The sequence below is a fragment of the Mediterraneibacter sp. ICN-202921 genome (assembly GCF_037890075.1).
Lineage (GTDB): Bacteria > Bacillota > Clostridia > Lachnospirales > Lachnospiraceae > Mediterraneibacter > Mediterraneibacter massiliensis.
The window spans coordinates 1-230,686 of record NZ_JBBKBE010000004.1; the positions used below are offsets into that span (position 1 = coordinate 1).

197 protein-coding genes, 4 tRNA genes, 5 pseudogenes and 1 other annotated feature (1 of these 207 cut by a window edge) are annotated in these 230,686 nt (G+C 42.5%); of the genes and pseudogenes, 171 read left to right on the forward strand and 35 right to left on the reverse strand.

The genetic code is table 11. The features are described from left to right. Positions 1–80: 80 nt before the first annotated feature. On the reverse strand, positions 81–323 hold the full coding sequence (locus WKT01_RS04645) for a TIGR03905 family TSCPD domain-containing protein (RefSeq protein ID WP_059067170.1): 243 nt from the start codon (positions 321–323) through the stop codon (positions 81–83). A gap of 118 nt (positions 324–441) precedes the next feature. Then, a complete protein-coding gene (locus WKT01_RS04650; protein ID WP_340311537.1) occupies positions 442–1,557 on the reverse strand; it encodes an anaerobic sulfatase maturase in 1,116 nt (371 codons plus the stop codon). A gap of 364 nt (positions 1,558–1,921) precedes the next feature. On the opposite strand from WKT01_RS04650, the gene WKT01_RS04655 reads away from it, so the two are divergent. The 5 genes from WKT01_RS04655 (at position 1,922) to WKT01_RS04675 (ending at position 7,449) form a co-directional block, all read left to right on the forward strand. Continuing rightward, positions 1,922–2,728: a hypothetical protein gene (locus WKT01_RS04655; RefSeq protein WP_340311538.1), complete on the forward strand. Its 807-nt coding sequence runs from the start codon at positions 1,922–1,924 to the stop codon at positions 2,726–2,728. Positions 2,729–2,815: 87 nt separating this feature from the next. Continuing rightward, complete coding sequence (locus WKT01_RS04660) at positions 2,816–4,162, forward strand: glucose-6-phosphate isomerase (RefSeq protein WP_117974671.1); 1,347 nt, start codon at positions 2,816–2,818, stop codon at positions 4,160–4,162. 256 nt (positions 4,163–4,418) lie between these two features. Further along, complete coding sequence (gene ulaG / locus WKT01_RS04665) at positions 4,419–5,522, forward strand: L-ascorbate 6-phosphate lactonase (RefSeq protein WP_340311539.1); 1,104 nt, start codon at positions 4,419–4,421, stop codon at positions 5,520–5,522. Positions 5,523–5,609: 87 nt separating this feature from the next. Continuing rightward, positions 5,610–6,413: a DeoR/GlpR family DNA-binding transcription regulator gene (locus WKT01_RS04670; protein ID WP_340311540.1), complete on the forward strand. Its 804-nt coding sequence runs from the start codon at positions 5,610–5,612 to the stop codon at positions 6,411–6,413. Beyond that, positions 6,400–7,449, forward strand: coding sequence for a hypothetical protein (locus WKT01_RS04675; RefSeq protein ID WP_340311541.1), 1,050 nt, complete (start codon positions 6,400–6,402; stop codon positions 7,447–7,449). Before WKT01_RS04670 ends, WKT01_RS04675 begins: the two co-directional genes overlap by 14 nt. A 199-nt stretch (positions 7,450–7,648) precedes the next feature. Here WKT01_RS04675 and WKT01_RS04680 read toward each other — a convergent pair whose 3' ends face one another. Beyond that, positions 7,649–8,446, reverse strand: a complete 798-nt coding sequence (locus tag WKT01_RS04680) for an IclR family transcriptional regulator (RefSeq protein ID WP_340311542.1) — start codon at positions 8,444–8,446, stop codon at positions 7,649–7,651. Positions 8,447–8,661: 215 nt separating this feature from the next. Here WKT01_RS04680 and WKT01_RS04685 point away from each other — a divergent pair, with 215 nt between their 5' ends. From WKT01_RS04685 to WKT01_RS04730, 10 genes are all read left to right on the forward strand, one after another. Further along, positions 8,662–11,190, forward strand: a complete 2,529-nt coding sequence (locus tag WKT01_RS04685) for a glycyl radical protein (protein ID WP_117974665.1) — start codon at positions 8,662–8,664, stop codon at positions 11,188–11,190. 23 nt (positions 11,191–11,213) lie between these two features. After that, positions 11,214–12,092 carry a glycyl-radical enzyme activating protein gene (locus tag WKT01_RS04690; protein WP_117974663.1) on the forward strand — a complete coding sequence of 293 codons (879 nt, stop codon included), beginning with the start codon at positions 11,214–11,216 and terminating at the stop codon, positions 12,090–12,092. An 18-nt stretch (positions 12,093–12,110) separates the two neighbouring features. Continuing rightward, positions 12,111–13,076: a D-2-hydroxyacid dehydrogenase gene (locus WKT01_RS04695; RefSeq protein ID WP_117974661.1), complete on the forward strand. Its 966-nt coding sequence runs from the start codon at positions 12,111–12,113 to the stop codon at positions 13,074–13,076. 273 nt (positions 13,077–13,349) lie between these two features. Next, a complete protein-coding gene (locus tag WKT01_RS04700; RefSeq protein WP_270395754.1) occupies positions 13,350–13,859 on the forward strand; it encodes a PTS system mannose/fructose/N-acetylgalactosamine-transporter subunit IIB in 510 nt (169 codons plus the stop codon). Positions 13,860–13,877: 18 nt separating this feature from the next. Next, a complete protein-coding gene (locus WKT01_RS04705; protein ID WP_117974658.1) occupies positions 13,878–14,627 on the forward strand; it encodes a PTS sugar transporter subunit IIC in 750 nt (249 codons plus the stop codon). A 2-nt stretch (positions 14,628–14,629) separates the two neighbouring features. Beyond that, positions 14,630–15,487, forward strand: coding sequence for a PTS system mannose/fructose/sorbose family transporter subunit IID (locus WKT01_RS04710; RefSeq protein WP_117974656.1), 858 nt, complete (start codon positions 14,630–14,632; stop codon positions 15,485–15,487). Positions 15,488–15,505: 18 nt separating this feature from the next. Beyond that, complete coding sequence (locus tag WKT01_RS04715; RefSeq protein ID WP_117974654.1) at positions 15,506–17,473, forward strand: sigma 54-interacting transcriptional regulator; 1,968 nt, start codon at positions 15,506–15,508, stop codon at positions 17,471–17,473. Positions 17,474–17,478: 5 nt separating this feature from the next. After that, entirely contained in the window at positions 17,479–18,132 is a 654-nt protein-coding gene (locus tag WKT01_RS04720) for a phosphoglycerate mutase family protein (RefSeq protein WP_270395755.1), read from the forward strand. A 27-nt stretch (positions 18,133–18,159) separates the two neighbouring features. Next, complete coding sequence (locus WKT01_RS04725) at positions 18,160–18,612, forward strand: PTS sugar transporter subunit IIA (protein ID WP_117974651.1); 453 nt, start codon at positions 18,160–18,162, stop codon at positions 18,610–18,612. 20 nt (positions 18,613–18,632) lie between these two features. After that, entirely contained in the window at positions 18,633–19,139 is a 507-nt protein-coding gene (locus tag WKT01_RS04730) for a hypothetical protein (protein WP_117974649.1), read from the forward strand. A 63-nt stretch (positions 19,140–19,202) separates the two neighbouring features. Here WKT01_RS04730 and ptsP read toward each other — a convergent pair whose 3' ends face one another. From ptsP to WKT01_RS04745, 3 genes are read right to left on the reverse strand one after another with little or no spacing between them, the layout of a single operon-like run. Continuing rightward, entirely contained in the window at positions 19,203–20,948 is a 1,746-nt protein-coding gene (ptsP, locus tag WKT01_RS04735) for a phosphoenolpyruvate--protein phosphotransferase (protein ID WP_270395756.1), read from the reverse strand. A gap of 19 nt (positions 20,949–20,967) precedes the next feature. After that, entirely contained in the window at positions 20,968–21,228 is a 261-nt protein-coding gene (locus tag WKT01_RS04740) for an HPr family phosphocarrier protein (protein WP_117974645.1), read from the reverse strand. A gap of 1 nt (position 21,229) precedes the next feature. After that, entirely contained in the window at positions 21,230–23,347 is a 2,118-nt protein-coding gene (locus tag WKT01_RS04745; RefSeq protein WP_117974643.1) for a BglG family transcription antiterminator, read from the reverse strand. A 267-nt stretch (positions 23,348–23,614) separates the two neighbouring features. On the opposite strand from WKT01_RS04745, the gene WKT01_RS04750 reads away from it, so the two are divergent. The 17 genes from WKT01_RS04750 to WKT01_RS04830 all read left to right on the forward strand — a co-directional run bounded on the left by WKT01_RS04750 (position 23,615) and on the right by WKT01_RS04830 (position 41,922). Beyond that, positions 23,615–24,877, forward strand: a complete 1,263-nt coding sequence (locus WKT01_RS04750) for a PTS transporter subunit IIC (protein WP_117974641.1) — start codon at positions 23,615–23,617, stop codon at positions 24,875–24,877. Between the two features lie 74 nt (positions 24,878–24,951). Beyond that, on the forward strand, positions 24,952–26,085 hold the full coding sequence (locus WKT01_RS04755) for an N-acetylglucosamine-6-phosphate deacetylase (protein WP_147337197.1): 1,134 nt from the start codon (positions 24,952–24,954) through the stop codon (positions 26,083–26,085). Positions 26,086–26,096: 11 nt separating this feature from the next. Next, the gene (locus WKT01_RS04760; RefSeq protein WP_117974636.1) at positions 26,097–26,549 is read left to right on the forward strand and encodes a PTS sugar transporter subunit IIA; all 453 of its coding nucleotides are present in this window, start codon (positions 26,097–26,099) and stop codon (positions 26,547–26,549) included. 26 nt (positions 26,550–26,575) lie between these two features. Next, a complete protein-coding gene (locus WKT01_RS04765; protein ID WP_117974634.1) occupies positions 26,576–27,628 on the forward strand; it encodes a 2-hydroxyacid dehydrogenase in 1,053 nt (350 codons plus the stop codon). A 19-nt stretch (positions 27,629–27,647) separates the two neighbouring features. Next, the gene (locus tag WKT01_RS04770) at positions 27,648–28,541 is read left to right on the forward strand and encodes an NAD(P)-dependent oxidoreductase (RefSeq protein ID WP_340311543.1); all 894 of its coding nucleotides are present in this window, start codon (positions 27,648–27,650) and stop codon (positions 28,539–28,541) included. Positions 28,542–28,568: 27 nt separating this feature from the next. Beyond that, positions 28,569–29,447, forward strand: a complete 879-nt coding sequence (locus WKT01_RS04775; RefSeq protein WP_117974631.1) for a class II fructose-bisphosphate aldolase — start codon at positions 28,569–28,571, stop codon at positions 29,445–29,447. Positions 29,448–29,458: 11 nt separating this feature from the next. Beyond that, a complete protein-coding gene (locus WKT01_RS04780; RefSeq protein WP_340311544.1) occupies positions 29,459–30,643 on the forward strand; it encodes an MFS transporter in 1,185 nt (394 codons plus the stop codon). A gap of 4 nt (positions 30,644–30,647) precedes the next feature. Next, positions 30,648–30,950, forward strand: a complete 303-nt coding sequence (locus WKT01_RS04785) for a PTS galactitol transporter subunit IIB (RefSeq protein ID WP_117974627.1) — start codon at positions 30,648–30,650, stop codon at positions 30,948–30,950. Between the two features lie 123 nt (positions 30,951–31,073). Further along, on the forward strand, positions 31,074–32,153 hold the full coding sequence (locus WKT01_RS04790) for a 6-phosphofructokinase (RefSeq protein WP_340311545.1): 1,080 nt from the start codon (positions 31,074–31,076) through the stop codon (positions 32,151–32,153). A gap of 47 nt (positions 32,154–32,200) precedes the next feature. Next, the gene (gene dnaX, locus WKT01_RS04795; RefSeq protein WP_340311546.1) at positions 32,201–33,790 is read left to right on the forward strand and encodes a DNA polymerase III subunit gamma/tau; all 1,590 of its coding nucleotides are present in this window, start codon (positions 32,201–32,203) and stop codon (positions 33,788–33,790) included. Positions 33,791–33,792: 2 nt separating this feature from the next. Further along, positions 33,793–34,146 (forward strand): YbaB/EbfC family nucleoid-associated protein, encoded by a 354-nt coding sequence (locus tag WKT01_RS04800; RefSeq protein ID WP_059067188.1) that lies wholly within the window; start codon positions 33,793–33,795, stop codon positions 34,144–34,146. 1 nt (position 34,147) lies between these two features. Continuing rightward, complete coding sequence (gene recR / locus WKT01_RS04805; protein ID WP_340311547.1) at positions 34,148–34,744, forward strand: recombination mediator RecR; 597 nt, start codon at positions 34,148–34,150, stop codon at positions 34,742–34,744. Positions 34,745–34,759: 15 nt separating this feature from the next. Then, entirely contained in the window at positions 34,760–35,872 is a 1,113-nt protein-coding gene (locus WKT01_RS04810; protein WP_340311548.1) for a LacI family DNA-binding transcriptional regulator, read from the forward strand. A 237-nt stretch (positions 35,873–36,109) separates the two neighbouring features. Further along, positions 36,110–36,763 carry a fructose-6-phosphate aldolase gene (gene fsa / locus WKT01_RS04815; RefSeq protein WP_059067194.1) on the forward strand — a complete coding sequence of 218 codons (654 nt, stop codon included), beginning with the start codon at positions 36,110–36,112 and terminating at the stop codon, positions 36,761–36,763. 18 nt (positions 36,764–36,781) lie between these two features. After that, complete coding sequence (locus WKT01_RS04820) at positions 36,782–37,618, forward strand: transketolase (RefSeq protein WP_340311549.1); 837 nt, start codon at positions 36,782–36,784, stop codon at positions 37,616–37,618. Continuing rightward, positions 37,606–38,544 carry a transketolase family protein gene (locus tag WKT01_RS04825; protein ID WP_340311550.1) on the forward strand — a complete coding sequence of 313 codons (939 nt, stop codon included), beginning with the start codon at positions 37,606–37,608 and terminating at the stop codon, positions 38,542–38,544. Before WKT01_RS04820 ends, WKT01_RS04825 begins: the two co-directional genes overlap by 13 nt. 396 nt (positions 38,545–38,940) lie before the next feature. Further along, positions 38,941–41,922, forward strand: a complete 2,982-nt coding sequence (locus WKT01_RS04830) for a Rib/alpha-like domain-containing protein (protein WP_340311551.1) — start codon at positions 38,941–38,943, stop codon at positions 41,920–41,922. 60 nt (positions 41,923–41,982) lie between these two features. Here WKT01_RS04830 and WKT01_RS04835 read toward each other — a convergent pair whose 3' ends face one another. Genes WKT01_RS04835 through WKT01_RS04855 form a run of 5 tightly spaced genes read right to left on the reverse strand, consistent with a single transcriptional unit; the run spans position 41,983 to position 47,432 of the window. Next, on the reverse strand, positions 41,983–42,501 hold the full coding sequence (locus tag WKT01_RS04835) for an HD domain-containing protein (protein ID WP_117974595.1): 519 nt from the start codon (positions 42,499–42,501) through the stop codon (positions 41,983–41,985). Beyond that, a complete protein-coding gene (locus tag WKT01_RS04840; RefSeq protein WP_117974594.1) occupies positions 42,498–43,685 on the reverse strand; it encodes an ABC transporter permease in 1,188 nt (395 codons plus the stop codon). The genes WKT01_RS04835 and WKT01_RS04840 overlap by 4 nt, the downstream gene beginning before the upstream one ends. Positions 43,686–43,724: 39 nt before the next feature. Next, positions 43,725–44,945: an ABC transporter permease gene (locus WKT01_RS04845; protein WP_117974592.1), complete on the reverse strand. Its 1,221-nt coding sequence runs from the start codon at positions 44,943–44,945 to the stop codon at positions 43,725–43,727. Between the two features lie 51 nt (positions 44,946–44,996). Next, positions 44,997–45,665: an ABC transporter ATP-binding protein gene (locus tag WKT01_RS04850; RefSeq protein ID WP_059067208.1), complete on the reverse strand. Its 669-nt coding sequence runs from the start codon at positions 45,663–45,665 to the stop codon at positions 44,997–44,999. An 18-nt stretch (positions 45,666–45,683) separates the two neighbouring features. Then, positions 45,684–47,432: a zinc ribbon domain-containing protein gene (locus tag WKT01_RS04855; RefSeq protein WP_340311552.1), complete on the reverse strand. Its 1,749-nt coding sequence runs from the start codon at positions 47,430–47,432 to the stop codon at positions 45,684–45,686. A gap of 208 nt (positions 47,433–47,640) precedes the next feature. Between WKT01_RS04855 and WKT01_RS04860 the strand changes: the two genes are divergently transcribed. From WKT01_RS04860 to WKT01_RS04910, 11 genes are all read left to right on the forward strand, one after another. Continuing rightward, on the forward strand, positions 47,641–48,762 hold the full coding sequence (locus tag WKT01_RS04860; RefSeq protein WP_340311553.1) for a LysM peptidoglycan-binding domain-containing protein: 1,122 nt from the start codon (positions 47,641–47,643) through the stop codon (positions 48,760–48,762). A 54-nt stretch (positions 48,763–48,816) separates the two neighbouring features. Beyond that, positions 48,817–50,010, forward strand: a complete 1,194-nt coding sequence (locus tag WKT01_RS04865; protein WP_059067215.1) for a DUF5711 family protein — start codon at positions 48,817–48,819, stop codon at positions 50,008–50,010. Between the two features lie 8 nt (positions 50,011–50,018). Then, positions 50,019–50,837 carry a CvpA family protein gene (locus tag WKT01_RS04870; protein WP_059067217.1) on the forward strand — a complete coding sequence of 273 codons (819 nt, stop codon included), beginning with the start codon at positions 50,019–50,021 and terminating at the stop codon, positions 50,835–50,837. Positions 50,838–50,951: 114 nt separating this feature from the next. Continuing rightward, positions 50,952–51,024 (forward strand) — tRNA-Ala (locus tag WKT01_RS04875). A 183-nt stretch (positions 51,025–51,207) separates the two neighbouring features. Continuing rightward, positions 51,208–52,806: a xylulokinase gene (locus tag WKT01_RS04880; protein ID WP_117974585.1), complete on the forward strand. Its 1,599-nt coding sequence runs from the start codon at positions 51,208–51,210 to the stop codon at positions 52,804–52,806. A 91-nt stretch (positions 52,807–52,897) separates the two neighbouring features. Further along, a complete protein-coding gene (locus WKT01_RS04885; RefSeq protein ID WP_162858217.1) occupies positions 52,898–53,383 on the forward strand; it encodes a spore coat protein CotJB in 486 nt (161 codons plus the stop codon). Then, positions 53,347–53,958 carry a manganese catalase family protein gene (locus tag WKT01_RS04890; protein ID WP_340311554.1) on the forward strand — a complete coding sequence of 204 codons (612 nt, stop codon included), beginning with the start codon at positions 53,347–53,349 and terminating at the stop codon, positions 53,956–53,958. The genes WKT01_RS04885 and WKT01_RS04890 overlap by 37 nt, the downstream gene beginning before the upstream one ends. 178 nt (positions 53,959–54,136) lie before the next feature. Next, positions 54,137–55,300, forward strand: a complete 1,164-nt coding sequence (locus WKT01_RS04895; protein WP_340311555.1) for a DUF3810 domain-containing protein — start codon at positions 54,137–54,139, stop codon at positions 55,298–55,300. A 28-nt stretch (positions 55,301–55,328) separates the two neighbouring features. Next, on the forward strand, positions 55,329–55,847 hold the full coding sequence (locus WKT01_RS04900) for an RNA polymerase sigma factor (protein WP_059067222.1): 519 nt from the start codon (positions 55,329–55,331) through the stop codon (positions 55,845–55,847). Further along, positions 55,831–56,352, forward strand: coding sequence for a hypothetical protein (locus WKT01_RS04905; RefSeq protein WP_117974583.1), 522 nt, complete (start codon positions 55,831–55,833; stop codon positions 56,350–56,352). The genes WKT01_RS04900 and WKT01_RS04905 overlap by 17 nt, the downstream gene beginning before the upstream one ends. 107 nt (positions 56,353–56,459) lie before the next feature. Then, positions 56,460–58,811, forward strand: a complete 2,352-nt coding sequence (locus WKT01_RS04910; protein ID WP_340311556.1) for a transglutaminase domain-containing protein — start codon at positions 56,460–56,462, stop codon at positions 58,809–58,811. Positions 58,812–59,025: 214 nt separating this feature from the next. Here WKT01_RS04910 and WKT01_RS04915 read toward each other — a convergent pair. Then, positions 59,026–60,400: pseudogene (locus tag WKT01_RS04915) on the reverse strand (transposase). A gap of 169 nt (positions 60,401–60,569) precedes the next feature. Here WKT01_RS04915 and WKT01_RS04920 point away from each other — a divergent pair. The 6 genes from WKT01_RS04920 to WKT01_RS04945 all read left to right on the forward strand — a co-directional run bounded on the left by WKT01_RS04920 (position 60,570) and on the right by WKT01_RS04945 (position 66,683). Further along, positions 60,570–61,955, forward strand: coding sequence for a DUF6612 family protein (locus WKT01_RS04920; protein ID WP_117974581.1), 1,386 nt, complete (start codon positions 60,570–60,572; stop codon positions 61,953–61,955). Between the two features lie 123 nt (positions 61,956–62,078). After that, positions 62,079–62,150: transfer RNA gene (locus WKT01_RS04925), tRNA-Glu, on the forward strand. 52 nt (positions 62,151–62,202) lie between these two features. Beyond that, positions 62,203–62,274, forward strand: a tRNA-Cys gene (locus tag WKT01_RS04930). A gap of 340 nt (positions 62,275–62,614) precedes the next feature. Then, positions 62,615–63,088, forward strand: a complete 474-nt coding sequence (locus tag WKT01_RS04935; RefSeq protein ID WP_059067238.1) for a complex I 24 kDa subunit family protein — start codon at positions 62,615–62,617, stop codon at positions 63,086–63,088. A gap of 4 nt (positions 63,089–63,092) precedes the next feature. Continuing rightward, entirely contained in the window at positions 63,093–64,979 is a 1,887-nt protein-coding gene (gene nuoF, locus WKT01_RS04940) for an NADH-quinone oxidoreductase subunit NuoF (protein WP_059067240.1), read from the forward strand. A gap of 12 nt (positions 64,980–64,991) precedes the next feature. Then, positions 64,992–66,683, forward strand: a complete 1,692-nt coding sequence (locus WKT01_RS04945; protein WP_117974577.1) for a [FeFe] hydrogenase, group A — start codon at positions 64,992–64,994, stop codon at positions 66,681–66,683. Between the two features lie 27 nt (positions 66,684–66,710). Here WKT01_RS04945 and WKT01_RS04950 read toward each other — a convergent pair whose 3' ends face one another. Next, positions 66,711–67,979, reverse strand: coding sequence for a M18 family aminopeptidase (locus WKT01_RS04950; protein WP_059067244.1), 1,269 nt, complete (start codon positions 67,977–67,979; stop codon positions 66,711–66,713). Between the two features lie 77 nt (positions 67,980–68,056). Continuing rightward, positions 68,057–69,382 (reverse strand): MATE family efflux transporter, encoded by a 1,326-nt coding sequence (locus tag WKT01_RS04955; RefSeq protein ID WP_059067247.1) that lies wholly within the window; start codon positions 69,380–69,382, stop codon positions 68,057–68,059. A 245-nt stretch (positions 69,383–69,627) separates the two neighbouring features. Here WKT01_RS04955 and WKT01_RS04960 point away from each other — a divergent pair, with 245 nt between their 5' ends. From WKT01_RS04960 to WKT01_RS05040, 17 genes and pseudogenes are all read left to right on the forward strand, one after another. Beyond that, positions 69,628–70,302 (forward strand): response regulator transcription factor, encoded by a 675-nt coding sequence (locus WKT01_RS04960; RefSeq protein ID WP_340311557.1) that lies wholly within the window; start codon positions 69,628–69,630, stop codon positions 70,300–70,302. Continuing rightward, positions 70,299–71,666, forward strand: coding sequence for a sensor histidine kinase (locus WKT01_RS04965; protein WP_059067251.1), 1,368 nt, complete (start codon positions 70,299–70,301; stop codon positions 71,664–71,666). Before WKT01_RS04960 ends, WKT01_RS04965 begins: the two co-directional genes overlap by 4 nt. Before the next feature lie 219 nt (positions 71,667–71,885). Continuing rightward, entirely contained in the window at positions 71,886–72,545 is a 660-nt protein-coding gene (locus WKT01_RS04970) for a PepSY domain-containing protein (RefSeq protein ID WP_340311558.1), read from the forward strand. A gap of 179 nt (positions 72,546–72,724) precedes the next feature. Continuing rightward, a tRNA-Cys gene (locus WKT01_RS04975) sits at positions 72,725–72,796 on the forward strand. Between the two features lie 413 nt (positions 72,797–73,209). Next, a complete protein-coding gene (locus tag WKT01_RS04980; RefSeq protein ID WP_117974571.1) occupies positions 73,210–73,983 on the forward strand; it encodes a glucosaminidase domain-containing protein in 774 nt (257 codons plus the stop codon). A gap of 116 nt (positions 73,984–74,099) precedes the next feature. Further along, positions 74,100–74,381, forward strand: a binding site (T-box leader). 75 nt (positions 74,382–74,456) lie between these two features. Continuing rightward, positions 74,457–77,105, forward strand: a complete 2,649-nt coding sequence (locus tag WKT01_RS04985) for a valine--tRNA ligase (protein WP_059067256.1) — start codon at positions 74,457–74,459, stop codon at positions 77,103–77,105. A 16-nt stretch (positions 77,106–77,121) separates the two neighbouring features. Next, a complete protein-coding gene (locus WKT01_RS04990) occupies positions 77,122–79,332 on the forward strand; it encodes an LTA synthase family protein (protein WP_117974569.1) in 2,211 nt (736 codons plus the stop codon). A 5-nt stretch (positions 79,333–79,337) separates the two neighbouring features. After that, a complete protein-coding gene (locus WKT01_RS04995; protein ID WP_059067260.1) occupies positions 79,338–80,615 on the forward strand; it encodes a bifunctional folylpolyglutamate synthase/dihydrofolate synthase in 1,278 nt (425 codons plus the stop codon). A 4-nt stretch (positions 80,616–80,619) separates the two neighbouring features. Beyond that, positions 80,620–80,754, forward strand: a complete 135-nt coding sequence (locus tag WKT01_RS05000) for a hypothetical protein (RefSeq protein WP_267303972.1) — start codon at positions 80,620–80,622, stop codon at positions 80,752–80,754. Between the two features lie 22 nt (positions 80,755–80,776). Beyond that, positions 80,777–82,129 (forward strand): tetratricopeptide repeat protein, encoded by a 1,353-nt coding sequence (locus WKT01_RS05005; RefSeq protein WP_340311559.1) that lies wholly within the window; start codon positions 80,777–80,779, stop codon positions 82,127–82,129. An 86-nt stretch (positions 82,130–82,215) separates the two neighbouring features. Continuing rightward, a complete protein-coding gene (locus tag WKT01_RS05010; protein WP_059067264.1) occupies positions 82,216–82,530 on the forward strand; it encodes an STAS domain-containing protein in 315 nt (104 codons plus the stop codon). Continuing rightward, positions 82,527–82,982 (forward strand): anti-sigma F factor, encoded by a 456-nt coding sequence (spoIIAB, locus tag WKT01_RS05015; protein ID WP_059067266.1) that lies wholly within the window; start codon positions 82,527–82,529, stop codon positions 82,980–82,982. Before WKT01_RS05010 ends, spoIIAB begins: the two co-directional genes overlap by 4 nt. Further along, positions 82,961–83,680 (forward strand): RNA polymerase sporulation sigma factor SigF, encoded by a 720-nt coding sequence (gene sigF / locus WKT01_RS05020; protein WP_059067268.1) that lies wholly within the window; start codon positions 82,961–82,963, stop codon positions 83,678–83,680. Before spoIIAB ends, sigF begins: the two co-directional genes overlap by 22 nt. Before the next feature lie 150 nt (positions 83,681–83,830). Further along, the gene (locus WKT01_RS05025) at positions 83,831–83,989 is read left to right on the forward strand and encodes a hypothetical protein (protein ID WP_162858218.1); all 159 of its coding nucleotides are present in this window, start codon (positions 83,831–83,833) and stop codon (positions 83,987–83,989) included. Further along, a complete protein-coding gene (locus WKT01_RS05030) occupies positions 83,979–84,641 on the forward strand; it encodes a stage V sporulation protein AA (RefSeq protein WP_059067270.1) in 663 nt (220 codons plus the stop codon). Before WKT01_RS05025 ends, WKT01_RS05030 begins: the two co-directional genes overlap by 11 nt. Further along, positions 84,601–85,017 carry a stage V sporulation protein AB gene (locus WKT01_RS05035; protein ID WP_059067271.1) on the forward strand — a complete coding sequence of 139 codons (417 nt, stop codon included), beginning with the start codon at positions 84,601–84,603 and terminating at the stop codon, positions 85,015–85,017. The genes WKT01_RS05030 and WKT01_RS05035 overlap by 41 nt, the downstream gene beginning before the upstream one ends. 287 nt (positions 85,018–85,304) lie before the next feature. Beyond that, positions 85,305–86,246: pseudogene (locus WKT01_RS05040) on the forward strand (BMP family ABC transporter substrate-binding protein); the annotation flags it as partial. A 21-nt stretch (positions 86,247–86,267) separates the two neighbouring features. On the opposite strand, the gene WKT01_RS13735 reads toward WKT01_RS05040, so the two are convergent. Further along, a complete protein-coding gene (locus tag WKT01_RS13735; protein ID WP_416389129.1) occupies positions 86,268–86,432 on the reverse strand; it encodes a cbb3-type cytochrome c oxidase N-terminal domain-containing protein in 165 nt (54 codons plus the stop codon). A 137-nt stretch (positions 86,433–86,569) separates the two neighbouring features. Here WKT01_RS13735 and WKT01_RS05045 point away from each other — a divergent pair, with 137 nt between their 5' ends. The 16 genes from WKT01_RS05045 to WKT01_RS05120 all read left to right on the forward strand — a co-directional run bounded on the left by WKT01_RS05045 (position 86,570) and on the right by WKT01_RS05120 (position 104,816). Continuing rightward, entirely contained in the window at positions 86,570–88,099 is a 1,530-nt protein-coding gene (locus tag WKT01_RS05045; protein WP_205408554.1) for an ABC transporter ATP-binding protein, read from the forward strand. Further along, the gene (locus WKT01_RS05050) at positions 88,096–89,193 is read left to right on the forward strand and encodes an ABC transporter permease (protein WP_340311560.1); all 1,098 of its coding nucleotides are present in this window, start codon (positions 88,096–88,098) and stop codon (positions 89,191–89,193) included. Before WKT01_RS05045 ends, WKT01_RS05050 begins: the two co-directional genes overlap by 4 nt. Beyond that, a complete protein-coding gene (locus tag WKT01_RS05055; RefSeq protein WP_340311561.1) occupies positions 89,186–90,178 on the forward strand; it encodes an ABC transporter permease in 993 nt (330 codons plus the stop codon). The genes WKT01_RS05050 and WKT01_RS05055 overlap by 8 nt, the downstream gene beginning before the upstream one ends. Before the next feature lie 874 nt (positions 90,179–91,052). Continuing rightward, positions 91,053–91,925 (forward strand): Rpn family recombination-promoting nuclease/putative transposase, encoded by an 873-nt coding sequence (locus WKT01_RS05060; RefSeq protein ID WP_340311562.1) that lies wholly within the window; start codon positions 91,053–91,055, stop codon positions 91,923–91,925. Positions 91,926–92,543: 618 nt separating this feature from the next. Next, complete coding sequence (locus WKT01_RS05065; RefSeq protein WP_340311563.1) at positions 92,544–93,056, forward strand: RNA polymerase sigma factor; 513 nt, start codon at positions 92,544–92,546, stop codon at positions 93,054–93,056. Positions 93,057–93,070: 14 nt separating this feature from the next. Next, positions 93,071–95,149, forward strand: coding sequence for a beta-propeller domain-containing protein (locus WKT01_RS05070; protein ID WP_340311564.1), 2,079 nt, complete (start codon positions 93,071–93,073; stop codon positions 95,147–95,149). A gap of 65 nt (positions 95,150–95,214) precedes the next feature. Continuing rightward, positions 95,215–95,976 (forward strand): TatD family hydrolase, encoded by a 762-nt coding sequence (locus WKT01_RS05075; RefSeq protein WP_340311565.1) that lies wholly within the window; start codon positions 95,215–95,217, stop codon positions 95,974–95,976. Positions 95,977–96,069: 93 nt separating this feature from the next. Next, complete coding sequence (gene rsmA, locus WKT01_RS05080) at positions 96,070–96,966, forward strand: 16S rRNA (adenine(1518)-N(6)/adenine(1519)-N(6))-dimethyltransferase RsmA (protein ID WP_117975091.1); 897 nt, start codon at positions 96,070–96,072, stop codon at positions 96,964–96,966. Positions 96,967–97,079: 113 nt separating this feature from the next. Then, entirely contained in the window at positions 97,080–98,450 is a 1,371-nt protein-coding gene (locus WKT01_RS05085; protein ID WP_117975092.1) for a citrate/2-methylcitrate synthase, read from the forward strand. Between the two features lie 9 nt (positions 98,451–98,459). Further along, positions 98,460–99,407: an alpha/beta fold hydrolase gene (locus WKT01_RS05090; protein WP_117975093.1), complete on the forward strand. Its 948-nt coding sequence runs from the start codon at positions 98,460–98,462 to the stop codon at positions 99,405–99,407. Between the two features lie 53 nt (positions 99,408–99,460). Beyond that, entirely contained in the window at positions 99,461–99,709 is a 249-nt protein-coding gene (locus WKT01_RS05095; protein ID WP_059067290.1) for a hypothetical protein, read from the forward strand. 76 nt (positions 99,710–99,785) lie between these two features. Next, complete coding sequence (locus tag WKT01_RS05100) at positions 99,786–100,562, forward strand: prolipoprotein diacylglyceryl transferase (RefSeq protein WP_117975094.1); 777 nt, start codon at positions 99,786–99,788, stop codon at positions 100,560–100,562. Positions 100,563–100,573: 11 nt separating this feature from the next. After that, positions 100,574–101,299 carry a DUF5058 family protein gene (locus tag WKT01_RS05105; RefSeq protein ID WP_059067294.1) on the forward strand — a complete coding sequence of 242 codons (726 nt, stop codon included), beginning with the start codon at positions 100,574–100,576 and terminating at the stop codon, positions 101,297–101,299. 1 nt (position 101,300) lies between these two features. Further along, positions 101,301–101,969, forward strand: coding sequence for a hypothetical protein (locus WKT01_RS05110; protein ID WP_059067296.1), 669 nt, complete (start codon positions 101,301–101,303; stop codon positions 101,967–101,969). 39 nt (positions 101,970–102,008) lie between these two features. Beyond that, the gene (locus WKT01_RS05115; RefSeq protein WP_117975095.1) at positions 102,009–103,445 is read left to right on the forward strand and encodes a M20/M25/M40 family metallo-hydrolase; all 1,437 of its coding nucleotides are present in this window, start codon (positions 102,009–102,011) and stop codon (positions 103,443–103,445) included. A 15-nt stretch (positions 103,446–103,460) separates the two neighbouring features. Then, a complete protein-coding gene (locus tag WKT01_RS05120; protein WP_117975096.1) occupies positions 103,461–104,816 on the forward strand; it encodes an MATE family efflux transporter in 1,356 nt (451 codons plus the stop codon). A 30-nt stretch (positions 104,817–104,846) separates the two neighbouring features. Here the strand turns inward: WKT01_RS05120 and WKT01_RS05125 are convergent, their stop codons facing one another. Further along, the gene (locus WKT01_RS05125) at positions 104,847–106,112 is read right to left on the reverse strand and encodes a lactate racemase domain-containing protein (protein ID WP_117975097.1); all 1,266 of its coding nucleotides are present in this window, start codon (positions 106,110–106,112) and stop codon (positions 104,847–104,849) included. A gap of 30 nt (positions 106,113–106,142) precedes the next feature. Continuing rightward, positions 106,143–107,165 carry a zinc-binding alcohol dehydrogenase family protein gene (locus WKT01_RS05130; protein ID WP_270395460.1) on the reverse strand — a complete coding sequence of 341 codons (1,023 nt, stop codon included), beginning with the start codon at positions 107,163–107,165 and terminating at the stop codon, positions 106,143–106,145. 190 nt (positions 107,166–107,355) lie between these two features. Between WKT01_RS05130 and WKT01_RS05135 the strand changes: the two genes are divergently transcribed. The 14 genes from WKT01_RS05135 to WKT01_RS05200 all read left to right on the forward strand — a co-directional run bounded on the left by WKT01_RS05135 (position 107,356) and on the right by WKT01_RS05200 (position 122,581). Further along, positions 107,356–108,045, forward strand: coding sequence for a FadR/GntR family transcriptional regulator (locus WKT01_RS05135; protein WP_117975099.1), 690 nt, complete (start codon positions 107,356–107,358; stop codon positions 108,043–108,045). Between the two features lie 319 nt (positions 108,046–108,364). Further along, complete coding sequence (locus WKT01_RS05140) at positions 108,365–109,381, forward strand: sugar ABC transporter substrate-binding protein (RefSeq protein ID WP_059067307.1); 1,017 nt, start codon at positions 108,365–108,367, stop codon at positions 109,379–109,381. A 66-nt stretch (positions 109,382–109,447) separates the two neighbouring features. Next, the gene (locus tag WKT01_RS05145; RefSeq protein WP_117975100.1) at positions 109,448–110,461 is read left to right on the forward strand and encodes an ABC transporter permease; all 1,014 of its coding nucleotides are present in this window, start codon (positions 109,448–109,450) and stop codon (positions 110,459–110,461) included. Beyond that, entirely contained in the window at positions 110,461–111,972 is a 1,512-nt protein-coding gene (locus WKT01_RS05150; protein ID WP_117975101.1) for a sugar ABC transporter ATP-binding protein, read from the forward strand. The genes WKT01_RS05145 and WKT01_RS05150 overlap by 1 nt, the downstream gene beginning before the upstream one ends. Next, positions 111,965–112,975 carry an ABC transporter permease gene (locus tag WKT01_RS05155; RefSeq protein WP_117975102.1) on the forward strand — a complete coding sequence of 337 codons (1,011 nt, stop codon included), beginning with the start codon at positions 111,965–111,967 and terminating at the stop codon, positions 112,973–112,975. Before WKT01_RS05150 ends, WKT01_RS05155 begins: the two co-directional genes overlap by 8 nt. Before the next feature lie 16 nt (positions 112,976–112,991). After that, on the forward strand, positions 112,992–113,903 hold the full coding sequence (locus WKT01_RS05160) for an amidohydrolase family protein (RefSeq protein ID WP_340311566.1): 912 nt from the start codon (positions 112,992–112,994) through the stop codon (positions 113,901–113,903). Further along, positions 113,903–115,057, forward strand: coding sequence for an MFS transporter (locus WKT01_RS05165; protein ID WP_340311567.1), 1,155 nt, complete (start codon positions 113,903–113,905; stop codon positions 115,055–115,057). The genes WKT01_RS05160 and WKT01_RS05165 overlap by 1 nt, the downstream gene beginning before the upstream one ends. After that, entirely contained in the window at positions 115,058–115,849 is a 792-nt protein-coding gene (locus WKT01_RS05170) for an MBL fold metallo-hydrolase (protein ID WP_117975105.1), read from the forward strand. It begins immediately after the preceding gene. Between the two features lie 211 nt (positions 115,850–116,060). After that, positions 116,061–116,729, forward strand: a complete 669-nt coding sequence (locus WKT01_RS05175; RefSeq protein WP_117975106.1) for a GntR family transcriptional regulator — start codon at positions 116,061–116,063, stop codon at positions 116,727–116,729. A gap of 300 nt (positions 116,730–117,029) precedes the next feature. Next, the gene (locus tag WKT01_RS05180) at positions 117,030–118,313 is read left to right on the forward strand and encodes a lactate racemase domain-containing protein (RefSeq protein WP_059067323.1); all 1,284 of its coding nucleotides are present in this window, start codon (positions 117,030–117,032) and stop codon (positions 118,311–118,313) included. A 37-nt stretch (positions 118,314–118,350) separates the two neighbouring features. After that, positions 118,351–119,409 carry a zinc-binding alcohol dehydrogenase family protein gene (locus WKT01_RS05185; protein WP_282923618.1) on the forward strand — a complete coding sequence of 353 codons (1,059 nt, stop codon included), beginning with the start codon at positions 118,351–118,353 and terminating at the stop codon, positions 119,407–119,409. A gap of 21 nt (positions 119,410–119,430) precedes the next feature. Beyond that, on the forward strand, positions 119,431–120,918 hold the full coding sequence (locus WKT01_RS05190) for a tagaturonate reductase (protein WP_340311568.1): 1,488 nt from the start codon (positions 119,431–119,433) through the stop codon (positions 120,916–120,918). Between the two features lie 343 nt (positions 120,919–121,261). After that, positions 121,262–121,585, forward strand: coding sequence for a hypothetical protein (locus tag WKT01_RS05195; RefSeq protein WP_147337200.1), 324 nt, complete (start codon positions 121,262–121,264; stop codon positions 121,583–121,585). 771 nt (positions 121,586–122,356) lie between these two features. Next, entirely contained in the window at positions 122,357–122,581 is a 225-nt protein-coding gene (locus WKT01_RS05200; protein WP_242866606.1) for a sigma factor, read from the forward strand. Positions 122,582–123,163: 582 nt separating this feature from the next. Here WKT01_RS05200 and WKT01_RS05205 read toward each other — a convergent pair. Together WKT01_RS05205 and WKT01_RS05210 are read right to left on the reverse strand one after the other, a co-directional pair. Beyond that, complete coding sequence (locus WKT01_RS05205) at positions 123,164–124,069, reverse strand: fumarylacetoacetate hydrolase family protein (protein WP_117975110.1); 906 nt, start codon at positions 124,067–124,069, stop codon at positions 123,164–123,166. A 415-nt stretch (positions 124,070–124,484) separates the two neighbouring features. After that, entirely contained in the window at positions 124,485–125,624 is a 1,140-nt protein-coding gene (locus WKT01_RS05210) for a LysM peptidoglycan-binding domain-containing protein (protein ID WP_340311569.1), read from the reverse strand. Between the two features lie 163 nt (positions 125,625–125,787). On the opposite strand from WKT01_RS05210, the gene WKT01_RS05215 reads away from it, so the two are divergent. From WKT01_RS05215 to metG, 4 genes are all read left to right on the forward strand, one after another. Further along, positions 125,788–126,483, forward strand: a complete 696-nt coding sequence (locus WKT01_RS05215) for a response regulator transcription factor (protein ID WP_059067336.1) — start codon at positions 125,788–125,790, stop codon at positions 126,481–126,483. Positions 126,484–126,501: 18 nt separating this feature from the next. Next, entirely contained in the window at positions 126,502–129,084 is a 2,583-nt protein-coding gene (locus WKT01_RS05220) for a sensor histidine kinase (RefSeq protein ID WP_340311570.1), read from the forward strand. Between the two features lie 101 nt (positions 129,085–129,185). Then, entirely contained in the window at positions 129,186–129,365 is a 180-nt protein-coding gene (locus tag WKT01_RS13740; RefSeq protein ID WP_059067340.1) for a hypothetical protein, read from the forward strand. A gap of 313 nt (positions 129,366–129,678) precedes the next feature. Next, positions 129,679–131,577 (forward strand): methionine--tRNA ligase, encoded by a 1,899-nt coding sequence (gene metG / locus WKT01_RS05225; RefSeq protein WP_270395466.1) that lies wholly within the window; start codon positions 129,679–129,681, stop codon positions 131,575–131,577. A 222-nt stretch (positions 131,578–131,799) separates the two neighbouring features. Here metG and WKT01_RS05230 read toward each other — a convergent pair whose 3' ends face one another. Together WKT01_RS05230 and WKT01_RS05235 are read right to left on the reverse strand one after the other, a co-directional pair. Further along, a complete protein-coding gene (locus tag WKT01_RS05230) occupies positions 131,800–132,663 on the reverse strand; it encodes a methionyl aminopeptidase (protein ID WP_059067344.1) in 864 nt (287 codons plus the stop codon). A 26-nt stretch (positions 132,664–132,689) separates the two neighbouring features. Beyond that, the gene (locus WKT01_RS05235) at positions 132,690–133,931 is read right to left on the reverse strand and encodes a DUF1015 domain-containing protein (RefSeq protein WP_059067346.1); all 1,242 of its coding nucleotides are present in this window, start codon (positions 133,929–133,931) and stop codon (positions 132,690–132,692) included. Between the two features lie 222 nt (positions 133,932–134,153). On the opposite strand from WKT01_RS05235, the gene WKT01_RS05240 reads away from it, so the two are divergent. The 4 genes from WKT01_RS05240 (at position 134,154) to glgB (ending at position 143,639) form a co-directional block, all read left to right on the forward strand. Continuing rightward, entirely contained in the window at positions 134,154–134,720 is a 567-nt protein-coding gene (locus WKT01_RS05240; RefSeq protein ID WP_117975114.1) for an FHA domain-containing protein, read from the forward strand. A gap of 207 nt (positions 134,721–134,927) precedes the next feature. Further along, entirely contained in the window at positions 134,928–137,201 is a 2,274-nt protein-coding gene (locus WKT01_RS05245) for a hydratase (RefSeq protein WP_270395468.1), read from the forward strand. A gap of 1,390 nt (positions 137,202–138,591) precedes the next feature. Next, on the forward strand, positions 138,592–141,540 hold the full coding sequence (locus WKT01_RS05250; RefSeq protein ID WP_445299685.1) for an AAA family ATPase: 2,949 nt from the start codon (positions 138,592–138,594) through the stop codon (positions 141,538–141,540). A gap of 173 nt (positions 141,541–141,713) precedes the next feature. After that, a complete protein-coding gene (glgB, locus tag WKT01_RS05255) occupies positions 141,714–143,639 on the forward strand; it encodes a 1,4-alpha-glucan branching protein GlgB (protein ID WP_117975116.1) in 1,926 nt (641 codons plus the stop codon). A gap of 353 nt (positions 143,640–143,992) precedes the next feature. Here glgB and rpoN read toward each other — a convergent pair whose 3' ends face one another. Continuing rightward, positions 143,993–145,318 carry an RNA polymerase factor sigma-54 gene (gene rpoN / locus WKT01_RS05260; protein WP_340311572.1) on the reverse strand — a complete coding sequence of 442 codons (1,326 nt, stop codon included), beginning with the start codon at positions 145,316–145,318 and terminating at the stop codon, positions 143,993–143,995. A gap of 276 nt (positions 145,319–145,594) precedes the next feature. On the opposite strand from rpoN, the gene WKT01_RS05265 reads away from it, so the two are divergent. The 23 genes from WKT01_RS05265 (at position 145,595) to guaA (ending at position 172,691) form a co-directional block, all read left to right on the forward strand. Continuing rightward, positions 145,595–147,694: a sodium-translocating pyrophosphatase gene (locus tag WKT01_RS05265; protein WP_059067359.1), complete on the forward strand. Its 2,100-nt coding sequence runs from the start codon at positions 145,595–145,597 to the stop codon at positions 147,692–147,694. Positions 147,695–147,932: 238 nt separating this feature from the next. Next, positions 147,933–148,496: an HdeD family acid-resistance protein gene (locus WKT01_RS05270; RefSeq protein WP_059067361.1), complete on the forward strand. Its 564-nt coding sequence runs from the start codon at positions 147,933–147,935 to the stop codon at positions 148,494–148,496. A 3-nt stretch (positions 148,497–148,499) separates the two neighbouring features. Then, on the forward strand, positions 148,500–149,417 hold the full coding sequence (locus tag WKT01_RS05275) for a putative ABC transporter permease (protein WP_340311573.1): 918 nt from the start codon (positions 148,500–148,502) through the stop codon (positions 149,415–149,417). 284 nt (positions 149,418–149,701) lie between these two features. After that, a complete protein-coding gene (gene deoC, locus WKT01_RS05280; RefSeq protein ID WP_117975120.1) occupies positions 149,702–150,397 on the forward strand; it encodes a deoxyribose-phosphate aldolase in 696 nt (231 codons plus the stop codon). A 17-nt stretch (positions 150,398–150,414) separates the two neighbouring features. After that, entirely contained in the window at positions 150,415–151,728 is a 1,314-nt protein-coding gene (locus WKT01_RS05285; protein WP_117975121.1) for a transaldolase family protein, read from the forward strand. 64 nt (positions 151,729–151,792) lie between these two features. After that, positions 151,793–152,320: a DUF1097 domain-containing protein gene (locus WKT01_RS05290; protein WP_117975122.1), complete on the forward strand. Its 528-nt coding sequence runs from the start codon at positions 151,793–151,795 to the stop codon at positions 152,318–152,320. A gap of 16 nt (positions 152,321–152,336) precedes the next feature. Then, the gene (locus WKT01_RS05295; protein WP_117975123.1) at positions 152,337–152,774 is read left to right on the forward strand and encodes a VOC family protein; all 438 of its coding nucleotides are present in this window, start codon (positions 152,337–152,339) and stop codon (positions 152,772–152,774) included. A gap of 36 nt (positions 152,775–152,810) precedes the next feature. Next, on the forward strand, positions 152,811–153,974 hold the full coding sequence (locus WKT01_RS05300) for a phosphopentomutase (protein WP_117975124.1): 1,164 nt from the start codon (positions 152,811–152,813) through the stop codon (positions 153,972–153,974). A gap of 15 nt (positions 153,975–153,989) precedes the next feature. Then, entirely contained in the window at positions 153,990–155,159 is a 1,170-nt protein-coding gene (locus WKT01_RS05305) for an iron-containing alcohol dehydrogenase (RefSeq protein ID WP_117975125.1), read from the forward strand. A 30-nt stretch (positions 155,160–155,189) separates the two neighbouring features. Further along, positions 155,190–156,518, forward strand: coding sequence for an amidohydrolase family protein (locus tag WKT01_RS05310; protein WP_340311574.1), 1,329 nt, complete (start codon positions 155,190–155,192; stop codon positions 156,516–156,518). A gap of 28 nt (positions 156,519–156,546) precedes the next feature. Continuing rightward, a complete protein-coding gene (locus WKT01_RS05315; protein ID WP_340311575.1) occupies positions 156,547–157,644 on the forward strand; it encodes a BMP family ABC transporter substrate-binding protein in 1,098 nt (365 codons plus the stop codon). Between the two features lie 114 nt (positions 157,645–157,758). After that, positions 157,759–158,592 carry a nucleoside phosphorylase gene (locus WKT01_RS05320; protein WP_059067383.1) on the forward strand — a complete coding sequence of 278 codons (834 nt, stop codon included), beginning with the start codon at positions 157,759–157,761 and terminating at the stop codon, positions 158,590–158,592. A gap of 15 nt (positions 158,593–158,607) precedes the next feature. Then, a complete protein-coding gene (locus WKT01_RS05325; RefSeq protein WP_059067385.1) occupies positions 158,608–160,146 on the forward strand; it encodes an ABC transporter ATP-binding protein in 1,539 nt (512 codons plus the stop codon). Next, positions 160,136–161,227, forward strand: a complete 1,092-nt coding sequence (locus tag WKT01_RS05330) for an ABC transporter permease (protein WP_059067387.1) — start codon at positions 160,136–160,138, stop codon at positions 161,225–161,227. Before WKT01_RS05325 ends, WKT01_RS05330 begins: the two co-directional genes overlap by 11 nt. Then, positions 161,224–162,168, forward strand: a complete 945-nt coding sequence (locus tag WKT01_RS05335; RefSeq protein ID WP_059067389.1) for an ABC transporter permease — start codon at positions 161,224–161,226, stop codon at positions 162,166–162,168. The genes WKT01_RS05330 and WKT01_RS05335 overlap by 4 nt, the downstream gene beginning before the upstream one ends. Next, complete coding sequence (gene tkt / locus WKT01_RS05340; RefSeq protein ID WP_340311576.1) at positions 162,165–164,156, forward strand: transketolase; 1,992 nt, start codon at positions 162,165–162,167, stop codon at positions 164,154–164,156. The genes WKT01_RS05335 and tkt overlap by 4 nt, the downstream gene beginning before the upstream one ends. 101 nt (positions 164,157–164,257) lie before the next feature. Further along, positions 164,258–165,031, forward strand: coding sequence for a DeoR/GlpR family DNA-binding transcription regulator (locus WKT01_RS05345; RefSeq protein ID WP_059067393.1), 774 nt, complete (start codon positions 164,258–164,260; stop codon positions 165,029–165,031). 472 nt (positions 165,032–165,503) lie between these two features. Continuing rightward, positions 165,504–165,767: a sporulation transcriptional regulator SpoIIID gene (gene spoIIID / locus WKT01_RS05350; protein WP_059067406.1), complete on the forward strand. Its 264-nt coding sequence runs from the start codon at positions 165,504–165,506 to the stop codon at positions 165,765–165,767. Between the two features lie 45 nt (positions 165,768–165,812). Beyond that, positions 165,813–167,573 carry a sensor histidine kinase gene (locus WKT01_RS05355; protein ID WP_270395487.1) on the forward strand — a complete coding sequence of 587 codons (1,761 nt, stop codon included), beginning with the start codon at positions 165,813–165,815 and terminating at the stop codon, positions 167,571–167,573. Then, the gene (locus WKT01_RS05360; protein ID WP_340311577.1) at positions 167,561–169,093 is read left to right on the forward strand and encodes a response regulator; all 1,533 of its coding nucleotides are present in this window, start codon (positions 167,561–167,563) and stop codon (positions 169,091–169,093) included. The genes WKT01_RS05355 and WKT01_RS05360 overlap by 13 nt, the downstream gene beginning before the upstream one ends. Positions 169,094–169,278: 185 nt before the next feature. Further along, complete coding sequence (locus tag WKT01_RS05365; RefSeq protein WP_059067410.1) at positions 169,279–169,506, forward strand: HPr family phosphocarrier protein; 228 nt, start codon at positions 169,279–169,281, stop codon at positions 169,504–169,506. 103 nt (positions 169,507–169,609) lie between these two features. Continuing rightward, positions 169,610–170,968, forward strand: coding sequence for an MATE family efflux transporter (locus WKT01_RS05370; RefSeq protein ID WP_117975129.1), 1,359 nt, complete (start codon positions 169,610–169,612; stop codon positions 170,966–170,968). Positions 170,969–171,143: 175 nt separating this feature from the next. Beyond that, on the forward strand, positions 171,144–172,691 hold the full coding sequence (gene guaA, locus WKT01_RS05375) for a glutamine-hydrolyzing GMP synthase (RefSeq protein WP_059067414.1): 1,548 nt from the start codon (positions 171,144–171,146) through the stop codon (positions 172,689–172,691). Between the two features lie 201 nt (positions 172,692–172,892). Here the strand turns inward: guaA and WKT01_RS05380 are convergent, their stop codons facing one another. After that, on the reverse strand, positions 172,893–173,405 hold the full coding sequence (locus tag WKT01_RS05380) for a helix-turn-helix domain-containing protein (protein ID WP_117973567.1): 513 nt from the start codon (positions 173,403–173,405) through the stop codon (positions 172,893–172,895). 183 nt (positions 173,406–173,588) lie between these two features. Between WKT01_RS05380 and WKT01_RS05385 the strand changes: the two genes are divergently transcribed. From WKT01_RS05385 to WKT01_RS05420, 8 genes and pseudogenes are all read left to right on the forward strand, one after another. Next, positions 173,589–173,783 (forward strand): DNA-binding protein, encoded by a 195-nt coding sequence (locus tag WKT01_RS05385; RefSeq protein WP_117973569.1) that lies wholly within the window; start codon positions 173,589–173,591, stop codon positions 173,781–173,783. Positions 173,784–173,785: 2 nt separating this feature from the next. Next, positions 173,786–174,894 (forward strand): annotated as a pseudogene (locus WKT01_RS05390) (site-specific integrase). Then, entirely contained in the window at positions 174,885–175,214 is a 330-nt protein-coding gene (locus WKT01_RS05395; protein ID WP_117973571.1) for a plasmid mobilization protein, read from the forward strand. The pseudogene WKT01_RS05390 and the gene WKT01_RS05395 overlap by 10 nt, the downstream one beginning before the upstream one ends. A gap of 93 nt (positions 175,215–175,307) precedes the next feature. Next, positions 175,308–176,318 (forward strand): AAA family ATPase, encoded by a 1,011-nt coding sequence (locus WKT01_RS05400; protein ID WP_117973574.1) that lies wholly within the window; start codon positions 175,308–175,310, stop codon positions 176,316–176,318. A gap of 66 nt (positions 176,319–176,384) precedes the next feature. Next, on the forward strand, positions 176,385–176,618 hold the full coding sequence (locus WKT01_RS05405) for a complexin-2 (RefSeq protein WP_117973576.1): 234 nt from the start codon (positions 176,385–176,387) through the stop codon (positions 176,616–176,618). Positions 176,619–176,692: 74 nt separating this feature from the next. After that, positions 176,693–176,917, forward strand: a complete 225-nt coding sequence (locus WKT01_RS05410) for a hypothetical protein (RefSeq protein ID WP_117973578.1) — start codon at positions 176,693–176,695, stop codon at positions 176,915–176,917. Positions 176,918–177,106: 189 nt separating this feature from the next. After that, positions 177,107–177,779 (forward strand): annotated as a pseudogene (locus WKT01_RS05415) (plasmid recombination protein); the annotation flags it as partial. A gap of 384 nt (positions 177,780–178,163) precedes the next feature. Continuing rightward, complete coding sequence (locus WKT01_RS05420; RefSeq protein ID WP_340311600.1) at positions 178,164–178,400, forward strand: hypothetical protein; 237 nt, start codon at positions 178,164–178,166, stop codon at positions 178,398–178,400. A gap of 41 nt (positions 178,401–178,441) precedes the next feature. Here the strand turns inward: WKT01_RS05420 and WKT01_RS05425 are convergent, their stop codons facing one another. Then, positions 178,442–178,897 carry a very short patch repair endonuclease gene (locus tag WKT01_RS05425; RefSeq protein WP_117973580.1) on the reverse strand — a complete coding sequence of 152 codons (456 nt, stop codon included), beginning with the start codon at positions 178,895–178,897 and terminating at the stop codon, positions 178,442–178,444. Between the two features lie 169 nt (positions 178,898–179,066). Between WKT01_RS05425 and WKT01_RS05430 the strand changes: the two genes are divergently transcribed. The 10 genes from WKT01_RS05430 (at position 179,067) to asnB (ending at position 188,452) form a co-directional block, all read left to right on the forward strand. Next, complete coding sequence (locus WKT01_RS05430) at positions 179,067–179,276, forward strand: helix-turn-helix domain-containing protein (protein WP_117973582.1); 210 nt, start codon at positions 179,067–179,069, stop codon at positions 179,274–179,276. Continuing rightward, complete coding sequence (locus tag WKT01_RS05435) at positions 179,276–180,484, forward strand: DNA cytosine methyltransferase (protein ID WP_117973584.1); 1,209 nt, start codon at positions 179,276–179,278, stop codon at positions 180,482–180,484. Before WKT01_RS05430 ends, WKT01_RS05435 begins: the two co-directional genes overlap by 1 nt. After that, a complete protein-coding gene (locus WKT01_RS05440) occupies positions 180,471–181,211 on the forward strand; it encodes a PmeII family type II restriction endonuclease (RefSeq protein WP_117973586.1) in 741 nt (246 codons plus the stop codon). Before WKT01_RS05435 ends, WKT01_RS05440 begins: the two co-directional genes overlap by 14 nt. Before the next feature lie 19 nt (positions 181,212–181,230). Then, a complete protein-coding gene (locus tag WKT01_RS05445) occupies positions 181,231–182,277 on the forward strand; it encodes a DNA cytosine methyltransferase (RefSeq protein ID WP_117973588.1) in 1,047 nt (348 codons plus the stop codon). Positions 182,278–182,279: 2 nt separating this feature from the next. Continuing rightward, the gene (locus tag WKT01_RS05450; RefSeq protein WP_340311578.1) at positions 182,280–183,371 is read left to right on the forward strand and encodes a DUF262 domain-containing protein; all 1,092 of its coding nucleotides are present in this window, start codon (positions 182,280–182,282) and stop codon (positions 183,369–183,371) included. Beyond that, complete coding sequence (locus WKT01_RS05455) at positions 183,372–184,097, forward strand: MAE_28990/MAE_18760 family HEPN-like nuclease (RefSeq protein ID WP_117973592.1); 726 nt, start codon at positions 183,372–183,374, stop codon at positions 184,095–184,097. Positions 184,098–184,483: 386 nt separating this feature from the next. Then, positions 184,484–184,954, forward strand: a complete 471-nt coding sequence (gene cptIN, locus WKT01_RS05460) for a type III toxin-antitoxin system CptIN family toxin (protein WP_117973594.1) — start codon at positions 184,484–184,486, stop codon at positions 184,952–184,954. 775 nt (positions 184,955–185,729) lie between these two features. After that, positions 185,730–186,173 (forward strand): GNAT family N-acetyltransferase, encoded by a 444-nt coding sequence (locus tag WKT01_RS05465; RefSeq protein ID WP_340311579.1) that lies wholly within the window; start codon positions 185,730–185,732, stop codon positions 186,171–186,173. 101 nt (positions 186,174–186,274) lie between these two features. After that, positions 186,275–186,793 (forward strand): GNAT family N-acetyltransferase, encoded by a 519-nt coding sequence (locus WKT01_RS05470; protein ID WP_340311599.1) that lies wholly within the window; start codon positions 186,275–186,277, stop codon positions 186,791–186,793. A 120-nt stretch (positions 186,794–186,913) separates the two neighbouring features. Continuing rightward, a complete protein-coding gene (gene asnB, locus WKT01_RS05475) occupies positions 186,914–188,452 on the forward strand; it encodes an asparagine synthase (glutamine-hydrolyzing) (RefSeq protein WP_340311580.1) in 1,539 nt (512 codons plus the stop codon). 190 nt (positions 188,453–188,642) lie between these two features. Here asnB and WKT01_RS05480 read toward each other — a convergent pair whose 3' ends face one another. Beyond that, on the reverse strand, positions 188,643–189,731 hold the full coding sequence (locus tag WKT01_RS05480) for a pyridoxal phosphate-dependent aminotransferase (RefSeq protein WP_340311581.1): 1,089 nt from the start codon (positions 189,729–189,731) through the stop codon (positions 188,643–188,645). 349 nt (positions 189,732–190,080) lie between these two features. Between WKT01_RS05480 and WKT01_RS05485 the strand changes: the two genes are divergently transcribed. The 6 genes and pseudogenes from WKT01_RS05485 (at position 190,081) to WKT01_RS05510 (ending at position 195,665) form a co-directional block, all read left to right on the forward strand. Further along, entirely contained in the window at positions 190,081–191,256 is a 1,176-nt protein-coding gene (locus WKT01_RS05485; protein ID WP_059067441.1) for a helix-turn-helix domain-containing protein, read from the forward strand. Positions 191,257–191,439: 183 nt separating this feature from the next. Then, entirely contained in the window at positions 191,440–192,291 is an 852-nt protein-coding gene (locus WKT01_RS05490; protein WP_059067442.1) for an AraC family transcriptional regulator, read from the forward strand. Between the two features lie 585 nt (positions 192,292–192,876). Further along, a complete protein-coding gene (locus tag WKT01_RS05495) occupies positions 192,877–193,338 on the forward strand; it encodes a YaiI/YqxD family protein (RefSeq protein WP_340311582.1) in 462 nt (153 codons plus the stop codon). Positions 193,339–193,365: 27 nt separating this feature from the next. Continuing rightward, positions 193,366–193,860: pseudogene (locus WKT01_RS05500) on the forward strand (O-acetyl-ADP-ribose deacetylase); the annotation flags it as partial. Between the two features lie 609 nt (positions 193,861–194,469). Next, positions 194,470–195,105 (forward strand): endonuclease III domain-containing protein, encoded by a 636-nt coding sequence (locus tag WKT01_RS05505; RefSeq protein WP_059067446.1) that lies wholly within the window; start codon positions 194,470–194,472, stop codon positions 195,103–195,105. Positions 195,106–195,167: 62 nt separating this feature from the next. Next, positions 195,168–195,665 carry a TspO/MBR family protein gene (locus WKT01_RS05510; RefSeq protein WP_340311583.1) on the forward strand — a complete coding sequence of 166 codons (498 nt, stop codon included), beginning with the start codon at positions 195,168–195,170 and terminating at the stop codon, positions 195,663–195,665. Between the two features lie 130 nt (positions 195,666–195,795). On the opposite strand, the gene WKT01_RS05515 is transcribed toward WKT01_RS05510, so the two are convergent. Further along, positions 195,796–196,236 (reverse strand): hypothetical protein, encoded by a 441-nt coding sequence (locus tag WKT01_RS05515; RefSeq protein WP_059067468.1) that lies wholly within the window; start codon positions 196,234–196,236, stop codon positions 195,796–195,798. Between the two features lie 195 nt (positions 196,237–196,431). On the opposite strand from WKT01_RS05515, the gene cls reads away from it, so the two are divergent. The 3 genes from cls to WKT01_RS05530 all read left to right on the forward strand — a co-directional run bounded on the left by cls (position 196,432) and on the right by WKT01_RS05530 (position 199,985). After that, positions 196,432–197,916 carry a cardiolipin synthase gene (gene cls / locus WKT01_RS05520; RefSeq protein WP_340311584.1) on the forward strand — a complete coding sequence of 495 codons (1,485 nt, stop codon included), beginning with the start codon at positions 196,432–196,434 and terminating at the stop codon, positions 197,914–197,916. Between the two features lie 86 nt (positions 197,917–198,002). Continuing rightward, positions 198,003–199,085, forward strand: a complete 1,083-nt coding sequence (tig, locus tag WKT01_RS05525) for a trigger factor (protein WP_340311585.1) — start codon at positions 198,003–198,005, stop codon at positions 199,083–199,085. A 30-nt stretch (positions 199,086–199,115) separates the two neighbouring features. Beyond that, positions 199,116–199,985 carry an aldose 1-epimerase family protein gene (locus WKT01_RS05530; protein ID WP_340311586.1) on the forward strand — a complete coding sequence of 290 codons (870 nt, stop codon included), beginning with the start codon at positions 199,116–199,118 and terminating at the stop codon, positions 199,983–199,985. Between the two features lie 23 nt (positions 199,986–200,008). On the opposite strand, the gene WKT01_RS05535 is transcribed toward WKT01_RS05530, so the two are convergent. From WKT01_RS05535 to WKT01_RS05545, 3 genes are read right to left on the reverse strand one after another with little or no spacing between them, the layout of a single operon-like run. Continuing rightward, positions 200,009–200,863 carry an alpha/beta hydrolase gene (locus WKT01_RS05535; RefSeq protein WP_059067476.1) on the reverse strand — a complete coding sequence of 285 codons (855 nt, stop codon included), beginning with the start codon at positions 200,861–200,863 and terminating at the stop codon, positions 200,009–200,011. 19 nt (positions 200,864–200,882) lie between these two features. After that, complete coding sequence (locus tag WKT01_RS05540; protein WP_117973667.1) at positions 200,883–202,451, reverse strand: helix-turn-helix domain-containing protein; 1,569 nt, start codon at positions 202,449–202,451, stop codon at positions 200,883–200,885. Next, positions 202,448–204,016 (reverse strand): sensor histidine kinase, encoded by a 1,569-nt coding sequence (locus WKT01_RS05545; RefSeq protein WP_340311587.1) that lies wholly within the window; start codon positions 204,014–204,016, stop codon positions 202,448–202,450. The genes WKT01_RS05540 and WKT01_RS05545 overlap by 4 nt, the downstream gene beginning before the upstream one ends. A gap of 367 nt (positions 204,017–204,383) precedes the next feature. Here WKT01_RS05545 and WKT01_RS05550 point away from each other — a divergent pair, with 367 nt between their 5' ends. Genes WKT01_RS05550 through WKT01_RS05580 form a run of 7 tightly spaced genes read left to right on the forward strand, consistent with a single transcriptional unit; the run spans position 204,384 to position 213,873 of the window. After that, positions 204,384–205,154: an alpha/beta hydrolase gene (locus tag WKT01_RS05550; RefSeq protein WP_059067483.1), complete on the forward strand. Its 771-nt coding sequence runs from the start codon at positions 204,384–204,386 to the stop codon at positions 205,152–205,154. A 15-nt stretch (positions 205,155–205,169) separates the two neighbouring features. Next, complete coding sequence (locus WKT01_RS05555; RefSeq protein WP_117973671.1) at positions 205,170–205,979, forward strand: alpha/beta hydrolase; 810 nt, start codon at positions 205,170–205,172, stop codon at positions 205,977–205,979. Positions 205,980–205,994: 15 nt separating this feature from the next. Further along, positions 205,995–207,536 (forward strand): stalk domain-containing protein, encoded by a 1,542-nt coding sequence (locus tag WKT01_RS05560; protein ID WP_270395370.1) that lies wholly within the window; start codon positions 205,995–205,997, stop codon positions 207,534–207,536. Then, complete coding sequence (locus WKT01_RS05565) at positions 207,526–209,016, forward strand: alpha/beta hydrolase family esterase (protein WP_340311588.1); 1,491 nt, start codon at positions 207,526–207,528, stop codon at positions 209,014–209,016. Before WKT01_RS05560 ends, WKT01_RS05565 begins: the two co-directional genes overlap by 11 nt. Positions 209,017–209,029: 13 nt before the next feature. Further along, positions 209,030–210,547: an alpha/beta hydrolase family esterase gene (locus WKT01_RS05570; protein WP_340311589.1), complete on the forward strand. Its 1,518-nt coding sequence runs from the start codon at positions 209,030–209,032 to the stop codon at positions 210,545–210,547. Next, entirely contained in the window at positions 210,547–211,653 is a 1,107-nt protein-coding gene (locus tag WKT01_RS05575; protein ID WP_340311590.1) for a carboxylesterase family protein, read from the forward strand. The genes WKT01_RS05570 and WKT01_RS05575 overlap by 1 nt, the downstream gene beginning before the upstream one ends. A 36-nt stretch (positions 211,654–211,689) precedes the next feature. Beyond that, the gene (locus WKT01_RS05580; protein ID WP_117973679.1) at positions 211,690–213,873 is read left to right on the forward strand and encodes a serine hydrolase; all 2,184 of its coding nucleotides are present in this window, start codon (positions 211,690–211,692) and stop codon (positions 213,871–213,873) included. A gap of 172 nt (positions 213,874–214,045) precedes the next feature. Here the strand turns inward: WKT01_RS05580 and WKT01_RS05585 are convergent, their stop codons facing one another. From WKT01_RS05585 to WKT01_RS05600, 4 genes are read right to left on the reverse strand one after another with little or no spacing between them, the layout of a single operon-like run. Further along, complete coding sequence (locus WKT01_RS05585) at positions 214,046–214,885, reverse strand: alpha/beta hydrolase (RefSeq protein WP_117973681.1); 840 nt, start codon at positions 214,883–214,885, stop codon at positions 214,046–214,048. A 36-nt stretch (positions 214,886–214,921) separates the two neighbouring features. Continuing rightward, positions 214,922–216,382: a sucrose phosphorylase gene (gtfA, locus tag WKT01_RS05590; protein ID WP_059067496.1), complete on the reverse strand. Its 1,461-nt coding sequence runs from the start codon at positions 216,380–216,382 to the stop codon at positions 214,922–214,924. A gap of 13 nt (positions 216,383–216,395) precedes the next feature. Continuing rightward, on the reverse strand, positions 216,396–217,277 hold the full coding sequence (locus WKT01_RS05595) for a carbohydrate ABC transporter permease (protein WP_059067499.1): 882 nt from the start codon (positions 217,275–217,277) through the stop codon (positions 216,396–216,398). 19 nt (positions 217,278–217,296) lie between these two features. Continuing rightward, positions 217,297–218,244: an ABC transporter permease gene (locus WKT01_RS05600; protein WP_059067500.1), complete on the reverse strand. Its 948-nt coding sequence runs from the start codon at positions 218,242–218,244 to the stop codon at positions 217,297–217,299. Between the two features lie 297 nt (positions 218,245–218,541). Between WKT01_RS05600 and WKT01_RS05605 the strand changes: the two genes are divergently transcribed. The 10 genes from WKT01_RS05605 (at position 218,542) to WKT01_RS05650 (ending at position 228,428) form a co-directional block, all read left to right on the forward strand. Beyond that, on the forward strand, positions 218,542–220,062 hold the full coding sequence (locus tag WKT01_RS05605) for an ABC transporter substrate-binding protein (RefSeq protein WP_162858222.1): 1,521 nt from the start codon (positions 218,542–218,544) through the stop codon (positions 220,060–220,062). Between the two features lie 92 nt (positions 220,063–220,154). Continuing rightward, entirely contained in the window at positions 220,155–221,354 is a 1,200-nt protein-coding gene (locus tag WKT01_RS05610) for an MFS transporter (RefSeq protein ID WP_340311591.1), read from the forward strand. Continuing rightward, the gene (locus tag WKT01_RS05615) at positions 221,338–222,858 is read left to right on the forward strand and encodes a serine hydrolase domain-containing protein (RefSeq protein WP_059067506.1); all 1,521 of its coding nucleotides are present in this window, start codon (positions 221,338–221,340) and stop codon (positions 222,856–222,858) included. Before WKT01_RS05610 ends, WKT01_RS05615 begins: the two co-directional genes overlap by 17 nt. After that, positions 222,855–224,231 carry an MATE family efflux transporter gene (locus WKT01_RS05620; protein ID WP_117973683.1) on the forward strand — a complete coding sequence of 459 codons (1,377 nt, stop codon included), beginning with the start codon at positions 222,855–222,857 and terminating at the stop codon, positions 224,229–224,231. Before WKT01_RS05615 ends, WKT01_RS05620 begins: the two co-directional genes overlap by 4 nt. Further along, a complete protein-coding gene (locus WKT01_RS05625) occupies positions 224,224–225,696 on the forward strand; it encodes an alpha/beta hydrolase family esterase (RefSeq protein ID WP_059067510.1) in 1,473 nt (490 codons plus the stop codon). Before WKT01_RS05620 ends, WKT01_RS05625 begins: the two co-directional genes overlap by 8 nt. 49 nt (positions 225,697–225,745) lie before the next feature. Beyond that, positions 225,746–226,627, forward strand: coding sequence for a polysaccharide deacetylase family protein (locus tag WKT01_RS05630; protein WP_117973686.1), 882 nt, complete (start codon positions 225,746–225,748; stop codon positions 226,625–226,627). A gap of 24 nt (positions 226,628–226,651) precedes the next feature. Continuing rightward, positions 226,652–227,269 carry a YesL family protein gene (locus tag WKT01_RS05635; protein ID WP_117973688.1) on the forward strand — a complete coding sequence of 206 codons (618 nt, stop codon included), beginning with the start codon at positions 226,652–226,654 and terminating at the stop codon, positions 227,267–227,269. Positions 227,270–227,324: 55 nt separating this feature from the next. After that, positions 227,325–227,753 (forward strand): helix-turn-helix domain-containing protein, encoded by a 429-nt coding sequence (locus WKT01_RS05640; RefSeq protein WP_340311592.1) that lies wholly within the window; start codon positions 227,325–227,327, stop codon positions 227,751–227,753. Positions 227,754–227,865: 112 nt separating this feature from the next. Continuing rightward, on the forward strand, positions 227,866–228,048 hold the full coding sequence (locus tag WKT01_RS05645) for a hypothetical protein (RefSeq protein WP_340311593.1): 183 nt from the start codon (positions 227,866–227,868) through the stop codon (positions 228,046–228,048). Positions 228,049–228,050: 2 nt separating this feature from the next. After that, on the forward strand, positions 228,051–228,428 hold the full coding sequence (locus tag WKT01_RS05650; protein ID WP_117973694.1) for a TnpV protein: 378 nt from the start codon (positions 228,051–228,053) through the stop codon (positions 228,426–228,428). A 73-nt stretch (positions 228,429–228,501) separates the two neighbouring features. Here the strand turns inward: WKT01_RS05650 and WKT01_RS05655 are convergent, their stop codons facing one another. Beyond that, complete coding sequence (locus WKT01_RS05655) at positions 228,502–229,203, reverse strand: response regulator (protein WP_117973696.1); 702 nt, start codon at positions 229,201–229,203, stop codon at positions 228,502–228,504. Further along, a protein-coding gene (locus tag WKT01_RS05660) for a sensor histidine kinase KdpD (protein WP_340311594.1) crosses the window boundary here: on the reverse strand, positions 229,196–230,686 show its 3' portion. It continues 1,212 nt past the right edge of the window; 1,491 of the gene's 2,703 nt are visible here — the last part of the coding sequence; its start codon lies beyond the right edge, outside the window — the gene reads right to left on this strand; the stop codon is at positions 229,196–229,198. The genes WKT01_RS05655 and WKT01_RS05660 overlap by 8 nt, the downstream gene beginning before the upstream one ends.

Consider the following 230,686-nt stretch of genomic DNA (forward strand, 5'->3'; position numbering starts at 1 on the left):
AGCTCTGGAGTTTGACAAACCAGTCTTGTATAGGTGTCAATGATTGGTGACGCTTCACCCTAAAAATAAGAAGCAGCCGTTTATTTCCCGGTTGCTTCTTTTAATGCTTTTGCCAATTGATCAGGACAGGAAGTTGCTTTAAAACCACATTTGATTCCTTCAATTCTGTGGATGGCTTCATCTACATCCATTCCTTCTACCAGACGGGAAATTCCTTGGAGATTTCCACTACAGCCTCCTAAAAAAGATACGTTTCTCACTTTATGATCTTCAATATCAAAATGAATTTTCTGGGAACAAACACCTTTCGTTTTATAATCCATAAAAGCCTCCTTTCAAAAGTTTTAAAGTATGTACAGGCATTAAACAAATGCCGCAAACACAACAGCATTATAAATGTTTCTTCTGATAATTACAACCAGTAAGATATAAATAACGAATTTACTTTCTTAAAAATTTTGCGATTTCTTCCAGGCGTTTTCCCTCTTTAGCAAAAAACATCCGATAACTTTCACAGAAATAACTTCGGTAAGCTGTGCCGTCTGGTTCCTTTATTCTGCTTCTTTTGCAGCCGCCGCGGCATAAAGTATAGTATTCACAGTTTTTGCAGGCACTGCTGATATTTTTCGATTCTTCGATAAAATCTTTTGCTCTTTTATTTTCAAAAAAATCGGAGATCGTATTTTCGTTAAAGCTGCCAAGTTTGTATGGATCCAAAACATAAAAATCACAGGGATACACGCTGCCGTCTGCTTCAATGACGCCCTGCATGCTGCAGATCCCTCTTTGCTCACAGGATTCGGGCGGATAGCCCATTAAGATTCCAATATAATTTTCAAATTGGCGTATATAGGGAGCCTTTCCGCGTTTCCAGTCTTTATACCACATATCAAAAAGCTGGATCAAAAATTTACCATACATAGAAGGAGTCAATGAATAAGGGTGTTTTCGTGCCTCTTCTCCCAATGGTTCCAGGCAGGTGATGTACTGTTGGTAATTCCAGCCGTTTTGTTTATATTCCTGATAGATCTCGCAGATTGCAGGAGCTGTAAAGGCATTGACAACTGTCAGGATATTATAGTCTACCTGGTATTGTTCTAGCAGATGGATAGACTGTTTTATTTTTGCGTAGGTAGATGCGCCAGATTTCGTATGTCGGCACATGTCATGTGTTGTTTGCGTGCCATCCACCGATATACCAACCAGAAAATGATTCTCTTTAAAGAATTTACACCAGTCAGTATCGATTTGAAGCCCGTTTGTCTGTATGACATTAGATATCCGGACTGTATTCCGGTTAAAACGAGTTTCAAAGTCAATCACCTTTTGGAAAAAAGGAAGTCCCCGCAGTGTAGGCTCTCCGCCTTGGAAGGCAAAGCAAATATCGGACTGTGCCTGTAAGAGAGTCTTTTTAATTATATTTTTTAATGTATGTTCACTCATCATTCCATAAGAAGCCGTTTCCCTTTTTGCGGCTTCGTCACAATAGAAGCAGTAATCGCAATGCATATTACATAGACTGGAAGTGGGTTTTATCAATACGGTTTGTAAGTACATGTTTTTTCCTCTATCTGTTTTATAGAAATAGTTCGTATCTCTATATAGTGTAACACAGATTTTAAATTTCGCACGCCAAAATTCGTGTTTATCTCTATAAAAATGACAATGTAAAGAGAGGAAAGGGACTTAAGAAAAGTAAGGGAAATGTATTCTTAAGTAAAAGATGCAGAACGGATTATGAAGTTCTTCAAAAAAGAAAAGAGACCGAATAATAGCTTGTAAGGAGTCTCCTTTTTGTAGAAAAATGTAAAACGGTTTTTGAGGAAAGTCCTTGAAAGATGGGATATAATGTGCTCAAACGCAATGCAGGGAAAACCTGAAAAAGAACATTGTGACAGAATAAAAAATAGGAGGAACAGTTATGCTAAAAGAAATGGCAGCGGACACCAATATCATGATGTATCTGATGATCATAGTCGGCGTTATCGGAATTTTATCCAAAGTGGTAAATCAGATCACGCTGCGCAGATTGGTGAAGGCCGCAGGAAGTATGTCAAAGAGTACACACAAACTGATAAAATTGGTGCGCGCGAAATATGAGCACGCATGTATGGCACACGATACAGTAGAGAATACAGATGCATTTGTAGAGAAATATATATTCGAATACCGGGGCTTCTTATTCCGGATACATACCTGGCGGCAATTGGAGTTACAGGCAATCTGGTTTTCGGGAATACTGGCGGCATTGGGAGCGTCGGTTAACTATCTTTCCTACGGATTTACAGAATCCGTGTTTCAATATATGGCGGCAGGAGCAGCAGAAATGGTATTTTTATTTGTGATCCGTCAACTATCGGACGAGCCGTATAAGATCAATGCAGCAAAGAACTATATGGTAGATTATCTGGAAAATACCTGTTCCGGCCGTTACAAAAAGCAAAAAGCGGCTGAAAAAGAGGCAATCAATGTAATTGCCGCACCAAATACGGAGAAGGTGACGCCATCAAGAGACGAAGAAATTCCAGTGTCAGAAGAACGAGCTTCCTCTGCAAAGCCAGAACCCAATTTATCGATCAATATAGAAGGAGAACCAAGAGATGCAAAAAAGGGAGACGCAGCGAAACAAATCATACGCAGGACCGTGAAAGAAAAAATAGAAGAAAACGAAGAACCGACGTTGAAGGAAGAGACGATCCGGCAGATATTGGAGGAGTTTTTGGCTTGAATAAGCTATATGGATTTGGTAAAATGTGTGTATGACAGATAGCACATAAGATGCTGTAAGAAAAGTCAATGGAGAGGAAGGATATCAATGGCTAAAGTAACATTTGATTATTCAAAAACAGACGGTTTTATTCAGGAACATGAAATGGAATATATGAGTGGATTGGTTTCACAGGCAAAGGACAAACTGCTTGAGAGATCAGGAGCCGGAAACGATTTCTTGGGATGGATCGACCTGCCGGTAGATTATGACAAAGAAGAATTCGTCCGTATTCAGAAAGCAGCGGAAAAGATCAGAGAAGATTCAGAAGTGCTGCTTGTGATCGGAATCGGAGGATCTTATCTGGGCGCAAGAGCTGCGATTGAATTCCTAGGTCATTCTTTTGCAAATGTCGTTTCTAAAGATGTTCGGAAATCTCCAGAGATTTATTATGTAGGAAACAGTATCAGCAGTACATATATCAAAGATTTGGCAGACGTGGTAGGAGACAGAGATTTTTCCATTAATATGATCTCCAAATCTGGTACAACTACAGAACCAGCTATTGCTTTCCGTGTTTTTAAAGAAATATTGGAAAAGAAGTATGGAAAAGAAGGTGCTGCAAAGAGAATTTATGCAACGACAGATAAGGCAAGAGGGGCATTGAAGAATCTTGCGACAGAAGAAGGATATGAGACATTTGTAGTACCGGATGATGTGGGCGGACGTTTTTCTGTCTTGACAGCAGTTGGACTTCTGCCGATCGCGGTGAGCGGGGCTGACATCACCAAATTGATGGAGGGAGCGGCTTCTGGAAGAAAAGCAGCGCTGGAGAAAGATTTCGCGGAAAATGATGCTATGCAGTATGCGGCGATCCGTAATATCCTGCTGCGTAAAGGGAAGACAATAGAAGTTCTGGCGAATTATGAACCAAGCCTGCATTATGTATCTGAATGGTGGAAACAGTTGTATGGAGAAAGTGAAGGAAAGGATCAGAAAGGAATCTTCCCGGCTTCCGTGGATCTGACAACAGACCTTCATTCTATGGGACAGTTTATACAGGATGGAAACAGAATTTTATTTGAGACTGTTTTAAATGTGGAAAAATCCAGAGAAGAAATTATCATAAATGAAGAGCCGGTTGATTTGGACGGATTGAATTATCTGGCAGGAAAAAATGTAGACTTTATTAATAAAAGCGCAATGAATGGAACGATCCTTGCCCATACCGACGGGAATGTTCCGAACCTCATGGTAAAAATACCGGAGCAGAACGAATTTTATCTTGGCGAATTATTCTATTTCTTTGAATTTGCCTGTGGGCTTAGTGGATATTTACTCGGCGTTAATCCATTTAACCAGCCAGGCGTAGAAAGTTATAAGAAAAACATGTTTGCTTTACTTGGAAAACCAGGATATGAAAAGGAAAGAGAAGAGTTATTAAAGAGATTATAATATAGTACTATATTTAGAAACAATGTGATATTTTTATGTAGGAAGTTCTATATAAAGCTGACGCAAACACAAAGAAGAATTTGCGTCAGCTTTTTTGTGCATATCTATGAAAGTATTCTGCTTGTGTTTTCAAGAATAAATAGATAGCAGCGGACAGGTTATGAATGAAAATAATCATATAATACGATTGAAAAAGAACATAATATGTGATATTATTCAATTAATAAAACATAACCCTAGTTGAGGAGGAAGTCTGATGAGCAAAATTGATGAGATCACTCGTGAAAGTTGGATTATGAGTACATTTCCGGAATGGGGAACATGGCTCAATGAAGAGATCGAGAATGAAGAAGTAAAACCAGGCACAGTGGCAATGTGGTGGCTTGGCTGTACAGGGATGTGGTTTAAGACACCGGGAGGATGCAATATCACCGTAGACTTGTGGTGCGGAAACGGAAAGAGAACACATGGAGACGGCAAGATGAAGGTTGGACATCAGATGGCAAATATGTGCGGCGCAAGGGCAATGCAGCCAAATCTAAGGGCGGTTCCGTTTGTGATCGATCCATTTGGCATCAAGCAGGTAGACGCAGTGCTTGCCACACATTATCATCAGGATCATATGAGCGCCGAGTATGCTTCCCATGTGATCAAAAGCGGTATGACAACAGTAGATGAAAATGGAAAAGAGATCCCGGTACCTTTTATCGGACCAAAGAAATCTGTAGAATTGTGGGAAAAATGGGGAGTACCGGCAGACAGGTGTATAACTGTAAAACCAGGAGATTCCATTAAGATCAAAGATATTGAGATCATTGCATTAGATTCCTTTGACAGAACCTGTATCGTCACGACAGATTCTCAGGGAGCGGACAGAGAAGAGCTGACGGGAAAATGCCCTACAGATATGGATGATAAGGCAGTCAATTATCTGATCAAGACGCCGGGAGGGAATATTTACCACAGCGGAGATTCTCATTATTCTATTTATTTTGCAAAACATGGAAAAGATTATGATATTGATGTGGCATTTGGTTCTTATGGAGAGAATCCGGTAGGTATGCAGGATAAAATGACATCTGTTGATATACTCAGAATGGCAGAAGCCTTGAGATGTAAAGTAGTGATTCCGATCCATTACGATGTATGGACAAACTTTATGGCGGATGTAAATGAGATCAAGGTTCTGTATGAGATGAAAAAGGACCGTTTAGGGTATGACTTCCATCCTTTCTTCTGGGAAGTAGGAGGAAAATATGTATATCCTACCGATAAAGATAAAAGGGCATATCATCACAGAAGAGGATTTGAGGACTGTTTTGAAGCGCCTCAGAATATCCCGTTCCGTTCATTACTGTAAAAAGAAGCTTAAGATAAAAAAGAAAACGCTTCTTTTGAAGAGCGGAAGAGTATACAGAAGAATGATGATCTTATATGGACGGAGTGTATGGCGATGAAAAGAGAACGGGCATATGTAGAAGGAAGAAGAAAACAGATACTTGCTCTCATGAAAGAAAATCCGGCGGTGCGGGTAGATGAACTGGCAGAAAAATTTCAGGTATCTTTGATCACCATCCGCAGAGATCTGCAGTATTTAGAAGAGAAAAATCTTCTTGTACGGTTTTACGGCGGCGCTGTCTCTGCGAAAGCAGAGAAGAAAGAAGATGGAGAGATAAGCGTATACAGGAATCTTATCGCTAAATATGCGGCTTCTCTTGTAGAGCCGGGAGATTCTTTGTTTATCAATTCCAGCAGAAATGCACTGCAGATCTTAAAATATATCAACTGCGATAATGTAACAGTTATTACAAATAATGGAAAGGCGATCCACACAGATTATCCGGAAGGAATCAGTGTACTGATGACAGGAGGAGAACTGCGTCATCCGAAAGACGCGATGGTCGGAGATTTTGCTATCCGCAATCTGCAGACGGTGTTTCCGAAAAAAGCGTTCGTTGGATGCTCTGGGATATCTCCGATGTCAGGTATGACAACAGAGATCGCCGCAGAAGTAAAAATCAATGAATTGATGATACAAAATGCAACAAAAGATGTGTATGTGCTGGCAGATCATACAAAGATCGGAAAAAACAGCAGTTTTACAAGTGCGGCGATCGGGCAGATCGGGCACTTGATCACAGATGAAAAGGCGCCACAGGATGTATTGAAACAGTTAGAAAAAATGGGTGTACAAGTTCATCAGGTGAAAGCGGAAAAAGAAGCAGGAGGCGTCAGTCTTGAAAGTAAATAAAAAAGTATTAGGAAAGCTTACAAAATGTTATTCTATAGCGCCGCTTATGTACAAGGGGAAACAACATATCCTTGTGGCGGCAGAAAAGCAGGATCCGTGCTATTTATTTGATACACAGGGAAATCAGGTGGATACGGTCTGGGAGGAGCCGGGCGGAGTCATGAGTATGGTGCAGGTACCGGGAAGCGACGGTATATTTTTAGCGACCCATAAGTTCTATTCCCCGAATGATTCCAAAGAGGCAAAGATTGTGATCGTATCTCCTAAAGAAAACGGGGGCTGGGAAGTACGCACATTAGTGGAACTTCCACATGTACATCGGTTTGATATTGTTACGAGAAACGGCGTAAATTATCTGATCGCATGTGCGTTGAAATCCGGACATGCCTATAAGGACGACTGGTCTATGCCTGGTAAGACTTATGCAGCAGTACTTCCGGAGGATTTAAGTTGTTTTGATGAGGAGCACCAGCTGGAACTGACCGTTATCAAAGACAATATGCTGAAAAATCACGGTTACTATAAAATGCAGGAAAAGGGGACGGATGTATGTCTGATCTCCTGTGACGAGGGCGTATATAAATTTATCCCTCCGGCAGCCGCAGAGGAAAGTTGGGAAATCGAGAAATTGACAGATGAACCGGGAAGCGATGCGGTACTTGTGGATCTGGACAGGGACGGAGAACCGGAACTGGTCATGATCTCTCCATTCCACGGACAAAATATTTATATCTTGAAAAAGGAAGACGGGGCATACAAAAAAGTGTATACATATGACACCGCAGAATTTGCGCATGCTATCTATGGCGGCACACTGCTTGGAGAACCGGCGGTCATCATTGGGCATAGAAAGGGGAAAAGAAATCTCCTGGCATTTACCTATGATGAGAAAGAAAAGGAATATAAGGCAACAGTTCTGGATCAGGACTGTGGACCAGCAAATGTATTTAAGTACGACAGAGACGGTGAGGAAGTGCTGATCTCTACAAACAGAGAGATCGATGAGATTGCGATGTATACATTTGAGAGAGAATAAAAAATAAAAGAGTAGAGAAAAGTCTGCCCACTGTTTACGGTGAGGCAGACTTTTTAAACGGAATACATAGTCGAAAGATTGCTCAATTAAAGTTTAGAAAATTTCTGGACAGTTTCAATATCTGTTTCCAGCATTTCTGCTATCGCCTCAGCAGAATATCCCTTTTGGACCTTCTTTTCTATCTGTTCCTGTAATTTTTTCAGTTCCCCTTTTTATAACCCATTTCCTGAGAAATTTTTTCAGAACATTTTAATAAATCATGAATCACATTTGTTTTCATTTCTTCCGTCAGCATTGCTTTGATCAAACCAATACTGATACCGGCTACGACCCCTCCATTCAATGAAAAAATAGGCGCAGAGACAGATATGACACCGATTTGGTTTTCCTCATTTTCCACTGCATATCCTTGCTTTCTGATAAGCGCTAATTCTTGTTCTAGCCTTTTAGTAGAAGTGATTGTATTTGGAGTTTTTGCAATTAGTTTTTGGCTAGATAGATAGGTTTGGATACGTTCTTCAGACCAAAAAGCAAGAATTGCCTTTCCCACGCCAGTACAATAAAATGGAAGCCGGGAATTGACCTGGCATACAATGGGAAGGACAAAATTATATTTGCTGACCTCTATATAAAGGACTTCTCCGTCAGATTCAATTCCAAGATGGATGCTGGCCGTATATTTTGCGGCCAGTTTTTCCATATATGGTTTGGCAATAGTACGTATATCTAAAAAATCTTCCACTTTCATCGCCAATTCAGCGAGAAATAATCCTAAGCGATATTTTTTTGTATCAGGATCTAATTCCACATATCTATGTTGCTCCAATGTCGATAGGAGTCCATAAGCAGTAGCCTTGTTTAATTCCATTCCTCTGGAAATTTCTGATAAACCGCAGGCGCCGTTATTTTCGGCGATAAATTCGATGATCTTGAGCGCTCTGTCTACAGACTGGATCGTTATTTTTGATTTTTTTTCATTATCTTGATTTGTTTTCATGTCTGATTTCTCCCTCTTTCTAATACGTTATCTTAAAAATTACGGAAAAGCAAGTAAAAATAATTTAAGTATGCTATTTGTGAAAAATGGCTAAATTTGTATGAAATTTTTTATGCATAATTTTTATTGACAGCAAATCAAATAGAAGTGTAATATATAGGTATGGTTATTAATATAAAACATAGGTTGATAATATCAAATGAAAGGAGAGGGAAATGAAAAATATAACTATGGAAACAGTTACAAAAGCAGAGTATGAAAATTTGGAAAGATGTATGGCAGAATTACCAGATCCGGTTGGAGCGAGAAATTGGAATCCAGACTTTGCAGTTATCGAAAAAATCAAAGATATGGAGAAAACAGAACGTTTGACTAGATTAAGAGAACGTGTGTTGGATTCAAAGCAGCAGCTTTATATTAAAGAAAGAGGAAAATTAGTTACAGAAAGCTATAAGATGACAGAAGGCGAGGATGCAAATATCCGCCAGGCAAAAGCATTGGCTCATATTTTAGAAAATTATCCGGTCTATATCCGGGAAGACGAATTAATCGTAGGATCTGTTACACCTACTCCGCGCGGATGCTTATGGTTCCCGGAAATATGTGACTGGCTGATCAATGAAATCGATACGATTTCTACCAGAGAATACAATCCGACATATGTAACGGAAGAAGATAAAGAATTTTACAAAAAGGAAATTCATCCATATTGGAAAGACCGCTGTAGTTTTTCACGGATCCAGAAACAATTACCGGACGAAGTAAGGGAAAAACAAAAATACGGACTTTGGTCATGCGGGATTTCTATGGAACAGCCAATAGGCCACATTTTATCTTTAGATAAACATAGATTGGAAAGAGGACTTAAATGGTATAAAGAGGAAGCGCTTAAATATATCGATACAGCAGACCAGACAGACCCGAAGTATGTCGATAAGGTACAGTTTTGGAAAGCGGTTGTAATTATTTGTGATGCAGTACATACTTTTGCAGAACGTTATGCAGCTGAAGCAGAAAAGATGGCGTTGGCAACGACGGAGGAAAAGCGTAAAGGTGAGCTTGCGAGAATTGCAGAAACACTTAAAAAAGTACCATGGAATGCACCTGATAATTTCTATGAGGCAGTTCAGTCTGCATGGTTTATGCAGCTGATCTATTACTATGAATCTAATGCGGTTGCTGAGTCTCCCGGTAGAGTAGACCAGAAATTCTATACGTATTTTAAGAAGGATCTGGATAACAAAAATCTGACATTAGAAGAAGCAGAAGATATCATAGCATGTTATTGGTTAAAATTGGCAGAGACAAACAAGGTATATACACAGGGAGAGTCCCGTTATAGAACCGGAAATCCTATGTTCCAAAATATCAGCTTAGGCGGTACAGATGTGAATGGCAAGAGCGCAGTTAACGAATTAAGTTATTTATGTCTGAAAGTGGAAGAATTTGTACATTTGGATCAGCCGAACGTAGCAGTCTGGGTAGAAGAAAATGTACCGGACGATTATCTGGAGACAGCTGTAAAAGTTATTCGAAGCGGCGGTGGAAAACCCATGTTTTTGGGAGCGGATTCCAGGATAAACCACTTTAAAAAAGCATGTGGACTTTCTGAAAAATCTGCGAGAACCTACGATTCCGTCTGCTGCTCATTTATGTGGCATCCCCATCTGCCGAATATGGATCATGCGGCAGATATTAATCCGGGAGTTGCGTTGGAATATGTATTTACAAATGGAAAAGACAGAAAAACAGGGGTACAGGTAGGGCCACAGACCGGAGATCCAAAGAATTTTAAGAGTATCGATGATGTGTATCATGCTTTACAAGAACAAATACAATATGGAATCAGAATGGCTGTGATACATGCAAATACGATATATAAAGTATGGCAGGATTTCTTGCGTACACCATATACGTCTATGTTCCAGGGAACAAGTTTGGCAGATGGATTAGATGTTACTTGCGGCGGTTCTTTAGGACACAGTGCTGCCATGGGAGTTTCGGTAGGGCTTGTAAACTGTATTGATTCACTGGGAGCTGTTGAAAAAGTGGTCTTTGAAGATAAAAAAGCCACAATGGAAGAGCTGGTTGCAGCTCTGGATAATAATTTCGCAGGGTATGAAACACTTCAGAAAGCTCTTCTGCAGGCACCTAAGTATGGTACAGACAGCGAATGTGTAGATAAATGGATCGTACCAATGGAACATACGATCAACCATGAATATTTAAAATATCCAATGAGATTTGGACGTTTACGTAAAAACCCAGTATATATCCATCTGTCAGCAGGCGTATTATACGGAAGTATGATGGGCGCTACACCAGACGGACGAAATGCAGGAATGCCGCTTGCTGAAGGCGGAATTTCTCCGATGCAGGGACTGGCTTTGAAAGGTCCGTCCGCCTCTATGCGCAGTGCGGCAAAATGGGATTACTCAGAAATTAATTCTGTTGTATATAACCAGAAATTCCATCCGCGTGCTCTCGAAAAGGAAGATGATGTTAAGAAATTAGCAAGTCTGGTACGCATCTATCTGTGCAATATGGGCGCAGACGGACGTGGTGCAAATCATGTACAGATCAATGTCGTATCAGCAGAGACGCTGAGAGATGCTCAGGAACATCCGGAAAATTACAGAGATCTGATCATCCGTGTTGCAGGTTACACCGCATTTTTTACAGAGATATCCAGAGATTTGCAGGATGATTTGATCGCAAGAGTAGAATTTGAATCTGTAGGTTAAAATACCGAAGGGGGATAAATGGAATGAAATCGGGATATGTATTTGATATACAGAATTGTTCTATGCATGACGGACCTGGATTACGCACGACAGTCTTTTTAAAAGGCTGTCCTCTGCGTTGTCTGTGGTGCAGTAATCCGGAATCCCAGAGTTATCATCCGCAGGTTATGTTTTATAAAGAAAAATGCATAGGCTGCAAAGAGTGTGTAAAAGTTTGTGAGACAAAGGCGGTGGAGACAGGAAAAGGCTGCACAGGCTGTGGAAAATGTGTGGAAGTATGTTTGCATGATGCAAGAAAAGTAGTAGGAAAACTTATGACATCGGAAGATGTGCTTGTAGAAATACGAAAGGACAAATTGATTTATGACCGTTCAGGCGGCGGTGTTACGTTAAGCGGCGGAGAGGTATTGATGCAGCCTGATTTTGCGACCGAGATACTGAAAGGGTGCAGAGAAGAAAATATACATGCGATGATCGATACGACAGCCTATTGTCATCCGGATATTTTTGCGCATGTGGCAGAATATATCGATCTTGCTTATGTTGATATGAAAGCGATTGATAATGAACTGCATAAGAAATATACAGGAGTAGATAATACGTGGATCTTACAGAACTTTAGATATTTAGATGAAAACAAGATTCCATTCGCTGTAAGAATGCCGATCATTCCCGGATATAATGATTCAGAAGAGTTGATCGATAAGACGATTTCTTTCTTAAAAGAGTTCACGTCAGAATTCACGGTATGTCTGCTTCCGTTCCATGCCTATGGAAAATCAAAATATGAAAGGATAGGTATGAAATGGCCGATGGGAGAACTGCCGAATATGGAACGCAGTGAATTGGAACCAATGGCTGCAAAGTTTAGAAGAGCAGGACTGAATGTAATGATTCAATAAAAAATGGAGGAAAGAAAAATGAAAATAGTCATATTGGATGGCTACACGGAAAATCCAGGAGATTTAAGTTGGGAAGGAATTGAACGGTTTGGAGAGCTTACTGTATATGACCGGACAGATATTTATAATGAAGAAGAAATACAAGAAAGAATAAAGGGAGCAGAAATCGTCTTTACAAATAAAACACCTATTTCAAGAGAAAGTATAGAGAGCAGTGAGCAGTTAAAGTTTATCGGTGTACTTGCTACAGGGTATAATGTAGTTGATATACAGGCAGCGAAAGAAAAGGGAGTTGTTGTGTCCAATGTGCCAACCTATGGAACAGAAGCGGTAGCGCAGTTTTCTATAGCGCTCCTTTTGGAAATCTGTCACCATATTGGACATCACAGTCAGACAGTTGCCGGGGGAAGATGGGAAAAAAGTGCAGATTTTTGTTACTGGGATTATCCACTGATCGAACTTTTGGATAAGACTATAGGGATTATCGGATTCGGAAGGATAGGACAGGCAGAAGGCAGGATTGCGAAAGCTATGGGAATGCATGTACTTGCCTATGATGTGTATCCGACAGAAACAGGAAAAGAGATTGCGGAGTATGTGGATCTGGATACTTTGATGAGTAAGGCGGATGTTATTACGTTACATTGTAATCTGACTCCGGAGAATACAGAAATGATCAACAAAGATACGATCGCTAAAATGAAGGATGGAGTGATTCTTATCAATAACTCACGCGGGCAGCTGATCAATGAGCAGGATGTGGCAGATGCACTGAATTCAGGCAAGATCCAGGGCGCAGGCCTGGACGTGGTATATACAGAACCGATAAAAAGAGATAATCCACTATTAAAGGCTAAAAATTGTATTATCACACCGCATATTTCGTGGGCATCTAAAGAGAGTCGGCAACGGATTATGAATATCAGCGAAGAAAATCTGGAAGCATTCGTAAAGGGAAGCCCGATCCATGTTGTGAACAGCTAGTTTACGTAAGAAAGATCTTCACATACGTTATCTGTGAAGATTTTTCTTTATAAAAAAGTGTGGTAAAAAAGAAGAAAAGTGTGGCAAAAGTGAAGTGTTTTGCTTTTTTGGATAGAAATATAGGTAGGCGGTTAAAAATAATTTTATAAAAAACACTGGAGATGACAGGGGAAATAGAAATTCCATATAAAAAGTATGCTGAGAAAAAGTGTGGTGGCATCCATTTTGCTCAATAAAGAGGCAAACCCAAAAAGAAAGGATGGAAAAAAGAGTATGGGAAAGTATCTATTATTCCGAATCGACAACCGATTGGTACATGGACAGGTATGTACCGCATGGATACCTGAAAAAGGTATCAAAAGAGCCGTGATCATTCATGATGAATACGCACAGGATCCTTTTTTGTGTGATCTGCATGAGATGGCTGTACCTTCAGGAGTAAAGTGTGACACGATCACAACAGAAGAAGCGGTAAAGCAGTGGAAAGAAGATCAGTTCGGAGAGGACAATACGATCGTGATCTTTCAGACACCGGAGCATGCTATGAAAGCATATGAGGAAGGAATTCGGTTTGAACGAATCCAGGTAGCTACATTGGCAGGAGAAAAAAATTCGGTGTGTGTATATAAGCAGGTGAATGTCAGCCCGGAACGTGCAAAGGTATTCCAGGAAATGGACAGCAAGGGCATACAGGTATATTGCCAGATGTTTCCGGCAGATGCAGAAACATCTATGATGGAGCTTCTTGACCAGCCGCGGAACAAAAAAGCATTAGGTATATAAAAGAAAGGGGGGTTTTTCTTGATTACATTACAACAGGCGTTATTGATCGCATTATTTTATTTTTTGATTTTGAATCCATGGTTCACGATGGCAGCAAACCAGCTGAGGAATCCGGTTTGTGTCGGAATTTTTATAGGGATCATTATGGGGGATCCGGTTCAAGGGACGATATTGGGCGGTATGATACAGACAATGAATATGGCGCCTACTACGGTAGGAAACACAATTACAATGGACCTGCAGATGGCTTCTTTCATTGCGATCCCACTGGCAATGGCAGCAAATCTGGAGACAGAAGTCGTTATGGCGATTGCAGTGCCGTTTACGGTTATAGGCGCTTTTCTACAGCCTTTATGCCGTTCTTTGAATCAGTTTGGTATTGTGTTGTCTGATAAAGCGGCAGAAAAAGGAAATACACGGATGTTTTATTTCATTTCCTTGTTTTTTCAGCCGATCGTACAGTTTCCAATTTATTTTGGTTTGATGTTTTCGGTTTTATTCTGGGGACAAGGAGCTATGAATTCTATACTTGCAGCTATTCCGGAATGGCTGATGATTTCTTTTATTACATTGGCAAAATTTCTTCCGGGTATCGGCTTTGCTCTATTCCTTAAGAGTTCGGGACATAAAGAGAAATTTCCTCTGTTTTTCCTCGGATTCTATATCATGTATTTCTTCAGCGAACAGATCACGCTGATCGGAATCACGATTATAGCCGCTTTGATTGCGATCATGTTGGTAAATAATAAGAAAACAGCAGAACAATAGGAATGGGGGAAGCAAAAATGGGAGAAGAAACAAAAGTTCCAAGAAGTTTAGACAAGTGGACATTATTTAAAGTATTTTATATGTCGAGTACTTTTATCTCGAATTTTATTACATATCCGAGATTCTATGGTACAGGTTTTGCGGCAGCAGTATTGCCGGCTATTAAGAAATTATATGAAGATAAGCCAGAAGAGATCAAGGATGCGATGAAATCATATGGAGAAACGTATTACCTGGCAGAACCTATGACAGGCTGTGCAGTGACAGCGATCATCCTTCGTATGGAAGAAGAAAGGGCGGCAGGAAATGATATCCCACGTTCTACGATGAATAACTTAAAAACAGGTGTTATGGGCGGTCTGACAGGCTTTGGAGATACCATTTTTACAAGTACACTTCGTCCGCTGGCGTTGGCGCTTTTTACTCCAATGGCGATAGCAGGAAATATTATGGGACCGATTGGTTTTATCTTATTCAAGACGGCGTGTCGTTACGGATGGGCAGTTTTTATGTTTACGACATGTTATAAGCTGGGGAAAAATGCACTCGGCAGTATTATGAAACAAGGCTCCGGAGTGATGGGTAAGCTGACAGACGGGGTTATGACATTGAGTATGATGGTCATGGGAGCAATGGTATGTAAATACGTAACTCCTTCCATTGCATTGTCTTATACGAGCGGAGAGACTACTGCGGCGGTCCAGACAGTACTGGACAGTGCTTTGCCGGGTCTGCTTCCATTAGGATCCGTATTCCTCATTTATTATTTGATGAATAAAAAGAACTTAAGTGTTATAAAAATTATTTTAATATTCCTGGTGATCTGTATAATCGGTGCATTATTAGGAGTATTTGCATAAGGAAAACAGGTAAGCAATATGCAGAGAAAAGAGCGGGTAAAAGAGTTTGTCTTAACCGAATGGAGTAGAGCAAAAGACAAAGGGCAGGATATACATATCACTGCTGAAATGACGGCGGAGGCGCTGCATATCTGGAGGAGTGATGCGTCCAGAGATCTAAACAGCCTGGTAAGAGAGGGCGTTCTAGGGAAAACAGAGACATATCCGGTCTGTTTTTTCCCTAGAGAAAATGCTGTAGAAGGCTGCTCGTATACAGAGAATACACAGGAACCTTTTGTATCGATCATAGGATACAACGGGAGTCTTAAGGGGCAGATCCAGACAGCAAGAGCCGCTGCCGCTTACCCGCCAAATGGTTTGAATATTTTTATCGCAGGAGAGAGCGGAGTAGGCAAGACTATGCTGGCAGCAGAAATATGGCGATATATCTGTCATATACGTCGGGATCAGTCGGTCCCGTTTGTCTCTTATAATTGTGCAGAACATGCGGATAATCCTCAACTTTTATTATCACATTTATTCGGACATAAAAAAGGAACTTTTACCGGCGCTGATCAAGATAAGTCAGGAATCATAGAACTGGCAGACGGAGGCGTACTTTTTCTGGACGAAATACACCGATTACCGGGCACAGGACAAGAAATGCTTTTTACTGTGATGGATAAAGGTGTATACACTCCTCTAGGAGGCGTACATGAAAAAGAGGTGCATCTGCTGATTATAGGAGCGACGACAGAATCTACAGAGAATGCTGTCTTAGGAACATTTAAAAGGAGAATGCCGATCGTATTGAATATCCCGTCTCTGAAAGAAAGACCGCTTTCAGAAAGGCTTTCCTTGGTTATTTTGTTTTTTTCAAAGGAGAGTGCAAAGCTGAATATTCCGATTTATGTAGAGAAAGAAGCAGTGCGCTATCTGATCGCTTTTGAAAGTAAGACAAATATAGGAGATCTAAAGAATGAGATCCAAATCTGCTGCGCCAGAGGATATCTAAGATATATAGAGCAGAAGCAGATAGATATACCCTATATCCTTGTAGAAACGAGGGACTTATCAAGGACGATGGTACTAGAGCAAAGTAAAGAGGCGTCCGTAGAAGAATTTGTAGATCATATGATACCCGGTGAACAGATCTGTATTACAGCACAGAATGTAGAGTTGAAATTGACAGATAAGGAATCTGCAAGTAATGAAAAACGGACAGAAAAGAAAAAGGAAAGAGTATTGACGAAATCTGCTTCGCCGGATGTATGGAGATTTGCCAGGCAGATCGTAGAAACAGCCGAAATAGAATTAGTGGAAGAATATAGTGAAAAAACGATACAGGCGGTTGCTTTTTGTCTGGAGGAAATACGTTCATTCGCGCACCAGGGCGGAATGCTGGACAAATTGGATATACCTTGTGCGTTGGTCAGTTTGCAGGATGGAAAAGAAGGGACTTTTGTGATGTCCATTCGCCCGATGATCGAAGAACATTTCCATCTTAAGCTGATGGATAGTGAAGTATTGTTGCTGGCATCTATCTTAAAGCAGCATGCCAATCGTTTTGACAAAGAAGATGCGAAAAAGAGCCGATTTGGATTGATTTTGGCATCTGCTTGCAGAGAACGTGCAGTTGAGATGGCGAAAAATATTAACAAGATCTTCAGCGCTAAATTAGCATATCCGGCTGCGATCAGATCGGATATGGAAAAAGACCAGCAGTTAAAAGAAGTGATCGACGCAGCGGTTAAATTGTGTGACACAAAGGGGATCATCATACTGACAGATGAAAAAAAACTGCTGCATGATAAAAAATATATAGAAAAACAGGCCGGTGTAGTCTGCTATATCATCCCGAAAATGAACTGGAAGATTTCCATAGAGATAGCCAAGACAATGCTGGTAGCGGATGATGGACAGGAAATCCATTCGATTTTTAATATTGGGAGATGGAGTGGCTCTTTGGAGAAGCTGGTCGATATATTGATGGGGAAAAAGGAATAAGACAGATGATCGTATATTTTATCCGACACGGAAAAACAAACCTAAATCTCGAAAAAAGAATATCAGGAGCACGTACAGATGCTCCGCTTTCTGATAAAGGGATAGCAGAACTTAAAGAATATGTAAAAGAAAAGATCTACCCGTCTGATCCGGGAAATTGCTATACCAGTGATCTGAAGCGGACATGGCAGACGATACAGGCGATTTATCCGGAAAGATCGTATAAGCATACAGTATTATTAAATGAGAGAGATTTCGGCGAGATTGAAACAGAAACAGACAAGCATAAGATCATACAATGGAGAAAAAGTATTTTTGATGAAAAAGGAAATGAACGGGAAGAAGTTTTTGGGAAAGGCGAGTGTACTCGGGTGTTTGCAGAAAGAGTAGAGAGAGATTTTCATAAATTTTTAGAACAGCGATTTGCAAATGGCGAACAGCGGATCACAATATGCGGACATGGAGCATATCTGCGGCAGATCGGAGCCAATTATGGATTAGGGCAGCTAGGTGATTACAAGTACCTGATCTGCAATGGAAAAGGGCTTGTGTTTGATGTCATTCGGACAGATATGGGAAAATACAGCTTGCAGATTGTGGATTTTGTTGGCGGAAAGCATATGGAAGATGTAATGGAAGTCAGGCAGTCTTTAGAATAAAACAGACAGGAACAAGGAGACAGAAAGATGATACAAAGATTTGAACCGGATAAAATTGAAAAGGGAACCACGGGGATCATCGTGTTAAGTCATGGACCGATGGCGGCAGGCATATTAGATTCGGCGGCGGTGATCCTTGGAAATGAAGTGAAAAACAGTGCGGCATTTTGTTTGGAGTCGAATGATGATCCGCAGGTATATGGAGAGACTGTGCAGAAAGCGATAGAAGAATTTCAGGGAGACTGTGTGGTATTTGTAGATATCATAGGCGGGACTCCATATAATCAATTACTTCTTACCTCCAGAAAGAATGGGTATATCCCGTTGGCAGTAACAGGAGTAAATTTACCGATGGTGATCGTAGCAGCATCTTTGCGGGAATCTGGAATGGAGGGAGATGAACTCCTCGAAACGATGATAGAGGAGACAAAAGCCGGGACGATCAATGTGAAAAAAAGGTTGGAGAAAATGATGAAATAGAGGTGAGAACATTGAAGTTCATGCAGAGAAGAAAATATAAGGCAGAAAAAGAAGCGCGTCAGTTTATGGCGTTTGTCCAGGTTATCTTGGTACAAGACATTGCAAAACAGGCAGAGAAAGAAGGAAAAGATCAAAAGGAGGCTGGGATCCTGGCACTTTTGCACGGTATTGCGTTACTGTTCTTAAGCCTGGAAAGGGCGAATAAAGTTTCTATGTTTACAGGGGAGAATATGATGAAGCTGAAGGAACAGATCATTATGGCAAATATGAATTTTGCATTTGGTAAGAAAGAAGTGACAAATCAAAGAATCGAAGAATTTTCTAAACTGGTTTACGAAATATTAAAGCAGACCGGCTTGGATGGAACAGACAAAAAAGAAATGGCGATGGAGCGGATTGGGAATTCTCTGTGTGGGACTTTGTTGTTGCAAAATCGGGAAAATGTGCAAAGCAGTATAGACAGATTACAGGAGATGATAGATCGGGAAGTCAATCGGATCAGTAGTCTGCAGGAAGCAGGATGTTAAAATTTATAAAAACGTATTGTTCGGTATCGGACCGTGAATAGAACAATACGTTTTTTCTTTCATTTAGGCTAAAATATCTTTATAAACAACCGCTGCTTTTTGCAGGCAAGTTTCTATTTCAGAGATTGTTGTCATATGGAATACACGGTTTGTGATTTCTTCTGCCGTATCTTTTGATAAATGACGGACGATATATTTAATGACAGCGGACTGAGAAGGAACCATACTCAATTTATCAATTCCAAGACCTACCCATAGTGGTGTCAATAATTCATTAGAAGCAGCTTCCCCGCATATACTTACAGTGATCCCGGCTTTATGTGCATTTTCTGTTACTGTTTTGACAGCCCGTAATACAGAGAGATTGCAGTCTCTATAGAGGTATTGTATCTTTTCATTCATTCGATCAGAAGCCGTTACATATTGGATCAGATCATTTGTTCCTATGCTGAAGAAGTCGACTTCTTTTGCAAGAAGATCACTTATAAGAACGGCAGCCGGAGTTTCGATCATAATCCCTGTTTTAATAGAAGGATCATAAGGAATATGCTCCTTTTCTAATTCTTTCATACATTCTGCCAGAAGTTGTTTGGCCTGGCGCAATTCTTCTAGATTTACGATCATAGGAAACATAATAGACAGATTTCCGTAGGCAGAGGCACGCAGTATCGCTCTGAGTTGTGTGCGGAACACAGAGGGTCTGTCCAGGCAGATACGGATAGCGCGATAACCTAGGAACGGATTGTCTTCGTCAGGCATTTGCATATAGTCGATTTTTTTATCACCGCCGATATCCAATGTGCGGATTACGATTTCTTTGCCGTTTCCTTGTTCTGCGAGTTCTTTATATACCAGGAACTGTGCTTCTTCTGATGGATAATCTGTTTCTCCCATGTACAGAAATTCTGTGCGGAATAGACCGACGCCGTCGTAGATTTCCATATTCAGGCTTGGGATTTCTTCTTTTTGTCCGGCATTTAAACAAATCAGGACCTGGTGTCCATCGGATGTAAGAGCGGGATTTTTTTCGACCTCTTTCAGCAGAGAAGAGCGCATGCTAGATTTTTGAAGATATTTTTTATACTGTAGTATAAGATCTGGTTCCGGTTGAAAAACAATTTCGCCGGTATCTCCATTCATCCAGACAGGATGATTTTCTGCCGCCTGATTCAGTACCCCTTTGGCTCCGACGATCGCAGGGATACCCAAGGTCTTTGCAAGGATCACAGTATGGGAGGTCTGTCCTCCCTTTTCTGTTATGAATCCCTGAAGCCATGTTTTATCCAGACGTATAGTATCTGCCGGAGTCAAATCTTCTGCAATTAGGATAAAAGGTTCGTGTATATCAGAACAATCTACTTTTTTTGGAGAGCGGCCCAGCATTTTATCAATCAATTCATTGCAGACGTTTTCAATGTCATTGCCGCGTTCTTTCATATAAGAGTCATCCATTTCGGAAAACATTTTAGAGGTTTGATTCTTTTCTTCCTCTAAAATATATTCGATGTTGACCAATTCCTGCTTCATTTTTTTAATAGCTGTTTCGAAGAAAAAGTCGTCATTTACCATTTCCAGGTAGGCGAGAAAGATAAGGGCTCCTTCTTCTCCGACTTCTATCTTCGTTTTTTCATAAAGTGCCTGTAATTCTACTCGATAGTCGGCACGGGCATGCTGTAGTTTTTCTTCCTCTTTTGCTGTATCTGTTTCCTGTATAGAAAGAAGAGGAATCTCTTGATTTATATTTTTTAAGAGGACAGCGGCACCAAGCGCCTGTCCCCGTGTTCCTGTTAGTCCTTTTAGTGTATGCATGTTTACCTTCCTGTCAATTTTATTCTGTAAGAGTCTCAATAAACTGTACGATTTTTTCTCCGGCTTCTTTTTCATCTGGGCCTTCTACTTCCAGTAAAAAAGTGGTGCCTTTTGAAAGTCCGGCAGATAGGATACTGATGATACTTTTAGGATTCACCAGCATATTTCCGGAGATCAGTCTTATATCACTTTCTATATTGCGGCATAATGCGGCAAAATCAGAGGCAGGTCTTGCATGAAGACCGGTTTCATTTTGTACGGTTAATTCTTTTTTAAACATGTTAAAATTCTCCTTTATTTGTTTTTATATTTTTCTCATTTAAATAAATGAGATGATATACATCTTCTGGTGTTTTGGTAAGATCCAGCTGTTGTATAAACGAGGGATCCTTCAGCAGATGGATCAGAGAAAATAGTGCTCTTAAATGTTCCTTTTTATCTATAACGGATAAGAAGATTACATAAGAAATCGGCTTCTGACTGTCTGGTGTATGGAATAGGACCGGTGGATCCAGGCGTGTAAGAGACATTCCTAGTTTATAGCTGTTTTTTCCAGGAGTAGCGTGAAGAAGTGCGACCCCATCGGAAACAATGTAATAGGCGCCATATTTTTCTGTAATCTGGATCATTTCTTCTAAGTAATCCTGATGAAAATATTGCTCTTGCAGCAGAGGGGATGCTGCCTGATAAATCGTATCTTTCCAGTCTGTACAGCGAACATCTAACTGTATAAATGCAGGTGTAAGTAATTGATGCAGACAGGGAGAAGAAACACTGTCCAAAACAGGCGGGGTATAATTTGCAGCATAATAAACCGCGTCTTTTACTTTTTGAAAAACTTTTTCTGCATCCTGGGGAATAAGTTCATAAAGCACAGGACGTATAGCGCTTATGATCCTATCCGCTGTATGATTCGGTATAATGGCAGCAGGTTTAATCCCGGCATTATACATGTCCCGGATTTTTTTTGAGATCCGCATGAGATCCTGGTTTGTAATATTACCAGAAATATTTATGAACTCGATAGGACTTTGATAGATGGGGACAGCTGAGATCAGCAAATCGGCATCTTCCGTAGTCAGTGAAGAAATCTCCCATGAATTTACCGTGCGTATAACATGTATATTGGTAAAACAGGAAAGTTTTGCCTTAATAAATTGTGAAGTTCCTATACCTGCATTACAGGCAACAACGACCCGGTAAACATAGTGAGCGGAACGATATCGCTCTATAGCTGCGCTGAAATGAATCGTAATATAGAGAATTTCCACCTCACTGAGCGGACGTTGAAAGTACTGTTCGATTGGTTTGATATTTTCTTTTACTGCGTGAATGACAGTTATCTGTGTAGTGCGGACATCATTTAAAACAGGGTTGTCTGCTTTATCTGTCACAGAATTTTTATAGATAGAAGTCAGGTGACTGGAAAGACTCTCTAATAATTGAAAGTCATGTTTTAAATCTATATGTAAGAAATCAGAAATATTTTCTATCAAAACAGCCGTTAATAATTGTATTTCCATTGTATTGCGAGAATGTTCCATCATGCCGGAAGGCAGGAACAGATCTTTTAACACACGAGATAAAAACAGTATTTCGGAGTTTATGACAGGAAGTTCACAGGCTGTAGAGACAGCAGTCAGGATTCTTTCCGCACAACAGAAGAAATCAGGTTCTTTTATAGGAGAGCTGTCAATATAATGTTCGGTTCGTATTTTTTCTATTGTAAAGTTCAGATAATAATTTAAGCATACAAATAACTGGTTTGAGAGAGAAATCTTAAATTCCTGCTGTATTTTATAAAGAATATTTTTTGTGAGTTTGCGATCATCCTGCTTTGTTACAATATTAGATTTTAAGATCAAGTTTAATAAAAATTCATTTTCTCTTACAGTCAGTTCGATCAGCTTTACAAGAGCAATTCTTTTTTCGGTTTCTGTATTTTTTAAGATCAGACCCTTATTAGAAGACGAATGCATATCCAATCCTAATGACTGGGTATATTCCCGAAGAGAAGAAGAATGATTGATAAAGGTCGTACGGCTGACAGAAAGCTGCTCGGCTAACTGGTTGATCGTAATGTATTTTTCCGTAAAGAGCAGGATGACAGTTGTTACGATACACAATTCTTCTCTGGATAAATGATAAGAATATAAATTTGCTTCAGAAGCTTTTAAATTAATATAACGTTTGATTTCTGTGAAATTTTCCGGACAGATGACGGTTCCTTTATGAATCTGTATTTTTTCATAATCATGTTCAGATAATAAGACATTGATAGCATGGATATCATTGCGGATAGTCTGCGGAGATACTTGATATTTAAAAGCCAGATCTTCTATCGTACATTCTGTGCGATAGGAGAATTCTACAATAAGCTCAATGATACGTTTATACATGATAAAATACCTCTCTTTGCATATCTTTGTATGAAATATCAATTAGAAGGGGTGCTTTGCTTATTTATATTATAAATATTTTACAAGAAAAATATAGTCCAAAAAATTTTATTTAGAAAAAATTACTGGAACTAAACATTTCGGATATGATGGGATAACATAATACTATATTCAGTGTGTGCACAGACTGAACGAGATGTGGTACAGCAAAAAATTATATTAAGTCTAAAGGAAATTATTTAACAAGTACAGGAGGAGAAAAACCTTATGGAAATCATAAAAGAGATTATTTTAGGTATTTATAATGCCGGAGCAGCAGTATTTTTACCGTTAGTATTTTTTGTTGTTGGGCTATTTTTCAGAATGAAGCCAACGAATGCTTTACGTGCCGGATTAAAAGCAGGTATTGGTTTGGCGGGTGTTTCCCTGATCACGAATTATCTGATCACGACGCTGACCCCTGTGATCGATTATTATGCAGAAACAAGCGGAGGCTCAAGATTTGACATTGTAGATGTGCCTTGGTCGGTATCAGCGGCTCTGCCGTTTGCCCTTCCTATTTCAGTATTTTTGATCCCTTGTTTTGCAGTACTGACAGTTCTTTTAGTCCGTTTTAAAGTATTCCATACATTACAGCTTTCTATATGGGATTATGGACAGCAACTGACAGTGATCGGTTTTATTTATGTCTTGTCAGGCAATATGATATTGGCTGTTGCCTGTGGACTTTTGAATTTTATTTTTTGTATCTGGTGCGGCGACAAATATGCCGCAAGATGGTCAGAAACACTGGGACTGGATGGTACGACATCTTCTAATGTAACACAGATGAGTATGGCATTTCCGGTATGCTGGATCGCAAATAAGATCATGGATCTTATCCCAGGAATCAAGAATAATAACTTTACTCCGGAAAAGATCAGCAAAAAAATAGGTATCTTTGGAGAACCGGCTGTGATTGGACTGATCGTAGGTGTGTTCATGGCAATCATTACAAAACAAAACATTACTTCTGTATTTAGTATCGGTATGGGCGTTGCAGCTTCTATCGTGTTGATTCCACATACGATCAAAATCTTTTTGGACGGAGTTGGGACTCTGACGCAAGGCGCACAGGCATGGGCAGGCAATAAATTAGGTGAGGGACATAAGGTCTACATAGCATGTGACATGGCGATGTCTGTTGGCTCTCCGGTCGTTATTACGATCAACAGTCTGATGATCCCGCTAGCAGTTGCATTTGCGCTGATCGTTCCAGGCTTCAGATATTTTCCTACCGGATTGATGGGCGGCATTATTTATATGGTAGGTATATGTACAGTATATTGTAAAAATGATTTTATTCGTTCCTTTGTTTGCTCTATGTTGTATGTATTTTTCATGATGTCACTGATGAATTACCTTGCGCCTGAGATAGGACAAGTTTTCGCATATTTGGATCCGACGCTGACAGGAACGATCACTTCTCCGACTGCACTGGATTGGTTTAGTATTATAGGCTGCATTATAAAACGTTTATTCTTTATGTAATTGTATGAAGTCAGGAGAGCGTTAAGTTCTCCTGATTTATAAATATAGATTTGCTTCTGGGAGAGGGACAGGAAATGAAAAAAATAATAAATGCAAAAGTTATGACTCCATATAGATATCTGGAGGGATACGATGTCGCATATGAGAATAGAAAAATTGTAAAAATTGATAAAAATATTGAAAATTGCGAGGAAATCATAGATGGAAAGGGATTATTTTTAGCGCCTGGATACATAGATTTACATATTCATGGAGGCGGAGGGTATTCTTTTATAGAAGAAAATGAGGCGGCAGTTTCCCATGCAATGGATGAGGTTGTAAAACATGGAGTTACATCAGTATTGGCATCGCATATGGTTCCTGTGAAAAAGCTGGGGGATATATATCAGGAATATATGAAAAATACAGAGGGTCCGGAGATTTTAGGACTGCATGCAGAATGTGTGGATTGGGAATATATTTACGGGGATCCGATAAACAAAGGGAAAGAGGCGTCAGATTACAGCGTAGAAAAATGTAAAAAAATCGTAGAGGAAATACCAGTCATAAAAAGGATAGGGATCGATCCATGTATTAAAGGTGCTGACGAGATCACCAGATATTTTGTATCTAATGGAGTAAGCGTTTCTATTTCTCACTGTGGACCGGCAGATTACACACAGGTCATGAAATGTGTGGAGGCAGGAGCAAACAGTGTTACGCATTTGTACACTGGAATGTCTGGGTTTTACCGGGATGCAGACACGGGAGAAAGATTCCCCGGTCTGATCGAGGACTGTCTGCTGGAGCCGGATATATACGCCGAGGTCATCGGAAACGGTAAACATCTGACAGGATCTATGCTGGATCTGATCTATCGGAACAAAGGTGTACATGGCATGTATCTTGTCACAGATGCCGCAACGAGAGAAGAACCTTTTGCAGAGGGCGAAGAAATGGTTGTCCCTAACCGTTTGCCGGATAGGATCAGCATAAAAACGATGGCGCCTATGGATTATATTGTACAGAAGACATATCAATATTCCAATATTCCTTTACTGGATGTGATCAGGATGGCAACACTTACTCCGGCACAGGTGATTGGAGTGGACGATCATAAAGGAAAGATCTGTGAAGGCTATGACGCAGATTTTATCCTTCTGGATAAAGAATTAAATATAAAAGCTGTGATCGCCAGAGGGAGAACATGCAAGGGGCTTGAAGAATAGGAGGAAAAACGATGAAAAAAGAAGATATTCTGGTGATCGATGCGGAAGCAGAAGATTATAAAGAAGCGATCGAGTGTGCAGGCAACTGCCTGTTTAAAGAGGGATATGTTAAAGATAATTTTGTAGAAGAATGTCTGAAGCGTGAACAGATTTATCCAACTGGTCTGCCATCGGCAACCCCAATCGCTATTCCTCATTGTGCCAGCAAATTTGTGGAAAAAGAGGGAATGTGTGTTGTGAGATTAAAGAGGAATGTAGATTTTCATAGAATCGATGACGCTGAACAGTGTGTCAGCACGTCACTGATCTTTAACCTTGCGTTGAAAAAAGATGAGCAACACGTCACATTTTTACAGAAGTTTATATTGGCGCTTGGAAATGAAGAAGGAAATTTTGCAAAAGAATGTATGACGCTGAAAAAAGAAGAAGTGTCAGAGTTGTTTGTCAAATACCAAATTTTATAACATATATTAAGGAAGGATGATGAAAAATGGGAAAGAAAATTGTATTTGCATTTGACGGGAGGCGTCAGCCAGATCCTTATCATGGACGTGATGATATAACAAGTCTGATCAGCCAGAGTGAGAAATATGGGTATGAAGTTGTGTGTACCTATGACGACGGATTGTTTTGCGAAGGCGGAGACTATCGTTCTGTTGCAAGACGGATTGAAGAGGAAGGTCCTGATTGGGTAACTTATTCAGAAGAATATCTCAAGGTGATGGAAGACTGTGAAATCCTGGTTATCATGTACAATGGGGTAAATAAAGTTCTTTTAGAGCGGGCTAAGAAATTAAAATATATCGCTGTTATGCGCAGCGGATTAGAAAATGTGGATGTTGAAGAGTGCAAAAAACGAGGTATCAAAGTAAGCAATTGTCCCGGAAAAGTATCAGAACCTGTGTCAGAAATGGCATGTACCATGATCTTAGATGTAATGAGAAATGTGACAGTGGTGAATAAAAACTGGAAGGCAGGGGATGGTTTTCAGGCAGTAGAAAGCAGCAAATTATCTTGTGAGACGACAGTCGGGATCGTTGGTTTTGGGATCATCGGAAAAAAAGTAGCAAAAAAATTAAGCGGTTTTGATTTTAAATTTATCGCATATGATCCGTTTGCAAATAAAGAGGATGCCCAAAAGTTGGGAGTAGAGCTTGTAAGTCTGGAGGAGTTAATGTCAAATGCCGATATTATCACAGTCCACGCACGTCTTCTTCCTGCGACAGAGAATCTGATCGATGAAAAAGAAATTGCTTTGATGAAACCGTCGGCATATCTCATCAATACAGCAAGAGCAGGGTTGGTAAATGAAGATGCACTGATCGAGGCGTTAAAAGACCATAAAATAAAAGGCGCGTCTCTGGATGTATTTAAAGAAGAACCTCTACCGGATGATCATATTCTTCATCAGTTGGAAAATGTAATCCTTACGCCACATATGGCAGGAAATGCAGGAGATGTTATGTTGTTATCTGTAAAAATGATGATGGAAGAAATCGAACGCTATATGAGCGGTGAGAAATTAGAGAGTCAGGTTGTTTAGTAGAAAGGAGCAAGAAAAGATGAGATATGGATTTATTGGAGTAGGAAATATGGGATATTTTATGGCGGGACATTGTCTCGATGCAGGCTATGAAATGGTAGTCAGCGGGACACATGCCAAAGATGCGGTGGCTAGACTGGTTGAAAAAGGAGCAGAAGAAGTTGCGTCCAATGCAGAAGTAGGACAGAAAGCCGAACGGGTTTTCCTTTGTTTACCAAATGGAGATGTGGTAAAGCAGGTTATAGATGAACTGATAGAAAATAAAAATTCAGTAGTCAAGGAAATCTATGATTTCAGTACGGTAGGTCCAACGGTTTCCAAGGCATTGGGAAGGGAAGGAGCTGAGAAAGGGTATAAATACTATGACTGCCCTATAGCAGGCGGAGTTGCTGGCGCTGAGGCAGGTACTTTATCTATCATGATCGGATGTGCGGATGGAGAATTCGAACAAATAAAAGAAGTGGTATCACCGATGGGAAAGAATATTATGCATGCAGGCGAAGTAGGGGCAGGCTCTGCAGCTAAGATGTTTAATAATTATCTGGGAGGTTCTGAATTGGTTGCCTGCTGTGAAGTCATGGTGATGGCAAAACAGCTTGGCATGGATGTAGAGAATCTGTTCGATATCATCAATAAGAGTACCGGCAGAAACTTTGCTTCTGAGACGGCGATTCCCGGGTTCTTAAAGCATCGTGATTTTACACCAAAGTTTACAACAGATTTATTTTATAAAGATATTAATATCGCTATGCAGACAGCAGATGAATTGAAGCTTCCTGTAACGATCGGACCGGCGACTCTGCAGGCGTTTGGAGCAACCCGGGCAATGGGATGCGGACAGGAACATAGTATCGCTGTTGTAAAATATTATGAAGCGTTGGCTGGCATAAAAGTAAATGAAGAAGATCAATAAAGAACAACAAAGAAAGGATGAAAGAACATGCTTGTTAATACAAAGGACATTTTAAATGACGCGAAAAAGGGCGGCTATGCCGTAGGAGCCTTTAATCTGCTGACACACCCTACAGTTGAGGCAATCTTGTCAACAGCGGAAGAAACAAATACACCGGTCATTATACAGTTTAATGACTGGGTAGATCCGGATCTGGCGCCGGCACGCCGTAAAACACAAGTCGAAGCAGATCTGTTTATGCACTATATGGTAGAACGTGCAAAAGCCTCAACAGTTCCGGTAGCGATCAACTTAGACCATTGCAAGACATATGAAGGATGCATTCGCGCAATACAGTGGGGAGCCACTTCCGTTATGATCGACGGATCTGAACTGCCACTGGAAGAAAATATTGCCGTGACAAAGAGAGTCGTAGATATCGCACATGCATGTAAGGTTTCTGTAGAAGCTGAGATCGGACATGTAGGCGGACGTGGTGATGATGAAGTAAAAGAAGACATTTATACGACTGTAGAAGAAGCAAAGACATTTTATGAGCAGACAGGAGTGGATATGCTTGCAGTGTCCATTGGAACAACACATGGTGTTTATTTGAAAAAGCCGGAATTAAAATTTGAACGTATTACAGAATTAAATGAAGCAATTCCGATCCCTTTGGTCATGCATGGAGGGAGCGGCCTGACAAAAGAAGATTATATAGAAGTCTCTAAAAGAGGAATCTCAAAGATTAACTTTGCTACATATATGTTCCTGGCAGGCGGGCAGGCGATGGCTGATTTGGTAACCAGCGGTTCTATGAAAAAACCAGAGTTTAATACACTCATGAAAGCCGGAGTAGAAGCACAGAAAGCAATCATCCGGGAACATATCGGATACTTTGGTACTGAAAAATGGAATAAAAAATAAATCAGAAAATCATGCAGGAAAAAGTCCAGAATAGAAAAAAATATATATGTTTGTTCCTGTTTTGTATATGTAGTTTTGCAATGAATCTGTATTCAGCACAGTTATCCCCTCTGGCGGGACAATTGATGGATAAGTTTCGTATTACAAGAGTACAGTATACCTCACTATATATGAGCACACTGCTTCCCTCGCTGCTGCTGGGAATACCATGTGCCTGGGCAGTGAAAAGATTTGGTATAAAGAAATGTCAGTGTATAGGTATGGGGATAGGTCTGGCGGGGCTGATATTGAGACTGTTCTTCGATGAGTTTAATTTGTTTTATTTGTTTACGCTGCTCCTTGGTTTTGCAAATGTTGTGATCAGTACGATGGGGGTAGCGACATTTACTCAAGGATTTAAAAAGGAAAGTGCAGGAATCGTTACGGGAATCATGATTGCATTTGGCGCAGGAGGAAAGGCACTGGCAGAATTGACAACAGCGCTGTTTCCTGTTTTTTGGCAGATGACCGTGATGGATATTCTTTTACAATGTACTATTTTAGCAGCCTGGATCTTTTTTATGGATGATTTGGAACCGGTGCAGACGCAAACTACTGTCGGACAGACATTCAGGCAGATCATGAAAGACAGATATATTTGGATAGGCGCAGTTGCGCTGATGTTGGTATTTGGCCTGTATACGGGGATAAGTGCGCATCTTCCGTCTATTTTATCGAAAAAAGGATATGATACATTCCAGGGAGGATTTATAACATCTTTTATATCTATAGGATATTTTGTAGGAGCGGTTACGCTGCCAAAGCTTACCTCCCTGCTGCGGAAGAAGAAAAACTTTATGATGCTTCTGGCAGCGACAGGCAGTTTGTTTACAGTATTGGCGGCAGTCAATACAAACAAAGTGATTTTAATCTTATGTGTGTTTATCATAGGACTGTGTGTAGGAGGACTGCTTCCGTTATCCTTGGCAATACCGGTATCTATTTTGCAGTTTGATACCCAGAAAAGTCAGACGGCAGGATCTTTGCTGACGACTTTTCAACTGGCAGGAGCTGTGCTGATACCGACATATGTGATCGTACCTTTAGCAGAAAATAATGTGAATGCGATCCTTATATATACGGCAATACTGATGGCAGTAGAAGGCATACTATTTTATTGTTTACCAAAAAGTAAGCAGCAAAGAGAGGAGAGTTAAGAAAATGAAAAGTTTGAAGGTGATCATAGCTTGCGGAAGCGGCGCTGTTACATCTACCATGTGCGGCGGTGTTGTAAAAGAACTTGCAGGAGAGAACGGAATCTCCGTTGAAGTGACAACATGCAGTATTATGGAATTTGAAGCACAAAGAAGTGAATATGATGTGAAGTTTACGACGATGGCTTATAAATTTCCGGAAGGAGAGAAATATACGCTTAATATCTTTCCTTTGATCACAGGAATCAATGCAGCGGCATGTAAAGAAAAAATTACAGAAATATTGCTGGAAGCAGCACAGGATGAATAGGAAGATAAGATTTTAGAGAAAACCCTTTTAAACTGCAAAACAAATAGAGTATAATAATAGACAGCCGATTATCTTCGGCTGTCTATTCGTATATAGATCATAGTGTAAAGGAGGAATAGAAGAATGTTAAGAATCGGGATGCTGACAAGTGGCGGCGACTGCCAGGCTTTGAATGCGGCTATGCGCGGCGTGGTGAAAGGGCTTTGTTCTAAGAGAGATGATGTAGAGATATATGGTTTTAAAGATGGATATAAAGGTTTGATATATGCAGATTTTAATATGCTGACGTCAAAAGATTTTTCCGGGATCCTGACCCGCGGCGGCACTATCTTGGGGACGTCCAGGCAGCCGTTTAAACTGATGCGCGTGCCGGATAAGGATGGGCTGGATAAAGTAGAAGCGATGAAGCACACGTATCATAAACTGAATTTAAACTGTTTGGTGATCCTGGGAGGAAACGGCACACAGAAAACAGCGAATCTGTTAAGAGAAGAAGGACTGAACATTGTGTCTCTTCCGAAGACGATCGACAACGATCTGTGGGGAACAGAGATGACGTTTGGTTTCCAGAGTGCGGTAGATATTGCTACAGATACGATCGACAGGATCCATACGACAGCGACTTCTCACAGCCGGGTATTTATCATAGAGATCATGGGACATAAAGTCGGACATGTCACCTTACATGCGGGAATCGCAGGAGGGGCGGATATTATCCTGCTTCCGGAGATTCCTTATGACATCGATGAGATCGCGAGTGTGATCCAGAAGCGTTCTGCGGCAGGAAAAGCGTTTACGATCCTGGCAGTGGCGGAAGGAGCTATTTCTAAGGAAGATGCAAAACTGAAAAAGAAAGAGTATAAGGAGAAGGTAGCCAAGAGAAAATATCCTTCCATCGCCTATGAGCTTGCGGAGCAGATACAGAAAAAGACAGATAAAGAAGTGCGCATTACTGTACCGGGCCATACCCAAAGAGGCGGTTCTCCATGCCCGTATGACCGTGTATTTTCTACAAGAGTAGGAGCAAAGGCAGCGGAACTTATCCTCAAGGAGGAATATGGATACATGGTGGCTATGAAAAAAGGAGAGACGGTAAAGGTTCCGCTTGAGGAAATAGCCGGGAAACTCAAATATGTAGATCCCAACTGCAGTCTGATCAAGGAGGCAAGAATGGTCGGGATCAGCTTTGGAGATAAAGCATAGTATCTTTAGGATTTTAAAGGAAAAAGTATTAAGTAGAGGTGTAATTCATGTCATATACGGCACTTTACAGAAAATTTCGTCCTGCGGCATTTGAGGACGTAAAAGGACAGGACCATATTATTACAACGCTGAAAAATCAGATCAAAGCAAACCGTATCGGGCATGCATATCTGTTCTGTGGGACGAGAGGAACCGGAAAGACGACCGTAGCAAAGATATTTGCCAAAGCGGTAAACTGTGAACATCCGATAGATGGAAGTCCCTGCGGGGAGTGTGACATGTGCCGTTCCATCTCGGCAGGAACGTCTATGAATGTGATCGAGATAGACGCGGCGTCCAACAATGGTGTGGACAATATCCGGGAGATTCGGGAGGAAGTCACCTACCGCCCCACAGAAGGACGATACAAAGTCTATATCATAGACGAGGTGCATATGCTTTCCATAGGCGCTTTTAATGCGCTTTTAAAGACACTGGAGGAGCCGCCGGAATATGTCATTTTTATCCTGGCTACAACGGAAGTGCACAAAATACCGATCACGATCTTGTCCAGATGTCAGCACTATGATTTTAAAAGGATCAGTATAGAGACGATCTGTGGGCGCATGAAAGACCTGATGGGCAGGGAACAGGTAGAGGTGGAGGAAAAGGCGCTCCGCTATATAGCAAAGGCGGCGGACGGTTCTATGCGTGACGCTTTAAGTCTGCTGGACCAGTGCATTGCATTTTATCTGGGACAGACCCTGACTTATGACAATGTGCTGGAAGTACTGGGGGCAGTGGATACAGATGTATTCAGCCAGCTTTTGCGCAATATTCTTTCCAGAGACGTGGCGAAAGTGCTGGATACAGTGGAAGAACTTGTCATGCAGGGCAGAGAATTGACCCAGATGGCGGCGGATTTTACCTGGTATTTAAGAAACTTGCTTCTGGTAAAGACATCTGATAATATAGAGGATGTATTGGACGTATCCACGGAAAACATGGAGCAGTTAAAGGAAGAAGCGCAGATGATCGAGACAGATATGCTCTTCCGGTTTATCCGTGTATTTTCTGAACTTTCAGGACAATTGAAATACGCAACACAGAAAAGAGTGCTTTTGGAAGTGGCGCTGATCAAGTTATGCGTGCCGGCTATGGAGATACAGACAGATACATTGCTGGATAGGATCCGTGCCGTAGAAGAAAAAATAGAAAAGGGAATTCCTGCCGCAGATATGGCAGGGCAGTCAGCTTATGCAGAGCATGCGGGACGGTCTGCCGGGTTACCGGATATGCCGCAGGAGAGCCGGACAAAACCAGAGCTTCCAAAGGCGATCCCGGAGGATGTAAAAGAGGTTGTGCAGAATTTTCGCTCCATCGCAGATGAAGCTTCCGGACTGCTTCGTACATTTTTAAAGAAAGCGCGTTTGAGCCTGGGCGGTGATAACCGGCTGCTGATCGTGATGCCGGGGAATCTGGAGGCGGATGTGGTCGGCAGTGAAGAGCACAAAAGCGAACTGGAAATGCTGATCGAAAACCGGATCGGAAAGAAAGTGGAAGTAGAAGTGCGTCATGTAGAAGAAGGAAGGCACTTTGAAGATACATTCGTGGATATTGAACAGAAAATAAATATGGAGATCATAGTGGAGGATTAAACATGGCAAAACGTGGAGGATTTCCAGGCGGAGGCATGCCTGGAAATATGGCAAATCTTATGAAACAGGCGCAGAAGATGCAGCGGCAGATGGAGGAACAGCAAAAGGAACTGGAATCGAAAGAATTTACCGCCGCAGCAGGAGGCGGGGCTGTGGAAGTAACAGTTTCCGGTAAAAGAGAAGTGATGAAGGTGAAACTTGCAGAAGAAGTCGTAGATCCAGATGACATTGAGATGTTGGAAGATCTGATCGTTGCCGCTGTGAATGAAGCTTTGCGCCAGGTAGACGCAGAGTCAGGTGCGGCAATGTCGAAACTAACAGGCGGCTTAGGCGGCGGAGTACCGGGGATGTTCTAAGATGGAGTATTACAGTAATCAGATAAGCAGGCTTATCGAGGAGTTTTCCAGACTCCCCGGAATTGGAAGCAAGTCAGCGCAGCGGCTTGCTTTTCATATTATTAATATGCCGAAAGAACAAGTGGAGAATCTGGCGAGAACGATCGTAGAGGCCAAAACCAACGTGCGTTATTGTAAAGAATGCTGTACACTGACAGATCAGGAGGTCTGCCCTATATGCAGGAATGAAAAACGGGATCATAAGACGATCATGGTAGTGGAGACGCCCAGAGACCTGGCTGCCTATGAGAAGACAGGAAAATATGACGGCGTATATCATGTCCTGCACGGCGCTATTTCGCCTATGTTGGGAATCGGGCCGGGGGATATCCGTCTCAAAGAGCTGATGGAAAGATTACAGGGAGACGTGGACGAGGTCATCATCGCGACGAATTCCAGTCTGGAAGGAGAAACGACAGCCATGTACATCAGTAAACTGATCAAGCCTGCCGGGATCAAGGTGAGCAGGATCGCAAGCGGCGTACCGGTCGGAGGAGACCTGGAATATATTGACGAAGTCACACTTCTGCGCGCACTGGAAGGCAGGACAGAGATTTAAAGAGGAACACAGGCGATGAATAAGAGAAAAGTAACATCATCTGACGTGGCAAAAAAAGCAGGGGTATCGCAGGCTTCCGTTTCTATGATACTGAATAAGAAGTATAACGTATCTTTTTCTAAAGAAGTGGTAGAACGGGTAGAAAGCGCGGCAAAGGAACTGGGCTATGAACTGCCGCACCGCAAGCCCAGAAAAGAGATACGCCGGGAGAAATTGCTGGTGGTCTTAAGCCCGAATCTGACCAATCCTTACTATGTGATGCTGCTGCAGGGAATTGAGTCCAGAGCGACAGAACAGGGCTTTGGATTGTTTGTGTGCAATACGCAAAGAGATCTGGAACTAGAAGAAAGATATTTGAAAATGCTGCCGGGACTGAATCCGCAGGGGGTCATTTATACTTGCAATCCCAGCAGATGTTTTATGCCTCTGGTAGAAGAACTTTCCAGAAAAATACCTTTTGCTATTATCAACAATCAGAATGAAAAGCTGGATGTAGATGCCGTGGAGCTGGATAATGCAAAACTTGGCAGGCTGATGGCAAAGCATCTTCTGGAATTGGGACATAGGCATGTGGCATACATCGCTCCGCCTTTGACGGTAAGACAAAAGCAGCGTTCTAAGCGGGTAGAGGGGTTTCTAAAGGAGTTCAAGGAGGCCGGTCTGGGAGAAAATGTCATCATCAAGGCGGCAGACGAGCAGATCGACAAAGATATTCCCGGAATCGATTCGGAATACCGCATTGGATATGATCTGACAAAAGAACTCTTAAAAGAAGAGAATGAATTTACTGCTATCGCAGGCTTAAATGATATGATCGCTTTTGGGATTTTAGATGCTTTGTATGACGAAAAATATAAGGTGCCCGGAGATATCTCTGTTATGGGGTGTGATAATACGCTTTTCGCAAAGATGCATAAAGTTTCGCTGACTACGATCGAGCATTTCGTGATCTATAAGGGAATGGATGCCTGCGACATTATCATGAAAAAGATCAACACAAGGAGCAGACGCTATGCGGAAATGGAGCCGGTCAGTATCTATCATGTAGAGTATGAACCAAGAGTTGTGGAAAGAGGAACGACCTCTTATCCACACAGTAAAAAAAGAAAAATTAATACAAGAAAGTAAATTATTAGTAATAATTTGCGGTCCCTTTTTTGTCAGCAGAAATATAAGACTGAATATAAACAAAAGCAATGGGATTTTAAACTTGGACAGCGAGCCATAGAAAAAAGAATATTAATAATTTGGAATTATAAATAAAATAAAATTATTAATAATTATGAACGCTATTGACCTGTTTTCTGAGAATGGGATATAATCGAAAATAGGTAAAATTGGTTTAAGTTCAAGGAGGAACAGCAAATGAAATTTTTTATTGACACAGCAAATGTAGAAGATATCAAAAAAGCAAATGATATGGGAGTTATCTGCGGGGTAACGACGAATCCGTCTTTGATCGCAAAAGAGGGGCGTGTATTTGAGGAAGTTATCGCAGAGATCGCCTCTATTGTGGACGGACCGATCAGCGGAGAAGTGAAGGCTACAACGACAGATGCGGAAGGCATGATCAAAGAAGGAAGAGAGATCGCAAAGATCCATCCCAATATGGTCGTAAAGATCCCGATGACTGTAGAAGGATTAAAGGCATGCAAAGTGCTTTCATCCGAAGGGATCAAGACGAATGTGACCTTGATCTTTACGGCAAATCAGGCTTTGCTTGCAGCACGTGCAGGCGCGACATATGTATCCCCATTCCTGGGACGTCTGGATGACATCTCTGTAAGAGGAACAGACCTGATCGCAGAAATCGCGCAGATCTTTGAAGTAGCAGGAATCGAGAGTGAGATCATTGCTGCCAGCGTGCGCAATCCTATCCACATTACAGACTGTGCTCTTGCGGGAGCGGATATTGCGACAGTTCCATACAAAGTGATCGAGCAGATGACACATCATCCTTTGACAGATGCGGGCATTGAAAAATTTCAGGCAGACTATAAAGCAGTATTTGGTGAATAAGACCAATAGGAGGAAACCATGAACAAACTGGAATTAATGAAAACTGCAAATGAGGTCCGTAAAGGGATCGTAACGGCAGTACATAGCGCGAAAGCCGGACATCCGGGCGGTTCGCTTTCGGCAGCAGAGATTTTTACGTATCTTTATTTTGAAGAAATGCATGTAGACGCAAAGAATCCGAAAGATCCGGAGCGAGACAGATTCGTACTTTCCAAGGGGCATACGGCTCCCGGTCTGTATTCTGTCCTGGCACAGAAAGGATATTTCCCGAAAGAGGATTTAAAAACTCTGCGACATACAGGTTCTTATCTTCAGGGACATCCGGATATGAAGCACATTCCGGGGGTAGATATGACGTCCGGTTCACTGGGACAGGGAATTTCGGCAGCGGTAGGAATGGCGATCGCGGGAAAACTGCAAGGGAAAGAGTATCGTGTATATACACTGTTGGGAGATGGAGAGATCCAGGAAGGACAGGTTTGGGAGGCTGCTATGCTGGCAGGCCATAAAAAACTAGATAATCTGGTAGTTATCGTAGACAACAACAATCTGCAGATAGACGGAGAGATCACAGAAGTCAACTCTCCATATCCGATCGACAAAAAGTTTGAGGCATTTAATTTCCACGTGATCAATATGGATGGAAATGATTTTGACCAGATAGAAGCAGCCTTTAAAGAGGCAAGGACTGTAAAAGGATGTCCAACGGCGATCATTGCAAAGACTCTGAAGGGGAAAGGCGTATCTTTCATGGAAAATCAGGTGGGATGGCATGGTAAGGCTCCGAATGACGAGGAGTATGAGATCGCTATGAAAGATTTGGAGAAAGTAGGTGAAGCATTATGTCAGAAGTAAAGAAGATCGCAACAAGAGATAGCTACGGTAATGCTTTAGCTGAACTTGGAAATGAACATAAAGAGATCGTCGTACTGGACGCCGATCTGGCGGCAGCGACAAAGACAGGCGTATTTAAAAAGGCACATCCGGACAGATTCATTGACTGTGGGATCGCAGAAGGAAATATGATGGGCGTGGCAGCAGGGCTGGCGGCGGCCGGGATGGTTCCGTTTGCAAGTTCTTTTGCTATGTTTGCGGCAGGACGTGCTTTTGAACAGGTGAGAAATTCCGTCGGATATCCCCACCTGAACGTGAAGATCGGCGCCACACACGCCGGTATTTCTGTAGGGGAAGATGGAGCGACACACCAGTGTAACGAAGATATCGCATTGATGCGTACGATTCCGGGCATGGTTGTCTTGAATCCTTCCGATGATATTGAAGCCAGAGCGGCTGTGCGTGCGGCATATGAACATCAGGGCCCAGTGTATATGCGTTTTGGACGTCTTGCGGTTCCGGTGATCAATGATAAACCGGAGTACACGTTTGAGATCGGAAAAGGCGTGGTATTAAGAGAAGGAAAAGACGTGACGATCATCGCTACAGGCCTTCCGGTAGCAAATTGTCTGGAAGCCGCAGAAAAACTGGCGGCAGAAGGGATTGAAGCAAAGGTGATCAATATCCATACGATCAAGCCTTTGGATGAAGAACTTGTGGTCGCAGCCGCAAAAGAGACAGGCAAGGTCGTTACCGTTGAAGAACATTCTGTTATCGGCGGGCTGGGAAGCGCAGTATGCGACGTTCTTTCCGAAAAGGCGCCGACGAAAGTGATGAAGATCGGAATTAATGATACATTCGGAGAATCCGGGCCGGCATTGGAACTTTTGAAGAAATATGGTCTGGATACAGAGAGTATCTATCAGAAGATTAAGGCGTTTATGTAGTATTGTAAGAGAAGAAAAACGAGATATAAAATAAGTGAAATGTCATTAGAAACCAATCTGTGATCTTAACAGTGTTAGGTTGGTTCTGATGGCATTTTTGTTGTTTATGATATTTTTATGACAGACTCCTGCGCTATGTATAATGCGGCTAAAGTATGTATATATAGTTTTTGTTTTCTGTAAATATATCCAGAATTAAATTTTAGAAATAATATATAAGTATATTTTATTTCTAATAGGAAATAGGAACAAAAAATAAGTACGATAAGTACGGAAGAAAGAGCGAAGGAGAAAGCATTGAGAAACAAAAAATCTGTGGTCAAACAGATCAGAAAGATATCTATTGGAGTGATGTCATGCGTGCTGGGATATACACTTGTGCTGTCACCGGCGGCAATGGCAGCAGGTGCCGCAGCAAACGCCAATGGCAGCAGCTCAATTGAGAGTAAAGCAGCATCTGGAAATATTGATTATGAGATGCTGGGATATACAAAAAATAAGAAATACAATTTTCAGGACTTAAAATTTGATCCGGAAAATCTGTCAAAAAACAATACTACGACAGAAGCTAACTTTAAGCTGTATGGAAAACATAATATTGCAGCTTCAACAGCAAACTGGAAAATAAACCTTCAGATTGATGAGAGGCTTGCAAAATATATAACTAGAATTGAGGTTGAGCCTAAGAGACTTGTGGAAGGAAGTGCAAGTTCACAAAGAATTGTTTTTCAAAGAAAAAACGATACACTAGGGAGAAGCAAAAATATATGGGTCGCTAATTATATTCGGGCAAGCGAGGGAATCTTTGCAGGAGGAGAAACGACAGATACACAAACGGCATATAATGGTAAAATCTATTTTGAAAAACCGGTAAAGGAAATCCTCGCGGACATAGGAGATGATAAATTAAGCAGTGACAAGCTGTTTTATAGGATTTATCTGACAAGTAAGAAAGATAAGGATAAAATTGTGCCGGGAATTGATTCGACTGGTTTTTTCAAGGTACAGGGTATTGATAAAGACAATATTGAAGATGCAGTATCTGCCGGCAACGATTGGTTCAAACATGCATCGGTGGAGGGCAGATATGAAAAGGATCCAGTTATTGGAAGTTCGAATGGCGCAATCGTTGTAGATTATAAAATTTCAAAGAATACGAATTTGAGCTATACGATAAGTGCAAAAAATAAACCATGGAATTTAAAATATTCTGTTGATCCAAGACTTGTAAAGTATATCGATGGGATAGAGCTATATAAAATGAAAGATGCCACTGAAGTAGCACCGGATTTTTCTTTTAGCGGTAAAGGTAATAAAAAAGTTGTAGATTTATCTATAGACAGAAGACCTGAAAATGTCAAATATGGTACAGGATTTTTCACGGATAGTAATCTTACAGATTATGTTGCATTTGCAGAGGGCTCTCCGAGGCCGGTAATTATACGATATGTATATAAGCTTAACAAGCCAATGGATCAAATTTTGGAAGAACTGAGAAATGAAGCTGGAGTAAGTGAGGGCGCACCTTTCGGAGATGACTTTGTTTTCCATGCATGGCTTACAGATCAAACTGTAAATGCGTTAATTCCAAATACGCATGGTGTTGGCTTTTACAGAGTTCAAGATATTGATGGTGACGGAAAGACTGACGACGAAGAGGTAAATAGCGATCAAAGCCCTTATATTGGGATACCAAAGATTAAGGCGCCTTATAATGGAGACACAAAAGTAAAAGCGTCTGTTTTATTAAATGAAAATGCAGGAAAAGGAAATAAAGCACAGCTTATTAACAAAAATGGAGAAATAATAGCTACTATAAATAATCTAAATGCAGAAGAAAACGGTGTACCTAAGACAATAGTAAAAGAATTAGAGTTTAATGTAAATGATCCAAGTAAGCTAGGTAAAGCCGGCGATGAGGTTATAGTTCGTATCATTCCTTCAGATCCGAGATATACAAAGGGAGAAGAAGCAAAAGCAACAGTAAAAGAGTCTCCTAAAGCAGTTCAGGAAGCGATAGAAATTGCTAAAGATACGGATTTAACAGACGATAGTACTATTGCGAAATCAGGAATTGCAAACGCAGCCAAAATGCCGGAAGGGACAAAATATTCTTGGAAAACAACACCAAATACAGATGAGATTGGAGAAAAAACAGGAGTTGTATCGGTAACTGTGCCGGACAGAGATGAGCCTTTTGAGGTGACTGTTCCTGTAAAAGTGGTACAAGGTTTTGAAGTGACTGTTACGAATCCTCCAAAACAGATTGAAGGACAGGAGGTAGCGCCTAATACAAAAGTAATTGAGGCAAATGAAGATGGTTTTACTGTTTCAGGAGTACATGACGAAGGAAATAATTCGGGATTGACAATTGATGAAAAGGGAGATTTATCAGGAATGCCTGCTGGGCTTTTATGGGGAGATAAAGACTCAAACACTTATGAAGAGCAGAATATTACACTTCATGCAATTGTAACATCAGAAGATGGTACATCCATAAAAAACGTAGAAGTTACTGTCACAGTGCAAAGGGATACGGATGGAGACGGAACTCCTGATATCATAGATGATGACGATGACGGAGATGGTTTTTCGGATACAGAAGAGATAGAAAAAGGAACGGATCCAAAAGATCCAAATTCTAAGCCCGGGGAAGACCAGACAGATGCGCAGAAGTATACGGCAACAGGAGGTATATTGAACAAAGACTATGGAGATATTGCGATGGAAGCAGAAGTTCTTGGGAAAGTAACAACGGATGCGCCAGATGAAAAAATAAAATCCAAGATTGTTATAGGAGATATCCCGGCAAGTGGGAAAAATCAGGCAGTTGATGTCGTTGTAACCTATGCAGATAATACGACGGATACAGTAAAAGTAATCGTTACCTATGGAGACGCCAAAGATATTTATGATCCGGCAGGGAAAGATATTACGGTGGAAATTGGAGAACCTGCAAATGCGGAAGAAGGGATTGGAAATAAAGATCAGCTCCCGGAAAATACAGACTATACGTGGAAACAGCCAATTGATACTAATAGTGTCGGAAATCAGACGGGAATTATTGTAGTGACTTATCCAGATGGAAGTAAAGAGGAGGTAAAGATTCCGGTTATTGTAGTGAAGCCAAAAGAGGAAAATCCTGTCAACGATAATCAGAAAAGTCAAACATCAAGTGACAACAGCCAGAATGGTAAAAAATCAGGAACAGACGATTCAAATAGTGGAAAAACGAAGACAAGTTCCTCAAATAGCGGAAAGGCGGCTGCAAATGCACCAAAAACAGGAGATACAGCAAATGCATGGGGATTAGGAGTTGCTATCTTAGGTTCGGCAGGTGTGATCCTTAGAAGGAAATTCAGGAAGAAACAGTTTTGACATTATAGGAAGAGAGGCTCATTTTGAGCCCTCTTTCTTTTTCAAGTCATTTCGTTAGTTTCATTTTCGGCGTGAAGATTCCAGCAGACCACAGTACTTATCTGTCAAAGTCGTGATCCATCCTTCTTTTGTCCTTGGAAAATGAAACAGTGTGACAGGCCACATATGGTGCAGGATAATATCTTTTTCTATGTCGTTTAGAGAAAAAAACTTCCGGGCATGTTTATAAGCAGTCTTAGGATGGGTAAGTCCATGGAGACGATTCCCTGTCTTTTGGGCGTGCGTGTGCCAGTCATAGAGGAACAGATCGTGCAGCATTCCTGCACGGGCCGCAGAGACGGCATCCAAGTGCATAAAACGGCACCACTGGTAATTATAGAAGGCCACGTGGAGACAATGCTGATAACAGTTTGTTTTTCCGTGATGAGGATAGAGCTTCATCCGCAGTACGACGGGATGTTCCGCAATATCTTTTATGCAGGCATAGAAATCTTCGCCCCAGTCTCTTTTCAGATTTTCATGTTTTTGTACAGCTTCTCTGTGCAGATTTGTAAGTAGTTTATTATGCAGTCTTATCATTTTACAGAAGTTCCCATCTTTTTTATATAATGTTTTTCAGAGATACGGTGCAGAAGCAGGCAAAATAAAGTTGTGAAGATACCGTATAAGAATAAATACAGACGAAAATGTCCGCTGTGCAGTCCGTATAAATAAAAATAAGGAGGCAGCATAAATTTCACCGGTTTTAATCCTGGTACAGACGTAAATATCGGACAGAGAGCGGCGGACAGTAATAAAAGCAGCGGAATACACGTACCGAGTACGGAAATATTGCTTATGGTCTGACTTAGTATACTACAAAAACCTGAAACTGCAAAGATAAGCAGCAGTATTAGAAGAAGCTCAGTCTGCCAGTTGGTAAATGTACCGGACAGGAAAAGTCCCGCATAAGCCATAAGTCCCCCCAGAACAGTTCCTGAAAGAATATAGATCCAGTCATACAGAGGCTTTAAGTCATACCTTACCCAGGAAAAAGTGCCGGCTTTTTTGTCCTTCAGCAGATACAGAGAGGAAGAAAGGCCGGTGAGAAATACGAACAGAGCCAGCAGACCTCTTAAGGGGGAGGTCAGATAGCTGTTGTTTTCTAGAGGGAGAGGATCACTCCCTTCCTTATAGGAAAACCGGAAGATGGATTCGTCCACATGCATTTCTTCATAAAAACCATCCAGCATTTTTGTGACATAGCCCTGCTCCAAGCGAGAAAAATATGGCTGTTCCAGGGTAAACTGTTCGGCTATGATCTTTGACAGATGCGGATATAATACTGTATAGAATTGTTCTCTGGCAAGTTTGAGTTGTATCGTATCCTCGTTGGTGATAAAAGAGATAAGGTGACCGTGGTAAGGCAGACTGTGTTTCTTGCCGGAGACATAGTTCGTTATTTGTTTTGTCAGATCTGCCGGGATCAGGTAACCTGCGTCTGCCTGCGCATAAGCGACTTTACTGCGCAGCTCGTTTTCTGTGTCACAGGGAACATACTCTATGACGCCGTCTAGCTCCAGCAGTTCATCTGTGATCTGTTCTCCCAGCGGATCTTCAGATTTTTCTGTATATACCGCGATTTTGACAATATGCGCTTCCTCCTTTGCAAGGAGTGTAAGGCTGATAGCCAAAAGCGGAGCAAGTAAAAGGACTGCCAGGAAAGAAGGTTTTTTCAATAATCTTTTGGTAAGCAGAAGGTACCATAACCATAATTTTTTCATTGTAGTATATGCCTCATATCTATTGTTTCTATGTCAGGTTCAAACAAGACGGCGTTTGCGGACCGCCCAGGCGGACAACAAAAACAGAATTGTCCAGATACATAAAAATACAGGAAGCCATCCTGGACTTTCCCCGGTCAGAACTCGCTGCATATATTCCATGGACATGCCGGTAGGTAAGAAGCCCGCCAGTTTCTGTAAGCTTTCCGGAAAGAAAGATAATGGATAAAAGCAGCCGGAAATATAGCCCAGAGACAATGTACAGCAAAAGGTCAGGATGACGGCGCTGATCAAACTGCGGACAAGAGAAGACAGCAGATAAAGCAGACCGGCAGTGACCGGGATCAGCAGACCGAAAGCCAAAAAGATTTTTATATAGGCCTGTAAAGGTTCATCCACAAGTTCAGGCAGCGTGATCCCTGCGATTTTTATTACTCCTGCAAATAGTGTAAGCGCCGCAAGATAATGCAGAAGCAGGAGGAAGCAGCAGGCCGCATATTCGGAAAGAATCTGGGGGAAACTGCCGTAACCACGGATAGAAAGCAAGCGGCACAGAGAAAAATCACTGCGCACAAAAAGGTGGCACCCGGCAATGCCGATAAAAAGAAAAAAGAGCAGCAGAAAAGAACAAAAATAATAACCTTGTGTGGAAATTGCGGTATGAGAATCTGGCGTATCAATGTGATACAGCTGCGCCCTGGGCAGAACGAAATTGAAATAGCGGATATTCATATCGTATACTGCCTCATCCAGTCCTGCCGTCATACCTTCCTGCTCGGCAAAATGCTGAAAAGCATAAATACCAGACTGGGTTTCGGTCAAGAGAACGGAGACAGTATCGGCCAGTTCTCTTGCTAGGAGGATACTGATACCAGGTTGTGAGAAATCCGTCACAAAAGTTACCTTTTCATTGTATCCATACATAACAGATTGGATAAAATCTTCGGGTATGAGAAGATAGCCCTGAATCTCCTGTCGTTCCAGCGCTTTTTGTGCTTCTGCTTCTTCCATATCTACCAGCGCGCATGTGAAACGGGAAGAGTCCATCTCCTGCATAAGGGATACGCCAAGTCCGATAGCCGGGTCCTCTTTGTCTCCTACAAGGGCAAGTGTAATTTTCTGCCTCTGTTCTGAAGCAGAGGCAGAAGAAATCTGTATATAGGCAAGGGCGGCGAGTGCCCCGGCAAGTATGATCGTTGTAAGTATGATAGCCGGAAAAGCTTTACATACCCGTTTGATCTGCAGAGTAAAATATTTCATATCAGGTATCTCCCTTAGGTATCCGTTATCCTGTGCCGCAGAAAGTATCTATTATAATTTCCCCGCCAGATGATGGTAATTGCCGTCATATGTATAGGGGATAAGAGAACCTTGTTTTAGGATATATAAAGCATCACATAGAGGAAGTTCCTGGATATCATGTGTGGTCAGTAGTACAATCCCCCCCTGGCGTTTAAACTCCAGAAGATAATTGGCAATCCGTTCTTTACAGATGAGGTCCAATGCGGCAGAGGGTTCATCCAGTAAAAGAACTTTCGGATGATGCGCCACGGCGCAGCCAATGCTTAAACGTTTTTTCATTCCGCCGGACATACGTGATACAGGCACTTTTAGAAAATCAGGAATTCCAAGCATGGCAAGAACACCGTTTTCCAGTTCCTGCTTGAGTTCTTTCCGGCTGCGATACCACAGCCGGAGATTATCCAGCGCATGTAATTCTTCTAGAAGCGGTATGCCCTGCGGCACATACCCGACTATGGAAGCACGCGCTTTTCGGTTTTGGAAAAGGTCAATGCCGTTATAAAGAAATTCTCCGCTCTTGCCGGGCAACGTCCCGGCAAGAATGGAGAAAAAAGTGGATTTGCCACAGCCATTTTCTCCCAGGATACCAACACAGGTTCCCCGGTCCACACATAAAGAGATATTGTGAAGGACTGTTTTTTTTCCGTAATTTTTTGACAGATGGTTGATTTGTATCATACTGCTGCACCCGGTTCTTTAATACATTTCTTCAAGCATAAGGGAAAGAAATTCATTTTTCTTACAATTTTCTTCCAGAGCATAAAGATCCATGGAATCCTCATAGTCATACATATCCTCGTAGTCCATGACATTATATAATTCACTGCTGTCCGGTATCTTAGGTGTATAGTCAGAATCGTTTGTATATGTCATATGGATAGAGCCCAGAGAAACATCGTTGCTGAGAATAGAAAATGTACACTCTCCGCCATCTGCATTAGATGCGACAGCGACCTCAAGTCCATATCCGTAAAGATCGGAAGACATATCACTGCTCACTGCCAGGGTACCGTTGAAATAGCCATCTTCTGCAGATTTAAGGTCATAGTTGGAAAGAGTGAATTCCCCTATAGTTTCACCATAAGATTCCAGTGTAAAGGTTCCGTCGGCAAGGCCCTTTTTGATAGAGCCATTGCCTTCTAAGAGAACATAGTCTCCATATTCACTGGCAGGATCTCCAAAAGATAGAACACAGGCAAATTTATCTTTTTCTCGGGTAGTCTGATAATTGAAAACTTCCATAGTTTCTTCGAAATTAGAGACAGTCAGAGTTCTTCCGATGATCGCACCGTTTTTATCTACCCAGACGTCCATTTCGGCTTCTGCTTCATCCAAAGCGCCGTATTCTTCAATCTCTATTATAGCGTTATCGAGGCTTTCTATAAAAGAGTCGTAATACGCTTCTCCATCATAATAGTCGTCATCATAATAGTCGTCATCATAATAGTCGTCATCATAATAGTCATCATAATAATAGTCGTCATCATAATAGTCATCATAATAATAGTCGTCATCATAATAACTGTTGTCATAATACCCGTTACTCATCATGCTGCAGTCTCCCAGCCACACGATATAATCTTTTAGATCCTCGTCTTTTTGTGCTGTTTCCAGAATGTCTACAAACAGATCCTGCAGCTGGCTATCGTCCATTGTAACCGTCAGATGAGTGGTTTTCTGTGCTATACCGTCTACTTTCAATTCATCTGTTTCGCGTTCTACATCTTCTACATAGTCCAGCATGGTCTTGGCATATTTACTGAAAATAGGAGACAGATTAGCAGTATCCGGGATGTCGGTCAGAATGGATAAAGATCCCAGAGAGGCCTCCGAATAGGCTTCCTCATCTATCCAGAGGTATCCGGAAGAAATCTCCGGGATCTGGATATAAGCTTCTTCATATTCAGAGTCTATCACGGTATTGGCGCTGACGATACGGTCTTTGCCGGAATAGAGTGCTGCCTCTGCACCCATCAGATCATCCGTCTGTCCATAATTCACCTGAAGTTCCAGCTCGTTGAGCCCGTTTGTAATCATCTCTGCATCATAATTTCCTATACCTAGAAGCGCGATCCCTGCGTCGTCTATATCTACGCCCATAGTGATAGAAGAAGAATCGCTTTTGTTGGAAGCTGTTTTTTCAAGTATTGCCGCATTTTTATCAATATATGCCGTTTCAACGGCTTTATAATAGTCGACGGGATCAGTAAATCTGGCTTTGAACGCGTTCGTCTTTGTCATGGCGAATGCGCCGACAGAGACGATCAAAACCGCGCCGGCAACGACACAAGGAATAATGATCTTTTTCTTGCTGCCAGGCTTTTTAGGAGAGGGGGCGGCTGTCTGCTGTGAAGCCGTCTGTTTTTGCTCCGGAATAGGAGTACCGCAGCGGGGACAAAATTTTACTCCTTCCGTTAATTGTGTACCGCAATTTTTACAAAACATTCCTTTTTCCTCCTTATAAACATTTCTCTTTTTATAATTATATATGAAAAGAAAAATCTGTTCAATGTAAAAAAGGGTGATGGAGCTAATATTTTCCCGCTATGCGAACAGTTCTGTTCAATTTGTCGAACGCACCTGACACTAACTGCTAAAATCAGCCTGTTTTTGTATGCTATGCTAAGAAAAAATTTAAATAGAGGTGAGTATAATGGAAAGACAGATTCCAAAAAACGTGCGGCAGATCGGAAATGTCAGTGACAGCCCCAAAATCTATGTGGAAGATTATGTGGACACATTTTTTACACAGATATGTGACAAGGCAGAAGAGGGGCCTGTGGGGGCGTTTCTTATAGGAGATATGCAAAAGACAGAAGAGGATGAATATGTATACATATATGGAGCGATCCGTATGCACGATCTGAAACTTTCGGGCAAAGATTATGTGATAGATGAGGATACATGGAAGAAAGCATACGAGGACTGCAAGCAGTATTTTGAAGACGGCGAAATGCTTGGATGGTTTGTGGCTCATGCGGGCGTACCTTTGACGCCGGAGCACAGCACGATCAAACTACATAAAAAGTCATTCCCAAAGAAAAACACGGTCTTTATCATGAAAGATCCGATTGAAAAGGACGAGATTTATTATGTACATAAACTAAACGATCTGCTGGAGATTGGCGGACATTATACTTATTACGAGAAAAACCCCTGCATGCAGAACTATATGATCTCTGCAAGAAAGAAAAATGGGGTGTGTCCCTCGGAAACTGTTGAAGATAGAGCTGCAAAGGACTTTCGTAGTATGGTTAGAAACAGGGAAGAAAGCCAACAGCAGAAAAAAGCAAATCGTCTGATCTATGCGGTAAGTGCATGTCTGCTTTTGGTCGTGATCATCATGGGAGTCACCATGGTCAATAATTTTGACAAAATGAAATCTGTGCAGACGACACTAAAGCATCTGACAGATACAGCGGCAACAGATACAAATTCTATGGAGATACAGGAAACGAGCGGCACTGTGACTGCTGTCACAGAAGAAACAGAACAGAAAGAAACACAGCAGAAAGAAACACAGCAGGAAGAAGCACTGCAAGATATAGGACAAGCCGGCGGTGTGCAGGAAGGAGCGGAGGATACAGAAGAAGCAAAAGCACAGTCCGGGGAAAATGGCGGCGATGGAGTCTATGTGGTAGAAGAAGGAGATACACTGGCGATCATCAGTAAGAAGATGTATGGCGATGTGGACCATGTGGAGGCAATATGTAAAATGAACGGGATAACAGACGGAAATCTGATTTACGTAGGACAAAAATTGCTATTACCCTAAAATGATGTTATAATCGTGGAGAAAAGATGAAAGATAGAAATTAAGGGGAATTATATGGCGCAAAAGAAAAAACCATATCTGCAGGCAGTAAAGTCTCCGGATATGGAGGCGGTCAAAAAAAGAGAGAAGAAGCATCGTATAGAAAAGATGAAGAAGATCATCGTGGTAGTCGGACTGCTTATTCTTGCCATGATCGGGACTTTCCTATTGCTGAAAAATAAATCGTATCAGACTGCAAGAACAGCGGCAGAGTATACGCAGGAGACTTCTGACAGCAATCGCTATGCGGTATTTAAAGACAGTATCATTCGCTATAACAGAGATGGAGTCGTACTGCTGGATCATAAAAATGAGGAACAGTGGATACAGCCTGCTCAGTTTCAAAGCCCTGCAGTCGATATAAATGGGGAAACTTTTGCAGTGGCAGATATCGGCGGAAATACGATCCAGGTCTTTACACAAAAAGGTTTAAAAGGCGAGATAGAGACAAACCTTCCGATTGAAAAGATGACCGTGTCAGAGCAGGGAATCGTGGGTGTACTTTTAAAAAATGAGAATACACCGATGATCATGGCGTATGACGCAACAGGAAATATTTTGGTAGAGCATCAGGTGACCGCAGGAAATGCCGGGTATCCTACGGCGCTTGAAATCTCAGATGACGGAATGTTGCTGGCAGTTTCTTATTTGTGTGTAAATGGTACAGCTATGCAATCCAGGGTCGTATATTATAATTTTGGGGAAACCGGAAAAGCAAAAGCAGATAATGAGGTCAGTGAAGAAGAATATGCGGATTCAGTCATAGGAGAAATCTTTTTTATGGGAGAAAGCCGGTCGGTTGTAATCGGCGATCATTTTTTTACAATTTATGAAGGCACGGATATTCCGAAAAAGAAGAAGGAAATCGAAATCACACAAGAAATAAAAAGTGTATTTCATACGGATAAATACGTAGGATTTATCCTTTTAAACAAGGAAAAGTCCGGCTATGAAGTCCGGCTGTACGATAAAGACGGAAAACAGGTGATGAACCGTGGATTTACGGGAGAGTACAGCAAAGTAAAAATGGACGGTGACGAGGTGATCCTGTATGAAGGCTCAAAATGCTGTATCATCACAGCTACGGGGATCATAAAGTTTCAAGGAGATCTAAAAGTGGATGCACAGGAAATCTCACATGCGTGGGGAATAAATAGATACTATGTGATGAGCGCGAACGGACTGCGCGTAATATACTTGACAAAATAGGAGAACATATGGATAATTGGCTGTTGATCATTGTCGGAGTTATTTTTTTAGTGAGTATAGTGGCAGGATATATCCGTGGGGCTTTAAAGATCGGATTGTCTTTGATTTCTACTATCCTTACAATTGTCATCGTGATATTCTTGTCACCTTATGTGGCTGATGTGCTTCAGAAATATACGCCTGCGGATGAGATACTTGAAGAAAAGGTGGTAGAAGCATTTATGCCGGAAATCTCAGCAGAACAATTAAGCGATATGGAGTTAAGCGGTACGCCGCTGGAAGGATTGCAATCTGACGAGATTCAGAAATTAAATGAACTGGATTGGGACATGCTGGGGATAACTCCACAGGATATTTTAGGTGTTATTGGCGAAATTCCGAAGGACGTACAGATTCAGGAGATTGAAAAAGCGCCTATTCCGCAGTTTTTAAAAAATGCATTGATAGAAAATAATAATGCTGCTATTTATGAGGAACTAGGAGTGGATACCTTTCCAGAATATGCGGCGGCGTATATATCCAGGCTGGCAATGCGTATTGTATCGTTTCTTGTGACGTTTATATTAGCGATCATTATAGTAAAAGCACTGATGGTTGCAGTGCATATCATTGGAGAACTGCCGGTGATCGGCTTTTTTAATCATCTGGGCGGAGCTGTGCTCGGAATATTTATCGCGCTTGTTATCGTATGGCTTGGTTTTCTGGTGATCACTGTCTGCTATTCCACCGCGGCGGGAGCGGCATGTTTTGAAATGATCGAAAAGAGCCCGATCCTTACATTTTTGTACGAAAAGAATATTTTGCTCAGTAAATTACTTTCGTTTTAGTAAACAGCACGCGATAAAAACAGATAAAAAATTATGCCGAAAAATTAGCGGCGGGATATTGACAAATCTTCCGGTTGTATGCTATTCTATTGAAGTTGAAAAAATCAGTCACACGGGGGATTAGCTCAGTTGGGAGAGCGCCTGCCTTGCAAGCAGGAGGTCACGAGTTCGAATCTCGTATTCTCCATTAAAAAAATAGGACAAATTCTGAAGACAGAGATAAAAAGAGACCGCTTTTGTAAGCAGGTCTTTTTTTGTTGTATGGAGTTCTATCTATATATGTTGTAAATACAGTTCTGCTTCTCTATAATAGAAAGCAGATACAGAGAGATTTCTATTGAATAAGCAGACCATGGAAGGAGAAACGTATATGGATGGAAAAATAAGAGCGGAAATTGTAAATGGAGAATCCATACTTGGGATAGAATTTGGTTCGACCAGGATCAAAGGAGTACTGATCAATGGGGAGAACATGCCTATTGCATCTGGGAGTTACGAGTGGCAGAACCGGTTTGAAAATGAGATCTGGACTTATCATATAGAAGATGTATGGACAGGGCTCCAAAGCTGCTATCAGGATCTGTGCAGGAATGTTGAAGAAGAATATGGCGTAGAACTCTCACAGATAAAAGCTATCGGGATCAGCGGGATGATGCATGGATACATGGCGTTTGACAAGACTGGCAGGCTGCTGGTGCCATTCCGTACTTGGCGCAATACGATGACGGGACAGGCAGCAGAGGAACTAACAGAACTGTTTAGCTATAATATTCCGCAGAGATGGAGTATTGCACATTTGTATCAGGCGATCTTAAATGAGGAACCCCATGTAAAGGATATTGCTTATCTAACGACTTTGGCAGGATATGTACATTGGAAACTGACGGGAGAACAAGTTTTAGGCATTGGAGAAGCATCGGGGATGTTTCCTGTGGACACAGTGAAAAAACAATTTCACACGGAAATGTTGGACAAGTTCGATGAAAAGATCGCAGACAAGAAGTATCCTTGGACGATTCGGCAGATACTGCCGAAGGTGCTGCTAGCCGGCGAAGAGGCGGGAGCCTTGACGGCTAAAGGGGCCGCGCTTCTGGATCCTTCCGGAAGACTGAAAGCAGGGATCCCTATGTGCCCGCCGGAATCAGATGCCGGAACGGGAATGACTGCGACGAACAGCGTAGCGAAATGTACAGGGAATGTGTCAGCGGGAACATCTATTTTTGCTATGATCGTATTGGAAAAAGAGCTGGATGGCGTGTATCCGGAGTTGGACATGGTGACAACGCCTGCCGGAGAATTGGTGGCGATGGTACACTGTAATAATTGTACTTCCGATATTAACGGATGGGCGAAGCTTTTCCGTGAATTTACCGAGGCAGTGGGGGCAAAGGTAGACATGGATACACTCTATACCACGCTTTTTGCGAAAGCCTTAGAAGGAGAAGCGGATGGCGGCGGGCTCTTATCTTACTGCTATTTATCCGGGGAGCATATCACAGGCTTTGACAAAGGGTGTCCTTTATTTGTGAGAACGCCAAAGAGCCATTTTAACCTGGCTAATTTTATGCGTGTCAATCTTATGACGACACTAGGCGCCATCCGGATGGGGATGGATATCCTATATGAGAAGGAAAATATAAGAATAGACAAGATATACGGACACGGCGGATTTTTTAAAACGCCGGAGGTCGGACAGCGGCTTCTCGCGGCGGCTGTCAAAGCGCCGGTGTCTGTTATGGAAACAGCAGGAGAAGGCGGCGCCTGGGGAATTGCCCTGTTGGCAGCTTATCGGATGAGACGTGGAGAAGAGGAGACCTTGGAGACATTTTTGCGTGACAGGGTATATCATACAGCAAAAGAAAATACATGCGATCCGACAGAAAAGGATGTCGTAGGGTTCGAGAAATTTATGCGGCAGTATAAAAACGGACTGGCGGTTGAAAGAGCGGCGGTAGAGAATCTTTTATAAATATAGGAGAATTTTTCTAAACTAAAAACACTCTTACATGCAGACACTAAAAGTGCCGGCACAATTATTTTATACAGAAAGGGTGGTTTTTATGTCGGAGAAAAATTTGGCGATAGCGACAGTTCCCGTGCAGGAATGGGGAGATTTATATCTAGACCGGGAAGCTTTAAAAAAGGGAACGATCTTTAAAGCGTTAGATAAACCGTTTTTTGCCGCGGAGGAAATGACAGAAGGGGCAGAACAAGAAGCGGCAGAAGGAGAGAAGTTGGATCCTCGGCAGACAGAACAAGAAGAAATGTTGGGAAAGATTCAGGAACTCAGTTTTGTATTGGATGATCTGACTTTATATCTGGATACACACGAACAGGATACGGCGGCATTACAAATGTTTCTAAAAAAGACCGGTGAAAGAAAAGAACTTTTGCAGAAGTTTGCGGAAATATGCGGACCATTGACAAGAGACTGCTGTTCAGAAGACAAAGAAACAGAATATTTTGGTTGGCAAAGACTGCCAATGCCGTGGGAAGGGGGATGTACTTTATGTGGTATTATGAAAAAAGACTCCAGTTTCCTGTAAAGATCACAAAGACATGTCCCAAGACGGCACAGCTTATTATCAGTCAGTACGGCGGATCGGATGGGGAATTGTCGGCGTCCATGCGATATTTGGCGCAGCGGTATTCGATGCCGGTCAAAGAAGTCGGAGGGCTGCTGACAGATATAGGTACGGAAGAATTGGCGCATATGGAAATGATCTGTGCCATGGTGTACCAGCTTACAAAAAATCTGACTATAGAAGAAGCAAAGACGGCAGGGTTTGACGCATATTATATAGACCATACCAGTGGATTGTGGCCACAGGCTGCGTCATCGCTGCCCTTTTCGGCGACGGAATTCCAGTCTAAAGGCGATGCGGTCACAGATCTGACAGAAGATCTGGCGGCAGAGCAAAAAGCCCGTACAGTATATGATAATCTTCTTAGGATGATAACCGATCCGGAGGTCAGAGAACCATTGAAATTCCTGCGGACAAGAGAGATCGTTCATTTTCAGCGCTTTGGAGAAGCACTGGAAAAGGTAAAAGAAAAATTGGACAGTCAGAATTATTATTATTTTAATCCAGAATTTGATAAGACACTTTTTCGAAAATAAAACGAGTTGTGTTTTTATTTTACGCGGAAGCCCGGCGAGATTGTAAATGTCTCGCCGGTTTTTCTTTTTAATCTCATTATTTTAGCTTCAATTGCGCGAATATTTCTTTTTCTTCATATAAATATATGATAAAATAATCATAAACTTATAAAAAAATTTCAACATGCAGATAAACAATATGAAAAACAAGGCAAAAAGAAAAATGTTCCGCAAAAGAGCTAAAAAGGATAGGGAGATTTATAGATATGACGGTTATGCTGCTGCGGCTGCGATCCTTTTGGTATCCGGCGTAATTCTTCTCGTGTGCGCGGCTTGCAATGACAGAATGGCACAGTGGTATTCCACGCATGTCTATTTTTTTCTGGTATCTTTCCTGGGAAGGGTGTCCGCTCTGTTCCCATTTTCTATGGCGGAAATTTTGCTGTACATACTTCTTGCGCTTCTGTTTATATCTACTGTTCATATGATGGGAAGGATGCTGACCGGAGGGAAAAAAGGAGTCCTTTTTTATAGGTGGTTTTCCAGGGTATTTTTAGCAGCAGGCATCCTTTTATTTCTCTATGTGACCTGCTGTGGGATCAATTACCACAGAGGATCTTTTTCAGATGAGGCGGGAATCGATATCAGAGAATATAGTACAGAAGAATTGGAGGAAGTCTGCCTCTGGCTTACGAAGGAGGTCAATATAAGAGCGGATAAAGTTCCAAGAGATACAGAAGGGAGATTGCAGTTAGAAGCTGAAGAAAAAAAGTCCACTGCTCTAAGAGCAGCAGAGAAAGAATCTGTAAAGGCTATGAAAAATCTAAGCGGCACATTTTCCTGTCTCCGGGGATATTATCCGCGCCCTAAAGGACTGCTCGTTTCGGAGATACTCTCTTATCAAGGACTGACAGGAATGTATATACCGTTTACTATAGAAGCCGGTTATAATGCGGACATGCCGGCATACAACATACCGTTTACACTCTGTCATGAGCTTTCTCATCTGCGTGGATTTATGCAGGAACAGGAGGCAAACTTTATCGCGTTTCTTGCCTGTACAGAGTCACAGGATATGGTGTTTCAATACAGCGGGTATCTGTCTGGGTGGCTGTATTGTATGAATACACTATATGAGGTATCTCCGCAGAAGTGGCAGGAAGTGCGAGGGGAACTGGCAGAGGATGCAGAAGCGGATCTGGCAGCAAACAATATATTTTGGAATACATATGACGGGACAGTCGCAGAAGTAGCGAACAAAGTAAATGATACCTATTTGAAAGTGAACGGACAGGCAGAAGGAGTATACAGTTATGACAGAATGGCAGATTTGATCGTGGCATATTTTTATGAAAGGCTGTAACTTTTACAGGAGATGAAGGGTATTTTATATGAAAGGACTGGTACAGGAAAGATATAAAATAGATACAGAAAAGGCGCTTTTAGAATATGGAGACATGGTATACCGTATCGCTGTGCTTCAGATGAAGAATAAAAGTGAGGCGGAGGATGTTTTCCAAGAGGTGTTTCTGCGGCTTGTAAAATATAAGAATCGCATTGAAAACGAAGAACATTTAAAGGCATGGCTTATCCGTGTTACGATAAACTGCTGTAAGAAACAGTTTGACAATGCATACAGAAGAAAAACGGTGCCTTTTGTATCAGAGCCGGGGAAAGAGATGTCTTATGAGATGGAAACGAAAGAGCACAGTGTATATGAGGCTGTGCAGGCGCTTCCTGCAGACTACAAGAATGTCATACATTTATTTTATTACGAAGAATATACGGTGAAACAGATCGGTGAGGTACTGAATGTGTCAGAGTCATTAGTAAAGACAAGACTTTCCCGTGCCAGGGCGAAGCTAAGAGAAGTACTGAAAGGAGAATTCGGACATGCAGGAGCAATATAAAAGTGCAAATGATAAAATTCACGCTCCCCAGGAACTTCTAGAGAAGACGAGAAAGCAGATGCGAAAAGAAAAGAGCAAAAGAAAGGTATTCTATATCGTCAGAAACGGTGCCGCTGTGGCTTGTCTGTGCCTGGCGATTTTGGGAACTTGGCGATTTGCGGCAAGAGACAAGGTATACGTAGAAGAGATACAGGTCGCCTCTGCGCAATGGAATATTGAAAGAAATCTGGGGAAAACGGACACAGACAAAACAGGAGAAAACGCAAAAGACAGTGAAAAAACGGAGGAAAATATAGAACTTCACACAGGGGAAGAAAAGGATATCGCTCCGCGGGAATTGTGGGATATCAAGCCCAGCAAAGTAAATGGCTGTGAAGTGCATATCGGCAAAACAGGAGAGTCAAAATGGTTTGCGGCGTATAAAAAGGAAGGAAAGTATTGTTATTTAAAGGGAGAAGATATTTCGTATGAAGATTTTTTGGCATATTTGAAAAAACGGCTGTAATTGCTGTAACCTTTTGCAGGGATGCGAGGTATTATAAGCAGAACACGGATCAAGAACATGTCTTTGTACAGAAGGAATGGAACTAAAAGCAGCAGAGAGGTGAGAAAGTGAAAATAAAATATGCTAGATATATTTGTACGGCAGCAGCAGTCATGCTGATAACAGGATGTTCTGCCGGCGGCAGCACCGGAAATGACAGCACAAAGAAAAACGGCGCAGTCATGGAAACCAAGAAACTCGCAGAAAAGACGAAAGAGAAATATGTACAGGACGAGAAATATGAATATACAGAGCCTATAAAAGATGTAGGACGGGATGAGAAGCTGACGCTGCAAATGGGATTTGACATTAAAGGCGGAGAGTTTACAGAGTATACACAGATTGTAAATGTGTATAAAGATGCGCAGCTTACGCAGGCTGTCGGCTCCCATTTTGAGTGGGATGAGGAAACCCAGGTGCTGTCTGTCACACCGCCCAGATGGGAGACGGCGGGTATCGCCAGTATAGATCTGGGAGAAGAAGATCCAGGGTATCATCCGTCAGACGGCACATTGTTTGACAAGGGAGAATTAAATGACTGGGGCAATCTTCCTCAATATTATATGGTGCAGTATGTGGACTGCGAGACGGGAGAAGCGCTTGCCAAACCGAAGGTGACTGTTTTTAAAGTAAAGCATGAGGTGGAGAAGGCGCCGAAAGTTAATCTGACAATAAGTGAGGATGGAAAGCCTGTATTTACATGGAAACCTATAAAAGGGGCGGAGCGATATTATGTGATGTCTCTGGTCTATAATGAAGACAGCGGTTTCTCCGGGAGCGGTCTGGTGCGGGCAAGTACAGACGAAACAGAGTGGACACCGGAGTCTAACGGACAGTTTGTTACGTATGCGGTGTCTGAGGCAGACAGAAGCGAGCAATATTATATAGAAGAATATGGAGAGGGAACAGAAGCTATTCCGAGAAATTCGGAATACGATACGTATTACTGTGTGATCGCAGCGTCAGAGGATGGGACATCGGCGATCAGCAATACATTTGATGTGAAGGATATAGCCAGGAAAGTTCCTTATACCGAAGAAGTGGGAATGAGTCTGTCGGAGGAAGGTTCCAACTATACAGAAGGTTTTGAAGAAATGCCTGCGTATAAATGGGTCACGATGTGTGACGGGACACTGGTGCAAAAACTGGTGAATTATGATTTTGATAAAGCTAAGCAAAAGACAGAGACCTGGGGAGAATATGAGAAGGCAGATATGTCGGATCTAAGGCTGGTGGAAGTAGATATCGTAGAAATACCGTATACCATAGACGGTACGGATTTTACAGGCACAGTGGTTGTGGAAAATTACGACCCGGACACATGGGAAGAGGATTTGGAGGAAATACATAAACGGCAGGAAAAATTACGCGGCAAAGGCGGAGCTATTGATATTGAAATGACAGAGGAACAAGAGGAAGCGAAAGAGGACACAGAGCAAGTACAGGTTACGGAATATCCTGTCACGGCAAACAGCGCTTTGAGCGAGTACCTTGCCGTAAATATGATGAGCGGCAATATGGCGATCGATTTGTCTGAATTTCCGGAGAGCTCGGATCAGGAATATTTACTGGATGCCTGGGAGGAAGCTGTTTATCAGAATCCAATGGTGTTAGGCGTACAAAGCGCTTCAATCTCTGCGGACGGAAAAACATTGTCTGTGCAGTATGATATAGATACAGACGAGATTAGTCAAAAGCAGGAGAAAATTGCCGCTGAGGTCCAGAATGTCATAAAAGAGATCATTACAGAAGATATGACAGAATTGGAGAAAGAGCTGGCAATCAACCAATATCTGTGCGACACGGCAGAATATGATATGGATGCTCTGGAAAATGCAGAAGAAAATAATTTCGTCGGGGTGGATGAAAAATTTAACGATGCATTTACGCCATATGGTGTACTTTTAAACAAAAAAGGTGTATGCTCTAGTTATGCAGGCGCATTTAAACTTCTTGCGGATGCGGCAGGGTTGGAGAGTATCATAGTGACAGGAAATCTAGACGGCGATCTTCCGCATGCCTGGAATAAAGTAAAGATCGAGGGGCAGTGGCAGATTGTAGACAGTACGAATAATGATAATGAACTGATTTTCAATGCATTGTTGAATCTTCCGGATAATGCGGCGAAAAAAGTGCTGGTAGAAGATACACGATATGCATTGGATAGCAAAGTAAAAGAGTATGAGGCTTCTACCGATGAAAATGAATATTATCATATAGAAGAAAAATTTTATGGACAGGAAGAGATCGTGACCCCGGTAACAGAAGCATTAGAAGAAGAGGGGAGTGCAGTTTTCAGGACGGATTATAACCTTAATGACGAGGAATTTATGGAAATTGCTGAACAGGTTATCACCCAATATGGAAGCAGTGATGTAAGCGGCACATATTGGATGGGAGTGATATATTTAACTAACTAATAGGTAATTGCGAAACAAGTCCGCAATCCTGATTAAAAACAGGCAAAGGATCCTGTCATGCAGGATTCTTGAGATAGGAAGTGAAAATCGTTCATTTCTTGGCACAACAAATAAACCTCATGGGCTTATGAAGTTGGTAAGTCCTATGCTATGAGTGGTTTTAAACTTCGTATATATTGATGCTGGTGAATTTTATCAGCAACCATGACAGTTATTAACTGAGAAATTCCTGCAAGCAACAAATCTGCATGTAGTGTTTTCTCATTTTGGGTTTTACGACCGGCAATACAGAAACTGTCTTTAAAATGGTTGATTGATTTTTCAACGTTTACACGGATTTTGTAGGTCTCATCCCATTCTACGGAACCACGTTCCACACCGGGATAGGCACGCAGATTCTTTTCGGGGTAAATGTAAATCATTCTTCCACAGGAAGATGTGGTACAGGGGTTCTCACAGTGGCAGACACGGCGTTTCGTTTTGGTTTCGCGGTTGTATTCCCATTTCATTTTAGGGCATACAAACTTCATGCTGGGAAGTTTGCTTCTCAGATGAGATTTACTCCCTTCCCGTTTCATTGGAAGTGTGGAATCATGCGGACAGCAAGGAACACCATTTTCGTTGAAGGTGTAGCCATGTTCTTCCATTGATAGTTTTGTCCGGAGTGGAATCAATGCTTTTTCAAAGCCAAGATCATCCAAAAGGGCTTTGTAGATTTCAATGGTATCAAAAGCGGCATCGCCTAGAAAAGTTTTAGGGTTGATCAAAGGATGCTTCTGAAAGAAATCAATCAAAACAGGGAGCAGCGCCTTAGAGTCCGCAAGTGATTTATCTTCATCTGGCGAATCGGATTTCTTTTCAACAATGATATCAGGATGAGCATTTAGGAAATCTTTATTGTAGAAGGTAATATCGCGAACAATACCAAGACCATTCGTGACAATACCAAACTTATAGGCATAGCAGAAATGTCCGTTGATATACATCTGTTGGATAGCCGGGTTAGCAGCAGCGTGTGTGGGCATTGAGCCGTAAGCAGCTTTGTAAGGATCAAAGTTGTGAGCCTTTGCAAAGGCCTTTAACTGTTTTATGATACGGTTCGCGTATTTCGGATTATTTTCTGTCACCCATGCCTCAATTCCAGAAGTATCAAAGATGCTCATGGAAGCAAGGTTAGAATCAATACGTTGGCAGATCGGTTCAGTGATATCAACTAAGTGATCAAACATCGATTGTAAGTCCATAAGAAAGTCCTGTTTAAAACGGGTGAATTTTGAGGCATCAGGAACAACACGGAAGCCACAAAAATCCCGTAGTTCCTGAGAATATTTTAAAAATATGATCAGAAGAGTATCGGTCGGGATTGAGAAAATGCGCTGAATAAGGAGAGCCTTGATTATAGGATAAAGCTGATGCTTGCGAGGTCTTCCTGTAGAAGCGTGAAAATGAGTAACAAAAGAAACAGGAACAATTTCATCAAGATTAATGGTTTGGTCAAGTAGAGAAAGAAACTGATATTTGTCATTATCGAATTTATTTTGGCAATTTTCAAAAACTTCTGCCAAAGTGAGCTGCTTATATGTTATCATATAGGTACATCTCCTTTCGGGTGGTTGGTTTATAGTTTCTAGGCAACTCTATTTTACCACAATCCGTTGAGGAGATGTTTTGTTTTATAAAAGTTAAAATGCCGTATTTATGCGGCTTGTGGCGTTTCGCAAACGCCTAAACTAACTAAAAGGAAAAGGAGAAAAATCTATGAAGAAGTATGGGAAACGAGTAGCAGCGACGGGTATGGTCGCAGTAATGACAGCAACGCTGTTGTCCGGCTGTGGAACAAAGGCGACGCCGGAAAATTTATTTAAGGATATGTCCGAGAATATGAAGGACATCAAATCCGCACTTTGCAGCATGAATGTGGAAGCATCCTTAACAGACGGAACAGATACTATGGGAATAGGTATGGAACTGGATGTAGAGGCTACGAAGAAACCGGAAGCGGCACATATTGAAGGGGATATTTCTATAGATTTTAGTGGATCCAGTATGAGTACGCAGATGGAAGCGTATTCGATCAAGGAAGATGATACATATGTATCATACAGCATGATCGAAGATGAGTGGTCTAAGGAAGAAATGGACGAAAGCGAAATCGATGTGCTCAGCGAGAACATGTTTGGCGGTTTTGAAGATATGGCAGATGATTTTGAATTATCAGAAGATCTGACAGATGTAGAAGGGGAAGAATGTTTTGAACTTAAAGGAGAGATCAAAGGAGAAAGTTTAAACGGACTGTTCGATGAAGAGATGATGAGCTCATTCGGTTTAGACGGAGTCATGGATGAAGACGCTTTAGAAGATGTGACGATCCCATGTACGGTAGAAGTCTACAAAGAATCTATCCTCCCGGCAAGAGTGAACATAGACATGAAGGAAGTTATGGAATCTATGATGGGAGAAACCGGAGAAGATGTAGAAGTATCCGATTTCTATATAGAAATGACTTATGTAGAATATGATAAGGTAAAAGAGATTAAAGTTCCAGATGAGGCGAAAGAGGCAGTTTCCGGGGATGCGGCAGACGACTTTGACATGGACGAGGATGAAGGTACAGATAAAAAAGCAACGCCTGCGAAACAGAGCGGTAAACTGGGAGACAGTTGGGACAGCTATACAGTACAGATCAATGATACGGTGCTGACACTTCCTTGTGAGATGTCGGAACTTGAAGCGTTAGGTCTGACATTGGATACGAGCTACACACCGGCTAATTATATGGTCAATACAGGAGAGTATGAACTTGCCTATTTCATGGATGAAAATGGAAACCAGATCATGGTAGATGCTCTCAATACATCCGGTTCTGCGCTGGAATTAAAAGACTGCTTGGTTGGCGGGATTTCTGTAGATGATTATGGCTTGGAAAATGGCGGTATGACAGTGATCTTCCCGGGCGGAATCCAGATCGGCTCTACAGTAGAAGAAGTGACAGCAGCGTATGGTGCATGTGAAGATGTCTATGAAGGAGACTATATGGATATGTACAGCTGGTATGCAGAAGACAGTTACTATAACGGATGCGAGATTGATTTTGAGGCAGAGACAGGACTGGTTATGAGTATGTATATGGATCATCATGAATAGAAAAAGAGTTTAAGTAGATTTTTGAAAGAAACTTTTGAAAGAAACTTGAAAAAAAGGCTTGCAAAAGAGAAACATATATGCTAATATAAAAAACGGTCACTGCGGAAGCAGTGATTGTTTTGAGGCTCCGTGGTCAAGCGGTTAAGACATCGCCCTTTCACGGCGGTAACACGGGTTCGATTCCCGTCGGAGTCATTGATCGCATGTAAAAGGATGTAGACATCCTAAAGCAGCGGTTTTATGATAAGGCGCAGTAGCCAAGCGGTAAGGCGTGGGTCTGCAACACCCTGATTCACCGGTTCAAATCCGGTCTGCGCCTCTTAAAAGACCTGAAAACCTTGTGTTTTCAGGTTTTTTATTTTAGGTGCAGCCGGATGGTGTACGAAAGCAAAAAATGCTTCTTTTTGACTAGGTTTAAAATTCCCTACAGAGATCTAAGGCCGAGTGCCGTAAGGTTTCTATAGGGATTTTTTGCGTTTTTGTCCTCTGTAATACGGTTGAAAAAATTATAAAAAGCACAAAAAAATAGAGCAGATAAACAGTAATAATGTACTACAAAAAATACATAAAAACAGTTGAATATTATATAAGATTACCATATAATAATTTTTAATTGATAATTTTTTAACTATAATGTATGAAAATAAGGAGGGATCCCAATGTTAGACCAAAGCTATTATGACAAGACGGATGAGATTATTGCGGAACATGGCGCCGAACAGGCATCTCTCATTCCTATTATCCAGGATATCCAGGCAGAGTATCGTTATCTTCCGCCGGAACTCTTAGATTATGTGGCGGGAAAGCTTGGAATCAATGAAGCGAAAGCGTATAGTGTGGCTACATTTTATGAAAACTTTTCTTTTGAGCCAAAAGGGAAATATATCATTAAAGTCTGTGATGGGACAGCCTGCCATGTGCGTAAATCCATCCCTATTTTGGAACGTCTGTACAGTGAATTGGGTTTATCCAGTGAGAAAGCGACCACAGATGATATGATGTTTACTCTGGAGACAGTCTCCTGCCTTGGCGCCTGCGGGCTGGCACCTGTGCTGACTGTTAATGACAAAGTATACCCGGCTATGACTCCGGATGCCGCGGCAGAGCTGATTCATGAATTGAGAGGAGCATAAGCGTATGGAAAGAATAGAAAACAGAGAAATACTGGAGCAGATACGCCAGACTTCAAAGGCACAGATGGAAAACAGTAAGTGTAGAATCCTGATCTGCGCGGGGACAGGATGTTTAGCTGGAGGTTCCGGCAAAATTTATGAAAGAATGTGTGAATTAGTGAAGGATAATCCGGATGTAGAAGTACATTTTGGACCGGAAATCGCACATGGTGACGGCGAGATTGCTGTAAAAAAGAGCGGATGCCATGGTTTTTGTGAGATGGGACCGCTTATGAGGATCGAGCCTCAGGGGATCCTGTATACAAAAGTGCAGCTGGAAGACTGTGAGGAGATCTTCCACAGGACGATCGAAAGAGGGGATCCTATACGTCATCTTTTGTTTAAACAGGACGGGATCGAATATAAACGGCAGGAAGATATCCCTTTTTATAAGAAACAGACAAGAAACGTATTGAAAAACTGCGGACATATCGATGCAGAGCATATTCAGGAATATCTTTCTACAGGCGGCTATAAGGCTTTGGAAAAAGCGTTGTTTGAGATGACACCGGAGGAAGTGATACAGGAAATTTCAGATTCCAGTCTCCGGGGACGGGGAGGCGGTGGCTTTCCGACCGGATATAAATGGTCTCAGGTGGCAAGGCAAAAAGAAAAGACACGCTATGTTGTCTGCAACGGAGATGAAGGAGATCCGGGCGCTTTTATGGACAGAAGCATCATGGAAGGCGATCCGCATAAAATGATCGAAGGCATGATGATCGGCGCTTACGCGGTTGGGGCAAAGGAAGGGTATATCTATGTACGCGCGGAGTATCCTCTTGCGATCAGCCGTCTGAAGCTTGCGATCAGCCAGGCGGAGGAGTGTGGTTTATTAGGAGACAATATCCTGGGGACCGATTTTAGTTTTCGTCTACATATCAATCGTGGGGCAGGAGCTTTTGTCTGTGGGGAAGGAAGCGCCTTGACGGCTTCTATTGAAGGAAATCGAGGAATGCCTCGTGTAAAGCCGCCTCGGACAGTAGAACAAGGGCTATTTGGCAAACCGACAGTTCTGAACAATGTGGAAACCTTTGCGAATGTACCGATGATCATATTAGAAGGGGCAGATTGGTTTAAACGTATAGGACCGGAGAATAGTCCGGGGACAAAGGCATTTGCCCTGACAGGAAGCGTAAAACATACGGGATTGATCGAAGTGCCTATGGGAACAACACTGCGGGAAGTTATTTATGATATAGGCGGTGGAATAAAAGGGGACGGAGAATTTAAGGCAGTACAGATCGGCGGTCCCTCCGGCGGCTGTCTGATCACACCGCATCTGGATGTGCATCTGGATTTTGATTCTCTGAAAAAAATGGGGGCTATGATCGGTTCTGGCGGACTTGTTGTCATGGATGATCATACATGTATGGTAGAAGTAGCGCGATTCTTTATGAATTTTACACAGAACGAAAGCTGCGGCAAATGTGTGCCGTGCCGGGAAGGTACAAAGCGTATGCTGGAGATATTGGAAAGGATCGTAGCAGGAAACGGAAAAGTCGAAGATCTAGATCTTTTAGAAGAATTGGCGACAACGATCACGGATACAGCTTTATGCGGCCTTGGAAAGAGCGCGGCGCTTCCGGTTATGAGCACATTAAAATTGTTCCGTGAGGAATACATGGAGCATGTGGTGGAGAAAAAATGTGTTTCTCATACCTGTACGGCGATGCGCAGATTTATCATCAGTCCTGAACGCTGCAAGGGATGCTCCAAGTGTGCCAGAAACTGTCCTGTGGGCGCTATCAGCGGCAGGATAAAAGAACCATATGTAATCGACAACGAGAAATGTATTAAATGTGGCGCATGCGAGAGTGCGTGTGCGTTTGGCGCAATACATATTGAAGGCTAGGAGGACACGGACATGAGTTATATGATGATCAATAATAGAAGAGTAGAATTTACGAATGAAAAAAATGTTCTCTCCGTTATCCGGAAATCAGGGATCGACCTTCCGACTTTTTGCTATCATTCAGAACTTTCTACGTATGGCGCCTGCCGTATGTGTGTGGTGGAGGATGACAGAGGGAAAATATTCGCGTCCTGTTCAGAAACGCCGCGGGATGGAATGGTGATCTATACGAATACACCGAGGCTGCAGCATCATAGAAAAATGATCATTGAGCTGCTGCTTGCCTCTCACTGCCGGGATTGTACGACTTGTGCGAAAAACGGAGTCTGTACTTTGCAGAAGCTGTCCAGACAGTTGGGGATCATGGATGTACGGTTTGAAAATAATAAAAAACAGCTTCCTAAAGATACGTCCTCGGCATGTGTCATCCGTGATCCGAATAAATGTATTTTATGCGGAGACTGTGTGAGGACCTGTGAAGAAATCCAGGGACTGGGAATTTTAGATTTTGCATTTCGTGGTTCCAAGATGCAGGTAACGCCAGCGTTTAATAAGAATCTGTCTGAGACGGACTGTGTAGGATGCGGCCAGTGTCGTGCGGTCTGTCCGACGGGAGCGATCAGTATCAAACAAGATGTAGAACCGGTGTGGAAGATACTGGCAGATAAAAATGTACGTGTCGTGGCACAGATCGCGCCGGCAGTGCGTGTGGCAGTCGGAGATAAATTTGGAATCAAAAAAGGTGAAAATACATTGGGACGTCTTGTTGCCGCTCTGCGCAGGATCGGATTTGACGAGGTGTATGACACGAATTTTGGCGCCGATCTGACGGTCATGGAGGAATCGAAGGAATTAGTAGAACGCCTGGAATCCGGCGATGATCTGCCGTTGTTTACCTCTTGCTGTCCTGCATGGGTAAAATTCTGCGAGAAGAAATATCCTGAATTTAGGAAAAATATTTCTTCCTGCCGTTCTCCGCAGGAGATGTTCGGCGCTTTGCTCAAGGAAGAAGCCAAGATGAAAGCAGAGCAGGATCCAAGAAAGACCATGGTGGTATCCATCATGCCTTGCACAGCGAAAAAAGCAGAGATCACCAGACCGGAACACTTTACAGACGGTGTACAGAATGTAGATTATGTACTGACGACTACGGAAATTACGAGAATGATACAGGCAGCGGGGATCGATCTCGCACAGGTGAAACCAGAGGCATTGGATATGCCGTTCGGGCTTGCGTCCGGCGCAGGCGCGATCTTTGGAGTGACCGGCGGTGTGACAGAAGCTGTGTTAAGACGTCTGGTGAACAGCAACCGTGCGGAAGATTTAGAAGCAATCAGCTTTACCGGAGTCCGCGGGGCGGAGGGTATCAAAGAAGCGACAGTGCAGTTGGGCGGCAGAGAGGTGCATATAGCGGTCGTGAATGGCCTGCAGTGTGCTTCAGAAGTTCTGGATAAGATGAAAGCCGGTGAAGTGCAGTATGACTTTGTAGAAGTCATGGCATGCAAGAGAGGCTGTATCGCTGGAGGCGGACAGCCCGTGCCGATCGGACCGAGGACGAAGAAGGCGAGAATGGAAGGCATGTATAAGATCGACAGTACGGCGCAGATCAAATTGTCTAATGAAAATCCGATCGTAGCAACCGTGTATGAAGGAATTTTGAAAGGGAAAGAACACAAATTGCTGCATAACGAGATGCAGCAATAGAAGCAAAAATATGGAAGTATATACAGCCTAGTGAAAGAATACCGCTGCCGCTTTGATCAGGTAAGCGGTATCTTTTATGCCGGATGTTTCGTACGGGGAATGCATGGCAAGCTGCGGCAGTCCGATGTCCACGGTATTTAACGCTACTTGGGTATTGGAAATATTGCCCAGTGTGGAACCTCCTGCCATGTCGGAACGGTTGACAAAAGTCTGTACAGGAACGTCGGCTTCCCGGCAGATATCTTTAAACATGGCAGAGGAGATTCCGTCTGTACAGTATTTTTGGTTCGCATTATATTTGATGACAATGCCTTCATTTAAATAAGGGCGGTTTGTCGGGTCTGCCTTATCCATATGATTTGGATGCACGGCATGTGCATTGTCAGCGGAGATCATAAAACTCTTAGCAAGCTGTATAAGGTAGTCTTCCCGGGTAAACCCAAGAGAACTATTGATCCGGGTTAGGGTGTCATAGAGAAAGGTAGAAGCCGCGCCTTGTTTCGTCTGACTTCCTACTTCCTCGTTGTCCAGTACACAGTGGACAGCGAGGGAGTTTTCTTTTTTCCCCTGTAGAAATCCTTTAAGAGAAGCAAAGGCGCACTGCAGATCGTCTAAGCGTCCGGCAGAGATAAATTCATTGTCTGCGCCCCAGATCGTTCCTTCCTGTCGATTATATAAGAAAAGGTCGTGTCCCAAGATTTCAGCTGGGGTGACACCGGCGGCATCGGCGATCTGTTGAAAAAACGTGCCTTTTGCAGTGACTGTGCCATAGAGAGGGAGGAGATCTTTTTGTATATTATATTTGTAGCCGTCATTGGCCGTGCGGTCCATGTGAATGGCAAGGTTAGGAATCAGGACCAGGTCTCTGTCTATATTGACGAGGCGGGAGAGAAATACGCCGTTTTTTTTGACGACCACTCTGCCTGCCACAGAAAGTGGACGGTCAAACCAGGGAGCACAGAGCATGCCTCCATAGCGTTCTACATTTAATTTTACATATCTGTCTTCTGTGAGAATCTCTGGATTTTCCTTTATTTTAAAAGAAGGAGAATCACTGTGGCTTGTCATGATGCGATAGCCGTCTATTTCTCTTTCTGGAATGGAAAAGGCGATCAGGGAAGATTCATTTCTTGTGACGAGATAGCGTCCGCCCTTTTTCAAATCCCATTTTTGTGTCTCTTTTAATTCTTGGTATCCTTCCTGAAAGAGCATTTCCTTCATTGTAAAAACAGCATGAAAACTGGTAGGGCTTTTAGATAAAAATTTAAGAAGTTCTTCGGCAGTCTTCTGATACATGTTGCTGACCTCCTGATTCAGATATTTTGATGAGATATACATTTATCTTAGGCTTGCCTCCCAATCGCTGTCAAGCCCTATGGAAGTGTAAGTATATCTTTTCTGTACAACCGGATCCCTACAAGCATGGTCAGGAATTCCGCTGCCGGAAAAGCGATCCAGATGCCATTGCTTCCACATATAAGCGGGAGCAGATAAACAAAGGCGACGACTAGGATACATCCTCGCAGCAGGCACAGGGCAAGAGAATGTGCAGCCTTTGCCACAGACTGGAAATAACAGATAAAGACCATATTGACGCCTAAAAAGAGAAAACCGATGAAATAGATCCGTATGGCAGGCGCCGCCAGGGCAAGGATTTCTTCTGTGGGGCTTAAGAAAATATAGGTAAACAGATTGGGAGCGAGAAGCCCGGGAAGGAGAGGCAGCATACAGACGAGCAGGGAAGTCCATATGGAGAGAGACTGGATCTTTAAGATCCGGTCGGTAAGTCCTGCTCCGTGATTGCTGGACAGAATCGGCTGTGCCGCCTGCTCTACGCCTTTATACAGACAGGTGACGACGATGGCTGTGTTACTGATAATCCCATATACACTGACGCCTGTATTTCCCAGATAATGCAGGAGCTGCCAGTTGAAAATAAAGATGGTAAAACCGGAGGCAATCTCGATGACAAAACTGGTGAAACCATTGGCGAGCACTTTTCCAAGAAAAACAAGAGAAAAAGCCCGCGGTGTAAATTTCAGTTGGTTTTTTCTTGAGAAAAAATGGGTGCACAGTATGAGCACAGTCAGAGAAGATCCGATGACTGTGGCAAGAGCTGCGCCCTTCATTCCCATGTCAAGCGGAAAGACAAAGAGATAGTCTAAAAGTATATTGGTGATCCCGCCGGAGATGACTGCGTTCATGGCGAGTTTTGGAGCGCCGTCGTTGCGCACAAATGTCTGCAGGAAGGAAGAAAAAAAGAATACTCCCATTCCCCATATAATATAAGGGATGTAGTCCATGATATAGGGAAACGTCTCTTCTGTAGCGCCAAGCAGCCAGGCGATGTCTTCCATAAAAATAGAACAGAAGACCAGGGAGAGGATCCACAGGATAAATGTAAAGAGCAAAGCAGTGCTAAAAAAGGCGTCTCCTTCTTCTTTTTTGCCTTTCCCACGGGAAATAGACATCAGAACAGAACCGCCCACACCGCAGAGCAATCCCATGCCGAAGAAAATATTGTAAACCGGGAGCGCGATATTCAAAGCGGCAAGTCCGACCGCTCCCAGTCGTTGTCCTATGATAATCGTGTCTGCCAGCACATAGATAGAGGTTACCATGGTTCCGCAGATGGATGGGAACAAATAATAGAGAAATACCTGACGTACCGGTTTTGTAATAAATTCATTTGTATGCATACAGCAAATCCTCCTGCCTGGAATGTCTGATCTAGGTGTGACCGTTTCTGACGGTAAAGATTTATATTTGTCTTGTCAAAAAGTAATGATACTAAGAATACCATAGAAAAATTCTTATCTCAAGTATATTTTTTCATCTTATTTTAATCTAAAGAGGCTAGAATAAGCGTGTTGAAACTGGTGTGCGAAGGCATACTTGTCAGGTAAAGAGAAACTAGAGTATACTGGAAAAAGAGGTGATACAGATGCGGATATTGATAGCAGAGGATGAGAGAGATTTAAACCAGCTCCTGGCTTCCCGTTTAAAAGAAGAGCACTACAGCGTAGATGCTTGTTTTGATGGGGAGGAAGCGCTGGATTATATTGCGGGGGCGGAATATGACGCGCTTATACTGGATATTATGATGCCAAAGAAAGACGGCCTGTCTGTCTTGAAGCAATTGCGAAAGAAAAATAAAAGTGTGCCGGTACTTTTGCTTACCGCAAAGGATAGTATAGAAGATAGGGTGAAAGGTCTGGATGCCGGAGCCAATGACTATTTGGTGAAACCGTTTGCGTTTGAAGAACTACTGGCCAGGATTCGTGTACTGCTGCGCAGACCGGAAAAGTCAGAAGACTCCTGCTACAGAGTCGGAGGATTGGAAGTACATGTCGATACCCATCAGGTTCTAAGAGACGGAAAGGAAATCTCTTTATCGGGCAAAGAGTTTTCCTTGTTAAGATATATGATTCAGAATAAAGGGATTGTCCTGTCCAGAGAAAAGTTAGAACAGCATCTTTGGAATTATGATTATGCAGGCAGTTCCAATGTGATAGACGTATATATCCGGTATCTGCGCAAAAAGATAGATGAAGGATTTGAAAAAAAGCTGATCCACACGGTGCGCGGCGCGGGTTATACATTGAAGGAGAAAGAATGAAGAGACTGTCATTGAAAGTAAAACTGACCATTGTATATACATTTTTCACCATTCTGGTGACCTGTACTGCTTTAGGGATCTTGATTTCCATAAGCAGCAGAGAGGTCCTTACTTCTGCGCAGAATCAGTTAGAGAGACGGGTACAGGAAAGCGTGGAAGATATTGAATTGGAAGATGGAATACTGGAAGCAGATTCGGATCTTTATTCGGCAGAAAATGGAATCTATCTTTCCGTATATAAAAGGGACGGTTATTTCTTGTTTGGTAAAATTCCGTATGGTTTTGATGGGCAGCCCGAATTTTCTGACGGAGAAGTGCGTAAAATACGACAAAAAGATAAGGAATGGTATGTATATGACTTGTCTTACCGTCTGGAAGAAGAAACAGAAATTATGATCAGAGGTGTCACTTCGGTCAGTGACGCGGAAGAAAGCTTTCGTATCACAATGCGGCTTGCCTTTATCATCTTACCGGTTCTGGTCATAGTGGAAGCATTCATAGGGTATCGATTTACAAGGCGGACGCTGCTTCCGGTCAAGAAGATTACAGAAACCGTACAGGGAATACAGGCGGATGCGGATTTGTCCAGAAGAGTAGAATTGACGGAAGAACAGACTTGCTGCAGAGATGAGATTTATTCTCTGGCATATACGTTTGACCAGATGCTTGGACAGTTGGAGGAGGTATTCCAAAGAGAAAAGCAGTTCACGTCTGATGTCTCTCATGAGCTGCGTACTCCTGTCAGCGTCATTCTGGCACAATGTGAGACCTGTCTGGCAGATGAAGAAATGTCCGGGAAACAGAGAGAACAGATACAGCTGATAGAGAGAAAAGCACGCCAGATGGCAGGAATGATCTCGAATCTTCTCTTGTTGTCTCGTATAGATGAAGGCAGACAAACGATTCAGAAAGAAAGGATCAATATCAGTGAACTCACGGAGATGACAGTAGAAGAACAGCAGATGCTGGCACAGGAAAAAGGGAAAGATATAACCTTTTATACGGACATTGCTCCGCATATCTATATGGAAGCAGATGAAAGTTTCTACATTCGCCTGCTGGTGAATTTACTTTCAAATGCAGTGTATTACAGCAAAGAAAAGGGATGGGTAAAAGTATCTTTGAAAGAGAGAGGTGGAGAGATCATCGGAACTGTAGAGGATAACGGGATCGGAATAGCTGCGGAAGCTCTGCCTCATATATGGGAACGGTTCTACCGGGCGGATGTATCCCGGACAGACAGCAGCCATTCTGGTCTGGGTCTGTCTATGGTAAAGTGGATCGTGCAGGCACACGGCGGACGAATAGAAGTCAAGAGTGAAAAGGATAAAGGAAGCAGCTTCATCTTTTGTTTTCCTGCTTGAATCAGAAAGCTTTCTTTTGCCTGTGATGCCTTTATAGATATTTTTATAAGATAATTAGAAATGTTTTTTGGTCTTAGCTATAAAAAATTTAATAAAGATAGAGTAAAAGCAAAAAATATTGTAAATATAGCAGTGCAATTTAATCTTTTTTTAATCTTTCCGGGGTATACTGCTATCAAGATAAAGAAAAAGCAGAAAAAAGAAAAGGAGAAATGCAATATGATAAAAAAATATATGGCAGCAGCTATGGTTTCGATAACAATTTTAGGAATGCTTACAGGATGTGGCTTGGGAGGCGGCAGAGATATTGGAAAAGAAGAGGCGCTGGATGTTGCGTTGGCAGATGCCGGCGTCAAGGAGGAAGATACGACCAGATTAAGAGTATCAACAGACAGAGATGACGGAAGAAAAATATATGAGATACAGTTTGATGTAAATGGAAAGGAATACGATTATGAGATCGATGCAAGAGATGGGGACATTGTGAGCGTGGATACGGAAACGATACAAACGATACCGTATAATAAAGAAGGTGGTTCAGCCGAAGGAACGTCAGACCAGGCGGGAAGCGAAGGTCAGTCTGGACAGACAGATAATGCCGGTGGATCTGGAGAGAACGGAAATGCAGAAAACGGCGGCAATGCAGGGCAGGCATCCGGCAGTTATTCTGCCAATGTGGATATAAGCCAGGAACAGGCAATCCAGATTGCTTTAGAACGTGTGTCTGGAGCAACAGAAGCAGATGTTCGGATTGAACTGGATTATGACGATGGAAAGTACAAATACGAAGGAGATATTATCCACGAGCAAAGAGAGTATGAATTCGAGATTGATGCAAATACGGGGACGATCTTAGAGTGGAGTGAAGAAAGACGATAGAGAAGTAGGGAAGTGGTTCAGTTATGTACAAAGAAGACACATGACCGAACCACTTTTTATGATAGAAAAAATTATAGAAAAACAAAGTCAGAAATTTGACGAAAAGCAAAAATTGCGGTATAATTTAAAAGCTGTATGAATAGTATATGCAGTATAAACAATCTATTCAATCTATTCAAGGCGCAGTAGCCAAGCGGTAAGGCGTGGGTCTGCAACACCCTGATTCACCGGTTCAAATCCGGTCTGCGCCTCTTTTGTTGCAGTAAAGTAAGAGTATCTCTTTAGATGTGCATCTATAGAAAGAGTTTTATGTTTTTCTTAAACACAGTCTGATAATCTGTTCTGTACAGATTCTTCTGTTTTATCCAGTTGCCGGATTATTTTTATTAGCACAGGCGTCAGATGACGCTGTCTGTATCTTCCTCCATACCCACGGAAAGAAATAAATACTTCTGTTTGGAATTCAGTAGCAGCGCGAAGTCGATTTTTTTAAACAGAAACATAAACTTAAGCGGCCAGGCAGGCGAGGTTTGCCAGATAAGGTATATTTCTTTCTTGCATGACTGGATTGTCTTTGGAATATAGTATATAATAAAAAACTCTGAGATGATTTGAAAAGTAACGGCAGCAGTGAGTTTGTATACCGGTGGGGTGTAAGAGATATATGGACGAAAAGAACAGGGAAAAACTGAAATTCTGGCTGGAAGCAGGACTTGCCTTGCTGTTGGTCCTGACACTTGGTTTGGCAGGAGCGCGCGGAGTTTTTACAAAGGATGCGCAAGGGAAGTCCGCTAGTATTGAAGCAAAAGAAGAGAATGGACAGGGAGCAGAAGACGAAGAAGGAGCGGGAAAAGAGCAGAAAGAGAAGAAGGAGACAGCCGAAGAGGTGATCGCAGACGGGCAATATCCGATCATGGGAGAGAGTACGGTCACGGTAAAGCAGATGGTGTCCTTTTTTGAGCAGTCAGGCGAAGAATATCCGACAGAGGCGCTTGGCAAAGGGGGAGCACAAAGTATAGAAGCTTTTTGCCAGATGTATTATGAGGAAGCTTCTGCAGAAGGCGTGCGTCCGGAGGTGGCATTTGTACAGACCATGAAGGAGACAGGATGGCTTCAGTATGGAGGAGACGCTTCTATAGAACAGTTTAATTTTGCGGGGATCGGGACAACGGGGGGCGGTGTGCCGGGGAACTCCTATCCGGATGTAAGGACAGGAATACGCGCTCAGATACAGCATTTGAAAGCGTACGCTACGGCAGACGCACTGGCACAGGCATGTGTAGACGATCGGTATGAATATGTAAAGAAGGGCTCGGCGCCTTATGTGGAATGGCTTGGGCAGAAAGAAAATCCGGAAGGAGCAGGATGGGCAACCGGAGAAAATTACGGGTATGATATTGTAGATATGATCAATAAAATGAAAAATATGGAAAACTGATTTTGGGGAAATTTTAAAGATTCGAAATTCTAAAGATTATCTAAAAATCTTGACAAATCAGCCCCGGAAAGATATGATAGGCATTAGTTAATTATTATTTAACAATTTGTTAAAATATAAAGGTATTGAGGAAGAGGAGTACGGTATTACTTCCAGACAGAGAGAACTGCCCGGAGGCTGGAAGGCAGTTTTGGAAAAAAGGATAGCGGAAAGTAGCTTCTGAACTGGATTTCTGAAAAGAACTATGCAGCAACATGAAAATCTATATAGCAGTATAACATATAGAAGAAACAGTAGGAAATCACGTGACAGTCTGCGTTACAGGACTAAGAGAGTATGGATGTACAAAGGAGATTCATATGAATTAAGGTGGTACCGCGGAACTTTTCGCCCTTTACGATATGTAAAGGGCTTTTCTTATTTTTAAATGTGAAATTTATGTGAAGGAATGAGAGGAGCATAAGGAGGAAGTCATGAGCAGAGAATTGGCAAAAACTTATAACCCAAAAGAGATTGAGGAAAAGCTGTATGAAAGATGGTGTGAGAATAAATACTTTCATGCAGAGGCAGACAGGAGCAGAAAACCGTTTACAACTGTAATGCCGCCCCCGAATATTACAGGTAAACTTCATATGGGGCATGCGTTGGACAACACACTGCAGGACATTTTGATCAGATACAAAAGGATGGAAGGGTATAATGCGCTCTGGATACCGGGAACAGACCATGCGGCGATCTCTACAGAAGTAAAGGTGACGAACCAGTTAAAAGAAGAAGGGATCGATAAGAAAGAACTAGGCAGGGAAGGTTTTTTAGAGAGGACCTGGCAGTGGAAAGAAGAATATGCGGGGACGATCGAGAATCAGCTGAAGAAGCTGGGAATCTCCTGCGATTGGGACAGAGAACGTTTTACAATGGACGAAGGCTGCTCTAAGGCGGTAGAAGAGGTATTTATCAGTCTGTATGAAAAAGGATATATTTATAAAGGCTCCAGAATTATTAACTGGTGTCCGAAATGCAAGACTTCTCTTTCGGATGCAGAAGTAGAGCATGAGGAGCAGGAAGGCCACTTCTGGCATATTAAATATCCGATCGTAGGGACAGAACGTTTCCTGGAGATCGCTACCACCCGACCGGAAACGATGCTAGGTGATACAGCGATCGCGGTACACCCGGATGACGAGAGATATAAAGATATAGTAGGAAAGAAAGTTCTGCTGCCGCTTGTAAATAAAGAGATACCGATCGTGGCAGACTACTATGTAGATAAAGAGTTCGGAACAGGAGCTGTGAAGATCACACCGGCTCATGACCCGAATGATTTTGAAGTCGGCAAGCGCCACGGTCTGGAAGAGATCAACATTATGAATGATGACGCCACGATCAATGAAAAGGGCGGGAAATATGCCGGCATGGAACGTTATGAAGCGCGAAAAGCGATTGTAAAGGATCTAAAAGAGCAGGGGTATCTTGTAAAGATCGAACCTCATTCTCATAATGTAGGGACACATGACCGCTGTGGCACAACCGTGGAACCACTTATCAAACAGCAGTGGTTTGTAAAGATGGACGAATTGGCAAAACCTGCGATAGACGCATTGAAGAACGGGGAGTTGAAATTTGTTCCGGAACGTTTTGACAAAATCTATCTGCATTGGTTGGAAAATATCAAAGATTGGTGTATTTCCAGACAAATCTGGTGGGGACACAGAATCCCGGCATATTATTGTGATGACTGCGGAGAATTTGTAGTGGCAAGAGAAATGCCGGAGAAATGTCCGCATTGTGGATGTACACACTTTACACAGGATGAAGACACGCTGGATACATGGTTTTCTTCCGCGTTATGGCCGTTTTCTACTCTTGGCTGGCCGGATAAAACAGAGGATCTGGATTATTTCTATCCGACAGATGTGCTGGTGACTGGTTATGACATTATCTTTTTCTGGGTGATCCGTATGGTATTTTCAGGGTATGCTCATACTGGAAAATCTCCGTTCCACACGGTACTGATCCATGGACTTGTCAGAGATTCCCAGGGGAGAAAGATGAGTAAATCCCTTGGCAATGGAATCGATCCGCTGGAGATCATCGATCAATACGGCGCTGACGCACTGCGTCTGACATTGGTTACGGGGAATGCGCCCGGAAACGATATGCGTTTCTATACAGAGAGAGTAGAGGCGAGCAGAAACTTTGCGAATAAAGTATGGAATGCATCTCGGTTTATCTTGATGAATATAGAAAATGAAAATCTGAAAAAACCAGAGGAGTCTGCTCTTACGCTGGCAGATAAATGGATATTGTCCTCTGTCAATACCCTGGCAAAAGACGTGACAGAGAATATGGATAAATTTGAGTTGGGGATCGCAGTACAGAAAGTCTATGATTTCATCTGGGATGAATTCTGCGACTGGTATATCGAGATGGCGAAGTTCCGCATCTATCATAAAGAAGAAGATCCGGAAGCTGCGAACGCGGCACTTTGGACACTGAAGACGGTCCTGGGACAGGCGCTGAAGATGCTGCATCCGTTCATGCCGTTTGTGACAGAGGAGATCTATGAGGCACTCGTGCCGGAAGAAGAATCTCTGATGATGTCTTCTTGGCCGGTTTATACAGAGGAGAGAGTTTACAGAGAAGCAGAGCGTGTTGTCGGGCATATGAAGGAGATCGTGCGGGGGATCAGAAATATCCGCGCGGAGATGAACGTAGAGAACAGCAGAAAGACAAAAGTATATATTGTCACAGAAGATGCGAAGCTGCAAGAAGGCTTTGGATCCCTTACAGATGCGGTAAAACCGCTTATGAACGCAGCGGAGATATTTATAGCAGGAGAAAAACCGGCTCTTTCTGACGATGCCGTTTCGGTCGTTGTGCCGGACGCAGTCACGTATTTACCATTGGAAGATCTGGTGGACTTTGAGCAGGAGAGAGAACGTCTGGAAAAAGAAGAAGAAAAGCTGAAAAAAGAAATTAAAAGAGCCCAAGGCATGCTTTCAAATGAAAAATTTGTAAACAAGGCGCCTCAGGCGAAGGTAGAAGAAGAGCGTAAGAAACTGGAAAAATACACACAGATGCTTACCCAGGTACAGGAGAGAATGGCAGGATTAAAGAAGTAGAGAAAAGAGGTCATACATGAAACGCATTCAAATCAAGAAGCCGGATGTGAAAGGATTTTTTGAAAAAATCAAAAGTCTGAAAAAAGAAGATATAAAAAGGCACTGGAAAGAACGCAGAGAACGGCGGCAGAAAATACTGGAGGAACGCAGAAACGGTAAATTCGCAAAGAAAATGCAGCCGGTTTATAAAATGATGGATAGATTTTCCCTGCCGCTCCACTATGTGCTGGCATGTATTTTGAACTTTTTTATCGAAGTTATATCCAGGCACTCGTTTTTTGAGGCGTGGGAATACTTCACGGGTTCACCGAAGGTATTCTTTTTCAATGCGTTTCTGATATTTGCTACCTTTTCTATTGTATATCTGGTCAGAAGGCGTCTGTTTGCCCGGATACTTTTAAGTGTATTCTGGCTGTTTCTGGGGACCTGCAATGGATATTTGCTTTTAAAAAGAGTGACGCCGTTTAATGCACAGGATCTTAAAGTGCTGTCCGACGCACTGTCATTGACGGGAAATTATTTTAATACATTTGAGCTGATTCTTTTGATCGTGGGGATTGGGGCGGTCGTGCTCTGGATTATTTCCATGTGGAGGAGAGGCGGCCAGTATACGGGGAAGATGCATCGTCTATTAGCTCTAGTAGGCGTTGTATTTTGGCTTGGCGCCTATGTGCTTCTGACGAATCTCGCGATCGATAAAAGAGTGGTTTCTAATTATTTTGGCAATATTGCTTTTGCCTATGAGGATTATGGATTTCCTTATTGCTTCACGGCAAGTATTTTTAACACGGGTATTTCAAAACCCTCCGGTTATAGTGAAGAAAACATGCAAAAGATCAGTGAGCATGGAGAGATTACAAAGAGTGAGACTGGCAGAAGTGAGGAACAACTGCCGAATATTTTGTTTGTGCAGCTGGAATCTTTCTTTGATCCCACAGAAGTAGAGTGGCTGCAGTTTTCAGAAGATCCTATCCCCAATTTAAGAAAAATGTTTAGTGAATATTCCAGTGGATATTTTAAAGCGCCGTCGGTGGGAGCTGGAACAGCAAATACAGAATTTGAAGTACTCACAGGAATGAGCATGCGTTTCTTTGGACCGGGAGAATATCCATATAAGACGTACGCAAAGACAAAGACATTGGAGAGTGCTGCCACGGCTCTGACAGATCTTGGATATGGGGCGGAGGCGCTGCATAATAACGGCGGTAATTTCTACAGTCGCGCGCAGGTGTTCAACCATATGGGATTTGATCATTTTACGAGCAAGGAATTTATGAATATACTGCAGACGACTCCAAACGGATGGGCGACAGACGATATTCTTGTGCCCAATATCATGGAGTCCATGGATACGACAGAGGGGCAGGATTTTGTCTTTACGATCAGTGTGCAGGGACATGGAGAATATCCGACAGAGAAAAAGATCGAGGATCCGGAGATCGTCGTCAGCGGTGTGGAAGATGAAGGCGAACGCAATGCTTGGGAGTACTATGTAAATATGGTGTATGAGATGGATGCGTTTGCGGGCGAACTCATTCAGGCAATAGAAGAACGAGATGAGCCTACTGTAGTGGTCTTCTATGGAGATCATCTGCCGACTATGGGACTGGAGGCAAAAGATTTAAAAGGCAAATATCTGTACAATACAAATTATGTCATTTGGGATAACATCGGGCTGGAGAAGCAAGACATGAATCTGGCGGCATATCAGATCATGGCAGAGGTGTTCGAACGTCTGGATATCCATTCCGGCACTGTGTTTAATTACCATCAGGAGAGACGACAGACGAAAAATTATTTGGCAGATCTGGAACTTTTGCAGTATGACTTGCTTTACGGAGAACAATATGTATATGAAGACAGCGGCTGTCCGATCACAGAAGGGCATATGGTAATGGGCGTCAAAGATGCGTCGATCACAGAGATCGTGGAGCAGCTGGACGGAACGTACAGTATATATGGAGAGAACTTTACAAAACAAAGTAAGATTTATATCAATGATGAAAAGCAAGACGGTATTTTCCTGAATAATACAAGAATCGACCTAAAAGACTCTGAACTAGAAGATGGTGATATTATCAAAGTAGATCAAGTCGGCTCCAGCAATACGATTTTTAGGGAATCGGCAGAATATAAATATCAGGATGGAAAACTTACAGAACTTCCGAAAGCAGAGGATGCTGTAGAGACAGGAAGAAATGCGTTTGTAGATAAGGAAACGGAATAGATACAATGACATATGAGGAAGCAATAGGGTATATTTTAGACATACCGAAATTTACAAAGAAAAATACACTGCTGCATACAGAACAATTTCTTGCGGAACTGGGTGACCCACAGGAAAAGATGAAAGTGATCCATGTGGCTGGGACAAACGGAAAAGGATCTGTATGTGCTTATGTAAACGCTATGCTTCTAAGCGAGGGAAAAACAGTGGGTCTGTTCACCTCTCCACATCTTATAAAGATGAACGAGAGGATCGTGATAAACGGCTGCGAAATAACAGATGAGGAATTTGCGGCAGTTTTTGAAGAAGTATTAAGAACGGTCAGACAGATGGAAGAAAAAGGGGCGCCCCATCCGACATTTTTCGAATTTTTGTTTGGAATGGCGGCTCTTGCCTTTGCCAAAGCAGGCGTCGAGTATGCGGTCACAGAGACAGGGCTTGGAGGCAGACTGGATGCGACGAATGTAGTAAAACATCCAGTTTTGACAGTGCTTACTTCTATTGGCATGGATCATATGGAATATCTGGGGAATACATTGGGACAGATCGCGGCGGAAAAGGCGGGGATCATAAAACCAGGTGTTCCGGTCTTTTTTGCGGAAGGAAAGACAGAAAGCAATATAGTTATTGAAAAACATGCGAAAAAAATGGGCTGTCCATGTAAAAAAATAGGGAAAAGTGCGTACGAAATTCTTGCAATTACAGGGAAATATATTGCTTTTTCCTGTTCAAATGCGTATTATGGAAATACCACATGGAATCTTGGAAATATCGGGATTTATCAGGTGGAGAATGCTATGCTTGCGTTGGAGGCTATGCGCTTTTTGTTTGGCGCCGAAGGGCATCCTGACAGGTGGAGGAAGGCACTTGCTGCGCTGCGCCGTGCAGGCAGGATGGAGGAAATCTTTCCGGACTTTTATATTGATGGGGCACATAACACAAGCGCAGTAGAAGGTTTCGCGGCAAGTGTGCCCAAAACAGAGAAGAAGATCATTTTGTTTTCTGCCGTACAGGAGAAAGCGTATGAAGAAATGATACATATCCTCTGCGCAGAAGTGCCGTCTGATTTCTATATGGTAACAGCGATCAATAACACACGGGCAGTCCGTCCGGAGGTACTAAGGGATATTTTTAGGAAATATACGGACAGGCCGGTCATTATGAAGGAGACGATCGAGGAAGCGATTTCTTATTTAAGAGTACACCGCAAAGGACATACCGTCTATTGTCTGGGCTCACTTTATCTGGCCGGTGAGATAAAAGCGTTGATGCAGGAGGTCTAAGTGTATGTTGGATTATGAAGAAGAACTAAAGAAATTCAAGCCAAGTCTGGAAGTCGAAGATATTGAAGGGGCTGTCTACCAGGAGGATCTGTCGGACATGACGGACCTTTTAAGAGAAGTGATGGATCAGACGAAGTAAAGAAAGATTATGGTGAGTATAAATGGATTATACGAAGAAGATCATATATCAGTCGAATTACTGGTATAATGACGGTCTCAAGAAAGCACAGATACGGGATATGTCCGGCGCTGTTGTTTCTCTGCGCAGAAGTCTGCAGTATAACAGGGGGAATATCGCGGCGCGCAATCTTTTAGGTCTTGTGTATTATGGAAGGGGAGAAGTAGCAGAAGGGCTGGTAGAGTGGATTATCAGCAAGAATTTAAAGCCCCATGATAATATAGCCAATTATTTTATCAATAAGGTACAAAATTCGGCCAGCAGGCTGGAGACGATCAACCAGGCGGTGAAAAAATATAATCAGTGTCTGGCATATTGCGCGCAAAACGGAGAGGATCTGGCAGTGATCCAGCTTAAAAAGGTGATCCTTGATCATCCTTCTTTTTTAAAGGCGTATCAGTTGCTTGCGCTGCTTTATCTGCATACAGAGCAGTATGCGAAGGCGAGGCAGATACTGAAAACAGCACGGAAGCTGGATACAACGAACGAGATGACACTGCGGTACATCCATGAGCTGATGACAGTGAAAGGCAAAAAGAGCAGAAAAAAAGAAAAAAGCAAAAAAGGAGAAGCAGTCGAGTATCATCTGGGAAATGAAACGATCATACAGCCCAAAAATTCAGCCGTCAGGGAATTGGCAGGACATTTTACGGTTATGAACATATTAGTAGGAGCGGCGATCGGAGCAGCGATCGTGTGGTTTTTGGTCGCACCTGCAGTAAATCAATCGAAAACTGCTGCGCATAATAAGGAGATACTGGAATACAGTGAGAAGATCCATTCGCTGGAATCTCAGGCGAGCGCGCTGCAGAAAACATTAGACAATTATAGGATCTCCGGAGAAAATGCAGAAAAGGACGTCCAGACAGCTGAACAGACAAAGGAAAGCTATGAAAATCTGCTGGCAGCATCTTCACAGTATGATTCCGGCAGTTATTCAGAGGATGTGATCGCAGATACGCTGATCAATGTGAACAGGGATGTTTTAGGAGAAGGCGCCCAGGCGAGGTTCGATGAAATGACGGGAAATATATATCCGACAGCGTGCGATATCAAATACAGCGCGGGAAATGAATCTCTGGAAGTCGCTAATTACGAGAATGCGGTCACACAGTTGAGTGCAGTCGTAAAAATGAATGAATCCTATGATGACGGGGGAGCGCTTTTGAATCTGGGGCTTGCTTATATGGGAAACGGTGATAATGACAATGCGATCCTCTATCTGAAGCGTCTGATCGAATTGTTCCCGGATACAGAGAAAGCGGCGCAGGCGCAGACGAATCTGGATACGATTTCCAGTCAGCAGGCGTCTGAAAACCAAAATACAGAAGAATAGATACATGTAACAAAAGTACGAAAGAGAAAGATGTGCAGCAAGGCATATCTTTCTTTTTTTATGCAGCTTATAGGAGGAGTAGGATTATGAAGTATCAAGTGCAGGAAAACTGCCTGACGATTTATCTGCCCAAGGAGGTAGATCACCACAATGCAGAGTCTATGAAAAAAGAAGCGGACAGAATTATAGAAAAGGATCATATTAAATATATCATTTTCGACTTTGCAGATACAGATTTTATGGATAGTTCGGGAATCGGCATCATCATGGGAAGATATAAAACGATCTGCCTGATCGGAGGAGAAATCTGGGCGGTGCATGCCAATAAAAGGATCCAGAAGATACTGACATTATCAGGGATGACAAAAATCATGCAGATATATGAGGAGGAAAAAATATGAAAAACACAAATGAAATGGAGATCATCTTTGACAGCCGTTCGTCAAATGAAGGGTTTGCCCGTGTGGCGGTGGCGTCTTTTATGACGCAGTTAAATCCTACCGTAGAGGAAGTCGCAGACGTAAAAACGGCTGTTTCAGAAGCTGTGACAAATGCAATCATCCATGGGTATGAGAATGAGATACATAAAATCTCTATCGTATGCAGGATAGAGGAAAAGCAGATTTGTATCACAGTGGAGGATAAAGGCAGGGGTATAGAAAACGTGGAAGAGGCTATGCAGCCTATGTATACGACAAAGTCGGAAGCCGAACGTTCCGGCATGGGATTTGCTTTTATGGAGGCTTTTATGGACAGTGTAGAAGTGGCTTCAGAAGTCGGGAAAGGAACAAGGGTGAAAATGAAAAAAACAATTGGAAAAGGAAGGGAGTCATGGATCACACAATCGCTCTGATCAAAAAATCTCACGATGGGGATAAGAACGCGAGAGAAAGGCTGGTAGAGGAAAATATCGGACTGGTCTGGTGTGTGGTGAAACGATTTTATGGCAGAGGTACGGAGACAGAAGATCTGTTTCAGATAGGCAGTATCGGACTTTTAAAGGCTATCGACAAGTTCGATCTGTCTTACGATGTAAAATTTTCTACCTATGCCGTGCCTATGATCTCGGGAGAAATTAAAAGATTCCTGAGAGATGATGGAATGATCAAAGTAAGCCGTTCTCTAAAGGAACTGTCCTATAAAAGCTTTCAGGTGAGAGAAGAATTGACAGTTCAGCTTGGAAGAGAGCCTACTTTGGAAGAACTTGCGGATAAAATGCAGGTGGAAAAAGAAGAGATCGTGCAGGCGATGGAAGCAGGCTGTGAGGTGGAATCCCTTTACCGAACGGTCTATCAGAAAGAAGGAAGTGAAATACGGCTTTTGGACAAGCTGGAAGAAAAGGAACAGAAAGAGGAAAAAATACTAGATACCATGCTTTTAAAACAGCTGCTAGAAACGCTTGAAAGTCAAGAGAGACAACTGATCTATCTGCGGTATTTCGCAGATAAGACCCAGGCGGAGGTTGGGAAAATATTGGGGATCTCACAAGTACAGGTGTCCAGAATGGAGAAAAAGATCATGGAGCATTTGCGAAGATCGAGCAGACAGTAAAATAGAAAATATGTATGAAGAGAAACAAAAAATATATCCTGTACCACAAAAATGCGCTGCGAGGATGTATAATCCGGGACAGATATCAGATACTACCTGTAGATCCTGTATCAGATACAGGACGGGGAAAAGGAAAGGATAGGTGGCGAAATGGGACAGGGAAACAAAAAGGTGTGGTTATGTCTGCTTGCTGTTGTATTGACAGCGGTCGTGGTGGGAGCAGTCTATTATTATAACAGTGCAGAACGAAAGAACAGCAGTGAAGGAGTTCTGATCCGGGAGACGGAGGTGTGGGAGTATGTCGTCTGATCAGATTCTCTATATCAAAGGAGATAGAAATGTAGAGGTGAGCAAACAGGACGTCACATTAGGGGATATCCTTTCTTTTGAATGCAGCAACAAAACGTGGCTTCCAAAAGTGAAAGCTTTGCGGATTTTGAAGATCCGCAAACAGGGCAGACAGCGGTTTGTTATTTCTATATTAAAGATCATTGCCTGTATCCATGAAGCATATCCCGGACTGGAGATACAAAATTTAGGTGAGCAGGATATTATTGTGACCTATGAGGAGCAGAAAACACCGGCTTTTTTTTGGCATATCGCAAAGACAGCCATGGTAGTACTCATTACATTTAGCGGCGCCGCATTTTCCATCATGGCGTTTAATAATGATGTGAATGTATCAAAATTGTTTGGGCAGATCTACGAGCTGGCAACCGGAAAAACCACAGATGGATTTACGATTCTGGAAGTGTCATATTCCGTCGGGATCACGATAGGGATCCTAATCTTTTTCAACCACATTGGCAGAAAACGTTTTATGGTAGATCCGACGCCGATGGAAATACAGATGCGTCTTTATGAAAATGACATACAGACGACCTTGATAGAAGATGCGTCCAGAAAGGAGGAAGAATTGGATGTGGGGCAGTCAGATCCTTTTGGCGGTCATCGGTCTTAGCGCAGGTATCGTGGTAGCCGGAGGGCTTTTTTCTTTTATCATAGAATTGGGAGTCGTCGCGGATTTTGCAGATCGTACGCACACGGCGGATAAAATACTTCTGTATGAGGACAGTGTTGCTTTTGGCGGGATACTTGGGAATCTGTTTTTGATTTTTCAGATAGAAATCCCGTATATGAAATGGCTGCTTCCGGTATTCGGGCTTATGGCCGGAATTTTTGTGGGATGTTGGGCGATGGCGCTGGCGGAAATATTGAATGTATTTCCGGTCTTTATACGGCGGGTGAAGATCGTAAGATACATCCCATTATTTATAGCAGGTATGGCGATTGGCAAAGGTCTGGGAGCTTGTCTGTTCTTTTCCATGAGATGGTAGATATTTTCCTTATATTGTGCAGATACCTACAGATCCGATGCTTTCTAGCTCTGTGCGGAAAAGAAGAAAGGGAAAGAACTGTTACAGTGAACTTGGACTATTGACTTCTGGAATATTTGGGTGTACAATTTTAGGCGTAAACATAAGGCTATCCACAATGCAGTACAACATTCGGATAGCTGTTTTTTTCTGTGGGAAGCCCTATGGAAAAGATTTATAAAGGAGGAAAAGAGCATATGAAAAAGAAAGTATTAAGTGCAGTACTTAGTGCAGTCATGGTTATCGGCATGGTAGCAGGCTGCGGAGCACCGGCAGCAGAGTCAGGCGGTTCTGATGATGCTAAAAAAACAGAGAAATCAGAAGGGATCGCAAAGGAAGATATTAAAGTAGGATTTGTGCATATTTCTGATCCAAGTGATATGGGATATACGTATAATCACGATCTTGGTACACAGGAAATGCAGAAGGAATTAGGTCTTTCAGATGAGCAGATCGTAAATAAATACAATGTACCGGAAGGCGCAGAATGTGATACAGCTCTGCGCGAATTGGTTGACGCAGGATGCAACATTATTTTCGCAACAAGCTTTGGGTATGAGGATTATGTGAAAGAAGTCGCAGCAGAATATCCAGATATAGAGTTCTGCCACGCAACAGGCCTTCAGGCAAAAGAAGCAGGACTGGACAATTTCCACAATTATTTTGCGTCTATTTATGAAGGACGTTATCTGGCAGGAATCGCAGCAGGCATGAAGACAGAAAGCAATAAACTTGGCTATGTTGCTGCTTTCCCGTTTGCAGAGGTGATCAGCGGATATACAGCGTTCTATCTTGGAGCAAAAAGTGTAAATCCGGATGTGACAATGGATATCATGTATACGAACTCATGGAATGACCCAACTGTAGAATCTCAGGTGGCAAAAGCGTTGATCGAGCGCGGATGTGACGTTGTCTCACAGCATTCTGACTCTACGGCTCCGGCTACAACGGCAGAGGAAAACGGCGTATGGCAGGTTGGATATAACAATGATATGATCGAGGCAGCTCCGGATGCTTCTTTGATCTCTCCACGTATTGACTGGGGTATCTATGTAACAGAAGCAGTACAGGCAGTGATCGATGGAAAAGAAATTCCGTTAGACTGGTGTAAAGGATATAAAGACGGCGCTGTTTATCTTTCTCCGTTAAATGAGAAGATCGCGGCAGAAGGCACGCAGGAAGCAATCGATAAAGCGGCTGCTGCTATTGAATCAGGCGAACTTCATGTATTTGCAGGTCCACTTAAAGGTGTGACTCCGGATGGCGAAGAATATGAAGTAAAAGAAGGCGAATATTATCATGAGCAGGAAGAACAGTCCGCACCATCTTGGCTGTATATCATTGACGGATGTAATGTGGTGGAATAGTCTGCGCACATGCTAACGATTTAGGTAGGAAGGGTGCCGGTTTTTCGGCACCTTTCCATTTGTATATGGAGGCTGAACACCGGTATACATAAGAGAATCTAAAGGAGGGTGAAGAATTGGGTGAGACGATAGAATATGCTGTAAAAATGCATGGCGTTACAAAGACATTCGGAAAAGTGATCGCCAATAAGGATGTAAATCTGGAGCTAAAAAAAGGAGAGATCCTGGCGCTCCTAGGAGAAAATGGAAGCGGCAAGACGACTTTGATGAATATGCTTTCAGGAATTTACTTCCCTGACCATGGAGAGATCCATGTAAATGGAAAGGCAGTTATGATCCGTTCGCCCAGAGATGCATTTTCTCTTGGAATTGGAATGATCCATCAGCACTTTAAACTGGTAGATGTCCTGACAGCGGCAGAGAATATTGTCCTGGGACTGGAAGGAAAAGCCGTGGTAAACAGGAAAGAAGTGAATCAAAAAGTAGCGCAGCTTGCGGATCGTTACGGATTTGAAATGGAACCGGCGAAAAAAGTCTACAATATGTCTGTGTCTGAGAAACAAACAGTAGAAATACTAAAAGTCCTGTACAGAGGGGCAGATATCCTTATCTTAGACGAGCCCACGGCTGTTTTGACGCCGCAGGAGACGGATAAGCTGTTTGCAGTGCTGAAAAATATGAAAGAAGATGGAAAATCTATCATCATTATAACGCATAAGCTGCAGGAAGTGCTGGCAATCTCGGATCGTGTCGCTATCTTGCGAAAAGGAGAATATATCGGAGTGGTGGATACGGCAGAGACGGATCAGGCACAGCTTACAGAAATGATGGTGGGGCGTCCGATCAGTCTGGAGATTGAGCGGGCACGGACAGAACGAGGACCGGAGCGGCTCCAGGTGATCGATCTGACTTGTCTGAACGGAGATGGCGTAAAAGCGCTGGATAATGTCTCTTTTAATGCATATGGAGGAGAAATCCTGGGAGTGGCAGGTATTGCGGGAAGCGGACAGAAAGAACTATGTGAGGTGATCGCAGGACTGTATCCTTCAATAGGTGGTTCCGTTCTCTACAACGGCAGCAATGATGACGGAGAAGTTAAAGAGAGGATACTCGGGCTGAAACCGGATGAGATCGTGAAAAAAGGGATTTCTATGGCGTTTGTGCCGGAGGACAGGCTGGGAATGGGTCTGGTCGCCAACATGGATATGACGGATAATTGTCTGCTGCGTAGTTATAAGAGTAAAAAAGGGATGTTCGTAGACCGAAAAGCACCGCGTGAGCTGGCAAAGAAACTGATCGGAGATCTGGAGATCGTTACGCCGGGGGTGGAAACTCCTGTGGGACGACTGTCAGGGGGAAATGTGCAGAAGGTGCTCCTGGGAAGAGAAATTGCATGTAATCCATCCGTGCTGATCGTGGCATATCCTGTGCGGGGACTGGATATCAACTCCTCCTATCGTATTTACGATCTGTTGAATGAACAAAAGAAAAAGGGTGTGGCAGTCATCTTTATAGGCGAAGATCTGGATGTACTGATGCAGCTTTCTGACCGGATCATGGTCATGTGCGGCGGAAAAGTCAGTGGGATCGTCGATCCTCGTGAAGTTACGAAAGAAGAGATAGGGCTTATGATGATACATACAGAAACAGCAAAAGAAAAGGAGGTGGGCGCATGAGTGCAGGCACAGGACAAAGAAAAGAACCTCTTATCCGTATGGTGAAAAGAGATACACTGTCCCAGCAGAAGACCTGGGGGATTCGTGGAATTGCTTTTATTCTTTCCCTTGTGACAGGAGGACTTTTGATATTGGCTCTGGGACACAACCCGTTTTCCGTTTATGCTTCCATGGTAAAAGGAGCATGGGGTTCCCGTACTGTCATACATGAGACGATCAAGATTGCGGTACCACTTTTGATCACAGCTATTGGAATTTCTTTTGCTTTTAAGATGAAGTTCTGGAATATCGGAGGAGAAGGACAGATATTGGTAGGAGCGGTGGCTGCAGGGGCGTTTGGATTGTTTACGGCCCATATCTTTCCGAAACTGCCTTTAGTGCTTCTTATGATGCTGGCGGCGATCGCGGCAGGAGGTATTTACGGCTTGCTTCCGGCTGTCTGTAAGGCGAAATGGGGGACAAATGAGACACTCTTTACCTTGATGCTGAACTACATAGCACTTGCTTTTGTTAAATACCTGATGAATGGCTCATGGAAAGCAGAAGGGAGTAGTTATCCGAAGATCGGTATGCTCGTTCCGGGGGCAAGGCTGACAAAAGTATTCGGGGTCCATTGGGGTTGGATCCTTGCCTTACTCCTGGTTGCTGCGGCATATGTTTATTTCAATAAGACAAAACAGGGATATGAGATCGCTGTTGTCGGAGAAAGTAATAATACAGCACGGTATGCAGGGATTAATGTAAGCAAAGTATTTATCCGCACGATGTTTCTTTCCGGTGCGCTGTGTGGTCTGGTGGGTATGCTGCAGTTTGCAGGCGCCGATTATACGATCACTGAGAGTACTGCCGGAGGCGTAGGGTTTACTGCCATTACAGTTGCCTGGCTGGCAAAAATGAATCCATTTGGTATGCTTGTCGTATCTGTATTCATTGCAATGCTTGAAAGAGGAGCGAATACCATACAGACGAACTTCAAAATTCCGGCGTCAGCGTCTGACCTGCTGATCGGTATTATTTTGTTTTTCATGCTGGGATGTGAGTTTTTCATTTCTTATAGATTGATCCGCAGAGGAAAGGAGGAAACACATGCTTAGTACATTGAATAGTTTATTTATCGCTGCGGTGCTTGCAGGTACTCCACTTCTTTTAGGCGCTTTGGGAGAGATACTGACAGAAAAGGCAGGGAATTTGAATCTTGGCGTAGAAGGCATGATGTTCATGGGAGCAATCACCGGACTTGCCGGTTCCTATTACTACGAACAGGGTGTGGCGAAAGCAGGGGGAGATCCAAACGGCGTCCTATCTGCGCTGATCGCGCTGTTTGTTTCTTTTCTTGCAGGGGCGCTTGGAGCGTCTGTTTATGCATTCCTTACGATTTCTCTGCGGGCGAATCAGAACGTGACCGGTCTGACGCTTACGATCTTTGGTACGGGATTCGGGAATTTCTTTGGTGAATATATCGGACAGAAAGCCGGCGGCTATGTGGCTGTATCAGAGGTGACGAAGAACGCGTTTTCCAGACTGCATATTCCGGTGTTATCAGATATACCGGTTCTTGGAAAATTATTCTTTCAGTATAACTGGGTCGTATATTTTGCTATAATAGTTGCAATTATCTTGGGATGGCTTTTCAACAAATCTAGGATAGGATTGAATTTAAGAGCAGTGGGAGAAGACCCGGCGACTGCAGATGCGGCAGGGATCTCTATTACAAAATATAAATATATCGCTACGATCGTAGGCGGCGGGATCTGCGGGATCGGCGGTATGTATATGAGCATGGTCACGACATCCGGCGTATGGGTACATGGGTGTGTAAGCGGCTATGGCTGGCTTGCTGTTGCTTTGGTTATCTTTGCGACATGGAGTCCGGCAAGAGGAATTCTTGTTGCTCTCATTTTCGGCGGCCTAACGATCATGCGTATGTACGTGAACATTCCGGGACTGCCTGCGCAGATCTATGATATGCTGCCTTATGTAGCGACGATCGTCGTTTTGATCGTTACAAGCATGAGACAAAGCAAAGAACACGCACAGCCAAAAAGCTGCGGGAATAACTACTTTAGAGAAGAAAGATAAGAGGAATATAAATTTAACTGACAAAAGAAATATGAAGTCAAATGGCAAAAGGGCGCATGAAATGTGTATTTTGCATCGCTCGTCAGGGCTTTGCCGAAATTCCTCGCTCACGCAAAACATACATTTCATGCATGCACTTTCGCCGCTTAAGTTCATGTTTCTGTTTAAAAAATTGACTTCACGCTGCTGCGCATTTCCGCCAGAAGGCAAAAAACACTTCTGTTTGGAAGTCTGTAGCAACGTGAGGTCGTCTTTTTTTCTGAAATTTAATTGAGGAATCTGCCTTCTGATAGTAGAGTGAAACTTCTGATTGGAAGAGACAGCGAAGAAACACTATGTCAGATAAGCAGGGCATTGACAGGAGCGTTCCGAATACAGTTCGCCTGGTTCTTAGCGCAGTACATCTGCGTGTTCCAATGGACACGTCGATGTTCTGTGCTTAGAACCACTCGAACGGATGAGGTAAAGCGGGTCCTGTCCTGTGTTCTGACATAGTGTTTCTTTGCGTACCTTCTATATAAATTTTACCTTTTCTCTATAAGGCAGTTCGTCAATTAAATTTATATTTATTTTATTGTAGTTTATCTTCTGTTGTGTTAAGGTAAAACTATCTTTTTAGATGCGCATCTATAAGAAAGAGTCTTGTGTTTTTCCAAAAGCACAGTCTGATGATCTGCTCTGTACAGATCATTCTGTTTTATCCGGTTGCCGGATCGTCGATATATCCGGATCTTTATCCGGGATATTCACAAACATTTACCCAAAGAAACAAAATCACATATTTGTGCCGGGAAAATTTTATGTCACAGGCAATTTAGGGAAAAGTGTTGTAAACCGGCAGGCTTTTCCCTATAATGAAAGGAGAAAAGTACAGATGAAACTAAAACAAAAGCCATTGAAGGATTTGAACCTGCTGGATCGTTTTTTATTCGCGCAGGCGGCGGACGACCCGGATACCATGCGGGATATACTGGAGATCATCTTAGGGAGAGAGGTTGTATTAAAACTGCTGCCCCAGACGGAAAAGGAACAGCGCTCCCATCCTTTAAACCGCTATGTGCGGCTGGATGTATGGGCCATGGATGAAGAGGACACGGTATATAATACAGAAGTCCAAAAAGAGAACACGGGAAATCTTCCGAAACGGAGCCGCTTCTATCAGGCGCTGATCGACTCGAATCTGTTGGCTCCGGGGGAGGTGGGCTTTCAGAAGTTAAATCCCGTGTATATCATCCTGATCTGTCCCTTTGACCTGTTCGGATACGGATTGTACCGCTATACCTTCCGTATGCAGTGCGAGGAAGTACCGGAACTTTCGTTAAAAGACGACGCTGTTCGTATCTTCCTCAATACCCATGGAACGAATACCGAAGGGGTGTCGGAAGAACTGGTGGAACTCCTCAAATATATGGAGCACACCACAGAAGAAGTGAGCAGAACCTGCGCCAGCGAGCGAATCCATAATATCCAGAAGCGCATCCGGGCAATCAAATCCAGTGAAAAGATCGGAGTGAAGTATATGCAGGCATGGGAAGAAAAGATCATGGAACAGAATAAGGCACGCGAGGAAGGAATACGCGAAGGCCATGCTTCCGGATTGAAAGAGGGGATGGCGCGGGGAGAACTGAAAACACTTCAGGAATTAATAGAAAAGAAAGGCCAAAAAGGATATTCCGTTGAAGAGATAGCAGAGATGTTGGAAACAGATATAGAAACTGTACAGAAATTACAGAAAAATAAAATATAAATTTAATTGACGAACTGCCTTATAGAGAAAAGGTAAAATTTATATAGAAGGTACGCAAAGAAACACTATGTCAGAACACAGGACAGGACCCGCTTTACCTCATCCGTTCGAGTGATTCTAAGCACAGAACATCGACGTGTCCATTGGAACACGCAGATGTACTGCGCTAAGAACCAGGCGAACTGTATTCGGAACGCTCCTGTCAATGCCCTGCTTATCTGACATAGTGTTTCTTCGCTGTCTCTTCCAATCAGAAGTTTCACTCTACTATCAGAAGGCAGATTCCTCAATTAAATTTCAGAAAAAAAGACGACCTCACGTTGCTACAGACTTCCAAACAGAAGTGTTTTTTGCCTTCTGGCGGAAATGCGCAGCAGCGTGAAGTCAATTTTTTTAAACAGAAACATGAACTTAAGCGGCGAAAGTGCATGCATGAAATGTATGTTTTGCGTGAGCGAGGAATTTCGGCAAAGCCCTGACGAGCGATGCAAAATACACATTTCATGCGCCCTTTTGCCATTTGACTTCATATTTCTTTTGTCAATTAAATTTATATATAATCATGCAACAAAACCATTTATATTTTACTCTAATATACAGAAAGGAAGGAGGCGGCGCATGAAGAAGGAGGACGAGAAGCGGGAATTAGCATTGATACGGAAGGCTAAAAGAGGCGATGTGAAGGCATTTTCAGTACTATATGCACAGATTTATACGGAATTATATAAATTCGCCTTGTATACACTGAGACATCCGCAGGATGCGGAAGATGCAGTGAGCGAGGCGATCACGGCGGCGTATGAAAATATAACGAAATTAAAGTCTGAAACAGCATTTCGAAGCTGGATATTTACGATACTGGCCAATCAGTGCAGAAAAAAATTCCGTGGACGGGAAAAAGGAGATGAACTGACCGAAGAGCTGGCACAGCCGGAGGCGGATCATGCACAAAGTCTGGATGTACGGGCGGCATTCGGTACATTGAGCGAAGAGGAAAGGATGATCGTGTCGTTTTCTGTCTTTGGCGGATATAAAAGCGGGGAGATCGGTGAGATGCTGCAGCTTGGGGCGGCGACAGTGCGCTCAAAAAAGAACCGCGCATTAGAAAAAATGAGATGTGTGTTGGAGTAGAAAGGGGAGCGGAAATGGGATTGGATGAAAAAATGGATGAAAACAAGGACGCCCGAACAGAAGAACAGCGTATGACGGAGAAGATCACAGAAGATGCCAATAAGATAGAGATCCCAGAATCTTTGCAGCCGGATGCGGTGGAGAAGATGTTGGAACAAAACAAGATAGGAAAGCAGCGCAGAAAGAAGAGACAACTAAGGATATTATATACAGCGGCAGCAGCCTGCATCTGTTTTGTGGCTGGGATAACTGCCGTACAGAGCGGCTGGCTGATAGAGGCGCCGGGAAAAGAAAGTAAGACAGACAGAGGAAATCTACAGGCAGAATCTTCAGAAAAGAGCGTGCCGAATAAAATCGCATCTGCAAACGGATATGATGACATTTATGATTATCTGAAGGCGGAGGTAAAAGCGCAGGAAGCACAGGCAAAACAGTATGCAAAAGATCTGGCAAAAAATATGGATGAAAGCGCGGCGGCAGAGAGTGCGGCAGACGCAGGACCACAGTCGTATGGCACAGGGGAGACAGAATCTGTTTCCAACGGATATGCAGACACAAATGTACGAGAGACGGGAGTGGGAGAAGGAGATGTCGTAAAGACAGACGGGAAGAACCTTTATATACAGAACGGACAGAATATACAGATTGTGAGTATCGCAGGCAAAGAGATGGAACAACTTGCTTCCATACAGCTGGAAGAGGAAAAGCAGATCTATGAATTGTATATAGAGGGCGACTCTCTGTTGGTGGCATATACAGAAACTGTATATGAAGAAGCGGCGGAAGAAGCCTCAGCCAGCGACACAGGGGAAGTCAGCAAGGATGTGGCATATCTTGGAGAGGTGTATAACTATACAGGAATCGCAGTCTACAATGTCGCTGAACCATCCAGGCCGGAGCTTGTAGATACTTTTACACAGAGCGGCGTATTCTATACTATGCGGGTGAAAGGCGGTTACGTGTATCTGCTGAGTCATTTTTATGCGGACCTGCCGGAAGACAGAAATGCGATAGAAAGTTATATTCCTGAAGTACAGGGAAAGAGTCTGGAAAGCAGCAGGATCTTTCTTCCACAATATCAACGAGGAAGCCAGTATACAGTGATCTCCTCCTTTGCCATTGCAGAGCCTTCAAAGAAGACAGACAGCGCAGCGGTATTTGGCAATGCAGGACTGTACTATGTGAGCGGCGAGAATATCTATATATGTGAAGACGATTACAGCGGCGAGGAAACGGAAGTGGCCCAGACTTGTATCCGTAAGATCGGATATAAAGACGGTGTGCTGGAAGCAAAAGGACAGACAAAGATAGACGGTATACTGCACGACTCTTTTAGCATTGATGAATATAAAGGGAACTTACGACTGGTAACGACGGTAAGCCAGGCAGGTAACCAGGCAGTTCCGCTGTTAAAGAGCGGCGTGGCAGAGGAGCCGGGAACGGAGATAGAAGACAGCAATTCCCTCTACGTGCTTAATGCGGATCTGGAGATAACAGGAGAGATCCATGATCTGGCAGAGGGTGAACAGATTTATTCCGCGAGATTTATAGGAGACGCAGGGTATTTTGTAACATACCGACAGACAGATCCTCTCTTTTCGGTAGATCTGTCAGACGCGGCAGAACCCAAGATCATCGGAGCGCTGAAGATACCGGGTTTTTCAGAATATCTGCATCCTTTTGGAGAAGGGAAGCTTTTAGGGATCGGCATGGACGTAGATGAGACAGGAACAGTGACAAATGGCGTAAAGGTTTCTATGTTTGATATTTCAGATCCTTCAGATGTAAAAGAAGCACAGAAATATATTCTGGAAGATACGTATTCTACAGACATAGCCTACGATTACAGAGCGGCGCTCATAAGTGAAGAGAGGAATTTGATCGGCTTTACCGCTTATGGGCAGACACAGATTTATTATGTCCTTTCGTATAACGATGAAAGTGGATTTACTGTGCGTTTTTCAAGGGAAATGATGAGTTACGCAGAAGTCAGGGGACTTTATGCCGGAGAGGTTTTTTATCTGGTGGCGGGAAACACAGTAGAATCGTACACAATGGATACATTTGATAAGATAGATGATATTGTGTTATAATTGGAACTGCAATTCGGGGCAGGTTCTCTGGATGGGAACCTGCTTTATTATGTGGAGGAATATCTATGATTTTTGATACACATGCACATTATGATGATGCGCAGTTTGACGATGACAGAGAGCATATTTTAGCTTCCATGGAGGCGGCAGGTATCGGCGGGATCGTCAATGCGAGTTCGGATACAGCATCCTGGGAGAAGATCGTTTCACTGACAGAGACATATTCTTTTCTCTATGGTGCGATAGGTGTCCATCCGGATGAAGTAGGGCAGTTAAATGAAGATAAATTTTCTTATATGGAAAAACTGCTGCAAAGAGACAAAATGGTCGCCGTCGGAGAAATCGGATTGGACTACTATTGGGATAAGGAGAGCCGTCAGCAGCAGAAATATTGGTTTATCCGTCAGCTTGAGCTTGCCAAAAGACTGCAAAAGCCGGTCATCATACACAGCCGTGAAGCGGCAGCAGATACGATGGAGATCATGAAAGCATATGGAGTGAATCTTGACGCAGTGATCCATTGCTACTCGTATTCCCCGGAAATGGCAAAGGAATATGTAAAAATGGGATACTATATTGGGGTTGGCGGCGTCGTCACTTTTAAAAATGCCAAAAAATTAAAACAAGTCGTACAGGAAATCCCACTTACGTCTATCGTACTCGAGACGGACTGTCCATATCTGGCTCCCGTACCGTATCGGGGTAAGAGAAATTCTTCCCTGTATCTTCCATATATCGCACAGGAGATTGCGGAATTAAAAGGGATCTTTGTGGAGGAAGTCATCGCACAGACTGAGAAAAACGCAAAACAACTGTACCGGTTATAAAAATTGTGGAAACGGCAGCAGGCACAGTGCTTTTGTATAACGTACGTAAAGGGAAGCGTTTGAATATACGGACAACAGAAAGGATCATAAAATATGAAAGAAAACAGAAAAGCTCCTACGCTGGGAGATCCGCAGAACACTATTGCGGTGCTTAAGAAATATAGTTTTGTATTCCAAAAAAAATATGGGCAGAACTTTTTGATAGATCCTCGTGTACTGGAAAAGATCATAGACTGTGCCGGTATCACAGAGGAAGATTTTGTCTTGGAGATCGGTCCGGGGATCGGGACAATGACGCAGTATCTGGCATGCACGGCGAAAAAAGTAGCGGCGATCGAGATAGACAAGGCGCTGATACCTATTTTGCAGGATACACTGTCCGGATATGAAAATGTAACGATTATCAATGATGATGTGCTGAAAGTAGATATTGCGGGGCTTGTGTCGAGAGAAAATGGAGGAAAGCCGATAAAAGTTGTTGCGAATCTTCCGTATTATATAACCACGCCGATCATCATGGGACTGTTTGAGAGTCAGGTGCCGCTGAAAAGTGTTACGGTCATGGTGCAGAAAGAGGTGGCGCAGAGGATGCAGGCCGGACCTGGCACAAAAGATTACGGAGCTCTTTCTTTGGCAGTACAGTATTATGCGAAGCCATATCTGGCGGCAAATGTTCCGCCGAATTGTTTTATGCCTCGTCCCAAGGTGGGCTCTGCGGTCATCCGTTTAGAAAGATACGAAGAGCCGCCTGTAAAGGTGAAAGATGTAGGGCTTTTGTTCCAGATCATCCGTGCTTCTTTTAATCAGAGAAGAAAGACCCTTGTTAATGGGCTGAAGAACTGTGCGCAGTTGTCTTTTGCAAAGGGAGAGGTAGAGCAGGCGCTTGCAAGGCTGCATATAGACTGCAATGTGAGAGGAGAGGCGCTGACGCTGGAACAATTTGCGGCGTTGGCAGATGAATTGGCGGACAGAGAAAATGGGAAAAAGTGAGTATATATTCGGTATAGTTCATAAATATTTAATAGACATTTGATTGTATAAAACGCTGATTTTTAGTATAATAAGCACATATGAAAATTAGAATGAGTAAGGAGGCAGGGCACATGACCAAAGATATTGACAGTATTTTTTTTGATATTACCCCCAAGATTGAAGAACTTGCCCTTAAATGTGAAAAGAACAATGAGATTGACAAAGAGCTATACACAAAATATGAGGTAAAACGTGGTTTGCGTGATCTGAACGGCAAAGGGGTGCTTGCAGGTCTGACGAATATTTCGGATGTATGTGCATCGAAAATCGTAAACGGAGAATCCGTTCCCTGTGAAGGAAATCTCTATTACAGAGGGTATAATATCAAGGATCTGGTAAAGGGATTTTTGGATGCGCAGCATCCCGGTTTTGAGGAGACGGCATATCTTTTGTTATTTGGCGATCTTCCCAATAAGGAGCAGCTGACAGAATTCCAGGAGATGATCGCGCAGAGAAGGACGCTGCCTCCGAATTTTGTGAGGGACGTCATCATGAAAGCGCCGAGCCGTGATATGATGAACAGTATCACAAGAAGTATCCTGCAATTATATTCTTATGACAAAAAAGCAGACGATACAAGCATTCCGAATGTCTTAAGACAGTGCCTTAACTTGATAAGCCAGTTCCCTATGCTTATGGTATATGGATATCATGCATATAATTATAAGAGAGGGGAAGATTTGTATATTTATGCACCTAAACCGGAACTTTCTACAGCAGAGAATATTTTGATGATGTTAAGAGAGAATAGAAGCTATACGAAGCTGGAGGCAAAGATACTGGATATGGCGCTTGTGCTTCATATGGATCATGGCGGCGGTAATAACTCTACGTTTACGACCCATGTGGTGACCTCATCGGGAACGGATACATATTCGACGATCGCTGCGGCAATGGCTTCTTTGAAAGGACCGAAACATGGCGGCGCGAATGTTAAAGTTACACAGATGTTTGAGGATATGAAGGCAACGCTGACGGATTGGTCTGACAAGGAGCAGATACGTCAGTACCTTACAGACCTTCTGGATAAAAAAGTATTTGACCATAAGGGACTTATCTATGGAATGGGGCATGCTGTCTATTCCATATCGGATCCGAGAGCAGATATCTTCAAAAAGTTTGTAAAACAGCTTGCTAAGGAAAAGGGACATGAAGAAGAATATGCGCTGTATGAAACTGTGGAACATATGGCGCCGGAGATCATAGGAGAAAAGCGCAGGATGTATAAAGGTGTAAATGCTAATGTGGACTTTTACAGCGGATTAGTATACCGCATGTTGGATCTGCCGCCGGCGCTTTATACACCGATCTTCGCAACGGCTCGTATTGTTGGTTGGAGTGCGCACAGATTAGAAGAACTGAAAAATGTAGATAAGATCATCCGTCCAGCTTATAAGCCGCTTGCACCGTACCGTGAGTACATAAATTTAGATGACAGGTAGTGAGTAAACATGAAAGATGAGTTTTATTTCCCATCAAAAGATGGAAATACAGAGATCCACACAATAGAATGGAAACCGGAAGGCAGTGTAAAGGCAGTCCTGCAGCTTAGTCACGGCATGGTAGAATACATCGGCCGCTATGATGAGTTCGCCCAGTTTTTGTGTAAAGAGGGTTTTTATGTGGTGGGGAACGATCATCTTGGACATGGAAAATCGATACAGAGTAAATCCGAGTATGGATTTTTCAATGAGAAATATGGAAATGCGTGTGTTCTGGGAGATATGCATACTCTTCGCCGGCGCACGAGCAAAAAATATCCTGATGTACCGTACTATATGTTGGGACACAGTATGGGCTCCAGCCTTCTCAGGCAGTATATCCAGATGTATGGAAATGGATTAAGCGGTGCTATATTGATGGGAGTAGTGGCGGACAGAAACAAATGGCTTTTGAAGAGCGGAAAGCGTTTGTGCCGCATCATGGCGGCATGCAGAGGCTGGCACTACCGGAGCCGTCTGATAGATAATATGGCGATCGGGGCGTACAATAAACGGTTCAAGCAGGCAAAGACGAGAGCGGATTGGATCACAAGTGACGAGAAACGCCTGGAAGCATATGTGTCGGATCCTTTATGTTCGTTTATATTTACAGTAAATGCGTACTATCATATGTTCAGCGGGATGCTGAGCATGCAGAAGAAGGAGAGTATTTTTATGATTCCGAAGACCCTGCCTATCCTGCTCCTGGCAGGAGCAGAAGATCCTGTGGGAAACTGCGGCAAAGGGGTACGGAAAATATACGAAAAATATAAAACAGCCGGGATACAGGATATCACGTTAAGATTATATGCCGGGGACAGACATGAGCTTCTCAATGAGACAGACCGCACCCAAGTATATAAAGATATATGGGAGTGGTTGGAAAATGAAAATATAAAGATTGACAATAGAAAATGAAACATATATAATATTTTTATGAAAAAAACATAAAATATTTACGGAGGAAGAAAATGGCAGTAGCATCATTAGTTTTAGGTATTGTTTCTATTGTGATTGGAGTATTCTTTGGAAGTTTCGGACTGGTCGGCGGCGTGATTGGTATCGTTGGCATCATCTTGGGCGTACAGGGGAAGAAAGATCCGGCGAAAAAAGGCATGGCAACAGCTGGTTTCGTATGTTCCATTATTGGTACCGTACTCTGTCTGCTCATGTATATTGCGTGTGCAGCATGCGTCGGCGGAATCGCGGCTTTAGCATAATATTAACGTAAAGGGAATGAGTGAGAAGAGGAGTGCTTATGCATTCCTCTTTTTCAGCGCATAGGAATGGTGGAAGATGGGATTTCGGATAGGAAAGTTTATAATACCATATTATGGTCTTTGTATCGGGGCAGGCGTGATCGTGGCGGCTCTTGTCGGATGTATACTGGTACGCCGGTTTCAAAAGAAATATGATGATTTTATAACGCTTGCCGCCTTTGTGGCACTGGGCGGGCTGTTGGGAGCTAAGATTTTGTATCTTATTGTCTCCTGGAAAGATATTGATTTTTCCAGGCTGACAGACAGGGCGTATCTCTCGATGTGGCTGTCGGGCGGTTTTGTGTTTTACGGAGGGCTGATCGGCGGTTTGATCGGCGTATTCTTTTGTTGGAAGATTTTCCATATACAGGTGCTGGAATATGCTTCTATTGGGATTCCCTGTATACCGATCGTGCATGCCTTTGGAAGAATGGGATGCAGCGCTGCGGGCTGCTGCTATGGAAGACCTTATACCGGGATGGGAGCGATCACTTACACAGAGTCGCTGATCGCGCCAAATCATATATCGCTCTTTCCGGTACAGATGACAGAAGCGGTGTGCAATTTGGGGATAGCAGTGATTCTGATCGTATATATATACAGAAATCAAAGAAAGACCAGAAATAGTTTGCTGTTATATCTGATGCTCTATGCGCCGGTACGTTTCGTACTGGAGTATTTTCGCTATGACGACGCGGAGCGGGGGATCGTAAATGGGTTTTCTACTTCCCAGTGGATCAGTATGTTTGTTTTTGGGACGGCACTTTTGTGTTATATCATCAGAAAAAGGAAAAAAAGTACAAAGAATTTATGAGGAGGTTTTTTATGTTTGACGCAAACAGTACATTTTTATTTGTGTTGGCAGGAGCGGTCATCGTTTTTGTTATAGCGCAGTCGGTCTTTTTTCTTGTGCGGGCATACCGCAGAGGAAAAGCACTTAACATGGATATGAAGCAGGTGCGGAAAATGATGCTGTCGACGGCGGTGTTTACTTTTGCCCCGGCGGTATCCATCCTTCTGGGGATCATTACATTGTCGAAGTTTTTAGGTCTGCCGCTTCCCTGGCTCCGTCTGAGTGTGATCGGAGCTATTACGTATGAACTGCCGGCGGCCACGACGACGGCAAATGCCTTAGGGATAGGCGCTCTCTCTACGACGATCACGGATCCAAAAGTGTATACGGCTATTGCCTGGGTCATGACGCTGGGAATCTTTCCTGGTCTTATCTGGGTACCGCTTTTTATCAAAAAGATCCAGGGAGGTCTGGTAAAGCTTAAAAATAAGGACAGCAAGTGGGGAGACATTGTTATGACAGCGTTATTCCTGGGGATGATCTCGGCATTTCTGGGAATGGTATTCGCAGATATACGCGAAGGGTTAAAAGGCTGGATACCGATCTTTGTTCTCTTGTTTTCTGCATTTTTAATGGGAATCTGTGGGATCCTCGTGAAGAAGTGTCACATGAAGTGGCTGGAGAACTATGCTTTGCCGATCAGTATGCTGGGTGCTATGGTTTTTGCGGTATGTATTACGCCGCTGATAGGAGGTTGATATGATGGGGAAAAAAGGAAAGACCTATGATGATATGACACATATGTACGGACGCATATGGATATTGTTAGCACTGGGTATGATCTTTGCCTATCCGACAGTGACTTGTATTTATTATGATGCATGGCCGGGAATCATGCCGGTATTAAAAGGGCTTTTGGGTGTGGCTCCCATCTTTTGGACAGTGGGGCTGATCGAAGTCATAACCTTTGTGCCTATGCTGGGAACCGCAGGCTCCTATCTAGCCTTTGTAACAGGCAACCTTACGAATTTGAAAGTACCGGCAGCGCTGACAGCGATGGAAAACGCGAAAGTTAAGCCGGGTACAGAGGAAGGAGAGGTGATTTCTACGATCGCCGTGGCGACTTCTTCTATCGTGACGACAGTGATCATAGCCGCAGGAGTAGCCTTGCTCGTGCCTTTGACACCAATCTTGAATTCTCCGGTATTAAAACCGGCATTTGACAATATACTTCCGGCGTTATTCGGAGGTCTTGCTGTTGTCTACGTGAGCAAGAATTGGAAAATCTCCATTGCCCCGCTTCTATTTATGATCGTGTTATTCCTTCTGGTCCCGTCACTTTCCAGTTCGGTAGGGGTGCTGGTTCCAGTTGGAGCGTTGATCGCGATCGGTGCGGCGAGAATTTTGTATAAGAAGGGAAAACTGTAAAAGTTCGTAGAAATGATCTTTATAGGAGGAGAGGATTATATGATCATAGTATGGATAGTACTGGCTGTTATCGTGTTATTTTTGGGCATAGTATTGCTGCGCGCGGCAATGTTTGTGCCAAAGGGGGAAGTGAAGGCTTCCGGCAGTCCGGTTACATTGGATGAAAAGAAAATCGTAGATGACATGGTGGAAATGATACGTTGTAAGACAGTTTCTTACAATGAGGAGAGTCTGATAGATCAAGACGAATTTGTAAAATTTCAGAATCTGCTCCCTCGTTTATATCCAAGTGTACACGATGTATGTACACGGGAGTTCGTAGGGGAGAACGGCATGCTGTATCACTGGAAGGGAAAAACAGAAAAGGAGCCAGTTGTTTTAATGTCCCACTATGATGTGGTGCCTGCAGAAGAGTCGCTATGGGAAAAGCCTGCGTTTGAAGGGATCGTGGAAGACGGCGTGATCTGGGGGCGAGGAACACTGGATACAAAGGGAACTTTCTGTGGGATCATGGAAGCGGCAGAAAAACTGATTACAGAAGGGTTTGTGCCGGAACATGATATCTATTTTGCTTTTTCAGGACAGGAAGAGATCAACGGCCCCTCCTGTCCGGCGATCGTGGATCTTCTGGAAGAAAGGGGGATCCGTCCGGCATTAGTCGTAGACGAAGGCGGCGCAGTGGTAGAGAATGTATTTCCGGGAGTAGACAGAGAGTGTGCTTTGATCGGGATAGCGGAAAAGGGTCTGACAAATATTGAATTCAAAGCAAAGAGCAATGGAGGACATGCTTCTATGCCTCCGGTACATACGATCGTAGGAGAGCTTGCGCAGGCAGTAACAGATGTAGAAAATCATCCGTTCCCAAGGCAGATCACAAAACCAGTTCGTGAAATGCTGGACACGTTGGGCAGACATTCGAGTTTTGCTTATAAGATCTTATTCGCGAATCTGTGGTGCCTGGAAGGTTTGTTCGACAAAGTGTGCCGTGCTTCCGGCGGAGAATTAAATGCGATGGTGCGGACGACCTGCGCGATGACGAAGATGCAGGGAGGAAAGGCATTTAACGTTATTCCTCCGTCAGCTTCCATAGGCATGAATCTGCGACTTTTGGGAAAGGACACGGTAGAGTCAGCGAGGGAGTATCTGGAAAAGACCATACACAATCCCCATATCGAGGTATCGGTATATGAGGGAAGAAATCCTTCCAGAGAATCTGATACAGAATGTGCGGAGTACAAACGTCTCTGCCAGGCGGTCGCAGATACATGGACAGAGGCGATCGTCTCTCCCTATTTGATGATGGCATGTAGCGATTCCTGGCATTACTGCCGGATTACAGACCGGGTATACAAGTTTTCGGCGATGAAGCTTTCAAAAGAGGAACGTGGAATGATCCATGGGAATAATGAACGGGTGCCGGTCAAGACGCTAGTAAAAACGGTAGAATTTTTTGTGCGGCTGATGAAAATGTGTTAGGAAAGTGAAAGATACATGAAAGTAAATTTAACAGAAGGTTCCGTGGCGAAAAAAATGCTGCTCTTTTCCCTGCCTTTAATGGCAGGGAATCTTTTACAGCAGTGCTATAATATTGCGGATACATTGATCGTCGGACGCTTCATAGGTGCAAATGCACTGGCGGCAGTAGGCTCTGCGTATACTCTCATGACATTTCTTACCTCGATCATTCTGGGATTATGTATGGGGAGCGGCGCGCTGTTTTCTATACGTTATGGGGAACGGGATGAGGAGACCCTGAAGAAAAGTATAGCAGTCTCCTTTCTTTTGATCGGAAGCCTGACGATCATACTAAATATTGCAGTCTTTTTGGGAATCGACGGAATACTTTGGTTTTTGCGGGTTCCGGAAGCTGTATATAAGATGATGAGAGATTATCTGATGATCATTTTTGCCGGGATCGGCGCCACCTTTTTATATAATTATTTTGCCTGTCTTTTGCGGGCAGCAGGGGAATCGTTTATCCCTCTTGTATTTCTTGCCGTCTGTGCTCTCTTGAATGTGATCCTGGATTTTGGGTTTGTGCTCGGTCTCCATGCAGGGGTGGGCGGCGCGGCATTTGCGACAGTGCTGTCTCAGCTTGTATCAGGGATTGGCATCACATTGTATACATGGTTTAGACGGAAAGAATTTCGGATAAAGAGAAAACATTTACAGATAAAGAAAAAACTAATCATAGAAATTTTTCAGTTTTCTTTTTTGACATCCGTACAGCAATCGGTGATGAATCTGGGAATTTTGATGGTACAGGGACTGGTGAACAGTTTCGGACCGGGGGTGATGGCAGCCTTTGCGGCGGCGGTGAAGATCGATTCTTTTGCGTACATGCCGGTACAAGATTTCGGCAATGCATTTTCTACCTTTGTGGCGCAAAATTATGGGGCAGGAAAACCGGAGAGGATTCGGGAAGGGTGCAGAAAGGCAGTATATCTTGTATCAGGTTTTTGTATAGTGATCTCGGCGGCAGTTTGGCTGCTGGCAAAACCGCTGTTGTCTCTTTTTATTGAGGCGGACAGGACAAAGATCCTGGCGGTGGGAGTGCAGTATCTGCATATAGAAGGAGCTTTTTATATTGGGATAGGATATTTGTTCTTATTCTATGGATATTACAGAGCTGTGAGAAGACCGGGAATGTCGGTCGTACTGACTGTCATATCACTTGGTACACGGGTGGCGCTTGCCTATCTCTTGTCGTCTACGGCTTTAGGAGTGACCGGTATCTGGTGGTCTGTTCCGATCGGATGGGCACTGGCAGATATGGCAGGATGGCTGTATTATATAAAACTAAGAAAGACTTCTGCGCTGCAGAAGTCTCCGCCTGCGCAGAGTTGATACAGCAAAAAAACTGTGGAAAAGTGGAGGTTAATCCACTTTCCACAGTCCGAGAGCAGGCGTTTTCACAAAATAAATCTCTTCGCCGTCTTTTAGTGTGTTCCATCCCTCTTTCAGCGTATGAGGGTTATAGGTTTTAATAGCCTGTTCGTATTCCATCCAGTCATATCCGACATTGTTGATTTCTTCTTTACTCAAATTGTCAGATCTTGTGCAGTATGTAACATGAAAACGGCCATCAGCAGAACCTTGGATCAGATGAGCCGCTGCCATGATACGATCCTGAAATATCCCTTTGTTAAACAGATCCAGTACATAGTCCCGTCCTTTATATCCAAAGGTGCGGATCATCTCATCCATCTCTTTGTTTTCCCCGAACGCTTTTACGCCCGGTGCCAGTACAATGAGTTCTCCGCCGTCGGCCACTGCCATCCGGGTACGGTAGATGCCTTTATTTCCCACCCAGGTTGTTTTTAACTCATACGGATCCAGATAGGTGACGACCTTTTTCGCCGGTCGTCCGATATGGGTGATGTTTAACTTATCTGCCAGCGCACAGGCATGTTCAAAAGGCTTACGGGAAGAACCGATGTACAGACCTTTTAAAGATACTTGTTCCTGCGGATCCAAAGTAGTGACTGTCTGGATATAGACGAGCGGAAGCTCTGTCAGAAAATGTTCCTGGGCATAGTCAAATACTTTCCTTGCAGGAGAGTCGGCAACACCCAATGCCTGTTCCATTCCGCAGATGGCACTGAGCATGTGGGATTTGTTGATCATCTGGCGTCCGCCGATCCCGACGAAAATATTTTTACTGTAATTTGCCATTCCTACTACTTCATGCGGAACGACCTGTCCTACGGACAGGATCAGATCATAGCCGCCATGGATCAGTTTTTCATTTACTTCCACTTCAATATCTGTAGAGTAAAGCCCTCCGGAGATTTCCTCCACCACAGATTTAGGTACTGTACCGATGGAAATCGTATCCGTCTGCCAGTGATGGACGAGAAAAGCAGAATCCGGGATGACCCCGTGAAACATCTTTTCCTTCTCCTGGGCATCCATTTCCATATGTGTGCCCAGCGCAGGCATGACGTGTACCTGCGCCTGTGGGGACAATTTTTTATATAGAATCTGGGTGATCTCACCCGCATATGAGTAACAGCGGGTGAAGTCCGGGGGAATGATGAGTACTTTTCGGACATCCGGATACTGCGCCAGAAGTTGTTCCACAGACTGCATTGTTTTTGCAGGTGAAATGCCGTTTTCATTTGTAACGTAGATTTCTTTCATGTGTTCTTCACTCCCTTGGTCTTATACAGCTTAGTCTTCGAATTTTAATACGATCTTTAAGACATCCTGCGGATGTTCTTTGATCATAGTTAAGGCATCCATGATATCTTTATAATTATATGCCTTTGTCATCAATTCTTCTGGATGGAGACTGCCGTCTTCGAATCCTTCGATGACCTCATCAAAACAGTGATTGTTCAGACGAGAACCTACAATAGTCAGTTCTTTTTTTGTGATCTCCGCCATACAGATATTCGACGGCTTATCTTTCAGACCGATACATACGACACGTCCGGCTGGGCATGCTAACTGTACAGACTGCTCAAAAGAAGACGGGATACATACTGTATCGACTACCACAGGAATTCCTTCACCGTCAGTAAATCGATCTAAGCGTTCTTCTAAGTTTTCTTCAGAAACAAGGACGGTTTCATCAGCGCCCATTGCCTTTGCTTTTTCCAGACGTTCTTTGACAAGATCTGTCATGATGACCTGTGCGCCGTTGCGTTTTGCAACCTGCATAGCGCAGATACCGATCGGACCGGATCCCATGATCAGGACTTTGTCGCCTTCTTTGATCTGTCCTCGATTATTGATCTCCACACCGATCGTAAAGGGCTCTACCAGGCCGAGCAGAGATTCATCAAACTTTTTGTGGAAAAGATGTATGTTCTGGGCCGGAGCTTTGACATACTCAGCAAATCCTCCGTCTCTGTGCACACCCATGACCTCCAGGTCCCGGCATACGTTGTGTCTGCCGATACGGCAGGCATAGCAGTGTCCGCAGCTGATGACAGGATCCACGGCAACCTGATCGCCTGGTTTGATATTTTCGACAGCAGAGCCCACAGACTCCACGATCCCGCCGAATTCATGGCCGATCAGACGTGGATATGTAGCCAGAGAGTTGGTCCCATTCCATATGCCAATATCAGAACCGCAGATACCTCCTGAAGTAACGCGCACAATGACATCATCTGGATTTTCAATTTCTGGTTTCGGTACATCTACGATCTCTACTTTAAATGGTTCAATAACTTTAATGGCTTTCATGGCATTTCCTCCTGTTAAATACAACAAATATATTTCATTAAACACAATATAACATACGACGTCATACGTGTCAATTGCAAAACAAAGAATCCTGTGGTAGAATATCCATAAAAGACAGTTGTCAAAAGTGATGTGCATATGGCCGTTTGACGGACTGGACATGGAAATAAAATAGAGCGGGAGAAGAAATATGGGTCTGGAAACAATACAGGGAAATGACAAATCTTTGCCGGAACTGGTAGCGGGACAGATTACCAGTCTGATCGCGGATAATGAATATAAAAAAGGAGAAAAGCTGCCCAATGAATTTCAGCTTGCACAATCTCTGAACGTAGGGAGAGGAACGATCCGGGAGGCAATTAAAATCCTGGTGTCAAAAAATATCGTAGAAATCCGCCGTGGACTGGGGACCTTTGTTGCTGAAAAGCCGGGACTTGTCTCGGATCCTCTTGGATTGGAATTTATGAAAAATAAGAAGAAACTGACAAAAGATCTTCTGGAAGTGCGTATCATGATAGAACCGGAGATCTCGGCGTTGGCTGCAAAAAGGGCAACAGAAGAGGATATAGAAAAGATCCTGGCTGCATGTCGGGCGGTAGAAGTAAAGATATGCAGCGGAGAATCTTTTGAGGAGGAAGATATAGCTTTCCATAGGCTGATCGCCAAAAGCAGCAAGAATCAGGTTGTGCTGAATGTTCTGCCGGTGATCCATTCTGCGATAAAAGAATTGGTAGAAGCCACCAACGCAAAACTGACGGAGCAAACGGTCTTGACTCACAGGATGGTAGCAGAGGCTATCGCGCAGAGAGATCCGCAGAAGGCAAAAGAAGCTATGCTGGAGCATATGCTGTATAATAAAGAGTATCTGGTGAAACATTGAATGTAGACCACAGGTTTTCTAATATGAAAAAGAAAACCTGCGGTTTTTAAGTGGGAGAGGAAGAACTTATGAAAGCTTTATCTTATAGAAATAGTAAAATAGTAACGGAAATCCGTTTATATAGTGCGAAATAGATAGAAGTGTATAACAAAATAGACAGATAAGAAAAAACGGGCTGGGAAAAGTGATAAAAAAATCAAAAAAACAATGGAGCATTATTGACAAAATATACAAATAGTGCTATTGTACACAATAAGTAATACATAAATGCATGCAAAGATGTATTATACAATGTCAGTAAAGAGAAAAGGAGAACGTTATGAAAAAGAAAATCGTGTCATTGTTTTTAGTTGGTGCTATGGTAGCAGCAACAGCCGTAGGATGTGGAAGTGTAAAGACAGATAATGAGGCAGGCGGAAGTTCCGATAAAGCTGAAAAGGCAGCAGGAAAAGATGCTTATGCTGATGATATCAAAATTGCATTTTTGCCAAACGTAATCGGTGATTCTTGTGCAGCTGCATGGGCAGAAGGTATGGAATCTTATCTGAACAACTTCTCAAATGTAACATTTGACGTATATGATGGAGAGGCATCTGTTGATACAGAAGTACAGATCATGGATGAATTGATCAATCAGAAGTATGATGCAATCATTCTGCAGGCAACGGATGCGGCAGGACTTGCTTCTTCTGTAGACAAAGCAGAAGCTGCCGGTATTCCGGTTATTACATGTAATTTAGATGCAGATACTACCCATGCAGGCTTGGTAGCAGGAGTTGACGTTGAAGCAGGTGAAAAGATTGCAGAAGCAATTGGCGAGAGTCTTGGCGGAGAAGGAAAAGTTGTCATTATTTCTGCTACACCGGGAGCAACAAAAGGTGAGAATATCGATAAAGGCTTTAAAGCAGTTATGGAAGAAACATATCCGAATATCGAAATTTTGGATGAACAGTCTGGCGAATGGCTGACAGAAAATGCTAACACAGTTATGACAGACTTCCTTACAAAATATTCTGAGATCGATGCAGTTCTCTGCCACAATGACGCTATGGCTGAAGGCGCAGCAGAAGCGGTAAAAGCAGCAGGAAGAGAAATGCAGGTATGGGGTGTTGACGGTGAATCTAAGATGTTAGAGTACATCGAGCAGGGACTTTGTACAGGAACAGTTTATACAAATGCACAGACACAGGGCGTTGCATGTGCGCAGTTTGCTATGTATGCAATAGAAACAGGAAGTCTGGCAAGTACATTGAGCGAAACACCTGTAGTGAAGATGGCACCGGTTGTAGTAACAGCAGACAATGTAGCTGAAATCACAGAGGATATGCGTTGGTAATTCATTAGAGCAAAAGCAGTATAACAGCAGATTAGCAGTCGGCTGTAAGGTAGGAGGAATATACTTATGAGACAGGAAAATATGCGGCGTCTGATATCGGTCGCATCGCTGGTGATCATCATGCTTGTATTTGGACTGACCAGTGATTCGTTTTTCACGGCGGATAATATGCTGAACATTTTAAGAGAATGTGCGGTTACCGGTATTATCGCCATCGGCGTGACATTTGTTATCATTACAGCGGGGATCGATTTATCGACCGGCGCAGCCGTAGGCTTTGCAGGTATGCTTTGTGCTAATCTGCTGTATAATTATCAGTTGTCGGCAGGACTGATAATGGTAATTTCCATTTTAACAGGACTTGCATGTGGTGTGTTAAATGGTTTTATTGTAACGAAATTAAGAGTACCAGAATTTATTGCAACTTTATCTACACAGTATCTGTTCCGCTCGATGGTGTTTGTTTTTGCGATCCGGGAAGCCGGAGTCATCAGTAATAAGAAGATCGAAGACCCGGGCATCCTGATCATGGGAGGAAGCATCAACGGAATTTATCTTGTGACAATAGCCTTTGTGCTTTTGGCAGTGATCGGACAGATTGTTTTAAAGAAGACAAAATTCGGTACATATGTGTATGCTACAGGCGCCAACAGAAAATCAGCTGAATTATCCGGTATCAATACGGATAAGGTCCGCTGGATGGTATTTATCCTTACCGGTTTTCTGTGTGGTGTAGCAGCAATCTTCCAGATCGGAAGAGTAGGAAGTGTGACGACAGACTTAGGAACGGGTTTGGAATTTGATATCATTGCAGCAGTAGTTATCGGCGGATGCGCATTTGCGGGAGGCCGAGGAGATGTGTTCGGTTCTGCGGTAGGCGCTATTTTCATGGCAGTATTGCAGAATGGTATATTGAAGTATAACCTTCCGACAGCTGCCCAGCTGGTAGTAAAGGGAGTTGTTATCGTTATTATGATTATCTTTGATGCGGTATATAATGATATCATGCAGAAACGTATCCAGAGGAAAGCCAGAGAAGACGATACAGAATCAGCAAAAATGGCAGGAGGTGAAGCGTAATGTCAGCATTATTAGAAATGAAAGATATTGAGAAAAGCTTCAATGGATCTCCTGTATTGAAGAAAGTGGATTTTTCCGTGGAAGCAGGTGAAGTACATGCGCTCATGGGAGAAAATGGAGCCGGTAAATCTACTTTGATCAAGATCCTGACAGGGATATATCCAAAGGACGGAGGGCAGATCTACTGGAACGGACAGCCGGTGGAGATCAATAACAGAAACGACGCTTCTAAATTAGGGATCGGCGTTATCTATCAGGAACTGAGTCTGATCCCGACACTGACAGTCATGCAAAATGTTATGCTCGGCAAAGAAGAAAGCAAGGCCGGATTTGTCAGTGCCAGAAAGATGCGAAAAAGAGTTTCTGAATTGATCAATAAATATGGTTTTGGAATCAAACCGGATGCAATCGTAGAGACACTTACGATCGCACAGCGACAGACGATTGAGATACTGAAAGCCTTAAGTGAAGAATCCAAACTGATCATCATGGATGAACCTACGGCTTCTCTGAGTACAAAAGAATCGGACGCTTTGTTCGGGATCATCGAGCAGCTGCGTAAAGACGGAGTAAGCGTCATTTATATCTCACACCGTCTGGAAGAAGTATATCGTCTGTCTGACAGGCTTACTGTTCTGCGGGACGGCGCAAGAGTTGCAACACTTACAAAAGAACAGATCATTCCGGCGGAAGTAGTCCGTCTTATGATCGGAAAAGAATTGAGTGAGGCAACAGCCTCAAATAATCTGACAACGTCAGATAAACCGGTCAGATTGAAAGTAGATAATCTGACGAAAAAAGGAATCTTTAAAAACATCAGTTTTGATATACATGAAGGCGAGATCGTCGGATTTGCCGGACTGGTCGGAGCCGGAAGGACAGAAGTGATGCGCTGTATCTATGGAGCAGATCCGTGCGACAGCGGTACAGTGGAATTTGAAGGCAAACCTTTGGCAAGGAAAATCACAGACAGTATCAAAAACGGTTTCGGCTTTGTGCCTGAGGACAGAAGGAATCAAGGTTTCACACCTCTTTTGTCTATTGAGCGGAATGTAGCCCTGACGAATTATGATACATTGGCAGCCAGTGGCTTTGTAAAGAGCGGAAAAGAAAAAGAACTGGGAAAAGAGATGGTAGATCGATTGAATATCAAGCCGAATAATCCGCTGATCCCAGTGGGGAATCTTTCCGGAGGAAACCAGCAGAAGGCAGTTCTTGCAAAATGGCTGAGCCGTGATCTGAAGCTGCTGATCATTGACGAGCCTACGGCAGGTATCGATATCGGCGCAAAAGAAGAAATCTACAAGATTTTGGAAGAATTGGCTGCACATGGTACATCTGTTATCATGGTATCCTCTGATCTGCAGGAACTTCTGCGGGTATCACAGAGAATCATTGTCATGAGAAAAGGTGAGATATTTACAGAATTCTCAAGCGGCAAGATCACACAGGAAGACATTCTGATGGCAGAGTCAGGAATTCTCACGAAGGAGGCAGGAAAAGATGAATAAGGATAAGGCTAAAAAACTGTTTGGGAAATCCCAGAGATTGTGGATTCTCGTAGCTATCATGCTGGTTCTTACGATCCTTCAGCCGGGTGTGTTCTTGACGGGAGCAAATATGAAAAGTATCCTGTTGTCGATTTCTGTCTACGGAATCATGGTCTGTGGAACGATCTTCCCGATCCTGCTGGGTGGGATCGACTTATCGGTCGGCGCAGTTGCAGCTGCGGCAGGAGCTCTTGCCGTTACGCAGATCGTAAAATATGAGTATTCCACAACTGGGGTTATTATTGGTGTGGCAGGCGGACTGCTTCTTGGATGTGCTGTCGGGCTGGTCCATGGGCTGATCGTTACACAGTTTGGCGTACCGGCATTTTTGATCACGCTGGCATCCCAGAATATTGTATATGGTATAGCCCAGCTTTTGACTGGAAACAATGTTATCCCTTGTATGAAACCGGCATCCTTTGCATTTCTTGGAGGAGGCAGATTGTTAGGGATTCCGTTCTCTGTTTATATTATGGCACTCATGGCAGTCCTGTCATACATTATATTAAATAAGACGGTGTTTGGACGAAATGTGTATGCAGTAGGAGGTAATCCGGAAGCGTGCCGGCTCTCCGGTGTAAGGAGTCGTCTGGTAACGATCGCTGCTTATGTAGCGTCCGGCTTCACGGCAGCTCTTGCCGGAATCGTGTTGGCAAGTATGAACCGTCAGGCAATCGCAAAGGCAGCACAGGGATATGATAACTTCGTACTGACAGCTTTAGTTGTCGGCGGAGCGTCTCTGATGGGTGGTGAAGGTTCTGTCCTGGCAGCTATATGGGGAGCGTTCCTGGTAGGCGTTGTACAAAATGGTCTGCGTCTGATGGGCGTGGCATCTGACTACCATGGCATTTTCAAATGTATTGTTATCATAGCGGCGGTTGCTCTGGATGCACATGTAAGATACAAGAAGAGTGGTCTGCAAAAAGGCGGATTGCTCAAGAAAAAAGCAAAAGCAGCAGAATAAAAAGTGAGGTGGGATTATGAAGATCATAGATGCACACGTGCATGTATTTGAAAATCTGCAGGGGTTCCGAGGAGAAGGCGAGCTGACTGCGATCGGGAACGGCAAAGGCAGATGGGCAAATGGAGATATCATAGAGATGATCCCGGAAGGCCTGGGAGATAAAGGATTTACCTATGAAACATGCCACAGAGTCCTAAAAGAAAACGGAGTAGAAAAGGCTGTGCTCCTGCAGGGAAGCTTCTATGGATTTGCCAATGAGTATGTGGCAGAAGCAATGCGTGCATATCCGGATATGTTTGTAGGAGCAGGTACATTCGACCCTATGGCAAGATATGCGGATCAGATCTATGACAGGCTGACTCAGGAACTTCAGTTTCCGATCATAAAATTTGAGACAAGTACCGGCGGCGGATTCATGTCCTACCATCATACATTTGATATTGCCGAGGTATTTATGCCCACGGCAAAAAAATGCGAAAAAAATGCACAAGTGCTTGTCCTGGATATAGGAAGTCCGGGAATGAGCAGTTTCCAGCCGGAAGGCGTAAGGAAGATCGCATTGGAGTGTTCGGGACTGAAAGTAGTTGTCTGCCATCTGCTGGCGCCTACACTCGCAGATAAGGATACGGACTATCTGAAGGAAAGCATGGAAACACTGGCTCTCCCGAATATCTATTTTGATCTGGCTGCGGTGCCGTTTAATGTACAGCCGGAAACATATCCTTTCCCGACAGGACTTGCGTTTATTAAATCTGCGAAGGATATTGTAGGAGTGGATAAATTGATGTGGGGAACGGACGTGCCATCCGTATTGATCCAGAATTCTTATCAGAAGTTGACAGAGTACATTACAGAGGGTAATATCTTTACAGAGGATGAGCTGGAAAAAGTTTACTATAAAAATGCGTTAGAGGTGTATCCCTTTTGATGAAAGATAAAAAGGTACAGATGAAGTTGATTTTATTCTTGGTATGTGTATTCTGGTTTGGGCAATATGTGTATATTCCCTACCAGACAACATATCTGTCTGAAATCGGTGTTTCTGCTCATATGATCGGAGTGATCGTCGGAGCATACGGACTGGTACAGATATTTTTCCGTATTCCCGTAGGGCTGATGGCTGATATGGGCGGCGGGCATAAGAAGATTATTACGCTGGGTATATGCTGCGTAGGAATAGCATCCTTGATAAGGGTGCTATTTCCAAATGCGGCGGGATTTCTGGCAGCCAATCTGTTTTCGGGTCTGGGGGCTTCTGCATGGATCTCTTATATGGTTTTTTACATGGGGTTTTATGATGAGGAGAGCATCCAGACAGCGACCGGGAAAGTGATCGCGGCAAATAATACCGGGGTATTGATCGGATTTGTGATCAGTTCTATGCTGTATGCGCATGTGGGAATGCGATGGATCTGCATATTCAGCATGGCAGCCGGGATTGTCGGGACGCTTTTAAGTATGGGGATCTATGAAAAGAAAAATACCGGAATCAAGGCGCAGAAAGCAGAATTATTACAGCTGTTTGTCAATCGCAGACTTTTGTTTTTCTCTTGTCTGGCTCTTTTGCAGCAAGGGGTTCAGATGGCTACCTGCATGTCTTTTACAACACAGGCAGTCAAGAAATTGGGAGCGGCAGGTTGGCAGGTAGGTGCGGCTTCTATTATTTATATTGTATTTGCGGTTTCTTTTTCTTATCTGTCCGGGAAAAAACCTTTTATACGGATCGGGCATGCGAAGATGGTACCGATTGGTTTATTTGTACAGGCTCTGTACTGTATACTTGTTCCGAATATGCGCAGTATTTATGGAATTTATTTTTGCCAGATTCTGGCGGCATTTGCGATGGGATTTTTATTTACATCGCTGACGAGTGAAAGCATGAAAGGAATTCCGAGGCAATATTATTCTACTGCCATGGGTATTTTTCAGGCGGTCTATGCCATGGGGATGACCGGTTTTCCGGTGATCGTGGGCAGTATAGAGACGGGCTGGACAGAGCGGGCGGCTTTTTATTTTATGGCAGTGTGCCTGTTGGCAGGTCTGGTTATGTCACTTAGTTTTTACAGAAGGGAGAAGGGATAAATGCATTTTGTGGATAAAGTTAAAATATGCACACCGACGGAAGGACAAGTGGGTATTTTTTGGTTAGGGCAAGCAGGGTTTTTGCTGAAAAATAGTAAAAATGAAATCTTGGCAGTAGATCCCTATCTGTCGGATGCGGTAGAACGGATCTGCGGTTTAAAGCGGCTGATGATGCCTGTGTTAGAGCCGGAGGAATTGAATCCGGATGTGTTGGTGATCAGCCATCATGATGAGGATCATCTGGATATGGACATTATACCGGAGCTGATGCAGAGAAATATAGATACAAAGCTGCTGGCGCCTAAGACGGCGTATGATATGTGCTGTAAGGCGGGGATCGCACAAGATCAGTTAGTGCGATTTGATGAGGGGACACGATACATATGTGGCGGCTTTGAGATAGAGGCCGTGTTTGCAGATCATGGAGATCATGCGCCGGATGCGGTGGGAATGCTCATTCGTACAGAAGGACAGGTGTTTTATTTTTCCGGTGATACTTCCTATCAGTGTGAACGGATGAAATATGCTGCTTTGCAGGATATAGATGTACTGATTGTGCCAATCAATGGTGAATATGGGAATATGAATGCGCTGGAGGCGGTGGAACTGGTGAATCTGGTAAAGCCGAAACTGACGATCCCCAGTCATTTTTGGACATTTATCCGGCATGGAAGCGAACCGTATATGTTTGACAGAGAGATGCGTTTGGAGGCAAAAGACAGTCCGTTCTATTTTATGTGCCAGGGGGAAGGTATACTCTGGAGCAAAGATGCAGGAGTCAAGAAGATGTAACAGCATCTTTTGGCGATCGGCCAAACAGTGCAGAGGCATAGCGAACAGAAAGCAAAAAAGTAAGGCTGTATCATTTGCGGATAATATGGTATGATAATAAGTAAGGCATTTTGTGTGCGGACGAATACGTATCGGATGTGCTCCCGTCCGGACTTGTGTTTTGATGGGATGATGGATGTTGAAGAAATAAAGGAGTATAGGCGGTAAAGAGATGAAGAAAGAGTCCTTGAAGCAGCAGGCATATAATATAATTAAAAATAAGATCATAACGTGCAAGTATCCTCCCAATTTTCTTTTAAATGAAGAAAAGCTGAAAGAGGAGATTGGGGCAAGCAGAACCCCGATCCGGGATGCCCTCAGCAGATTAGAACAGGAAGATCTGGTGAGGATCCTGCCTAAAAAGGGGATCATGGTGTCCTCACTTTCTATCCGTGAAATTAATTCTCTGTATGAAGCGCGCATGCTGATAGAACCTTATGCCATTGCGCATTATGCAATTGATATTGCTAAGGAACGATTCCAATATTATGAGCAGCGGATCAGAGAAATGGGACAGAAGACACGCCAGGGAGAAGAACTGCAGGATGATATATATGATTTTGACGATCAGATGCACCTGGAGATGATCAATGCGACAGAAAATGAGTACTTTAAAGCGTTGTATGAACGGATCAGCTACCAGAACCAACGTCTGCGGATCTTGTCCGGCGTAAAAAGCAAAGAACGTCTTGAAGAGACGCAAAGAGAGCATATTAAAATTATAGAAGCGTGCCTGGAAGAAAGATGGACAGACGCGGCGGAGGCGATGAAGGAGCATCTGGTTTGTTCGAAAAGGGCATCCTTTGCGACCATGATAGAAAGCGGCGATATGCTGCTGTAGATATAGGAGAGAAGGCATTGATTCATGTATGTGGATCAATGCCTTCTCTCCTATATAGGGTGTCTGCGTTGTTTGAAACTATACATATTTGGCATATATAGGGAGATTTTTGGCTTTTTTATATTCAAATATACCTAAAAATCATGGCTGCAGATAGATTTTGCATTCATAAAGTCTATAAAAAAGAAGGATAAAAATATAAAAAATTAATTATTTTCTATAAAGTAATTGCAAAAAAACTTAAAAGGTACTATAATGTATACAACACATAATGCAATAGAGGGTACAATAGGAGGAAACATGAGAGAACGACAATTTGTGGCGGATTTAGTGAGTGACCAAAAGCTGCCGAAAATGTTCAAAGTAAGGCAGAAGTTTTTACGTAACAGTATAGATGTGAAAGAAATTCCGAACATTATTAAAGAGCTTCTTTCGGATGAAAAATTTTCGTCACAGATACGTCCGGGAATGCACATCGCGATCACGGCAGGGAGCAGAGGTGTTGCCAATGTGGATCTGACGACAAAATGTATTGTGGATTTTGTGAAGGAGAAAGGTGCGGAACCTTTTATTGTACCTGCCATGGGAAGCCACGGAGGAGCTACGGCAAAAGGACAGAAAGCGATATTAGAAGGATATGGAATCACAGAAGAAGACATGGGGTGTCCGATTCGTTCCTCTATGGAAGTAAAGAAAATCGGTCTGACAGAAGATGGCAGGGAGGTATTTATTGACAAATATGCGGCCGAGTCAGATGGCATTATCTTGGGATGCAGGATCAAACCGCATACCGCATTCCGGGGACCTTATGAAAGCGGCATTATGAAGATGATGGCAATCGGATTGGGAAAACAGCATGGTGCAGAAGTTTGTCATGAAGCCGGCTTTAAAAATATGGCGAAAAATGTTCCGTTATTTGGAAAAGCAATCATAAAAAATGCGCCCATCTTATTTGCTGTTCCGACTATTGAAAATGCCTATGACGAGACGTGCAAGATTGTTGCAGTAAATGCAGATGAAATTGAAGAAAAAGAGCCGGATCTGTTAAAAGAGGCGGCTGCCAATATGCCTCGAATTCTTGTAGATAGCTGCGATGTGCTCGTAGTGGATCAGATTGGCAAAAACTTTAGCGGGGATGGTATGGATCCTAATATAACCGGGACATTTTGTACTCCGTATGCTACCGGCGGCATACAAGCACAGCGCGTATGTGTTTTGGACTTAAGTCCGGAGACACATGGGAATGGGATTGGATTAGGGTATTCCAGTGCGACTACGAAAAGAGTGTTTGATAAACTAGATTTGGCATCTATGTATCCAAATGCAATTACCTGTACAGTATTAGGCGGAGTCAGGATTCCGATCATCATGGAAAGCGACAGAGAGGCAATACAAGTATGTGTAAGAACCTGCAATGAAATAGATAAGGCATCTCCACGCATTGTAAGGATCCCTAATAGTCTGCATATTGAGCATATCATGCTGTCAGAATCTTATTATGAAGAAGCTGTAAAAAATGAAAATATAGAAATCGAATCACAGCCAGAGTATCTGCCTTTTGATGAGGATGGCAACCTCTGGTAATAAATAAGAAGCATAAAAGGTCAGGAGGAAAACCAAAATGAAAGCAATCAGAATCAACGCACCAGGAGAAGTAGAAATTTGCGAGGTGGAAAAGCCGGTCAGAAAACCGGGAGAGGTTTTGCTGAAATTATTATACGGAGGAATCTGTGGAAGTGATCTGGGCTCTTACAGAGGAACTTTTGCATACTTTGATTACCCGCGTATACCGGGACACGAATTCAGCGCAGAGATCGTTGAAATTGATGACAATGACAGAGGGTTGAAGCCGGGGATGATCGTAACCTGCAATCCATATTTTAACTGTACAACATGCTATAGCTGCAAACGAGGAATCGTCAATGCATGTATGAACAATGAGACAATGGGATGTCAGAGAGACGGCGCTTTTCAGGAATACATCACAATGCCGATCGAACGTGTCTATGATGGAAAAGGTCTTTCCCCAAAAGTATTAGCGGCGATCGAGCCATTCTGTATCAGTTATCACGGCGTGCAGAGAGCAGGTATCAACAAAGGGGATAAGGTACTGGTTGTCGGTTCCGGAACAATAGGTGTGTTGGCAGCAGTTGCAGCCAAAGCATTAGGCGGCGAGGTATATATCAGCGACGTGCAGGCGCCGAAACTGGAATATGTGCAGGAACAGTTTGGTTTTGCCGGGACGATTTTAAATGATTCTCCAGAGCATTTTACTGAGGCGGTTTCTGAGATCACAGGTACATATGAAGTGAATGGAAGCGTACAGCCGAACGGTTTTGACGTATGTATCGAAGCCGTAGGTCTGCCTTCTACTTTCCAGAATACGGTAGACGCGGCGGCATTTGGCGGAAAAGTCGTGCTGATCGGCGTAGGCAAGAAGAATCTGGACTTTAACTTTACACTCTTACAGAAAAAAGAACTGAATGTTTTTGGCAGCAGAAACGCTCTGAAAAAAGACTTTATCGAATTGATCGATCTGGTAAAAGAAGGTAAGGCGGATCTGGAAAAAGTGATCACAAATGTATATCCTTTTGAGGAGGCGGCAAAAGCATTTGCAGATTTTGATAAGAGTGGCGGCGATATGCTGAAAGTTGTGATTGATTTTACAAATATAAAATAAATAAAAAGAGGAGTTGTCAAAATGGAAAAATTAAATTATCAAGTATTGGAAAAATCCGGTTACCAGGGGTATATACAAAAAGAGGCGCCGGAGAAAGTGCTTCAGTTTGGAGAAGGAAACTTTTTAAGAGCATTTGTAGATTATTTCTTTGACTGCGCAAATGAAAAGACAGACTGGAAAGGAAAAGGTGTACTTGTACAGCCTATTCCCCAGGGACTGACAGATCTGATCAATGAGCAGGAAGGATTGTATACTTTATATCTGCGCGGAAGCGAAAAGGGACAGAAGGTAGACCAGAAACGTGTGATCTCCTTTGTAAACAGATGTATCAATCCATATGAAGACTTTGACGCTGTCATCAAAGCGGCATGCAGTGATGAGATGGAGTATATCGTATCGAATACAACAGAGGCAGGGATCGTATATGATCCTGAGAGCACATTTGAGCAGTGTCCTCCGAATAGCTTCCCGGCTAAATTGACGAAGCTCTTGTATGAAAGATTTAAAGCAGGCAAGAAAGGTCTTGTGATCCTGAGCTGTGAGTTGATCGATAATAATGGAAAAGAACTGGAAAAATGCGTGCTGCGTCATATTGATGACTGGAAGCTGGGCGATGCGTTTAAGAAGTGGATCGAGGAAGAAAATATTTTCTGCTCTACGTTAGTTGACCGTATCGTACCGGGCAGAATCAAAGACGCAGAAGAAGTTAAGAAAATGGAAGAAGAAAATGGGTATGCAGACGTACTGACAGATGTCGGAGAATGCTTTGGCGTATGGATCATTGAAGGACCGGCAGAATTAGAAGACCGCCTTCCATTTAAAAAGGCCGGATTAAATGTCCATGTTGTTCCGGATGTAACTCCATACAAGAAAAGAAAAGTACGTATTTTGAATGGCGCGCATACAGGATTTGTGCTGGGCGCTTATCTTGCCGGCCAGGATATCGTAAGAGACTGTATGCATAATGAAACTATCAAAGGCTTCATGAATAAAATGCTGTATGATGAGATCATCCCGACACTGCCGTTAGATAAAAAAGATTTGATGGAATTTGCTTCCGCTGTGGAAGATCGTTTCAACAATCCTTTTGTAGATCATGAATTGATGAGCATATCCTTAAACTCTACTTCTAAGTGGAGAGCAAGAAATATGCCTTCCTTTACAGAATATATCAAAGAGAAAAAGAGCCTTCCGGTATGCCTGACTATGAGTCTGGCAGCGTATATCGCATTTTACAGCAATGACATCCAGGAGAGAACAGAGGATGGGCTGATCTGTAAACGTCCAAAGGGCAACACATATAAAGTACAGGATGACGCCTGGGCTTTGGACTTCTACTATGAACACAGAGCAGACAGCGCTGAAGACCTGGTACATGCGGTGCTCACCAATGAAAAAATGTGGGGAGAAGACTTAAGTAAGATCGAAGGTCTGGAGGCAAAAGTGACAGAGAATCTCATGAAGATCCGTGAAGAGGGCGCAGAAGCAGCATACGCTTCTTGCCTGTAAGAGGAAAAAAAGAAAAGCTGATCAACGACAAAAAAGTAACCGTGATCCTTTGCTGTGGTAGAATACCACACTGGGGACGGTTACTTTTTTATTGATTTATATATGCAATCAGAGAGGTTGGATCTGCGCTGCTGTATACTAAGATGAAAAGGCTTTGCATATAGTTTTATTTTGCAAAAAATTTTAAAAAGATTTTGCCTAAAAGAGGGAATAAGTGATTGACGATTAATGTAGAGAGGATACGGAAACAACTTATAGTGGAAGATGAGTAGAGATATACAATTTTATTGTTTTGTGATATTCTGTTTGTAAAAATAGTGTCAAAAGGGGGCGGATGAAGGGTATGGACAAACCGCTTATTTTAACAAAAGAGAATGCGCATAATGAAGTGGCTGAGATGACGGCATATCATCTTCAGGACTTGCGTATACTTGAAAAAATGCCGGCCTTATGTAAATTAAATTTGGTAGGTGGAGAAGTATCTGATTTGTACCCATTAAAAAAATGCCCCAAACTGTATGCATTAAATCTCGAACTGACAAAAGTGGATAACTTTTCTTCCTTACAGGAAATAAAGAGCATCCAATATTTAAAAGTTGCAGGTATACATAATCAAATGATACCTACGATTTCAAAGATGACCGGTTTGAAACACTTGCAGGATTAAAACTAAAACATTTTAGCGTGACAAGCAGCTCCTTTTTCTTACATAGGGAAGCAAATGTTGGTTTTATAGTTATCTAAAGGAATGAGATACTATTGAACTAATTTATATTGTGTTATAAGGTGTTGAAAAGCCTGAAAATACGGGGTTTTTAAATTCAATCGAAATGTAAAGTGTTATATATTTTTATGAGGATTTGCTCCGAATTTGACCGAAAGCAGTTTGGAATGTTTATACATTTACAAAGTTACATGTTTACAATGTGCTTAATGGGTGGTATATTATAGATATAAATAAGGCACTACTGATAGTTGGTTAGTCCAAATTTGATAAAGTTACAAAAAAGTAACCGTATTCCTTTGGTCGGGGGCGGTTACTTTTTTGATTGATTTATATATGCTATCAGAATCGTTACAACGATACTCAGTATCATTAGTACGATGGATAGGAGTTCAAAATCGCTCATAAGTCAAGCCCTCCTTTCCAAGATTTCCTGTAAGCAGGATTTCTATGTAATCAGAGGGTTCAGTCCCTCTGTTGAAGGACTAACCGCCTACCATTCTCATGTAGTGCCCTGTCTCATTTTAGCAAAATTTTTCTTTTATAACAATATTTCTTTTCAAATAATCCATTAAAAATTCTAAAGTATAGCGAAGTGATAGTGGGAACGATACTGTAGAAAATTTGACTTTTTGAATAAGTTTCAAGTTATTGTTTTCAGGTGTAAGATTTTGAGAAAAATCTATACTATATAAATGAGAGGAGGTTGATAGATTGGTAGAAGATAGTAAAATTATTGATTTGTTTTTTATACGAAAGCAGGCACTTATAGAATTATCAGAAAAATATGGAATGGCGTGTGAGCGTATCGCAAGAAATATTTTAAAAAATCATCGTGATGTAGAGGAGCGTGTAAATGATACATACCTTGCTGTATGGAACACGATACCGCCCCAAAGCTCAAAGTCCTTACGGGCGTATATTTTCCGTATTATCTGAAACATATCTGCTGCGAAGTATCATGAAAATACGTGTATTAAGCGAAATAGTTACTATGATGTAGCATTGCAGGAATTGGAGGATTGTCTTATAGCCCCAACGACTGTTGAACAGGAAATAGAAGTAAATGAATTATCAAACTTAATCAACGATTTTCTTGAAACATTAGATAAAGAAAGTAGAATAATGTTTGTTCGTCGTTATTGATATTCTGATAGTATTTCAGATATTGCGGAACGGTTTCAAATAAGTAATAACTATAGTTTAAAGAATAAAATCAACAGATATTCCTTTAGAAAAATTTGACCCGAATTTGACCAAAAGGCAGTCAGGGCAGATGTGGAAACAGCGAAAACCCGTTAACCTTTCGGCTAACGGGTTTTCGTTGGTTTTATAGTTATCTAAAGGAATGAGAGTAAAGTGCGGCACCTTTTATAGTGCCTATACTTTATGAGGGGGGAGATAGTTGCTTTATCAACTATCTGACTTTAGTATAAAGCAAAATTATGTCAAAACTATGAGTAAAGTATAAAAGAAAACGAAAAAATATAAAATCGTTCTTAAGAATAGATGAATAAATTTTTAATCTACGATATTACACAATTTTCCGATCTTTTCGATCTCACAGATTACCTCATCTCCCTTGTTTAAAAATTTAGGCGGCGTATATCCCATGCCGGCGCCTGCGGGAGTTCCGGTTGCGATAATGGTTCCAGCCAGCAGAGTCATGCCGGAAGAAAGCTCTGCTATGATCTCGTCAATAGGGTGGATCAGGCGATCTGTACAGCTTTGCTGACGGGGTTCACCGTTGATACGAGAGGAAATATGCAGGATAGGCGGAAACGAGATTTCATCTGCCGTTACGATACAGGGCCCCATAGGCGCAAAGCCGTCCAGAGATTTTCCGAAGTACCATTGTTTATGGTCTACTTGCAGATCACGGGCGGAAACATCATTGAGGACAGTATAACCATAGATATACTGTGACGCAGTGGCGGGGGTGATATCATGCGGCTTTACATTTTTGCAGTCCTTTCCGATAATGACGCCAAGCTCTGCCTCATAATCCAGGCTGTCTGTAAGGTCAGCATGAAGCGGGATACTATCTTTAGGACCGCTTGCAGTATGCGCACGTTTGCTGAAATATACTGCCTTTTCCTGTTTTACGATAAAGGCGTCTTTATGGAAGCGGGCGGATTCAACAGCATGCTCTGCATAATTGATTCCCAGGCATAAAATATCCTGTGCAGGATGGGGAATCGGCGCCATAAGATGCAGCGTATCCAGCTTCAGAGCAGACTGTGGGTTTGCTTTTTCAATGTTTATCAGGTTTAGCAACTGATCCAGAGGGACATGGCGGATCAGTTCGTTCATATCCGTATAAGGAAGACCGAAGCTTTCCAAGGACCAGAGCAAGTCCGGGAATTCTTTAAAGCCAATACCAATCTGAGGGGTTTGATCTGTGGAGCGGTAGGTATATAATTTCATAAAATTTGCCTCCAAAAAATAATTTTGTATAGAGCAGAAGGCGGCTGCCTTCCTGTATACATACAGATAATGCTGCAACTATTTTATCAAAGTAGTTTAAGCAAGACAAGAAGTTATTCTAAAAATTTGCCGAAACAGCGAAACCCCGTCAACCTTTCGACTGACGGGGCTCGTTGTTTTTATAGTTATCTAAAGGAATGAGAGTAAAGTGCGACACCTTGGGAACTCCCAAGATGTCTTTACTTTATGAGGGGGGAGATAGTTGTTTATCAACTATCTGATTCTTAGTATATAGAACAAATGTGTCCAAAGTATGTTTAAATCCTAAAAGAAATAGAAAAATTATTAGAGAATTCTAAAATCCGGCAGGCACATTCCGAAATACAGATGCAGGAAATACAGCGGATCGATCTGTTTACGATATTTGTAAGACTTGCCCTGCATAGATCAGATCCGGATCGGCAATTCCGTTTAAGGAGGCGATGGCGCCGACTGTTGTGCCAAACCGCTGCGCAATGCCGCTTAAAGTATCGCCGGATCGTACCGTGTAAGTTTGTGAAACCGAGGAATTGCCTCTTGGTATCTGTAAGACCTGCCCTGCATAGATCAGATCCGGATCGGCAATTCCGTTTAAGGAGGCGATGGCGCCGACTGTCGTGCCAAATCGTTGTGCAATGCCGCTTAGGGTATCGCCGGACTGTACCGTGTAAGTCTGCGAAGTGGAGGCAGTATTTTCTGGAATCTTGATCGTCTGTCCGGCGTAGATCAGATCTGGATCAGAAATGCCATTTAAGGAGGCGAGTGTCTGGTAGGTCGTGCCGAACCTTTGCGCAATGCCGCTTAAAGTATCCCCGGGCTGTACCACATACGTGACGTAATCAGAGGAGGGCGGCACAGGTGTGGGAGCGGGAGATGGCGAGCTTCCGTTCAGATGATTGAGCCCTGCCTCTTTTATGACGGAGGCATAGTCGATGAAACCGGTATCTAAGTCGACATTTCCGCTGATCCCCGGGATGTTTCCATGATTGCTGTACTGCCAGATACCGCAGTCAGTGCCGTCAAATCGGTCCGTATAATAGGCATACCAGAGAGCGTATCTTTGGGAAAGGTCAGCGGGGAGATAGGTGTTTAAGAAATTTTTATTGCTGTAATACATAGCATAGTAACCATTTGCCTCTATATGGTTACAGAAACTTTTTACCATATTTGTGGCAAGAGAAGGGGTTATTGTTACACCCTGCCCGGCAGCATAGTCGATAGATGCCTGTTCGATATCATAGCACACGGGATAATCCAGACGGTAAGAGGCAATCGTGCGCAGACATCCGTTGGCTTCTTCGATAGCAGTTTCTGGATTTATGGCATAACAAAACCAGTATACGCCGATGGGAAGTCCTATACGGTTACATGCAGATGCATTTCTGTGAAACTGTGCGTCTACGGTATTAAAACCATACCCGGCACGCAGCATGGCAAACTGATAGCCGGCCGCCTTTACTTGTTCCCAGTCGATCACTCCTTGGAATTCACTTACATCCAGTCCTTTTATATTCATAATGACTCCTTTATACAAAATAAAATTTGTCATATTAGTATATGGAAAGAAAGAGCAGAATGTGAAGAGAGCAGCGGGCAATCTTAAGAAATTCCTAACATTTTTGGTCAACAGGACTTAAAAAATATGCAATATCATGTATACTGTAAGGGAGGTGATGAAGATGTATACGATTTTAGTATGTGATGATGACAAGGAAATCGTGGAAGCTATTGAAATATATTTGACTCAGGAAGGGTATCACATCCTGAAAGCATATGATGGAATGGAAGCGCTTAGTATATTGGAGAAAGAAGAAGTTAATCTTCTTATTTTAGATGTCATGATGCCCAGGCTTGATGGGATCCGGGCGACTTTGAAGATCCGGGAAAATAATAGTATCCCGATCATCATTCTTTCCGCCAAATCAGAAGATGCGGATAAGATACTGGGCTTAAATATAGGAGCAGACGATTATGTGACGAAGCCGTTTAATCCATTAGAATTGGTGGCGCGGGTAAAGTCACAGCTGCGGCGGTATAATCAGCTTGGAGGAAACAGTAAAAAAGACGAGGATAAAGTATATGAAGTGGGCGGTCTGCGGATCAATGACGATCTGAAGGAGGTCACCGTAGATGGGGAGCCGGTGAAGCTGACCCCGATAGAGTACAATATTTTATTATTATTGACGAAAAATCAGGGCAGAGTTTTTTCTATTAATCAGATCTATGAATCTATCTGGAATGAGGAAGCGATCGGAGCGGATAATACGGTTGCGGTGCATATACGGCATATCAGGGAAAAGATAGAGATCAATCCCAAAGAACCTAGGTATTTGAAAGTAGTATGGGGAATTGGATATAAAATAGAGAAACTGTAGCCCTTGGAAAGGAGTAGTATGAATAAATGGTATAGAAAATCGGTCACGAAAGCCATATTGCTTGTTTTGGCCATTTTGGCGGCTGCTTCTACAGTGATAAGCGGGGTGGTGGTCCTTTCGTTTTCAGGAAACATATTCCGGCAGAATTTCTGGGAATCTATGGAACTTCCCTATGAAGAGTCAGAAGACTTTCATTTGGCAGTAGAAAATGCGGTCTATACGATACTTGAACAGTATTGCTGGGAAGAGAATCTACAGACAGATGGAGTATATGATGAAAATAAGCTGGTGGATATTATAGAATATGGAGAAACGAGTAAAGTTTCTGGAAAGAATATATCCGGTCTGGCATACCGACTGGCTGATCTGTATAACTGGGGACTACTTCTGAATGACGGGCAGTATATGCGCACGGATACAGGTGTGATCGTATGTGAGAAACCGGATGGAACGTATTACTACTATTATCAGGAAGAATTTTTCAACATGTTGGAGGACGGTACGCTTAAAATCCAAATGTCGGAAGAATCTAAGGAGTCTTTCTTGTATGATCTGCAGCAGGGGTTCTATACTGCACCGGGACATTATGATGTAAGCATAATAAATAAAGCGGGAGAAACAGTCTATACGGACTGTTGGAATTTTGGAAGTTCCATGGTGGAAGAATATGCGCCGGAGGGAGCAAATACGCTTCTGGAAGTTGTCAATAAAACGCCTGCTTTAAACGGAAAATTGGACTTTATATATGGAAGTCTGGAAAGCGCAGCGTATAGTTTGAGCAGTGCTGTCGATCTATATCAAAAAGGTGTGAATGCGTATGGAGAAGGAAATACGAATTTTACCTATATATATGCGGATCAGGATACAAAAACTGTATTTACCAATAAGGCGGAATACAAGGAGTTTGACAAAATAGAAGAGAATATCAGCCGGATGATCTCTGATGAAAAGGATAAATATATTATCATCTATCCTAAATTGAAAGATTTTAAGACAAATATGGATATTGCCGCCGGTACATACTATGACATGGTCAAGTATTATGTGGATGGTACAATAGGAGAAAATGTAATCTTAGCCGTAAGTATAGATACCGGTTTTCCGATCCAGGACGGCTTCTATACGGCGAAAGAAACGTATGACGCAAATCTTCCCTATTTGCGCAGCAGTGCAGTCACAGGTATGGCAAGTCTGTTCGTATTTATAGTTACGCTGATCTGGATGACGTTGATCACCGGCAGGAGACCGGAAGATGATGAGATCCATCTGAATGGATTCGACAGATGGAAAACAGAGATTGCGGCAGCTCTCGTTATTGGAATCTGGTTGGCCTTTACGATTATGGTGGGGACAGAGTGGTCAGGGCTTACCCAGGTATACAATGTTTCGTATCTGCACGATGCAATACAGTATGTATATTTTAACGGACTTTCCACGGCGTATTTGAGCATAACCGATATGATCGTGATGGGAGTATACGGTATTTTTACGGCACTTTGTTTTTTCGCAGGATATCTCAGTCTTGTAAGAAGGATAAAGGCGGGAACTGTCTGGAAAAACAGCCTGCTGTACGCAGTCAGCGGTTTTGCGGCAGCGACTTGGAAAAAGCGCGCGGTTACGTTTCAGGGCATCGCCTCTCTTATTGTTCTTGCCTTTCTCCATGGCATGTGCCTTGTGACAGGCTGGCATATTGTATTTGTGATACCGGCCATACTGGCAGATCTGGGCGTTGTTTATATAGTAGTGAGCAATGCGATCGCTAAAGACCGAATCAAAAAAGGCATTGAGCAGATTGTTTCAGGCGATTTGGATTATCAGATAGAGCTAAAAGGATTACGAGGAAAGAATCTGGAGATCGCGGAGAAAGTCAACAATATTGGAAGCGGTCTGAACCGCGCGGTAGAGGAAAACATGAAGAGCGAGCGGCTAAAGACAGATCTGATCACAAATGTTTCCCATGATATTAAAACACCGCTTACCTCGATCATCAATTATGTGGATCTTCTAAAAAGAGAAAATCTGCAAGATGAAAAGGTGCAAGGGTATCTTGCGATCCTCGAGGCAAAAGCACAGCGTTTGAAGATATTGACAGAGGATGTCGTAGAGGCGTCAAAAGTAAGCAGCGGAAATATAAAATTAGAGTTTATGAATGTCGATCTTGTAGAGATGATCCAGCAGACGGAAGGGGAATTTGAGGAGAAATTTGCCGCTCGGAATCTGTCCGTCATAACAAGCCTGCCGGATCAGCCGGCAGTCATACGTGTGGATGGCAGACGACTCTGGAGAGTTCTGGAGAATATATATGGAAATGCGGCAAAATATGCGATGCCGGGGACAAGAGTCTATGCGGATCTGGGAGTAGGGGAGGAGACCGTGCTGTTTTCCCTGAAGAATATCTCAGAGCAGCAGCTCAATATCTCTGCTGACGAATTAACGGAACGTTTTATCCGGGGCGATTTGTCTAGAAGTACGGAAGGCAGCGGTTTAGGACTGTCGATCGCCCAGAGCCTGATGAAGATGTTGGGAGGGACTATGCAGTTGTATCTGGACGGAGATCTATTCAAGGTAGAACTGGAATTTCCGAGAGTGAAGGAAAAGTAAAATATAGATTGTATTAAAGAGGAGAAGGCTCCGGCCGGCATTTGGTAACAAACGCCGCCGGAGCTTATTTTCTTATTGGATAATCCATAAGGTTGACTTCAATGGAGAGACAGTATAAAGAAAGATTACCAGGACTTGACAAAAGAAAGTTTTCTGTGTTACGATTTTTGTTACCATATGAAGAAAAGGCAATGATGAAGAGAGTACGTTTTTTGGAATTTTACAGAGAGTCCTGTATGATGAGAAGGGATGAAGGAAGAAAAGCGGAAGATGGCTTTTGAGCAGCGAATGTGAGCCAAGGCAGATCGTATATTATAGAAGAAGTCTTGATATCCTGGCAAGCATGCGATGGGACCGCCCATTACAGCGGTAAGTGCTTTTGCACTTGTGGAGGCTTTTGCCGTGAGGCGGAAGCGAATAAGAAGTGGTACCACGGCGATTTCCCGTCTTCTGTGTTTAGAGAAGACGGGTTTTTTATTTCATGCTTTCTTATGAAATAAAAACAGGAATGTGTACTTGCATGAGCAGAATCATTGTTTCACAGCCGTGCACGGCACGGGATAAGTGATCAAAAAAAGAAAAGGAGAGAGAAACATGTGTGACAAACCCAAATATTATATTACTACGGCAATTGCCTATACGTCTGGCAAGCCGCATATCGGAAATACCTATGAGATCGTATTGGCAGATGCGATCGCGCGATACAAGAGAAGTCAGGGATATGATGTGTTTTTCCAGACAGGTACAGATGAGCATGGGCAGAAGATCGAACTAAAAGCAGAAGAAGCGAATGTTACCCCGAAAGAATTCGTGGACAACATCTCATCAGAGATCAAAAGAATATGGGATCTGATGGATACTTCCTATGATAAATTTATCCGTACGACAGATGCGGACCATGAGAAGCAGGTACAGAAGATTTTTAAAAAGCTGTATGAGCAGGGAGATATTTATAAAGGATACTATGAAGGAATGTATTGCACCCCGTGCGAATCTTTCTTTACGGAGTCACAGCTGGTGGATGGAAAATGTCCGGACTGCGGCAGGGAAGTGCAGCCGGCAAAAGAAGAAGCATACTTCTTTAAAATGAGCAAGTATGCAGACAGACTGATCGAACATATTAATACACATCCGGAGTTTATACAGCCTGTATCACGTAAGAATGAAATGATGAATAACTTCCTTCTTCCGGGTCTGCAGGATTTATGTGTATCCAGGACTTCTTTCAAATGGGGGATCCCGGTTGACTTTGATGAAAAACATGTAGTTTATGTTTGGCTGGATGCGCTGACGAACTATATTACCGGAATTGGATATGACTGTGACGGCAGCAGTACAGAACAATTTGGAAAACTGTGGCCCGCAGACCTGCATTTGATCGGGAAGGATATTATACGTTTCCATACGATCTATTGGCCGATCTTCTTGATGGCCTTAGGACTGCCTCTGCCGAAACAGGTATTTGGACATCCATGGCTGCTCCAGGGAGACGGCAAGATGAGCAAATCGAAAGGAAATGTTCTCTATGCAGATGAACTGGTAGATTTCTTCGGGGTTGACGCAGTCCGTTATTTTGTCCTCCACGAAATGCCATTTGAAAACGACGGCATTATTTCCTGGGAGCTAATGGTAGAGCGTATGAACTCCGATCTCGCGAATACATTAGGGAACCTGGTCAATCGTACAGTTTCTATGACAAATAAATATTTTGGCGGAACAGTGCAGGATAAAGATATTTCAGAAGAGGTAGACGCAGATCTGAAACGAGTGGTGGAAGAAACGCCAAAGCTGGTAAACGCAAAAATGGATGAATTGAGAGTTGCGGATGCAATTACAGAAATTTTTAACTTGTTTAAGCGCTGTAATAAATATATTGATGAGACAATGCCGTGGGTCCTGGCAAAAGAAGAGGCGAAAAGAGATCGTTTGGAGACGGTTCTGTGGAATTTGATCCAAAGTATTTCAGAAGGCGCGAGACTTTTAGAGCCATATATGCCGTCTACAAGTAAAAAGATCCTTGAGCAGCTTGGCAATGGACAGGTGACAGCGAAACCAGAGATTCTTTTCCAGAGGCTGGATGTAGAAGAAGTACTGAAAAAGGTAGAAGAGTTGCATCCTCCGGTACAGGACGAAAAAGAAGAAGCGGTCATCGATATAGAAGCAAAACCGGAGATCACATTTGAACAGTTTGGCACGATGCAGTTCCAGGTGGGAGAAATTATTGCCTGTGAGGCGGTAAAAAAATCGAAAAAACTGCTTTGCTCCCAGGTGAAGATCGGAAGCCAGGTAAAGCAGATCGTGTCAGGAATAAAAGCACATTATACGCCAGAAGAAATGGTGGGAAAGAAAGTGATGGTTCTTGTAAACTTAAAACCTGCAAAATTAGCGGGAGTTTTATCTGAAGGCATGCTTTTGTGCGCAGAAGATGCGGAAGGCAATCTGTCATTGATGGTGCCGGAAAAAAATATGCCTGCAGGAGCAGAAATTTGCTAAATTTAACGAGAAAAAGGAAGTTTTGTTAAAATTTAAACGTAAAAGAACGTAAGCGTAATAACTGTATATTGCATACCCATTCGGGAATTCCGTGACACATGTCTTGCAAGCGGGTGTACCGGGCACAACGAGGCATAAGCGGGGGAAATTTCGGCAAAGCCCTGATGAGCGTTGTAATATGCAGTTGTCGTACTTACGTTCTTTTTTCAGTTCAATATATAGTTATTTTGTCAATATTTCTACACCGTCTTCTTTTATGAGTACCATATATTCAATCTGGGCAGACAGTCCATCGTCAATGGTATATACAGTCCAATCGTTTTCTTCATCTACATAGAAATCAGGACTGCCTTCATTGATCATAGGTTCGATCGTGAACATCATGCCGGGTACGAGGAGCATCTCGCTGCCCTTAGGGGTAACATAGCTTACGAAAGGATCCTCGTGGAACTGTAGACCGATGCCGTGCCCTCCTATATCTTCTACGACGGAATACCCGTTTGCTTGTGCATGGCTATTGATAGCATACGCGATATCCCCCAAGTGGCCCCAGGGTTTTGCGGCTTCCAGACCAAGATTGACACATTCTTCTGTCACACGTATAAGGCGCTCAGCGCGTTCGGAAATCTGCCCTAGTTTAAACATACGAGAAGCGTCAGAGAAATATCCGTTTAGAATTGTGGATACGTCCACATTAATGATATCTCCTTCTTTGAGTATAATGTCTCTGTCCGGTATGCCATGACAAATTTCGTTATTGATGGACGTGCATACACTCTTCGGAAAACCCTGGTAATTGAGTGGCGCCGGTATGCCGCCATGTTCTTTGGTAAAAGTATATACAATGTCATCAATTTCTGCCGTGCTCATACCGATATGGATCTGCCTGGCCACTTCGTCCAGGACCGCAGTATTGAGCTTTGCGCTTTCTTTGATTTTTTCAATCTGGAAAGGTGTTTTTAACATTTTACGTGTGGGGACGATTTCCCCTTTTTCTGCATGAAGCATCATTTTTTCTTCAATCGGCATGTGGCATTTTTTATATTTTTTGCCGCTGCCGCACCAGCATATATCATTTCTTTCCATGAATCGTTCGCTCCTTTTTATAAATTTTAATGTTCTATCTGGTGAATAAAAAGCCCGCTGCGCAGTTTGGGCTCAAACCAGGTCGATTTTGGCGGCATCAGAAGATTGGCATCAGCCACTGCAAGCAGTTCTTCCATAGATGTGGGATACATAGAAAAGGCAATCCCCTTCGTTTTATCCACTTCTTCTTGTAATGCGTGAAGACCCCGGATCCCACCGACAAAATGGATCCGTGGATCGGTTTTGGGGTCTTGTATCTGAAGGATAGGGGCAAGTACAAAATTTTGCAGGACGGATACATCCAGAGCTTCCACAGGAGAATCTGAATAAAGACAAGGATCTGCTTCCAGACAGTACCAGTTTCCATTTCCATATAGGCCAAACTGTCCTTTCTTTTGAGGATGGAATGGCGCACTTCCAATTTTCTGTATGTGAAAATGCTTCTCTATCATAGTGAGAAGTTCAGTAAATGTATATCCATTGAGATCTGTTATAACACGATTATAGTCAAAAATCTGTAATTCGTCGGAAGAAAACAAAACAGAGAGAAAGTAGTTGAATTCTTCAGTCCCGGTGTAGTCAGGATGTGCATCTCTGCGCATCAGGCCTACTTTGACAGCAGAAGCGGCACGATGGTGTCCATCTGCAATATAGACCTGCTCAATAGAGGAAAAAATTTGAGAGATTTGCTCGATCAGATTAATTTCCTTTATCTGCCACACCTGATGCCGGATAGAGTCATCACTGACAAAATCATAGAGCGGTGCAGAAGCACACACCTTTTCCAACAAAATCTTCAAGGCGGCGTGTGGACGATAAGCAAGAAAAATAGGGCCGGTCTGGGCGCTTAAAGTATCCACGTGGCGGATACGGTCTAATTCTTTCTCTTCGCGTGTATTTTCATGTTTGCGGATGATATGATTCAGATAATCGTCTATAGAAGCACAACCGACAATACCTGTCTGAGTATGCTGCCCCATTGTCAGTGCATACACATAATAGCAGGGGCTCTCATCCTGCATAAAAGAGCCGTCTAGGAGCATAGCTTCCAGGAGTTTGGCCGCCTTGTCATATACGGGCTGAGAATACATATCCGCATCTTCCGGAAATTGTGTTTCCGGGCGGTCGATCTTTAAAAATGAATGGGGATTCTTTTCTGTGATCTCACGAGCTTCTCTTCGGTTATACACATCATAGGGAAGAGCCGCAATGGAAGAAACAAGTTCTTTGGAGGGGCGGATTCCCTTGAAAGGTCGGATAGCAGTCATGGTGATTTCTCCTTTTTCTTATAGACTGAACACATTTTAACACAAAAACTTCTTCATTGTCACCTTAGTCAGCGCGGTTTTCATATATTAGGATGAGGTACGCTTTCGTTATTGTATCATATATTCTGGGATTCGACAAAAGGTTTCAAAAATATACATGAATTGCTTGCCGGGAATAAAAAAGTATAGTACTATAAAAAATTGAAGGAGTGATTTGATCGTATGTCAGATTTGATTTATTGGATTGCGATGGTCTTGATCATCGGCGCAAGTGCCGCCTTGTTGACAGGAACTTTTCTAAGCATGAAAAAAAATAAAAAAGAAAAAAGCAGAAATACAGGCCGCATATCTGCCAGAGGAAGGGCGTATGATCCTGATGAAGAGGAATATTCCGGACGAAGGCATACAGCGCAGGAAGGCAGACGGCGGACGGAACAGCAAGAGAGAGCGAATGAAAAGAAGCAGTGGAAGATCATTCTGGAGAATCTGGATACTTGGGAAAAGCATAGTTTTATCTTCTATGATACTGTTGCGATCGGACGGGGAAGTGATGTCCGTACATATGAAAAATATCTTTCCGTTTCGGAAGATCCCAGGGTTTCTAAACTTCACTGTGCGATTGTGAGAAAGGGAGATAAACTATATTTAAAAGATCTGGAATCCAGAAATGGAACATATCTGAACGGGAAAAGGATAGAGCGTCCGGTGATGCTGCAAAGAGATGATGTGATCGGAGCCGGAGAGTCCAGGTTTGAAGTTTTAAAAGTACTAAGAGAGCGAGATTCGTAATAGTCTGGATATGATGTCCTGCCAGCAGCTTTTGGCAGGAGATGAGAGGCTTCCTAAAGAATACCGGCAGAACATACCGGAATGTACATCTTGAAGAAAGAGTTTGGTATAAAGAAGGAGAGAAGCGGGGCATGTCTTTGTTTGACATGCCCCGCTTTTACGTGCTAAAATGAGGAACAGTAATGAAACGAGAAAGAGGAGGTCACTATGATAAAATTGTATGATAAAGGTGTCTATTTGCTGCACGGCACCGAGATAGTAGAGAACTCAGAAAATGCAGGGATTTCTATGAGTAAAGAAGAAGCGGCTCAAAATACGATCGCATACGGTATCTTAAAATCCCACAATACAGCATCTGATATGGAAAGCCTGCAGATTAAATTTGATAAATTGACATCTCACGATATTACATTTGTAGGAATTATCCAGACGGCGCGCGCGTCGGGTTTGGAGAGATTTCCAGTACCATATGTGCTGACAAATTGCCACAACAGCCTTTGTGCGGTAGGCGGGACTATTAATGAAGATGACCATATGTTTGGGCTGACTTGCGCAAAGAAATATGGCGGTGTGTATGTGCCTCCTCATCAGGCAGTCATCCATCAGTACGCACGTGAAATGCTTGCCGGAGGAGGAAAGATGATCCTGGGATCTGACAGTCATACACGTTATGGCGCTTTGGGAACGATGGCTATGGGAGAAGGCGGACCAGAACTGGTAAAGCAGCTCCTGAATAAGACCTATGATATTAAAATGCCGGGGGTTGTAGGCATTTATCTGGATGGAGAACCAGCAAAGGGAGTTGGTCCGCAGGATGTTGCGCTTGCGATCATCGGAGCTACTTTCAAGAATGGCTATGTGAATAATAAAGTGATGGAATTCGTAGGACCGGGTGTCAGCAAACTCAGCGCAGATTTCCGGATTGGAATTGATGTTATGACGACGGAGACGACCTGCCTGTCTTCTATCTGGTGTACAGATGAAAAGATTGAAGAATTTTATGAGATCCATGGCAGAAGTGAAGAGTATAAGGAATTAAAACCAGGGGATACAGCTTATTACGACGGAATGGTCTATGTTAATTTAAGTGAGATCAAGCCGATGATCGCGATGCCTTTCCATCCAAGTAATGTCTATACCATCGAAGAATTAAATGGAAATCTTAAAGATATACTGCATGATGTAGAGAAGAAAGCACTTGTAAGTTTGGACGGTGCTGTGGAGTATTCTTTGCAGGATAAAGTTGTTGATGGGAAATTCTATGTAGAGCAGGGAATTATCGCAGGATGTGCCGGCGGTGGATTTGAAAATATATGTGCTGCCGCAGATATTATAAAAGGAAAGAATATCGGTGCGGATGCTTTTACATTTAGTGTGTATCCTGCAAGTACGCCGATCTATATGGAATTGGTGAAAAATGGTGTTGTTGCCGATCTGTTAGAGGCTGGAACAGTTGTAAAGACAGCTTTCTGTGGACCTTGCTTTGGCGCAGGGGATACGCCGGCAAATAATGCTTTTTCTATCCGCCACACAACAAGGAACTTCCCAAATCGCGAAGGCTCCAAACTGCAGAGCGGACAGATTTCTTCCGTAGCATTGATGGATGCCCGTTCTATTGCTGCAACAGCAGCAAATAAAGGATTCCTGACCCCTGCTACGGCAATGGATGTAGAATATAAAGGGCAGAAATATCATTTTGATAAGAATATTTATGCAAATCGTGTGTTTGACAGCAAGGGAAAAGCAGATGCAAGTGTAGAGATCCAGTTTGGACCGAACATTAAAGACTGGCCGGCCATGTCTGCGCTGCCGCAAAATCTTGTTATTAAAGTAGTGTCTGAGATCCACGATCCTGTCACAACGACAGATGAACTGATCCCTTCCGGCGAGACTTCATCTTATCGTTCTAATCCTCTGGGCTTGGCGGAATTTGCATTGTCCAGAAAAGATCCTGCATATGTCGGAAGAGCAAAGGAAGTACAGGCTGCGCAGAAAGCAATCGAAGCAGGCAAATGTCCGCTGGATGTTTTGGAAGAGCTGAAGCCGGTGATGACAAAGATAAGAGAGATGTACCCGGAAGTCGGGGAAGGAAATATAGGCATAGGAAGCACGATATTCGCGGTAAAACCAGGAGATGGTTCTGCGCGTGAACAAGCGGCATCCTGTCAGAAGGTATTAGGAGGATGGGCAAATATTGCAAATGAGTATGCGACTAAGAGATACCGTTCTAATTTGATCAACTGGGGAATGCTTCCATTTTTAACAGATGCGGATGATAAGGCATTGCCATTTAAAAACGGAGATTATATCTTTGTGCCGGACGTACGCAGAGCAGTTGAAGAAAAAGCTGATGTTATCAAGGCGTATGTGGTGAAAGACAGCTTACAAGAAATCGAGCTGCGCTTAGGAGATCTGACAGAGGCAGAAAGGGAGATCATCTTGCAGGGATGCCTGATCAATTATTATAGAGCGACAAGATAAATAGAATTCATGAACTACCTTTTATAGAAAGAGTAACATTTATTATAGGAAGTACGCAAAGAAACAGAGATATGAACTTAAGCGACGAAAGAGTATATGTGAAATGCGTGTTTTGCGTGAGTGAGGAGCTGGAGAAAAGCTCTGACGAGTGAGGTGAAATACACAGTTCATGCGCCCTCTTTGTTGTTTGGGTTCATATTTCTTTTGTGGATTTCCGCAGTGTCAGCTCAATCTTGTTTATGTTCTATTTTGTTATCGGTACTCGCAAAACAACTGCCCCAGATAGAGAAGGAACAGCGTGTCATCCTTTAAAAAGCTATACTTTCTGTATGCAGGAGGAGGAAGGACATGCGCCGGAATGACTGCAGGGAGGCTGGAAACGGATATAGAGAACGTTCGAAAATGTATAGATCACCTAAATATAGTAGAATAACAGAAGCATATATACAATAAATTGACGGAATAATCTGAAAATTATATAAAAACAAAGGATTAATAAATTTATTTAGATAAAATGCAATAAATGTGTTGACAAATATGGAGCGCTGTGCTATTATGTAATCAATCCAAAAGAGATACGGATTATAAAAAATACATCTCAAAGGATATTTATCTAAAAGAACAGATTAGTTCGATTAGGTTAAAAATACAGGACAAGGAGGTAAGGGTCCAATGGACAGTATATCATCATTTATAAATCAATATATCAGTGGTATGGCAAATGAAGGTTCCTGTGAAGAAAGAGACCTTTACCGAAAATAGAACATCCAGAAAATATAGAATAAAAAGATGAATCGGAGCGATTAGAATCTGGATACAGTTTAGATTTTACATTTGCAGATATATTGGAAAAGAATACCACATATAACGAAATTTCTGAAGATGTGTAAAGAAACATCAGACAGACTATTATTTCATAAATAAGAGCAGATAGTTATAGAAGTAATAATTTATTAGACGGCTGGAATATTTGGATAGTGATACTGCAGCGGGCGAACAATTATAGGAATAATAACTTAGGCGCTCTTTACAATATGCAATAGTACCGATGTAACCATGAAAGGGAAACAGAGGATTTTAGTTATAGAAAAGACAATATTGAAGGAGGATGGATTTAGTAAGCAGGTCTTAATAAATCGACCAAAGGATCAATAGAGAAAAGGTAAAGGTCTTACAGGAACGATGAAAATCAGAATGTTTCCTCCGATATAGTATATAAATATAATGGAAAAACTAAATAAATATTGAAATGCATCTTCAATGTCAATTGAGGATGCATTTTTTTGACATTATGCAAGCCGTATGTTAAACTAATGAGAGAATTATCGCTTAGTGGATCCAGACAAGATTACAGATTAAAATAATATAAATATTTAATGAGGTGAGCGCAGTGGATAAGTATGAATATAAGCTGAAGACAGAACAAATGCTTGAACTTATGGAAGACGGTGCATATAACAAAGCGGCTGAAATAGCCGATACGGTCGATTGGAAGAGAGTACGAAATGTAACGATGCTGACGAATGTCAGTGATATTTATGAGAAAAACAGAGAATACCAGAAAAGCTATGATGTACTGAATATTGCTTATCACCGTGCTGAGGGGAGCAGAAAGGTGGTTTATCGTCTGTGTACACTAGCCTTGAAAACCGGAAACGTAGATGAGGCGATTGATTATTATGATGATTTCATGCAGATAGCTCCAAAGGATCCAAATCAGCATATCCTTAGATACCAGATCCTGCGTGCACAGAGAGCACCTATTGAGCAACAGATAGAATCACTGGAAGAGTTTAAAAAAGCAGAATATATAGAAGAATGGGCATATGAGCTTGCAAAACTGTATCAGGAAGCGGGGATGACTGCGGAGTGCCTTGAGGAATGTGATGATCTGATTTTGTGGTTCAGTGAGGGGCAGTATGTATATAAAGCGATGGAATTAAAAATGCAGTATAAACCACTGACTCCATCACAGCAGGAAAAGTATGACCACAGATATGAAAAACTATCTTCCGAGACGGAAGAAATCCCTAATATTATAGAATATAGCGAGAAGAAAAAGCAAACAGAGAACGCTGAGACAGAAAGCGAAGAAGATTCTGAAAAACCAGAGGAGACTATGTCAAAAGCGGATGCAGCAGAAGACGCAGAAGAGAGCATGACGGCACAGACAGAAACGGAAACGAAAAAGAGTAAGATTGGAAACACGATGCGCTTGGATGAGGCTTTGCAAAAACTTTTGCATCCGTCAGAAGAGGAAGAAAAAGAAGACGACGAGATGGCTGGTCTGGAAGATGCGATTGATGAGATAGAATCGGTAGTTGATTTGAATATTGTAAATGAGATTGCAGAAGAGAAGGAAGCGGCACAGGAAAAGAAGGAGAGATCCAAGCCGGTTTCTGTTTCAGGTACGCTGACAGAATTGACCGTGGATGATGACTTCGAAGAAGAAAAACTGACAGAAGACGGAGCAGAAGAATTTATGGCAGAAAATGAGATAAAAGCTGTACCTGAAAATACAGAAGCGGAAGAAACAGGGCTTCTGTCAAATGATACAGAAGAACAGATAGAAGGGCAGATGAGCTTTGAAGATATTTTCTCTGACTGGGAAAGCCAGGCAGAGCATCCGGCGCCTGTGCAGAAAGAAGCACAGAAGACCGCAGAGCCAATCCTCCCACCGGATATTCAGCGTATGATTGATGAGATAGAAGGGATCATCCCTCCGGAGGAGCCAAAGCCTAAACGCCCTGCGCGGGAAAAGGAAGAAGATATCCCTCGTGAAAATATGGGGAAATTAGCGGAAGAATTGCGCGTAGATGATGATGCAGAAGATTTTGAAGATTTCGACGATATTCTGGATGAAGATGAATACGAAGAAGATATACTTCAGGAGACCGATGCGGCAGCTAATGATTCGGAAGCCACAGTGGAGGCAGATGAATTCCTGGATGATGATTTGGAAGAACTGCCAGCAGATGATTCGGAAGACCTTTTGGAAGATGATGCAGAAGAATTTTTTGATGACGAAGTAGAAGATACATCTTTTGAGGAAGAGGCAGATATGCTTGCTGACGAGGAGGATGGATCATTCTACGACTCCGAGGAGGAAATCGTAGAAGAAGACTCTGAGGAAGATTGGGAAGAAGAAATCGCAGAAGAAGACTCCGAGGAGGATTGGGAAGAAGAAATCGCAGAAGAAGACTCCGAGGAGGATTGGGAAGAAGAAATCGCAGAAGAAGATTCCGAGGAGGATTGGGAAGAAGAAATCGCAGAAGAAGATTCCGAGGAAGACTGGGAAGATGAGAAGACTAGCTGGGAAGATGAATTCCGTCCTGACCCTAAATATGGTATGGAACCGGATGACAGAGAGATACCAGATGACGATGATGATGAAATGGATATTCTTTCTGCCACAACTCCACTTAGCAGAAAAGAAACTGCAAAGATGATCGCAACAGGAAAGACGGCTCCGCTTCCGCTGGATGAAATATCCGACGCACTTTCTATGTCAGATACAGGGTTTGTCGTACATGGTCGCTATGATCTGAAGACACAAAGTGGTATTGGAACACGGGCAGGTCTGACGGAAGAACAGAAGAAATTATTTTCTTACTTTGTTCCGGTGCGTGGCATGAGTGAACAGTTGGTAGATGTGTTGGAGCAGGACAGAAACTGTACAAATCGGGAAGGGACTTCCAGAACAGGTAATTTATTGATCATTGGAAATAAAGGAAACGGCAAGACGGTGCTGGCTGTGGATGTCGTAAAGGCAGTACAGAAGCAGAGAAATATCCGACAGGGAAAAGTTGCCATCGTGACAGGGGATTCTCTGAATAAAAAGAAAATCAGTGACATATTTAATAAATTATATGGTGGTGCTTTGATCATTGAAAAAGCCGGCAAAATGAATGAAAAAACCGTTGCAAGACTGAATAAAGCTATGGAGCGTGATACAGGAGAGCTGCTTATTGTATTAGAGGAACAGAGAAAACCACTTGACAGACTTCTTTCTTCTAACAGAGAATTTAGAAGGAAATTCACCAGTCGTTTAGAGGTGCCGATTTTTATCAACGACGAACTTGTTACGTTTGGTCAGACATACGCACAGGAAAATGGATATCGGATTGATGAGATGGGTATTTTGGCCCTTTACAGTAGAATTGATTCCCTGCAGAGAGAAGACCATGCGGTTACAGTGGCAGAAGTAAAAGATGTGATGGACGAAGCAATCCAACACTCACAAAAGGCGTCTGCAAAGAAGCTGGTAAAAAGAGTGTTTGGAAGAAATACCGATGATGCAGATAGGATTTTATTGTCGGAGAAGGATTTTAATATTTAAAAGATATGTGAAGGAAGACATTCGATTCTGGAAAATCAGATATTCGGATGTCTTTTTTATGTAAAGTTTAGCTATATTATGGAAAAGTATATAAAGGAATTGCTTTTTCCTTTTATTTTTATCTGCAATAAAGTATAATGAAATTATATAAACTGAGGCTGTGAGGTGGGCTTATGGGAAAGGAAAAAAACAAACAAAAGAAAGTGCTTCCCTATGAAATTGGAGAACTTGATCAGTATCTTTTTGGTCAGGGAACACATTATGAGATTTACCAGAAGATGGGCGCGCATAAGGCAGTCGGAGATGAGGGAGAGGGTGTATATTTTGCCGTATGGGCTCCCCATGCAAGAAGAGTGGCGGTCATTGGCGAGTTTAACGACTGGGATTTTGAAACGAATTATATGGAGAGGCAGGAGCCGCTTGGGATTTATACATGTTTTGTGCCGGAAGCCAGAGAAGGAGATCTGTATAAATTTTGTATTGAAACAAAACAAGGGAAGCGTATCTTTAAAGCGGATCCTTTTGCAAATTACGCAGAACTGCGTCCGGGGACGGCTTCAAGGATTACGGATATCTGCAATCTGAAATGGACAGACCAGGTATGGATGGAGGCGCGAAAAGAGTGGGAACACAAGAAAAATCCAATGTCTATCTACGAGGTGCATCCGGGTTCTTGGATGCGGCATCCGGGCAGAGAGGATGAAGGTTTCTATACGTACCGGGAGTTTGCAAAAGCACTCACAAAATACGTAAAAGAAATGGGATATACACATGTAGAACTTATGGGGATTGCAGAGCATCCGTTTGACGGTTCCTGGGGATATCAGGTGACAGGATATTATGCGCCCACATCTCGATATGGAACACCAGAAGATTTTGCCTATATGATCAACTATCTGCACCGTAATAAGATTGGTGTGATCTTAGATTGGGTACCGGCACATTTTCCGCGGGATGCACATGGACTGGCAGATTTTGATGGTACGCCGACATTTGAATATGCGGATCCTAAAAAAGGAGAACACCCGGACTGGGGAACAAAAATTTTCGATTATGGAAAGCCGGAGGTACAGAATTTCCTGATCGCAAATGCGCTGTTTTGGATCGAACACTACCATGTGGACGGGCTGCGTGTAGATGCTGTGGCTTCTATGCTATATCTGGATTATGGAAAACAGGATGGACAGTGGACAGCGAATCAATATGGCGGAAATGAAAACCTAGAGGCGATTGCTTTTTTCAAACATTTAAATTCTGTTGTTCTTGGAAGAAATCCGGGTTGTGTCATGATCGCAGAGGAATCCACTGCATGGCCAAAAGTGACAGGAGCGCCGGAAGAGGATGGGCTGGGCTTCAGCCTGAAATGGAATATGGGCTGGATGCATGATTTTACAGAGTATATGAAGCTGGATCCATTGTTCCGGAAGAATGCACATCATATGATGACATTTGCCATGTCCTATGCTTACAGTGAAAATTATATTCTGGTACTTTCCCATGATGAGGTGGTACATCTCAAATGTTCTATGATCAATAAAATGCCGGGCGAGGGAGCTGACAAATTTGCCAATTTGAAAGTGGGATATGCCTTTATGATGGGGCATCCGGGAAAGAAACTTTTGTTTATGGGACAGGAGTTTGCGCAGCTGCGAGAGTGGAGTGAGGAAAGAGAACTGGATTGGTTCCTCTTGGCAGAACCTGCGCATCAGCAGATACAGGCATGGTATCGTGCCCTGCTCCATCTCTATAAGAAAAATAAAGCAATGTATGAGTTGGATACAGATCCGGAAGGATTTGAATGGATCAATGCAAACGACGGATTCCGCAGTATTTTCAGTTTTGTGCGGTATTCTAAAGATAGGAAGAAGAATTTATTGTTCGTATGTAACTTTACACCGGTTGAGAGACCGGATTATTGTGTAGGAGTACCAAAAAGAAAGCAATATAAATTGGTTCTTAACAGTGATGATGTAAAGTACGGGGGAGCAGGAGAAAAAAGACCGGAAATTTATAAAGCTGTGAGTAAAGAATGCGATGGTAAAAAATATTCCTTTGCATATCCGCTGCCGGCATATGGAGTGGCGGTATTTGAGTTTTAATATATAAATTTACTGCCAGAAGGCAGATTCCGCAATTAGATTGCAGAAGAAAAGACGACTTCACGCTGTTATATGTCTCCAATCGGAAGGAAATACATACTTCTGTTTGGAAGTCCGCAGCAGCGTGAAGTCGATTTTTTTAACAGAAACATGAACTTAAGCGATGAAAGTGCATGCGGTTTACCTGTGGTGGGAGGAATTTCGGCAAAGCCCTGACGGGCGATGCAGTATGCAGTTAACGCACAATCATTTTTTCGAATACTTCCGCAGTGTCAACTCACATCCTGTTTACATGCAAGCATGACACAGGGCATGTTCTGTTCCTTTTTGCAGTGCTTATTGCTTCGTTAAATTTATATTGTTCTTCTGTCAAAGCTTCCTTTTATCCCTAGTTCTTCTCTATATTTGGCAATGGCGCGTCTTGATACGTGTATATTTTGTTCGGAGAGCAGTTTTACAAGAGTTTGATCGCTATAAGGTTTCTGTTTGTTTTCTGCTTCTATGAATTCTTTGATGTATTGTTTTACAACCATTGGAGTGACAGAGCCATTATCCTGTCTGGAAACAGAAGCAGTAAACATATTTTTCAAGAAAAGACTCCCACCCGTGTATTGCAAGTATTTGCCTTTTACGGCACGGCTTACAGTAGATGTATGTATATTGGCTCGGTTTGCTACATCGGACATAGTCATAGGCACGAGAGGCCCATTGTTATCAAAGAAATCTTGCTGTATATCGAGAATGATCTCTGCAATAGAGAGGATCGTTTGGCGTCGCTGTTCGATACTGTTTAATATAAACTGGACACGGCGCAATTTTTCTTTAAAATAAGCGATAAGTTCTGTGTCAGAAGAAGAATTCATCATTTTTAGATAATAATCATTTAAGGAGTAGTTTCTGACCCAGGAATCGTTCAGCCGGATTGTCCAGGAATCGTTCTCTTTTTGAAAGATGATATCCGGGATGATATAGCCGTTCGTTCCAGAGTTAAAACCGGACAGAGGACGCGGATTCAGACGAGTGATGATATCCAGATTTTTTCGTACATCTGCAGTGGAAATATGCAGAGAACGCGAGATATTGCTGATTTTTCCTTCTGCGATGTCGTGTAAGTGATAAAGGATCATCTGCGTCAGGACTTCGTTATTCATATCCAGAGCATCCAGTTGGTGCAGCAGGCTTTCTTGCAGATTGGGAGAAAATATACCATAAGGCTCGAGCTGTTTGAGGGTATAGAGGCATTGTTTTACAAAATCAAGGGGGACATTGTTTTTTTGCGCGACTTCTTCGACTGGCATTGTAAAGAAGCCATTGTCATCCAGACAGTCGATCAAATAGTGGAAAAGGCTCCATTCCTGTGGGGAATATAGTTTTATATCAAGCTGAGAAAGAAGATACTCCTGAAGAAGATCTTCTTTCGGAGCGGAGAAATCGCGGCGGCGGTCATCTTCTTCATCGGTGGATATGTAAGAGCCGGCGGAGGTTTCATAATAAGCAGTCAAAGGTTCTGAATAATTGTCTTCAGAAGTTCCTTCCGCATGTTCCATCATAGGATTTTCAAGATATTCATTTTTAAGAAGATGATTGAGTTCCAGGCTGTCCATTGCAAGAATCTCCAAAGACTGGATCTGTGATTGAGATAATTGCTGGCGCTGCTGTAAAGTTAAATTCAAATCCATGTAAAACACCACTTTCGTCTTTTTATTCCCCGTCGGGTGAAGGGGCATCTGTCGTATATTCTGTCTTATTATAGCACTTTTTTTGCAGACTTAGAATACGATAACAGTATTATCATAATTATTTGACCATTTTTAAAAGGTTTCCAAAATTCTGTATGATATACATAAGAAGTGTACTAAGAATGAAAAATTATACGAAAACCTGTTCAATATTATGCTAAAGTGCTACAATAAATAACGAAGATCTAGAATGAATATAGGAATGGAGGAAGAAAAATGGATAATCAACTGGCACTACTTACTTTATGTGGCTCCATTATAGCGCTTTTGTTTGCAGGAAGCAGAGCGCAGAAGGTTCTGCGTTTCCCGGAAGGAAACGACGTAATGAAAAAGATTTCAGCGTCTATCCACAGAGGAGCCATGGCATATCTCAAAAGGCAGTATCGTATTCTGCTGGCATTCTTTGCAGGAATGTTTATCATTCTTAGCGTGATGGCAGCACTTGGATTACTGACCTGGTTCGTTCCGTTTGCGTTCATTACAGGGGGATTCTTTTCCGGATTGTCCGGATTCGTCGGAATGCAGATCGCAACAAGAGCAAATGCAAGGACCGCGGCAGCCTGCCAGAAAGGACTGAATAAAGGACTGCGCGTAGCGTTTTCGGCAGGTTCTGTTATGGGATTTACAGTAGTTGGACTGGGACTTTTGGATATTTCTATTTGGTATTTGCTGCTTCGTCTGGTATTTGATCTCCCGATTGAGGATATTACCAGCACAATGCTGACATTTGGTATGGGAGCCTCATCTATGGCGTTATTTGCCCGTGTGGGAGGAGGTATCTATACGAAAGCGGCAGATGTGGGTGCTGACTTGGTAGGTAAGGTGGAAGCGGGAATTCCGGAGGATGACCCGCGAAATCCAGCAGTTATTGCGGATAATGTAGGTGATAATGTAGGAGATGTAGCCGGAATGGGTGCAGATCTATACGAATCTTATGTAGGTTCTATCTTATCAGCATGTGCGCTTGGCGTCATTGCATTTAATAAGATCGAATCCGTTGACCGTGTGAATGCGGTCGTAATCCCTATGATCCTGGCAGCGGTAGGTGTCCTTGCGTCTATCCTGGGATCTATGCTGGTCAAGACGGGGGAAAGTACTGAGCAGAGTACACTTTTGAAAGCGCTTAGAAGAGGCACAAATACAAGTGCTGTTATTATTGCGGTTGTAGCATTCCCGCTTGTATGGTTCATTTTGGGCAAAGATTTTATTGGTTTTTATTTTGCGATACTGGGCGGCCTTCTTGCAGGTGTATTAATCGGTTTCTTTACAGAATACTTTACATCAGATACATATAAACCGACGAAAAATCTTGCCTCAAAGTCAGAGACAGGTTCTGCTACCATTATTATTGGTGGGCTGAGCCTCGGCATGCTGTCAACAGCGATCCCCATCTTGATCATTGCGGTTTGTGTCATGGCAGCGTATACACTTTCCGGAGGTTTTATAGAAACTACAAGAGGACTCTACGGAATTGCTCTGGCAGCGGTTGGAATGCTTTCAACATTGGGCATTACACTTGCTACAGACGCATATGGACCAATTGCGGATAATGCAGGAGGAATTGCAGAAATGGCCGGACTGGATCCGGAAGTGAGAAAACGTACAGATGCGTTAGATTCACTTGGAAATACAACGGCAGCAACAGGGAAAGGTTTTGCGATCGGTTCGGCAGCATTGACAGCGCTTGCTTTGATCGCGTCTTATGTGGAAAAGGTACAGGAAGTAGGGGGCGCAAATATAGAACTGGACATGAGTGTCATGAATCCGGCGGTATTAGTCGGTATTTTCATAGGAGCTTGCCTTCCATTTGTATTCGCGGCGCTTACGATGTCTTCTGTGGGGCGTGCAGCGCAGAGTATTGTTGTGGAAGTAAGGCGGCAGTTCCATGAGATCACGGGACTGATGGAAGGAAAGGCAGAGGCGGACTATGAAACATGCGTCGATATTTGTACAAGATCTAGCTTAAAGGAAATGATCCTTCCGACGATCTTGGCAATCGTTACGCCGGTAGTGACAGGCTTGGTTCTCGGATATAACGGTGTGATCGGTATGCTGGCAGGTTCTACGTCTACAGGCTTTTTGATGGCGGTATTCATGTCGAATGCCGGAGGAGCATGGGATAATGCAAAGAAATATATTGAAAGCGGTGCTCACGGAGGAAAAGGCAGTGAATGCCATAAGGCGGCTGTTGTTGGAGATACGGTGGGCGATCCTTTCAAGGACACATCAGGACCGTCTATCAATATTCTTATCAAGCTGTTATCCATGGTTTCTATCGTATTTGCGGCATTGGTAGTCAATTATCATATATTCTGACCGACGGAATGTTTGGTTTAGTGTATTTCTCGGAAAAATAAAATGCAGAAGAAAGGGTGGAGAGTGTTTCCATCCTTTTTCATTTCATAGGAAATTATTTCCTATGAAATGAAAATACTACGTACGGATTACGCTGCGGTAAAAAAAGTATCATGTTGTTTCAAATGTGCTCTGTTTGTCGCATATATATAATTTAATGGGAAAGTCTGTTATAATGATGAATAAGGAGGTAAGCGGAATGAGAAAATATATAGAGTTTAGAAGATCTGCTCTGTGGACATCGGTTGTTTTCATCATACTTGGCATGGTATTGGCAATATATCCTGAGATGAGTGGGATCGTGTTTACCAGAGGACTGGCAGTGGGAACCTTGATCTATGCGGCAGTACGTTTTTATAGATGGAGAAAGGAACGGATAAAGGGGTATCTTGCAATCGGAGATTTTATGCTCGGCCTCGTATTTGGCTTCATAGGATTGCTTGGGATTTTTAGTCCTGAGACGATACTTTCTTTTTTGCCATTTGTCACGGGAGCGGCATTGATCTTGGATGGAATTGTAAAAGCGCCGGTCGTTATTGAAATGATGAAAGTGGGAAGTGCCCTGCACATTCCGATAGCATTATCAGCTGTTTTGCCGTTATTGTTCGGTGTGTTTTTAGTGGCTTTTCCATTTAAGGCGGCTGCTGCGCTGATCATGGTGTTTGGCATTTTTTTAATAGCAGATGGGGCATGTGATATTATAGGAATTATTTATTTTAAAAAATATGAACACGAGGAAAATGCATACAGAAGAGGAGAATAGGATATGTATGATTTGTGGCAATGGCTTTTATTTTTCTATATATACAGTTTCATAGGCTGGATATGGGAATCTTGCTATGTTTCAGCGCAGAAAAGAAAGTGGGTAAACCGAGGTTTTTTAAACGGACCTTTTCTTCCTATCTATGGCTGCGGGGCATTGGCAGTTTTGGTGAGCACGATACCGGTCAGAGAAAATGTGCTGCTGATTTTTGTCTTTGGAATGACAGGGGCAACTATCCTAGAATATTTCACCGGATGGGGAATGGAAAAACTTTTTAAGGTCAAATACTGGGATTACAGCAGGCAGCCCTTCAATTTGAACGGGCATATATGTCTGCTTGCTTCTCTGGGATGGGGACTTTTTTCAGTTATTATGATAAAGGGGATCCATATCCCTGTTGAAAAGGCTGTGTTGTCATTACCGGAAGTGGCAGGAGAAGCAGTAGCTTTTTGCTTTACAATATATATGAGCATAGATTTCACGGTTTCTTTCAGAGAGGCTATGGATATGAGGGAAATGCTGGAAAAACTGCAGGAAAGCAAGGATTATATACATAGAATGCAAAAAAGGCTTGAAGTAATCTCGGCAGTTGCGGCAGAGGAATACCATCAGTATCTTAAGGAGCGGGAACAGAAAAAGGCAGGACGGAAAGAGCAGTTTGCAGAGAATCTTGCAGCTATGCGTACGGTAAGAAAGAAGATGTTGGAGGAACTGTGGAATAAGGCAGAAGCACTGAAGAAAGAAAATGGCAACGTGAAGGAATGGGCAGAAATAAAAGAAGGGCTTCGAGAAGAACTTCTGAAAATGGGTGAAAGAAGGACGAAAGAATATAAAAAAGTCGTGCATCATATAAGAAGAAACCCAAAGGTGATCTCCAAGAAATACCAGGAAGTATTGGATGATATTAAGAAGCTGATGTAGGGAAGCAAATGATGTAAAGCCGGACTAAATACATATGGGTAAAAAAGAGGAAGAATGAGTGTTGTGTGCCGTATTGCACAGACACTCATTTTTTTTGACTAAAAATAGAATGAGGTGCAAAAATTGTTAAGAATAAAACAAGGAGAGTTATAAAAAAGAATAAAAATGTAATATATTTAACATTTGTTATTGACATAACAAAAATGCGGTGTTATATTTACAGTGTAGTAAATTTCAAAGATAAAAAGAGGATGACAATCAGTGTGAATTAGGAGGAATGGAAAATGTTATCAGTAAATGAATTTGCGAAGCATCTGGATTTGGCGTATTTAGCTCCGAATCTTCAGAAAAAGGACATTATTGAAGCCTGCGAGATAGCAAAAAAATATCATGTAAATGCGGTGAATGTAAATTCTTGTTGGGCAGAATTAGTCGTGAATGAACTGAAAGGAACAGATGTTGGTCCTAGTGCAGTAATTGGATTCCCGTATGGCGCAATGTCTACTAAGTCAAAGCTGTATGAACTCCAGGAGATGGTTGACCTGGGATGTACAGCATGCGATATGGTAATTAATATTGGCGCTGTGAAAGATGGAGATTGGGAACTTGTTCGTCATGAAGTGAGTGAGTTTGTTCGAATTTGTGGGGAAAATTGTGATACTAAGCTTATTTTTGAAGTTGGATTTTTAACAGATGAAGAAATTGCAAAGTTGACACAGATATGTTGTGAGTGCGGAGTAACATATGTTAAAACAGCAACGGGATCTCAGGCATTTCCAACAGAACATCAGGTAAGAATCATGAAAGAAAATCTTTCGGGAAATACAAAAATTAAAGTTTCAGGTGTACCTAGAACATTTACAATGTCAGCAGCACTGTATATGTTTGAACATCTTGGGGTCAGCCTTTGTGGAACGAGAAGCGCAGGAAGACTTGTTCAGGAATATAGTGATTATTTAAAAGAAGTAGAAACAAAATAGAATTTTAGGAGGATATTATGCAGACTGTTAATTATACACTGGCATCGCTGGTGGGTGGGAATATTCAGATTGTATCACAGGATGAAAGTTATGTAAGAAGAGCGCTTCACCAAAGTATTAGTTTTGAAGAATTTGAATTTCTTCAGAAAACAATTGATTATATTGGTGTAAGTGCAAGGTTTCGAGATGTAATCGATCTTTTTCATGTACCGGAAGGTGAAACACCGGCAGGATTTAAAATTGAATATAACATGAAAGAAAACCGTTATTTGGAGATTGACCTTGTTCGAAATATTTCATATGATAAGAACGGAAAGAAAAGACCTACTAAATTTATTTATTCAGCAGATACAGCGAATCCGTATGAAGTTGAACCGATTAAAAATCTCATTGGTAATTTAACATGCAATCCGGGTATTATTTATGATCTGTTTATTAACAATCCTGAGGCTAATGTTGGACACAAATTTAAAACAAGAAATGAGGTTATGAAAGAAATTGCGGATATATTAGGACCAGGGTGTGATATCAGTGTTGAGGTCAATAATCCGTTTGCAGACGAGAAACAGATTTTGGAAGAGGCGGAAGAATTTCGTGAAATGTTCTCTGACTATAGAATGGTTCTCAAGATTCCTCATACAGGCCCGGTTAACGCACAGAATGTGGGACAGCTGCTGGAAGGAGACAAACGCCTTTCAACACGTTGGAATGAGGCTAGTACAGCAGATTATTTAAGAGGACATAATCTGGCTCTCAAGATGAAAGAACATGGCTTTAGGATCAACTATACGCTGATGTTTGAACCATGGCAGACAGGAATGGCGCTTCAGGCAAAACCATATTTTATCAACAGTTTTGTACGGCAGCGCTTTGGGGTGACAACATATATTAATGGACTTTTAACAGCGTATCAGAAAACATTTGATGAAAGATTCCTGAAAGATCTTAGAACATTTATGATCCAGTGGGATATTCTTTCTAAAAATGATGAGGATGCAGATCTTCGCCTTGTAGAAAAAATTGCCAGAGAGACGATAGAATATAGAAAGATTAATGAAAAAGAAGGTTTTGACGGCATGGATGGCGTAAGACATAATCTGAGGATGCTTCGTAACTCAAATCTGGAAGATACAAGATTGATCATCTGCAGCATTGAAGGTTCAAGAATGTATCCGGAACTTGATAAGTTAATGGCAGAGCCGGAGTTCCAGGATATGACAGATAAGATCGTTGTCACGACAGAACCGGCATATCTTGCGCAGAATACTTCGGCACCACAGATTATTACATATCAGAGAAGATTTATGAATGCGGCAAATGGTGAGAAATAAGATTTAGAAAGGCGCCAATGCTAATTGGCGCCTTTGTGAATATTAACAGGAGGAAAAACTAAAGATGAGTAAGACCCGATTTTTTGTATTTGCTGTATATGTTGGTCTTCAATCTTTCTTACTCCAACTTGTCGATCAGCTGATCGGAGCGCGGTTAGTTCCAGGAGGAACAAAAGGATTCGTGTTTGTGGCTTTTCAAAGCTGGGCATTGTATTTTCTCTTAGGGAGCACTGTTAAAAAGGGACTAAAAGGCTTGGCGGGATATTGTATGGGGATTGTATTCGCGATCGTCATGCTTGAGGTGGGGGATATACTGGGAGAGTTGGGAATATTTGCAATTCCAGTTACAGCACTTATCATTGTTCCACTTATGATGTACTTTGAATATGCCCCGTTTTACATTAGTGATGTAGCAACGTTTTTTGTGGGAGCCGGTGCGTTCTATGGAATTTATAATTACGTAGATGAAATTACGATCATACAGGCCTCAACGATAGAAATACTGTATTGTGTATTGGGGCTGGGCAGTGGTTGGATGACGATTTTATTTAGAAACTGGTACGAAAATAAGCAATATCATTCATTAAAGTGATAAAGGAGGAAAATAGATGAGCAAACTTGATAAGCTTACACACATTAATGATATTTGTCTGTTTGTGAAAGATTTTCAGGGGGCATTGAAGTTTTATACAGAAAAATTTGGTTTTAAAATAAAGAGACTTCAGCCGGATCCAGAACATGCGAATTATGCGGAGTTTGAATTCCATGGAACTGCGGTGACATTATGGGAAAAGAAAGGTCTTTGTGAAGTTGTAGATCACAAATATATTGATGGTGATGGGCATCATTTTATGATAGCAGTTAAAGTGCCGGAACTTCAGGATGTTGATGATATTGCTGAAGAACTGATCGGAAATGGAGTAAATTGTCTTACACCTCCTACAACATATCCATTTGGATCCCGCGCAGCATATTTTCAGGATTATGAGGGAAATGTGTGGGAAGTATTTGCATGGGAAGAGGGAAATGGTCCGGGGCTTCTTTAAGGATTGCAGAAGAGCCGGAGTGAAAAGGAGGCACTTATGTCAAGAATTGCTTTGATCGTGTTAGATAGCTGTGGAGTTGGAGAACTTCCTGACGCTGCAGATTTTGGCGATACAGGAACGAATACAATCCGTCATGTAGATGAATATGTTGGCGGAATGAACATTCCAAATTTAAAAAAACTAGGATTATTTAATATAGACGATACAGGGCTGCGGCCAATTGAGGAGCCTGTAGGCTGCTTTGGCAAATCAAGAGAGAGGGGAAAAGCAAAAGATACAACAAACGGACATTTTGAGATTGCGGGACTTGTAGTAAAAACTCCGTTTAAAGTGTTTGGAGACGAGTTCCCTCAGAGAATAATTTCAGAGCTGGAAAAGCGGATCGGAACAAAAGTAATTGGAAATTATCCCGCATCGGGAACAGAAATAATTAAAGTATTGGGAGATGAACATGTTCGAACGGGATATCCTATTGTTTATCTTTCAGCAGATAGTTTGATGCAGATTGCAATGCATGAAAGTATTATCCCGCTGGAGCGGCAGTATGAAATCTGCCGGATCGCAAGAGAACTTCTGACAGGCGACGATACAGTAAGCAGGGTGATATGCAGACCTTTCACAGGTGAGAGTGGAAATTATTATCGTACAGAAAACAGAAAAGATTTCTCAATCGATCCTCCGGGAGAAACGGTATTAGACTTTTTGAAAGAAAAAGGGAAAGATGTAATTGCCGTAGGAAAGATAGAGGATATATTTAATCGGAGAGGGATCACAAAGATAGATCATACCAAAAATAATAGAGAAGGAATACAGGCAACATTAAAGTATTTGGATACAGATTATGACGGACTGCTTTTTGTGAATCTTGTGGATTTTGATATGTTATATGGACATAGGAACAATCCGAGCGGATATGCAGAAGCTTTAGAATACTTTGATAAATATCTTCCTTATATGATAGAGAAACTGGGGGAAGAGGATCTTTTGATCGTTACAGCTGACCACGGATGTGATCCGACGACACCGGGCACAGATCATACGAGAGAACATATTCCTATTTTGGTGTATGGTAAAAAGCTTAGAAAAGGAGTAAATCTCGGAGTAAGGGAGACTTTTGCAGATATAGCGGCAACTGTAGCAGAGTATTTTGGCTATGAATTTTCAACGGGAACATCGTTCCTTCAGGAAATTGTAGAATAGCAGACAGGAGGAAATATGGACAATTTTGAATTTATGTCACCGACGAAATTTATTCTTGAGAAAGATGCAGATTTGTTGTGCGGCAGCGAAGTGAAAAAGATTTCCGATAATGTCCTTTTTGTTCATTATGGAGATAATTTTACGTATGAGTCAGGACTTCATGCAAGAATAACAAAGGCTCTTGAGGAGGCGGGAGTTACGTGTTATGAATTGCCGGGAGTTGAACCAAATCCTAAGGTCGATCTTGTTCGTAAAGGTATTGAGTTATGTAAAAAACATACGATTGGCTGCATTTTGGCTGCCGGAGGAGGAAGTGTCATAGATACGGCAAAAGCAGTGGGAATCGGAGCGAAATATGATGGGGATGTCTGGGATTTCTATAGTAAAAAGGCGGTTCCGACAGGCTCACTCCCGGTAGGAACAATCATGACACTTCCTGCAACAGGAAGCGAAGGAAGTAACGGAAGTGTCATCAAGAATCCGGAAACAGGCGAAAGCGCAGATGTTATGGCGGATTTTATCAGACCGGTATTTACGCTGATGAACCCGGATCTGACACTTACGGTTCCGAAAAGACAAACGGTATTTGGAATTATCGACATGTTTTCTCATGTATTGGAAAGATATTTTTCAAGTTCTGTAAATACCTATCTGACAGATTATTTGTGCGAAGGCGTCATGAAATCGATCCTTGTCAATGCAAAAGCGCTTATGAAAGACCTCAAAGACTATAATGCCAGAGCAGAGCTTATGTGGACATCGATCGTAGCGCATAATGGACTCCTTGCAACAGGAAGAAATCAGGATTGGGCAACACATACAATAGGAGTGCAATTAGGAGCACAGTACAATTGTGTACATGGGGCAACACTTTCTGTTTTGTTCCCGAATTGGGCAAAATATGTATATAAGGAAAATCTGCCTAGATTTGTACAGTTTGCAAATCGGGTATTTGGAATAGAAATTGATCTCTATGATCAAGAAAAAACAGCGCTTGAAGGGATCGAAAAAATGGCAGAATTTTTCCATTCCATGGGAGGACCGGCAACATTAGCAGATCTTGGGGTGGAAAATGATGAAAAGATACGTCAGATGGCGGAGGACGCATGCCGGTTCGGCTCCATAGGAGGACTAAAAGCGTTAGATGCAGATGATGTCGAAGCAATTTACAGACTTTCCATGTAATACGGAATCAAGTGTTTTGGGGAGGAAAGTATGAAATACGAAATGGGTATCAGTGGCGCGATCATTGTTTCCGGACATAATGGATACGAGCCATTTATCGGTTCGGTTGCTATCAAAGGGGACAGGATCGAGAAAGTCGTAGAGGGAAGTTTGGAGAAAGAGGACTGCGGGAAATGGATCGATGGCAGTGGCAAGATTCTCATGCCGGGACTTGTGAATGCGCATTGCCATGGGGATATGACACTGGCAAGAGGCTTAGGAGATGATCTTACACTTCTTGAACAGAATGAAAAATTTGCCGACACCGAGTGGTTTTATACGCTTATAAGTGATGAAGACCGTTATTATTCCAGGCAATTAACATATTGCGAAGCACTTCTTTCTGGTACGACATTTATAATGGAGAACATGTACTGGGGACTTGGAGAAGATTCTGTTAAGGCAATGGTTGAGACGGGGATTAAAGGAGCTCTTGCAGAAGATATAAGAGTGAGTTTTGTAAGACCGGATGATTTTGTTTCAGATGCATTTTTGGAAGCATATGGGGAAGTGTGCCAAAAGAATGGAATATTGCCGATACTTGGCGGAATATCTGAAGAAGATTATGAGACGGGACGTTTAAAAAGAATTCTGGAGATCGCCCGAAAGCATGACATGAAACTTACATGCCACTTGGCAGAAAATACTTGGCGAAGAGACATGGTAAGAGAAAGATATAACACGACTGCCATTGATTATTTGTATGAGACTGACCTTCTTGGGAGTGATGTGATAGGCTCTCATGTTGTTTACGCAACTGATGAAGAAGTTAAGCAATTAAAGGAAACAGGTACAAAAGTTGTGAATACGCCGCTTTGCGAGATGAAGATCTGTGATGGCATAGCGCCTATTCCGGAAATGGTAAAGCAGGGGGTTACAGTCTGCTTAGGAACGGATGGAGGTATGTGGAACAATTCGAATGATATTTTCCGCGAAATGAAAGGAATGGCACTTCTGCATACCATCAATAGTGGAATACGAAGCCTTACAAAGAAAGAAATATTGGATATGGCAACGATCAATGGGGCGAAGTGCTTTGGATTGGAAAAAGAGATGGGTACGATCGAAGAAGGAAAGAAAGCAGACCTTCTTTTGATCGAGACAAATACTCCGCATATGCAGCCAATTCGTGTGGGAGCAAATGAAAATGTAACATCAGCAATTGTTTTTAATGCAACAGGACAAGATGTCACAGATGTGTTCGTTAACGGCAGACATGTCGTATCAAATGGAGAACTTCTTACAGTGAAGGTAGAAGAGATCATGAATAAAGTAAAAGCCGCTTCAGAGAAAATAGCGGATTATTTACAGAAACAGTAGCATGAAAAAGGAAAGGAAGGGTATTAGTATGAAGAAAAAAGTTTTATCAATGTTACTGACAGCAGCGCTCGTTATGAGTATGGTAGCAGGATGTGGTGGCGGAAAAGACAAGGCTGCCCAAGGATCCGACAAAGCGGACAACGGAGAAAAGCAGTATAAAGTAGCGCTTGTTGTCAACCAGAAATTCGGAGACAAAGCTTCCATGGACGATCTTGCAAAAGGTGCAGATCAGGCAGCAGAGGATTTTGGAGTGGAAATTAAGAAGCTGGAATCAGCTGAAGCATCTAAGTTTGAAGAAGATGTTCGTGCGATGGCAGATGCAGGATATGATCTGATCGTAACTACATATCCGTATATGACAGACGCTACAAAGCTTGTTTCACAGGAATATCCAGATACTAAATTTGCAGGCGTTTTCCAGACGATCAATCAGGGAGACGAAAAGTTTGAAAATGTCTGGGATACAGAGTTCCATGGTGAAGGCGCATTCTATCTTGGCGGATATATTGCCGGTAAACTTACAAAAGCGAACCATGTAGGGTTCATCGTTGGAGGAGAAGAACCAACACCGAATGCTGAGGGGAATGGCTTTATGATGGGAGTTCTTGCGGCTAATCCAGAGGCAACAGTTGAGTTCGCCTATGTAGGAAGTTATGAAGATCCGGCTAAGGCAAAAGAAATTGCAAGCGCTATGATTTCTCAGGGATGTGATGTGCTTCAGACAGATTCTGGCGCCTCAAATGCAGGTGTTGTAGAAGCAAGTAAGGATGCCGGTATTCTCTGCGCAGGTGAAATTACAGATTATTATGATGCATATGAAGGCTTCTATGGAATCGAAGGAATCGGTTTTGGGGATACAGCATATAAAGCAATTGAAATGCTGATCAACGACAACTTTGAAGGTGGAACACATGGTATCCGTGATCTTACAAATGGTGGATACTTTATGGATTGGGATTCTTTCAATAGATTTGCAGATGCAAATGAAGAGTACAGCGAAGTCATGAAAGCAGCGATCGCAGATGCTCAGAGCTTAGAGGAACAGATCAAAGACGGAAGTCTCGAGATCCCGTTTGACACAGAAGTACCAAGCTGGGACAGAATAAAGACAACATACGGTAAATAAAAATCATATGTAAATAGTCCCCGCTTGCGTGTATATACACAATATGGCGGGGACGTCTATAAGACACAGATACAAAAGAGGCTGAACACGCATAGCAGTGGAAGGAGAACTGACATGGAAGAAAATGTAAACAGGGCATCGGCTCCAAAAGCAGAGAATGAAGGGGTGTATCATCTTCAGTTGAAAAAGGGAGACGTACCACCGTACGTAATATTACCTGGAGCGCCAGAAAGAACCGTTAAAATAGCTAAAAATTGGGAAAATGTAAAAGAAGTTGCATCCTACAGAGAATATAAAACAGTAACAGGAACATATAAAGGCGCAGAATTAGCTTGTACATCAACAGGAATCGGAGGTCCGAGTTCAGAGATTTGTCTTCACGAGTTAAATACATTAGGCGTTCATACCTGCATTCGTGTGGGCACAACAGGGTGTATCGTACCAGAGTTTGATCTTGGAGATTTGATCATACCGGTTGCGGCATATAGAAAAGATGGGACGTCTGCTACATATGTAGAGCCAGAATTTCCGGCGTTTGCAAATCCTTATGTTGTAATGGCGCTGATCGAGGCGTGTGAAAGACTTGGTTTTAGATACGGACTTGGTCTGGATTATACGGTTGGTTCCTTTTATATCGGACAAGGAAGACCTCTGAATGAAGATGGATCAGGATACTGGCCGTCATTTGCAGAAAAAATCATTCCGGACCTGCAATCAGCCGGTGTTACGAATATTGAAATGGAGACATCCGGTCAGCTTGTTGTAGGGTATCTTCACGGAATGAGAATGGGAGCAATTCTTTCTGTGATTTCTAACCGTGTTCTCGACAGATGGGGAGACAACGGCGGTGAAGAAAAAGCTTGTTTGGCAGCAGCTGAAGCAATGAAAATACTTCAGGAGTGGGATGAATCAGGGGAAGTTAAACTGAGTGCAAAACTGAAGAGATAAAAAGAGGGTGGACTTATGGCAACAGCAGTAGAAATGTTGAATATATCTAAATTTTATCCCGGTGTGGTTGCGACAGACAATGTATCTTTGCGTGTAGATGAAGGGCAGATACTTGGCTTGATCGGAGAAAACGGAGCGGGAAAATCTACTATGATGAACATGCTTTACGGTATGACAGAACCGGATATCGGTGAGATCAGATTGTTTGGAAAAAAAGTACGAATCCAGTCTCCTAATATGGCGATAAAATTAGGGATAGGAATGGTGCATCAGCATTTCATGCTGATGCCAAATCTGACCGTACTTCAGAATATTATTCTTGGAAATACGCCGACAAAAAACGGCTTGATCGACGTGAAAACGGCGAAAGAAAAAATAGAAGAGATCATGAAAAAGTATGATCTTCCGGTCAATCTTGATGAGAAGATCTACCAGCTGTCAGTAGGTGAAAAGCAGCGAGTCGAGATAATCAAAGCGCTTTACAGGGATGCAAAAGTGCTGATCATGGATGAACCGACGGCAGTCTTGACACCGACGGAGACAGATAAACTGTTAGTTGTATTAAAACAATTAAAAGCGCAGGGCTGTGCAATTATTTTTATCACGCATAAATTGAGAGAAGTTATGGCTATTACGGATAAAATCGTTGTAATGCGTAAAGGTCTTGTAACAGGTGCGCTCGACACAGCAGAAGCACATACAGATGGTCTGTCTAATATGATGGTTGGCCGTAAAGTAAATTTAGAGATCCCCAGAAAAGAATATGATCCAGGAGAAACTGTGCTTGAAGTTGAGGGCTTGAAAGCGCTCAATCAGAGAGGGCTTCCGGCGCTTAGAGGTGTAGATCTCAAAGTGCATAGAGGAGAAATTGTCGGAATCGCAGGAGTAGAGGGAAATGGACAGACAGAGCTGATCGAAACGATTTCAGGGATGCTCAAACCAACAGAGGGGAAAGTGCTGTTCAAAGGTGAAGACATAACCGAGTATTCCGTAAGAAAACGTAGAGAAGACGGAATGTCGCATATACCGGAAGATCGTTTGAAAATGGGAAGTGCAAAAGATTGCACGATCAGAGATAATCTTATCTTAAACAGATATTATCAGAAACCATATTGTAAAATGGGGATTTTAAACAGTGGAAAATTACATGATATGTCTGAACAATTATGCAGAGACTTTGGCGTAAAAACCCCTGACTCTGATTATCAGTTGGGGACATTGTCAGGCGGAAATATGCAGAAAGTAATTTTTGCAAGGGAGATGGAGGCAAATCCGGATCTTTTGATAGCAGCACAGCCGACAAGAGGAGTAGATATCGGAGCCATTGAATCTATTCATAAGAAAATTGTAGAAGTTCGTGACTCAGACAGAGGTGTTCTTCTTGTAAGCGCTGAATTAGATGAAATATTATCTCTTTCTGATAGAATTCTTGTTATGTATGAAGGGGAAATTATGGCAGAATTCTTAAGGGGAGAGGCAGATGAAAGAAAGATCGCAGTATATATGACCGGTGCAAAGAGACAGGAAAAAGGTGGTGAGAGCAATGGAGAATAAGAAAAAAAGTAAAATTATTTCGGCTCTTGGAATAGTGGGCAAGCAAGTAGGCTTGATCATTGTAGCTCTGTTGCTTGCGACAATCTTCCTTGCAGCTTCTGACTACGATCCGTTTGCTATTATACGTGGTATATGGAACAGTATGACTTCGGACATTGCAGGTACGATCCGTTGGATGACACCGTTAGCTCTTGCCGGTCTTGCAGTATGTGTGACATATAAAGCGAAAGTGTTTAATCTGGGCGTTGACGGCCAGCTGTACATGGGAGCGGCGGCAGCAACAGCAGTGGCGGTGAATCTTCCCGTTGATCTTAATCAGGGAGTATCTGTTGTAGTTGTATTTTTTGCGGCTATGCTTGCAGGCGCCGCATTTGCGATGATACCGGCTCTTATGAAAGTGTATCTGAATACAAATGAAATAGTATCCACTTTGCTGCTGAATTTTATTGCAGAATTATTTATTGAATATCTGGTAACGGGCCCTCTTAGAGACCCGGCAGAAGGAACCAACTTAAACGCAAGTGCGGTCCTTCCGGAAAATACTTGGCTGCCGCGGCTTTCCTGGCTCCATCCATCTTCTGCTAATATAGGATTTTATATCGCGATCATCGTAATGGTGGTGTTAGCATTTGTATTTTTTAAAACATCATTTGGTCATGAGATCAAGATCGTTGGTTCGAATCCAGTACTTGCGAGATATTCTGGTATGAAGCCTAAAAAAACGATCATTCAGGTTATGGCGATCAGCGGCGCTATTGGAGGGATTATCGGTGCAATAGAAGTGACGGCAGTACAGCATAGACTGCTTGCTGGTTTCAACCCTGATTTTGGTATGACAGGAATTGTTGTCTCGCTCTTGGCAAATAATAATCCGATCGGTGTGTTCTTTTCAGGCGCTTTCTTTGGAGCTCTTCATAATGGCGGTATCAATATGGAACGTATCACCGATGTGCCGTCAGCAGTTACGGATATTGTAACAGGTATTATATTCTTGACGATTGGAGCAAAATTTGTGCTTCCGAAGATAAAAAAAGCAATTGCAGCAAAAAAATCTGAGAATAAAGGAGGAAAAACGGTATGAATGTAGCAGTTATTACAGATACTTTAGCATCCATGATCAGGATTGCGACTCCTTTGATGCTCATGGCTCTTGGCGGTCTGTTGTGTGACAGAGCGGGCGTATTTAACATTGCTATGGAAGGGTTTGCTCTCGTGGGCGCTTTTGCGGCAGTTGCGGCAGTGCAGTTTTCAGGAGGCAGTGTTTGGATGGGACTTTTGGCAGCAATCCTGGTAGGCGCATTATACAGCGCGCTTTTCGGCTTGTTTGTTACGAAATTTAAAGCAGATAATATTATCGCTTCTATTGCGATGAATACGTTAGGCGCAGGTTTAACATCCTATCTTCTGAGAGCTATTTTTGGAGTGCAGGGTGCATTTGCGCCAGATAAAATAAATAAATTACCGATGATCCAAATTCCGATCATTAAAGATATTCCTATTTTGAAATGTATTAGCGGGCAGAGTATCGTGACGTATTTTACGGTACTATTGATCATTGCTATTTTCATTATGTTGTTCCGCACAAAAACAGGACTTGCAGTTTGTGCAGTTGGGGAATCGGATGTAGCAGCAAGAACAGCAGGTATAAAACCAGAACTGGTCAAATGGAAAGTGATTTTGATATCTGGAGCACTGTCAGGACTTGCAGGAGCCTATTTATCTACAATTTCCGTATCCCAGTTCTCGGAAAATATGATCCAAGGACGTGGTTTTACAGCATTTACAGCCTATGTATTTGGTGGATCACATCCAATATTTGCATCACTGGTATCTTTATTGTTTGGACTTGCAGAGGCGATCGGAATCCGAATCGAACTTATGGGGATGGATATTTCCCCATCCATTATCAGCATGTTCCCATATATGCTTGCAATCGCGGCACTTGCGGTTAGTTCTTATATGATGAAGCGGAAACTGAAAGGTACTGTGAAAATGAAAAAGAAAAAGGAGAAGTTAGCATGAAAGAGCAAACAGCAATAAATGCCATAAGAATTTTGTCGGCTGACGCAATTCAAAAGGCAAAATCAGGACATCCGGGGCTTCCTTTGGGAGCAGCTCCTATTGCATATGAGTTATGGGCGCATCACATGTCCCATAATCCTAAAAATCCTAAATGGATGAATCGGGATAGATTTATTTTATCGGCGGGACATGGTTCGGCTATGTTGTATTCGCTGCTTCATCTTTTCGGGTATGGGGAATTAAGTGTGGAAGATTTAAAGCAGTTCCGTCAACTTGATTCTCTTACACCAGGACATCCGGAATATCGCCATACGGTTGGAGTGGAAGCTACAACTGGTCCTTTGGGAGCCGGATTGGGGATGGCGGTAGGAATGGCTATGGCGGAGAAATATCTTGCAGCGAAATTTAACAAAGAAAATTATCCGGTAATAGACCATTATACCTATGTTTTGTGTGGAGACGGCTGTCTTATGGAAGGAATTTCATCTGAGGTGATGTCTCTTGCGGGAACATTAGGGCTTGGAAAGTTGATCGTACTTTATGATTCAAACTCTATTACTATAGAAGGAGGAACAGATCTTGCGTTTACAGAAGATGTGACGAAACGTTTTGAGGCATTTGGTTTTCGTACATATACTGTGCAAGATGGAAATGATATAGAAGCCGTAGGAAGAGCAATAGAAAAAGCCAAAGAGGAATCGGATAAACCAGCCTTTATTAAGATTACTACCAAGATTGGATATGGTGTTCCTGCAAAAGAGGGGAAAGCCTGTGCGCATGGAGAACCTCTTGGAGAAGAAAACGTAAAAATTTTAAGAAAAACATTAAATTGGCCATGTGAAGAGCCTTTTAAGATTCCGGATGAGGTATATGATTTCTACAAAGAATTGGCATCTCAGGGTGAAGAAAAAGAAACTGTTTGGAATGCGATGATGGAAGAGTACGCAAGAGAATATCCGGACTTAAAGGCAGAGTTAGAGCGCTGGTTTGATGAAGATCGTGAAGATAACTTGATCGAGGACGTTGATTTCTGGAAGAGAGAAGGAAAGGCAGAGGCTACAAGAAGTATTTCTGGTAAGGCGTTGAATTATATCAAAGATAAGATGCCAAATCTTGTTGGAGGATCTGCTGATTTAGGACCATCGAATAAAACGATCATGAGTGAAGCAGGGGAATTCTCTAAGGAAACACCTGACGGAAGAAATATTCATTTTGGAGTGCGTGAAATTGGAATGACTGCAATTGCGAACGGAATGCTTCTGCATGGTGGTTTAAAAACATATACGGCTACATTTTTTGTTTTTGTTGACTATATGAAACCTATGCTTCGCTTATCCTCTTTGATGCAGATTCCGCAGATCGCAGTACTTTCTCATGACAGTATCGGCGTTGGGGAAGATGGACCGACACATGAACCGATAGAACAGCTTGCAATGCTTCGTTCCATGCCGAACATGTATGTATTCCGTCCTGCTGATGAAATCGAGACAAAAGCGGCATGGTATACTGCAGTGACATCAAAACGAACGCCGACGTGTCTTGTGGTTTCCAGACAGAATCTTCCAGTACTTGCGGGGACGTCAAAAGATGCCCTTTTTGGAGGATATGTGCTCAGAAAGGAGAAAAAATCGGAAGCAGATCTGTTAATGTTTGCAACTGGTTCAGAAGCAGGCCTTGCAGTAGAAGCAGCGGAGAAACTTGAAGAACAAGGAATTTCAGCCAGAGTAGTAAGTATGCCGTGTATGGAATTGTTTGAGGAGCAGACGAAAGAATATAAGGAATCCGTAATTCCTGCAAATGTGAAAAAACGCGTTGCGATAGAAGCGGGCTGCAGCATGCCATGGTACAAGTATGCAGGAATTGATGGCTGCTTTGTTACAATGGACACATTCGGGGCGTCTGCACCGGCAGGACAACTATTTGAAAAGTATGGATTTTCAGTAGATAATGTGGTTACAACAATAGAAAATTATATGAGAAATAAGTAAATCACTGCTTTTAAAGAGTTATAAAGCGTGATATAATCAAATAAGAATTTATGGGGAAAGATCTTTGATCTGCACGGTTGTAACAGGGAGTAGGAGAGAATGTGAGTAGAAAAGAAGAACGATTGAATCAAGTGGTTGATATTCTGAAAAAACGGAATAGTGCGACAATTAAAGAATTAGCGGTCTTATTGGATGTTTCTGAGATGACGATTCGCAGAGATATGGAAATGCTTAAAGCAAAGGGAATTATACTGGATATTCCCGGAGTGGCTGTTTTAAATGCTTCTGCAGCAGATGAGGCAGATAAATATTTATTGTCTATGGCAACTACATTTCATGCAAAAGAAAAAGAACGCATAGGACGATATGCGGCGACGCTGATACATGATGATGATTGTATTGTCATTGACAATGGATCCACAACAGAATGTCTGGCGGATAATATAGGACCGGATAAGAAAATTTCTGTTTTTACATGCAACCTGAACATTGTAAATAAGGTATGTAATCATCCGAATGTTTCGATTATTTTTGGCGGAGGATATTACCATCCGGATACAACTTTGTTTGAATGTGAGGAAAGCATTGCATTGTTAAAAAAAGTGCGTGCAACGAAAGCTTTTCTTTCGGCAGCAGGCGTGCATGAGTCGATGGGGATTACCGGGATGAATAGTTATGAACTGACAATAAAACGAGAATTGATTCAAACAGGAGCAGAAAAGATCTTATTAGTTGATTCAAGTAAATTTGGATTGATAAAACCGTGGTTTATAACAGATTTGGAGATATTTGACCGTATAATCACCGATACGGACATTACACAAGAGTGGGTAGAAATTATAGAAAAAAAAGATATTATGCTGGATATTGTATAGCATGATATCTGGGGCAGAATGGAGATATTTTGCCGATCACGAAAATACAAAATCGCTGTATCACAATCAATATAAGGGATACAGCGATTTTGTATGTGCTGTGTTTAGCAAGGAAATTATGTCCTCGCCCCAATTTTCGGGCACCCAAATCGTTCCATGGCGTTGTTAATTCATTTAACAACCGGAGCGCTTTTTTATGAGCGCCGGAATCGAACACCTAACTATATACACAATATTTTTTTCGCGTTTCATCTATGTAATCATCTATGTATTTTATAAAAACATCTCTTCTGCGCATTTTTCCATTTTTTATCTTCCATATGTATAGATTTATCATAATACGCATTTTTATAAATCTACAAGGAAATAATACAATTAACATGTTTCTTTGATCTAGTAAGTTAAAAAGAAGGTCTGCATAAACAAAAATTTGCCTGCATAGATTGTAAAAAACGAGTGTGGGAGAGCATCCTTGAAAGATTACATAGAAGAACGGGCGATGGAAATAGCGAACTATATTATTCAGGAGAAAGCGACAGTAAGGCAGACGGCAAAAAAGTTCGGGATAAGTAAATCTACGGTACATAAAGATGTAACAGAAAGGCTTTTGCTGATCAATCCGCCATTGGCAAAGGAAGCAAGGAAAGTTCTGGATATGAATAAATCGGAACGTCATATACGCGGAGGACTTGCGACTAGAGAAAAATATCTCCACCAGCATGAACTTATGGTATAATGAATACAAGATGTACAGCGGAAACAACAAGGACTGGCTCCGGACATGGCAAAAGCGATGCCGGAGCCGATTTTATATAGTGAAGAAATACAATATAAGAGAAAGGCATGGGGAGGCTCCATGAAAAAGGATAGAACTTTAAGAAAAAGGCTGCTGCGAGGGTTTATCTTTGCGGCGCTGATCCCGGTTATGATTTTTGCACTTTTTTCTCAGATAAATTTTTGGAGAGGAATGAAAGCAGACATGGAGAGGCAGATAAAGCATAATCTGCTGACTTCAGAGCGATGTCTGAATATGATGCTGGATAAATATGGAACACTTATGTATGATTTCAGTACGGATGAAAAGATAACAGAGTCTGTCCGTGTTTTGGCAGAAGGAGAAAATAAGGATAAACGTGAAGCCGTCCAGAGAGAAATGCGCCATATTTGTGTTGGTAACGCAGAAGTAATGGGTATCACTGTTCAAACGGTCAATGGAAACAGAATCTCATATGACCAGTTTAACAATATGAAGGACAGTGATACGTGGCTAAAAAGTACAGGGATTCCTGCGATAGAAGAAAATGAAATTTATTATGGAACAGCAGTTTATATAGCAGAAAGCGGAAAAGAAATTCCCTTATTTGAGATCGCGGCAAATATTATTTCAGGCGGCGAAGTGGTAGGAAAAGTGATTTTTAGTATCCGTGAGAAAGCTGTGCAGGATGCGTTGACAGCGGGGATAGACATAGAAAGCTACCTTTTGGATGGAAAGCAGATCATCAGTGCGGCGGATACATCTTTGATAGGGAAAAAGTTAGAAGATGTGAAGGTGGAAACAAATCGTTATACAGAAAAGGAAAATAAAATGAGCGGTTTTACGATCTGTAATGTACAGCCGCTCTCTGTTTATGATCATATGATAGAGCGACAGATCCTGCTTTTGGTTTGTATTGCGGTTATTGTGACGATTGTTATGTTCCTGCTGATTTCTTTTATGACGAAACCGTATCTGTGGGAGGTAGAAGAGTGGATGTCTGCGATGAACCGTGTAGAAAAGGGAGATTTTTCAGTTAAAATAGCAGGTGGTAAAAAAATGCCTGAGGAGATACAAAAGATAGAGAATGGATTCAATGACATGGTTGCGCATATGGAAGATCTGATGGAACAGGTAAAACAAGCTGTCGTAGAGCAGAAAAATGCGGAATTATATGCATTAGAGGCGCAGATAGATCCGCATTTTCTATACAATACGCTAGATACGATTAATTGGAAGGCGATTGAAAACGGACAGTATGAAATCAGCGAAATGGTAGGTGCTCTGGCAGACATATTGCGATATACGGTATATAATATGGGTGGGACGACGACTGTTTGCCAGGAGTTAGGATGGCTGAATCAATATATTCTTTTGCAGGATGCGAAAAAAGGAAAAAAGATAGAAGTCAGGCTTCGGGTGCCAGAAAAATTTTTAGGATATAAAATCCATAAACTGATTCTGCAGCCACTAGTGGAAAATGCAATCCGCCATGGTTTTACAGGAAAAGAAGAAAAAGATATTCTCGTGATACAGATGAAGGAATCTGAAGATCAGTTACATATTATAATCGTGAACAACGGAGAAACCATCCCTCCAGAGACTTTAGAAAAGTTAAATGATGAAAATACAGAATTAGACGGGCATATGGGGGTTGGAAACGTAAGAAAGCGGTTGAAATTATATTATGGAGAAAAAGCAGCTCTTTATTTTGAAAGTGAAGAAGACAGTTATACCAAAGTACATCTGTTCATACCGGTAAAGGAGGAAAACACATGCGGATTATAATCGTGGAAGATGAACTGCTTATCCGGGAAGGACTGGCAAAACTCCTTGTCAGGATTAATCCGGATTATGAGTTGGTTGGAACAGCGGGAGATGGCATAGAAGGGTATGGACTAATCCGTGACAAGAAGCCCGATCTGGTCATTCTAGATATATATATGCCTAAAATGGACGGACTGGAAATGCTAAAAAGGATCAGACAGGAAAATATAGAATGCAGATTTTTAGTACTGACAGCACATTCTGATTTTAATTATGCGAAACAGGCAATCGAACTTGGAATTGAAAACTATCTTTTGAAACCGATCAAAGTAGCAGAATTAAAGAAAGCACTCTATCAGATAGAAGAAAAGATGCTGCGCGAGCAAAGTAAGGAGTCGGCATTTTCTCTGGATAACATTTTTATGGGATGTTTAAACGGACAACTTCATCCGACGGATGCTTTTCATCAGATGACAAAGGAAAAGTATGGCTTTACTGTAGAAGAAAATGCCGCCTTGTTTATAGTCTGGATGGGAAACCAATATCATAAACTAAAGCGGGAAGCGAAACTACAAATGGAAAGGGTAGCAGATCATGTGCTGGATTTTTCTATACATAGCGTAGAAGCGGATGCGTGGGACTCTCTGATCATGATCATATATAGAATAACAGACAAAAAGTCAAAATATGAATATTTTCAAAAATCGGTTGTCCCAGTTCTGTGCAGGGCTCTGCAATGTCCCTTGATCTGCATTTGGAGAGAAATGGACCATATGATAAATATGGCAGGAGAATTGCAGATAATACAAAGAGAAAGAGAATGGAATCTTTTGTTTGACCGCGGTGCGTTGATACGTAAAGAGGATATTGACGCGATTCATCCGCTGCCTGTAAAGTATCCTCTTGAACTGGAAGAACAAGGGAAGCAGGCTGTATTAAATAATGATCGGGAGAAAATACGGAAATGCTATTATAAATTATATGATTATCTTCGGAGCGACCCACATGAGCCAAAAGCAATAAAAGAGACGCTTATTCGCTATAATTTATTTATTGTCAATACATATAAGACGATAAAAGAATTGGAATCTGAGCTGGAGATACAGGGAGTCATGGGGAGGATCGCGGATGCGATCAGCTGGGAACAAATACGAAGGGCAATGGAAAAATTTTTCCGGATCCTTCTCCTAGATTCGCAAGAGGAGGAAGGAGACGCCCAGTTAAGTGTACTGGTCAAAAAAGCAAAAAAACTGATGAGGCGATACTATGATCAAGGAATTACACTGGAGGAGATCGCTGACCGTCTGTTTGTATCAGAAGAATATTTAAGTCAGCAGCTGAAAAAGGAAACAGGTGTAAGTTTCAGTGAGACGATGCGAAAATACAGGATAGAGAAAGTAAAACAGCTTCTTTTGAATACGCATTTGAAATTGAATCAGATTGCAGAGCTTGCGGGATATTCAGATCCTAAATATATGAGCAGGGTGTTTAAAGAGGAGGTAGGAGTGCTCCCAAATGAATTTCGAAAGTTAGTTCATTAAAAATTTCCCCCTTTTTTAGAAATTTCTTCCTTTTCATTAGCGAATTATGTGCTATGATACGAAAGACTTCAAAGAGATAACAGAATATGTACCTTGCCGGACGAATTCCGTCTGCCTGAAAGGCATGTATTACGAGGCGCCGGAAGGGTATACTATAGGAGAAGTGAAAAAGAGGAGAGATGATCATGTGTGAAATGAAAATTACATTTAAAAATCCAGAGGAAATTCTTGATTTTGTAAACACAGTTTCCAAATATGATTTTGATATGGATCTGAAGAAGGGCAGAGTTGTTGTAGATGCAAAGTCTTTACTAGGTATTATGCATCTTGGGATCAATAATATAATCGAATTGCAGGTCTATGAGGATAATTGTGAAGAACTAACACAAGAGATTTCCAAGTATGCTGCATAGGACTGCTTGTTTGATAAAACTTCCCGGCGTATAATATACGTTGGGAAGTTTTATTCTGCTTAAGAAGTTTTTTGATCGTCTAAAGAAGGAAGGGTGGGAGGATATGGTAAAATATAAAATAGAGAAAGAGCGGCTTTTATTTGATAATAAAGCATTGGCGGCACTGATCATCCCATTGATCATAGAACAGCTTTTGGCTGTGTTTGTTGGGATGGCAGATTCGATCATGGTTGCCAGTGTAGGAGAGGCAGCTGTATCGGGAGTGTCGCTGGTGGATAATATTATGATATTATTCATCAATGCGTTTGCTGCTCTTGCTACAGGTGGAGCGGTTATTGCGGGTCAGTACTTGGGACAGAAAAATGAAAAGGAATCTTGTAAAGCTGCGACGCAGATGATATGGTTTATCACAATATTGTCGCTTATTATCATGGGATGCCTCTATTTGGCAAAGTGGTTTATCCTGCATGTAGTGTTTGGACAGATCGATGCAGATGTAATGGCCCATGCAAATACATATCTATTGATCGTGACGGCATCGATCCCGTTTATTGCGCTGTATAATGGCGGCGCAGCTATTTTCAGAGTAATGGGGAATTCTAAAGTTTCTATGCAAGTATCTATTATTATGAATGTGATCAATGTGACGGGAAATGCAGTTTTGATCTTTGGTTTTCACAGGGGAACAGAAGGTGTCGCGATTCCTACATTAGTTTCACGAATTATTGCAGCAGTATTGATCATCGGTTTGTTGGCACAGGAGAAAAGAATCATTCATATAGAGAAATCTCTGCGGTACAGACCTGATTGGAGGATGATAAAAAGGGTTCTGGGAATTGGTATTCCAAACGGATTGGAAAACAGTATGTTCCAGCTGGGGAAAATTATTGTGTTGAGTCTGGTCTCTACTTTTGGCACATACGCAATCGCAGCTAATGCGGTGAGTAACGCAGTGGCAAATTTTCAGATCCTTCCCGGTATGGCAATTAATCTGGCTATTACAGCCGTAATTGCACGATGTGTCGGAGCGGGAGATTATGAACAGGTGCAATATTTTACAAAAAAATTGATAAAATTGGCGTATTTGTGTATGTGGGCGGTAAATATCCTGATTTTCTTTTTGCTTCCGCTGATCTTATGGGCATATAATCTGTCAGATATTACGGCAGAGATGACACGAAAGATTTTATATTTTCATAGTATAAGCTGTATGCTTATATGGCCAATATCATTCTCTTTGCCGTCAACACTGCGGGCTGCAGGGGATGCGGCGGTAACAATGGTGATTGCTTTGGTATCTATGTGGATCTTCAGAATCGTATTCAGCTATGTATTGGGAGGCTATCTGAAGATGGGGGTATTTGGTATCTGGGTTGCTATGGTAATTGACTGGTGCGTCCGTTCTATATGCATGAGTATTCGGTACAAGAGCGGTAAATGGAAATTGATCCGGAGTATTTGATGGTTGATGTGAAGTGTTTAATATAGGCAGGGGTTTGGGAAAATGCTTGTAAAAGCAGAAAGTCTCACTTATAATAAAGACGTATACCGTTGGCGGAAATAGGGAATATATGGATATAGACAGTAAGATGCCGACAGGGAACAAAAGAAAATAGTAGGATAACGGGAGGGAAACCGTGAAAAATGAATTAGTGATTGTTCTTGATTTTGGCGGACAGTATAATCAGCTGGTTGCAAGGCGTGTCAGGGAATGTAAGGTGTATTGTGAAATATATTCATACAAGACCGATATTCAGAAAATCAAAGAAATGAATCCGAAAGGAATTATCCTGACAGGAGGGCCAAATAGTTGTTATGAGGCAGATTCACCGACATACTCAGAAGAGTTATTTAAATTGGGTATACCGGTCCTGGGTCTGTGCTATGGCGCGCAGCTTATGACGCATGTACTGGGCGGTGAAGTGAAGAGGGCAGATGTACGCGAGTATGGAAAAACAGAAGTGCTTATTGACAAAAAGCAGTCTAAAGTGTTCGAGGATGTGGCCTCACAGACTGTTTGCTGGATGAGCCATTTTGACTATATCGCGCAGGTTGCCCCAGGCTTTGAGATTACGGCCCATACGGCGGATTGTCCAGTTGCGGCGGCAGAAAATGAGGCAGAAAAGTTATATGCGATTCAGTTCCATCCGGAAGTGCTGCATACGGCAGAAGGAACAAAGATGATCAATAATTTTGTGAAAAAAGTCTGTGCATGTTCCGGCGATTGGAAAATGGATGCCTTTGTTGAAAATTCTATCAAAGAGATCCGTGCCAAGGTGGGGGACGGAAAAGTCCTTTGTGCATTGTCAGGCGGTGTGGATTCTTCTGTGGCTGCCGTTATGTTGTCTAAGGCGATTGGAAATCAGTTGACATGTGTCTTTGTCGACCACGGTCTTTTGCGAAAAAATGAAGGTGATGAAGTAGAGGCTGTGTTCGGACCGGACGGACCGTATGATTTGAACTTTATCCGTGTGAATGCCCAGGAGCGTTTCTATGGAAAGCTAAAGGGTGTGGAAGAACCGGAGAAAAAGCGGAAGATCATAGGGGAAGAATTTATCCGTGTGTTTGAAGAAGAAGCAAAGAAAATCGGCGCAGTAGATTTCCTTGTACAGGGAACCATTTATCCAGATGTTGTAGAAAGTGGTCTGGGAGGAGAATCCGCTGTGATTAAATCTCACCACAATGTTGGGGGATTACCGGATTATGTGGATTTCAAAGAAATCATCGAGCCGTTGCGTGATTTGTTCAAAGATGAGGTTCGTAAAGCCGGACTGGAAATGGGAATTCCGGAACATCTTGTATTTCGTCAGCCGTTCCCAGGTCCCGGACTTGGTATCCGTATCATCGGAGAAGTGACGGCAGAGAAGGTGAAAATGGTACAGGATGCAGATGCTATCTATCGTGAGGAAATTGCAAATGCAGGGCTGGACAGAAGCGTCGGCCAGTATTTTGCGGGGCTTACAAATATGAGAAGTGTGGGCGTCATGGGGGACGAAAGGACCTATGACTACGCAGTGGCATTAAGAGCTGTAAATACAGTAGACTTTATGACGGCAGAAGCGGCGGAGATACCGTTTGAAGTGTTGAATAAAGTCATGAGCAGGATCATAAATGAAGTGCGTGGTGTGAATAGAGTTATGTATGACTTGACGAGTAAACCACCAGGAACGATAGAGTTCGAGTAAGTAAAAGAATTTGAGAACCCACATAAACAGGAAGTTTGAAGCCCATCAGGGTTCTATTTGATAACAAAATGATAACACTGGCTGAAAAGCATTTATTCATTTTTCGCCGGAGGTTATCGGATAGATTCAACTGAAACCAATAGAAAAGGTCTTACTGAATTGAGTGAAATTAATTTGGCAAGACCTTTTTTGCTGGCTTTTTTAATCTGTATTATTTTCAGCTTTTCGCTTTTCACGCAGAGCGTCCAGCTCCCGGCGGGTCTGTTCAGCCTCCATTTTAGGATAGGTATAACGCCACTGATCATATTGCTCTTTAGTGATTTCACCGTTTTCCAGCTTTTTTTCTTGCTGGTACCATTGCTGGAATCTGTCGTACATATTGACGTAGTTCATCCCAGTGTTTTTATCCAGACGCAGGCAGAGTTCCCCCTCAATCTCTCCAATCTTCAGACCACGGGTATCTTCCAATGTAAAGAGCGTGTGCATAAGACCGATATCCGTATCTATATCAGGAACATCCAATGCGTGAGGCGACACCTCAAAGATCTGTGCCAGTGCGTTTAAATACTTCTCTTTTGGGCTGCGTGCGCCTTTTTCATACTGGGCGATACGGACGTCTGCCTGAGAGTCGCTAAAGCCCAGTAGTTTACCCAGATATTTCTGAGTAAAGCCACGGAGCAGCCGGAAATAATGGATTCTTTCGCCAATAGCCATAATCATTCTCCTATCTGAGGTCTTTTGATAAGATGAGTATAACATAAAAGTATAGGAACAATCAAGAAAACCAATACAAAAAAGTATAGAAATTTCTTTAAAACCACTTGACCAATACAAAATAGTATAGCAATATATGACTATACAAAAATGTATAGAACAAATAAGGAAGAGAGGTAGACTATGGAGAAAATGTTTATGCGAGTAAGCGATGTCATGGAGACGCTGGATGTTTTCGAGTCTTATGCTTACAAATTAATCCGAAAACTCAACAAAGAACTGGAAAAGACGGGGTGTGTCACGATCCCCGGCAGGATTGACCGCAAGTTCTTTTACGAACAGTTTTACGGTACACAGTCGTACGAAGGGAGGGATTAGAAGTGCCGGTATACAAGACGGAGAAAAATGGAACTTGGTATGCAATGGTGCGCTATAAAGACTGGAAAGGGGAACGTAAGCAGAAATCCAGCGTGGTTTTGCTACTAAGCGAGAGGCGCAGGAGTGGGAACGGCAGTTCCAGTTACAGAAACAGGCAAACATGGATATGACGTTAGAAAGTTTCTGCAAGTTGTATGAGGCAGATGTGCACCCGAGATTAAAAGAGAACACATGGCTTACGAAGGAAAGTATTATTCAAAGCAAAATCCTTCCTTATCTGGGGCAGAGAAAGATGTCTGAGATTACGGCAAAAGATGTGATTGATTGGCAGAATGAAATGCGGAGCCAGAAAGGAAAAACAGGGAAACCGGTATCGCCCACTTATCTGAAAACAATTCATGGACAGTTGAGTTCCATTTTCAACCATGCGATCCGCTACTATGATCTGAATATCAATCCGGCGAGAAAGGCAGGAACAATGGGAGCAGAGGAAAGCAAAGAAATGTTGTTCTGGACGAAAGAAGAATATCTGAAATTTGCGGAGGCAATGATGGACAAGCCGCTTTCCTACTACGCTTTTGAAATGCTCTACTGGTGCGGTATCAGGGAGGGCGAACTGCTAGCGCTAACGCCAGTGGACTTTGATTTTCATAACCAGACGGTAACAATCAATAAATCCTATCAGCGGTTAAAGGGCAGGGATGTGATTACCAGCCCGAAGACGAAGAAAAGTAACCGGGTGGTTAAAATGCCTCAATTTCTTTCTGAGGAAATGGAAGACTGTATGAAACTGTATTACAGCCTGAAACCAACTGACCGCCTGTTTCCGGTAACGAAACATTATTTATCACATGAAATGGACAGGGGATGTAAGGCCGCCGGGGTAAAACAGATCAGAATCCATGACCTCCGTCACAGCCATGTTTCCCTGTTAATAGATATGGGATTTACCGCACTGGCGATTGGAGACCGGGTAGGGCACGAAAGTGAAAAAATTACTTACCGATATGCGCACCTGTTCCCCTCAAAGCAGACAGAAATGGCAGACAGGCTCAATGTTGAGAGAACAGGAAACGGAACAGAGAAAGGAGAAAACAAAGAATGTCAGTAAAAGTTTTGGATCGGCAGGGGCGTTGGAGAAATAAGATTGTAGCGTTCCGGGTATCGCCGGAAGAAGATGAACAGCTTGAGGCGGCTGTGCGGCTGTCAGGATTGACAAAGCAGGATTATATTATCCGCCGCCTGCAGGAAAAAGAAATTGTAGTGGTGGGAAATCCGAAAGTGTACAAGGCTCTGAAAAACGAACTGGCGAAAGTTCTGGAACAGTTGGAACGTATAGAGGCAGGAGCCGATGTTTCCAGAGATTTATTAGATACGATTGAACTGATTACGAATACAATGCAGGGTATGAAAGATGAAAAAAGCCTTTAAGTGTCGGCAAACACCTAAAGGCAGGGACTTGGTAAAATACCAAAATCAATCTATCTGTATTCTACCAGAGTCCCACAATGCTTTCAACCGGAAATGGAGGTAAATTTGAAAAACAGAAAAGCAGAACCGGGACTCCGACTGATCAATATGGAGGATGTTGCGGTGGAGCAGGTGGAATGGCTGATCTATCCATTCATTCCCTATGGGAAAGTGACGATTATACAGGGCGATCCCGGTGAGGGGAAAACAACAATGGTATTGCAGATCATAGCAAAGCTGACAAAAGGCGAGCCTGTGTTACCGGAAAAAGACGGCGAGGAAGAACCAACAAAACAGACAGGCGAGCCGGTAAATGTGATCTACCAGACCGCAGAAGACGGACTGGGGGATACCATAAAGCCCCGTCTTCTGGCGGCAGGTGCGGACTGTTCTAAAGTGCTTGTTATCGATGACAGTGAACAGCCGTTGACAATGTTGGATGAACGTCTGGAACAGGCAATCCGGCAGACAAACGCTCGTCTTGTAGTCTTAGATCCGATCCAGAGTCTTCTTGGAGCGGAAGTAGATATGCACCGGGCAAATGAAATCCGTCCGTTGATGAAACGGGTGTCTGTGCTGGCGGAAAAATATCACTGTGCGATTGTTCTGATCGGTCATATGAATAAAAACAGCGCCGGAAAATCTTCATACCGAGGACTTGGCTCCATTGACTTTCAGGCGGCGGCAAGGAGCGTTCTGATTGTAGGGCGTGTGAAGAACGAGCCGGAGACCAGAGTGGTGTGCCATGTAAAAAGCTCACTTGCGCCAGAGGGAAAGGCAATCGCTTTCCGTTTGGATAAAGAAAATGGCTTTGGGTGGATCGGGGAATATGATATCAGCGCTGACGATCTGTTGAGCGGCAATAACCGTGGACAGAAAACAAAAGAGGCGAAAGAGTTCGTGCTTGAGATATTGGCAAATGGGGCGGTTGAACAGAATGTGATTCTCAAAGAGGCGGAAAGTCGTGGAATTAAAGGAAAAACACTTTGGAATGCGAAGAAGTCTCTTAGCGTTCAGTCTAAAAAGACGAGGGATCACTGGTCGTGGATATTGCCGGAACAATAAATCAACATGGCAAGATTACCATTTCTTTAAGAATAGGTAATGTTGCCACCTTGAAAGGAGAGTTGGATGAAACAGGTACAGATACCGCAGGAATTGTTTGTACAACTGATCCACTATCATCTGATGGAGGACGACAGCAATGTGGAAGAGATAAGGGTAAGCTTGGAGAAGAAATTAGATGCAATGGTGCTGCGTGAGTTATATGGGAAGTCTAAGACTGCGCCGACAGAGGGAGAGCGGGAGAAAGCCCGGCAGGAATATCTGGATAGGCGGGGGATACCGGACAGCTTTCGTTGGTAAAGATTTCTTTGGGGATATAGGACAGGAGCGTGGCACGCTCCTGTGATAGCAGACAAGGTGGAAGGAGGGATTCTATGATTATCCAGCCGGAACGAGGAACATGGAACATCAACGAAAAATTTTATGAGATGGAGACGAGACAGATCGCTATACTTAATGAAATTTTTGGAGAGGTAGAACTGACAAAAGGAGAAATGCGGACGTTGGTATGGCTTGCAGGATGGGAGGAAAGCACCGTGGCAAATGTGGTATCCGCAATACGGAAAGCGATAGCAACAGAAGCAAGGCGGCTGGGGTAGCCACTCCGTCCGTAGGATTGATAAAAGTCCCCGGCAGGGCGCAAAGGCAACTTTTGATGGACGGAACGGCTGTCGAAAGTGCTTTTGCGTTACTTTCGGCGAAAGTAACAAAGCCTATGCGCCGTATCCGGCGCTGAATACTACCCAACGAGGGAGAAAGGAGAGTTATTGAAGAGAACAATTAGCTTTATGACAGGGAAAGGCTCTGTCAATCATAACAGCAGGAAATTCCATGCGAAGAATACAGATCCAAAACGGAGTCACTGGAATGCGGAATACTGTAATAGGGATATCCGAGAAGTATACCATGAATTATTTGATGAAGTTCTGGAACGGTATAATGCAAAGCAGACCAGAAAAGACAGGAAGATTGAAGATTATTATGAAAAGATCCGATCTGGAAAACAGGAAAAACCTTTCCATGAGATTATCATTCAGATTGGGAATAAAGATGACATGGGAGCGGAAACGGCGGCTGGGCGGCTGGCGGCAGAGATACTGGATGAATATATGAAAGGTTTTCAGGAACGTAATCCTACCTTGTGTGTATTTTCTGCTCATCTCCATATGGATGAGGCAACACCGCACCTGCATATAGATTTTGTGCCATATACAACAGGAAGTAAGCGTGGACTGGATACGAGAGTATCTTTAAAACAGGCATTGTCAGTGCTTGGCCTCAAAGGTGGTACGAGAATGGAAACGGAACTAAATCAGTGGGTGGCGTCTGAAAAGAGGCAGCTTGCGGCAATCATGCTGGAGCATGGGATTGAGTGGGAGCAGAAAGGCACGCATGAAAAGCACCTGTCTTTATTGGATTTTGAAAAGCAGGAGCGGGCAAAGGAAGTGGCTGCACTCGAAGCGCAGAAAGCAGAACTGGAAGAGCATAATGTCACTATGCAGGAAGTTAATGAAAAATGGCTTGATCAGTTGGAAAGTATTGACCGGGAAATTTCTTTAGCGCATGAAAGCCGAGAAAAAGCAGATAAGCAGGCAGAGCAGGCAAAGAAAAAGGCGGCGCAATATGAGAAAAAGCTGACAAAGATTGCCCCTATGGTAAAAGAGATGGAGCGGTTTGCGGAGAAATATTCTGCTGATCCAGAAGAGGTGCTGCCGGAGGTGGGAACGTTGGAAACGGGGGAGATCTTACCGGGAGAAAAAAGCGAAACCGCTGATTAAGAATATTGTAACAGTGTTGAAGTCCGTCTATCGGGCTTATCTTGATCTTTCCAGAAGATTCAGCGATATGCAGAAATCCTATGAGAAGGCATGGAGTAAGGTTAATTCTCTTACGGAGCGTGTAGAGACACTCTGGAATGAGAATAGAGCACTGAATGAAAGGCTGGGAGATTTTAACCGGGTGGAACGGGCGTTAGGAAAGAATATGATTGAGAATATTGTTCAGAAGGAAAAAATGATAGAGCAGGTGGAGAAAGAGCAGAAACGGGCGAAAAGACGAAAAATGGACAGAGGGGCAAGGTAAACAACAGGGGGCAAGCAGCTCCCTGTTTGCTATATAAATCTTTATGGAAGGTCATATGTATCATCGTGGAAGGATGTCATTTTACTGTCCCAGACAGCTTCTTCTATAACTTGGAGACATTCGTCAGTATGTTTTTTGATATCCTGTCCCCAGAAATGAATGACAGTATATCCAAGGAAAAGCAATTTCTTGTCGTTCTCCCAGTCACGGGTACGGTTACGCTCGATTTTTTTGATCCAATAATCTGGATTATGCCCTTTTTCCAGCCTTAGTTTCAAATATTCCCAGTCCTTGCCATGAAAAAATTCACTGTCACAAAAAATAGCAATTTTATATTTGGTAAGTACAATATCGGGAGATCCGGGAAGTGCTTTGTAATTCTTACGATACCGATATCCCTTGTGCCATAGAGCCTTGCGGAGCTGCAGTTCAATAGACGTATCTTTGCTGTGGATTTTACTCATGTTTTTGGATACAGTAGCGGCGTCTCGTGGCATATGGATATCCCCTTTCTCCTGATGAAAATTGTACTGATTCTATTTTAACAGTCTTGAAAATTATCGACAAGTACCATGTGGCGGAGATGGTGAATTATTTCGTTGACGGTATAAACGGGATGATTTATACTGGTAAGGTAAGAGTTGATGTGTAAAAGAGGGACCCGAAATGACGATTTCCGAACAAATTAAGGTGTTATGTGTACGGTCAGATATCAGCGTAGCAGAACTGGCACGCCGAATAGGTACATCACCGCAAAATTTAAGTGGGAAAATGAAAAGAGAAAGTTTTACGATAGCAGAACTGGAAAATATTGCACAGGCTGTAAACAGCTCTTTTGAAAGGAATTTTATATTAGAAAACGGAGAGAAGATTTAATGGGAAATTTAATAGAATATGGTGCTAAAAATGAATATGTCGATAATCGGGATGTTATTTCTTTGTTTTCTGGGGCAATGGGACTAGATATAGGTCTGGAAAAGGCAGGGCTTAACGTTGTAATCGGACAGGATTTTGACGAATCATGTGTGAAGACAATGCAGGCTAATGGTCATAATGTATTAGGTGGAGATATCCGCCAAATAGATCCACGTAAACTTTTGGAACTGACCGAGCTTTCTGTCGGGGAGCCTTTTCTGATTTGTGGGGGACCGCCGTGCCAACCGTTTTCAACCGCAGGAAAGCGTTTAGGGATTAATGATCCCAGAGGCAGTTTGTTTATGGATTTTATTCGGATGATTGATTATATCCGTCCACGTTTTTTTGTCATGGAAAATGTAAAAGGTATTATGTCAGCTCCTTTGAAGCATGTTTCTTTAGCAGAAAGAGACGAGAACGATCCTGATCAGAGGTTAGGAACTGTTCTGGATGTTATTTTAGCTGAATTTGATAAATTAGGCTATAAAACTGTATATGGTGTTTTGGATGCGGTAAATTATGGCGTTCCTCAATTTCGTGAAAGATTTGTCTTGATCGGGAGCAGAGATAATGAAGATATTTTTCTTCCGCTTCCGACACATTTCCAAATGCATCAGGATAAAGCCTATCAGTGGAAAACAGTAAGGGATGTGATTGCAGATTTGGAATTTGACAAAGGCGAGTGCGCTACGTTAAGTGAAGAACGCCTAAAATTTCTTAAAATGATTCCCGAGGGTGGAAACTGGCGTGACTTGCCGGAAAATATTATACCGATAGCTATGGGCGGTGCATATAAATCCGGCGGAGGAAAGGTTGGGTTTTACAGAAGGCTTTCTTATGACCAGCCATCCCCGACAGTGGTTACATCCCCGGTTCAGAAAGCAACAATGATGTGCCATCCTACTCAGGATCGTCCACTCAGTATAAAGGAATATGCCCGGATTCAGCAGTTCCCGGACGATTGGATTTTTACCGGAACAACGGCCGCAAAATATCGTCAGATTGGAAATGCAGTGCCTGTCGGGCTTGCAGAAGCAATCGGAAAGGCGGTTTGTGCAGTTGCAGACGGGAACGCAGTTGTAGAGACGAAACGTTTTAGGGGGACAAACGTACATAATAAGATAAGAAACGCAATAGAATTGGGAGGAAATCTGTATGCCGTTAAATAATTCATATGATGAACAGGAAGTTATAAAGGCGATAGCGACAGCACTTGAGACATTTTACGCTAATTTGATTGAAAAAATTGACGGATTGAATATCAAAAAAGTAATGAAGCGTAAAAATCCGTACCTGTACCGAGCCAAGGCTATGCAGAGCGCTTCGGAAATTGTGGAGTCTGTGCTGACCGCATTTGTAAGTTCAAGTGAAGAAACGATTTTCGGGAATTGCTTTTTTGAACCGATAGCCATAGCTGCCAGCGGTGGAAATAAAGCACTGGCAGAGGGAATTGATATTATGATTCAGGATAATGCGACAAATACAATTTCTGCTATTGCAGTGAAGAGCGGACCATCAGTGTTTAATGCTGACAGTAAGAAGCGGCAGGAACAGAACTTTATGGCAGCGTCAAAACTGGCACAACAGGCAAAAGCCCGTTATGAAGCGTATATAGGATATTGCTATGGGAAAAAGAAAGATTCCGGCAGAGGAAAGCCGAAAATGTATCAGGAATTGGCAGGGAAACGGTTTTGGGCGGAACTGACCGGCGATGAAGACTTCTATATTAAGATTATCGGATATATGGGGACTATGCCGGAAAAATATGTGGCCGACTATAAGGAAAGCTATAATAAGGCGGCAAATAGACTTGTGAGAGAATTTTCTAACAGTTTTTGTAAGGAAGATGGAAGTATTGATTGGGAAAAACTGGTAGAATTTAATTCGGGGGACTGAGTTTAGGGGGGTGAAATTAATGCCATGTGTGGCAATAGATTTATTTTGTGGCATCGGTGGATTGACGAAGGGATTGTCATTAGCAGGCATTGATGTTGTTGCTGGTTTTGATAATGATGAAAGTTGCCGATTTGCTTACGAAGAAAATAATAATGCGGAATTCTTTTGTGAGGATGTAACCAATATTAGCGGTCAAGATATAGAAAATCTTTATCCGGAAAATTGTATTAAAGCTTTAGTGGGATGCGCTCCTTGTCAACCATTTTCAAGATATTCAAGTCGATATAGGAAAAAAGGGCATACAGATAATAAATGGAAACTATTATATTCATTTGAACGGTTGATGCAGGAAATATTGCCGGAAATTGTTTCTATGGAAAATGTCCCTAATTTAATCCATGAGAAAGTTTTTGAAGATTTTGTGAGAACTTTGAGAATGAACAATTATTATGTTGATTATCAGATTGTGTATTGTCCAGACTACGGGGTTCCACAGCATAGAAAGCGCTTAGTGTTATTAGCTTCCAGGATGGGAGAAATTCGCTTGATTCCTCCTATTTATGACGAAGCGCATTATCTGACGGTCAGAAATGCTATAGGAGATTTACAACCAATAGAGGCGGGCGAAATATGCGAAAATGATCAGTTGCATCGTTCAAGTTCATTGTCAGAAATTAATTTAAGAAGAATACAGCAGTCGGTTCCGGGAGGTACATGGAGAGATTGGGATGATGATTTGAAGTTGAAATGCCACAAAAAAGATTCAGGAACAACATTTCCATCAGTTTATGGAAGAATGGAGTGGGATAAACCATCTCCTACTATTACTACACAGTTTTATGGATACGGTAATGGAAGATTTGGACATCCAGAACAGAATCGAGCAATATCTCTTAGAGAAGGAGCAATTTTGCAATCATTCCCAGATGATTATATTTTTGTTGATGAGAAACATCCAGCAAAAAAGAGGGAATTAGGAACACATATAGGTAATGCTGTTCCGGTTGAATTGGGAAGAGCGATTGGAGTAAGTATACAACGCCATTTGGAAAGAATGGGGGATTAATGATGGGAAAAAAAGTTAAAAAGGAAAGAAATCCAAAACAAGAGCAGGAAATAATGAAATCTGCAAAGCAGATTAGCGAAAAAAAACAAGATATCAAATTCGACACCCGAGATTATCCTATTAATTATTTGGTGAGTCAATACGAAAAACAAGAATTTTATATACCCTTGGAGTATCAGCGCAATTTTGTATGGAACGATAAAGATAGGTGTTTTTTTATTGAATCAATTTTAATGGGACTACCGATTCCGTTTATGTTTTTCGCAGATACAGATGATGGAAGAATAGAGATTGTGGATGGCGCCCAAAGGACACTAACGCTAGTTCAGTTTTGTCAAAATGATTTAGAGTTACAAGGGCTGGACATTCTTACCGACTCTAATGGATTTGTTTTCGATGAGTTAGACCCTGCAATACAGAGGAAGTTTTTAAATACGAATATTAGGGTTGTATTCTTGGAAGAAGGTACGACAGAGAACGTTCGACAGGAAATATTCAAACGTATTAATACAGGAGGACTAAAGGCGAAACCTGCAGAGGCAAGAAGGGGAGCATTTGAAGGAAAATTCAAAGATTTTTTGGAAGAATGTGTTAAAAGTGAGAAATTCAACAAATTAGCACCGAGGACAAAAAATACTGAGAATAGATATGAAGGTTTTGAATTAGTATCCAGATTCTTCGCATATTTTGATAATTATACGAATGATTTTGAAGGTTATACGGGAAATGTGGCAAAATATATTGATAATTATGTAGAAACACAAAACCAGCTTGTGGAGCAAAATAACGATATTATAGAGTCTTGTAGAATAAGATTCAATAATATGTTGGATTATGCTGAGAAGATTTTAGGCGAACGAGGCTTTAGAAAAACGTTAACTTCAAAATCTACACCTAGGGCAAGATTTGAAGCATTATCAATAGGTATTGCGTTGGCGTTGGAGGAAAATCCAGAGTTACCAGTAAGGGATATTTCTTCATGGATTGATGGAGAAGAATTCGCAATATGTACAAGGTCAGACGCTGCTAACAACAAAAATAAATTAGTAGGAAGAATTGATTTTGTGAAAAATAAATTGCTTTTAGGAGAATAGATGATTACGTTTAAAGATACATATGATAGTAGGAAAAGGGAAATAGAAGATTTCCTTGAATTGATGGAATTTTTAGAGTCTAAGGAGAATGATAGAGAGGACGGAATAAGCAAATTTTCCAAATTTTTTTATTCTCAAGAAGGCGGTATACATTTAACATATCAGGCACTAATTAATATTCTAAAATCAAATGTTTCCTTAATGATTTACAATATTATTGAATATGCGGTATCTAACTTAATAGACAGCATCTATGATGAAATACGGATGGCTCATTTATCATATGTGGACGTAAATGAGTCAATTAGAGCGTTATGGAGAAAAACAATTTTAAAATCGGTAAATGATCCAAATGCAAATTTTAGCACTTTTTTGAGAAAGAATGAAGAAATTATTGCATCTATCTTAAATCATAGCGCTTTGGATATGTATTCACGAAATACATTACCTGGAGGAAATTTAGATGGTGTTTCAATTAAAGAAACTTTTGAATTACACGGTATGCAGGTAAAAACTAGCAGTCAAAATTATAGGCCGGATATTCTTGAGGGAATTAAAGAAAACCGTAATAATTTAGCTCATGGTTCCGTGTCATTTGAGGAGGCTGTTAGAGAAGATAGTATATCTGATATTAAGCGAAATGAGACAATAGTTGTTGCTTTTTTGGATGAACTGATTGTAACAGTTTCAGCATATATAGAAGAGCAGAAATATAAGATATCATGATAAATGATAACAAGTTTATGATAACAAATTGATAACACTAGTAGAGACAGGCTATAGGAACATGACAGTTGGAAACAAATAAAATCAAACGGAACCAAATCCACTATACAAAATTGTATAAAACTAAATTTGATTTTGCGAGTTTGAATAATTTTGTGCAAACAGCATATAATTTTAATGGATAGTTCTATTGACTTTCCGCTTTGTACTTGTTAGTATATTAGTACAAAGAAAGTTTACCACTGACCGATATGTGGTATATAAATGGTCGGGTTGTAAGTTTACCGCTGACCGATATGCGGTATATAAATGGTTGGGTTGTAAGTATAGTCCTTCGCCGACAGGCGAGGGACTTTTTCCATATTTCCACAGAGAGGATGGAACGAATGAAGAAAACAGGGTTTTATATCATAAAGGACAGATTTTTTGAAGATATGCCGGATCCGTATCTCAAGGGGAATAAGGCAGGCAATAGACCACATTATTATTGTTTTGAGGATAATGTTACAGGAATTTATTGGATGATACCGCTTTCCAGCAGAATAGAGAAGTTTCGCAAAATAATAGAGAAAAAAGAACAATCGGGAAAAACATGCGATATTCTGCATATTGTGAAACTGGATGATAGTCGAGAGAGTGTATTTTTAATACAAGATATGTTTCCAATTACAGAGGAATACATAGAACGTGAATATACAGTTGCCGGAAATCATTTGATGCTGACCAGTGAACATACGGCAAAGGTAATTGAGAAGAAAGCAAGAAAAGTTTTGGGAATGTTAAAGCGTGGTGTGAAGTTCATGCCTACACAACCGGATGTGCTGTCAATATTAGAGAAATTAAAGCAGAAAAAATAGTTTTTATTGACTCTATTTTGGCTCTAATAATTTTGTACGAGAAAAATATCAGATAAAATCCAGAGAGCATGAACACGAAACGACACAAATGTGTACTGAAAAGTACCTAGATTATCCTATCCGCACCCGAGTTTGGATAGTTTTGTGCAAACAGCATATAATTTTAATGGATGGTTCTATTGACTTTCCATTTTGTGCTTGTTAGCATATTAGTACAAAGAAAGTTTACCACTGACCGATATGTGGTATATAAATGGTTGAGTTGTAAGTATAGTCCTTCGCCGACAGGCGAGGGACTTTTTTCACATTTCCGTAGAAAGGGTGGAATGAATGAAGAAAATAGGATTTTATATCCAAAAGAACAGATTTTTGAAGATATGCCGGATCCATACCTCGAGGGAATTAAGTAGACAATAGACAGCATTATTATTGTCTCGAGGATAAAAAGGATGTATGTAGAGGCCATATCGTCCAGGAGGAAACGTATCTTTACGGTGGAAGTGATGAACTGCATGAGGACATCATAATAAATATGGCTGTACATGAAAAGAGTTTAAGAATATGTTTTTAGGGTGGTAAATTAGAGCAGAATATGCTAGGCTATGAAAGGAAGAAAGATAAGATATGTTACAGGGCATATGCCAGTGTATTTATTTTTGCTGGGTGATAAATAAAAACATGAGATGTATTTAAATGTAGATATCGAAAGCAAAGGAAGATATTATAATAGGAATAGGAGCATTTGAACAAAAGAAAACGTATATAGAGGCAGTGTATGGATATAAGAGAAGTGAAAGGCAACAAAAAGCAGTACTGTAAATTGTTGCTGCTGGCGGATGAGCAGGAAGATATGTTAGATCTTTACCTTGGAAAGGGCATAATGTATGTTCTTCGGGATCCTGATGTAAGGGGAGAATGTGTGATAATTGAAGCGGAAAAAGGAATACTTGAAATTAAAAATATCGCAGTCGTACCGGAGTATCAAGGGAAAGGATATGGGAAAGCTTTGATAGAGTATGTCATTCAAAAATACAAAGGACAGTATTCTATCCTGCAAGTGGGAACAGGCGATAGCCCGTTGACGATTCCATTTTACGAAAAATGTGGTTTTGTCCGTTCACATCGCATAGAGAATTTCTTTATCGAGCATTATGACCATCCGATTTATGAGTGCGGTGTGCAGCTGGTGGATATGATTTATTTACAGAGAATTTTATAATTTGCGGTGAGAAGAAAGGAACTATTATGGCAGAGAGAAAAATATATGAACAGAGACCGGAAATCTGTATTTGGCAGCCAGAGTACAGGAAAGAGTATAGGATGAAAGGTGAAGTGATACAGGACAAGTTTATATTTAGAAACATCCGGCAGGAAGAGGCGGAGCAGGCGGCGAAAATAGAAGAAATCTGCTTTCCGCCAAATGAAGCGTGTACAGCGAGAGCTATGAAAGAACGGATCGAATGTGCAGCGGATCTGTTTTTAGTCGCAGTGGATAAGGAGACAGGAAAGATTGCCGGTTTTATCAACGGGCTGGCCACAGAGGAAGAGGTTTTTCGAGACGCGTTTTTTGAAAATGCCAGGCTGCATGATCCAAGCGGGGAAAATATCATGCTCCTTGGGGTAGATGTACTGCCTGCGTATCGAAGAAGAGGACTGGCCAAAGAAATGATGTTCCAGTATCTTTGGAAAGAACAACAAAGAGGCAGGCGAAAGGTGATACTAACATGTTTAGAGGAAAAGGTAGATATGTATAAAAAGATGGGATTTGGGAATCAGAAAATAGCAAATTCATCCTGGGGCGGAGAACAGTGGTACGAAATGAGCTGCGTACTAAAATAGGGTGGTGAGAAATGAAAGAAGGCATTGCTTGAGGAATCAGGCATATCATGGTAAACTATAAAAATAAAATGCAGTTGTATTGGGAAAGAATTCTCAATACGTTTGGGAAAGGATATACAAATGATAAAGGTGAAAGAATACAGTGGACATATCCGCAATTGGAAAGCTTTATGTGAAGAACTAAAAATTGCGCCGGATCTGTCCAGGGAAGTGCGTGAAGAAATGATCTTACTAAAGGGATATGAAACCTGGGGGTATGATATAGGCCATCACCTGTATGGTATGTTTGCGTTTGCGTTGTGGGATGAAGAAGAAAAGAAATTATTCTGTATGCGAGATCACTTTGGGACAAAACCGTTTTATTATTATGAAACAGCAGACGGAGAAATCTTGTGCAGCACCAGCATTAGAAGAATCATCGAACAGCCCGGTTTTGTAAAAGAACTGAACGAGGAAATGCTGCAGATTTATATGAGTCTTACCTATGTGGCGGGAGAAAATACGTTTTTCCGCGGGCTGAAGAAGTTGATGCCGGGAAGATATTTAATCTGGCAGGACAGAAAACTGCAGATTGAGCGTTACTGGACTCCGCAATTTTGTCCGGATGAGAGTAAGACTCTAGAAGACTGGGCAGATGAGATCCACAGTACAATACGGGAAATCATGCCGGAGGTAAAAGAAGAAAATGAGGAGGCAGAGTCCTTTCTTTCTGGCGGCGTAGATTCTTCTTATGTGTTGGCTATGTCAGATGTCACACGGACAGATTCCTGTGGATATGAAGAAGAACGTTTTGATGAATCAGGGTTGGCTAGACAGACGGCGGACGTGTTGGGAAGGGAAAATACAAAATGTCTGATCACACCAGAGGAGTATTTCGATATTGTACCTTATGTGATGTACAATATGGAACAGCCTTTGGGAGATGCGTCTGCTATTGCGTTTGCACTTGCCTGTCGGGCAACAGCGAAACATACAAAATTGTGTTATTCGGGAGAAGGTGCAGATGAGTTTTTCGGCGGATATAACATGTACCGGAATGCAGAGCGCTATGGAGAAAATCTAAAGACCTTTTATGTTGGCAATACAAATATTATGAAAGAGGATGAGAAGCGCAGGATTCTGAAAAAATATGATCCGGATGTCCTACCGATCGAATTGGTGCAGGGGATCTATGAGGAGACGGAAGGATTGGATCCCCTCTCGAAAATGTCAGATGTGGATATTCAGATCTGGCTGGAGGGAGATATTTATCTAAATGTAGATAAAATGAGTACGGCGGCAGGTTTAGAGATTCGTATGCCTCTTACGGACAGAAGGATTTTTGATATTGCTTCTCGCATGCCGTCACGATATAAGGTGGATAGTGAGCAGAATAAAGTGGCATTTCGTACTGCTGCGGCAAAGGTATTGCCAAAGGAGATTGCATTCCGCAAAAAACTTGGTTTTATTGTGCCTATACGAATTTGGATGGCTGATGAACGATATAATCAGGACGTACGTGAAAAATTTCACAGCGATATCGCGGAGAAATTCTTCCATGTAGAAGAGATCCAGGCGATTTTTGATGGTTATGTGGGCGGAAATTCCGATAATTGGAGAAAGGTGTGGACGATCTATACATTTTTGGTATGGTATGAGGAGTATTTTGTAAAAAGATAGTCGTGGTTCCACTCGTAGGTGTGTGTGAGTAGAAATTATTTCATCAATTGTTCTAAATAGAAGAAGGAATGCCGTAAAACAAGAGGATAATATCACTGTTTTACGACGTTCCTTTTCTATGCGGACGGATAATAGGAATTAGTATATCAGATTTTAAGTAATAACAATTCTTGTAAAATTTAAATACATATTAAATCGATTTCAATACAGTAAGAAGCCGTGTATTTGCTTCCGGATCCATAATGCAGAATCGTATATATTCACCCTCTAAACATTGAAAAGAAGAACAGTCACGTATCATCAATCCATTTTTGATACAGGTTTCAAAGACATCAAAGGAAGTCGTGTTTTCTTTTTGTATTTTTAAAAGCAGAAAATTAGCAAAAGGTCTGTATGTTTTAAAAGCGGAAAGTTTCTGGATTTCTTCGAAAATCCTATCCCTTTCGGATAGAATGAGTTTTCGGGTCTGAAGGATATACTCTTTATCCTGGAACATTTTTTCCCCGGCAAATGCGCCGATACTGTTTAAAGACCAGGGAATCTGTTTTTCTTTCATTTTTTTCAAGAAATCTTTATTGCTTGTGATGCCATAACCGAATCGAAGACCGGGAGCGGCGAAAAATTTTGAAACACCGCGAAGCACCATCAAATTTGAGAATTCTTCTGTCAGTGGAATGGCGGTTATAGAAGCAATGTCGGGGGCGAATTCAACATAGGTTTCATCGATCATGACAAAAATATTCCTGGCTGCACAAAAGACAAGGAGTTTTCTTAAATCTTTTTGTGAAATAGCGGAGGAAGTAGGATTGTTAGGATTGCAGAGAATCAAGAAATCATAACCGTTTGAAAGCGTATCACAAAGATCCTCTATATTCAGCTCGAAATCCTCATCCTCCCGCAGATGATAGTATTCCTGAGAACTGCCGGAAAAGGTGAGCTCGCGAGAATATTCAGAATAGGTAGGACCTAAAATTAAAGTTTTGGAAGGCTGCTTTTCTTCAATAAGCAGTGAAATTAATTCGCTGGAGCCATTTCCGGGCAAGATAAAATCAGCAGAGACAGCACAGTATTGTGAAATTGTCTGCTTAAGTGATGTGTAATCTCTGTCGGGATATGTGGAAAGAATATGCAGGTTATCTGCAATTTCTTTTCTGACATGTTCAGATAACCCGAGTGGATTAACATTTGCTCCAAAGTTGATAATATTTTTTTTGTCTAAACCATAATAGGAACATATTTTTTCTATATCACTTCCATGAAAAACCATTTTTGTATCCATTATTTTCAGTACCTCATTTTTATGAAAAATTTTCTTCTGCGGTCAATTATACCATAATTTTGAGAATATGGTAAATGTTTATAAGCATAGTGCGATTTGGGTGATTTTGGGGCGAGTATTTGAGATGTGAGGCGCGAATGGAATAAAGAAGGTCAAGTTAAGCAAAAAAGGAATCAACCAATAGTTGAAAAATCTTCCTGTCAGATAACTTTCGCCTCTATTGTAAAGGTATACATTTCTGCTAAAATAAAAAGCAAGAAGTACTTCTACCGACTTTGTAAAAGAACAAAAAGGCGCTGTCGGAGCCTAAAATGTTCAAAATAAGACACAAAATGTGGAGGAAGCAAGCATGAATGAAATGAATATACCTATGGAGCCAATTCTATCTCCGGTTTCCGGAGAAGATGTTCTCCGTCCGCTTCAGATGGGGAAACGGATTCAAACTTTACGAAAGCAGCAGGAGATGACGCAAGAACAGCTGGCAGATCTGTTAGGCGTAACAGCGACGGCCGTTTCAAAATGGGAAACAAACTTATCTTACCCGGATATTACCTTATTGTGTCCATTAGCACGGTCGCTGCATATCAGTGTGGATATATTACTTGGATTTCAGGAAAAAATGACAAAAGAGGAATGCCTGGAAGCTCTGAAGGAACCAGAGAAACTGTTCAGCAGCCACAAAGCAGAAGAAGCAGTCCGGTACTGCAGAGAACTTCTAAAACAGTATCCGACAGATGCATATTTAAAATTACGTATTGCGGGCTTGTATGTGCAGTATCTAACTGCCATGAAAAACGGAAAAGACAGCGGATACTCTGCGAAATTTGCTGATGAACAAGTCAGACAGGCAGTAGAGCTGCTTGAATACAGCGCGCTAAGTGAAGAGAAAGAAATTGCAGAGACTTCCTGGTATATGTTGTCCAGTCTATATCTGATGCAGGGAGAAGAAGAAAAAGCGCTTGCGGCTTTAGAACATCTGCCGCAGCCAGGATATGATGCACGGATCATGAAGGCAGGGATTTTATTGCAGACAGGAAAAATTGAAGAGGCAGAGAAACTAAATCAGACTTGTCTGTATGAAGCGATCAATAACAGTGGATTATATCTGTTGAATCTTTTTACGATCGCCGAGAAGAAGGGGGAGGAGCAAAGAGCTCTGGATATGTTGGAGAAGGGACTGGAGCTATATGAAGTATTTCAATGTTCAAAAATAGGAATAATGGATACGAATTATCATCTGGGAAAAGCGGTTATATATTGCCGTGGAGGGAAACAAGAAGAGGCGCTTTTAGAACTTTCGGCTGTGGCAAAGGGATACTTGCGAATGTTCGCAAAAGATATAGTAAAACTGCCGGAATATTTCGATAAGCTGACCATACAAGAAAACTACAGTTCCAGACGGGAGTTCTTATTAGAGAATGCGATCATGCTGTTGGAGCAGGAAGAAGGCCTGGAGTCTCTTAGAACACGAGAAGAATATAAGAAAATATTGGCGGATCTGCAGGAGGCATGTGCAGATTTATAAAAATATGTAATGGAAATGCGGGTATCAAGTGCAGTTTTGATATCTGCATTTTAGCATAGAATCTGTACAGGCATATATCTACTCTGTTCGTTGGCTAAGTGACCAGGTTCGCAGATTTTGTGCAGGAAAAGAGAGGAAAACAAAAATAAACAGATGTATGCTTCTAGATGAAGGGAGAGAAAGATGGACTGGATGGATAGATGGAATCAGGCATTGCTGTATATAGAAGAACATTTGAAGGGAGAGATAGACTATCGTGAGGCAGCAAAAATCGGTTGCTGTTCTGTATATCATTTTCAAAGAATGTTTGCTTATATGGCTGGGATACCGTTGTCAGAATACATTCGCCGTAGGAGGATGTCGCTGGCTGCTGTAGATTTACAGGAGAAAGACGTCAGGATCATAGACGTTGCCTTGAAATATGGGTATAATTCTCCGACCGCATTTAATAGGGCATTTCAGAGTATACATGGTATTGCGCCTTCTACCGTAAAAGCCTTGGGAACATCGGTCCGGTTTTATCCGCCTCTTACCTTTAAAATTACAATAAAGGGAGTGGAAGAAATGAACTACCGATTGGAAAAGAAAGAAGCATTTTGGATCACAGGCATTGTAAAATCATTACACAGACAGTTGGAAGAAAATATGCAGATCGTTCCAGGAATGTGGGAAGACGCTGTGAAAGACGGCACGATAGAAAAACTGTGTCATGTGATGGAGCAAGACAGAAAAGGCATATTGGGAGTGAGTATCTGCAATGATCAGGAAGAATGGAGGTATATGATTGCGGCTGCAGGTGAGAAGAAGGAATTAGCAGGGATGGAAACCTATGAAGTCCCGGCGCATATATGGGCAATATTTGCAGGGGAAGGGGAGTGTCCGCGGGCAATTCAAGAGTTGGAAAAGCGCATATATACAGAATGGCTGCCATCTAGCGGATATGAGTACGATCGCGGTCCGGATATAGAGTGGTATAGAAGCCCTGATCCCCAAAAAGCAGAGTTTGAGGTTTGGATACCAGTGAAAAAGAAATAAGAAGAATGCGGGGATATTTTGAACTGCTCCTCGTCAAGTAGAAAATTGAAAAAATATAAATTTTTTTGCCAACAGATTATTTCTGTTGGCAGCTTTTATGCTGCCTGCAAATAAATCCCACCCCTCCAGGAACCTTCCATTGAATCATTATCAATACATTTTACAACTCTGGACATACTTTGTGTCATGCCTGCCGCTTTCAGTTTTGTGTGAAATAACCGATTTGTATATTGGAAACATCTATCACTATGCCATAATGGAGGAGTATCGGATATCGAATGTCAAAAGTGTCAAAAACCAGGGCATTGTTATTGCTATCACGAATTACATAAGATACAATTCTTTGCTCGTATAGATCCAGTATTGCGCTAAGATACACCTTATGTTTTTCTATTTAAGCATTGTAGGACAATATCCATTTTTAATTCAAAATAGAATTTTGCTTTCCTTCCCATAAAATATACTTCCTTCTAAGTAACAAGTTTTTTATTATAAATTGTATCCCTTCTTCATTTATGTTACAGTAATAAGCAGATCAGAGGAGATTGTATTTCGGTACAATAAATATAGGAGCGGGAGCTTGTAATGGAGATTTTTGTAGATGCGGACGCATGTCCGGTAATCAGGATCGTAGAAGATGTAGCAAAGGAATATGGACTTCCGGTTACATTGCTCTGTGATACGAATCATATCTTGCACTCTGCATACAGCACTGTAAGACGTATAGATGCCGGTGCGGATGCGGTGGATTTTGCGCTGATCGAGCTATGCCACAGGGGAGATATTGTTGTGACACAGGATTATGGAGTGGCTGCGATGGCTCTGGGAAAAGGCGCGTGTGCTATACACCAGTCGGGCAGATGGTATACGGAAGAAAACATAGACAGATTATTGATGGAGCGGCATTTGTCAAAGAAAGCAAGGCGCATAAGCGGCAGGCATTATCTGAAAGGACAGGCAAAGCGGACAGAAGAAGATAATAGAAGATTTGAAAGATCTCTGCGGGAACTGATTGAAAAATGTCTGCGGGAGAGAACAGAACAATGAGGGAAAAAAGGAAAGGAAGTATGTGGTATGTCATTTCGAGTCGTGCTGGGAGATATTACAAAAATACATGCAACTGCGATCGTGAATGCGGCGAACTGCTCTCTTCTGGGAGGCGGAGGCGTGGACGGAGCCATCCACAGAGCGGCGGGGCCGCAGCTTTTGGAGGAATGTAGAAAGCTAAACGGATGTCAAACCGGACAGGCGAAGATGACCGGAGGCTACCGTCTTTTGGCAGAATATGTGATTCATACGCCAGGACCTGTATGGCGAGGCGGAAATTACGGCGAGGCTGCGCTGCTTGCATCCTGTTACAGGAACTGTTTAAAAATAGCGGTTGAAAACCAGATCAAAGACATTGCATTTCCCTCGATCAGTACAGGAATCTATGGATATCCGTTGCCGGAAGCAGCAGAAATAGCAGTGCGGACGCTCCATGAATATCCGGCAATAGAAGTCCAGATGGTTTGTTTTGATGAACGGACGAAAAGGGCATATGAACAGGCGGAACGAGCATATCGAAAGAAATATGACTGTACAGATATAAAGGAAACGGTTTATATAGAATATGAAAATCTGCCGATGAAAAAGGTATTTAAGAACGAAGCGCTTAAGCGGAAAATCTTACAGACAGCAAAAGACAAGGAGAAGGAAGCGGTCCTTATCCAACGGATCATTCAGGCAGGCACGACTTTTCGGCAGTATGTATATTTAAGAGGCAAGGAAGGATTAGAGACGGGAACCTGTGAAAAGATTCTTGCGGCAATGCGGGAAGAAGATGAGAAAAGACCAGTTCCTATGATGGCGGCATATCCATTTTTGAAACAGGATTGCTGGAGTCTTGGGCAAAGAGATATCAGTTATATGAAGGTGCGGGTTTTGACAGGAGAAGACGGGCAGTTTGACATAGAGGAAATACAGCGGAAAAAGACGAAAGAGGGAACAGAACTTTTGTTTAAAATTCCCGGGAAACGGTACAGGCTCGTATTGGAGCATACGGTGGCAGAACAAAAGTTATTAAAGTGCCTGCTCCTGGATGGAGAGGCGGATTTAAAACGTTTTGGTCTAAAAGGGGAATATATGCCGGAAGAATAGGACGAAAGAATAGAACGAAAGAGAAAGGCTGGTAAATACATGACAAAGAAAAAATTAGCATTGGAAGTGATCGAACGTCTGAAAAAAGAATATCCAGACGCAGGATGTACGCTGGACTATAATGATGCATGGAAACTTCTCGTAAGTGTGCGGCTGGCGGCACAGTGTACAGACGCAAGAGTCAATATAGTCGTACGGGATCTATATGCGAAGTATCCTACCATCGAGGCGCTTGCAGAGGCGGAAGTGGAGGAGATAGAGCGTATCGTCCGTCCCTGCGGACTCGGAAAAAGTAAGGCGAGAGATATCAGTGCATGTATGAAGATGCTCCGGGATGAGTACGCAGGAGAAGTCCCAAGAGATTTTCAGGCACTTCTGAAGCTGCCGGGAGTAGGACGCAAAAGCGCGAATCTGATCATGGGGGATGTGTTTGGCGAACCGGCGATCGTAACGGATACACATTGTATCCGTCTTGTAAATAGGATTGGACTGGTGGATGGCATCAAAGAGCCGAAGAAAGTAGAGATGGAACTGTGGAAGATCGTTCCGCCTAAGGAAGGCAGCGACTTTTGTCATCGGCTTGTTTATCATGGAAGAGACGTCTGCACAGCACGGACAAAACCGCATTGCGATCAGTGCTGTCTGGCAGATATTTGTGCAAAAAAAGGAATCTGACTTCTGTTTTCATAAAAGAAATCATATATATAGAGCAAACGGCGAGAAAATGGAATGAAAATATGAAATGGAAGGCATTGATTTGCAGTTTGCTGCTTACCTTAGGAGCCGGCGGTTTTGCGGCTGTACTGACAGCTGACAGCATGGAGAAATATCAGGATATGTATCACCCGCCATTAGCACCGCCGGGATGGGTATTTCCCTTTGTGTGGACGCTGTTATATATCCTGATGGCAATCTCTGCATATCTGGTTTATACGGCCAGGCCAAAGGAACAAACACAGGAATTGGATGAAAAACCGGAAAGTAAGAATAAAGTTTTAAAGCTGTATCTGCTGCAATTAGCAGTCAATGTAATTTGGCCGGTTTTGTTTTTCCGTTTTGATTTGTACCTGGTATCCGCAGTGTGGATTATAGGACTTTGGTATCTCATATTTTTAACAGCGGAAAACTTTTATAAGATCAGACCGATCGCCGGTAAATTACTGGTGCCATATTTTATATGGGTTACTTTTGCAGTATATTTGAATATTTTCATTGCTGTGTATACGTGGTCCTAAGGCGGAGCCGCCCGCCTGCAGGGCGCAAATTACAGTGTGATCGGATGGATATACGAAAATATGCCCTGCGCTGATATAGGTGAATCTTTCCCTATCTGTCAGAACAGAGCATATTTTTGTCATGTGATATTTATTTGCCTCTTAAGCGGGCGAAAAACCCTTTTTTCTTCTGTGGTGTTTCAAGAGAACCACGCAGACCTTTAACCCCAGTTATGTAAATTCCGCTGATGACGGCTTTTACTTCTTTTTTGACAGGGATCAAAGGAAAAATCTGTGCGTCGCACATCAGTGTCATGATCTTAGGACCGACTTTAGCCTTTACGACAGGAACTTTTGCGCGTCGGAGATATTTGGGGGTGTTTTCCAAAACAGCGGATGGAAGACCCGAATCCCGCAGACGCATTTTTCCTTTATCGATGATCAGCATACTGACTGTCTGAGCGATAGCGTCCATCTGTTCTTTTTGTGCCGCCTGCTTTTTCTCTGCTTTTTTCCCCATTACATATAAAACAATGACTGCGATGATCAATATCCCAAGAATTACAAGCATTATTATCAATGGTGTACTCACGATAGAACCCTCCTAATTACTCTGTTTCGCAAGTAGTATTGTATCATTGTTTGCGGACAAGTGCAAGCAATTTGATATTTTGGGGTTACTTTTCCCATATAAAGCGAGTATACTGTTTGTGTGACTTGCTTTTCTGCTTCCAGATTGCGGGAAGCAGAATATGGTATGCAGAAGAAAAGGAGTTTTTATCAAATTATGAGTGTAGCAGAAACAATATGGAATGTATTGGTGGCAGGGTATGACTTTATTATGGACAATCTGCTGGTCATTAACATACTTCTGTCTTTGGTTATTGTTTTCTTTCAGAGAAGATCGCCCCAGACAGTCTGGACGTGGCTGCTTTTGTTGTATTTTATCCCAATCCTGGGCTTTCTCCTATATCTTGTGATCGGGCAAGACTTTCATAAAAGCAGGATGTTCAAGGCAAAAGAAATAGAAGGGGAGTTAAAATATGCGGTGCGGCGGCAGGAAGAGACGATATACAGAAAAAAACTGCGGCTTGCCAATCCAGAGATGGCACGTTTTAAAGACTTGATCTTGTATAACCTGGAAGCGGGAGAAGCTGTCCTGACAGACAACAATGATGTACGTATCTATACAGACGGCAAAGAAAAATTCCGGGCTTTGATCGAGGAGATGAAGAAGGCGAAGCGGTATATCCATCTGCAGTATTATATCATACGGAATGACGAACTGTGGCAGGAGATAGAAAAGGTCCTTTTGAAAAAGGCAAAAGAGGGTGTAGAAGTCCGTGTGCTTTTTGACAGTATGGGCTGCCGTACAATGCACAATAAAGATTGGGAAAGATTGGAAAGAGCAGGCATTCAAGTGGCAGAGTTTTTCCCGGCTCTGCTTGGGCAGCTCCAGCTGCGCGTCAATTACCGGAATCACAGGAAAATCGTCGTGATTGACGGTAGGATCGGTTTTGTAGGTGGTTTTAATATCGGACGAGAATATCTGGGACTGGATGATAAGAAGTTTGGCTATTGGAGAGATACCCATCTTTGCATAGAAGGAGCCGCTGTGACTTCACTTGCCGTCCGGTTTGTATTAGACTGGAATTATGCAGCGAAAGAAAATCTGTTTTTGGAGGACAGATTGTTTGAGATACCGAATTATGTAAGACATGGAAGGGATCCCGTTCAGATCATTTCCAGTGGTCCAGACTCGCAGATAAAAACGATCCATGATAATTATCTGCGTTTGATTCACAGCGCAAAAGATCATGTGTATATACAGACCCCCTATTTTATACCAGATGAATCCATTTTTGACGCATTGAAGATCGCTAGTCGGTCCGGGATAGATGTCCGTATCATGGTTCCATGTAAACCAGATCATCCGTTTGTCTATTGGGCGACGTATTCTTATTTGGGAGATATGGTTGCGGCGGGAGCAAAGTGCTATGTATATAACAATGGCTTTCTGCATGCGAAAACACTCAGTGTGGATGGAATGGTAGCCTGCGTAGGGACTGCGAACATGGATATTCGTAGTTTTGGTCTGAATTTTGAAGTGAATGCGGTGATCTACAGTGAGCGTACTGTACAGCGGTTGGAGAGGACATTTGAAAACGATATGACACAATGTACCCATGTGACAAGAAAGATCTATGATCAGAGAGGGCTTGTCATACGGACGAAAGAACAGTTTTCGCGACTCCTGTCTCCGCTTTTGTAGAAGGAACTTTTCACCATAGAAGAAATATGGTATAAATATAGGAAGTGCAAAAAGAAGATTACAGAAAAACATAGAAGGAGAAGAACATGAAAAAGAAAATAGTTGCAATAATGGTAAGCATGATGCTGGCAGTATCTGTCATAGGCTGCAGCGGGGAGATTTCAAATGATTATGTGACGATCACGCAGTACAAAGATCTGGAAGTTCCACAGGCGGCAAGTACGGAAATCACGGAGGAAAAGGTAACGAATGTGATCCAGAGCAATCTGGAATTGGCAGCAGAAAAAGAGACGATCACAGACCGTGCCGCACAGGATGGCGATACAGTGAACATGGATTATACAGGAACTGTGGACGGCGTGGCTTTTGAAGGGGGTACGGCTGCCGGAGCTACCATCGAATTGGGCGAAAATAACGGATATATAGGAGCCACAGGAGATTATAAAGGCTTTGCGGAGCAGATAGTAGGGCACAGTACAGGGGAAGAGTTTGACATTACAGTACAGTTTCCGGAAGAGTATAACGCAGAGCTGGCTGGAAAGGTGGCGAATTTCCATATTAAGATCAATGAGATCTATCAGATGAAAACGCCGGAACTTACGGATGCATGGGTAAAGGAAAACAGTGAGAAATCGAAAACAGTAGAAGAATATAAAAAAGAGATTAAAAAGCAGTTGGAAGACGAAAACCAGGAATCTGTAGATGGGGAACTGCAAAATGCTGTAATGGAAGTATTCTTAGAAAAAGTAGAAGTAAAGAAATATCCGAAAGGTGAAGTGGAAGAACAAATACAGCAGGTAACAGACTATTATAAAGAAATCGCTGGAGCATATGGGATGGAATTTGAAGATTTTCTTACTACATATATGAATGGGATGACCTTGGAAGAATTCAATAAACAGGCAGAAGAGGCGGCGCAAAATGTAGTAAAGAGAAATGAAGCGGTGAAACTGCTTGCTGAGAAAAAGCATTTAGAGCCTTCTGAAAAAGAATATGAGGAAGCAATTAAAAAATATGCAGAAGAAGCAGGGGCAGAAGATTTGGACGCATTTAAGGAACAATATGGGGAAGAAGTCCTCAAACAAACTGTGCTGTTGGAAAAAGTGGCAGAATATCTGGCTGATAACTGTATCCAAGTAGAGAGTTCAACTACAGAAGAAACAAAATAAGAGCAGCTATACGCAGGCGGAGGTGTTGTGATGAAGCTGGAAAATGAAAGACTCTGTGTGGAGATTGCAGAGCGGGGAGCAGAAGTCGTAAGAATCTATGATAAGAAGAAAGAGCAGGATATTCTGTGGGATGGGAAACCGGAATTTTGGAAACGTCATTCCCCGATTTTGTTCCCGAATGTAGGAAAGACATGGAACAATAAGGTTCTTTTTGATGGGAATCAATATCCATCTTCACAGCATGGTTTCGCAAGAGACAATGATTTTCTCTGTGTGAGGGCAGAGGAAAAAGCGGCTGTTTGGCTTCTGCGTTCTTCTGAGGAGACAAAAGAAGTATATCCATTTGAGTTTGAATTATATATTATGTATAAGCTGGAAAAGAACCGTTTGTATGTAAAATGGGAAGTGAAAAATCATTCCGGAGAAAGTATGTATTTTACGATCGGAGGACATCCTGCATTTTGGTGTGCTAAGGGAATGGAAAGCAGAAATGACTGTTATCTTAAGTTCCCGGGAAAAGACAGATTGGAGTATATAGGGGTCGATCTGAAGACAGGAACGGCGCTGCCAGAGACAAAAAGAAGCCTGGAATTAAAAGATGGATATTGTAAACTCTCAGATGAACTGTTTGAATTGGATACGATGATCTTTGACGGCGGACAGATCGAGGAAGCCTGGATCTGCCATCTGGATGGAACGCCTTTCGCAGGAGTGGAATGTAAAGATTTCCCGAACTTTGGTATCTGGTCGGTGAAAGACTCGCCGTTTGTGTGCTTGGAGCCATGGGCAGGAAGATGTGATAACCATGGTTTTGAAAAAGATGTGTCAGAAAAGCCAGGTATCAATCGGGTTGAACCGGGCGGAAGCTTTCAGAAAGAATATGCGATCGTGGCGGGGTAGAAATCAAGGAGTGGATAAAGCTGTTACCTTTTTAGAGGCAACAGCTTATTTAATGCGATTTTTATATATTCATCCCAAAGTATAAAATCATGTCTATATCCCTCCGGACAGATATAGTTTACCGGATACCCCAGTTTTTTAAGTATTTCTACATCTTTTTCTACACGTGTTCTGATAAATTCATCCGAGCCGCAGACGATATGAAAATCGCACACAGGTTCACCGCTCTGTATGTTCTTTCGGGCAATGCTGTAGAGGTCGTAAGGAGAGTCATCTAACTGTTCGGCATCTCCAAAAGCAGCGTTATACAGTGGAAAATGATTTTTAAAGTGATCTCCGTTTAATTCCTCTTTCAATGTCTGGGTAGAAAGTGTCATGCCGATCCCGCCGGATATATCCACACAGGTATGGAAAAGGGAAGGATGCATTATGGCTGTGCCGAGAGCTGCATTACCGCCCATTGCATATCCAATGATGAAATTATCTTCCCGTTTTGGAGAAGAGGCGAATAAGGATTGGATGACCACAGGGAGTTCTTCGGATAAAAAAGTCTGGTATTTCGTTCCGTATTGTGTATCGATCCCAAAAGAATTGCATATATTTGGTGTGACAAGCATGACGTGATTTTCCTGTGCGTATCGTTCCGCGTTGCTGTACCGATAGGTTAATGTATCATCGTCGCCTCCTCCGTGGATCAAGTATACTGTTTGAAATTTCATTCCAGGCGTATAGACTCTGGAACGCTGTCCCTCCATGCTGAGCGGGGAAGCGGCAGGAGACTGCTGATAATAACTGTAGCTATCGGTGGGGTACACGATTGAGACATCCACATAATGGCCTAAACATTGACTTCTGAAATTAAAACGCATGTAACTCATATAGTCATCTCCTTTTCTGTCATGAATGGTGTTCACTGCAATTTTTACGGTATTCGCTGGGGGTAACGCCTTCATGTTTTTTAAACATTTGTGTAAAGTGTGAAAAGTTGCTGTATCCTAGTTCGGACGCTACCATACTGACCGGGATATTTGGATTCTTCAACAGATCTTTTGCGGCCTCTACTTTGATGCGCAATATGTAGTTTTTTACATTTTCTCCGGTTTCTTTTTTGAACAGTTTTGAAAAATATTCCGGACTGAAACATACGTATTCTGCCACATCCTTTACAGATATATCTTTGGAAAGATTGGCGAGAATATAGTCGATGGAGCGCTGTACGGTATCTTTTGATTCATCTTCTAAAGAAGAGGAGGAGATTGCGTTGATCAGGTAAGAAATCCCTGTTTTCAAAGCTTCTACATCCTTAAAACAGCTCATGTAATCGTTATAGCTGTAGTCTTCTGAAAATAAGCTCATAATATCTATTTTATGATTATATGAATAAATAAAAAAGAGCTTTGTCAGTTCCTGATGAAATTGGGACAAGGCTTCCAGATTAAAGTGGTTCAGGAAGGCGTTGTATTCCAAGAAGGAAAATATATTTTCCTCCAGTGCTGCAAATTGACTGTTGTCGATCAAACGTGTCCAGCGTGCCGCGTTTTCAGAAAGGCTTGTATTATCAGGAATGGATATGTTTTGTTCTGAAAAGTAGAGCCCAGGTCTTTTTGTGACATTATTTAAGGCGGTCTGATGGGCAGGCAGTATAAGCTCGCGGATATTTTTTATCTGATCGCAGGGCGTAATATAGCAGGACAATTCATTGGAAATATGAGTTGTAATATCCTGATAGAAGGCGTCAAAAAGCTCTTTGGGAATACATTCCAAAGAGGGCGTGTTCGTGACGAGCAACAGTACGAACTGTCTAAAGCGGTTCAGACAGATCAAAGGGTATACCCCTTGCACGGTGAAAGCTCTTGCTGCACCTTCCATGAGGGTGACGAATAAAGAAGAATCTGAAAATACAGGGTCAGTAGAATGTAAATAAGGATAGATATCAATAATGACAGCCTGTACAGTAGATTCGGCGTTGACCGTATATCCCATCTGGTTCAAGGACACTAAAGAGTGCTGTTTATTAGATGGATTAGAGGAAAATAAGTTTAATACAATATTGCTGAGCGTTTCCAGATGGTAATAGTCGGAAAGCTGCTTTTGTGTCAAAACTTTTGAGACAGCGCGTGTTAAGGTGCTTTCTATTTCGTGATAAGGAGCCGGCTGCACAATATAATCGAAACATCCAAGTTTCATGGCTTCTTTAGCATAGTCAAAAACCGCATGAGAAGTCAGAAGAATACGGATGATAGAGGGATAATTTTCTGCCACCCACTTATTTAATACCAGACCGTTTTCGCCGGGCATTTCAATATCAGACATAAGAATGTGTATTTTGTGAGAACACATGATCTGCTTGGCATCTGAAACATTCGTAGCAGTATAAACATGATTAATCTTCAGCAGATCAAAATGGATGCCATGCAGCAGTCCGTCCAGCACAGAAGTCTGATCGTCTACGATTAAAATATTCATTTTTCTGATTCCCCCTTAAAAGCCGATGGAAGTGTTTCGTGCAATTCTCCCTTTATAGGCAGATAGATCAAAGCACAGGCGCCTCCGGAAGGTTTATTGTAAAAAGCAAATTGATAATTGGATTTATAGATCAAAGAAATCCTGCGTTTTAGATTGGAAATTCCTACGTGTTCTTTTGCATACATATCATTTTCAGCATTGTTGAGACGCTCTAATATCTCTGGGGCATATCCGATCCCGTTATCGCTTAACATGATCTGCAGAACAGGTTCGTTGTGCAAGACTGCTGCCTCTATTTTAACATCAAAAATAAGCAGGTTTCCGGATTGTTTATTGTATTTGGCTGTATTTTCTAAAAATGTCTGTATGAGAAGAACGGGAACCTGACATTTCAGAAGCGCGTCATCTACCTGTATATTCAGGATAAAAGGATTCACCCGGTCCAAAAGTATAATATTATAGTAATCATTGACTTCAGTTAGTTCCGACTGTAAAGTGACAAGTTTGAGATTGTCATGGAAAATGTATCGCAGATGATTGGAAAACGCGATGATCATTCTCTGCATTTTTATATACTGCTTGCTTTCCAGCATATTGTACAGGCTCTTTAGGCAGTTTATGAAAAAATGAGAGTTGGTCTGCAGCTGGTAATACTGCAGCTGTGCATGATTTTTTTCAAATGCTTCAGCCTGCTTTTCGTTAGTCAGGAGTATTTTCTGGTTGATCAGTTGTGCCAGTGCAAGATTGATGTTTTGGTATTCTATGATATTACTGTGACTGTATTCCAGGAAGGAAGAAGGATCATTTTGTTCTAAGTGTTTTGTGGCAGCGTTGATCCTGTCCAGAGGATAGAGCAGCATTTTGTTAAAAACATAGATCGTATAAAGAATGATCCCGCAGGATATAACAGCAATGATCACAAATAAAATCGTAGAAATTTTCACGAATTCTCCCATATAGTTTGACTGGAAAATGCAGAACATATAGATGTCGGTTCCATTTATAGGCGCAGTCATGATATAACGCTCGGAAAAGAATGTGTTTTTGGGATGCTTTACCTGTTCCAAGGTGATGTTTTTTGTCAGGCTGTTGTGTTCAATGAGCAATTGCCTGTTATTAAAAAAACCAAACTGCAAAGAAGTAGAATCTCCGCCTACATAATCTAAAAATTCATAATTTTCCAGATCTATGGCAGTGCAGACATAGAAATCCCGTACTTTTAAAGCCCGCATAAGAATGGGGTGGTACCCCTCTTCAAATAGCAGCCATTGGTTGTATTCCGTGTGTGTATCCTGCAGCCAGTACGTCTTCAGCAGATCGTTCAGCTGATAAATATAGCGAGGGGCATCGCGAAAAAAGGTTTCTCCGGAAACGGAGGCAGCGATCCGATGTTCCTTGTCAAATATAAAAATACTCTCATAGGGAGCTACCTGTCGTTTCAGCATTTCAGTCACATTATACTGCAATGTGATTCTTTCGGTATCCTGTAGATTTTTCAGAGTCAACAGTTGGAAGGACTGATCGGAATAACATAATTTTTGCTGGAATGTAGCGACCTGCTTCATTTCTGTCTCCAATAATTGAGAGTAATACTCAATGGTAGAAGAGGTATTGTACTCCATCTGATCAGAATAAGACGTAACTATAATGATACAGTAAAAAATAAGTATAGCAGAACTACACAGGAGAAGGAGCAGAAGATAACGGTATAAAAATTTTCGGATAGAATAGGAAGTTTTCTTCTTAAAAGTGTCATAGGCACCTCTCTGTATAACGTTTACACATAGCTATATAGAATATATTAACAAAGGGGAAACTCCAAGTCAAGAAATCGACAAAAGAAGCCGGAAAAACGAAAATGTAAACGTTTGACATTTTGGAGGGGCGATGAGAAGATAGTAGTAGAAGATAAGAAAAAGGAGGAGAAAATAAATGGCATATTTAGAAGTAAATGCGTTGTCTGTGATCTTATGTGGTTCCTTTCGGGCCAATGTGTATTTGCCGGAAATGGATAAGTTGGATCTTACAGATGAACGGCATGAAAAGAAGTATCCTGTACTATGGCTTCTTCATAGCGAAGGCGGAAGTTCCTTGGATTGGAATAAGACAATGGCGGAACAATGTGCGGCGGAATTCGGCATCTTTATTGTGGCGCCGGACGCACAACATTCTTTGTGCAGCAATATGGAGTATGGTCCTCAATATGAAGAATTTCTCTCCAAAGAATTGCCGGGCATCATCAGAAATAATCTGCCGGCGTCCGAAAAGGCGGAGAAAAACTGGATCGGCGGAGTGGGAACAGGAGCCTATGGAGCTGTGAAAGCCGCAATCAAACATCCGGAGGTGTTCTCCAAGTGTATCGCTATGGACGGGATTTTTGATATGGAACAAATATACCGGCAGGCAAAGAGAGGAGAACCCACAGACATTTTTCATACAGAAGAATCTTTGAAAGCCGTTTTTGGAGACCTGCAGACATTTTCAGGAAGCGGGCATGATATATATGCTCTTGCAGATAACTGCAGAGAAGGAGAATTTTATATCGCGGGGACAACAGGATCTGTCCGCGCAAAAGAAAGGCAGCGTCTGGCAGAAAGTTTAAAGGAAAAGGCTTGTTACGTAAAGACAGAAGGGGAAATCATGGATTTTGGAGAGCCTGCAGTACTGCGTAATGCGATCAAATGGCTGCTTGCTGAAAAATAAAGGAGGAGAGAGAAAATGGCAAATTTCAGACTGCACTATTTTTCAGAAGTGCTGCGGATGAATGTAGGAGTCAATGTGATTATTCCGGAAAATACATGGGGACACTCGTTGGCAGACAGGCCGAAAGGCTACAGATATCCGGTGCTTTGGCTTCAGTCGGGAGGCGGTTTTGACTATACAGATTGGCAAAGGTATACGGCTTTAGAACTGTATGCAGCCGAAGCAGGTATTGCGGTTGTGTGCAGCGGAACATATTGTTCGGGGTACATGGACACAAAACATGGGGATTTTAAATACTTTACACAGTTATCGGTTGAAACTCCGGCAGTGGTAAGGCATTTATTTCCACTCTCGGAAAAACCGGAAGAAAATTATATAGCCGGTTTCTCCATGGGAGGATACGGTACACTCAAATGGATGCTGCGTGATCCGGAAAAATTCGCTGCCTTTGGTCTGTTTTCCGGGATTAAAAATGTGCCGGAGATAATCCCGGAAAAAGAAGACAGGGAAGATCCGTTTTACATGTTCGCTGCTGCCTTTGGAGATGCCAAAAATACATTGGGGACAGAAGACGACGTGGTATATATGTTGAAGAAACAGATAAAAGCGGGTAAGAAAATGCCAAGAGGATACATGGCTACGGGAGTAGAAGATACACATTATGAAGATAATGTTGCTTTTATGGATAAATACGAATCTTTAGGACTGAAGTTTGAAAGAGTTATCGACCATGGAGCCCACAATTGGGAATATTGCAATCGCCATGTCAAGAAATTCCTGGACTGGCTGGATATAAAAGAAACCTTTCAAAGAGATGCTGAATAGCGGGAAGGAGCACAGATGGGAAAGATGTTTTTAAGACCGGGAATACCGGATGATGCCAATCGAGAGTATTTGCCGGAAAAATTAAAAGAATCAGAAATTGTAGTGAATGAAAATGGAAATAATTCTCAGCCATATCCGAAAAATCTAAGGGAATTCCATGGTGTGGTCGCGGACGGTATAGAAGATGAATGGTATGTATATGTACCGGACAGTTATCAGCCTCTGGAAAAGACACCATTGGTCCTTTCTTTGCATGGCGGAATGATGACAGGCTGGGGACAAGCGGTGTATACTTCCTGGACTTTAGCGGCAGACAGAGACGGATTTATTGTTGTATTTCCGAATGCAAATTATAACAGATTCTGGCAGGTACAGTGGGCAACCTGGGAGATCGATCCGGATAAAAAAACGCCGGGATCCATGGAAGGTGAACCGCCGGGAGTACGGCCCTGCCCAAAAGATATAAAAGAGAATCATGATATTAAGCTGCTTTTGGGTCTGATTGATCTTATGAAAAAGACCTATAATATCGATGAAGGCAGAATTTTTATGCAGGGAATGTCTATGGGGAACATGATGACCGGATTGTTTGCGAGAAATTTTGGGAATGTCCTTGCAGGTGCGGCAGGTTCCGGTGCGGCGGCGTTCTTATCTCTGGTGTTTGATAAAAACGAAAAAATCATAAATACGGGAGGGCCTCTGGCTATCTGGCAGTCCAGACCGGAACGAAATGACATTCCTCCGAACCGAAAATTAGAAAAGAAAGTACATAAATATAACCGTTTGTATTGGATGCGCATCAATAGATGTGAACATATTCCGCAGATCACGATCCAGGGGGAGAACAATCTGGCTTTTTACAAAGGAGAGAAAGCGGACATGGTCTATTACGATATTAAGAACCGGGATCATGGGCAGACATTTGATGATGCCGCCTTGGTGTGGGACTATCTCTTTTCTGGAATCAGACGGGAAGAGGATGGCAGTATCTCTACTCTGCAGCCAGTACGTGAGAGGAAAGGAGATGTCTTTGCGTTTGCCGTTACCACAGACAGTGAAAAAGTATGGTTTCACAATCGTATTGAGGAAATGACAGGGAAGGTACGCAAGTGGAAGAAGATGAAATATCATGGTCTGGACGGGGGACAGAAAGTAAGGGGAGAATACCATATGGTTCCCTTGTCTTTTTTGGCAGAAGCTTTTGGAGCGGAACTTACGTATACCCAGCAGAACTTGGCGGCGTATGTAAAAATGCCGGATGGGCGAGAAGTACAGTTTGCAAGGGGAAGTATAGGTTGTATCATTGATCAGTCTCTTGTGCAGATGTATTGTGAGGCTCTGCACCGAGATGGAGAACTCTATGTTTCTGCTGCGTGGTTTTCGGAATATATAGGCAATATGCATGTTTCAGAGTGTGAAGATGTCCTGTATGTGACAGATCATGCCAGTCAACTTTCGGCTAATATGGCAGATCTGATCAAAGATATGCTGCATGGGACGATCATACCGGAAAATTATGATGAGATGCTCTCAGAGGAGGAAGAAGATGGAAAATAGAATACAAATATTACCGGGAACGCCGGATGATGATAACAGAGAATATCTGCCGGAGAAGATAAAAGGATCGGATATTGTTGTAAATGAAAATGGAAACAATTCTCAGCCATATCCGGAGAGACTTCTGGAATTCCACGGTATCATGGGGAATGAAACGGAGGATGAATGGTATGAATATGTACCGGAGTGTTATGATCCGTCGAGAAAAACACCTCTTGTATTTGCCATGCATGGTGGTCTGATGACAGGCTGGGGACAGGCAGTGTACACTTCCTGGACAATGGTTGCAGAACGCGATAATGTGATCATCGTATTCCCTAACGCACATACCAGAAGATTATGGACACTGGAAGCAACGGAACTCGAACGAACAGTAGACGAACAGATGCCGGATGACATCAAACAGAATTTAGCGGATAATGAGGAGAATCCGGATATTAAATTCGTGTTTGCACTTCTGGAGTACCTGAAAAAGAAATATACGATCGATGAAGAACGGATCTTTATGCAGGGGATGTCCAACGGAAATATGTTTACCTCCCAGTTTGCCAGATATTTTGGAAATGTTTTGACGGCTGCTTCCGGCGCAGGCGGCGGAACTCCTAATCCACGGCTTTTGTACCAGGATGGAAAATTAAAAAATGAGGCGGGGCCGGTAGGCATGTGGACGTCTATTCCGGAAAAGAATGGCTGCCCGCCATGGTGCGAGTTTGAAGATAAATTAATCTATCAATACACGAGAACATATTGGAATACATTAAACGGGTGCGGTACGGATCCGGAGATCAGCATTGTTGGAGAGAACGCATTTGCTTTTTATAAAGGAGAAAAAGTAGATACAGTATTTTTTGAAATCAAAAACCGAGATCATGGACAAACGTTAGATGAGGCGGCGATCGTATGGGATTATTATTTTTCCGGCCTTAGAAGAAAGGCGGATGGAAGTATTGTAGATGAAGGCTCCCGTATTCCGCGTAAAGGCGATGCTTTTGCGATCGCAGTATCCGCAGGGAGTAAAACCGCATGGGTGGCAAATAAACGTGTGACGATGAAAGCGCCGGCAATACAATGGCAGAAGTTAAAATATCATGGATTAAACGGCGATCAGAAAGTCAGAGGAGAATATTTGTGCGTACCGGTCTCTTTCATTGCTCAGGTATTTGGATTGGAATATACCTATGAACAGGACGGAGCCGTTGCCTATCTGTACTTGAAGGACAAAAGAGAGTTGCAGTTCGCCAGAGGAAGTATTGGCTGTATCATAGACAATGACATTCGCTGTATGTATTGTGAAGCATTGCATAGAGATGGAGAACTTTGTATTTCATTGGAATGGTTTACGAGATGTATAGCTAATCTGTGCGCCTCTAAGTGTGACGATGTTCTTTATGTAACAGACCATTATGCGCAGCTGGGAGAAAATATGGCCTTCCTTATCCACAACCTGCTGCATGATATAAAAGAAGAAGGTCTGCAATAAAAAAGAATATAGGATGAAAGGATGTGAAAAGTCGAGACAAAGTCTTCTCGACGAGGATATGGCAGAGGTAAAGATTTTGCCGGGTATACCGGATGATGCAAATAGAGAATATCTTCCGGAAAAATTAAAACATACAGATATTGTTGTGAATGAAAATGGAAATAATTCCCTGGTATATCCCAAAAGACTGCAGGAATACAGGGAAATCGTGATCGATGGAGTGGAGGATACCTGGTATGAATATGTTCCAAGTACGTACGATCCTTCAAAAGAAACAGCTTTGGTGATCGGTCTTCACGGAGGTCTGATGACGGGCTGGGGACATGCGGTCTATACTTCCTGGACATTGGTGGCAGAGAGGGAAGGTTTTATTTGCCTTTTCCCGGATGCGCATGAAAAAAGAATGTGGGCAAATTATGGCGTGTTTGATAATTTTGATCCTGCAGCGGCTCCGGATCTGCCGATCATACAGCCGCCGGATAAGATAGAAGAAAATCATGATATGAATATGATCCTGGCATTGATTGAAAAAATGCAGAAAAAATATCATATTGATCCAGGGCGTATCTTTATGCAGGGAATGTCTATGGGAAATATCATGACCGGACAGTTTGCACGGCAATACGGGCATATTCTGGCCGGCGCCGCAGGATCGGGAGGTCCTTGTGAACTTAGGATGCTGTTCGATGAAGAAGGAAATCTTATCAATAAAGCAGGGCATCTGGCTATATGGCAGTCTAGGCCGGAGAAGAATGGACTGCCGCCCGGAAAAGAGTATGATGAATTTGAGATTAATAAGAAGAATCGTATCTATTGGATGAAAATCAACGAGTGCGAAGAAATACCGCAGATCCGTATTATAGGAGAAGATAATTTCGCCTTCTACAAAGGCAGGAAGGCAGATCTTGTGTATCTGGATATAAAAAACAGAGATCATGGCCAGACGTTGGATGAAGCTTTTTTGTATTGGGATTACTTATTTTCTGGTACAAGGAGAAATGCAGATGGTACGATCACGCATGAAAAGAGTAAATTAGAAAGAATCGGAGATGCATTTGCTATTGCTGTCGCAGAAGGATATGCTAAAGCATGGTATAAAAATAAGGTCGTGCCGCTGCATGCAAAAGTGGTGAAATGGGATAAATTGAAATATCACGGACTGCAGGGAGCGGAATTGGTCAGAGGTTCTTACTTGTGTGTTCCTCTTTCTTTCCTTGCGGAAGTATTCCATGCGTCATATGAAGAAAAAGAAAATGGAACGGTTGTAAATATGCGGCTGGAGGATGAAAGACGCCTGCAGTTTGCGAGAGGAAGTATCGGCTGTGTGATCGATGATACGCTCAGAAGTATGTACTGTGAAGCGATTCAAAGAGAAGGTGAGCTTTTTGTTTCGATAGAATGGTTTGTCAAATATTTTTATGGTCTGCATGTATCTTTTTGTAATGGAGTCATGTACATTACAGATCATTTTGTGGATTTATCGACATTTATGGCAGACTTGATCAAAGATTTGTTTGAGGAGGAAAAATGATGAGGAAAGTGAGAGTATATACCCATATAGATGACTATGGGCAGACAGTTGACAATATAAAATTTATAGAAGATAATGAAATAAACGACAAGGATACTGCATTTGAGCTGCAGGGACATTACTGTGACCTGAGCGGGAAAGCTCTGTCAAAAGGAATTTTATCTGTGGAGAAAGAAAAGAACAGTATCAATTTGCGAGTAGACCCTTTTTTGTACAGATACGATTTTAAGCTGACGGGCAAGATCGGAGAGGAAAACATCTGTGTGACAAAGCAGGAGATAGATGAGGTTATTGTAGAAGATCTGGATACATTTGTTGAAAAAGAGGAAAATGGTGTTTCCTATCGGTTGTATGAACCGGAAGGGAGAAATCCCAGGCCGCTTGTGCTTTTCTTACATGGAGGCGGAGAATGTGGTGAGGACAATCTTATACAGATGACAGGGACTCTGGGAGCCTTGAAATTGGCGCAGAGATGGCCGGAAATGTATATTATGGCGCCGCAGGCTCCGGCAGGAAGCTTAAGCATGCAAGAGAATTTCGAGGTCATGAAAAAGCGGGGCAATCCTTTCCGCGTGGAAGTGGGGATGACTCCTTTTGCTTTGAAAGGAGAACGTGGATGGAACCGAGACTATCTGGGAAAGGTAACGGATATCATTCGACAGATGATCAAAGAAGGAAACGTAGACGGTAGAAGAGTGTATGTGATCGGCATGAGTATGGGAGGCGGCGGAACGATCAATGCAGTTTCGACAGCGCCGGATCTATTTGCGGCAGCGCTTCCGATCTGTCCGAGCATGAATGGAGAAAGCTATACACAGCTGCTGCATTGGCCGGATGTACCTGTATGGATCTCTACGGCGTATATGGATCATCAGCATGGCCGGCACGCATACATTTTGAATGCCTGCAGTCACTTATGGGAACAGGGAAGAAAAGATGTGAAATACACCATATATCTGCCGGAAGAACTGGAGAAGTATGGAATTGGAACAACGCCGGGACTGACGGCAAAAGAGCTGGACGCGGAAAATCACAATAGTTGGATCTTAACTTTGCACAACGAAAAAGGAATACTAGACTGGATGATCTCACACGTAAAAAAATAAAAAGGATATTTGATAAAAAAGAGGGTATTGTTCAATATGGCAACGATTAAAGATGTAGCAAAACATGCAGGCGTTTCGATCGCGACTGTATCTAGGATCATTAACAATAGGGGGCCGATCAGTGAGAAGACGAGGAAGAAAGTATATGCTTCTATGAAAGCCTTGCAGTATCAGCCGAATGAGATGGCACGTGCCTTACAGAAGAAAAAGAGCAATATCATTGGCTTGATCGTGCCCTCTATACAGTACTCTTTTTTTGGTAAACTGATCGAGGCAGTGGAGTCAGTATGTCAGCAAAATGGCTATAAGTTGATGCTTTGCAGGACTGGAGAGAACGAAAGTCGGGAGATAGAGATGGTAGCTATGCTGGAGGCTAATAAAGTGGATGGGATCATCGTGTGCAGCCGGTTAGGCGATACCACGATTTACACTGGAAAGATGAGCATGCCTATTGTCAGTATTGACAGAGAGATACAAGGCTTGTCTGTAGTGACTTCCGATAATTATGCCGGAGGCGTTTTGGCAGCAGAAGAATTGTATGCGGCAGGCTGTTCCAATCCGGCATTGTTTGGAGATAAAACACCGGAGTATATGGCTATGCATGGAAGAAATATTGGGTTTTTCAATCGCTGTAAAAGTCTGGGCGTAACGGCGCATTATTTTCCGGCTTCCTGTGACGCGGAAGATAAAGCAGAAGTGGAAAGGCTTTTTTTGCAGGGCTTGAAAGCGTATCCGCAGACAGACGGGATATTTATCACAGGAGATGCTTTGGCGGCCAGTCTGTTTTGTGGTACGAAGATAAAACAGAAGAAAATATTTGACAAGTTTCCGATTCTTTCTTACGACGGGCTGGAATTTTCTGAATTATTGGACATCACTTCTGTTGCGCAGCCTGTCTATGAGATGGGAGCGGCCGCAGCGGTGCAGCTGATGAAAGAGATTGAGAAACGAGAGAGACCAAGACGTATGATCCTTCCGGTACGCCTGATCAGACGAAAAAGCACGCAAAATGACAAGAAGGGCGGTAAAATAAGGAATATGGATTTTAAGGAGTTAACAGAATATATAGATTCTTTGTACAAGAAATATGGTATCCCGGCAGTAGATTGTAAGATCACAAAGGGGCATGAAACGGTATATCGTCATATGGCAGGATATGCCGATTATGAAAGAACATCTAAAGTCAGCAAAGAAACAATCTATCGTTTGTTTTCTGCTACAAAAGTGGTCACTATGACAGCGGTGATGCAGCAAATAGAACAAGGAAAGATAGAATTATACGATGAAGTGAGAAAATATCTCCCGGAATTCGGGCAGATGAAAGTCGCAGACCAATTTGAGTTTGGCTTTCCTGTAAAGTGGCCGACTTCTGATGAGCCGTGCCATTATGCGCATCATGCAATACGGATCATTGATCTGATGACGATGACAGGCGGTCTGTCTTATGATCTGAACGCAAAAGAAATACAAGAAATCTGCAGAGAGTCCGGCAACAAGGCGACAACAAGAGAAGTGATGAAGGCCATTGCCAAAATGCCGCTTGCTTATGAGCCAGGCACCAGATTCTGCTATAGCTTATGTCACGATGTTCTTGCAGCTGTGGTAGAAGTTGTGTCGGGGGAACGGTACGGCGACTACGTAAAGAAACATATTTTTGAACCTTTGGGTATACAGGACTTTTATTTCCATTTTGACAAAGACGAACAGACGGCATCCAGGATCTGTGCGTTATATAAGGGTGTGTTTGGCACAGATGATATTGTGCCGGATGACGGGAGTCTTTCAGATGGCTTTAAGATTACGGAAAATTATGAAAGCGGCGGCGCCGGATTAGCAGGTACAGTCGATGCATACAGCGCTTTTATAGAGGCTTTGTGTAATGGAGGCGTGGGGGCGAATGGCGCGCGGATCCTTTCTGAAGAATCAGTCAGGATGTTCACGGTGCCATATACGACAGGACAGATGAGCAAAGATTTTGCGGCCACCGGCAAGAAGGGATATGAATACGGATTGGGTGTCAGGGTTCTGACAGATGAAAGATACGCCAAATCTCCGGTCGGTGAATTTGGTTGGGATGGAGCGGCAGGAGCCTATGTCTTGATCGATCCAGTGAATCATATCAGTATCTTTTATACACAGCATGTGGTTGGGTTTCCGAAGGTTTATAGTGAAATACATCCGCAGATCAGAGACATTGCCTATCGGTGTATGGGATATTAAGTAGGAAAGAAATCATAGATTAAGAAGAGTAATAAGAATCTCTCGTAGAAAACCAAGTGTGAAAAATATGGTTTTCTACGGGAGATTCTTATTTTAAGATCTAGGGACTAAAAATCGGTATTAATCGACAGTCTCTTCTGCTCGTCGCAGAGCATGATAAGAAAAACAGGATCTAAAAAGGATTACCGCAGCTGTCTTCCGTCAGACCGAAGAAAGTCAGGGCTTCCTGAATGGCAAGATCCCAGAATCTCCATTCATGTTTATAGTTTGGCAGATCAAACCAGTGGACATCCAGCCCAATCTCCCGGCAGTGTTTCTGGAAGATCTGATATCTTTCATAGAGAAGTGCGTCATCGTGCCCACAGGCAAACATAAGGCGAGGAAGTTTTTTGGCAGGAGCCAGTTGGTCAATCAACGCCCAGACATTTTCTTCAGAATTTACATAGGCATCAAAACCGCCTGCATTTTGGATGGTCTGTACCATGCGGGGATTAGCGGTGTCCATGATCATACAGGGATGTCCGGGACGCAATTCATCAAAAGGAACAGGAACGGCGGAAAGAACAGCTGCTGCGGCAAATAATTCCGGGTAATTTACCGCGAATTTGATCGTACCGCGTCCGCCCATGGAAAGACCGGCGATAAAGTTATCTTCCCGTTTGTCAGAAACAGGAAGCCAACCGTAGACCAGAGGCATAAGTTCTTTGGTGAAATAGTCATACATATTGTAGCCCATCATAGCGTCTGGCCAGTTGGAATAATTGGAATTTAAAGCGCTGGGGCATACGACAACGAGATCTCTTTCTGCTGCGTAGAGTTCGATGTTGGTTTTGCGTATCCAGTCCGTATGATCTCCGAATGTACCGTGCAAAAGCCAGAGGACTTTATATTTCTTGCCGCTGCGGTAAAATTCTTCCGGGGAAATATCTCTCTTTTTATCCGGCAGAATCACGGTAATCGTATGATTGTTATTTAAATATTGGCTTTCAAAGTTATATGTTAAAAGTGACATAATAACCTCCTTTATATAGCGATAGTATTAGTGCTGTTACAGTGTGCAGTCTCTTTTGGAAAGTACGTCATAATAGGTTATGCGGTAGGTAAGTGTCCTGAAGTCCGCTTCCAAAGTTGTGTGGAAAATATCTTTTTTCCATGTGATCGTCAGTGTGCCGTCCTTTTTATCGTCACCGATCTCTATATCCCCATCAAAAGCTTCATATGTATTTCTAAAACGCATCAGCTTGTACAATTGCTGACAGACCGGTTTTTGCACAGCTGTGTCAATTTCTGCCCGGGTAAACGTATGCCGGTTGATAGTGCGCGGATCTGGGTTAGTCTTCATACTTTCTATGTCATTTTCTCCTGCCAAAAGTCCTACATAATAGACTTGCGGGATCCCGGGAGCATAAAACTGTACGGCCCTTGCGATCAGATACGCATTGTCATCACAGCGCAGCGCAGAATAGTAGGTACAACCGAGCTGGTAACTTTTAAATTTTCCTCCGTCTGTTTTGATCATGCTGGGTAGTTTAATGTAAGGTTTGGCTGCTTTTGTAATATCGTCTACATCGTCTCTGACGAGATCGATTTCTTCTTCTGTCAGCAGACCGGCTACATCGACTACACCGATCCCGTCATGGGTATCTAGCGTAGTGAATTGTTTGCGGGGGCATATGCGCAGCCAATGGATCAGCCGATCGGTCCGTCCACTTTTCAGACCATGGAGAAGCAGCATAGGAAGAGCAAAATCATAGACCCAGTATCCTTTATCGGCCATTTTCAGTTGAATCTGATAATTTTCATGTATTTCCGGCAGCATTTGTGTATCTGTTTCACGCAGGGGCTTCATGCCGATCTCCAGGACTTCCCAAATTTCTGGTTCTACAAAAAAGCAGGAAGTACCGGGCCGTTTGGAGGCATAAGCAAATGCGTCGAAACGGATGAGAGGAACATGTTTTTTTAAAGTGCCTAGATTTCTTGCATAGTAGTCTTGTGTCGCCTCTGCATAGGGATCGATATCGATCTGTTCTTCAAAAAAAGTATTCCAAAGATGAACCGTTTTGCCGTCCTTTCTTGTAAAGGAGATATAGGGGTAGTTTGCTTTTCTGCGGTATAATTTATGATACTGTTCTTCTGTAGGATTTCCATCCGGCCAGAATTCTTCCCAGTGTATGAACATATCCCGGTAAGGAGAAGCGTCACCGCGCTCCATATAGTCTTTAAATTCCGCAGACCGGATAGAGATATGGTTCAGCATAAAATCGGCCATCATATAATATTTATCTGCCAGCCGGTCGATATCGTTCCAATCTCCAAAGGCAGGGTCTACAGAGTCGTAATTGATCACAGCAAATCCACGGTCCCCGGAAGACGGATAAAAGGGCAGGATATGCAGTCCTCCGATGCAGCCCGGAAACTGCTTATCCAGGATTTCGTCGAGCTCTTTTAAATTTTTACTCATGCTGTCTGCATAGGTGATCAACATGATGGTATTTTCAATTTTTTTCATAGTCTCCTCCTTTTTAACCTTTTACGGAACCAACAGTGATCCCTTTAGCAAAAGACTTCTGGAAGAAGGGATACGCAAGCAATATCGGCAGAAGCGCGATCACAGCCAATGCCATACGGATACTTACACTGGGAAGTTCTGTGATCTTAACACTGGGATCTGTATGGGTCTGCAAAAAGGAGATATTACTAAGTACGGAGTTTAGATAATTTTGGATTCCATAAAGTTCCCGTTTGGTATGGATAAAGTAAATACCGTTTGTCCAGTTATTCCAATAAGCGATGGCTGTCATCAGACCGATGGTCCCAATGATCGGTTTAGACATGGGAACTACGACTTTGATCAGCGTATGCATTTCACTTGAGCCGTCGATGGTAGCAGCCTCGATGACTTCATTGGGTACATTTGAATTGATGTATGTACGTACCATGATGACAAAGAAAGCGTTCATTAGCAGATAGGGAACGATAAGTGCCCAGATCGTGTCCGTAATATGGAAGATATTGGAGTAGATTAAATAGGTCGGGACAAATCCACCGTTAAAAAGCATAGTGAAGAACAGGATAAAAGAGATAATCCGTCTTCCCGGCAGGTCTTTGCGAGACAGTGGGTAGGCAAACAGCATGGTCATGATGACACTTGCTAATGTGCCGAATCCTGTTACGAAAAGGCTGACCCCGTAAGCGCGCAGTATATCACCTTTTACACTCCAGATATATTTATAGGCTGCCAGAGAAAATTCAGATGGAATAAAGGAATACCCCTCTTTTATCAATGCGGCCTCAGAAGTAAAGGAGCTAGAAATCAACAAAACAAATGGAAGGATACACGCCAATACAAATAGGGTCATGAGAACTCCCATTACAAAACGAAAAATTTTATTCTTACAAATCATGAAAAATTCCTCCTGTCAATTAGAATAGGCTGCTGTCTTTATCTATTTTAGAAACAACGAAGTTAGCGGTGAATACACAGACAAAACCTAAAATAGACTGCAGGAAGCCTCCGGCTGTAGAGCGTCCGATATCATTTAATTCCAACAAGGCACGGTAAACATATGTATCGATGGTCTGCGTTGTAGAATAAAGAAGGCCGCTGTTCATAGGCACCTGATAGAACAGACCGAAGTCGGAATAACAAATACGTCCGATGGCGAGCAGGATCAGGATGATGATCGTTGGCTTTAACGCGGGAAGCGTGATGTGGCGTATCTGCGCCCAGATACCCGCCCCGTCTACGGCAGCAGCTTCATAGTAGGATTTGTCGATACCGATCAAAGTGGAATAATATAGGATAGAACTGTATCCGAAGGACATCCACAAATATACCAGTACGATGATGACAGGCCAGTATTTTGCTTCATTGTACCAACTGATCGGATCGATCCCGAATAGCGGCAATATAGTGTTGTTCATAAAACCGTTATTTCCGCTTAAAAATGCAAATACAATATAGCTGATGATAACAGTTGAGAGCAGATACGGGATTAAAATGATCACCTGGCTGAATCGTTTGAAAAATTTATTATAGATAGAATCCAGACAGATTGCCACAAATACACCCAATGCATTTCCGATAAAGATAAAAGCGAGATTATAAAGGATTGTATTTCTAAATATCAGGAAAGCATCTTTCGTACCAAATAGAAATTTAAAGTTGTCCCATCCACACCAGGGGCTGTCGAAAAGTCCGATGGAATAGTTGACTTTCTTAAATGCCAGGGACAGTCCGGCCATGGGCAGATAATTGTTGATGATCAGATAGATCAGACCCGGTACTAACATGAGGTATAAGGGCATATAGCGTTTCATGCGCCGGAGCGAGAACTTACGCTTTTGAGTTTTAGTTTTTGCTAGTTTCATAGAAAACCTCCTTAAAATGTATCATTCCTTCTGTTTAAGTACTAATGTATAGAAAAAATGCACAAAAATCTATCAAAAAACAGCTGTAAACTGTCGAAATTCAGTTGTTGGATAGAATGAAAAAAGGATATTTGGTGAAAATAGAAAATAATTTTTTGAAAATATTAAAAAATTGATGATTTGAGACAAAAAAACGATAGAGACAAAAATAGAAGATTTGCTATGATGTCAATGCAAGACATCGAAACGATGATGAAGAAGCATTACAAAAATGCAAAGAGAAGAGGAGGAAAGGTTATGAAGAAGCGGTTAGTTGCAAGTTTACTTGCAGCCAGTATGGTAGCGGCTCTGTTTACCGGATGCGGCTCATCCGACAAGGATAAGGGAAAGGAAGCAAAAAAGACAGACGGCGACTATCCGGTGATCCGAATGGCGTATTCTGTAGTATTCCCATCACCGGACGAAGAAGCGATTGAGGAGGAACTAAATAAGATTCTGCGTGAAGAAGCGCAGGCAGAAGTGGATCTTGTAGGGGTGGAATTTGGAAACTGGGCAACACAGCTGAATCTGATGCTGACAGGAGGCGGAGAAGATTCCCTCGATTTGTTTAACTCTTTCTGGTATACATCCGTATCTAATCTTGTCGCAAATGGCCAGGCTATGGCCCTGGATGATTTAATCGAATCAGACGGTGCTGAGATCAAAGAATTATTTGCAGATGGAATGGAAGAATATTACGACTGTGGAAAGATAGACGGCAAACAGTACGGAATCCCATGTATGTATTCTTATTGTACAGAAAATCTGTATTTGGTAAAGGCAGAGGACGCACAGGCAGCAGGCGTGGAAGTGAAGCCGGATACAGCAGTTGGTATTGATGAGTTTTCCGATACACTTTTGAAATTAAAAGAAACGAATCCGGATAGTTATTATGTTCCGGGCTCTACAGAGGCATATTGGATACCGAAAAGTATTGACTATTTAGGAGACACTAATTATCTCGGCGTATTGACGAATCCTACGGAAAGTACGACAGTAGAGAACTTTTATGAATCAGAGTATTTCTTAAACTGGCTGGATCATGTCAAAGAATGGAAAGAAGCAGGCGTAATCAGTCCGGATCCTCTTAGCAATAACAATGCGACTCTTGTGAACCTGCTGATGGGAGTCGTAAACGGAACACCGGGATATGGCTGGGATACAGAAATAACTACAGAAATAAATGCGGCGACCAATAATCTGGAACTGGAAGGCATCCAGGTAACAGACGCGTTATCTACAACAAGTGATGCGACTACATATATGTGGCATATCAGTTCTTTCTGCGAAGAACCTGAAGCAGCGATGCGTATTTTAAAGGTGCTTTATACGAATCCGGAAGCGTCACAGCTGGTTGCAAATGGTGTGGAAGGTTTGGATTATGAATTGGACGAAAATGGACAGATGGTCTATCCGGAAGGAAAGAGCAGCATGTCTGATCTTGGATGGGCAGCATCTTCTATGGCATATTGGCCAAATGTCATGCTTTGCAAGACATGGGCTTGGGAACCGGAAGATATCTATGACCAGATGTTAGAAAAGAATAAAACTTGCGATAAATCTCTGGCATTAGGCTTTTCCTTTGATTCTACCAAGGTGGCAGATCAAATGACAGCCTGCGCAAATGTAGTTGCTCAGTATTACACTCCGCTGATGTACGGAGAGGTGGATATTGATTCTACACTGCCGCAGTTCCAGGCAGATCTTAAGACAGCGGGAATCGATGATATTATCGCAGAAAAGCAGGCGCAGCTTGACGCTTGGCTGGCAGAACAATAAACCGGAGGAAAAGGCGGTATAGATGAGGGAGGGCAATGCCCTCTCTCAATTTTTCAGCATATTACTTAAAATAGTAAAGGGTTAGGTAGATTATGAAAGATAGATTGTGGAATAAACATTACATACTGGTATTGATCGTAAATACACTGAATGCATTTTCATTCTATATGATCGCTACGATTCTTTCCAAGTATCTGGTCAATATCGGGACAACAGTTGCGGCTGCGGGCTTTATTGTGGGATTGTTTTCTCTGACGTCCTTATTCTGCAGACCGTTCAGTGGGATTATGGCAGATAGATTGAGTAATGTCACTCTTTTAAAATGGAGTAATGTGCTTATGGGAATCGGTCTGTTGGGTTTTACATTTACGACAGAAATTCCTCTTCTGATCGGTTTTCGTATTATCAATGGAATTGGCTTTGCTCTGTCGGGGACTTGTCAGACATCCTTGGCATCCCAGTATATCCCTCCTAATAAGATGGGAGAAGGCATCGGATATCTGGGACTGGGAATGGTAGTAGGCTCAGCGATCGCACCGGGATTCGGATTGTCGATCGCAGATACGCTGGGAATGAAGGCGACATTTTTGATCGCTGCCCTTCTGACTGTGGCGGCCTATGTGATCTTATGCTTTTTCCATGAGACAAAGAAGAAAAGTACAGTCAAAAAGAAGATCAGTTTTACGGATATTATAGCGGTAAAAGCGCTTCCCTTTACATTGGTAGCGGGTTCCTATTCGTTTGTAAATGGGATCATAGCGTCTTATCTGGTCATGTATGCAGATGAAATCGGCGTAAAGGGCGTCAGCCTTTACTTTACAGTCTGTGCTGTAGTGCTGTTTATTATCCGTCCTTTCTCAGGCAAATTGATGGACAAGAAGGGGATACGGATCACAGTCTTGCCGGGGCTGATACTGACGGCGTCTTCCATGTTTATATTAGGAAGGAGCAAGACCTTATTTTTTATCCTATTGACAGGGGTGCTTCGTTCGTTAGGACAAGGCGCTGCCCAGCCGTCCCTGCAGGCAGGATGTATCAATGAAGTGGGGAAAGACAAAAGTGGGGTGGCGACAAGCACCTATTATCTGGGCGGAGATATCTGTCAGGGGGTCGGCCCTATGATCGGAGGGTTTGTGGTACAGATGTTTGCCGGAACAACAGGATATACAGCTATATTTGATATTTGCGGAATGTTATTGTTAGGTGCGCTTGTTTTTTTCTTTTATATTACGAGGAGCAAGAAAGAAAAAGCAGAATATGGGAAAGGAGAACAGCATGGGGCAGCAGTTTGAATTAGAGAGGATATCACCTGAAAAAGCAGGGATACACAGTGGACAGGTAAAGAAATGTATAGAAAAACTTATGAATGAATGGAGTCATATGAATGGCTTTATGGCGGCCAGATATGGGAAAGTCTTTGCGGAATGCTTTTGGTCTCCCTTCCACAAAGACTTAGTCCATTCCAATCATTCATTGGGAAAAACATATACAGGGACAGCCATCGGGATTGCGCTGAGGGAAGGAAAACTTTCATTGGATGAGAAAATGGCAGATATATTTCAGGATGAGATACAAGAGAAAAAGATAGAACTTACGGAATATGCCAAAGAAATCACGATACGAAATGTTTTGACAATGACAAATGGGCATGCTCATCATCCTGAAATGGGAGAGAATTGGCTGGAAAATTATTTTCGGACACCTGTAACGCATAAACCGGGAACAAAATTTTTGTATAATACGTCGGGAGCCTGTATGCTGGCAGCGGTGATCAAAAAGAAGACGGGACAGAATGTAAAAGAGTATCTGACGCCAAGGTTATTTCAGGAAATAGGCATTGATCCGGAGCGGTTTGTGTGGTTGAAATGGCCGGATGGGATAGATGCGGAACCCGGCACCTTTTCTACTACGGAAGATAATCTAAGATTGTGCTTATTGTATTTAAATGGTGGAAAATGGAATGGAAAACAAATAGTAGATCCTCAATTTATAAAAGAAGCGTTGTCTGTACAGATTTCTACTCAGGACGCGCCTGAACAGAAAGACGGAAGATGCGGATATGGATATCAATTGTGGGCTTGCAGTATTCCAGGTGTATACAGATTTGACGGTGGTCAGGGACAGTATGGTATCCTCTGGCCGGAAAAAGGAATCGCAGTCGCAGTCCATGAAGGCGCTATTGTGCCTTATGGACCACAGAGAACTCTAGATGTGATCGAAGAAGAACTTCTTTTAAAGATGGAAGAAGGAGAACTGGAAGAAGAACCTGCCGCATATGCGGAACTGTTGGATTTTGAAAAAAATAGGAAATATAAACCGGACTGCGCCAATACTATCCGGCCTGCTGTAGAGTTGAGCGGCAGATATAAGGTGACAGAGGGCGATCCTAATCCGTGGCTGGGACTGGCGCCTCCGGGCAGAGAGGATATGTTTATTCCATACAGGGATAAACAGAAGAAAAGCAAAATAGAATCTTTTACACTGGAAATACAGGAGGATATGTGTAAATTCGAGGTGAACGGATATGCAGAGTTTATTGCGCGTATGGATGGGCAGCTGGAACTTAAGCATACAGATAACGTGTTTCCAAAGCTTACTGCATACAGTGCGACAGCAAGGTTTATAAACGGGTATACGCTGGAGATCAAGATACACTGGCTGAACAGCTGGACAGGCACGGTGATGCGGTTCGAAAAACAAAGAGATACGATGTATATGACGGCGTTAAAATACAGAGCCAACCAGGAGGATGATTGGCTGGTTTATAAAGGAAAAGCCAGGAGAGAAGATTTATGAAACTGTTTACATCGGATAAGAACTTTTATCGAAAGACGATCCGGCTGGCAGTTCCGATCACCCTGCAGTGTCTGATCTCGATCAGCGTAAACATGATGGATAATATCATGGTAGGAGTATTAGGAGAGAATGCGCTGTCGGCGGTATCCTTGGCAAACCAGTTTATCAATATCTTTACCTTTGCCTGCATGGGGCTGGGGCAAGGTGCGTCTATCCTGGCAACCCGTTTCTGGGGAATGAAAGATACAGACGCATTGAAAAAGGTGATATCCATCGCTTTGCGGTATTGTATCGTGATCAGCCTGCTGTTCACGGCAGTGACTTTATTTTTCCCGGAGTTTATCATGCGCATGTATATCGCGGATGCGGCAGTTATAACAGAAGGCCTGCGGTATTTACAGATATCGGTGTACTGTTATATTTTCTATGGGCTGTCGCTGATCGGAGCAAACATACTGCGGAGTATCGGGCAGGTAAAAGTTCCGTTGTATACGGCGATTCTTGCGTTTTTTATAAATGTAGGGTTTAATTATGTGTTTATATTTGGAAAGCTAGGATTTCCCGCTATGGGGACAAAAGGCGCTGCGCTCGGTACGCTTTTTGCACGGATATTAGAGTTTGGGATCACATTTGGTTATCTGCTCTGTAAAGAGAAACATATTCGTTACAGACTACGGGATATTTTTCTTAGGAGCACGCATTTAAACCAGGAGTTTATCAAGGTGGCGCTGCCTGTTATGGTCAGCGATACGCTGCAGGGTTTTGGAAATCATCTGATCGCGATGGTGACAGGCAGGATAGGAGCAGCCTTTGTATCGGCCTATTCGATCACAACGGTGATCCAGCAGCTGAGCAGTGTTTTGACCCAGGGCATTGCGCAGTCCAGCAGTATTGTGATCGGACATACACTGGGAAGAGGAGAACGGAATAAGGCAAAGGAAGAGGCAAATGCTTTTGTCGGACTGGGCATGATCGTAGGTGCCGCGGCGGGGGTTCTGATCCTTCTGGTGGCCAACCCAATCATTGCCTGTTACAACATTACAGAGACAACGAGACAGATGGCACAGCAGCTTATGTATGCCATAGCTTTTATTATCTTTTTCCGCTCGATCAACAGTATACTCACGAAAGGGGTACTAAGAGGAGGCGGAGACACGAGATTTCTTATGGTCGCAGATATTTTGTTCTTATGGATCGCAAGTGTGCCGTTGGGATACTTGGCAGGAGTTGTCTGTAAGGCGCCGGCATTCTGGATATATTGTGCGCTGAAGATAGATGAGATCTTGAAATGTATATTATGTTATTACAGACTGCGCAATGAAAAATGGATCAAAAAAATAAGCGCAGAGAAAGGAGAGACTGTTTATGAATGATAAAATACAGCTGCTGGCAGGGATCCCGGATGATGACAACAGGGAATATCTGCCGGAAAAATTGAAAGACAGTGAGATTGTTGTCAATGAAAATGGAAATAATTCACAGGTGTATCCGAAAAATTTAAAAGAAATGAAAGCATGCCTGGTGGAGGATGATGTGGAGGATACATGGTATGAATATGTACCGGACAGCTATGATCCTAAGAAAAAGACGCCGCTTGTGTTTTCTATGCATGGCGGTATTATGACGGGATGGGCACAGTGCGTATATACATCATGGTCCCTTGTGGCAGACAGGGAAGGTTTTATCGTGGTATATCCCAATGCTCATAGCCGCAGATTCTGGCAGATCGAATGTGAGAGGAGATTATTTAAACAACTGTCAGAGCCAAACGAAGAAGGCATATATATGCATGACTTTCCGGATGATGTCCATGAAAATAAGGATGTCCGTATGATTTTCCAATTGCTCCATCGGATGAAAGAAAAATATAACATCGATGAGGAACGGGTTTATATGCAGGGCATGTCCTTGGGAAACGCTATGACGGCTATGATGGGAAGGCATTTCGGCAATCGGTTTGCGGCAATGGCAGGATCGGCAGGGCCGAGTACGATTGGACTTTTGTTTGATGAAAAGGATCGGCCCGTCAATGCCGGCGGACCGCTTCCGGTATGGCAGGCGCGGATGGAATTTGACCAGGCACCTCCGGGAAGTACAGACACTGTGGAAGATGTTGTGGCAAAAAATCGGGAATATTGGCTCAGGATCAATGGGTGCGAGGAACTTCCACAGCTTAAAATATGCGGAGAAAATAATTTTGCTTTTTATAAGGGGAAAAAAGCTGACTATGTATTTCGGGATGTGAAGAATCGAGATCACGGACAGACTTTCGATGAAGCGGAACTTGTATGGGATTATTTCTTTTCTGGTATTAAAAGAAATGAAGATGGAACCAGTGGCTATATGGAACCGGAGATGGCAAGAGAAGGAGACAGATGTGTATTCGCGGCAGCAGAAGGCGGTACTTATGCATGGGTGAACAATGAAAGAGTCAAACTTCCCGCAAAGGCATTGACATGGCAGAAGTTGAAATATCACGGTCTTCATGGAGATGCAAAAGTACGGGGAGAATACTGTATGATACCTGCTGCTTTTTTAGCAGATATGGTGCATGCATCATATGAAGAAAAGGATGGCTGGGGACAGATGAAACTGGAGGACGGCCGGATCTTGCAGATTGCCAGAGGCTGTATCGGGTGTACTTTGGATAACAGAGTACAGGCGATGTTTTGCGAGCCGATCGAACGAGAAGGCATGCTGTATATCTCGGCTGCATGGTTTTGTCAGGAAATCTTGGGGCGGCATGTGTCGGTCTGCAATCATGTGATGTACGCGACGGATCATCCGGCTTCTTTATCTGTGAATATGGCGCGTCTGATCAAAGATCTGCTGAAATAAGAAGCCAGAAAACGAAGAGAGGGAAAACAGGAGCAGACAGGAGGAGATTATGAGTTTACAAGTCAATGACAGGCTTCTTTTTCCAAAGGGGAAAAGGAAGGCATTTACACTGAGTTATGATGATGGGATCCAACAGGACAGGAAGCTGGTGACCTTGCTGGATACCTATCATATCAAAGCGACATTTAATTTGAATCCGGGACTGTTCGGACAAAGAGGAACAGTGGCGGCCGGAAAAAAGGAAGTGCCGCATATTAAATTAGGAGGAGAAGAGGCCAGACAAGTATATAAAAATCATGAGATCGCAGCGCATGGACAGTACCATGTATGTATGACCGGGATGGATCCGGCTCGTGCTGCCGCCGAGGCATTGGACAGCAGAAGATCGCTGGAAGAATTGCTGCAAAAGCCTGTCACAGGATATGCATATGCATTTGGCGCCCATGACGATACAACACGGCGCGCGCTGCAGGTATCCGGGATCCGATACGCCAGAACGATCACCTCGACATATAGTTTTGCGATCCCACAGGATTTCCTTACTTGGGATCCGACTTGCCATCACAATGATGAGAAGTTATTTGCTCTTGCAGATTCTTTCCTGTCGGATGACCTGTATTTTTCTTTGTTGACACCTGCAAAACTTTTCTATGTGTGGGGGCATAGTTATGAGTTTGATCAATGTGAAAACTGGGAATATATGGAACGGTTTCTTGAGAAGATGAGCGGACATGCAGATGTATGGTATGCGACCAATGGAGAAATACAAGAATATGTAGAAGCATACCGTAGATTAATCTTCAGCGCAGACGCACAGACTGTATATAATCCATCGGCAGTTTCTGTGTATATAGGAGGCATGTTCACGCAGGAATATGTGGAAGTACAGCCAGGAAAAACAGCGGAACTTATACCGCCAGTCAATATGTAAGGCAGTGAGAACAAGGAGGAATATATGGGCTTTTTTAGCGCGGATAATAAAATGATGCAGCTTTTAGATACATTTTTTGAGTATATGCAGCTGCTGTTCCTGAGTCTGGCATTTTCGCTTCCAATCCTTACGATCGGACCGGCTCTTACTGCGAAATATTATACGGCGATGAAGATCGCACGGAAAGAATCCCCGCATGTTATGCGGGCTTTTTGGAAATCTTTTCGGGAGAATTTTAAGCAGGGGATGCTCCTGGAATTAATCGCTCTGGCAGGGATCCTGATATTAGGAATAGATTGGTACATCGTCTTGCATACGAATTTTGGTCTGCTGTCCTATGTACTGCTGGCGGTGATCGCGGTCGTAACTTTCCTGTCAGCGATCGTAGGGATCTATCTTTTTGCGTTGTTGGCGAGATTTCATGCAGGGACGCTTAGGATCATGAAATGTGCTTTTATGATCGGTATAGGAAAATTCTGGGCAGGCGCTCTTTGTGTACTTTGTAATCTTATGGTACTGATTTTGTGTCTGCGATGGCCCCTCTATGCGTTTTTTATATGGCTGATCGCAGGCGCGCTTGTGCTGGCCGCAAAAAGCCACCTGCTTGCAAACATTCTTAGCAAGTTTGAGCAGGATACATAGAAAATGCGATACTGTTCTCAATCACACAGGGCTGTATGAATACAGGCATGGCAAAATGCTGATTCACTTTAGGTTTATTTTTGAAGCGTTGAGTAATTTAAGCGCTCCCGGAGATTATATGCGCTACTATCGCCAACTGAGAGGGCTTACCACAAGGCAACTTGCAGAGAAGTTAAACATTGTACCGGCAACAGTTCTTGCTTATGAACAGGGGCGTTTCCCGATACCGTATGAAATTTCCGTAGCTGCGGCTGAAATGCTGCATATATCCGAAGAACTGCTGTTTGATGATTTTTGTGTTTTCATAAGTGCGCCATATACGGAGCTGTTACATACGGTCAGAAAGCGTCATGGGCTTAACCAAGTTGCTTTTGCCGAAAATGCCGGTATTGCTCCGAGTATCTATGCGAAATGGGAATCGGGCAGCCGCAGACCGTCAAGAAAAATGTATCAGCAATTAAAAGCAATTTATCCCGAAATATAATATTGAGCGTGCTCACACGAAACGGTGGGTACGCTCATTTTCTTATCCGCACATTCGATTTTTGCGGTTACTTACAGTACAATAATTGCAGAAAACGAAAGGAGAACCGGTGATGAAGCAAAAATACTATCTTGTGCTAAACGATCAGGAGCATCGGCTTATAATTGAGAGCATGAACCAATTAAGAAATAAGCTTATTGCTAACGGCAAGTACACCGATGCAATAGATGAAGTTCTGCTGAAAATCATTGGCGCAAAACAAAAGAAATTCAAAGTAATTTTCAAGGAGGTGTGATTATGGAAAAGTACATTTTTGACGAAAGAAACGGGCTTTGGTATGAACTTCAAGGAGACTACTATCTACCGTGTTTAAAACTGCCGGAGAAAGAACAACAGCCAGTCGGCTTATGGGGACAGCGACATTTGCGGTACATCAAACAACACCGCAGGGTGCTTTACACAAATCTGCTGACAAGCGGTAAGCTGAATGAATACCTTGCTGCTCTCGACAAGCAGGCTGATGATATGTTCTTTCGGCTTGTGAAACAGATGGCAGAGCGTGAGGGTGTTACCGAGACACTCAAAGCGGAAAATCAAATGGAGTGGGTTGGTCGGATGAACAATATCCGCAGCAGAGCAAAGGAATTTATAAATAATGAATTGATTTTTTCATAAAAGATTAACGGTGCTGTAAACATCAAAAGGATTTACAGCACCGTTTTTGTGTATTCATTTTCTGTTTAACAGATTATTCAACCTTCATCATTCTGTAACCAACGCCGATATGCGTTTGGATATATTGGGGCGAATCGGCATCCTTTTCAAGCTTTTTACGGAGTGTAGCCATAAAGACGCGCAGAGAGGCAATGTCGTTATTCCAACAGCTACCCCAAATACTCTGTGTAATGAAGGTGTGCGTCAAGACCTTTCCGACATTCCTTGAAAGCAGACACAAAAGTTTATATTCGATAGGCGTAAGGTGCAATTCTTCATCGCCTAAATAGGCACATCCTGCGGCATAATCTATTCGAAGCTGCCCGTTTGTGAAAACGGACGCTTCGGCGGCGGTTTCGTTCTGTATCATATTAAGCCGTCTTTGTGTAACCCTAAGCCTTGCCAAAAGCTCTTCAACCGAAAACGGTTTGGTCAGATAATCGTCGGCACCTGCGTCGAGTGCGTCAATTTTATCGGTATCTTCACTTCGTGCGCTGATAACGATAATCGGCATATTCGACCAAGTGCGGATTTTTTTAATAACATCAACGCCGTCAATATCGGGAAGTCCTAAATCGAGCAGGACAATATCGGGATTGTGTGATGACGCTTCCAAAATGGCATCGGCACCGTTAGGTGCGGTTAAGTATCTGTAATCGTGCGCTTTAAGGGTTGTTGTAATAAGATTTTTGACCGAATTATCGTCTTCAACAACCAATATCAATGGTTTATTCATGAATTTCTACCTCCCCGGCAGGTAATGTAATGGTGAACACCGTACCGTGCGGTGTGTTGTCCGAAACGGTTATTTTGCCGCCGTGTGCATTTACAATGGAACGGCACAGCGACAATCCCAAGCCTAAGCTGCGGCGGCTGTCGGCTATTTTATTTGCACCGCTGTAAAACATATCGAACACCCGCTCTTTCATTTCATCGGGTATCCCGTCGCCGTCATCGGCAATGGATATAACGGCTTTATCTCCTTGTTTCCAAGTTTTTATCAGAATGTTGGAGCCTTTCGGCGTGTATTTAATGGCGTTGTCCACAATATTTATGATAACTTGTACCATCAGCTTTGCGTCCATTTTAGCAAGAAGATAATCTTCTTTATGCCGGACGGCAATATGATGTTCTACGCTTTTTCTGTTCACATGATGAAGCGCTTCTGTGATGACATCGTCTACTAAATCATCTGTAATGTTAAGATTTAGCCGTCCTTCTTCGATTCTTGTGACCGAGAGCAGATTTTCCACCAGATTGATAAGCCACATAGAGTCATCGTAAATATCGGTATAAAGCTGATTCTTTGTCGCTTCGTCAAAGGAGTTGCCGTTTGATAAAAGATTACTTGCATTGCCGGAAATTGAGGTAAGAGGCGTCCGCAAATCGTGTGAAATCGCGCGCAGTAGATTGGCACGAAGCTGTTCATTTTTTGCAAGGATCGCCGCTTCTTCTTTTTCTCTTGCATTCTTTTCGTTTTCCAGCGACAAAGCACATTCGCCGAGTATAGATAATAGAATACTTTTCTCAAACGAATCAAGAGGCTCATCACCTATATAAATGCCGACAACGCCGTAAACTCGGCTGTTTACCCTTACGGCAAGGTATAGGCATTTTGCGTTTGAAAGGGTTTGGGTAGTTGCGCCTGCGTGTTTGTTATTCTTTTGCACCCACTCCGCAACTGCCTTTTCTTTTGTGCCTGTTATTTCCTCGTCCGTTTTGTCACCTGAAACGGTAAAAATATGCGGTTCGCTTAAGGTTTCGTTTTCTGATAAATAGAACACAATATCCTTGCCGAGCAGTTTGATAAGTTGATTTGCCGTTGCGGAAACGATTTCATTTTTGTCCTTTGCCTGTTGCAAAAGCTGATTTGTATCAAACAGCACCTTTGTTCTGTAAGCCGCCTTTGCAGACTGTTTCGCATGCTCTTTCAACTTCACGGCAAGCGAGCTTGTGAGCAGTGCCGCCAAAAACATAATTAAAAAGGTGACAGGATATCCTTGATCGTAAGCCTGAAGTGTGAACTGCGGATCGGTAAAGAAAAAGTTGAAAACCAAAACGCTGACAATAGAAGAAATCAGGCTGTAAACCCGATGTCTTGTAACGACCGAGGTCACAAGAACGCCGAGAACATATACCGTGATGATATTTGCCTCTGCAAACCCTAATTGCCTGAACAGCATTCCAATACAGGTTGCCAAAATCAGAATGACAACGCT

Excerpts from the sequence above, each read along its gene's own strand:
- WKT01_RS04645 (WP_059067170.1), bottom strand. The coding sequence starts at position 323 with ATGGATTATAAAACGAAAGGTGTTTGTTCCCAGAAAATTCATTTTGAT.
- WKT01_RS04650 (WP_340311537.1), bottom strand. The coding sequence starts at position 1,557 with ATGTACTTACAAACCGTATTGATAAAACCCACTTCCAGTCTATGTAAT.
- WKT01_RS04655 (WP_340311538.1), top strand. The coding sequence starts at position 1,922 with ATGCTAAAAGAAATGGCAGCGGACACCAATATCATGATGTATCTGATG.
- WKT01_RS04660 (WP_117974671.1), top strand. The coding sequence starts at position 2,816 with ATGGCTAAAGTAACATTTGATTATTCAAAAACAGACGGTTTTATTCAG.
- ulaG (WP_340311539.1), top strand. The coding sequence starts at position 4,419 with ATGAGCAAAATTGATGAGATCACTCGTGAAAGTTGGATTATGAGTACA.
- WKT01_RS04670 (WP_340311540.1), top strand. The coding sequence starts at position 5,610 with ATGGCGATGAAAAGAGAACGGGCATATGTAGAAGGAAGAAGAAAACAG.
- WKT01_RS04680 (WP_340311542.1), bottom strand. The coding sequence starts at position 8,446 with ATGAAAACAAATCAAGATAATGAAAAAAAATCAAAAATAACGATCCAG.
- WKT01_RS04685 (WP_117974665.1), top strand. The coding sequence starts at position 8,662 with ATGAAAAATATAACTATGGAAACAGTTACAAAAGCAGAGTATGAAAAT.
- WKT01_RS04690 (WP_117974663.1), top strand. The coding sequence starts at position 11,214 with ATGAAATCGGGATATGTATTTGATATACAGAATTGTTCTATGCATGAC.
- WKT01_RS04695 (WP_117974661.1), top strand. The coding sequence starts at position 12,111 with ATGAAAATAGTCATATTGGATGGCTACACGGAAAATCCAGGAGATTTA.
- WKT01_RS04700 (WP_270395754.1), top strand. The coding sequence starts at position 13,350 with ATGGGAAAGTATCTATTATTCCGAATCGACAACCGATTGGTACATGGA.
- WKT01_RS04710 (WP_117974656.1), top strand. The coding sequence starts at position 14,630 with ATGGGGGAAGCAAAAATGGGAGAAGAAACAAAAGTTCCAAGAAGTTTA.
- WKT01_RS04715 (WP_117974654.1), top strand. The coding sequence starts at position 15,506 with ATGCAGAGAAAAGAGCGGGTAAAAGAGTTTGTCTTAACCGAATGGAGT.
- WKT01_RS04720 (WP_270395755.1), top strand. The coding sequence starts at position 17,479 with ATGATCGTATATTTTATCCGACACGGAAAAACAAACCTAAATCTCGAA.
- WKT01_RS04725 (WP_117974651.1), top strand. The coding sequence starts at position 18,160 with ATGATACAAAGATTTGAACCGGATAAAATTGAAAAGGGAACCACGGGG.
- WKT01_RS04730 (WP_117974649.1), top strand. The coding sequence starts at position 18,633 with ATGCAGAGAAGAAAATATAAGGCAGAAAAAGAAGCGCGTCAGTTTATG.
- ptsP (WP_270395756.1), bottom strand. The coding sequence starts at position 20,948 with ATGCATACACTAAAAGGACTAACAGGAACACGGGGACAGGCGCTTGGT.
- WKT01_RS04740 (WP_117974645.1), bottom strand. The coding sequence starts at position 21,228 with ATGTTTAAAAAAGAATTAACCGTACAAAATGAAACCGGTCTTCATGCA.
- WKT01_RS04745 (WP_117974643.1), bottom strand. The coding sequence starts at position 23,347 with ATGTATAAACGTATCATTGAGCTTATTGTAGAATTCTCCTATCGCACA.
- WKT01_RS04750 (WP_117974641.1), top strand. The coding sequence starts at position 23,615 with ATGGAAATCATAAAAGAGATTATTTTAGGTATTTATAATGCCGGAGCA.
- WKT01_RS04755 (WP_147337197.1), top strand. The coding sequence starts at position 24,952 with ATGAAAAAAATAATAAATGCAAAAGTTATGACTCCATATAGATATCTG.
- WKT01_RS04760 (WP_117974636.1), top strand. The coding sequence starts at position 26,097 with ATGAAAAAAGAAGATATTCTGGTGATCGATGCGGAAGCAGAAGATTAT.
- WKT01_RS04765 (WP_117974634.1), top strand. The coding sequence starts at position 26,576 with ATGGGAAAGAAAATTGTATTTGCATTTGACGGGAGGCGTCAGCCAGAT.
- WKT01_RS04770 (WP_340311543.1), top strand. The coding sequence starts at position 27,648 with ATGAGATATGGATTTATTGGAGTAGGAAATATGGGATATTTTATGGCG.
- WKT01_RS04775 (WP_117974631.1), top strand. The coding sequence starts at position 28,569 with ATGCTTGTTAATACAAAGGACATTTTAAATGACGCGAAAAAGGGCGGC.
- WKT01_RS04780 (WP_340311544.1), top strand. The coding sequence starts at position 29,459 with ATGCAGGAAAAAGTCCAGAATAGAAAAAAATATATATGTTTGTTCCTG.
- WKT01_RS04785 (WP_117974627.1), top strand. The coding sequence starts at position 30,648 with ATGAAAAGTTTGAAGGTGATCATAGCTTGCGGAAGCGGCGCTGTTACA.
- WKT01_RS04790 (WP_340311545.1), top strand. The coding sequence starts at position 31,074 with ATGTTAAGAATCGGGATGCTGACAAGTGGCGGCGACTGCCAGGCTTTG.
- dnaX (WP_340311546.1), top strand. The coding sequence starts at position 32,201 with ATGTCATATACGGCACTTTACAGAAAATTTCGTCCTGCGGCATTTGAG.
- WKT01_RS04800 (WP_059067188.1), top strand. The coding sequence starts at position 33,793 with ATGGCAAAACGTGGAGGATTTCCAGGCGGAGGCATGCCTGGAAATATG.
- recR (WP_340311547.1), top strand. The coding sequence starts at position 34,148 with ATGGAGTATTACAGTAATCAGATAAGCAGGCTTATCGAGGAGTTTTCC.
- WKT01_RS04810 (WP_340311548.1), top strand. The coding sequence starts at position 34,760 with ATGAATAAGAGAAAAGTAACATCATCTGACGTGGCAAAAAAAGCAGGG.
- fsa (WP_059067194.1), top strand. The coding sequence starts at position 36,110 with ATGAAATTTTTTATTGACACAGCAAATGTAGAAGATATCAAAAAAGCA.
- WKT01_RS04820 (WP_340311549.1), top strand. The coding sequence starts at position 36,782 with ATGAACAAACTGGAATTAATGAAAACTGCAAATGAGGTCCGTAAAGGG.
- WKT01_RS04825 (WP_340311550.1), top strand. The coding sequence starts at position 37,606 with ATGTCAGAAGTAAAGAAGATCGCAACAAGAGATAGCTACGGTAATGCT.
- WKT01_RS04830 (WP_340311551.1), top strand. The coding sequence starts at position 38,941 with ATGGCAGCAGGTGCCGCAGCAAACGCCAATGGCAGCAGCTCAATTGAG.
- WKT01_RS04835 (WP_117974595.1), bottom strand. The coding sequence starts at position 42,501 with ATGATAAGACTGCATAATAAACTACTTACAAATCTGCACAGAGAAGCT.
- WKT01_RS04840 (WP_117974594.1), bottom strand. The coding sequence starts at position 43,685 with ATGAAAAAATTATGGTTATGGTACCTTCTGCTTACCAAAAGATTATTG.
- WKT01_RS04845 (WP_117974592.1), bottom strand. The coding sequence starts at position 44,945 with ATGAAATATTTTACTCTGCAGATCAAACGGGTATGTAAAGCTTTTCCG.
- WKT01_RS04850 (WP_059067208.1), bottom strand. The coding sequence starts at position 45,665 with ATGATACAAATCAACCATCTGTCAAAAAATTACGGAAAAAAAACAGTC.
- WKT01_RS04855 (WP_340311552.1), bottom strand. The coding sequence starts at position 47,432 with ATGTTTTGTAAAAATTGCGGTACACAATTAACGGAAGGAGTAAAATTT.
- WKT01_RS04860 (WP_340311553.1), top strand. The coding sequence starts at position 47,641 with ATGGAAAGACAGATTCCAAAAAACGTGCGGCAGATCGGAAATGTCAGT.
- WKT01_RS04865 (WP_059067215.1), top strand. The coding sequence starts at position 48,817 with ATGGCGCAAAAGAAAAAACCATATCTGCAGGCAGTAAAGTCTCCGGAT.
- WKT01_RS04870 (WP_059067217.1), top strand. The coding sequence starts at position 50,019 with ATGGATAATTGGCTGTTGATCATTGTCGGAGTTATTTTTTTAGTGAGT.
- WKT01_RS04880 (WP_117974585.1), top strand. The coding sequence starts at position 51,208 with ATGGATGGAAAAATAAGAGCGGAAATTGTAAATGGAGAATCCATACTT.
- WKT01_RS04885 (WP_162858217.1), top strand. The coding sequence starts at position 52,898 with ATGTCGGAGAAAAATTTGGCGATAGCGACAGTTCCCGTGCAGGAATGG.
- WKT01_RS04890 (WP_340311554.1), top strand. The coding sequence starts at position 53,347 with ATGTGGTATTATGAAAAAAGACTCCAGTTTCCTGTAAAGATCACAAAG.
- WKT01_RS04895 (WP_340311555.1), top strand. The coding sequence starts at position 54,137 with ATGAAAAACAAGGCAAAAAGAAAAATGTTCCGCAAAAGAGCTAAAAAG.
- WKT01_RS04900 (WP_059067222.1), top strand. The coding sequence starts at position 55,329 with ATGAAAGGACTGGTACAGGAAAGATATAAAATAGATACAGAAAAGGCG.
- WKT01_RS04905 (WP_117974583.1), top strand. The coding sequence starts at position 55,831 with ATGCAGGAGCAATATAAAAGTGCAAATGATAAAATTCACGCTCCCCAG.
- WKT01_RS04920 (WP_117974581.1), top strand. The coding sequence starts at position 60,570 with ATGAAGAAGTATGGGAAACGAGTAGCAGCGACGGGTATGGTCGCAGTA.
- WKT01_RS04935 (WP_059067238.1), top strand. The coding sequence starts at position 62,615 with ATGTTAGACCAAAGCTATTATGACAAGACGGATGAGATTATTGCGGAA.
- nuoF (WP_059067240.1), top strand. The coding sequence starts at position 63,093 with ATGGAAAGAATAGAAAACAGAGAAATACTGGAGCAGATACGCCAGACT.
- WKT01_RS04945 (WP_117974577.1), top strand. The coding sequence starts at position 64,992 with ATGAGTTATATGATGATCAATAATAGAAGAGTAGAATTTACGAATGAA.
- WKT01_RS04950 (WP_059067244.1), bottom strand. The coding sequence starts at position 67,979 with ATGTATCAGAAGACTGCCGAAGAACTTCTTAAATTTTTATCTAAAAGC.
- WKT01_RS04955 (WP_059067247.1), bottom strand. The coding sequence starts at position 69,382 with ATGCATACAAATGAATTTATTACAAAACCGGTACGTCAGGTATTTCTC.
- WKT01_RS04960 (WP_340311557.1), top strand. The coding sequence starts at position 69,628 with ATGCGGATATTGATAGCAGAGGATGAGAGAGATTTAAACCAGCTCCTG.
- WKT01_RS04965 (WP_059067251.1), top strand. The coding sequence starts at position 70,299 with ATGAAGAGACTGTCATTGAAAGTAAAACTGACCATTGTATATACATTT.
- WKT01_RS04970 (WP_340311558.1), top strand. The coding sequence starts at position 71,886 with ATGATAAAAAAATATATGGCAGCAGCTATGGTTTCGATAACAATTTTA.
- WKT01_RS04980 (WP_117974571.1), top strand. The coding sequence starts at position 73,210 with ATGGACGAAAAGAACAGGGAAAAACTGAAATTCTGGCTGGAAGCAGGA.
- WKT01_RS04985 (WP_059067256.1), top strand. The coding sequence starts at position 74,457 with ATGAGCAGAGAATTGGCAAAAACTTATAACCCAAAAGAGATTGAGGAA.
- WKT01_RS04990 (WP_117974569.1), top strand. The coding sequence starts at position 77,122 with ATGAAACGCATTCAAATCAAGAAGCCGGATGTGAAAGGATTTTTTGAA.
- WKT01_RS04995 (WP_059067260.1), top strand. The coding sequence starts at position 79,338 with ATGACATATGAGGAAGCAATAGGGTATATTTTAGACATACCGAAATTT.
- WKT01_RS05000 (WP_267303972.1), top strand. The coding sequence starts at position 80,620 with ATGTTGGATTATGAAGAAGAACTAAAGAAATTCAAGCCAAGTCTGGAA.
- WKT01_RS05005 (WP_340311559.1), top strand. The coding sequence starts at position 80,777 with ATGGATTATACGAAGAAGATCATATATCAGTCGAATTACTGGTATAAT.
- WKT01_RS05010 (WP_059067264.1), top strand. The coding sequence starts at position 82,216 with ATGAAGTATCAAGTGCAGGAAAACTGCCTGACGATTTATCTGCCCAAG.
- spoIIAB (WP_059067266.1), top strand. The coding sequence starts at position 82,527 with ATGAAAAACACAAATGAAATGGAGATCATCTTTGACAGCCGTTCGTCA.
- sigF (WP_059067268.1), top strand. The coding sequence starts at position 82,961 with ATGGATCACACAATCGCTCTGATCAAAAAATCTCACGATGGGGATAAG.
- WKT01_RS05025 (WP_162858218.1), top strand. The coding sequence starts at position 83,831 with ATGGGACAGGGAAACAAAAAGGTGTGGTTATGTCTGCTTGCTGTTGTA.
- WKT01_RS05030 (WP_059067270.1), top strand. The coding sequence starts at position 83,979 with ATGTCGTCTGATCAGATTCTCTATATCAAAGGAGATAGAAATGTAGAG.
- WKT01_RS05035 (WP_059067271.1), top strand. The coding sequence starts at position 84,601 with ATGTGGGGCAGTCAGATCCTTTTGGCGGTCATCGGTCTTAGCGCAGGT.
- WKT01_RS05045 (WP_205408554.1), top strand. The coding sequence starts at position 86,570 with ATGCATGGCGTTACAAAGACATTCGGAAAAGTGATCGCCAATAAGGAT.
- WKT01_RS05050 (WP_340311560.1), top strand. The coding sequence starts at position 88,096 with ATGAGTGCAGGCACAGGACAAAGAAAAGAACCTCTTATCCGTATGGTG.
- WKT01_RS05055 (WP_340311561.1), top strand. The coding sequence starts at position 89,186 with ATGCTTAGTACATTGAATAGTTTATTTATCGCTGCGGTGCTTGCAGGT.
- WKT01_RS05060 (WP_340311562.1), top strand. The coding sequence starts at position 91,053 with ATGAAACTAAAACAAAAGCCATTGAAGGATTTGAACCTGCTGGATCGT.
- WKT01_RS05065 (WP_340311563.1), top strand. The coding sequence starts at position 92,544 with ATGAAGAAGGAGGACGAGAAGCGGGAATTAGCATTGATACGGAAGGCT.
- WKT01_RS05070 (WP_340311564.1), top strand. The coding sequence starts at position 93,071 with ATGGGATTGGATGAAAAAATGGATGAAAACAAGGACGCCCGAACAGAA.
- WKT01_RS05075 (WP_340311565.1), top strand. The coding sequence starts at position 95,215 with ATGATTTTTGATACACATGCACATTATGATGATGCGCAGTTTGACGAT.
- rsmA (WP_117975091.1), top strand. The coding sequence starts at position 96,070 with ATGAAAGAAAACAGAAAAGCTCCTACGCTGGGAGATCCGCAGAACACT.
- WKT01_RS05085 (WP_117975092.1), top strand. The coding sequence starts at position 97,080 with ATGACCAAAGATATTGACAGTATTTTTTTTGATATTACCCCCAAGATT.
- WKT01_RS05090 (WP_117975093.1), top strand. The coding sequence starts at position 98,460 with ATGAAAGATGAGTTTTATTTCCCATCAAAAGATGGAAATACAGAGATC.
- WKT01_RS05095 (WP_059067290.1), top strand. The coding sequence starts at position 99,461 with ATGGCAGTAGCATCATTAGTTTTAGGTATTGTTTCTATTGTGATTGGA.
- WKT01_RS05100 (WP_117975094.1), top strand. The coding sequence starts at position 99,786 with ATGGGATTTCGGATAGGAAAGTTTATAATACCATATTATGGTCTTTGT.
- WKT01_RS05105 (WP_059067294.1), top strand. The coding sequence starts at position 100,574 with ATGTTTGACGCAAACAGTACATTTTTATTTGTGTTGGCAGGAGCGGTC.
- WKT01_RS05110 (WP_059067296.1), top strand. The coding sequence starts at position 101,301 with ATGATGGGGAAAAAAGGAAAGACCTATGATGATATGACACATATGTAC.
- WKT01_RS05115 (WP_117975095.1), top strand. The coding sequence starts at position 102,009 with ATGATCATAGTATGGATAGTACTGGCTGTTATCGTGTTATTTTTGGGC.
- WKT01_RS05120 (WP_117975096.1), top strand. The coding sequence starts at position 103,461 with ATGAAAGTAAATTTAACAGAAGGTTCCGTGGCGAAAAAAATGCTGCTC.
- WKT01_RS05125 (WP_117975097.1), bottom strand. The coding sequence starts at position 106,112 with ATGAAAGAAATCTACGTTACAAATGAAAACGGCATTTCACCTGCAAAA.
- WKT01_RS05130 (WP_270395460.1), bottom strand. The coding sequence starts at position 107,165 with ATGAAAGCCATTAAAGTTATTGAACCATTTAAAGTAGAGATCGTAGAT.
- WKT01_RS05135 (WP_117975099.1), top strand. The coding sequence starts at position 107,356 with ATGGGTCTGGAAACAATACAGGGAAATGACAAATCTTTGCCGGAACTG.
- WKT01_RS05140 (WP_059067307.1), top strand. The coding sequence starts at position 108,365 with ATGAAAAAGAAAATCGTGTCATTGTTTTTAGTTGGTGCTATGGTAGCA.
- WKT01_RS05145 (WP_117975100.1), top strand. The coding sequence starts at position 109,448 with ATGAGACAGGAAAATATGCGGCGTCTGATATCGGTCGCATCGCTGGTG.
- WKT01_RS05150 (WP_117975101.1), top strand. The coding sequence starts at position 110,461 with ATGTCAGCATTATTAGAAATGAAAGATATTGAGAAAAGCTTCAATGGA.
- WKT01_RS05155 (WP_117975102.1), top strand. The coding sequence starts at position 111,965 with ATGAATAAGGATAAGGCTAAAAAACTGTTTGGGAAATCCCAGAGATTG.
- WKT01_RS05160 (WP_340311566.1), top strand. The coding sequence starts at position 112,992 with ATGAAGATCATAGATGCACACGTGCATGTATTTGAAAATCTGCAGGGG.
- WKT01_RS05165 (WP_340311567.1), top strand. The coding sequence starts at position 113,903 with ATGAAAGATAAAAAGGTACAGATGAAGTTGATTTTATTCTTGGTATGT.
- WKT01_RS05170 (WP_117975105.1), top strand. The coding sequence starts at position 115,058 with ATGCATTTTGTGGATAAAGTTAAAATATGCACACCGACGGAAGGACAA.
- WKT01_RS05175 (WP_117975106.1), top strand. The coding sequence starts at position 116,061 with ATGAAGAAAGAGTCCTTGAAGCAGCAGGCATATAATATAATTAAAAAT.
- WKT01_RS05180 (WP_059067323.1), top strand. The coding sequence starts at position 117,030 with ATGAGAGAACGACAATTTGTGGCGGATTTAGTGAGTGACCAAAAGCTG.
- WKT01_RS05185 (WP_282923618.1), top strand. The coding sequence starts at position 118,351 with ATGAAAGCAATCAGAATCAACGCACCAGGAGAAGTAGAAATTTGCGAG.
- WKT01_RS05190 (WP_340311568.1), top strand. The coding sequence starts at position 119,431 with ATGGAAAAATTAAATTATCAAGTATTGGAAAAATCCGGTTACCAGGGG.
- WKT01_RS05195 (WP_147337200.1), top strand. The coding sequence starts at position 121,262 with ATGGACAAACCGCTTATTTTAACAAAAGAGAATGCGCATAATGAAGTG.
- WKT01_RS05205 (WP_117975110.1), bottom strand. The coding sequence starts at position 124,069 with ATGAAATTATATACCTACCGCTCCACAGATCAAACCCCTCAGATTGGT.
- WKT01_RS05210 (WP_340311569.1), bottom strand. The coding sequence starts at position 125,624 with ATGAATATAAAAGGACTGGATGTAAGTGAATTCCAAGGAGTGATCGAC.
- WKT01_RS05215 (WP_059067336.1), top strand. The coding sequence starts at position 125,788 with ATGTATACGATTTTAGTATGTGATGATGACAAGGAAATCGTGGAAGCT.
- WKT01_RS05220 (WP_340311570.1), top strand. The coding sequence starts at position 126,502 with ATGAATAAATGGTATAGAAAATCGGTCACGAAAGCCATATTGCTTGTT.
- WKT01_RS13740 (WP_059067340.1), top strand. The coding sequence starts at position 129,186 with ATGGAGAGACAGTATAAAGAAAGATTACCAGGACTTGACAAAAGAAAG.
- metG (WP_270395466.1), top strand. The coding sequence starts at position 129,679 with ATGTGTGACAAACCCAAATATTATATTACTACGGCAATTGCCTATACG.
- WKT01_RS05230 (WP_059067344.1), bottom strand. The coding sequence starts at position 132,663 with ATGGAAAGAAATGATATATGCTGGTGCGGCAGCGGCAAAAAATATAAA.
- WKT01_RS05235 (WP_059067346.1), bottom strand. The coding sequence starts at position 133,931 with ATGACTGCTATCCGACCTTTCAAGGGAATCCGCCCCTCCAAAGAACTT.
- WKT01_RS05240 (WP_117975114.1), top strand. The coding sequence starts at position 134,154 with ATGTCAGATTTGATTTATTGGATTGCGATGGTCTTGATCATCGGCGCA.
- WKT01_RS05245 (WP_270395468.1), top strand. The coding sequence starts at position 134,928 with ATGATAAAATTGTATGATAAAGGTGTCTATTTGCTGCACGGCACCGAG.
- glgB (WP_117975116.1), top strand. The coding sequence starts at position 141,714 with ATGGGAAAGGAAAAAAACAAACAAAAGAAAGTGCTTCCCTATGAAATT.
- rpoN (WP_340311572.1), bottom strand. The coding sequence starts at position 145,318 with ATGGATTTGAATTTAACTTTACAGCAGCGCCAGCAATTATCTCAATCA.
- WKT01_RS05265 (WP_059067359.1), top strand. The coding sequence starts at position 145,595 with ATGGATAATCAACTGGCACTACTTACTTTATGTGGCTCCATTATAGCG.
- WKT01_RS05270 (WP_059067361.1), top strand. The coding sequence starts at position 147,933 with ATGAGAAAATATATAGAGTTTAGAAGATCTGCTCTGTGGACATCGGTT.
- WKT01_RS05275 (WP_340311573.1), top strand. The coding sequence starts at position 148,500 with ATGTATGATTTGTGGCAATGGCTTTTATTTTTCTATATATACAGTTTC.
- deoC (WP_117975120.1), top strand. The coding sequence starts at position 149,702 with ATGTTATCAGTAAATGAATTTGCGAAGCATCTGGATTTGGCGTATTTA.
- WKT01_RS05285 (WP_117975121.1), top strand. The coding sequence starts at position 150,415 with ATGCAGACTGTTAATTATACACTGGCATCGCTGGTGGGTGGGAATATT.
- WKT01_RS05290 (WP_117975122.1), top strand. The coding sequence starts at position 151,793 with ATGAGTAAGACCCGATTTTTTGTATTTGCTGTATATGTTGGTCTTCAA.
- WKT01_RS05295 (WP_117975123.1), top strand. The coding sequence starts at position 152,337 with ATGAGCAAACTTGATAAGCTTACACACATTAATGATATTTGTCTGTTT.
- WKT01_RS05300 (WP_117975124.1), top strand. The coding sequence starts at position 152,811 with ATGTCAAGAATTGCTTTGATCGTGTTAGATAGCTGTGGAGTTGGAGAA.
- WKT01_RS05305 (WP_117975125.1), top strand. The coding sequence starts at position 153,990 with ATGGACAATTTTGAATTTATGTCACCGACGAAATTTATTCTTGAGAAA.
- WKT01_RS05310 (WP_340311574.1), top strand. The coding sequence starts at position 155,190 with ATGAAATACGAAATGGGTATCAGTGGCGCGATCATTGTTTCCGGACAT.
- WKT01_RS05315 (WP_340311575.1), top strand. The coding sequence starts at position 156,547 with ATGAAGAAAAAAGTTTTATCAATGTTACTGACAGCAGCGCTCGTTATG.
- WKT01_RS05320 (WP_059067383.1), top strand. The coding sequence starts at position 157,759 with ATGGAAGAAAATGTAAACAGGGCATCGGCTCCAAAAGCAGAGAATGAA.
- WKT01_RS05325 (WP_059067385.1), top strand. The coding sequence starts at position 158,608 with ATGGCAACAGCAGTAGAAATGTTGAATATATCTAAATTTTATCCCGGT.
- WKT01_RS05330 (WP_059067387.1), top strand. The coding sequence starts at position 160,136 with ATGGAGAATAAGAAAAAAAGTAAAATTATTTCGGCTCTTGGAATAGTG.
- WKT01_RS05335 (WP_059067389.1), top strand. The coding sequence starts at position 161,224 with ATGAATGTAGCAGTTATTACAGATACTTTAGCATCCATGATCAGGATT.
- tkt (WP_340311576.1), top strand. The coding sequence starts at position 162,165 with ATGAAAGAGCAAACAGCAATAAATGCCATAAGAATTTTGTCGGCTGAC.
- WKT01_RS05355 (WP_270395487.1), top strand. The coding sequence starts at position 165,813 with ATGGCAAAAGCGATGCCGGAGCCGATTTTATATAGTGAAGAAATACAA.
- WKT01_RS05360 (WP_340311577.1), top strand. The coding sequence starts at position 167,561 with ATGCGGATTATAATCGTGGAAGATGAACTGCTTATCCGGGAAGGACTG.
- WKT01_RS05365 (WP_059067410.1), top strand. The coding sequence starts at position 169,279 with ATGTGTGAAATGAAAATTACATTTAAAAATCCAGAGGAAATTCTTGAT.
- WKT01_RS05370 (WP_117975129.1), top strand. The coding sequence starts at position 169,610 with ATGGTAAAATATAAAATAGAGAAAGAGCGGCTTTTATTTGATAATAAA.
- WKT01_RS05380 (WP_117973567.1), bottom strand. The coding sequence starts at position 173,405 with ATGGCTATTGGCGAAAGAATCCATTATTTCCGGCTGCTCCGTGGCTTT.
- WKT01_RS05385 (WP_117973569.1), top strand. The coding sequence starts at position 173,589 with ATGGAGAAAATGTTTATGCGAGTAAGCGATGTCATGGAGACGCTGGAT.
- WKT01_RS05395 (WP_117973571.1), top strand. The coding sequence starts at position 174,885 with ATGTCAGTAAAAGTTTTGGATCGGCAGGGGCGTTGGAGAAATAAGATT.
- WKT01_RS05400 (WP_117973574.1), top strand. The coding sequence starts at position 175,308 with ATGGAGGTAAATTTGAAAAACAGAAAAGCAGAACCGGGACTCCGACTG.
- WKT01_RS05405 (WP_117973576.1), top strand. The coding sequence starts at position 176,385 with ATGAAACAGGTACAGATACCGCAGGAATTGTTTGTACAACTGATCCAC.
- WKT01_RS05410 (WP_117973578.1), top strand. The coding sequence starts at position 176,693 with ATGATTATCCAGCCGGAACGAGGAACATGGAACATCAACGAAAAATTT.
- WKT01_RS05420 (WP_340311600.1), top strand. The coding sequence starts at position 178,164 with ATGCAGAAATCCTATGAGAAGGCATGGAGTAAGGTTAATTCTCTTACG.
- WKT01_RS05425 (WP_117973580.1), bottom strand. The coding sequence starts at position 178,897 with ATGCCACGAGACGCCGCTACTGTATCCAAAAACATGAGTAAAATCCAC.
- WKT01_RS05430 (WP_117973582.1), top strand. The coding sequence starts at position 179,067 with ATGACGATTTCCGAACAAATTAAGGTGTTATGTGTACGGTCAGATATC.
- WKT01_RS05435 (WP_117973584.1), top strand. The coding sequence starts at position 179,276 with ATGGGAAATTTAATAGAATATGGTGCTAAAAATGAATATGTCGATAAT.
- WKT01_RS05440 (WP_117973586.1), top strand. The coding sequence starts at position 180,471 with ATGCCGTTAAATAATTCATATGATGAACAGGAAGTTATAAAGGCGATA.
- WKT01_RS05445 (WP_117973588.1), top strand. The coding sequence starts at position 181,231 with ATGCCATGTGTGGCAATAGATTTATTTTGTGGCATCGGTGGATTGACG.
- WKT01_RS05450 (WP_340311578.1), top strand. The coding sequence starts at position 182,280 with ATGGGAAAAAAAGTTAAAAAGGAAAGAAATCCAAAACAAGAGCAGGAA.
- WKT01_RS05455 (WP_117973592.1), top strand. The coding sequence starts at position 183,372 with ATGATTACGTTTAAAGATACATATGATAGTAGGAAAAGGGAAATAGAA.
- cptIN (WP_117973594.1), top strand. The coding sequence starts at position 184,484 with ATGAAGAAAACAGGGTTTTATATCATAAAGGACAGATTTTTTGAAGAT.
- WKT01_RS05465 (WP_340311579.1), top strand. The coding sequence starts at position 185,730 with ATGGATATAAGAGAAGTGAAAGGCAACAAAAAGCAGTACTGTAAATTG.
- WKT01_RS05470 (WP_340311599.1), top strand. The coding sequence starts at position 186,275 with ATGAAAGGTGAAGTGATACAGGACAAGTTTATATTTAGAAACATCCGG.
- asnB (WP_340311580.1), top strand. The coding sequence starts at position 186,914 with ATGATAAAGGTGAAAGAATACAGTGGACATATCCGCAATTGGAAAGCT.
- WKT01_RS05480 (WP_340311581.1), bottom strand. The coding sequence starts at position 189,731 with ATGGATACAAAAATGGTTTTTCATGGAAGTGATATAGAAAAAATATGT.
- WKT01_RS05485 (WP_059067441.1), top strand. The coding sequence starts at position 190,081 with ATGAATGAAATGAATATACCTATGGAGCCAATTCTATCTCCGGTTTCC.
- WKT01_RS05490 (WP_059067442.1), top strand. The coding sequence starts at position 191,440 with ATGGACTGGATGGATAGATGGAATCAGGCATTGCTGTATATAGAAGAA.
- WKT01_RS05495 (WP_340311582.1), top strand. The coding sequence starts at position 192,877 with ATGGAGATTTTTGTAGATGCGGACGCATGTCCGGTAATCAGGATCGTA.
- WKT01_RS05505 (WP_059067446.1), top strand. The coding sequence starts at position 194,470 with ATGACAAAGAAAAAATTAGCATTGGAAGTGATCGAACGTCTGAAAAAA.
- WKT01_RS05510 (WP_340311583.1), top strand. The coding sequence starts at position 195,168 with ATGAAATGGAAGGCATTGATTTGCAGTTTGCTGCTTACCTTAGGAGCC.
- cls (WP_340311584.1), top strand. The coding sequence starts at position 196,432 with ATGAGTGTAGCAGAAACAATATGGAATGTATTGGTGGCAGGGTATGAC.
- tig (WP_340311585.1), top strand. The coding sequence starts at position 198,003 with ATGAAAAAGAAAATAGTTGCAATAATGGTAAGCATGATGCTGGCAGTA.
- WKT01_RS05530 (WP_340311586.1), top strand. The coding sequence starts at position 199,116 with ATGAAGCTGGAAAATGAAAGACTCTGTGTGGAGATTGCAGAGCGGGGA.
- WKT01_RS05535 (WP_059067476.1), bottom strand. The coding sequence starts at position 200,863 with ATGAGTTACATGCGTTTTAATTTCAGAAGTCAATGTTTAGGCCATTAT.
- WKT01_RS05540 (WP_117973667.1), bottom strand. The coding sequence starts at position 202,451 with ATGAATATTTTAATCGTAGACGATCAGACTTCTGTGCTGGACGGACTG.
- WKT01_RS05545 (WP_340311587.1), bottom strand. The coding sequence starts at position 204,016 with ATGAAGCAGGTCGCTACATTCCAGCAAAAATTATGTTATTCCGATCAG.
- WKT01_RS05550 (WP_059067483.1), top strand. The coding sequence starts at position 204,384 with ATGGCATATTTAGAAGTAAATGCGTTGTCTGTGATCTTATGTGGTTCC.
- WKT01_RS05555 (WP_117973671.1), top strand. The coding sequence starts at position 205,170 with ATGGCAAATTTCAGACTGCACTATTTTTCAGAAGTGCTGCGGATGAAT.
- WKT01_RS05560 (WP_270395370.1), top strand. The coding sequence starts at position 205,995 with ATGGGAAAGATGTTTTTAAGACCGGGAATACCGGATGATGCCAATCGA.
- WKT01_RS05565 (WP_340311588.1), top strand. The coding sequence starts at position 207,526 with ATGGAAAATAGAATACAAATATTACCGGGAACGCCGGATGATGATAAC.
- WKT01_RS05570 (WP_340311589.1), top strand. The coding sequence starts at position 209,030 with ATGAAAGGATGTGAAAAGTCGAGACAAAGTCTTCTCGACGAGGATATG.
- WKT01_RS05575 (WP_340311590.1), top strand. The coding sequence starts at position 210,547 with ATGAGGAAAGTGAGAGTATATACCCATATAGATGACTATGGGCAGACA.
- WKT01_RS05580 (WP_117973679.1), top strand. The coding sequence starts at position 211,690 with ATGGCAACGATTAAAGATGTAGCAAAACATGCAGGCGTTTCGATCGCG.
- WKT01_RS05585 (WP_117973681.1), bottom strand. The coding sequence starts at position 214,885 with ATGTCACTTTTAACATATAACTTTGAAAGCCAATATTTAAATAACAAT.
- gtfA (WP_059067496.1), bottom strand. The coding sequence starts at position 216,382 with ATGAAAAAAATTGAAAATACCATCATGTTGATCACCTATGCAGACAGC.
- WKT01_RS05595 (WP_059067499.1), bottom strand. The coding sequence starts at position 217,277 with ATGATTTGTAAGAATAAAATTTTTCGTTTTGTAATGGGAGTTCTCATG.
- WKT01_RS05600 (WP_059067500.1), bottom strand. The coding sequence starts at position 218,244 with ATGAAACTAGCAAAAACTAAAACTCAAAAGCGTAAGTTCTCGCTCCGG.
- WKT01_RS05605 (WP_162858222.1), top strand. The coding sequence starts at position 218,542 with ATGAAGAAGCGGTTAGTTGCAAGTTTACTTGCAGCCAGTATGGTAGCG.
- WKT01_RS05610 (WP_340311591.1), top strand. The coding sequence starts at position 220,155 with ATGAAAGATAGATTGTGGAATAAACATTACATACTGGTATTGATCGTA.
- WKT01_RS05615 (WP_059067506.1), top strand. The coding sequence starts at position 221,338 with ATGGGGCAGCAGTTTGAATTAGAGAGGATATCACCTGAAAAAGCAGGG.
- WKT01_RS05620 (WP_117973683.1), top strand. The coding sequence starts at position 222,855 with ATGAAACTGTTTACATCGGATAAGAACTTTTATCGAAAGACGATCCGG.
- WKT01_RS05625 (WP_059067510.1), top strand. The coding sequence starts at position 224,224 with ATGAATGATAAAATACAGCTGCTGGCAGGGATCCCGGATGATGACAAC.
- WKT01_RS05630 (WP_117973686.1), top strand. The coding sequence starts at position 225,746 with ATGAGTTTACAAGTCAATGACAGGCTTCTTTTTCCAAAGGGGAAAAGG.
- WKT01_RS05635 (WP_117973688.1), top strand. The coding sequence starts at position 226,652 with ATGGGCTTTTTTAGCGCGGATAATAAAATGATGCAGCTTTTAGATACA.
- WKT01_RS05640 (WP_340311592.1), top strand. The coding sequence starts at position 227,325 with ATGCTGATTCACTTTAGGTTTATTTTTGAAGCGTTGAGTAATTTAAGC.
- WKT01_RS05645 (WP_340311593.1), top strand. The coding sequence starts at position 227,866 with ATGAAGCAAAAATACTATCTTGTGCTAAACGATCAGGAGCATCGGCTT.
- WKT01_RS05650 (WP_117973694.1), top strand. The coding sequence starts at position 228,051 with ATGGAAAAGTACATTTTTGACGAAAGAAACGGGCTTTGGTATGAACTT.
- WKT01_RS05655 (WP_117973696.1), bottom strand. The coding sequence starts at position 229,203 with ATGAATAAACCATTGATATTGGTTGTTGAAGACGATAATTCGGTCAAA.